Below are 219,509 nucleotides of genomic sequence, written 5' to 3'. Positions count from 1 at the left end.
GTCGGGAATCCGGGGGAAGTGCAGCCGCATGACCGCATTGCCGACGCGATGCCGGTCCTGGGCCGCTTCCGTCAATTGCAGCCGCCGGCGCAGATAGGTGCCGTCCTCCGCCACCTCATAGCCCGGCCGCACCCGTTCGGGCGGCACATGCAGCCGCAGGCGGCCGGATGTACCGGCGATGTGCGACATGTAGTAGCGCCCGACCAGGCCCTGGCGGTTGCCGATGCCATCCTCATGCCCCGCGCCGCGGGAGGCGAGCAGCAGGCGCGGCGTCTCAAGCCCCCCCAAAGCGAGCACCACATGCGCCGCCCGCACCGTCGCCCGGCGCCCGTCCAGGGTGCGCAGCTGGAGGGTACGCACGGCCTCCGCCCCCTCCCCCAGCTCGAGCCCGGTACAGTTGGTGCCCAGCAGGACGCGCAGCGTGGTGCTGGCAGCCAGGCGATGGCGGTAGCGCGCGGCGAAATTGGTGGGCAGGGAGAATCGCTCGATGGCGTCCGTGGTGAAGTCCCTCGGTGCGAAGCCGGCCACCAACGGACGCATGCCGCCCGGCACCGCGCTGGAGGCGCTGTAGTCGAAGGCGCCGGCCTCGCAGATCGCATTGGCCCGCGGATACCAGGCCGCGAGGGCTTCAGGCCCAAAGGGCCAGCCGGAATGCGGAATCCAGGGCCGCGGCCGGAAATCCAGCGGATCGAGCGGCATGCAGCGGCCGCCCCAGAGGGTGGTGGAGCCGCCGAACTGCCGCTGCCGATAGGTCTCCGTGGGCGGGTGCAGCGCGGCGTCGGCAACCTCCCCGGCATAGAGGGCCTGCGTCGCGGCTTCCGCCTGGTCGCGCCCGGATTCGACGAGCACCACGCGCATCGGCCCACGCAGGAACTGCAGGGCGAGAGTAATTCCGGCGGCACCGGCACCAACAATGCAGAGCTCGGCGTCCAGCGCCGTGTCCGGTTCCAGCATCGCGGCATCAATGATCATGGCAAGGGGGCGCCCCGAGGTGATTTGGTAAGAAATATTTACGTCTCCTTCTCAGGAGAAACGCACTGCGATATGGATAAAATATGGAAGCACGTCGTGCCATTGCGCAATTTGTGCGCGACCATCCCATCCTATGGGATCTGATACACCCCACCTATGACCGCTGCCGGCAGATTATGCGGGATGCGCGGATCCGGGGGCTCGGCGATCGACGGCCGCCGTCCGACGCGGCCGGGCAGACGCTGCTGGCCGAGGCGATCCTGCGCGGCGGGCCGCTCGGGGTCGGCAAGATCGGCGGGCTGGAGGCGGAGGCGGCCGGCTTCTTCCTCACCGGCCGGCCGCGCGGCAAGCCCTATCCGGAACGGCTGCGGCAGCAGATGTTCCTGAATGTCGGGCTGTTCCCCGTGGATGACGGGTCGCTGGACCGCTTCTGCATGGCGCTGATCGAGGCGGCCGGGCAGCTCGATATCCTCGGCCTCATGGGCTATCCGGGGGAGAGCGAGGTGATCACGCGGCATGCGACGTCGGCGCGGCTGATTTCGCTGCGGGCGCTCGACCCCTGGTACTTTCCGGATCCCTGGTCGCGCCATCTGCGTGGCAGGCGTGTGACGGTCCTGTCCCCCTTCGCGGCGACGATCGAACGCCAGTTCCAGCGCCGTGCGGAGATCTGGCCGGGCCGGGACGTGCTGCCGGAGTTCCAGCTCCGCACCGTGGCCATGCCGCTGTCGCCCGGGTTGAAGCCGCCCGGGGAGCCGAGCTGGGAGGCGCGGCTGGAGAACATCAAGGCCGCGATCGATGCCGAGCCCTATGACGTGGTGCTAGCCGGTGCGGGGGGCATCTCCATTCTCGTCGCGGCGCATGCGAAGCGCGCGGGGGCCATCGGCTTCCACATGGGCGGACCGACCCAGGTACTATTCGGTGTCCGTGGGCGCAGATGGGAGAAAGATTCGTTCTTCGAATCAGCCATGAACGCAGCATGGACGCGCCCCAGCGGAGAGGAAGCGCCCCCAGCCGCGGGCAAGATCGAGCGCGGCGCCTATTGGTAGGCGCTGCAACAGTTTCAGGAGCTTAAAAAAAGAGATAATTTTCTACTAACAAAACACCTCTATTCTGTGCATACTGCATATCGCGATCTTGAAGTGCCTGTTTCTGTATTATTTCGTATCGATCCGGTTGACGGTGACGGGTAGCGGCATAGCGATGGCGACGAGCACGATGGCAGTGGCAGGCATGATCGACGACCAGAGGCGGGTATCGTTGGTCCGCTGGACGTTTGGACTGATCAACCGCCTGGTCGGCGCCTCCGATTTCCTGCTGATCTGTGTCGCGGCAGTGCTCTCCGCACATATTCCCGCGACGGGCTATGCCAACCCCCTGTCAGCTCTTCAGATACTGCTTCTCGCCACGGCGCAGGGCATGATCTACCTGACCGTGCTGGCCCGGCTGCAGGCTTACCGGGTCGAGCGCTACACCGACCGTCTGGCGGCCGGCATCTACATGGTGTTGGGACTTGTGCCCGCCTGGATGGCCAGCTTCCTGGTGCTCATCGCCTTCCGGCCCGAGACCTTGTCCTCCCCGCAATGGGTCTTGGCGTGGAATGCCCTGACCTTCGGCCTGTTGCTGGCCAGTCGGCAGGTGCAGGCCACGCTGCTGCGGGACGAAGCCAGACGCCACCTGCTGCGCCGACGCGTCGTGATCATCGGCGCGAATGCGGTGGCGGAGCATGTCATCCGGGACCTTTCGAGCCACGCCAAGGGCGAGACCTACGAGATCGTCGCCCTGTTCCGCGCCGAATCGGAATCGCCGACCATGGCAACCGTTGGCGGCGTGCCGGTCTCCGGCAGCCTGGCTGATCTGCGGAACTACGCGCAGAGCAACACCATCGACACCGTGGTCATCGCCCTCCCCTGGTCAGCGCGCGAGTTGCATGGTCTCGCGGAGCAGGTCAGCTGGATCGCGGCCGATATCATCATTCCCTTCGAACAGAATGGTCTGAACACCAGCTTCGCCCGCGTCATGCGTCTGGGCGACATGCCGGCCCTGCTGCTGATGAGCCGCCCCTTCAAGGGCTCCCAGGGCGTCCTCAAGGTGGTCGAGGATTATCTGGTGGCCAGTCTGGCGCTGATCCTGCTGGCCCCCATCATGCTTCTGGTGGCGTTGGCGATCCGCCTGGAAAGCCCGGGGCCGATCCTGTTCCGCCAGCAGCGCCCGGGCTTCGGGACGAAGCCCTTCACCATCCTCAAGTTCCGCACGATGCATGTGGACCCAGAGGATGACGCGACCATCGGGACGACAGGGCCGAATGACAAGCGCGTCACGCGCGTGGGTGCGATCCTGCGGCGGTTGAGCCTGGATGAACTGCCACAGATCTTCAACGTGCTGCGTGGCGAGATGTCGATCGTCGGGCCGCGGCCCTATGTCGCGGACATGCTGGTGGGCAATGAACGCTATTCGGACCTGGTCCGCGACTATGCGGAGCGGCACAGGGTCAAGCCGGGAATCACCGGCTACGCCCAGGCGCATGGCCTGCGAAGCTACGCGCTGCGTGTGGAAGCCAATGCGCGCAAAAGCATCGAGATGGACCTGCTTTACATGCGGAACTGGTCCCTGTGGCTGGACATCGTCATCATGATCAGGACCCTGGTCGTGGGCATGGCGGGGCGGAACGTCTTTTAATTTGTGGTCGACTGCGTCGTGGACTTCAGCGCGCGGCGTGATGCTATCGGCGAGACTGGCTGAATAATCCGCGGGCGCCCTGACTCGGCCGGGCGTGCCGCTGGCATTTCGCGTACAGAACGATTAGCCTTCTAGAATGGGAGGCAGCCGGCGCGGTTGTTGACCGGAAGGCATTTTTGGATCCGGCACCATGCCCGCGCATCTCAACGCCATTCAGTATCTGCGAGCGATCGCCGCGATGATGGTCGTTATGTTCCATCTGGGCGTGCCGATGCATCGCCTGGGCTTTGTCGGGGCCTGGCCCGAATGGCCGGCGCGCGGCGTCGATATCTTCTTCGTCGTCAGCGGCCTCATCATGTGGATGGTGACGGCGGACCGGCATGTCAGGTTGCGGGACTTCTATTATCGCAGGCTCGTTCGCATCGTCCCGCTCTATTGGCTGGTGACCAGCTTCATCGTCGGTCTGCTGCTGCTGGCGCCGGGGCTGGTGCAGAGCGGACGCTTCGACGCCTGGCATGTCGTGGCCTCCTACCTTTTCCTGCCCGCGCCGCACCCGGCCATCGACATGGTCGCGCCCGTGCTGATTCCCGGCTGGACGCTGAACTACGAGATGTTCTTCTACGCCCTCTTCGGGCTCACCCTTCTGCTGCCGTCGCGGCGGCGGCTCTGGGCGATCTGCGGCGTGTTGGGGCTGCTTGTCGTGCTGGGCGCATTGGTGCCGGGGGGTGGGTTGGCATTCGCCTTCTACACCTCACCCATCATGCTGGAATTCGGCTTCGGCGTGGCGCTCGGCGCCGCCTTGTCGCGCGGATGGGCCTTGCCGCCGGGCCTGGCATGGACCGCCATCGCGCTCGGCTTCCTGGTGCTGGTGGCGAGCGATCGGATGCACGCGCCGCAGATCCTGGTGGCAGGGCTGCCGGCACTGGCCATCGTGGCGGGGGCGGTCTCCCTGGAAATGGCGGGACGGGTGCCGAGCCTCCGTCTGCCGCATCTGCTGGGCGATGCGTCCTATGCGCTGTACCTGACACATACGGTCGTGCTGTCAGCCGTGGGCCAGATCGCGCTTCGTCTCGGCGTCACCACGCTGCCCGGAGGCCTGCTGATCTTCGCTCTGCTGGCCTGCGCGGCTGCGCAAGTGGCCGCCCTGCTGCTTCACCTGGGCTTCGAAAGGCCGCTCAATCGGCAGTTGCTGCATCGTGGTCGGAGCAAGGGTCCGGTCACGGCTCAAGGTGTCGCCGTCTGAGCACGACATGACCTTGAGAACCTGGGCGATTGCGCTGGGCGCGCCGCAGCGCCAGCGGGCAGCGCCCCTCCGCACAGCCGCGGAAACGGCAACAACCCAAAAATTCAATGGTGAGCCCGGTGGGACTCGAACCCACGACCCCATGATTAAAAGTCACGTGCTCTACCGGCTGAGCTACGGGCTCGGGGGATGCGCGCCACCCGGAAGGTGGCGCGCGGCAGGCGTGTTAGGCGTCGGCGGCGGGGGTGCTGTCAACCCCTTCGGCCGGGCTCTCGGCCGGGGCCGCGGTGCCGAGGCGCATGGACTTCACGCGATCCGGATCGCGCGCCAGGCCGTTCGGGCCCTGGCCACGCTTGATCTTGTCCACGGCATCCATGCCATCCACCACGCGGCCCCAGATGGTGTACTGGCCATCCAGGCTCGGCGCCGGCGCGAACATGATGAAGAACTGGCTGTTGGCGCTGTTCGGATTGTTGGTGCGCGCCATGCCGCAGGTGCCGCGCAGGAACTTCGCCTTGGCGGGCGGGCTGAATTCGGCCGGAAGGTCCGGGTGTTCGGAACCGCCCGTGCCGGTGCCGGTCGGGTCGCCGCCCTGGGCCATGAAGCCCTCGATCACGCGATGGAAGGGCGTGTTGTCATAGAAGCCCGCGGCGGCCAGGGCCTTGATGCGCTCGACATGTTGCGGCGCGAGGTCCGGCAGCAATTCGATCGTCACCAATCCGCTGGGCAGGTCCAGCAGCAGGGTGTTCTCAGGCGGGATGGTGGCGCTCATCTCTCTCGGTCCTTCCGATGTCTTTGTTCAAGCTGATCAGCGCACATCGGCCGCGACGCGCATGGCGCGGATGCGGTCGGGCGGCTGGGGCACCATGCCGGAAGGCCCCTGCCCGCGCTTGATCTTGTCCACGGCCTCCATCCCCGCCACGACGCGGCCCCAGATGGTGTATTGCCCATCCAGGTTCGGCGCCGGTGCGAACATGATGAAGAACTGGCTGTTGGCGCTGTTCGGGTTGCTGGTGCGCGCCATGCCGCAGGTGCCGCGCAGGAAGCGCATGCGGCTCGCCGGGGTGAATTCCGCCGGCAGGTCCGGCAGGTCGGAACCGCCCGTGCCGGTGCCCGTCGGGTCGCCGCCCTGGGCCATGAAGCCCTCGATCACGCGATGGAAGGGCGTGTTGTCGTAGAAGTTGCGGCGCGCCAGCAGCTTGATGCGCTCGACATGGCGCGGCGCGGCGTCGGGCAGAAGCTGGATGGTCACGCGGCCATCCTTCAGCTCCACGAACAGGGTGTTCTCCGGGTCGGTCTGCGACTGGGCCTGTGCGGTCCGCAGGCCCAGGAAGGGCATGGCGAGACCCGCGCCCAACAGGCCGCGGCGGAGGATCGGCATTGCGGTCATTCAGCGGCTTCCTTGCGATTGCGCACGCGGGCCAGCGTGCGGTCCAGGGTGAGCTTCGGCACGAAGGAGGTCACATCCCCCCCGAGCGTCGCCACCTCCTTCACAAAGCGCGAAGAGATGAACTGGTTCGTCTCGCTGGCCATCAGGAACACGGTTTCAATATCCGGGGCCAGGCGGTGGTTCATGCCGGCCATCTGGAATTCATAGTCGAAGTCGGACACCGCCCGCAGGCCACGGATGATCATCCGCGCCTCGGACTGACGGGCGAAATCCACCAGAAGCCCCGTGAAGGGCACCACGACGATCTCCGACCCGACCTGGGCGGAAATAGTGTCGGTTTCCGCCTTCACCAGCTCCACCCGCTCATCCAGCGAGAACAGCGGCCCCTTGCCGGAATTGATGGCGACGCCGACCACCAGCCGGTCCACCAACCGCGCGGCGCGGGCGATGACATCGAGATGCCCATTGGTGACCGGGTCGAAAGTGCCCGGATAGATGCCGATGCGCAGCTCAGCCATCCGTATTCGTCTCCCCCGCCGTTCCACCTGTTGTCTCACCGGCTGCCTCGCCGGTCGCTTCGCTGGCCGCCTCCAGCTCCTCCACCACCGGGAAGCAGGAGGTCACACGCTCCGACTCGCCCAGCCGCAGCAGGGTGACGCCCATGGCGCCACGGCCGGTGACGCGGATCTGATCAGCCGGCAGGCGGATCAGCCGGCCGCCATCGGTCACCAGCATGACGCCATCGCCCTGCCGCACAGCGAAGGTCGCCACCACCTCGCGCCCCGTGCGGGGGCTGAGGTTGATATTGGTGATGCCCTGCCCGCCCCGGCCGGTGACGCGGTACTCATAGGCGCTGCTGCGCTTGCCGAAGCCGCGATCGGTGACCACCAGCAGGATCTGCTCCAGCTGCTCCAGCTCCGTCAGGCGTTCTGCGGCGACAGGCCCGGCATCAGCGCTGACGGGCTCCTCGCCCTCCTCGGCCGCGGGGGCCTCGGCCTCCGGCGCCACATCCTCGCCGGCAGCGCGGCGCTTCTGGGCGCTGTAGCGCAGATAGGTGGCGCGCTCATCCGGCGTCGCCTCCACATGCGTCAGCACCGCCAGCGAGATCACCTCATCCTTGTTGAGAAGCCGGATGCCGCGCACGCCGCTGGAATCGCGCCCGGCGAAGACGCGAAGCTGGTCGGATTCGGCCTGGAAGCGGATGCAGCGGCCGTTGCGGGTCGCCAGCATCACGTCATCACCCTCCCGGCAGGTGGCGACGCCGACCAGGCTGTCGCCCTCATCCAGCTTCATGGCGATCAGGCCGGTGGCGCGGACGTTCTTGAAGTCGGACAGCTTGTTGCGCCGGACATTGCCCTGCACCGTCGCGAAGACGAGGTGCAGGTTCTCCCACATCGCCTCGTCCTGCGGCAGCGGCAGCACCGCCGTCACCTTCTCGTCCTGCTGCAATTGCAGCACCTGACGCAGGCTTCGGCCACGGCCCGTCGCGCCGCCTTCAGGCAACTGCCAGATCTTCTCGCGGAAGGCGATGCCGCGCGAGGTGAAGAACAACACCCATTGATGGGTATGCGCGACAAAACTGCGGACGACGATGTCATCCTCCCGCGTCGCCGCGCCGGACCGGCCACGGCCACCCCGGTTCTGGCTGCGGAAGACATCGAGGCCGGTGCGCTTCACATAGCCGTCGCGCGTCAGCGTCACGACCATGATGCCGGGCTCGATCAGGCTTTCATCGTCCTGGTCGGCGAGGCCATCGACGATGTCGGTCATGCGCGGCACCGCGATCTGGGCGCGCACCGCGATCAACTCCTGCGCCATCAGCTCCATCCGCCGGGGGCGGGAGGAGAGGATGTCCAGCAGTTCGGTGATGGTGCCCGCCACATCCGCCAGCTCGGCGTTGATCTTCTCGCGCTCCAGCCCGGTCAGGCGGCTGAGCGTCAGCGCCAGGATGCCGCGCGCCTGTTCCTCGGTCAGGCGGACCGTATGGTCCTCGGTGATCGTGTTGCGCACGTCATCGACCAGCGCCAGCAGCGGCGCCACATCGGCCGCCGGCCAGTCGCGGGCCATCAGCTGCGCGCGAGCCGTCGCCGGATCGGGCGCGGCGCGGATCAGCTTGATGACCTCGTCGATATTGGCCACCGCGATGGCCAGGCCGATCAGCTGGTGGCCACGGTCGCGCGCCTTGTTCAGGCGGAAGCGCGACCGCCGCAGGATGACCTCCTCGCGGAAGCGCAGGAAGGCCATCAGCGCGTCGCGCAGACCCATCAGCCGCGGCCGGCCCTCATCCAGCGCCACGAAATTCACGCCGAAGGAAGTCTGCAGCTGGGTGAAGCGGTAGAGCTGGTTCAGCACCACCTCCGGCGTCGCATCCTTCTTCAGCTCGACGACGATGCGCAGCCCGTCGCGGTCCGATTCGTCGCGCAGGTCGGAGATGCCCTCCACCGCCTTGGCGCGCACCAGCTCCGCGATCTTCTCGATCAGCGTCGACTTGTTGACCTGGTACGGGATCTCCGTGACCACGATCATCGACCGCCCGCCACGCATCTCCTCGATTGTCGCACGGGCGCGCAGCGGGATGGAGCCGCGGCCGGTCTCGAAGGCGCTGCGGATGCCGGCGCGGCCGAGGATCAACCCGCCGGTCGGAAAGTCCGGTCCCGGGATGATCTTCATCAATTCATCGAGGCTGGTCGCGGGGTCCTCGATCAGCTTCAGCGCGGCGTCGATCACCTCGCCCGGATTATGGGTCGGGATATTGGTCGCCATGCCGACGGCGATGCCCTGCGCGCCGTTGACCAGCAGGTTCGGGAAGGCGGCCGGCAGGACCTTCGGCTCGCTTTCCGATTCGTCGTAGTTCGGCTGGAAATCGACCGTGTCCTCGTCGATCCCCTCCAGCAGGGCGGAGGCGGCGCGGGCCAGGCGGACTTCCGTGTAGCGCATCTGCGCCGGCGGATCGCCGTCCATCGAGCCGAAATTGCCCTGGCCGTCGATCAGCGGCACGCGCATGGAGAAGTACTGCGCCATTCGCACGGTCGCGTCATAGATCGAGGCGTCGCCATGCGGATGGTACTTACCCATCACGTCGCCGACCACGCGGGCCGACTTGCGATGCGGCTTGTCCGCCACATAGCCGGATTCGTGCATCGCATAGAGGATTCGCCGATGCACCGGCTTCAGCCCATCCCGCGCATCCGGCAGGGCGCGCGCGACGATGACCGACATGGCGTAGTCGAGGTAGGAGCGGCGCATCTCCTCCTCGAGGCCGATCGGTGCGATCTCGCTGGAGGGGGGCGTGGCGCCCGGCGGGGGTGGCGTGTCGCTCAACGCGGAATCCTCATGGGTGGCCGGGCGAAGCCGAGGCCGGCAGGGTGTGGATTAGGCAATTTGGCGCCCCGGCGGAAGGGTGCCCGGGGCGCGGAGGGGCTGAATCCGGCCGAATGCTTCGCGCCCGCCCGCCAATCGCCTACATTCCCGCCCTGGCGCGGCCGCGAGGGTTGGGCGGCGGATGCGGGATGGAGACGGCAGGCGATGACCCTACCCTATATCGACCTGCTGCTGAAGCAGATCGCCCGCGGTCATCCCGAGCTGGAGCGCAGTTTTGGCCGACATATCCATTGGGGCTACTGGCCCGACCCCGCCGCCGCCGACCCCAGCTCCGCCGCCGATTACGGCCAGGCGGCGGAACGGCTGAGCCTGGAGCTGATCACGCTGGCGGACATCGCCCCCGGCATGCGGGTGCTGGATGCCGGCTGCGGCTTTGGCGGCACCATGGCCTGCCTGGATGAACGGATCGGCGGGCTGGATCTTGTCGGGCTGAACATCGACCCGCGCCAATTGGCCCGCGCCGCCAGCCTGGCGCAGCCTGGCCCGGGCGGGCGGATGACTTTCGTGGCGGCGGATGCCTGCACCCTGCCCTTCTCCGATGCCAGCTTCGATCGGGTGATGGCGGTGGAGTGCATCTTCCACTTTCCCTCCCGCGCCGCCTTCCTGGCGGAGGTGCGGCGCGTGCTACGGCCCGGGGGCGTGCTGGTGCTGTCGGATTTCGTGCCGGCGCCGGCCTGGATGCCGGTGACGCGGCTGGCCCGCTCGCGCTGGTTCGACCGGGTGAACCTGTTTGGCACCTGCGACGTGACCTGTTCCGCGGCCGGCTACCGGCGGCTGGCGGCGGCGGCCGGCCTGCCGGTGACAACGCTGCGCGACATCACCCGCCACACCCTGCCGACCTATGCCTTTCTCGGCCACATGCTGAAGGCCAGCGGTCGCCGCGGCGTGGCGGAGCGCTGGGGCAAGGCGGGGCTGGCCATGCTGGATTTCGTCGGCCGGACAGGCCTGCTGCGCTACAGCCTGCTGCGCTTCGACCGGGTTTAGGAGGCTGGGAAGGCCCTGAGAAAGCCCTCTCCACCCGCAGGGTGGAGAGGGTTTGGGTAAGGGGGGTGCCGAACGGGAACGAGCCCGCGTCTTTTTTTGCGGCCCCAGCAGGTCTGTCAGGTCACGCCATCAGCCGTGAGCGTGCGCGTGGTCCTCGCCCAGGCCGAAGCCCGGATGTTCCCGCTTCCAGGCTTCCAGCAGGGGCCGGTCATCCTGGTCCCAGGGATGGAAATCCCGCCGGAAATAATCGTAATAGGCCCTGGCCGCGACGCCGCCGAAGATCACGCGCAGCGAGGTTCCGCCTCCCCCGCCCGCCCCTGCCGGGCCGGAGCCACGCCCTCGCATTGCCTTGATCCGCATCACCATCAGCCCAGCCAGAAGCCCACCTCCGCCGAAGAAAGTGACGATGCCCATCGCCGCACAGCGGTGCAGCCAGGCCCAGAAGCCCGATCCGAAGACGTGCTCATAGACGTCGAAGCAGACGGCCTTGTGCTCGATTTCCTCCGCAGCGTGCCAGAGCCACAGATTCGCGAAGTCTGGATCAACGCCGTCGCGGTACAGGGTGCGCTTGGTCAGCAGCCGTTCCGCCAGCATGGCGGTGAAATGTTCCATGGCACAGGTCATGGCGAGCTGCGTGGATCGCGGCAGCACCGCCTTGGTGACGCCGAGCAGGAAGCGCGCCAGCCGCTCAAGCTCCGCGCCGGGCACTTTCGCCTCCCGCAAGGCCTTGTTGGAACGGGCGTGTTCGCGGGAATGCATCGCTTCCTGATGGATGAAGCGATCCGCCGCATCGCGTAGCACCGGATCGGTGATGCGGTCGCGATAATGCGCCACGGAGCGGCAGAAGAAGGCCTCGCCCACGGGAAAAAGGAAGGAGATGGCGTTCAGGCCGGTCTCGTTCACCCGTGGAAGCTTGGTCCAGCCCCACGCGCGCTTCGAATCATAGGTCAGGCGCACACGGCGCTTGACGATCTCAATGACGGTTTCGCGCGGATTTTTTGGAGATTCGTTCACAGCCTGCCAACTGGCCCGAAAAACGTCCGCGACAAGATATAGACAAGGTCCGGGACGGGCGAACCTGTCGCCCGCCTCGATTCACGGCGGCGATCAGAACGGGATATCATCGTCCAGGTCGCTGGCGCCGCCCTTCGGCGGCGCGCTGCGACCGCCGCCGCCGGCACGCCCACCGCCGCTATTGTCCCAGCCACCGCCACCCGAGCGCGCCGGGGCCGAGGAACGGCCGCCGCCGCCGCCCGAATAGCCACCGCCGCCGCCACCACCGGAATAGCCGCCCGATTCGCCGCCCTCACCCGGGTCCGAACCGCCGCCGGCCCGGCCGCCGAGCAGCGCGATCTCGCCGCGGAACTGGCGCAGCACGATCTCGGTGGAATAGCGGTCCGCGCCCGCCTGGTCCTGCCACTTGCGGGTCTCAAGCTGACCCTCAACATATACTTCGGAGCCCTTCTTCAGGTACTTCTCCGCGATCTCGCCCAGCTTTTCATTGAAGATGGCCACCGAATGCCATTCGGTGCGTTCCTGCTGATTGCCTTCCCGGTCCTTGAAGCGCTCGGAGGTGGCCAGGCGCAGGTTCACCACGCGGCCGCCGTTCTGGAAGTTGCGCACTTCCGGGTCCCGGCCAAGCCGGCCGACCAGGATAACTTTGTTGACACCGGCCATCGCCGCAAAACCCCTCGATCTCAACTGTTGAGGGTAGCCTGAAGGCGCCAGTCCTGCCAGTCGCGGCAGCACTGCACCTGCCGCGCCTCGCAAAACCTCTTCCCGGACCACCTATATGGTGGCAGATTAACCAGAACACATTGTGAACGCCAGCCTACGTTCCGGGCGCGGCGCCCCTCGAAATCGGTGGACATTCATGACCGGTCATATCCGCGTCCGCGGCGCGCGGGAGCACAACCTCAAGAACATCGACATCGACATCCCGCGCGATACGCTGACCGTGGTCACCGGCCTGTCGGGGTCGGGCAAGTCCTCGCTCGCCTTCGACACGATCTATGCCGAGGGCCAGCGCCGCTATGTCGAATCGCTCTCGGCCTATGCGCGGCAGTTCCTGCAACTGATGCAGAAGCCGGATGTGGACAGCATCGAGGGGCTGTCGCCGGCGATTTCCATCGAGCAGAAGACCACCAGCCACAATCCCCGCTCCACCGTCGGCACGGTGACGGAAATCCACGACTATATGCGCCTGCTCTGGGCCCGCGTCGGCGTGCCCTATTCGCCGGCCACCGGCCTGCCAATCGAGGCCCAGACGGTCAGCCAGATGGTGGACCGCATCATGGCCATGCCGGAAGGCACCCGCCTGCTGCTGCTGGCGCCTGTCGCCAAGGGCAAGAAGGGCGAGTTCAAAAAGGACTTTCTGGAATTCCAGCGGCGTGGCTTCGAGCGGGTGAAGGTCAACGGCACGCTGTACCAGATCGCCGAGGCGCCGAACCTCAACAAGAAGCTGAAGCACGATATCGAAGTGGTGGTGGACCGCATCGTGGTCCGCGAAGGCATCGAAAGCCGCCTCGCCGACAGCCTGGAGACAGCGCTGGGCCTCGCCGATGGCGTGGCCTATGCCGAGCCCGCAGATGGCGGCGAGCGGACCGTGTTTTCCCAGAAGTTCGCCTGCCCGGTCAGCGGCTTCACCATCGAGGAGATCGAGCCGCGGCTGTTCTCCTTCAACTCGCCTCAGGGCGCCTGCCCGACCTGCGATGGCCTCGGCACCCAGAACTTCTTCGACCCGCAGCTTGTGGTCCCGGATGACCGCAAGGCGCTGAAGGATGGCGCGGTGCAGCCCTGGGCCGGGGCGCAGTCGCCCTATTACGACCAGACGCTGGAAAGCTTGGCGCGGCACTACAAGGTGCCGATGACCACGCAATGGGGCGACCTGACCAAGGCCTTCCAGCACGTGCTGATGCATGGCACGGGCAGCGAGGTCGTCACGCTGAAATACAAGGACGGGCTGCGCGCCTATGAGGTGAAAAAGCCCTTCGAGGGCGTCATCCCCAACCTCGAACGCCGCTACCGCGAGACCGACAATGCCTGGGTGCGGGAGGATCTTTCCCGCTACCAGGCCTCTCGCCCCTGCCCCGTCTGCAGCGGCCATCGCCTGAAGCCGGAGGCGCTGTCGGTGCGTATCGCCGGCGAGCATATCGGCATGGTCAACGACCTTTCGATCATCAAGGCGCGGCGCTGGTTCGCCGGGGTGATGGAGACGCTGACGCCGCAGCGGCAGGAAATCGCGCGGCGCATCCTGCGGGAGATCGAGGAGCGCTTGCAGTTCCTGGTCGATGTGGGCCTCGACTACCTCAGCCTCGGTCGCTCCTCCGCCACGCTCTCGGGCGGCGAATCGCAGCGCATCCGGCTGGCGTCGCAGATCGGCAGCGGGCTGACGGGCGTGCTCTATGTGCTGGACGAGCCCAGCATCGGCCTGCATCAGCGCGACAACGAGCGTCTGTTGAAAACGCTGCGCCGGCTGCGCGACATCGGCAACACCGTGCTGGTCGTCGAGCATGACGAGGATGCGATCCGCAGCGCCGACCATCTGATCGATATCGGCCCCGCCGCCGGTAAGGGCGGCGGCCGCATCATCGCCCAGGGCACGCCGGCGGAGGTGGAGGCCGATCCGAACAGCGTCACCGGCCAGTACCTCTCCGGCAAGCGTCGCATACCGATGCCGGAGACGCGGCGCCCAACCGATCCGAAGCGCATGGTTCGCGTGGTGGGCGCGCGCGGCAACAACCTGAAGGACGTCACGGCGGAAATCCCGCTCGGCACCTTCTGCTGCATCGCCGGCGTCTCGGGCGGCGGCAAGTCCACGCTGATCATCGAAACGCTGTTCAAGGCGGCCTCGCGCCGGCTGATGGGCAGCGGCGAGGTGCCTGCGCCGCATGAGCGGATCGAAGGCCTCGAACATCTCGACAAGATCATCGACATCGACCAGTCGCCGATCGGCCGCACGCCGCGCTCCAACCCCGCCACCTATACAGGCCTGTTCGCGCCGATCCGTGACTGGTTCTCGGAGCTTCCCGAATCCCGCGCGCGCGGCTACGCGCCCGGCCGCTTCAGCTTCAACGTCAAGGGCGGCCGCTGCGAGGCCTGCCAGGGCGATGGCGTGCTGAAGATCGAGATGCACTTCCTGCCCGACGTCTACGTCACCTGCGATACCTGCAAAGGGAAGCGGTACAATCGCGAGACGCTGGAGGTGAAGTTCCGCGGCAAGTCGATCGCCGACGTGCTGGATATGACGGTGGATGAGGGCGCGGAGTTCTTCTCCGCCGTGCCCGCCATTCGCGACAAGCTCGTGGTTTTACGAGACGTCGGGCTTGGCTACATCCATCTCGGGCAGCAGGCGACCACCCTGTCGGGTGGCGAGGCACAACGCATCAAACTGTCCAAGGAGCTGTCGCGCCGTGCCACCGGCCGCACGCTCTACATCCTCGACGAGCCGACCACAGGCCTGCATTTCGAGGACGTCCGCAAACTGCTGGAAGTGCTGCATGCGCTGGTCGCCCAGGGCAATACGGTCGTCGTGATCGAGCACAATCTGGAGGTCATCAAGACCGCCGACTGGGTGTTGGACCTCGGCCCGGAGGGTGGCGAGGGCGGCGGGCGGATCGTCGCCAAGGGCACGCCGGAACAGGTGGCCGCGGAGAAGGAAAGCCACACCGGCCGCTTCCTCGCCCCCATCCTGGCGCGAGAGGAAGCGCCGGCCGCGCCCGTGGTGGTGAAGAAGCGCAAGCGGGCGTGAGCCCCCTCACCATCGCTTGAAACCCCGGTCCCCCGCCACGCCTCGGCCGCATTCCGGTTCTTGTCTGGTCCCTGTCGCAAGACCCGGAGGTTCCGTCATGACCATCACCCGCCGCCCCCTGTTCCTCGCTTTGCCCGCGTTGCTGCTCGCCACCACCGGCAAGGCGCAGACCCGTGTGGACGAGCTGCGCGGCCGCCTGACCGAGGACACCGCCGAGAGCTTTGGGCGCTTCGTCTCCGACCATCTGGACCAGGTCATTTCTCTCCGCCTCGCCGTCGCCCCACCGTCGCGCCAGGACGGGCTGACGGTGGAGGAGGAGGACGGCAAGCTGCGCCTGAACATCAGCGCGCCAGAGCGGATGCAGGTGACCTTCTTCGGCGGCCAGGCTCGGCAGCCGCAAGGTTTCGCGGTGGATTCCGTCTATCGAGTCCGCAATGACGGCATGCAGATGGGCATCCTGATCTACGGGCTGGACCCGCTGCCGGAGGCGGAGGCGCGGCAGGCCCGGCAGGCGGTGCGGCCCATCGTCCTCGGCTGATCTTGTCGATCGGGGCGGCCGGCGTCAGACTCGCGGGCAATCCAGCCTTGAAGCGGAATGCCAGACACCATGCGCCTGCCCCTTATCGCCATCGCCCTCGCGATCGGCGCTTCCCCCGTCGTTGCGCAGGAATTGCGCGTCGGCCTCGCGGCCAACATCACCTCGCTCGACCCGCATTTCCATGTCATCGGCTCCAACAGCGCGCTGGCCCGCAACATTTTTGATGGTCTGGTGAACCAGGATGACCGCCAGCAACTGACCCCCGGACTGGCCGAGTCCTGGCGCGCCGTGGATGGCACGACCTGGGAATTCACCCTGCGCGAAGGCGCCCGCTTCCACGATGGCGCACCCGTGACGGCGGAGGATGTCGCGGCCAGCCTTCGCCGCATCCCGAAGGTGCGCAACAGCCCCTCCTCCTTCCTGCCCTTCGTGCGGCCGATCACCGGCATCAGCGTGGTCGATGCCCGCACGCTCCGCCTGACGACCGCGGAACCCTTCCCGCTGCTGCCCAGCGCGCTCAGCCGCATCGCCATCCTGCCGGCCGCGGCGGAGGAGGCCGAAACCTCGGACCTCAATGCCGGGCGCGGACTTGTGGGCACCGGCCCCTACCGCTTCCAACGCAGCCTGCCGGGCGACCGGGTGGAGTTGGCAGCGGTGGACCCCGCCAATCCCTGGCAGCGCGTCAGCTTCCGCTTCGTCCCCAACAATCCGGCCCGCGTCGCCGGGCTGCTGGCCGGCGATCTCGACCTGATCGAGCAGGTGCCGACCGCCGACGCCGCCCGGCTGCGCCGCGACAGCCGCATCACCATGGCCTCCGCCGCCTCCAACCGCGTGATGTACCTGCATCCGGACAACGACCGGGACAGCACGCCCTTCGCCACGGCGAAGGATGGCAGCCCCATCCCGAACCCGCTGCGCGATGTCCGCGTCCGCCGCGCGCTCTCGCTCGCCATCAACCGCGCGGCGCTGGTCGAGCGCGTGATGGATGGGGAAGGCGCGCCGGCCGGCCAATTGGTGCCGGAGGGCTATTTCGGCCAAGCCCCCGCCATCCCCACCCCCAGCTTCGACCTGGCCGGCGCGCGCCGCCTACTGGCGGAGGCCGGGCTGCCGAACGGCTTCGCCTTGACCCTTCACGCCTCCAACGACCGCTATCCGAATGACGACAAGGTGGCGCAGGCGCTCGGCCAGATGTGGAGCCGCGCCGGCATCCAGACCCAGGTGGTGGTGCAGCCCGGCAGCGTCTTCTTCACCCGCGCCAGCGCCCGTGACTACAGCCTCATCATGGGCGGCGCGGCAGCGGAAACCGGGGAGGCCAGCTCCGTCCTGCGTCCGTTGCTCGCCACCTTCGACACGGCGCGGGGCGATGGCTCGGGCAATCGCGGCCGCTATTCCAACCCGGACTTCGACCGCCTGCTGCGCCAGGCCCTGACCACGGTGGAGGACCCGGCGCGGGAGGCGCTGCTGCGCCAGGCGACGGAGCTGGCGATGCAGGAGATGGGCGTGATCCCGGTCTTCTTCCTGTCCAGCACCTGGGCCTCGCGCGGCGGCGTCACCTACCGCCCGCGCTCGGATGGCTACACCCTGGCGGGCAATGCCGGCCGATGACCGAGGCTCCGATGAAGATCATCATCGACTGCGATCCCGGCGTCGACGATGCGATCGCCCTGCTGCTGGCCCTGGCCTCGCCGGAGATCGAGGTGCTGGCGGTGACCACCGTCGCCGGCAATGTCCCGGCCGAGCGGACCTTCGACAATGGCCGCCGCGTGGTGGCGCTGGCCGGGCGGCCCGATGTGCCGGTCTATCGCGGCTGCGAGGGGCCGCTGCTTGGCCCGCTGGTGCGGGGCAAGTACAGCGGTGCCGGCGGGCTCGGCGGGTCGCTGCTGCCCGAGAGCACGGCGCCGGTGGAAGCCGCGCATTCGGTGGATGTGCTGATCGCCAATATCCTCTCGGCCGCCGAGCAGGGGGAGCAGATCACCGTCTGCACCCTCGGCCCCTTCACCAACCTCGCGGTGGCGCTGGCGCGCGAACCCTTCATCGCCCGCGGCATCGACCGCATCGTCTCCATGGCCGGCGCCTTCGCGGCGGGCGGCAACCGCACGCCGAGCGCGGAATTCAACGTGCTGGCGGACGCCCATGCGGCGGAGATGGTGCTGCGCAGCGGCGTGCCCGTGGTGCTGATGCCGCTGGACCTGACCTTCCAGGCGCTGGCGACGCCGGCGCGCGTCGCCGATCTTCGTGGCCGCGGCGGACGCATCACGGACCTCGCGGCGGACCTCATCACCTTCTACGACCGCAACGACCCCGCCCGCTATGGCGAGCCGGGCGGCCCGCTGCACGACCCGACGGTCATCGCCTATCTGCTGCGGCCGGAGCTGTTCGGCGGGCGCCCGGCGCATGTCGCGGTGGAACTCGCCGGCCAGCACAGTTTTGGCCAGACAGTGGGCGACTTCTTCAACACCACCGGCAAGCCGCCCAACGCCACAGTGCTGAACCGGCTGGACGCGCCCGGCTTCTTCGATCTGCTGTGGGAGAGGCTGGCGCGAAGCTAGGCCGGCCAGGGCCAGGGCTGGAAGGCGAAGCCGCCGCGCCTCATCGTGGCATAGGCGCTGAGCTTCACCTTGGGCAGCACGGCGAAGCCATCCAGCGCGCAGCGCGTCGGCCCGCCTTTCGCGAAGTCCCGCAGGCCGGGGATGAAGTTCTGCACCACCTCCCAGCCGCCCATCCAGGCCAGGGGCCTGCCCTGCGCCTCTCGCACCACCGGGTCGGGGTCTTCCATCACCGGGCGGGCACGACCCGCCCAGGCGCGCAGCGGCTGCCGCGTCACCACCCAGAACAGCGTGTCGCAGACGCCGAAATCCGGCGTCAGGGCCAGCTTCATGCGGAACATCTGGTCCATCGCCGTACCTGCATCCTCGCCGCGCCCCAGAATGTCGAGGAAGGTTGCGTCCGTCATCCACCAGGGGGAGGTCAGGTTCACCCAGTCCGGGATCGGCTTGCCCGTCTGGTCGCGCGAATGGCCGATCCGTACCAGCACGCGGCCGGCCGGCAGCTTATTCTCCTCGGGATAGGTGATGCCGCCGATGAAGCGTCCGTCGCGGGCGGACCAGCCGCGCGCATAGTCCCGGTTGGCGTCACGCGCGGCGCCGGCAAAGGCCGCGGCATTGGCAGTCATGCGCCAGACCCTGGTCGGAGACTGAGGCGGCGTGGCGGCATGCGAAGGCGTCTCCTGCAGTGAGATCCTCCCCTGCCACGTGCCGCGCCGGCCGGGGAGTACCATCGAAGGCGGCTCTCGGAGTTGTTCACGCCATCGCCCGGGCCAGCCTCACAGCCGGCCGCGAAGGCCCGCCAGCATCACCGCGAGCCGGTCGCCGAAACCCCGCGGCGCCGGAATGGGCCGCCCCGCGGCCAGCCGCCGCAGGTCCCGCGCCGCCAGCACCGCCGGCAGCACCGCTGGCAGCGCGACACGCGGCAGAGCCTCCGCCCGCAGCCGGGCCAGGGTCACGATGCCCTCCTCGGCCAAGGCGCGGCGCAGAGGCTCGGCACGGTCGGGTTCCGCGATCACCGCCTCCGCGCTCAGCCCGGCCTCCGCCAGCGCATCCAGTGGCAGCAGGCAGCGGCCCTGGCTGGCATGGGCCGTGACACTGCGCAGCACCCCGGACAGTCCCTGCATGGCGCCCAACTTCTGCAAAGCCGGCAGCGCCGCATCCGGCGCGCCCAGCACCCGCCCGGCGGCTACCATCAGCCCGCCGGCGCCGGCGCGCAGAAAAGCGCCGAAGGCGGCCTGGCTCGGGATGCCCTCTGGCTCCGCCTCCGTCTCCCGCGCATCGACCAGGGCGGTGAGGCTGGCGGGGTCGAGCTGCCCGGCGGTGATCGCCTCGTGCAGCGGCCCGGCCACCTCATGCCGCCGCGCCGGCCGGCCCGCCGCCGCTTCCTCCACCGCATCGCGCCACCATTGCAGACGGATCAGGGTGGCGATCTGGTTGCTCGCCGCCTCCCGCGCCCGGGCCAGTTCGTGGTTGAAGGCATAGAGGGTGAACAGCGCCTCCCGCGCCGCTTCCGGCGCGAAGAGCGTGGCCAGGAAACGGTCCGGGTCATGGCGCCGCACGAAGGCGCCGAGGGGGGAGAGCGGGGGGCTGGCCATGGCGGCCAGATGACGGTCCGCGGCGCGGGCCGCAAGTGCGGTTGACGCTCCAACGGGCCAAGCCTAGGTCAGATTGCGGTCGCGGGAGGCTTCCTTCCGCAAGCCGGCCAAAGCCCCCCAACGGGAGAGACCCATGCCCTTTACCCTGCCGCCCCTGCCCTATTCCACCTCCGCCCTTGCCGCCCAGGGCATGTGCCAGGAGACGCTGGAACTGCACCACGGCAAGCACCACAACGCCTATGTGACGGCGCTTAACGGCCTGATCGAGTCCAAGGGTCTGGCCGGCAAGTCGCTGGAGACCATCGTGGCGGAGGCCGGCAAGGCCGGCGCCGATGGCCTGCCGGTGCTGAACCAGGCCGGCCAGCACTACAACCACCTGCTGTTCTGGCAGGTGATGTCGCCGAAGGGCGGCGGTGACAGCCTGCCGGCCGCGCTGGCCGCGAAGATCGACAGCGACCTCGGCGGCCTCGCCGCGTTCAAGGAGGCCTTCAAGCAGGCCGGCGTGACGCAGTTCGGCAGCGGCTGGGCCTGGCTGATCATCGGCAGCGACGGCAAGCTGAAGGTCACCAAGACCCCGAACGGCTCCAACCCCATCGCCACGGGCGAGGGCACGCCGATCCTCGGCGTCGACGTCTGGGAACACGCCTATTACCTGGACTTCCGCAACGTCCGCCCGAACTACCTCGACAACTTCCTGAACAAGCTGGTGGATTGGGAAGTCGTCGCCGGCCTGCTCGACAAGGGCGGCCTGCCGAGCGGCCAGACGGCCTGATTCTCCGCCTCTTCGGGCGAAAAAAGGGGGCGTCCGCGCAGGCGGGCGCCCCTTTTGCTGTCACCGCAGCGCGGATGCCGGCACCACCACGGCAAAGCGGTCGGCCAGTTCGGCCAGCGCATGGCGGTGGATATCCACGCCGCTGATCGCCACCCCGCCGGTCGGATCAGGCAGCGCCCTTGTGGCGCAGGCGTCGTGCGGAATGGTGACCCGATAGCCGAGGTCGAGCGCGGCCCGCGCGGTGGAGCTGACGCACATATGCGTCTGGTACCCGGCGACAATCAGCTCGGTCCGCCCGATGGCGGCCAGCATCGCGGCCAAGTCGGTCTTGGCGAAGGCATTGGGCAAGGGTTTCTCGACCACCGCCTCGCCCGGCGAAGGGGCCGCCTGCGGCAGGATGGCCCCGCCTTCCGCATCGCGATCGAACAGCCCGCCGGCGCGGCCCTTATGGGCGACATGCACCAGGATGGCCCCGCCAGCCCGGGCGCGGGCGATCAACGCCGACAGCACGGCCAGGGAGGGTTCCATACCCTCCAGCGGCAGCTTTCCGGTCAGGTATTCCCCCTGCGCGTCGATCACCAGCAGCACGGCATCGGCCAGCTTCGGCGGGTCCAGGCTTGCGCCGGACATCTGCAACAGGGTTCTGGGGGTGGTCATTGTGGCTGTCCCGCGGTTCAGCCGGCATAGGAGCACCGCGGCGACCGCCCGTCCCGCGCGCAGACCGCATGACGGGCCATGCGTGCGGGGCATGTGGGGAGGAAGCGCCTCCCCACCCCGAGGCTCAGACCTTCGCGTCGTTCGCGGGCGCCGGCGGCTTCACCACGCTGCCGATCGTGCCGCGCACCACCGTCACGCGCACATTCGGCGCCAGCTCCACCTCCACCTCGTCGCTGTCGTCGCGCACCTTGGTCACGGTGCCGACCAGGCCGCCGCCGGTGATGACCTTGTCGTTGCGCTTCAGCGCCGACAGCATGGTGCGATGCTCCTTCATCTTCTTCTGCTGCGGGCGGATCAGCAGGAAGTAGAAGACGGCGAAGATCAGGATCAGGGGGAGAAGCTGCATCACGACGGAGGCGGCGCCGCCGGTGGCATCCTGGGCATAGGCAGGGGAGATGAACATGGTACGGGATCCGGCTTTCCTGGAGGGGTAGCCCCGGGGTTGCGGGGCATCGGCCCGCAACCTAGCCTCCGGCCCCTTTCCGTCAATACATCTTCCGGATCACCCCCTTGTCCGAGCCCCATGCCCTGCTGCCCACATTGACCCGGATCGCGGAGGCGCTGGAGCGTCTGGCCCCGCCGGCCCTGGTGAAGCCGGACCTGGCCGCGGCCGATGCCTTCGTCTGGCACCCCGGCCCGCCAGCCCGGCTGGACCCGGTGCCGAAGGTGGCCGCCGTCGGCATCACCCTGCTGCAGGGGGTGGAGCGGCAGAAGGCGCTGATTCTGGAAAACACCCTGCGCTTCGCCCGCGGCCTGCCGGCCAACAACGCCATGCTCTGGGGCGCGCGCGGCATGGGGAAGTCCAGCCTGGTGAAGGCGGCCCATGCCGCCGCCAATGCCGAATCGCCCGGTGCGCTCGCCCTGGTGGAAATCCAGCGGGAGGATGTGCGCACCCTGCCCGAGCTGCTGAACGTTCTCCGCGCCGGCGACCGCCGCTGCCTGGTCTTCTGCGACGACCTGTCCTTCGAGCGGGAGGATGCCGACTACAAGGCGCTGAAATCCGTCCTCGATGGCGGCATCGAGGGGCGGCCCGCCAATGTGCTGTTCTACGCCACCAGCAACCGCCGCCACCTGATGCCGCGCGACATGATCGAGAATGAGCGCAGCACCGCCATCAATCCCTCCGAGGCGACGGAGGAGAAGGTCTCGCTGTCCGACCGCTTCGGCCTCTGGATCGGCTTTCACAATTGCGACCAGGACACCTTCTTCGCGATGGTCGAGGGCTATGCCGGCAGCTTCGGGCTACCCGTGCCGGCGGAGGAGCTGCGCCGCGCGGCGGTGGAATGGAGCGTCACCCGCGGCGCACGATCCGGTCGCGTCGCCTGGCAGTTCGTGCAGGACATGGCCGGGCGGCTGGGGGTGAAGACCGGCGCCTGAGCGGTCGCACGGGCCAAAGATTGCAGAACGGCGCCGCGCGGTGACGCGGATGTGAATTCGCGGACGCTTTCTGTAGTTTGGCTTGCCCCGCCCTGGCGGCTGCGGGAACCCTTCGCGCGCCAGCTGCCGGGCCGCCATTCCGACGGACACCGCATCGGCTCCCCCGAGGATTCCGCCCTTGTCCGCTCTCTTCGACCTGATGCTCTGGCCGCTGACGGCCTCCTGCAACCTCGTTAGCCGTGCGCCGATGCTCTCGGTCGCCCTGGGCTGCGCGCTCGGCCTGCTGGCCTTCTTCACGCATCACGGCGCCTGGGGCGCCACCTTCGCCATGTTCGTCGGCTTCGTGCTGATCTGGATGAGCGAATCCGCCCAGCGCATGCTGCCCGAGCAGGGCGTCGTGGCCGGCGACTGAAGGCGCGGCGCGCCCGGCCTCAGGCCGGGCGCAGCACCTCCAGCCCACCCAGGAAGGGCCGCAGCACTTCGGGGATGGTGACGCTGCCATCCTCGTTCTGATGCGTCTCCATCACCGCGATCAGCGCCCGGCCCACGGCCACGCCGCTGCCGTTCAGCGTGTGCAGAAACTCCGTGCCCTTGCCGCCGGCGGGCCGGAAGCGCGCATCCATGCGCCGCGCCTGGAAATCCCGGCAATTGGAGCAGGAGGAAATCTCCCGCCAGGCCTGCTGCCCGGGCAGCCAGACTTCCAGGTCATAGGTCTTGGCGGCGCCGAAGCCGGTGTCGCCGGAGGCCAGCACGATGCGGCGCCAGACCAGGCCGAGTTCGGTCAGCACCCGCTCGGCGCAGGCGGTCATCCGCTCATGCTCCGCCTCCGAGTCGGAAGGCAGCGTGATGGAAACCAGCTCCACCTTCGGGAACTGGTGCTGGCGCAGCATGCCGCGCGTGTCGCGCCCGGCGGAGCCGGCCTCCGACCGGAAGCAGGGCGAAAGCGCGGTCAGGCGCATCGGCAGCGCCGTCTCGGCCAGGATCTCGCCGCGCACGAAATTGGTCAGCGGCACCTCCGCCGTCGGGATCAGCCAGCGGCCATCCGTGGTGGCGAACAGGTCTTCCTTGAACTTCGGCAGCTGGCCGGTGCCGTACATGGTGGCGTCGTTCACCAGCAGCGGCACGCTGCATTCGGTATAGCCGTGCTGGTCCACATGCAGGTTCAGCATCCACTGCCCCAGCGCGCGTTCCAGCCGCGCCAGCGGGCCGCGCAGCACGGTGAAGCGGGCACCGGCCAGCTTGGCGGCCGTGCTGAAATCCATGCCGAAGGCCTCGCCCAGTTCGAAGTGCTGGCGCGGGGTGAAGGCATAGTTGCGCGGGCTGCCATGGGTGTGCAGCACGACATTGGCCGATTCATCCGCGCCTTCCGGCACATCCGGAGCCAGGATATTGGGCAGGGCGGCCAGCAGCTCGTCCCGCGCCGCTTCGTGCAGTTCCGGCGTCGCGGCGGCCGCGGCATCCATCGCCGCCTTCACCTCCGCCTTCAGCCGCTCCGCCGTCGCCGTGTCGCCGGCCTTCATGGCGGCGCCGATCTGGCGGGACAGCTCGTTGCGGGTGGTCTGCGCGGCCTGGGTGACGCGCACTGCCTCCACGCGCAGATCATCCAGGCGCAGGGCCTCGGCCGCGACGGGGGAAAGGCCACGCCGCGCGAGAGCCGCATCGAACGCCGCCGGATCGGCGCGCACCACCTTGATGTCATGCATGGGACTGGACCTGAGCGCGAGTGATGACCAGCGGCTAGGACGGCGCGGCGATGCCGTCAACCGGAAGCGGCGTCCCGGCCGCCCCCGGCTCAGTCGGTCACACCTCGGTCGTGGTCTTCTTCTTCCGGCCCATCCACACCGCCGCGAGAATGGAAATCTCGTAGAGCAGGATCATCGGCACGGCGAGGCCGATCTGGCTGATGATGTCGGGCGGGGTGATGATAGCGGCCACGACGAACATGCCGACCACCGCGTAGCGCCGCCCCTTCCGCAGCCCGTCCACGGACACGATGCCGACGCGGGCCATCAGCGTCAGCAGCACCGGAAGCTGGAAGGCGATGCCGAAGGCCAGGATCATGTGCATGACCAGCGAGAGGTATTCGCTGACCTTCGCCTCCAGCTGGATCGGCACCGTTCCCGCATCGCCCGGCGTCTCGAAGCTGATGAAGAAGCTCCAGGCCATCGGGAAGATGAAGTAATAGGCCAGCGCGGCGCCCATCACGAACAGGAATGGCGAGGCGACCAGGAAGGGCGTGATCGCGTTCTTCTCGCTTTTGTACAGGCCCGGGGCGATGAACAGCCAAAGCTGCGTCGCCCACATCGGGAAGCTGAAGAACGTGGCACCGAAGAAGGCGACCTTCAGATAGGTGAAGAAGGCCTCGTACAGCGCCGTGAAGATCATGCGGCGTTCGCCCATGCCCTGCTGCTGCAGGATGTCGGCGAGCGGCGCGGCCAGGAAGCCGTAGATCTGGCGGGAGAAGTAGTAGCAGATCGCGAAAGCGATGATGAAGGCGCCAACCGACCACATGAGCCGCGTGCGCAGCTCCATGAGGTGCTCGATCAACGGCATCGGCTTGTCGTTGATTTCGTCGTTCGGATCACGCGGCACGGTGGGGGGATCCGTATGTCAGGAGGCTGAACCGGGCGGCGGCACAAAGGCCGGCGCGGCGGGGGCCGACGGCGCGGTCACCGCGGCCGAGGGTTCCGGCGTCGAAGGCGCCGCAGCCATGGCTGCCGGGCTTGACGAAACGGGGGGCGGTGTCACGCCAGGCGGGATAAAGGCCGGCGCGGCCACGCTCGGCGAGGCGCCCGGATCGGACGATACGGGCGGCGGCGTTACCTCCGCGCCATGCACCGGCGGCGGCGTGTCCTGGAAGGCGTCGCGCAGCGGATTGCCGATCGGATCTTCCGTGAATGTTTTGCGGAGCGACCCGTCCTTGTCGATTTCCTTCTCGACGATGTCCCGCACGTTGAAGCTGCGGATTTCGTTGATCTGGTTGCGCACGTCCTCAAGCTTGGCTTCGCGCACCACCTCATCCACCTGGCCCTGGAACTCCCCGGCCATGCGACGCAGCTTCTGTATGCCCTTGGCGATACCGCGCACGGCATCAGGAAGGTCCTTGGGGCCGATGACGACCACAGCGACCACGGCGATCAGCGCCAGTTCGGTCCAATCGAGACCCAGCATGAATCCTCATCCCCGACGCCATGCGGCATGCCGGCCCGCGGGCCATCCCGTTAGCAGGATCGTCGCCCCCCGCCAATCCGGCGGCAACCCGACCCGCCCTATCTAGGGAGCCTCGGGTGGGAATACGAAGGCCCTTTCGGGGTCCATCGCGATGGAGACCCGATCCCCCCGGCTCAACCAGATGCCCGGCGGCAGCCGGGCATGAAGATGCAGCAATCCGCCCTGCCCGTCCGCCACCGCCAGATGCACCAGCGTGGTGGCGCCGAGCAGCCGGCAGGCCTCCACCTCCGCCGCCACCCCTTCCGAGTCGGGGTCCGACAGGCGCAGCCCCTCCGGCCGCAGCAGAACCTCCACCGCCGCGCCGTCCGGCGCCGGGGCGGGCGGCGGCACCCGCACGGCGCCGATCGCGGTTTCCGCCACGCCGTCCCGCAGCACTGCCGGCAGCCGGTTCACCTCACCCAGGAAGGTCGCGACGAAGCGGGTGCTCGGGGCGAGATACAGGGCGGAAGGCGCGCCGAGCTGTTCGATTCGCCCGGCATTCATCAGCGCGATGCGGTCGGCCATGAACATCGCCTCCTCCGCATCATGGGTGACGATCAGCGTGGCGATGCCGGCTTCCTGCAACACATGCAGCGTGTCGTCCCGCACCTGCTCGCGCAGCCGCGCATCCAGGCTGGCGAAGGCCTCGTCCAGCAGCAGCAAAGCCGGGCGCGGCGCCAAAGCGCGGGCCAATGCCACCCGCTGCTGCTGGCCGCCGGAGAGCATATGCGGCCAGGCCTTGGCATAGGCTTCCAGCCCCACCCGGGCCAGCGCATCCATGATCCGCCATTGCCGCTGCCCGCGCGGGACGAAGCGCAGGCCGAAGGCGACGTTTTCCTCCACCGTCAGATGCGGGAACAGCGCGTAGTCCTGGAAGACGAAGCCGACGCCGCGGGCCTCCGGCGGCGTTTCCCGCCCCGGCTCGGCGATCAACTGCCCGTCCAGGGTGATGCGCCCCTGCTGCAAAGGCTCCAGCCCCGAGGCGAGGCGCAGCAAGGTGGTCTTGCCGCAGCCGGAGGGGCCGAGCAGGCAGAGGATTTCTCCGGGCCCCACCTCCAGATCCAGGTCCCGCAGCACCACGCCCCGCTCGGGATAGCTGTGGGACACCCCTTCGAAGCGGATGCTCACGGTGCCTCTGGTGCCGGCGGCTTGAGCGGGTCCAGCAGCGGCGTGGACTCGCCGCTGACCAACTCCTCCCGCTTCGGCAGGTCGCGGAGCGAGGTCAGGCCGAATTGTTCCAGGAAGCGCGGCGTGGTGCCCCAGAGCGTCGGCCGTCCCGGTACTTCCTTCTGCCCGCGCGGCGCCACCAGCCCGTGTTCCAGCAGCGCCTCCAGCGTCGTCTGGGCCAGACCGGCGCCGCGGATTTCCTCGATCTCGGCGCGGGTGACGGGCTGGTGCCAGGCGATCACCGCCAGCGCCTCCATCGCCGCACGCGGCAGGCGCTTCGGCACCTCCACCACCCGGGTCAAGGCGGCGGCGAGGTCGGGGGCGGTACGCAGCGCGAAGCCGCCGGCCGTCTCCGCCAGCACCACGCCCCGGCCTTCCAGCAGCCGCCCCAGCTCCCGCAGCACCGCCGTCGCGTCCTCGCCCTCCGCCAGCACGGTCTGCAGGCGGGCGGGCGTCACCGGGCGGTCGGAGGCGAACAGCAGCGCTTCCGCCAGCCGCAGCGCGGCGGAGGAGATGACAGGCTCGCCCCCCTCCTCGGCAGGCAAGGCCTCCTCTGCGGGCGCGTCGTCCTCAGGCGGCCCGGACATCGGCCGCCTTTTCCGCGGGCTGGGACCGGCGCAGCAGGATCGGCCCGAAGGCGCGGTCCTGGCGCAGGTCGAGATGACCGCCTTTGGCCATTTCCAGGCCGGCGATCAGCGTGCTGGCCAGGGCGACCCGGCGCTCCACCGTGTCCAGCTCCGCCGCCTCCGGCAGGAAGCGTTGCAGCACGCCCCAGCTCGGCAGGTCGCCCAGCACCTGGGTCAGCCGCGCCAGCGCGTCCTGCACACTCCAAAGCCGGCGCGGTTTGGGGCGGTAGGGGCGCAGCGCCATCGCCCGACGGCGGCCGGCGACATAGGCCTGGCACAGGGCGGACAGATCGGCGCGCAGGCCGGAGCGATCCTCGATCGTCAGATTCTCGGGCGCACCACGGGCAAAAAGGTCGCGGCCGAGCTGCGGACGCTGGCCAAGCCAGGCGGCGCCGGCGCGCATCACCTCCAGCTCCGCCAGCCTTTCGGTCAGGCGGCTGGCCAGGGCTTCCGGGTCTTCCTCCTCCCCCGCTTCCTCCTTGGGCAGCAGCAAGCGGGATTTCAGCCAGGCGAGCCAGGCCGCCATCACCAGCCATTCGGCCTGCAATTCCAGGCGCATGCCGCGCGCCTTGTCGATCACCGCCAGATACTGATCGACCAGCGCGACGATGGAGATGCCGGCAAGGTCCAGCTTCTGCGCCCGGGCGAGGTCCAGCAGCAGGTCGAGCGGCCCCTCATAGCCATCGAGGCGAAGATGCAGCACCGGATCGGTCATGACTCTCCCCCATGGCCGGACAGCGTGAAGATCACCCGCATCACTGGCACCGCCACCTCCTGCACCAGGCTGCGCAACGGGTCGAAGCCCGGCACCAGATAGGGCAGCACGAAGATCAGGCCGATGACGATCAGCAGCCCGAACCGCTCCAGGCTCGCCACCGCCCGCGCCGCGGGGGCCGGCAGGATGCCGACCAGGATGCGCCCGCCATCCAGCGGGGGAATCGGCAGCAAATTGAAGCAGGCGAGGATGACGTTATACAGCACGCTGTACTGGACAAGGCTGATCAGCCACAGGATGACCTCGTCCGGCAGGGTGCCGTCCGCCGCCACCACCAGATGGGCGAACAGGCCGAAGCCGAAGGCGAGCGCGAAATTGATGGCCGGCCCGGCGGCCGCCACCAGCACCATGCCCCAGCGCGGATTGCGCAGCCGCCAGAAATCCACCGGCACCGGCTTGGCCCAGCCGAACATCGCCTCCACCCGGCCGATGGTCAGCAATTGCGTCACCAGCAGAAGGCCCGGCAGCAGGATGGTGCCCACCGGGTCCACATGGCGCAGCGGGTTCAGGCTGACCCGGCCGAGCAAATAGGCCGTGTCGTCGCCCAGCGCCCGGGCGGCAAAGCCATGCGCCGCCTCATGCAAGGTGATGGCCAGCACCGCCGCCACCACGATCGCCGCGATCTCGGCAATCATGCGAAGGCGGGTCGCGTGGCGAGCAGCCGGTCGCGGATCTCCGCCAGCAATTCCGGCGCGATGGTCCGCCGCGCGCCCAGCATCGCCGCCCGCGCCGCCGCCATCCGCGCCGCGCTGGCCTCGGTCAGCGCCGGGCAGGATGCGAGCAGCGCCGCCGTTTCCGCCAGCACGCCCGTGCAATGCAAGGCAAGGTCGCAGCCCGCCGCCATGGTGGCGCCGGCGAGGTCGTTGGAAAGCCCCACCACGGCGCCCATCGCCAGGTCGTCGGAGACCAGCACGCCCTGGAAGCCGATCTCACCCCGGATGACATCGCGGATCAGGCCGGGGGACAGGGTCGCGGGCAGCGCCGGGTCCAACGCCTCATACACAATATGCGCCGTCATCGCCCAAAGCCCGATGCCGCCATCCGGCGCCGACAGGGCCTTGAAGGGCGCGATATCGTCGGCGAGCGTGGCGCGGTCCGCCGCGACGCGGGGCAGCGCCTCATGGCTGTCCACCTCCGCCCGCCCATGGCCGGGGATATGCTTCACCACCGGGATGCAGCCGGCCTGTTGCAGCCCCCGCACCCAGGCGGCGCCAAGGCGGGCCACCTCCGCCGGATCGGCGGAGAAGGCACGGTCGCCGATCACCCCATGGGCGCCGGGCAGGCGCAGGTCGAGCACCGGGGCGCAGACCACATCCAGGCCGAGCACGGCGCATTCCAGGCCGAGCAGCGTGGCATTCGCCTCCGCCGCCATGGCGGGCGCATCCTCGAACAGCGCGGCGGCGGGGAATTCGGGCCAGTGCGGCGGGCGCAGCCGGGCGACGCGGCCGCCTTCCTGATCCACCAGGATCGGCGCCGCCTCCCCCAACTCCTCCCGCAGCGCGGCACAAAGGGCCGCAACCTGCGCCGGGCTTTCGACATTGCGGCGGAACAGGATGGCGCCGGCCGGGCGGTGCCGCCGGAACAGCGCAGCCTCCTCTGCCGTCAGCGTTGTGCCGGCGATGCCGACGATGACGGCCCTGGGCATCGTCAATGCAAAATCCTCAGCGGACCGGGATGCAGGCGAAGCCGCGGGCGCGAAGCTGCTCGCAGAACTGCCGCGCGCTGTCCTGGTCCGCGAAGCCCGCCGTGCGCAGGCGGAACAGGGGCGACTGGCCATCCCGTTCCAGCCGCTGCACCACGGGGCCGCGCCCCTCGAACAGCTCCGGCGCACGGCGGGACACGCGGTCGAATTCGGCCCGCGCCCCTTCCTCGCTGGTCACCGCGGCAAGCTGCACCATGACCCGCCCGCCCGGCACCGCGCGCGGCACGGCGGGTGCCGCGGCCTGGGTGGCGGCCGGCGCTGCCGCCGTGGCTGGCGGCGCGGCGCGGGCGGTGACCGGCTCGGCGGGCGGCGGCCCGGCATGGGCGGGCACATGCTGCGCGGCGCGCGATTCCGCGGGGCGCGGCGGCACCACCGGCGGCGGCGCCACGGTGGCGCGCAACAGGTCGATATTCGGGGATTCGGCTTCCGGGACCATCTGCGCAGGTCGGCCGGCCTGGGCCTGGGACTGCCGGTTGCCCGGCCGTTCCAGCACCAGCGCGTTCTGGTTCGGCACGCGCAGCCCGCCGGGATCATCCGGCCGCACCTTGAAGGGGCGCGGATCGGCCTCCACCACCGGCACGCTGCCGCCACCGCCGCTCAGGCGCTGCACCGCCCACCATCCGCCGGCGCCCAGCGCAGCCACCGCCACCATGCCGCCCGCCGCCGCCAGCATGCGCCACGGAATCCCGTTGGGTTCCCGTGCCACACGATAGCTCGGCACCATCATGTCGCTCATCGCATCTCCTCGACGGGTTCGACCCCCATCACCGCGAGGCCTGAGCGAAGGACCACCGAGGTCGCGGCCACCAGCGCGAGACGCGCACGGGTCGCTTCCGGCTCCTCCGCCCGGATGAAGCGCAACGTCGCATCGTCACGCCCCCTGTTCCACAATACATGAAAGTCGCTGGCCAAGTCTTGGAGAAAGAACGCGATTCGGTGAGGCTCCCGCGCCGCAGCAGCGGCCTCCACCGTGCGCGGCCAGACGGCCATGCGACGGATCAGGGCGAGTTCGGAGGGGTCGGTCAGGCTGTCGAGCGGGGCCTCGGCCAGATCGGCCTGGGCCGGATCGCCGGCCGAACGCAGCACCGAGCGGCAGCGGGCATGGGCGTATTGCACGTAGAAGACCGGGTTCTCCCGCGTCTGCTCGATGACCTTGTTCAGGTCGAATTCCATCTGCGCATCGGCCTTGCGCGTCAGCATGGTGAAGCGCACGGCGTCCTTGCCGACCTCGTCGATCAGGTCGCGCAGGGTCACATAGGTACCCGCGCGCTTGGACATGCGGACCGGCTCGCCATCCTTCATCACATGGACGATCTGGGTCAGCACCACATCCAGGCTGACCTTGCGGTCCGACAGCGCGGCCACGGCCGCCTGCATGCGCTTCACATAGCCGCCATGGTCGGCGCCCCAGACCTGCACCAACTGCGGAAAGCCGCGATCGATCTTTGCCAGATGGTTCGCGACGTCGTTCGCGAAATAGGTGCCGCTGCCGTCCGACTTGCGCAGCGGGCGGTCCACATCGTCGCCGAATTGCGTGGCGCGGAACAGCACCTGCGGGCGCGGCTCCCAGTCCTCCGGCGTCTTGCCCTTCGGCGGCTCCAGCACGCCGGTATAGATCAGGTCCTTGGCCGAGAGCCTGGCCTCCGCCTTCTCCAGCCAGCCCTCGGCGACGATGGCGCGCTCGCTGATGAAGACGTCGTGCTGCACGCCGAGCGCCGCCAGATCCTCGCGGATCGCGGACATCATGGCTTCCACCGTGAAGTCCCGCACCGTGTCGAGCCAAAGCGTGGCCGGCGCCGGCATGCCGCCCGGCTCGGCCAGCGTGTCCTTGAAAATTTGCCGCAGGGCAATGCCGACCGGCACCAGGTACTCGCCCTTGTATTGCAGGCCGCCGGGGACGGATTGCGCAAAATCCTCCTCGGTCATCGGCGTGCCGAGGGCCTGGAGGTAGCGCCAATAGGTGGCATAGGCGAGCGCCAGAACCTGGGCGCCCGCGTCGTTCACATAGTATTCGCGGGTGACGTCATAGCCCGCCTTGCGCAGCAGCAGCGCCAGCGCATCGCCCACCACGGCGCCGCGGCAATGGCCGACATGCATCGGCCCGGTCGGGTTGGCGGAGACATATTCCACATTCACCGGCCCGCCATCCCGCGCCGGACCATCGCCATAGGCGGGACCCGCCAGCAGCACGCTGGGCACCACGCCGCGCACGAACCCCTCATCCAGCCGGAGGTTGACGAAGCCCGGCCCGGCGGGGGTCGCCTCCACCACCACGGGCAGTTCGCGCAGCTTCTCGCAGAGCGCGGCGGCCAGCTTCGGCGGTGGCATCTTGGCCAATTTGGCGACCACCATCGCGCCATTGGTCGCCATGTCGCCATGCGCGGCGTCCTTGGGCGGCTCCACCAGCACGCGGCCAAAAGCCTCAGGCGGCAGTTCCGGCAGAAGCTGCGTCAGCGCCTCCACCACATGGGCGCGCATGGTGGCAAACAGGTCGGCGGTCGGGGTCATGAAAGGCTGATCCGGAATCGATAAGGGGGCTTCTAGCCCGGAATGGAGGGATCGGTCAGGCGCCGATGCTCCTCCAGCGCGAAACGGTCGGTCATGCCGGCCAGGTAGTCGCAGACCGCCTGGGCGGCCGCGGGGCTGCCGGCCTCCCCGGCCCGCGCCTGCCACCAGGGCGGCAACTGCCGCGGCTCCCCGTGCAGCAGGGAGAACAGCAATTGCAGCGCCCGCTTGCATTTCTGGGTGGTGCGGTTGACGCGCCAGTGGCGGTACATGCGCTGGAACAGGAAGGCGCGCAGCTCGTTATTCGCCTCCATCATGCCGTCGGAGAAGGCAACCACCGGGCGGCCATGGGCGCGGATATCGGCGGCGCTGGCCGGCGCCAGGGCGGCGATGCGCCGGCGGGTCTCGGCCACCACGTCATTCACCATGGCATTGATCACCCGCCGCACCACCTCCCCGGTCGCGCGGTCGCGCGGCAGGTCGGGGTTGGCGCGGATGGCCTCGGCATGGGCTTCCCGCACCAGGGGCAGGTCCACCGCCTCCTCCAGCGTGAACAGGCCGGCACGGATGCCGTCATCCAGGTCATGGTTGTTATAGGCGATGTCATCGGCCAGGGCCGCCACCTGCGCCTCGGCGCTGGCATGGGTGGTCAGGTCCAGCGGATGCAGGCGGTCATATTCGACGATATAGGGGCTGGGGCGGCGCAGCGGGCCATTGTGCTTGGCCAGGCCTTCCAGCGTCTCCCAGGTCAGGTTCAGCCCGTCGAAGCCGGCATAGCGGGCCTCCAGCCGGGTCACTGCCTTCAGCGACTGGGCGTTGTGGTCGAAGCCGCCATAGGGCTTCATCATCGCATCCAGCGCATCCTCCCCGCCATGGCCGAAGGGCGGGTGGCCTAGGTCATGCGCCAGGGCCAGGGCTTCCGCCAGGTCTTCCTCCAGCGCCAGTTCGCGGGCGATGGAGCGCGCGATCTGCGACACTTCCAGGCTGTGGGTCAGCCGCGTCCGGAAATGGTCACCCTCGTGGTAGACGAAGACCTGGGTCTTGTATTGCAGGCGCCGGAAGGCGGTGGCGTGGATGATCCGATCGCGGTCGCGCTGGAAGGGCGAGCGCGCGCCGCCACCCGGCTCGGCATGCAGCCGGCCGCGAGAGTCTTCGGCCCGGACCGCCCAGGGGGCCAGCCCGTCCGGATGCCGCTTGATATCCATCCCCACCCGCCTAGCACCGCCCCGCCCCCGCCGGAAAGGCCCGGCGGCGCCGGCGCCGCTGGAACCCTGGGCGTTTCCACCCTATCTTCATGGCAAGGAGCATCCGCCCGCCATGGACACCGCCATCATTCCCTTCCGCGTCACCCCCCGCGCCGCCGCCCAGGTGGCGGAGATCGCCGCGCGCCAGGGCAAGCCCGGGGCCGGACTGCGCCTCGCGGTCGATGCCGGCGGCTGTTCCGGCTTCCAGTACCGATTCGACCTGGAGGATGCCCCGGCCGAGGATGATCTGGTGGTGGCGGAGGGTCCGGGCCGGGTCTTTGTCGATCCGATCAGCATGGAATTGCTGGCCGGCGCCGAGCTGGACTGGACCGAGGCGCTGATCGGCGCGCATTTCGCGGTGAAGAACCCCCAGGCGGTCAGCGCCTGCGGCTGCGGCACCAGCTTTTCGGTCGGGTAGCCAAAGCGGCGCCGGGCAGGCAGTCTCCGCCCCATGATCCGGCTCGCCAGCTTCAATGTGAACTCCGTCCGCAAGCGGGCACCGCATATCCTGCGCTTCCTCGCCCGCCAGCAGCCCGACCTGTTGTTCCTGCAGGAGCTGAAATGCCGGACGGAGGAGTTTCCGGGCGTCGAGCTCGCCGCTTCCGGCTACCAGTTTCATGCCGTGGGCCAGCCGGGCGGCCGCAATGGCGTGGCCGTGCTGTCGCGCATTCCCTTCGAGGTGGTAGGCGAACACCTGCCCGGCGATGATGCCGACAGCCAGGCCCGTTTCATCGAGGTGAAGGCCGCCGGTATTCACGCCGCCGGCATCTACCTGCCCAATGGCAATTCCGGCGGCGATGAGGGGTTTCTCTACAAGCTGACCTGGATGGAGCGGCTGCGGCGTCTGGCGCAGGCGCGGCTCGATGCCTTCACGCCGCTGGCCATCCTGGGCGATTTCAACGTCTGCCCGACGGCACAGGATCTCGCACCCGGCACGCTGGCCCCCACCGATGCGCTGGTGCGGCCGGAGACCCGGGCGGCCTGGCGGGCGCTGGAACATCTCGGCCTGACCGATGCCCTGCGCGCCCTGCATCCGCTGCCGGAGCGGATCTACACCTATTGGGACTACGGCTCCGCCTTCGAGCGCAATGCCGGGCTGCGCATCGACCATGCGCTGCTGAGCGCGGAGCTGGCGGAGCGGCTGGAAGCCTGCACGGTGGATGTGGACCCCAGGGCCGAGGAACAGCCCTCGGACCACACCCCCGTGCTCATCGACCTGGCGAGCTAGTCCTTAGCGCCAGTGGCGGCCCCGATCGTGGCCGGCATGGCGCGGCGGGCCACCGTGAGGGCCATTCCAGCCGCCGTGATGCCGCGGCGGCGGCCCGTAATGGCGCGGCGGCGGCCCGTAGTAGCGGGGCGCGGGCGCGTAATAGGGGCGATAGACCGGGCGCGGCGCGTAGTAGCGCGGGGCCGGCGCGTAATAGGGCTGGGCGTAGCCGTAGCCATAGCCGTATCCGCCAACCGGCGTGACGTCGGCGGCGACCACGCAGCCTGGCGCGAACAGCAGCACCGGCAGGAGAAAGAAAAAGGCGCGGAGGCGACGCATTGCGGGGACTCCCCTGCGGCGGGCCGGGTTTCTTCCGGTGGCCCTGCCGCGTGATGGAGAGTTAACTCCGCGGTCATGTCCCGGTTCGGGCGCGATCGCGGCAGCGCCAAGGCCATTGCGGCGGAGCCGCCTTAATGCAAACGGCGGAGCCGCCTCAATGGCGACGGCGGGACCGCCGTACTGGCGGATCAGCCCGCCAAAGCGCGCTTCGCGACCTCCGCCAGAAAGCCGCTGGCCGTGGGCAGCACCGCATCGTCGAAATCGTAATGCGGGTTGTGCAGTTCGCGCCCGCCCTCGGCCGGCCCATTGCCGATCCAGACGAAGGCGCCCGGCACCTCCTTGAGAAACCAGGAGAAATCCTCCCCGGTCATGGCCGGCGGCACGTCGCGCCGCAGCGGCGCCACGGCGGATGCGGCGACCGCGGCCAATTCGCGTTCGGCGGGGCTGTTGGCGGTCACCTCCACCCCCTGGCGCCAGCCCACCTCCGCGGTCACGGCGCAGGTGGCGGCGATGCCCTGGGCGACGCGGTGCAGCCCCTCATGAATCGCCGCCCCGGCCGAATCGGCCAGCCAGCGAGCCGTGCCCTTCAACACGACGCGGGCCGGAATCTGGTTCTGCGCCTCGCCCCCCTGCACCATGGTGACGGAGACGACGCCGCCGGCCAGCGGGTCCAGGTTGCGGCCGACGATACTTTGCAAGGCCACGATGCAATGCCCGGCGGCGACCATCGGGTCGCGGGACAGATGCGGCAGAGCGGCATGGGCGGCGTGGCCGTCGAAGGTGATGTCGAAGCGGGCACCGGCCGCCATCACGGCCTTGTCATGGACCGCGATGGTGCCAACCGGCAGCCCGGGCCAATTATGCCAGCCGAAGATCCGATCCATCGGAAAGCGCTGGAACAGGCCCTGCGCGATCATGCTGCGGGCGCCGCCGCCGCCTTCCTCCGCCGGCTGGAACACCAGATGCACCGTGCCGGTCCAGCCCTGATCCGCCAGCAGCAGCTTCGCCGCCCCCAGCAGCGCGGTGGTGTGGCCGTCATGCCCGCAGGCATGCATCACGCCGGGGACGGTGCTGCGATAGGGCAGGTCCTCGTTCACTTCCTGGATGGGCAGCGCGTCCATGTCGCCCCGCAGGCCGACACTGCGATTGCCGCCGCCGCGCCGCAGCGTCGCCACCACGCCATGGCCGCCGAAATCCTGGGTGATCTCGGTCACCCCGATCTCCCGCAACTTCTCCACCACGAAGGCGGCTGTCGCGCTTTCCTGCAAGGTGAGGCCCGGATGGGCGTGGAGGTGGCGGCGCCAGCCTGTCAGCGTCTCGGCGAATGCGGTGTCCATCCTGTAGAGATAGCCGCTTCGGGCCTTCGCCTCCATCCCCGGGATGCAACCGACGCCCATCCCGCACGCTTCCTTCCCTGATCCAGAAGTGAAAAGACCCCTGCGACTCCTCATCCTCATCCCCACGGTGCTGCTGGCCGCGACCCCCGTTCTGGCCCAGCCGGCACCCGAACCCGCACCGCCACCCGCCGAGGCGGCACCGTCCAGCCTGCCCTATGCCACCACGCTGGTGCCCAGTGGCGTCGAGGATCTGGATGAGCCGCTGCGCCAGGCCTCCCGCTTGATCCGCCTGGCCACGGAGGCGCCGGTCGATTCCTACGGCCTGGTGGCCCGCGCGCTGGGGGAGCCGCCGCTATTGGATGCGGTGCTGCGGGCGGAGGGCTACTGGGCTGCTGTCATCACCGTGCGGATCGCCGGCGAGCCAGCCGATGCCGCGGGACTGGCGCAGCGCCTGGCCAATGCGCCGCCGGGCGCGCCGGTGCCCGTCGAAGTCCGCATCGCCCCCGGCCCGCGCTACAGCATCCGCCGCGTCACCCTGCGCCCGGATGCGCAGGCGGCCGCCCCGGCCGTCACCGCGCTCGGCGTCCCCGAGGGTATCGCCCCGGGCGATCCGGCCCGTAGCGGGCCGGTGCTGGATGCCGAATCCGGGCTGATCGACCGGTTGCGCAGCGCCGGCTACCCGCTGGCCTCCGTGGTGGACCGGGAAGTCCTGGTGAATCACGAGGACCAGGCGATGGATGTCACCTGGGTCCTCGCCCCCGGCCCGCAGGCCCGCTTCGCGCCGCCCGAGATCGCCGGCGACACCGCCGTCAGCCGCCGCCTTCTGGCCCGCATCGCCAACCGCCTGTCCGGCGAGCCCTATGCCCCCGCGGCGCAGGAGGCGACGCGGCGCGAATTGCTGGCGCTGGGCGCCTTCGATTCCGTGCGGGCGCGGGCCGCGGAGCGGCTGGATGCGCAGGGCCGCCTGCCGGTGACCTTCACCTTCGCCGACCGGCCGCGCAACGCGGCGGGCGCGACGCTGGCCTATGAGACCAATTTCGGCCCCTCCGCCTCGGTCTATTACGAACGCCGCAACGTCTTCGGCAACGCCGAGCGGCTGCGGCTGGAGGCCTCCGCCTCCCGCCTCGGCGGGGAGACGGAGGACAATAATTACCGCGTCGGCGCCAATCTGCGCCGCCCCGGCCTGTTCGACGGCCGCACCAGCCTGGTGCTGGACGCGGCGGTGCTGCGGGAAAGGCTGGACGCCTATGACCGCGACGCCATCACCACCTCCGCCCTGCTGGAACGCCCCTTTGGCGCCCGCTGGGTGCTGCAGGCCGGGCCGACCTTTGAGACGGGGCGGATCGGCCGCGACGGCGACATGCAGGCCTTCACCCTGGCCGGCTTCGTCATGGGCGCCCGCTACGACAACACCGACGACCCGCTGGACCCCCGCCGCGGCTATCGGCTGAGCGCCACCGTCACCCCCTATATGGACGTGGCAGAGGGCGGCGGATTCGCCCGGGCCATCGGCACGGCGCGCGGCTATTTCAGCCTGGCGGAGGGCGGCGGCACGGTGCTGGCGCTGCGCGGCACCGTGGGCAGCCTGGTCGGCGCCGACCGCGCCGTGCCGCTGGACAAGCGCTTCTATGCCGGCGGCGGCGGATCGGTGCGTGGCTATGCCTATCAGGCCATCGGGCCGCAGGATTCCCAGAACCGGCCGAATGGCGGGGCCAGCCTGGTGGAGGGCTCGGTGGAGATCCGCCAGCGGGTCTCGGGCGCGCTCGGCATGGTGGCCTTCCTCGATGGCGGCTCCGTCGGGCAGGCGGAAACGCCGAGCTTCGAGGAAGTGCGCTTCGGCGCCGGGCTTGGCGTGCGTTACGCAACGGCGATCGGGCCGTTGCGCCTGGATGTGGCCGTGCCGCTGAACAAGCAGCAGGGCGATGATGGATACGGACTTTATGTCGGACTCGGCCAGGCCTTCTGAGACGGCGCCCGCCCGGCCGCGCCGCCGCCGATGGGTGGTCGTGCTGCTGGGCGTGGTGCTGACCTTGCTGCTGCTGCCACCGCTGCTGGTGGGCGGCGCTCTGCTCTATGCCAATACGGAGGGCGGGCGGGCGAGGCTGGCTGGGCTGGCGGAATCCTTCGTGCCTGGCCTGACGCTGGAAGGCCTCTCCGGCCCCCTGCCTGGCCGCCTCGGCATCGCCCGCCTGACCATGGCGGATGACCAGGGCATCTGGCTGGAGGTGGAGAATGCCCGGCTGGATTGGGACCCCCGGGCGCTGTTCCGGCGGGAGGCGCATGTGAATCTGCTGGCGGCCGACCGGCTGGCACTGCACCGCCTGCCGCCCGCTGCGCCACAGGCGGAACCGGCGGCGCCCGGCCCGCTGATCCCGGAACTGCCCAGCCTTCCCCTGGCAATCCGGCTGGACCGGCTGGAACTGGCCCGCATCGACCTCGGCGAGGCTGTGGCCGGCATGGCGGCGCGGCTGCAAGCGGAGGGCATGGCGGTGCTGGATGCCTCCGGCCTGACCGCCAATCTGGAGGTGAACGCGCCGGAAGGCGCCACCAGCCTCGTGCTGCACGCCGCGCTGCGGCCGGAGACCGGGCGGCTTTCCGCCGATATCCGCCTGCGCGACGTGGCCGATGGCCTTCTGCCGCGGCTGATCGGCCAGCCGACGCGGCCGATTGAAGTGGACCTGAACTTGGACGGCCCGGCGGAAAATGCAGCGCTAACCTTGCGCGCAGCACTGGGTCCGGGGCTCGCCCTGGATGTCGCTGGCACCATCCGCGCGCCGGATATGGACCGGCTGGGGGCGGAGCTGCGCGGCACCGCCGACGCCTCCGGCTTGCTGGAGGGACCGCTATCGGCGCTGGCCGGGCCGCTGGAGCTCGATCTGGACGCCGCGCGGGTGGCGGATGGCGCGATCGACCTGCGCGGCCTGACCGTGTCCGGCGCGGCCGGGCGCATCGCCGCCCAGGGCCGCATCGCCGGCGACTTCGCCAGTGCCACGCTGCGGGTGCAGGCGGCGCTGGCCGGCTCCGCGACCTTCGCGGCCCTGCTGCCGCAGGGCGTGGCGGGTTGGGAGGGGCTGGACCTGGACGCCACCATCGACGGGCCGCTGGCGACGCCGACCGTCGATGCGCGGCTGGCCGCGCGCGGCTTCACCTCCACCCAGCACCCGCTGGCGGCGCTGCTCGGCGCCACACCCCGTGTGACGCTGCGCGCCACGGCGCCGGACCAGATCGCCCTGCTCACGGTCGAAGGCGCCGCAATCCGCGCCCGGGCTGATGGCCGGGTCGGCGAGCTGCTGGACCTGCGCTTCGCCGCCGACCTCGCCTCGGTGGAGGGTGCGGCGCCGGGGCTGATCGGTGCGCTGCGCCTGACCGGCACGGCGACCGGCCCGATGGCCGATCCCAGCCTGACGGTGCAGGCGGCCTCCGACCGGCTGGAAATGGCCGGCCAGGTGCTGGAGGCGTTGTCGCTGGAGGCCCGCATCGCCAATCCGGCGACGGCACTCGCCGTGAACGCCCAGGCCAGCGGCCGCTTCCAGGGCCAGAACTTGGCGCTGGATCTGCGCGGCGCGCCGCAGCCGGACGGCAGCCTGCGCCTCGATGCCGCCACGGCGCGCTTCGGCCCGGCGGAGCTGGTGGCCGATGGCGTGCTGGACACCGCGACCACGATCTTCACCGGCAATGCCCGGCTGAACGTGCCGGACCTCGCCCCGCTTTCCGCCGTGGCCGGCACGCCGCTGGCCGGCAGCCTGCGGGCGGAGGCGGTGCTGGCCGGGGAGAATGGCCAGCAGCGCGCCACGCTGCGGCTGAACGCGCCGCGCCTCACCGCCTCCGGCACCGCGCTGCGCGACATCGCAGCCCAGGTGGAAGGCACGCTGGCCGAACTCGCCTTCCAGCTCTCGGGCCAGGTGGCCGAGGCACGGATCGAGGCGCGCGGGCGGCTGACCGAACAGCCGGAGGGCGTGCGCCGCCTGGACCTCGCCACGCTGAACGCGGCGGCGCAGGGCGAGAGCCTCCGCCTGACCGCGCCGGCCCGAATCCTGCTGCGCCCGGATGGCGGCATCGAGGTGGCGGCGCTGGCGCTGACCACGGGGCGCGGCGGCAATCTGAGCGTGGCGGGCAACTGGTCCACGGCGCGGGCCGATCTGCGCGCCAACCTCGTCATCCCCGACCTCGCGGTGCTGGCCGCGCTGCTGCCGGATGTGGCGCCGAGCGGCCGTGTGCAGGCGGAAGCCCGCATCACCGGCCCCGGCACCGCCCCCGACATCGCCGCCACGCTGCGCGCCAGCGGCCTGCGGGCCAATGCCGCCTGGGCGCGCGGCCTGCCGGCCGTGGAGATCCAGGCGGAAGGCCGGCGTGGCGGCGACGGCGCCATCACGGGGCGCGCCACCGCCAATGCCGGCAATGCCACCCGCCTAACCGCCACCGCCAACCTACCGCGCGGGCCGGAAGGGCCGTTGGAGGGTTCGCTGGATGGCAATGCCGATCTCGGCGCCCTGACCGCGCCGCTGCTGGCGGCCGGCGCGGATCGCGTGGCTGGGCGGCTGACGCTGGCGCTGCGCGTCGGCGGCACCACCGCCGCGCCGGTCTTCGGCGGGCAGGCGCAGCTCGCCGGCGGCTCCTATCGCAACGCCGTGCAGGGCATCGCCCTGACCCAGCTCGCCGGCACCATTGCGGCGGAGGGGCCGCAGCTGCGCATCAACCTGAACGGCCGCGCCGGCGAGGGCCGGATCGCCCTGACCGGCACCGTGGCACCCTTGGCGGAGGGCATGCCGGTGGACCTGGCCCTACGTGCGACGGGGGCACAGCCGGTTTCCTCCGACCTGATCCGCGCGACACTGGATGCGGAGCTGGCGCTGACCGGCATGCTGTCCAGCGGCGCGCGGCTGTCCGGCCCGCTGCGGCTGCGCCGCGCTGATATCCGCGTGCCGGAGAGCCTCCCGGCCAGCGTCCGCAGCCTCGGCCCGGTGACGGAGGTGGGCAGCGTGCCCGGCCGCGCCACCCCGCCGCCGCGCCCGCGCGCCGATGCGGCGGCGCCCGCCAGTGGCGGCGGCGGGCTGCCCATCACGCTCGACCTGCAATTCATCGCGCCGCGCGGCGTCTTCGTGCGTGGGCGCGGGCTGGATGCGGAGCTGGGCGGCACGCTGGCAATCCGCGGCACGCTGGATGCGCCCGACATCTCCGGAAACCTGTCCCTGGTGCGCGGCGAGTTCCAGATCCTGGCGCGGCGCCTGACCTTCAGCCGGGGGCGGCTGGATTTCTCGGGCGGGCTGATCCCCGACCTGGATTTCGAGGCGACCAGCCAGACCGGCGGCACCACCGTGCGCGCCAATGTCAGCGGCCCGCCCAGCAGCCCGACCATCACCTTCTCCTCCACGCCAGAACTGCCGCAGGACGAAGTGCTGGCGCGGCTGCTGTTCGACCGGCCGGTCAGCGAGCTGTCGCCCTTCGAGATCGCCCAGATTGCCCAGGCCATCGCCGGTGCCACCGGCTTCGGCGGCGGCGGCGCCTCCGGCGTGCTGGACCGGGTGCGCCAGACGCTGGGCCTCGACCGCTTGGCGGTGGGTGGCGGCGGGGAGACGGCGGCGCGTCGGACGGCGGCGGAGGAACGCGCCGGGCCGACGCTGGAAGCCGGGCGCTATGTCGCCGATGGCGTCTTCGTCGGCGTCCGGCAGGGCACGGAAAGCGGATCCTCCCGCGTCGGCGTGCGGGTGGACCTGACGCCACGCCTGAAGCTGGAGGCCGAGACGGGCGACCGGGAGGCGGGGGAGCGCGTGGGCGTGACGGCGGAGTGGCAATGGGGGCGGTAGGTCACCCCATCCCCGGCACCCTGGCGAGCAGCGCCGCATCCAGCGCCGCCCGCCGCTCCCAAAGCCCGCGGTACCAGTGCAGCCGCGGCGTCACCTGCCGCGCCAGCATCCGTTCCGCCGCCACCCAGGCGCGGGCGGCATTCGCCATCGTCAAGGCGCGGGACGGATCGGCCAGCAGAGCGCGCAATTCACGCCCGAGGCTTTCGACGTCGGGCACGATCAGCCCGGTTTCGCCATGGCGCAGGCTCTCGGCATAGACCACGGGGCTCGCCAGGCAGCAGAGGCGATGGCCGCCGGCCTCCACCGCCTTCAGGTCGGATTTCATGCGGTTGAAGCGCGTGTCGGCCAGCGGCAGGAAGGCCAGTTCGCAGCGGCCCATCACCTCGCGGTAGCCGGCGTAATCGGTGGTGGGGGTGAAGCGCTTGTGGGGCGTGGCCAACGCCTCGAAAGTCGCGCGGTCATGCAGCACTTCCACCGCCAAACGGCCTCCGGCCTCCGCCAGGATCTGGTTCAGCACCGGCAGGAAGGGGGCGATGTCGGCCTGGCGGTTCAGCGCGCCGAAGAACAGGGTCAGGCGCGACGGGTCGCGGAAATTCGCGGGCTGCGGCAGTTCGGCCAAGGCATTCGGAAACACCGCGATCTCGTCGTTGAGGGGCGCCAGCAGGTCGCGCAGCGGCGCGGTGGAAGTCTGCACCGCATGCACGCCGCGAAAGGCCAGATGGTTGTTCGCGGCAATCGAAGGCCAATGCGCCGGATCGTCGTCGAATTCCTGCACCAGCACCGCGCCGGTGGCGCGCAGCCCGCGCAGATAGTCCACGCTGTCCGGCCGGTCGAGCAGGCGGCGTTGCAGGACCAGGATGCGCGGCACCTCCGCCTTCGGCATCTCGGCCTGTGGCCCAGCAAGCGTCGCGACACCAGGGTGCGTCGCCAACGCCGCAAAGGGTTGCAGCACCCGCACGTCGTTCACGCCGCCCACCGGCCGCAACGTCCGCGCCACCAGCAGCATCGGTGCGGGGGGTTTGCGGGTGGCGCGCCAGACATATTGCAGCGGCGCGGAGCGGCGCAGCCAATCGGCCTCCGTCACGCCCAACGCTTGCAAGGCCGGCGCGAGGCGGCGGGCGAATTCCGTCGCGCGGTCGCGGTCGAAGATGCGCGGCGCGACCTCCAGCGGCATCAGCCCCGCCTGTTCCAGCGCCTGCTGCATCCCCTGCTTCGTGAACCAGCGCAGATGGGTGCGGTCGAACAGGCCCTGATCCTCATAGCGCCAACCGCCGGTCAGCAGGCGTGCGGCGAAAGACCAGTGTTCGAGATTGGGGATGCAGGCCAGCAGCACGCCATCTTCCGCCAGCAGCGCCGCATCCCGCCGCAGCACCGCCCAGGGGTCGCGCAGATGTTCCAGCACATCGCCAAGGATCAACGCATCCAGGCTGCCGGGCTCGATGGGCGGCGTCTCCGCCTCGATGTCGATGCGGTACACCGCGTCGTAATGCGCCGCCGCCCGGTCGGCGAGCGCCGGGTCGGACTCCACCGCCAGCAACTCCGTCGCTGGGTTGCGACGCCGGAAGGCCGCGCCGAGGCCGCCGGCGCCGCAGCCGACATCCAGTATGCGCCGCGCATCCAGCGGAATGCGCGACAGCAGGTCCGGATTGGCGGCGGCGCCGTAGTCCCGATGGGTCACGGTGCTGGCACGGCCTCCGCCGCTTCCTCCAGCGCCGCCAGAACATGGTTCATGCCACGTCGGAGCTGGGTGGTGGCGAAGCCGAGCGCCTGGGGCGGGTAGCGGTCGAGGTCGGCCGCCACCGCCAGATGGGTGAAGGGCGGCGCCGGCAGGCCGAAATCACGGCGCCAGCGCGTGCCGCGGGTGTAGTCCAGCGGCACCAGCCGGCGCAGCACGGCCAGCCGCGTCTCGGTGGCGACTTCGGGCGTCGGGTTGCTGGCCTCAAACGCCGCAAGTCGCGCGGCCAGAGCGTCCAATGCGCCGGCCACCGGCGACAGGTCGAAGCGATCGCCCGCCGCCTTGGCATAGCGAGAAAGATGGCCCTGGAGATCGGCCACCAGCGCCCCGGGGTCGAGCGGCAGGGCCGGCCGCGTCGCCATCCGAAACAGCGCCAGGGCGTAGAGGCGAATATCCGTCAGCAGCACATCGGGGTCCGCGACCTCCATCTGGTCGCGGTCGGTGTGCCAGGCGGTGTTGCCGCCATTGCCCATGACGAAATACCAGCCGCGCCGCTCCACCTCCGCCTTCGGAATGCGGGAAGAGGCGGAGAAGCAGCCGGAGATGCCGAGGTTGTTGAAGGAGAAGTCGGAAGACTGCGTCGGCCGCTTGCCGCCAGCCACCTTGCCCGTGGCGTCGCGCACGGCGTCTGTGACGAAGCCACGGTTCTCCGCCATCCAGGGAATGGTCGGGTAATCGGTGGCGTCGCGGCAGCCGGGGCTGTCGCAATTCATATGCGCCACGCAGTGCTTCGCGAGATCCAGCGCGTACTGGTCGGCATACCAGGTGCTGCCGGCGAACTTGCCGGTGGAATGGCCGGGCCACCAGCAGATGCGCACGCCGCGCTTCAGCTTGGACCGGTGCTCATGCAGCGTGCGGGCCACTTCCAGCATGCAGGCATCGCCGGTCGCATTGTCGCCGACGCCGACATCCCAACTGTCGTAATGGCCGTGCAGCAAGGCGAAGCCGGGCTCCGTGCCGGCGATGCGCACCTCGGGCAGCACCTGGTCGAACCAGCCCTCCTCCACCACCGTGGTCAAGGTGGCGGAGGCGCCACGCGCGGCGGCCTCGATCAGCTTGGCGCCATCGGGGGCGGAGACGGAGCAGCCCGGGATCGGCGTGCGGCCCGGCAGGTCGTCCAGGTCCGGCGTGCCCCAGATGGCGCTGCCGCTGCCCCAATGCATGTCGGGTCCGGGATTGACCGCGATGACACCGGCCGCGCCCAGGGCGGCGAATTGCAGGATGCGCTCCGCCAGGATCATGCCCCGGAAGACCGCGATCTTGCCCTTCACATCCGGCACGCCCGGGGCGGGGTCATAGCCCTCCCCGAACAGCGGCGCGGAGTTCGGCGTCCAGCCGACCGGCGGGCCGATCGGGTTTTCGACGAAAACGAGCGGCGCCGTCAGGCCCTCCGGCGCGGTCTGGGCGAGCTGCGCCGGGCGGGCGGCGAACCGTGTGCCGTCCAGCGTGACATGCGCCGTCTTCGGCACGGCGAGATATAGCCGCGGGCGATGCACGGTGATGGGCAGGCCGAGCGCGGTCAGCCGCGCGACAATCTCCTCCCCGGCCGCCAGTGCTTCCTGCGGGTCCTGCCGGCGCATGGTGGAAAAGCGCTGCACCAGGGACCAGGCGTCCCCGATGCGCGCGGTGGCCATCAGCGCGGTTTCATCCTGCGTGGTCATGGCCATCAATCCAGTGTCACGCCGGTGGCGCGGACGACGGCACCCCAGCGCTCGATTTCCGCTGTCACATAGGCCTGGGTCTCGGCCGGTGGGGTGCCGCCGGGATCGACGCCGATGGAGGCATAGCGGCTGCGCACCGCCTCGCTGGACAAGGCGCGCTGAAGCTGGGCGAAGAAGGCGGCGACAACGTCGTCCGGCACCGCCGCCGGCCCGGCCAGGCCGAACCAGTTGGTGGTGACGACCGTGGGGAAGCCCTGTTCGGCCAAGGTGGGAATCTCCGGAAAGGCGGCGCTGCGGGTGGCGGTGGACACGGCGAGTGCCCGCACCACGCCGCTGCGGATATGCACCGCCGCCGAGGGCAGGCTGTCCCACATCCCCTCGATCCGCCCGCCGATCACATCCGCCGTCGCCGCCTGGGCACCACGATAGGGCACATGGGCGATGTCGACGCCAGCCGCCGCCTTCAGCAATTCCCCGGTCAGGTGATGCAGCGTGCCATTGCCGCCGGAGCCGAAGTTCATCGCCCCGGGCCGTGCCTTCGCCGCGGCGATATAGCCGGCCAGGTCACGGAAGGGCTGGTCCTTGCCGACGATCAACACCAGCGGCAGCGTGCCGATGATGGTGATGTTCCGGAAATCCCGCTGGGTGTCATACGGCAGGTCCCGTCGCAGCGAGGGGAAGATGGCCTGCGGGCCGACATTGGTCGTCATCCAGGTATAGCCATCCGGCGGCGACTTCGCGACGAGGTCGGAGGCGACGACACCGCCGGCGCCCGAGCGATTCTCCACCGGGAAGGGCTGCCCGGTCTGTTCCTGCAAGGCCTGCGCCAGGGTGCGCGTCAGGATATCGGAAGCGCCGCCCGGCGGGGCGGAGGAGATCATGCGCACCGGCCGGCTGGGCCAGCCCGTCTGCGCGAGGGCCGGCATGGCATGCGCCATGGCGAGGGCGGCGAGAAGGCTGCGGCGATGCATGGGAAGGTCCTTGGAACCGGGCAATGTTGCGCGGATGGGACACGCGAAGCGACGCCGAGGCAAGGCGATGCCAGCCCGGCAGCGCAGCAAGCGCCGAAGCGCAACCGGCCGGCCCGGGGACTTGCGTCACCGCCCCACCCGGCGCATGCCTTCGCCGGGATGAAACGGGACGAGACGCAACGACCATGATCGGGGTCGATTGGGGCACCACAAGCCTGCGCGCCTATCGCATCGGCGCATCTGGCCCAGCATCGGACAGGCTCGACCGGCCGGGCGGCATCCTCACCGTATCGGAAGGTGGCTTTCCCGCCGCGCTGCGCGACGCCATCGGCCCCTGGCTCGCGGCCGGGGAAACCAAGGTGCTGCTTTGCGGCATGGTCGGCAGCCGCCAGGGCTGGGTGGAGGCACCCTATCTGCGCTGCCCCGCCGGCCCGGCCGAGATCGCCGCCGCCACCACGCCCATTCCCTTCGACGGCGCCGAGCTGCGCCTGATCCCCGGCCTGACGACGGAGGATGAGGGCGGCGTCCCCGACGTCATGCGCGGTGAGGAAACCAAGCTGGTGGCGCTGGCGGAAAGCCTCGGCACCGCTTTGGCCTGCCTGCCCGGCACCCATAGCAAATGGGCGCGGCTGGAAGGCGGGCGCGTCACCGGCTTCAGCACCCATATGACCGGCGAGGCTTTCGCCGCCCTCTCCCAGCACACCATCCTGGCTCGCACCAGCACCGAGGGTCCGGAGGTGCCGGAGGCCTTCGCGCGGGGCGTCGATCGCGCGCGCCAGCCTGGCGGGCTGCTGCACCATCTGTTCGGCGCCCGCACCCTTAATCTGATGGACCGGCTGGAACAGGCGGAGACGCGCAGCTTCCTCTCCGGCCTGCTGATCGGCCATGAGATCGCGGCGGCGGCCACGGGCGTGACGGCGGTGCATCTCGCCGGCGCCGCGCATCTCTCGGCGCTCTACGCCGCGGCGCTGGCGCGCAACGGCATCGCGGTGACACAGCATGATCCGGATCTCGTCGCATCCGGCCTACGCCAGATCGGCAGGAGTCTCGGATGGGTCTGATTGACTGGCTCGCGGCCTGCCCCCTGGTCGCCATCCTGCGTGGGCTGAAGCCCGAGGAAGCGGTCGGGATCGGGGAGGCGCTGGTCACCTCCGGCATCGCCGTGCTGGAGGTGCCGCTGAACTCGCCGGAACCGCTGGAGAGCATCCGCATCCTGGCGAACCGCTTCGGCGAGGATGCGCTGATCGGCGCCGGCACGGTGACGGACCCTGCCGATTGCGCGCGCATCGCCGCCGTCGGCGGCCGGCTGATCGTGACGCCGCATGCCGACCCGGCCGTGGTGCGCGCGGCGAAGGCGGAGGGGATGATCTGCGTCCCCGGCTTCTTCACCCCGGGCGAGGCCTTTGCCCTGCTGAAGGCCGGCGCGGATGGCCTGAAGCTGTTCCCGGCGGAGGCGGGGTCGCCCGCGATGCTGAAGGCGATGCTCGCGGTGCTGCCCAAGGGCACGCGGGTGCTGCCGGTGGGCGGCATCGATGCGACCAATATTCCCGCCTGGCGGGAGGCCGGGGCCGCCGGCTTCGGCATCGGCAGCGCCATCTTCCGCCCCGGTGACGACGCCACGGCGGTGCGTGCCAAGGCGGCAAAGCTTCGCCTTGCCTGAATGGGAGCGGAGGGGCATCAATACCGCCAATCGTCCGGCGCGGATGTCGCGCGAACGGATGGCAAAGGGGGGTTGGTGTCCATGACTCTGCATCGTCGCGATGTCTTGCTGCTGGGTGCCGCGGCGCTGGCCGCGCCGGCTTTGGTGCGCAGTGCCAAGGCGCAGGAACTGACCCTGCGGCTGCATCACTTCCTGCCGCCCGTCGCCAATGTGCACCGCTTCTTCCTGATGCCCTGGGCGCAGAAGATCCAGGCGGAGTCGGAGGGCAAGCTGCGGGTGCAGATCTTCCCCTCGATGCAGCTGGGCGGCGCGCCGCCGCAATTGTTCGACCAGGCGCGGGACGGCGTGGTGGACATCGTCTGGACCCTGCCCGGCAATACCCCCGGCCGCTTCCCCAAGGTCGAGGTGTTCGAACTCCCCTTCGTGGCGGATCCGCGCGCCCGGCCGAATGCGCTGGCCTGCCAGGAATTCGCGCAGACCCATCTGCGGGAGGAATTCGGCGATGTGCATCCCATCGTCATCTGGGGGCATGACGGCGGCGTCATCCATTCCAACCGCTCCGTCACCAAGCTGGAGGATATGCGCGGCCTGAAGCTGCGCTTCCCCACCCGCCAGGCCGGCGAAGCGCTGCGCGCCCTCGGCGCCGCGCCGATCGGCCTGCCGGTGCCGCAGGTACCGGAGGCGGTGTCCCAGCGCGTGATCGACGGCGCGGTGGTGCCGTGGGAGGTGGTGCCCTCCATCCGGTTGCAGGAGCTGGTGAACCACCACACCGAGATCCTGGGCACCCCCACCTTTTATTCCGCCACCTTCATCCTGGCGATGAACAAGGCGCGCTACGCGGCGATGCCCGCCGAGTTGCGGACGGTGCTGGACGCCAATTCCGGCATGGTCGCCGCCGAGATGGCGGCCAAGCCCTGGGACGACCAGGGACCCCTGGTCCGCGCCCAGGTGGAACGCCGACGCCAGAACACCATCGTGCAGCTCTCGGCGGAGGAGAAGCAGCGCTGGATCGAGGCGACGCACCCCGTCGTCGATAACTGGATCGCCGGATCGCGCGAGCGCGGCTTCGACGGCGCGGCGCTGCTGGCCGAGGCGCGCGGTCTGATCGCCAAGCACGGCGCCTGACACCTTCCGGGCCGGCGCGCCCGACCCAGAACAGGAGCGCCGGCTGATGCAGGACGACCTGGCCCCCAATTGGGGGCAGCCACCCGGTGGCGCCATCGGCTTTGCCGCGCGGGCGCTGGCCTTCCTGGGTGGCGTTTCGCTGCTGGTGGCGGCGCTGGTCACCACGATCAGCGTGGTGCTGCGCTGGTTCACCAGCCAGCCGATCCGCGGTGATTTCGAGATTGTCTCCATCGCCAGCGGCGTCGCCGTGTTCGGCTTCCTCGCCTATGGCACGCTGATGCGCGCCAATATCCTGGTCGACACCTTCTCGACCTGGCTGCCGCGCCGTGTGGCGGGGGTGGTGGATGCCTTCTGGATGCTGGTCTGGGCGGCAGTCGCGCTCTGGCTCGCGGAACGCATGGGCCTCGGCGCGGTCGAGACCTGGCGCAACGGCATGCGGACCATCGGGCTGCTCGCCTTACCCTATTGGTGGGCGGTGGCGATCGGCGCGCTGGCCTTCGGCATGACCGGCGTGGCGGCGCTGGTCTGGGCGCTGCGCTTCCTGCGGGGGCGCTTCTGATGGCGCCGGAATTCCTGCTGGCCCTGACCGGCTTCGGCGCGCTGCTGGCGCTGATCGCGCTGCGCGCGCCGGTGGGGCTGGCCATGCTGCTGGTCGGCATGGGCGGCTATGTCCACATCCTGGACTGGACCGCGCTCGGCAACTACCTGAAGACGACGCCCTACCACCTGTTCGCCAACTATACCCTCTCGGTCATTCCGCTGTTCATCCTGATGGGATCGCTGGCGGAGCGTGGCGGGCTGGCGCGGGATCTGTTCGCGGCGGCGAATGCGCTGATCGGGCGCAAGCCGGGCGGCATGGCGATGGGCGTGATCGGCGCCTGCGGCTGCTTCGGCGCGGTCTGCGGCAGTTCCGTCGCCACCACCGCCACCTTCGCCCGCGCGGCCCTGCCGGAGCTGCGGCGCTATGGCTACGATCCGGGCTTCTCCACCGGCACCATCGCGGTCGGCGGCACGCTGGGCATCCTGATCCCGCCCAGCGTCATCCTGGTGATCTATGCGATCAGCACGGAACAGAACATCGCCAAGCTGTTCATGGCGGCGCTGATCCCCGGCCTGCTGGCCATGGCGCTCTATATCCTCGCCATCATGCTGCTGGTGCGGCGCAACCCCGCGCTCGGCCCGCCGGGCGAGGCGCCGAGCCCCGCCGAACGCCGCCGCGCCTTCCTCAATGTCATCCCCGTGCTGCTGATCGCGGTGGTGGTGGTGGGGGGCATCTATGGCGGCGTCTTCACGCCCACCGAAAGCGCCGCCATCGGCTGCATCGGCACGCTGGCGACCGGCGTGCTGCGCGGCACGTTGCGGGGGCGGGAGGTGCGCGAAAGCCTGTTCGCCACTGCCGAGACGACGGCGATGATCTTTGCGATCCTGCTCGGCGCGGAGATCTTCAACGCCTTCCTCGCCCTGACCCAGGCGCCGGATCTGCTCGGGATGTGGATCTCCGAACAGAACTATCCGCCCTATGCGGTGCTGGGCATCCTGCTGCTGTCCTACATCATCCTTGGCGCCGTGATGGACGAGCTGGCCATGATGCTGCTGACCCTGCCGGTGTTCTTTCCCGTCATCACCGCCCTGGATTTCGGCCTGACGACGGAGGAGACGGCGATCTGGTTCGGCATTCTGGTGCTGGTGGTGGTCGGCATCGGGCTGACGGCACCACCCATCGGACTGAATGTCTTCGTCGTCTCGGGCCTCGCCAAGGACGTGCCTATGGCGCGCATCTATCGCGGGGTCATGCCCTTCCTGGCGATGGACCTGGTCCGCCTCGGCCTGCTGGTGGCCTTCCCGGCGCTCAGCCTCTGGCTGGTCAACGCGCTGAGCTGAGCGGGGCGGATAGTTGACGTCCGCATCCATCGGCGGCACGAAACGCCCAACGCCTCGAGGAGCCTGACCATGGCCGATGCCTTCATCTGCGACGCCGCCCGCACCCCCATCGGCCGCTATGCCGGCGCGCTGAAGGATGTCCGCCCCGACGATCTCGGTGCCATTCCGATCAAGGCGCTGATGGCGCGCAACCCTGGCCTCGACTGGTCGGCGGTGGAGGATGTGGTCTTCGGCTGCGCCAACCAGGCCGGTGAGGACAATCGCAACGTTGCCCGCATGTCCGCCCTTCTGGCCGGCCTGCCCGAATCGATCCCCGGCTCCACCGTGAACCGCCTGTGCGGATCGGGCATGGATGCCGTCGGCATCGCGGCCCGCGCCATCAAGGCCGGCGAGTGCGAACTGATGCTGGCCGGCGGCGTGGAAAGCATGACCCGCGCGCCCTTCGTCATGGGCAAGTCGGCCGAAGCCTTCGGCCGCACCGCGGAAATCTATGACACCACCATCGGCTGGCGCTTCGTGAACCCGAAGATGAAGTCCGATCACGGCGTCGATTCCATGCCGGAGACGGCCGAGAACGTGGCCCAGGATTTCCAGGTCTCCCGCGCCGACCAGGACGCCTTCGCCTACCGTTCCCAGCAGCGCGCCGGCCGCGCCCAGGCCGCCGGCCGCTTCGCGCAGGAAATCGTTCCGGTCACCATCCCGCGCCGCAAGGGCGATCCGATCGTGGTGGACCAGGACGAGCATCTGCGCCCGGACACGACGATGGAGGCCCTGGCCAAGCTGGGCACGCCCTTCCGCAAGGAAGGCGGCAGCGTCACCGCCGGCAACGCCTCCGGCGTCAATGACGGCGCCTGCGCCATCCTGGTCGCCAGCGCCGCCGCCGCGGCGAAGCACGGGCTGACGCCGCGCGCCCGCGTGGTGGCCGCGGCGACCGCCGGCGTCGCGCCGCGCATCATGGGCTTCGGCCCGGCGCCGGCTGTGAAGCGTGTGCTCGCCAAGGCCGGGCTGACGCTGGCCGACATGGCGGTGATCGAGCTGAACGAGGCCTTCGCCGCCCAGGCGCTGGCCGTCACCCGCGACCTCGGCCTGCCCGACGACGCGGCGCATGTGAACCCGAATGGCGGCGCCATCGCGCTGGGCCATCCCCTCGGCATGTCCGGCGCGCGGCTGGTGCAGACGGCGGTGCAGGAGCTGCACAACCGCGGCGAACGCTACGCCCTGGTCACCATGTGCATCGGCGTCGGCCAGGGCATCGCCATGGTGCTCGAGCGCGTCTGAGGCCCCCAGCGGTGGGCGATGATCTCGCCCACCCAACCGGCTTCCAAGGCCACACGACTTAGTGATAGGACAAGAACAGGTCAGGTGGGGAGCCGGGATGTTTTTGCACCTGGGCGATATTGTCGTGCATGCAGCCGTCGATGGCCCCGCCGAGGCGCCACCCCTGCTGATGCTGCATTCCATCGGCACCTGCCTGCATGTCTTCGATCCACAGGTGGCCATCCTGTCCCGCAGCCATCGCGTGATCCGCATGGATATGCGCGGCCATGGCCTGTCCGGCGTGACCGACGGCGACTATTCGATGCAGCTGCACGCGGCCGATGGGCTGGCGCTGCTCGATGCGCTCGGCATTCGCGAAGCGCATGTCCTTGGCATGTCGATCGGCGGGCGGATCGCGATGCAGCTCGCGGTCATGGCGCCGGATCGCGTGAAATCCCTCATCCTGATGGACACCGCGCTGGAATTCCCGCCGCCCCAGGCCTGGCAGGACCGCATCGAGGCGGTGATGGAGATCGGCACCAAGGCGCTGGTCGAGGTCGTGATGCCGCGCTGGGTGGTGGATACCACCCTGCCCTCCTCCCAGGCCCTGCGGCAGATGCTGCTGCGCACGGATCGGCGCGGCTATTCCGGCTCCGCCGCCGCGCTGCGCGATGCGCGGGCGGAGCAGGTGGCCGGGCGCATCACCTGTCCCACCACGGTCGTCGTCGGGGACTGCGACGTCGCCACGCCGCCGGAGATGGCGCGGCAGGTGCAGGCGGCCGTCCCTGGCAGCCGCTACGTGGAGATCGCCGGCGCCGGCCACCTGCCCTCGCTGGAAAAGGCCGAGGCCACGACCGCCGTCATCCTTGACCACTTCGCAAGCCTCGCCCCGAAGCCCGGGCACGAGGCTGGCCTCGCCGTGCGCAAGGCGGTGCTGGGGGAAGCGCATGTGGCCCGCGCCTCGGCCCAGGTCACGGCGCTCGATGCCGCCTTCCAGGAATGGATCACCGCCCATGTCTGGGGCGGCATCTGGACCCGCCCCGGCCTGCCGCGCCACACGCGCAGCCTGCTGTGCATCGGCGTGATGGCGGCGCTGGCGCGGCATGAGGAGCTGGAGCTGCATATTCGCGCCACCCGCGCCACCGGCGTGACGCCGGAGGAAATCGGTGAGGTGCTGCTGCAGGTCGGCGCCTATGCTGGCGTCCCCACGGCCAATGCGGCACTGAAGATCGCCAAGGCCGTACTCCAGGAGGAGCAAGAGCGATGAGCGACCCGATTCCCTATCGCCGGCCACAGCCGGGAACCCAGCCGCCCTATGACGCGCCGGCCTATGGCAGCACCCATAAGCGCCACCCGAAGCAGCCGCTGGTCCTGGTGCCGAACACGCTGACCGAAACCAGCGCGCCGCGCTTCGACCCGGCATTCTTCGCGCCGCAGGTCGATATGTCCCAGGTTGCGGGCCGCTCGGCCATGGGGGAGCGGATCATCGTCGCCGGCCGCGTCACCGATGAGGATGGCCGCCCCCTGCGCGGCGCCATGGTGGAGGTCTGGCAGGCCAATGCCTCCGGCCGCTACCACCATCCGCGCGACCAGCACGACGCGCCGCTGGACCCGAACTTCCAGGGCCGCGCCCGGATCTTCACCGATGCGGAGGGGAACTACAGCTTCACCAGCATCAAGCCCGGCGCCTATCCCTGGCGCAACCACGCCAATGCCTGGCGGCCGATCCATATCCATTTCGGCCTGCACGGCACGGGCTTCGGGCAGCGCATGATCACCCAGATGTACTTCCCCGGCGACCCGCTGCTGCCGCTGGACCCGGTGTTCAACAGCACGGCGGATGAGGCCGCGCGCAACCGGCTGGTTTCGGTCTTCGACCTGGATATCACCCGGCCCGAGTTCGCGCTCGGCTACCGCTTCGACATCGTGCTGCGCGGCCCCGCCGCCACCCCCTTCGAGAACGCGCCATGACCGTGACCCCCGCGACCGCGAGCCAGACCGCAGGCCCTTACTGGCACATGATCGACTTCCCGGAATGGGCCGACCTGCTGCGCCCGAACGGGCCGAATGCGGATGCGGCCGGGGAACGCATCATGCTGGTCGGGCGGGTGAGCGATGGCGATGGCGTGCCCTGCGTCGATGCCATGGTGGAAATCTGGCAGGCCGGCCCGGACGGCGCCTATGACGCCGGCTTCCACGGTTTTGGCCGCTGCGCCACCGACACGGATGGCGAGTTCCGCTTCACCACGCTGAAGCCCGGCCCGGTGCCCGGCCTCGGCAATGCCACCCAGGCGCCGCACATCCTGGTCACCATCTTCGCCCGCGGCCTGATGAAGCACCTCGTCACCCGCGCCTATTTCGCCGGGGAGGCGCTGAACGAGCAGGACCCGGTGCTGAACCTGGTGGATCCCGCCCGGCGCGGCACGCTGATCGCGCTGCCCGCCGGCGTCGGCGCCTGGCGGCTCGACATCCGGCTGCAGGGCGAAGGCGAGACGGTCTTCCTCGACATCTGAGGCGCCGACCACCCGCCTCGGCGGGTGGTGGGACCTACCGCGCCAGATCGGGCTGCGGCGGTTTGGCTCCCAGCAGCGCGCCGATCGTCTCCGCCGCGCGGGCCACGCTGAAAGGCTTGGCCAGGAAGGGCGCGCCCGGCAGGCCGCGCCCCGGCTCCGCCGCCCGAAAACGGCCGGAGGTATAGACCACGGGCAGGCGTGGCCGCAGCTGCCGCGCCGCATGCGACAGGTCGAACCCATCCGCGCCCGGCAGGTTGATGTCGGTCAGCAGCACGTCGATGTCGGGTCGCCGCGCCAGCAGGCGCAGCGCCTCTTCCGCATCTTCGGCTTCCACCACCGTGAAGCCAGCATCGGTCAGACCTTCGGCAACGGTCATCCGCACCAGCGGGTCGTCCTCCACGAGCAGCAACGTCAAGGCGCCCGCCTCCATTCCAAAAACCCCTCCCGCACAAGAGCCTAAGCACGGCGCGCCCTAAAAAGGTGGCCCGCCCCTTGTGACGAGTGCGTGATGGGCAATGATGAACGAAAGCTGTGCTTCCCACGCCGCGCGTGCGGCGCGCCATACTGCGCCGCACAAGACCCTTGCCTCTCCGTGCCGGCACGCCATACAGGGCAACATGCCTCCCAAAGATATCGCCATCATCGGCGCCGGCCTCGCCGGGCTCGCCTGTGCCAAGACCCTCGCCGCCTATGACGTCCGGCTGCGCCTGTTCGACAAGGGCCGCGGCCCGGGCGGACGGATGTCCAGCCGGCGCGTGGAGGCGGGCGGCCATGTGCTGAACTTCGACCACGGCGCGCAGTATCTGACCGCGCATGGCGCGGCCTTCGGCGCGGTGCTGGAAGCGGCGCGGGCGCAGGAATGGCCGGATGCCGGGCGGCGCGTCGGCGTGCCGCGCATGTCCTCCGTGCCCCGCGCCTTGTCGGAGGGGATGGACATCGACCTGATGCGCCATGTCGTCGCCATCACCGGCGGACCCGGCGCCTGGTATTTGCAGCACCATGACGCCCGACTGATGCGCCCCGGCCAGCCCCTGCCCGCGCGCGCGCCGGAATCGGATGGTCCCTTCGAGGCGGTGGTGCTGGCGATGCCGGCGCCGCAGGCCCAGGCGTTGCTGGCCGGCCCGGCGCCGCATCTGGCGGGCGTGCTGGATCATGTGCGCTTCGAGCCCTGCTGGTCACTGATGCTGGCCTTCCCCGAGCGCCTGCCCCTGCCCGACACCCTCCGCCAGACCGGCCCGATCGGCTGGGCGGCGCGGGACAGTTCCAAGCCCGGCCGCGATGCCAGCCTGGAGCTGTGGGTGGTGCAGGGCGGCCCCGCCTGGTCGCGCGAGAACCAGGATCTGACACCGGAGGCGGCGGCCACGGAACTGCTGCGGGAATTCACGGAACTGGCCGGCCAGGCCCTGCCCAGCCCCTATTTCAGCGCCGCCCATTTCTGGCGCTACGCGCTGGTGGAAACGCCGCTGGGCGCGCCCTGCCTCTGGGATGCCAAGCTCGGCCTGGGCGCGGCCGGAGACTGGTGCATCGGTGCGCGGGCGGAGGCGGCGGTGGACAGCGCCGCCGCCCTGGTCGCCGCGATCCGGAGTGCCTGAGCGCCACCCCGCCCGCCGCTGACCGACCGCCTGAGCCCTGACACCTCCCCCGAGGACCCATGACCTCCCCCGACGCGATCACCGCCGAAATCCTCCGACAGACCGCGGCGCGCGGCCCGGCGAAAAGCATCTGCCCGAGCGAGGTGGCCAAGGCCCTGGCGCCGGAGGAGGAGGCCTGGCGGCGCCTGATGGGTCCGATCCGCGCCGCCGCCATTCGACTGGCCCGAGCCGGGCAGGTGGAGGTGCTGCGCAAGGGCAAGCCGGTATCGCCGGAGGCCGAGATCCGCGGCGTGATCCGCCTGCGCGCGCCGCAGACGGATGAGGGGGAGCCATCGGCATGAGCCGCCGCCTTTCCGTCTCCAGCCTCGGCTTGCTGCGCGGCCCCGGCACCGCCGGCCTGCCGCCGGCCGAGCCGGTGGATTTCAGCCGACTGGTGCTGCCCGCCTCCCCCAATGCCGCGCTGATGAGCCCGCCGGGCGCCACCACCCAGCCGCATCAGGGCCTGCCGCTGCTGCCGGTCTCGCCTGAGGCCGCCTGGGCGGCGCTGCGGATGCTGGGCGAGGGCCTGCCGCGCTGCTGGAAGATGGCGGAATGGCCGGAGCGGCGGCAGGCGCAATGGGTGGTGCGGTCGCGCTTCGCCGGCTTCCCGGACCTGGTGAATGGCCAGGTGGTGCCGCTGGTCGGCGGCTCCGGCGTTTTCCTGTATTCGCGCAGCCTGCTCGGCTATTCCGACTTCGGCGTGAACCGTCGCCGACTCGCCGCCTGGCGCGCCAGGCTGGAGGAGGCGCTGCGCGCCGCGTGAAACCCCCTCCCCGGACATGACCGCATGCGCCGCCTCGGCTCCTTCCTGCATGACGCCTGGGCGCTGACGCGCCCTTACTGGACCAGCGAGGAGAAGGGGCGCGCCCTGCTGCTGCTGGGTGCGGTCATCGTGCTGAACCTGTCGCTGGTCGGCATGACGGTGGTGCTGACCTATTGGCAGCGCGCCTTCTACAACACCTTGGAATCGAAGGACGCCGCCACCTTCTGGTCGCTGATCTTTCTGGGTGGGGAGGCGGACGGCACCTGGTTTCCGGGCTTCGTCGTGGTCGCGGTCGCCTATATCCTGATCGCCGTCTACCAGCTGTATCTGCGCCAGGCCTTGCAGATCCGCTGGCGCCGCTGGCTGACGCGGGACTATCTGGACGACTGGCTGGCCGACCGCGCCTATTACCGCATCGCCCTGACCGACCCCGGCACCGACAATCCGGACCAGCGCGTGGCCGATGACCTGCGGCTGTTCGTGGATGACACACTGACTTTGGGCCTCGGGCTGATGAACAGCGTCGTGACGCTGTTCTCCTTCATCGTCGTGCTCTGGTCGCTGTCCGGCCCGCTGGAGGTCTTCGGCGTCTCGATCCCCGGCTACATGGTCTGGGTGGCGATCGCCTATTCGGCGCTGGGCACCTGGCTGGCGCATCTGATCGGCCGCCGGCTGATCGGGCTGAACTTCCTGCAACAGCGGGTGGAGGCGGATTTCCGCTACGCCCTGGTGCGCTTCCGCGACAATGTGGAGGGCGTGGCCCTGCATGGCGGAGAGGCGGATGAGAAGCGCGGCTTGTTGGCCCGCTTCCAGGCCCTGGCCGAGAACTGGTGGGCGATCATGACCGCCACCAAGCGGCTGACCTTCTTCACCGCCGGCTATTCCCAGGTGGCCAGCATCTTCCCGATCGTGGTGGCGGCGCCGGCCTATTTCGCCGGAAGCATTCAGCTGGGCGGGCTGATCCAAACCAGCAGCGCCTTCGGCCAGGTACAGGGCGCACTCTCCTGGTTCGTGGACTCCTACGCGCAGCTCACCGAATGGCGCGCGACGGTGGAGCGCCTGACCGGCTTCCGGCGCGCCATCGCGACGGCGCGCGCCACCGCCACCGGACCGCAACGCGCCGGCGGCGCCGATGCGGCGGTGACGCTGGAGGGGGTGACTCTGTCCCTGCCCGATGGCCGCGTGCTGCTCAGCGACGCCGCGCTGCGGCTGGAGAAGGGCGAGGCGGTGCTGATCTCGGGCGCATCGGGCAGTGGCAAGTCCACGCTGTTCCGCGCCTTGGCCGGCATCTGGCCCTATGGCAGCGGCGCCGTTCATATGCCGGAGGGCACCCGCGCCTTGTTCCTGCCGCAGCGTCCCTATCTGCCGCTCGGCAGCTTGCGCCGTGCCGTCTGCTACCCGCGGGATGCCGCGACGGTGCCGGAGGCGGAGGTGCTGGAGGCCCTGTCCGCCGTGGGCCTCGGCCATCTCGCCGACCGGCTGGATGTGGAGGATGCCTGGGACCGGCGCCTGTCAGGCGGGGAGCAACAGCGCCTCGCCTTCGCCCGCGCGCTGATCGCGAAGCCGGACTTCCTGTTCCTGGACGAGGCCACCGCCAGCCTGGACCCGGCGGCGGAGGCGGCCGTCTACAAGCTGGTGACGGAACGCCTGCCGGGGGTCGGCATGCTCTCCATCGCCCATCGCCCGGCCGTCGCCGCCTTCCATGGCCGCGCCCTGCGCGTGGCGGAGGGGCGGCTGGAACAGGCGGAGGCCTGAGCTACAGCGCCCGGGCGTTGGAGGTGTCGCAGGCCTGGAGGGTGCCGCCCGACAGGCCCTGGCGGAACCAGCGGACCCGCTGGGCGGAGCTGCCATGGGTGAAGCTCTCGGGCACCACCTGGCCACCGCTGCGGCGCTGCAGTCGGTCGTCGCCCACGGCGGCGGCGGCGGCGAGGCCTTCCTCGATGTCGCCTTCCTCCAGGATCTGCCGCGCATCCTGCGCCCGGCGCGCCCAGACGCCGGCCAGGCAATCGGCCTGAAGCTCGATGCGCACCTGCTGCGCATTGGACTGCTGCCCATTGCCGAGCACGCCGAGCAGGTTCTGCACGTGGTGGCCGACCTCATGCGCGATGACATAGGCCGCGGCGAAATCGCCGGGCGCGCCGAGCTGGCGCTGCATCGAGGCCAGGAAGTCGAGGTCGATGTAGACCTGCCGGTCGCGCGGGCAATAGAAGGGGCCGACGGTCGACTGGGCATTGCCGCAATCGGTGCTGACCGCGCCGCTGAACAGAACCAGGATCGGCGCCTGGTAGGTCCGGCCGGCCTGCTGGAACATCGGGGTCCAGACATCCTCGGTCTCGGCCAGCACGCGACGGACGAAGCGCGCGCCCTCATCCTGCGCCGGGGCGCCACTCCGCTGCTGCGCCTGCTGCTGGGGCGCGCCGCCATCCAGCCCCGACAGGATCACAGAGGGATCGACGCCGAACAGCAGCGCCAGCACCACCAGCACCACGCCGCCGAAGCCGCCGCCGATGGCGATGCCACCGCCGCGCCCCATGCCGCGCCGGTCCTGCACATTCCCGCTTTCGCGCCCACCGCCCAACCGCATCACGCGCCCTCCGTCACGATGGGGAAACGTGATGGCGCGGGCGAAGTTGCCTCGGTCTCAGCCGCGCAGCAGACGCTCCAGCGCCGGGGACAGGCCGATGCCGGTGCGGCCGCTGGGGGCGGCGTAGCTGCCGGTGCGGGGCTTTGGCAGGCGCTGGGCGACGAGCGCCTCGGCCAGCTTCACGGCGCAGGTGATGCCATCCAGCAGCGGCACCGGGGCGCGGTCCTGCAACTGCGCCGCCATGCCGGCCAAAGCGGCGCCGGCCAGCACCACGGAATCGCAGCGCGCCGCCATCGCCTCCGCCGCCGCCAGCACCTGGCCGGCGGCGCCATCGGGATTGGCGATGGCCTGCTGCGGCGTCAGCGGCAGGCCCGCCACCTCCGCGCAGCGCGCGGTCAGGCCGTGCCGCGCCACCAGCTCCTCATAGGGCCGTGCCTGACCCAGCGTCAGCACGCCAAAGCTGCCGCCCAGCAGACAAGCGGTCAGGCAGGCCGCCTCGGTCATGCCGATCACCGGACAGGGCATCAGCTGCCGCGCCGCATCCAGCGCCGTGTCGTGGCTGACGGCGAGGATGGCGGCTTCGATGGCGCCGGCATGCTCGGCGAGCGTGGCCAGCAGCGCATGGGCGGCGATCGCATTCTCCGCCCGCGTCGAGATCACGGAGGGTCCGAAGGCCGGCGTGGCACCCACAATCTCCGTGCCCGGGGCGGCGGCGGCTCGCGCCGCGACCACGCAGGCCTCCGTGATCGCGAGCGTCGTATTGGCATTCACCACCAGGATGCGCATGGCCTCAGCCCCCGACCATGGTGCCGCCCGTGGGCGGCGCGCCGCCCCCCAGCGCCGCCAGCCCTTCGGGCAGAGCGCGGGAATTCTCGGTCAGAAGCAGCAGGCGCAAGGCCTCCCGCGTCCCGGGCGCCGGGGCGGTCGGTGCCTCTGTCCCCGCTGCCTCCGCCGCCACCTCGGCGATGCCCTCGGCCCGCCGCTTCCAGACCTGCAAGGGGTTGAATAGCAGCACGTCACCCGGCCGCACATCCATCCGCAGGGCGAGGCCCGGCTCGGCGCAGATGCTGTCCAGCAGATCCAGCGCCTGCACCTGCGCGGCGGTCAGGCGCGGCGTCTGCGGCAGGCGCTGCGCCGCCTCGATGGCATCGCGCGCATAGCGGCCGATGAAGGCGCCGGAGGCGCTGCTGAACACCGGCAGGTCGAGCACCAGCCCGCCCGGCGCGGCATGCGGCAGCGGGCGGTACAGCACCTCCAGCGCCGCGCGGTCGCGTTTCATCATTTCATTGTGCACGGTGGCGGCGGCGACCAGCATGGCCGGGTCCACCTCCGGCGGCTGGCGCAGCACCAGCAGGGCCACGGCATCCGCCGCATCGGCATGGAAGCGCCAGCGCAGCGCGCCCCCGGCGGCGCTGTGCAGCCGCTGCACCGGCCCGGCCTCGCCGACCAGGGGGCGGCCGAGATGGATGCCGAGCGCCATCAGCAGCGGCTCGGCCAGGGCCTCCCCCAGCCGTTCCAGCGTCAGGCCGCGCAGCAGCACGAAGCCGCGCCCGGTGTCGAGCCGCGTCGCCGCGCCGCGCAGCACGGCGCCGAGGCGCGGCAGCGGCGCTTCCGCGGCGGAGGCGGGGGCACGGCCGCCGAGCGCGGTCAGCGCCTGTTCCAGCTCCGCCAGATCCTCCGCGCCGAGCGGAATCATCCAGTCGGAATGGCGGAGATCCGCGGCACGCCAGGCGGCGGGACCGGCCTGGGGCACCAGGCGCAGGCGCGGTGGCGCAAGGGGGGAATCAGCCTGGGGCGGCAGGGGCATGTCACTCATCGGGGCCGACAATACAGCAAAGCCGTCCGGCGCCACATCTTGCCTTATGGCATCCCCTGCCCCCAGGCTGGCGCCCCTTGCCGGAGACCCTGCGCCATGGATGCCCCGACGTCGTCCCTGCCCGCCCTCGACCTGCCCTTCGACACGGAGGCGATGCTGTCGGGGCTGCGGCCCTGGGTGGAATGCGAAAGCCCGACCTTCGACGCGGCGGCGGTGAACCGCATGATGGACCTGGCCGGCCGCGACCTGGCCCTGCTGGGCGCGCGCGTGGAGCGGATTCCCGGCCGCATGGGTTTTGGCGATTGTGTCCGCGCGCGCTTCCCGCATCCGGCCGGGGACACCACGCCAGGCATCCTCGTCCTCGCCCATCTCGATACCGTCCATCCTGTCGGCACGCTGCAAAAGCTGCCCTGGAAGCGGGATGGCGGCACCTGCCGCGGCCCCGGCATCTTCGACATGAAGGGCGGCACCTTCCTGGCGGTGGAGGCGCTGCGCCAGATCCTGCGCGCCGGCCTGCCGACCCCCCTGCCGGTCACCTTCCTGCTGACCTCCGATGAGGAGGTGGGCAGCCCCTCCACCCGCGACCTGATCGAGGCGGAGGCGCGCCGCGCCCGCTATGTGCTGGTGCCGGAACCGGCGCGGCCGGATGGCGGCGTGGTGACCGGCCGCTATGCCATCGCGCGTTTCAACCTGCGCAGCACCGGCCGGCCGAGCCATGCGGGCATCACACTGGGGGAGGGTCGCTCCGCCATCCGCGAAATGTGCCGCCAAGTGCTGGCGATCGAGGCGATGACCACGGAGGACTGCACCTTCTCCGCCGGCGTCATCCATGGCGGGCAATGGGTGAATTGCGTGGCGACGCATTGCGATGCGGAGGTGCTGTCCATGGCCAAGCGGCAGGCGGACCTGGATGCCGGGGTGGAACGCATGCTGGCGCTGAAGCCCGCCGCGCCGGATGTGGCGCTGGAGGTGACGCGCGGCGTGACCCGCCCGGTCTGGGAGCCGGATGCGGGCACCATGGCGCTGTATGAGGTGGCGCGCGGTATCGCCCAGCGGCTCGGCTTCGCCATCCCCCCGCAATCCTCGGGCGGCGGCTCGGACGGCAATTTCACGGGCGCCATGGGCATTCCGACGCTGGATGGGCTCGGGGTGGCGGGCGCGGGCGCGCATACGCTGGACGAACACATCGCCGTGGGCAGCCTGGTGCCGCGGGCCAAGCTCTTCGCCGGGCTGCTGACGCGCCTTTCTTGAGAGTCGTGATCCGTCGCAATTTTTGCTTTACCCTTGCTCAGAACGAGCAAGGGAGACAGCCATGCGGCGCGTGACGATTTTCGGGATGTTGCTGGCGCTCAGCCTGCCATCCGTGGCGCTGGCGCAGAGCGCGCCGATTACCGGCCCCAATGCGGGGGCGGTGCATGGGCAGAACTGGAACATGCGCCAGGACCTGCACAGCCCCACCCAGCCCGGCGGCCCGCCGCAGACCCGCACCCAGCGCCTGCGGCAACAGGCCCAGCAGACCCAGGCCCAGCGCCGGGCGCAGCGGCAACAGGCGCAGCAACGCCAGCGGCAGCAGGCCCAGCAACGGCAGCAGGCGCAGCAGCGTCAGCGGCAACAGGCGCCGCAGCCGCAGCCGCAGCCGCAGCCGCAGCCGCAATAACGCGGACGCCGCCGCCTACGATCGAAGGTCAGCTGCCGCCGTCGACCTGCAGGACCTGGCCGGTGATCCAGCTTGCGAAGGGTGAGGCGAAGAACATCACCGCATGCGCCATGTCCTCCGGCTCCCCCAGCCGGCGCATGGCGATGCGGGCCAGCATCTGCTTCTGGCCTTCCTCGCCATAGCTTTCGAACTGCTTGATCGAGGCGGGGTTGGACAGGGCGAAGCCCGGCGCCACGGAATTCACGGTGATGCCGTAGGGGCCGAATTCCCGGGACAATTGCCGCGTCAGGCCCACCAGCGCGTGCTTTGAGCTGCAATAGGCCTGGATGCCGGTCAGGCTGGCCTTCAGCCCGGCGCCGCTGCTGATGGTGACGATGCGGCCCGTGCCGGCCTTTTTCATGCCGGGCGCAACCGCCTTGGCCAGGTTGAAGGCGGCATGGGTGTTGATGTCGAAGATCGCGTGCCAGTCCTCCTCCGGCACTTCCTCGATCGGGCGCATCACCTGGCCGCGCACGCCGCCGGCATTGCAGACCAGCACGCCGATGGGCTGGCCGGTCGCCTGCTCGATGTCGCGAATCCAGCCGGCCGCGGCGCCCTTCGCGGTCAGGTCGAAGGCGGCGGTGGTGATGCTGCCCTCGGTCGCGGCGGTCTCGGCGAGTTCCTCCGCCGACAGATCGCAGGCGAAGACCTTGGCGCCCAATTGCGCAAAGCCACGGGCGATGGCGCGGCCATAGCCATGGCCGGCGCCTGTCACCGCCACCACCACGCCGTCATATCGGATGTTCATCGCATCAGCTCCGTGAGGTTGGCATCGGACATCGGGCGCTCGCCACGCTCGCATTCATGGATCATGGCGATCAGCCGTTCGAGCGTCGGGCAAGGCAGGCCGTGGGCGCGGCCGATCGGCGGCACGGCGCCGATCTGCGCATCGGCAGGCGTTGCGCGATGGCGGACCCACAGGTCGCGCCAGATACCGGAATGGGTCTTGGCGTTCGGGCGGTTGAAGGCCTCCATGGCGATCATGGAGGCGCGCGCGGCCTCTTCCGTCCCGCCCGGGCCGAAGGCGTTCGGATCGAATCCGTTGAAGCCGAGCGGCGTCACACCCTCCGCTTGCGCCACGGCGATCACCTCCCCGCACAAGGCGCGCACCAGCGGCAGCAATTCGGACCGCGCCAGTGTGTCGGCGATGCCCTTCTCGGCCAGACCCTGGGCGTAGAGCAGGCTGGAATAGGCCAGTTTGCCCCAGAGATAGCCCCAGATATTGGGGGTCAGCACGGCGTCGGGCTCGAAGGTCTCGGCCAGCAGCCTGTGCAGCGCCTGCACGCGCGGCGTCGTGCTGCCATCCAGCTCGCCCACCACCACGGCGCCCCGATTGCCGTACAGAATGCGGCCGGGCTCGATCCAGTCGGCACCGAAATTGACGAAGGCGCCCATGGTGCGATGGGCGCCGCAGACCTCCGCGATGACCCGCTCGCACAAGCCGTTCTGCAAGGACAGCACATAGCCGTCCTCGGCGAGGTGCGGCAGCAACTGGCGGCAGGCGGCTTCCGTGTCGTGGGTCTTCACGGCGAGGAAGATGCGCCGGAACACGCCCTTCACCTGCGCGGGCGCATAGGCCGGGGCCACGACCTTCATCTGCGCCACAGGCCCCTCGATCACCAGGCCGCGGGCCGGGTCGGCGATGGCGGCGACGTGGTCAGGCACCACGTCGCAGAACACCACCGCATGGCGGGCCCGGACCAGATGCGCCCCCACCGTGCCGCCGATGGCGCCCGCGCCCCAGATCAGGATGGGACCGTGGTCCACCGCCTCCCGCGCCCCATCCCTGCCTGCCAAGCCGAATCCCTCCTGCGCCATGACCGCCATGCACGCGGCGCCCTTGCGCGGCGCGGTGCCGCCGGACCACCCTGCGCCCAGGCTAGACAGGACCAGCGCCGCGTCAATGCGCCGGGGACATGCAGGACGGCGATGAGCGGCAATCTCAAGGGTGCGGTGCTGATGTCCGCCGCCGCGGTGCTTTTCGCGGCGGAGGTGCTGATGATCCGCTGGATGACCGCGCGCGGCATTCCGGTGGAGGTGCAGCTTTTTGCCCGCGCCCTCGGGCAGTTGCTGTGGGTCTCGCCCCGCATCGCGACCAGCGGCCTCGCCGTGTTCCGCACGAAGCGGCTGCCGATGCATATGGTGCGCGGCGCATCGTCCCTGGTCTGCTGGGGTCTCTACTACTACTCCTTCACCCGGCTCGACATGGCGACGGGCACGGTGCTGTCCTTCACCAACGTCATGTTCACCACGCTGCTCGCCGCGCCCATTTTGGGGGAGCGGGTGGATCGCTGGCGCTGGTTCGGCACCATCGCCGGGCTGCTCGGCGTCGCGGTGATGCTGCGGCCCGGCGCGTCGGTGGACCCGATCGGCGCGGCCGCCGCCCTTGTCGCGGCCGTCGCCTGGTGCGGCATCACGCTCTCCTCCCGCAGCCTGACGCGCACGGACAGCACGCTGACGGTGCTCGCCTGGGTCGGGGTCTTCACCAGCCTTGGCGTGCTGCCGCTCGCGGTCGCGGCCTGGGTGCCGCTCGGGCTGTTCGAAATGGGCCTGCTGCTGGTGGTCGCCACCGTCATGCCCGGCATCATCTTCCTGGTGACGGAGGCGCTGCGCCATGGCGAGGCCAGCGCCATCGCCCCCTTCCAATATCTGCGCCTGGTCGTGGTCACCGCCGCCGGCTGGATCCTGTACAACGAGGTGCCGGACCTGTTCGGCTGGATCGGTGCCGCCATCATCCTGACCGGCGCGCTGGTCATCACCGTGGCGGAAGCACGCCGCCGATGAGTCCCTTCACCAGGGCGGCACTGCTGGCAGTGGCCGCGGGCTTTGTCTTCAACCTGGAAACCACGCTGGTGAAGGCGATCGAGGGCGTGCCGCTGGCGACCCTGGTGCTGGCCCGCGCCCTCGGCCAGCTTGCCTGGACTCTGCCGGTGCTGGCGCGGGACCCGACTCTGCCGCGCACCGGCGCGCTGCCGATGCAGATCTTTCGCGGCCTGCTCTCCGTGGTGTCCTGGTACACCTACTACCTCGCCTTCACCGGCCTGCCGCTGGCCACCGCGACGGTGCTGTCCTTCACCTCCGTCCTCTTCGTCACCGCCCTCGCCGGGCCGGTGCTGGGGGAGCGCGTCCGCTGGCGACGGTGGAGCGCGACGCTGGTGGGGTTTTGCGGCGTCGTCGCCATCGTCCGGCCCGGCGATGCGGGGGCGGTGGCGCTGGACTGGCCGCTCGCGGCCTCCCTGTTCTCAGCGCTGCTTGGCGCGGTGATCGTGCTGACCACCAAGACCCTGGCGCGGACGGAGCGCACGGGCACCATCATGTTCTGGATCGGCGTGGTGGCGGTTGCGGTCGCGCTGCCGGTCGCGCTGCCCACCCTTGCCTGGCCGGGCTGGGACAATTTCGGCCTGCTGCTGCTCTGCGGGTTGTGCGGGCCCTTCGCCATGCATCTCTGGATCAATGCGCTGCGCATGGTCGATGCCAGCGTCATCGCGCCGATCTCCTATATCCGCCTGATCTTCGCCGCGGGCACGGGCGTGCTGCTGTTTCGGGAGGTGCCGGATATCTGGCTCGGCATCGGCGCCGCGCTGATCGTCGGCTCCGCCATCTACATCACGCGGCGGGAGGCGCGGCTGGGGCGCCGCCGCGCGGCGCCGCTGGCGGCGAATGCCGAAGCCGCGCTGCCGCTTCAGACGACGAAGCCCGCCTCCGCCAGCGCCGTATCCAGCGGCGATTCCTCCAGCCCGAATTCACGGTAGCCCCGGCGCAGATGACCGACATACCAGGCCGCCGGCGGTCCCGGCTTCAGCCGCCGACCGACATAGATCCAGGCCTCGCCACCCTGATTGGGCAGCGGCAGTTTCAGCCGTTCATAAATGCCGAGGGCGGTGCCCTCGAAGCGGTCCAGCGCCGCCAGATGCGCCGGCGTGATGCGCCACAGCCCGACCGGCAGCAGCGCGCCCGTCTCCGGCACGATATCGGCGAAGCGGCGCAGCACCAGGCGCCAGCCGGGCAGCAGCGCGACGCCCGCCGGCTCCGCGCCTTCGCAGCGTTCCGTCATCCGGGCGTGATCGAGATTGCTGCCATAGGCGGCATAGAGGGGGGGCTGCATGGCGGCGCAGCCTGCCCCGCCCGCACCGCCCGGGCAAGGAGGGCCGCGTGATGCTGCTGTTGCAGGCCGCGCCGCTGCTGCTGCTGGTGGCGCTGCTGCTTTCGGGCCGCGCCGGGCCGGTGCCGGCGGTGCTGGCCGCGCTGGCGGCCGCGCTGCCCGCCGTGGTCGCGACGCTGGAGGGGCCGGCCCTGCCCTTTCTGTCCGACGAAACCCTGCGCGGCCTGTTCCTGGCGCTGAAGCCGGTCACGGTGCTGATGGGCGGGCTGCTGTTCCATGCCGCCGTCTCCGGCCGCGAGGGTGCCGCCACGGTGCCGGGCGGCGCACCCGATCCGCGCCGCATCTTCGTGGCGACGCTGCTGATGGGCGGCTTCATGGAAAGCATCACCGGCTTCGCGGTGGGCGCTGTCTTCGCGCTGTCGGCGATTCGCGGCATGGGGCTGCGCGGCGCGCCGGCCGGTGCCATGGCGCTGCTGTCGCTGACCCTGGTGCCCTGGGGCGGGCTCGGCCCGGGCACATCGCTGGGCGCGGCGCTGACGGGGCTGTCGGCGCAGGAGGTGGCGGCGCTGACCGCCTGGCCCAATGCGGCCTGGCTGCTGCTGATGGGGCCGGTGCTGTGGCGGCTTTGCGCCGCCGCCGGTGTCGCCGTGCCGGGGGGGGAGAAGGCGGCGCAGATGGGGCTGCTGGCCTGCATGGCGGCGATCCTGCTTGCCTCCCACGCTCTGTTCCCCTTCGAGGTCGCGGGCATCCTGGCCACCGGCCTGCCGCTGCTCTTCGCCCTGTGGCGGCTGGACCCGCCGCGCGGCGCGCAGGGCTGGCGGCGCGCGGGGCAAGCGATGGCGCCCTATCTGCTACTGACTTTTTGCCTATTGGTGGCGCGGAGTTGGGCCGGCGCGCCGGAATGGGCGCCCTATGCCGATCTGCCCGGCTTTCCCATCACCCATGTGGCGGTGGTGCTTTGGGTGGTCTCCGGCGCACTGCTGCTCCGCCACGCCGGGGCGGTGCCGCGCGCCTTGGCCGCGCTGGAACGGGCGCGGCGGCCGGCGCTGGCCATGCTGCTCTATGTCGTGCTGGCGCGCTGGATGGCGGGGTCGGGCATGGCCGGCGCGCTGGCCGGCGCGGCGGCGGAGGGGTTCGGGCCCTTTGCCCCCTATGCGGTGCCGGTGCTGGGGCTCGCCTCCGGCATCGTCACCGGCAGCAATGTCGGGTCGAACGCCGCGCTGATGCCGGTGCAGGCGGCGCTTGGCCAGGCGGCGGGGCTGCCGCCGCTGCTGGCGCCTGCCTTGCACAATTTCTCGGGCGCCGCGGGCGCGGGCATGTCCTTCGCCGGCACCGCGATGATCTGCGGTTTGCTGGCCGATGGCGCGCGGCCGGCGCAGATCTGGCGGCTGCTGCTGCCCTCCATGCTGGGCGTGGTGGTGCTGGGCTGGATCATGGTGGCGTGGCTGGGTTAGTTGTTGGATCGCGTGATCCAGACCTTTGGTGCCTCGCACCTGCGGCCATCACGCTTTGATCGCCACCCGCCCCGCCGGCGTCGCCACCACCCAGAGCGCACCGTCCTTCGTCTCGCAGGCCACCAGCCCGCGATCCGCCGCATCCTCCCACACCGTCAGCCGGGGGCAGGAGGTGCGCCAGACCTCCATCACCTCCGCATAGGGCCGCGGCGCATCGGCGATCCAGGCGACCAGGTCACGGATCAGGGGTTCCTTGGGGTCGGTCACGGGCGCCTCCATCAGGGAAAGACCAGCAGCCAGGTGCCCTGCGCCAGGTAGAAGGCGGCGATCCCCGCCACCAGCCGACCGGCCCAGGCGCGGTACTGCACCTCCGTCAGCGCTGCCAGCAGTGGCCGTGCGAGCAGGGTGCCGAGCAGGGAGGCGGCGACGGCACCGCCCGCCAGAACCGGATCCAGCTCTGCCGCGCCGGGCACCAGCCCGCCGAAATAAAGCAGCTTCATCGCATGGCCCTGCACCTGGCAGACCGCCTTGGTGGCGACGATGCCATGCCGGTCGAGCTTGCCGCCGAGGAAGAAGCTGTCGAGCAACGGCCCGGCAACGCCGGTCAGCAGCATCAGCGACATGCTGGCCACGCCGCAGCATGCCCCATGCAACGGCCTCTCCGGATCGGCCTTGGCCCCGCGCGGCAGCAGCTTCAGCAGGAAGGGGCTGAGGCCGAGCGCGATGAGGGCCAGCGGCTTGTCCGGCACGAACAGCACCAGCGACCACAACCCCACCGCGACGACGCAGCCCAGCGCATAGGCGAACACGATCCGCCAGCGCACATGCGCCAGCAGGAAGGCGGCGCGCCAGGCGTTGGAGGCAATCTGCGTCACCGCGTGCAAGGCCATCGCCACCGGCAGCGGCAACAGCATCAGCAGCACCCCCACCAGCACCAGCCCGCCCGCCATGCCGAAGATGCCGGAGAGCAGCGAGGTGGCGACCATCAGGGTCCAGAGCAGCATCATGGTGAGGGCGGTCATCGGTGGGTTCCTCCGCCGGATTCATTGCGCCACCAGCCGCTCCGGCACAAACTGCATTCACTGAGCCTGGCATGAGTTTTCCTGATGCTGCCCGCCCCTCGCCCGCCCTTCCTGAACGGTATCCGCGCTTTCGAATCCACGGCGCGCCTGGGCAGCTTCATGCAGGCCGCGGCGGAGCTGCATGTGACGCCCGCCGCCGTCAGCCGATTGGTCAAACTGCTGGAGGAACGCATGGGCGTGGCGCTGTTCACGCGCCGCGCCAACCGGCTGGAATTGACCGAGGCGGGGCGCCGCTACCGCGATGGGCTGATACCGTTGCTGGATGCACTAGGCCGGCTGACCGAACAGGTGCGGGAGGAGGCGGGCGGTGGTGCGCTGACGGTCGGCGTCGGCCCCACCTTCGCCATCCGCTGGCTAATCCCCCGCCTGGCCGACCTGCAACGCCGACAGCCGGGGCTGGAGGTGCGGATCACCACCGGTGGCATCGCCGCGCCCTTCTCCGATCGCTGGAGCTGCGGAATCCTGATGGGCCAGGGCGACTGGCCCGACCTCGTCGCCACCCGGCTGTTCGGCGCCGATCTGCTGCCGGTCTGCGCCCCCGCTTTGGCCGCGAAGCTGCGCCGCCCCGCCGGCCTGGCACGGGTGCCGTTGCTGCGCGTGGCGCATGCCCCCGGCGACTGGCCGCGCTGGCTGGTGGCGGCCGGCGCGCCGGGCATCGCCGCCGGCGGACCGGTCTTCGAATTTCATGGCCAGGCGCAGCAGGCCGCCGCCGATGGGCTGGGCGTGGCGATGGGCCTGCGACCCTATATCGACGACGATCTCGCCGCCGGTCGACTGGTGGCGCCCTTTCCCTTGCCGGTGGCGCTCGGCGCGGCCTGGTATCTGGTGCACCGGCCCTGGCGGGCGGCGGATCGGGGCGTGCGACTGTTCCGTGACTGGCTGCTGTCCCAGGCAGCGGAATGACCGCCAGGACATCAATCAAATAAATCTGCGTTCATATTCAGGACAGGCAAGTCATGGCCCCTGTATTGCGAAGTTGAAACTTCGCGACAGCCGTTGCGGCACCTAATCTGTCACCGGGTTGAAACGGCCAGGATCTGTGCCGCGCCCGGAGGAACGGTATGGATTCGCTCTTGTCCCAGGGACCACAGTTCCTGGAAATTCTCTGGCTCAACATCATCCTGTCTGGCGACAATGCCGTGGTGATCGGCATGGCGGCCGCCGGCCTGCCGCCCGCATTGCGCAGCCGCGCCGTATTGTTCGGCATCCTGGCCGCCGCCGCGCTGCGCATCGTCTTCTCGCTGGGCGCCACCTGGCTGCTCGGCCTGTGGTGGGTCGAGCTCATCGGCGGCGCCGCGCTGCTCTACATCGCCTGGGGCTTCTGGAAGGAGCTGCGGCATGAGGCGGAGGAGGCCGAGGCCGGCCATGCCGCGCCCGACAAGACCCTGATGCAGGCGCTGCGCCAGATCATCATCGCCGATGTCTCGATGAGCCTGGACAACGTCCTCGCGGTGGCCGCCGTGGCGCGCAACAACATGGTGATGCTGGTGATCGGCCTGACCGTCTCCATCCTGCTGATGGGCCTGCTTGGCGGCGCGCTGGCGCGGCTGCTCGACCGCTACAAGTTCATCGCCTATGTCGGCCTGGCGCTGATCGCCTATATCGGCGTGGAACTGCTGTGGGAGGGTGCGGCCGCGGCCAATGAGGCGCTGGCGCTCGGCCTGCCGCTGCCCGCGGTGCACCAGGCGGCGCATTGAAGCGCCAACACGGCCTGGCTTGAAGCGGCGCGCCCGCTTCACCTATACCCTGTGACAGCAAGGGGCGCCGCGAAGGCGCCCCGGTCCTGGGGAGAGACGCCTTGATGACATTGTCCCGCCGGCTGGCCTTGGCCGCCGCCTTCGCGCTGCCGCTGGCCACGCCCGCCTTCGCGCAGACCCAGATCACCATCCAGCACCCGCTGCCGCTGAACAGCCATTATGGCGCTGGCGCCACCGCGCTGAAGGAAGCCTTCGAGCGCACCGCCGGCGCCCGTTACAACGTCGTCATCCAGCGCAATGACAATGAGCGTGAGGCGATCGAGAGCGTGCAGATCGGCACCATCGAATGCGTCGTCACCTCCACCGGCCCGGTCGGCAATTTCGTGCCGGAGACGCGCAACCTCGACGTGCCCTTCCTGTTCCGCGACACCGCCCATGCCCGCGGCGTGCTGGACAGCGAGATCGGCCAGCAGATGCTCGGGCGCTTTTCCGCGCGCGGCCTGACCGGCGTGGTCTGGATGGAGAATGGCTTTCGCCACCTGACGAATTCGCGGCGGGAGGTGAATACGCCGGCCGATATCCGCGGGCTGAAGGTGCGCACCATGGAGAACCAGGTGCATATGCGCGCCTTCTCCACCCTCGGCGCGCTGCCGACGCCGATGGCCTTCTCCGAACTCGTCCCCGCCCTGCAGCAGGGCACGGTGGACGGGCAGGAGAATCCGATTCCCGTCATCGTGGCGAACAACCTGAACCAGGTGCAGCGCTATCTGACGCTGACCGGCCACGTCTATTCGCCGGCCATCCTGATCTGCAACCCGGCGATGCTGGCGCGCATGACGGCCGCCGACCGCGCCGCCTTCATGGAAGCCGCCAAGGCCGGCGCCGCCGCCAACCGCGCGCGCGTCACCTCCGACGAGCAGTCCGGCGTCGATGAACTGCGCCGCCGCGGCATGACGGTGGTGACGCAGGTGGATGCGGCTGCCTTCCAGACCGCGCTTGCCGCCGCCTTCACCGAGTATGAGCGCACGCTGGACGGTGCGCTGCTGCGCCGCATCCGCGACTGGCGCGGCAACTGATCCTGGCCTGACGGGGGGCGGGCCAGCCCCGCCCCCGCACCTGGGATTGATGCGTCCACGACAATGCATCTATACGCTTTCCGCATGTAGCGCCGAACCAACGGGGCTCATCCCAGGGAGACTTCCGTCCATGACTGCAACACGCCGCGTGGCCCTTGCCGCCGCGCTTCTGCTGCCGTTCGCCTTCTCGGCGCAGGCGCAGACCCAGCTGACGGTGCAGCACGCGCTGCCGCTCGACAGCCATACCGGAGTCGGCGCCAGCACCTTCAAGAACGCGCTGGAGCGACTGACCGGCGGGCGCTACCGCGTCGCCACGCAGCGCAACGACAATGAGCGCGAGATGGTCGAGAGTGTGCAGATCGGCACCATCGACTGCACCTTCACCTCCACCGGTCCGGTCGGCAATTTCGTGCCCGAGGTCCGCATCTTCGACGTGCCCTTCCTGTTCCGCGACGCCACCCATGCGCGCGGCGTGCTGGACAGCGAGATCGGCCAGCAGGTGCTGGGCCGCTTCAATGCGCGCGGCCTGGTCGGCGTGGTCTGGATCGAGAACGGCTTCCGCAACCTGACCAATTCGCGACGCGAGGTGAACACGCCCGCCGATCTGCGCGGCCTGAAGATCCGCACCATGGAAAACCAGGTGCATATGCGGGCCTTCACCACGCTCGGCGCGTTGCCGACGCCGATGGCCTTCTCCGAGCTCATCCCCGCCTTGCAGCAGGGCACGGTGGACGGGCAGGAAAACCCGATCTCGGTCATCGTGGCGAACAACATCAACCAGGTGCAGCGCTACATGACCATGACGCGCCACGTCTATTCACCACAGGTGATGATCTGCAACCCGGCGATGGTCGCGCGCTTCAATGCGTCCGACCGCGCCCTGTTCCAGCAGGCCGCGCGGGAGGCACAGGCCGCCAACCGCGCCCGCGTCACGGCGGATGAGGAGGCCGGCGTGGCCGAGCTGCGTCGCCGCGGCATGACGGTGGTGACGGAGGTCGATACCGCCGCCTTCCAGACAGCCCTGGCCCCGGCCTTCGCGGAATGGGAGCGGACGCTCGATGCGGCCATGCTGTCCCGCATCCGTGAATGGCGCGCCAACTGAGCTGAAGCGCCCCGCCCTGCCCGCCCCGCATTCGGAAGCAACGCGATGAACATGATGAACGTGGTGCCATTGCAGGTCACGGGGGCAGCCACGCTCGCCGTTGTCCTGCTGGCCCTCTGGGCGGGCTCCGGCGGCGGCGTCAGGGGCGCGATACGGGCGGCGGTGCTACGGCTCGACCGCGTCGCGACGGGTATTGCCGCCATCCTCGCCTGCCTCGCACTGACCATCGCGGTGGCGGCGGGGCTTTGGCAGGTCTTCGCGCGCTTCGCCACGGAAACACCCTCCATCTGGTCGGAGGCGCTGGTGCGCACCGCGCTGATCTGGATGGCCTATCTCGGCGTGGCGCTGGCGCTGCGTGGCGGCGCGCTGGTCTCGATCGACGTGGCGCATCGGCTGTCCTCCGGCGCCCTGCGGCGTGCGGTGGAAGCCGCGGCGCTGGCCTGTTCGCTGTCCCTCATGGGCATCATGTTCTGGTTCGGCTGGACCATGGCGCAGCGGGTGCAGTTCCAGGAGATGGCGGGGCTCGAGGTCTCGATGTCCTGGGGCTATGCGGCGATCCCCGCCGGCGCGGTCTTCGCCATGATCGGCGCCGTGGCGCATTTCCTCGACCGGCGTGATGCCGAGCTGGAGTATGCCGCATGAGCGGGATGATGCTCACCGTCATGCTGGTGCTGTTCGCCATCAGCGTGCCGGTCGCCGTCGCCATCGGGCTCGCCGCCGTCATCGGCATCCATGGCTTCACCAACTTCCCGCTGATCGTTGCCGCGCAGCAGCTTTTCGTGGCGCTGGACAAATTCCCACTCGCAGCGATTCCCTTCTTCATTCTCGCCGGCAATCTGATGGATGTGGGCGGCATCTCCCGCCGCCTCGTCGCCTTCGCGCAATCCATCGTCGGCGGCATCCAGGGCGGGCTGCCCGCCACCTGCGTCGTCACCTGCATGATCTTCGCCGCGATCAGCGGCAGCTCCGTCGCCACCACCTTCGCGGTCGGCGCCATCATGATCCCGGCCCTGGTCCGCGCCGGCTATCCGGTGGCCTTCGCCGCCGCCTTGCAGGCCACGGCGGCGGAACTCGGCGTCATCATCCCGCCGTCGATCCCGATGATCCTCTACGGCGTCACCACCCAGGTCAGTATCCCGGAGCTGTTCATCGCCGGCATCGTGCCGGGCATCCTGATCTCGGGCGCGCTGGTCACGACGGTGCTGATCTGGTGCCGCATCAAGGGCTGGGGCAAGCAGGATGGCGAGGGCCGGCTGAGCTTCCTGACCGCGACGCGGCAGGCGGGCTTTGCGCTGTTCATGCCGGTGGTGGTGCTGGGCGGCATCTATGGCGGCATCACCACGCCGACCGAGGCCAGCGTCGTTGCCGTCGCCTATGCCATCCTGGTGGGCATGTTCCTGCACCGGGAGATCGGCTGGCGCGACCTGTATCCGATCTTCCGCAAATCGGTGATCAGCAGCGCGGTGATCCTGTTCATCATCGCCTGCGCGGCGGTGTTCTCCTGGCTGCTGAACCGGCAGGGCGTGCCGGATGCGGCCGCGGCCTGGCTGGTGACCACCTTCGACGGCGCGGGGATGTATCTGCTGGGCGTGAACCTGTTCCTGTTTGTGGTGGGCATGTTCGTGGAAACCAGCGCCTCCATCATCGTGCTCGCCCCCATCCTGCAGGAAGCGGCAACCCGCTTCGGCATCGATGGCGTGCATTTCGGCACGGTCATGGTGGTGAATCTGGCGATGGGCATGATCACGCCGCCCTTCGGCGTGAATCTGTTCGCCGCCGCGCAGGTGGCCGGCACCAGCGTGGACAAGATGATGCGCTACCTGCCAATCTTCATCGGCGTCATCTTCGCCTGCCTCATGGTCATCACCTACGTGCCCTGGATCACCCTGACCTTGCCGCATCTGGTCTTCCGATGATCGCCACCGCCGCAGCGCTGCGCCACCTGCGGCGGGATCCGGTGATGAAGCGCGTCATCCGCCGGATCGGCCCCTGCACGCTGGAGGCCGCGGCGCGCGAACCCTACGAAGCCCTGGTGCGCGCCATCACGCACCAGCAGGTGCATGGCCGCGCGGCGGAGGCGATTCTCGGCCGCTTCATCGCGCTCTATCCGGGCCATGACTTTCCGCCCGCCGCCCTGGTGCTGGACACGCCGGTGGAAGCGATGCGCGGCTGTGGCCTCTCCGGCAACAAGGTCGCCGCCATCCGCGATATCGCGGAGAAGGCGGCAGGCGGGCTGGTCCCCAGCGGGGAGATGGCTGCGCGGCTGCCGGACGAGGCGCTGATCGAGCGCCTCGTCGCGATTCGCGGCGTCGGCCGCTGGACGGTGGAGATGATGCTGATCTTCACCCTCGGCCGGCGCGACGTGTTGCCCATCGACGACTTCGGGGTGCGGGAGGGCTGGAAGGTCGCCGCGGGGCTGGAAGCGCAGCCGAAGCCCAAGGAACTCGCCGCGATCGGGGAGGCCTGGGCGCCCTGGCGCAGCGTCGCCGCCTGGTATCTGTGGCGGGTCGCCGATGCCGACCGGATCGCGCGGTTGAAGCCGAAGCCGGGCGCCAAGGCCACGCCGGCCGTGCCGGGCGCGGCGCTGTGAAGCTGCCCGGCGGCCATGCGCCCAGAAGGGTGGCCCCGCCGCCCGCCGCGCCGCCGCCGCTGGCGCCGCCATCAAAGACCACGCGCCGGTCGCTGCTGACCACACTGGGTGGGATGACGGCCCTCGGCGCCGTGGGCGGGCTCTACAGCTTCTGGATCGAGCCGGCCTATCGCCTCGGCATCGCCGAATACAGGCTGCACCCGCCGAACTGGCCCGCCGGCCGGCCGCTGACCATCGCCGCCCTGTCCGACATCCATGCCTGCGAGCCGCAGATGCCGCTGGAGCGTGTGGCGGAGATCGTCGCCGCCACCAATGCGCTGCGGCCCGATCTGGTTGTGCTGCTGGGTGACTTCATGGGTGGCGGTGCGCTGGTGAAGCACGGCATTCCGGTGAAGGAGACGGCGGAGGTGCTGAAGGGCCTCCGCGCGCCGCATGGCGTCCACGCCATCCTCGGCAACCATGACTGGTGGGAGGATGCGCAGGTGCAGCGCATGCGCCGTGGCCTGCCGCGCACCGCCCGGGTGCTGGCCGATGCCGGGCTCTCCGTGCTGCACAATGCGGCGGTGAAGACCGGCTTTCGCGGCCAGGGCTTTTGGCTGGCTGGCAGCGGCAGCCTCTGGGCGTTTCGGGAGACCGATGATGGCCGCTACCTCGGCGCCAACCACCTCGGCCGCACCCTGGCCGGGGTGCAGGACCGGGACCCGGTGATCCTGCTGTGCCACGAGCCGGATATCTTTCCCGACGTGCCGGCGGACCGGGTGGCGCTGACGCTCTGCGGTCATACCCATGGCGGGCAGGTGCGGGTGGCGGGCTTCTCGCCCTACGTCCCCTCCGCCTTCGGCAACCGCTACGCCTATGGGCATGTGGAGGAGGCGGGGAAGCATCTGATCGTCTCGGGCGGGCTTGGCACCTCGATCCTGCCGGTGCGCTTCGGCGTACCGCCGGAGATCACCCTGATCCGGCTCGGGTGACGGCCGCCGTCTCGGCGGTCGCTGGTAAATCTTATTTATTGAGCCTTTCCGGGACGGTATGAGATGTGCTGATTTCGATCGGCATCAAGCAAGGGAGGACAGGCATGACGGACCCCAAGGCGCCCGTTCCGCTGGAGGATGAGGCCCTGGCCGAAGTGGTCGGCGGCGCGGTCGCCTTCTCCTTCACCTATGACAATGACTGGATGAGCGGCGGCACCGAAGAGCCGGACGGCCCCCCTCCCGGCGATGAGGTGGAGCCCGAGGCCCGCCCCGGAATCCGCGGCGGCTCCTGACTCAGGCCGAGAGAAAGCCCCGCACGGCCGCCAGGAAGGCCTGCGGGTTTTCGGCATGCAGCCAGTGGCCGGCGGCGATCTTTGACAACTCGGCGGCCGGGAACAGCCGCTGGACGGCCGGCCAATGGGCCGGCTGGACGTAGTCGGAGGACTCGCCGGCCAGCACCAGGACCGGCCCCTCGTAGCGGCCCGGCAGGTTGGGCCAGCCGCCGATCTCCGGCATCGCGGCGGCGATCTCCTCCAGCCCGATCCGCCAGGCCGGCGGGTCATTGGCAAAGATCATGTTCTGCAGCAGGAAGGCGCGCAGCGGCGCCGCGGGCACGGCGGCGACCAGCGCCGCATCGGCCTCCCGCCGCGTCAGGCCGGAGCGCAGCGGGATCGCCTGCATGGCGGCGATATAGGTGTTGAACAGCGGCGACGGGTAGGTGACCGGGGCGATGTCGGCCACCAGCAGCCGCGACACCCCATGACCCTCGGTCAGCGCCAGGGCCATCGCCACCTTGCCGCCCATGGAATGGCCGATGATGGCGGCGGGCCAGGCGCCCTCTGCCTGCAGCGTCTCCGCCACATCCGCCGCCATATCGGCATAGGCCATGCCGTCCGCATGCGGGGATGCGCCGTGATTGCGCAGGTCCAGCGCCAGCACCCGGAAGCCATCCGCCGCCAGCGCCTTCTGCACCGCGCCGAAATTCTGCCCCGCGCCCAGCAGCCCGTGCAGCAGCACAACCGGGGCGCCCTCGCCCATCGTCGTGACGTTCAATTTCATCCGCGTGCCGCCATGATGACCGAGGCCACGATCAGCCCGCCGCCGACCAGAACGTCCCAGCCCAGCGGTTCGCCGAGCCAGAGGGTGGAGACCAGCACGCCGAAGGCCGGGACCATCAGGAAGCCCACCGAGGCTACCGCCCCCGGCAGCTTCCGCCCGGCCTCGATGACGCACCAGGTGCCGATCGGCGCCGCGAACAGCCCGATATAGAGAAGATGCGGCCAGGAGCTGAGGCCGACGCCACCCTCCGGCTCCAGCAACAGGGTGATCGGCACCAGGATCAGCGCGCCGATGCCGAAGCACCAGGGCAGCAGATCGAACATCGGCGTGCGCGGCGGCCATTTGCGGGAGGCGATGATGGCGATGGTCCAGAGCAGCCCGGCCATGACCAGCATGAAATGCCCGAGCAGCACCTGGTGGTCCGACCAGTCCACCGCCCAGGGTCCGATCAGCACCCCGGCCCCCGCCAGACCCAGCCCCGCCGCGAACCAGCGTGTGGCGGAGACCTTTTCCCCCAGCAGCAGGACCGAGAGCGGGATGAGCCAATAGGTGACGACATTGGACAGCACCGCGGTGCGCCCCGCCGGCACCAGCGCCACCGCCAGATGTGTCAGCGCGAAGAACCCGCCAAGCTGGAACACCCCCAGGAACAGCACCGCCGTGCGGTCCTGCGCCGCCGGGAAGCGCAGCCGCCCCAGCGCCCCGAGCAGGATGGCCGCCCCCAGCGCGGCCAGTGCGGACCGCCCCAGGCCGAACCAGAGCGGTGATGCATCCGCAAGCGCGGCCTTGGTGATGGGCCAGGCACCGCCGAAAAGGATGACGGCCGCGAAAAGCAGCCGGAAGGCGGAAGCCATGGGCATGTTCGTTAACCTAACCGCGCATGCCGTGCCGGGCAAAGCCCGTAAACATGAGAATGACGCTGGAAAAAAGACACGTCGCTACGAAGCCCGGGCGATCATCTCCGCACGGATGGCGCGCGCCGCGGCACCCGCCCCCTGCGCCACCACGGGTCGCAGATCGGCCTCCGTCACCAGCGCGCCCTGCGGCACCGCACGGGCCAGGCGCACGCCATGCGCCAGGCCGATCGGCACGGCGCGCAGCGCGCGGGAGCGTGCGGCAGGGATGCACTTGCCCCAGACCGTCGCCCCACCTTCCCCATCCAGCATCTCGCCCTCGGACAGGTCGCGCTTGGCGATGGCGACGCAATCGGCCGACCAGCTTTCGGAACTGCCGGTCGGCTCCTGCCGCAGCGCGGCAGAGGCGACCGAGACGCCGAGCTCCAACCCGATGAAGTGATAGGGGCGCCACAAGGCGGCGTAGCGACCGGTGCTGTCGGTGGCGACGCCATATTCAGCGAAGCAGCGGCGGGCGTATTCGGTATCGCCCTCGAACACCACATAGACGCCCCAGCGCAGATTGTCCGGAATCTCGGCACCATCCCGGGTGAGCGAGGACACCACCTCCACCATCCCCTTGCGGGGCAGGATTCCCCCCTCATTATGCGGTCGCAGCAGGTCGGGAAGCTGGCTGGTGCCGGCGGGTGGGAAGGCGAGGCCATCCTCGGGCGGGGCGAGGCCGGTGGCATTGGCGATGGCGGCCATCTCGATGCCGGACTTCGTGCCATCGAGGAAGGAGTTGAACATGCGCGGATTCATGCCGCCCTCCCGCGCCTGTTCCGCCGTCAGCCCGTAGAAATCCCACACCGTCTCCGGCGTGCTGGCGTGATAGGCGGGCAGGTATTTGGTGCCCTTGCCGGCAGCGACGATTGCAAAGCCGCCGGCGCGGATGGTGTCCACCAGCTCCGCGACGAGGGCCGGCTGGTCGCCATAGGCCATGGAATAGACCACGCCGGCCGCCGCGGCCTCCCGCGCCAGCAGCGGGCCGGCCAGCACATCGGCCTCCACATTCACCATCACCACATGCTTGCCGTGGCGGATGGCGTGGCGGGCGTGGATCAGGCCGGCGGCGGGGTCGCCCGTGGCCTCCACCACCACCTCCACAAGCGGGTCGGCGATCAGCGCCAGCGCGTCCTCGGTCAGCCAGGTGGCGCCGGTGCGCGCGGCCGTCTCGGCATCCGGCGCGGCGCCAGCCTCCGCCGCCCAATGGATGCGGGCCAGGGCGGCGCGGGCGCGGGGGATCGACAGGTCGGCGATGCCCAGCACATGCAGCCCCGGCGTGCGCGGCGCCTGGTGCAGGAACATGGAGCCGAACTTGCCCGCACCGATCACGGCGACCCGCACCGGCCGCCCCTGTTCCTGGCGCTTGAGCAAAAGGCGATGGAGGTTCATCGGCGGATCCTCACGGCGAATACCAGGGGCGCGGGCGCGAGCCCGGCAGGGTGGCGCCGGAGCGGCGCACCAGGATCAACGTGGCCGCCAAGGCCAGCAGCACCGAGGCCCCCTGCCCGCCCCGCCGCCACAGCCGGCTGCGCATCCGCCCGGACAGGGCCAGCACCAGCAGCGCCAGGGCGAAGAACAGCCAGGGGATCACGCCTCAGACCGTCAGCATGATCTTGCCGATATGCGTGCTGCTTTCCATCAGCGCATGCGCCGCCGCGGCCTCGGCCAGCGGGAAGGTGCGGAAGATGCGCGGCTGCGCCTGGCCCTGTTCCAGCAGCGGCCAGACCTTGGCCTCCAGCGCCTGCGCGATCTCCGCTTTTTGGGCCGTGGTGCGGGGACGCATGGTGCTGCCCGTGACGGTCAGGCGCTTCACCATGATGGGCCGCAGGTCCACCTGCTCCGCCACATGGCCGTTCAGGAAGGCGATCATCACCAGCCGCCCGTCCAGCTTCAGGCTGCGGATATTCTTGGTGAAATAGGGCGCGCCGACCATGTCGAGCACCACATCCACACCCTTGCCGCCGGTCAGCGCCTTGATGCGCTCCTGGAAATCCTCGGCCTTGTAGTCGATCGCCGCATCGGCGCCGAGTTCCAGGCAGGCCGCCACCTTCTCCGCACTGCCGGCCGTCGCATAAACCGTGGCGCCAAAGGCTTTTGCGAGCTGGATGGCGGTGACGCCGATGCCAGAGGTGCCGCCATGGATCAGGATGGATTCGCCAGCCGCAAGTCGGCCGTGGCCGAAGACATTGGCCCATACCGTGAAATAGGTTTCGGGCAGGGCCGCGGCGCTCAGCGCGTCAAACCCCTTCGGCCAGGGCAGGGTCTGGGCCTCCGGCGCCACGCAATATTCGGCATAGGCGCCGCCATTGGTCAGCGCCGCGACCTTGTCGCCGAGCTTCCACCGCGTCACCGCCGCGCCGACGGCCACCACTTCCCCGGCGCATTCCAGGCCGATCACCGGGCTGGCGCCAGGGGGCGGCGGATAGCTGCCATTGCGCTGGGCGACATCGGGGCGGTTCACGCCGATGACCTCGGTGCGGATCAGCACCTCATCCGCCGCCGGGCTCGGCACCGGGCCGCGCGCCGGCACCAGCACCTCCGGCCCGCCACCCTTGGTCGTGCCGCCGGCGGTGTGGTCGATCAGGGTCATCTCGGCGGGCAGATCGGTCATGGCGGACTCCTTGGGGCAGGCCTGAGGCCCGGCCGTCATGGCCCGAGGGACCATGCGACGGCGCCGGGCGTCAAGACCGCTGCCTCCAGGAGGTACGACCAGCACGGGACGGGGTTGTGCCCCCGGCGCGCCGCATGGGAAACTGTGCGTCTTGCCATGGGGATGAAAGCAGGATGCAGGCTTTCGGTCGCCGGAGGCTGGGCGGGCTTACCGGTGCCGCCTTCGGCACCTTCGCGCTGCCTGCCATCGCCCAGGGGCAACCCCAGGCGCCGGCCCCGGCCGCGCCGCAGGCAAGCCCGCCGGAGCTGCGGCTTGGCGCGATCTTCCCGCTCAGCGGTCCCTCCGCCCCCTTCGGCGATGAGTGCTATCGCGGGCTGGAACTGGCGGTGGAAGCGCAGAATGCCAGTGGCGGTGTCTTCGGCCGCACCATCCGCCTGGTCCGCGCCGATGCGCCCGACGATGCCGCCGCGACGGCGGAGGCACGGCGCCTGACCCAGGGCAATGACCGCGTCGCCGCCATCTTCGGCAGTTTCAACACCACCGTCGCCCTGCCCGCCTCCCAGGTCGCGGAACTCGCCGGCGTGCCGTTTTTCGAACTGAGCGCGATCGGCGATGCGGTGATGGAGCGGAATTTCCGCTGGGTGTTCCGTGCCGCCCCCCGCGCCGCCGATTTCGCCGCGACGGCCCTGGATGGGGTGGCGCTGCTGGGCGCCGCGATCGGCCGCCACCCCAGCTCCCTGCGCCTGACCATCGCGCAGGAGGATGCGCTGGGCGCCAATTCCATCGCCGCCGCCCAGGCCACCGAGATCGAGGCGCGCGGCATGGCCCTGGTGCAGCGCGCCGGCTACGCGCCCCGGCCGGGCGACCTGAACGGGTTGGTTCAGCGCCTGCGCGGGGTGGAGGCGGAGGTGGTGCTGCATAGCGGCGCCCCGGGCGACGAGGCGCTGCTGTTCCGCGCGCTGCGGGAGGCCAATTGGAGGCCGCTGATGGTGATCGGCACCGCCGGCGGTTACGGCATGGCCGAGACGGCACGCAGCATCGGCGACGACCTGTGTGGCGCGATGAGCGCCGATTACACCCCCTTCGCGGTGAATGAGGCCGTGGCCCCTGGCGCCCGCACCTTCGCCGAGACCTATCTGCGCCGCTATGGCGCGGAGCCACGCTCCGGCCAGGGGCTGGCCTGTTTCAGCGGCGCCCGGGTCTTCCTCGATGCCCTGCAGCGTGCCGGCAGCACGGATCGCGACCGCATCAGGGCCGCCGTGCTGGCCACCGACATCGCGGAGGGCAGCACCGCCTGCGGCTGGGGCGCGCGTTTCGATGAGCGGGGGCAGAACCTCCGCGCCCGCCCGATCCTGTGCCAGTGGCAGCCGTCCACCAGCGCCAGCCCCGGCAGCCTGCCGGGGCTGCGCCAGGTGGCCATTTCCCCGGCCGAGGCCGCCATCGCCGGGCTTCGGCCCCGGCTGGGCGCATAGCCCGGCACGCTGCGGCGACGGCCGAAGCACCCGGATGCGTCGCCGGCCAGGATGCGCCGGCCCGGCAGGAGCCAAACATGATCACCGTGATCTTCGAAGTCTGGCCCGCCGAGGGCGAGCGCCAGCACTACCTCGACCTTGCCGCCGCACTGCGCGCCGAGTTGCGGGAGGTGGAGGGCTTCCTCTCCATCGAGCGCTTCGAATCCCTCACCGAGCCCGGCAAGCTGCTGTCGCTGTCCTTCTGGCGGGACGAAGCAGCCGTCGCGGAGTGGCGCAGCCGTTCCGCGCATCGCGCGACCCAGGCGGAAGGCCGGGCCGGGGTCTTTGCCAATTACCGGCTGCGGGTGGCGGGCGTGCTGCGGGACTATGGGATGCGGGATCGGGACCAGGCGCCGGCGGATAGCCGGGCGGCGCATGGGGGCTAGCGACTGGCCCATCGCCGCGGGCGGCGTTTAGCCCATCGCCGGAATTGCGCGCCCCGCCACCAGCCGCAGGATGCGCGTCGGGCGTTCGACGCCGATCAGCCGGTGGACAATCAGGATCACCGTGCGCCCCGCCGTCGCCTCCCCCAGCGTTTCCAGGAAGGCGCGCTCCGTTTCCGGGTCCAGCCCGGCCGCCGGTTCGTCCAGGATCAGCACCGGGGCCTCGGAGAGCAGCGCGCGGGCCAGCACCAGGCGGCGGGCCTGGCCGCCGGAGAAGCGGGCGCCGGCCTCGCCGCAGCGGGTGGCGAGGCCGTCGGGCAGGCCGCGCACCACTTCCCCGATCCCGGCACGATCCAGCGCCTGCCACAGTGCCACCTCCTCCGCCTCCGGCCGAGCGAGGCGCAGATTGGCCTCGATGGTGTCGTCGAACAGGCGGGCATCCTGGGTCAGACAGGCAATGCGGCCGCGCACCGCATCGGCGGCGAGCGTCGCGATCTCCACTCCGCCGAGCGTCATGCTGCCCGATTGCGGCGCGGCCAGCTTCAGCAGCAGCGAGGTCAAGGTGGATTTGCCGATGCCGGAAGGCCCTAGCAGTGCGATCCGCGCGCCTTCCGGCACATCCAGGTCCAGCCCGTCGAACACCGGCGGGCGGTCCGGCGCCCAGCCAAAATGCAGGTTGCGGATGCGGATGGCGTGGCCCTTGGGCAAGGCGGCCGGCGCCTCTGGCTCCGCCACCGGGGGCGCCTGGTCGGCGGCCTCGAACAGCCGGCGCGCGGCGGCGGCGGCGGCGGCCAGCGCGGCGCCGGCGCGCGGCATCATCCCCAGCGCCTCCGCGGCCGCCAGGGCCAGGAACAGGCCGAGCACGGCGGCGGCAACCCCCGCCTGCCCCATCGCCAGCCCATAGGCCAGGGCGCCGAGCATCGCCGCCTGGGTCAGAAGCGCACCCGCCGCACCACCCCAGGCGCCGCGCCGCGCCAGGCCACGCTGGGCGGCGGAGAGCGCCGCACCCTCCCGCGCCACGCGATCGGCGGCGCGGGCTTCGGCGCCGGCGGCCAGGGTATCCTCGATGCCGGTCAGCGGATCGACCACGGCGGCGCGCAGCGCGCCCTGCTGCTCCGCCACGCGCTGCCCGGCGGCGGCGGCCCCCGGCGCCAGCAGCGGCGGCAACAGCAAGGCCAGCGCCAGCGGCACCGCCACCAGCGCGGCCAGGACGGGATCGATGGCGCCGAGCAGCAGGGCAATCGCCAGCACCGCCGCCGCCCCCGCCGCCCCGGGCACCACGGCGCCGAGATAGACCCGGTCCAGCGCATCGATGTCGGAGACCAGCCGTCCCAGCAGATCGCCCGCCCGCCGCATGCCGAGCCCGGCCGGCAGCCGAGCGGCCAGCCGGCGGAAGAACCAGATGCGGGTATCGGCCAGCGCCCGGAAGGTGGCCGCATGGGTTACCAGACGTTCCAGGTAGCGAAGGATGGGTCGCAGCACGATCACCGGCCGCAGCCAGATCAGCGCCACCGCGCCGCCGGCGAAGATGGCCGATTGCGTCACCCCCTCCGCCACCCCGCGCCCGGCCAGGCCCAGCAGCGCCAGCCCTGCCAGAACGGCGGCGCAGGAGGTGACGATGCCGGCGATCAGCCAGCCAGCCCGGCCGCGCCAAAGTCCCAGGATGCGCAGAAGGTCCGCGGTCATTCGCCCGCCATCCGCGGCCCCGCAACGCGCCCGGCGGCAATTTCCAACACCCGACCCAGGCGCTGCGCGGCGCGGGAATGGCTGGCGACGATGGCGGTGCGCCCGGAGCAGAGGCGGCGCAGGCTGTCCAGCACCTCCGCCTCCGTGCCCGGGTCGAGATGCGCCGTCGGCTCGTCGAGCAGAACCAGCGGCGTGTCGCGCAGGAAGGCCCGGGCGATGGCCACCCGCTGCGCCTGGCCGCCGGACAGGCCAAAGCCGCCCTCGCCCACCAGCGTCTCCAGCCCCTGCGGCAGCGCCTTGGCGAAATCCGTCACGCGGGCGGCGGTGGCGGCGGCCTCCACCTCGGCGGCCGTCGCATCGGGCCGGGCCAGGGCGATGTTGTCCCGAATCGTCGCGCGGAACAGATGGGCGCGCTGGCCGACATAGGAGGAAAGGCGGCGCAGCTCGGCCGGCGTCAGTTGCGTGGCATCCTGGCCATTCAGGGAGATGCGCCCCGCATCCGGCCTGCGAAAACCCATCAGCAGCCGCAGGATGGAGGATTTGCCGGCGCCCGAGGCTCCCGCCAGCACCACCGTCTCCCCCGGCACGGCCCGGAAGCTCACCCCATCCAGCGCTGGCGGGCGGGTCGGGTCGTAGGTCAGGCGGACATCCTGGAAGCTGACCACCAACTTGCGCGGCATCTCCTCCAGCACCAGCCCGCCCGGCGGCTCGGTGGCCAGCAGCGGGGCGAGTTCGGCGGCGGCGCCATTGGCGGCGCTGCGCTCGTGATAGGCCTGGGAGAAGGCGCGCAGCGGGGTGAACAGCGCCGGCACCAGCAGCAGGCAGAAGATGGCGCCGGCCGGGTCGGGGTGGTTCTGGCCGAGCACAGCGCCGTGACGGATGGCGAGGCAGGCAATGGCGCCGGCGGCCAGCGCCTCCATGGAGGCCGAGGACAGGAAGGCGACACGCAGCACCCGCATGGTGCGCTGGCGCAGATCCTCGGCGGCCACACCCAGCGCCTGGGCCTCCGCCTCCTGCCGCCGGAACAGCACCAAGGTGGGCAGGCCGCGCATGCGGTCGAGGAAGCGGCCGGAGAGCATGTCGAGCGCCGCGAACTGCCGCTTGCTGGCCTGGGCGGCGCCGATGCCGGTGACGGCCATGGCCACGGGCACCAGCAGGGCGGCGACCAGCAGGATGGCGCCGCTGGTCGCATCCACCAGGAAGGCAGCCCCCGCCACCATCAGCGGCGCGGCGATGGCCAGGGCCGCGGCCGGCAGCCAGCGGGTCAGGAAGCCTTCGAGCGCCTCGATCCTGTCGACCACCAGGGCGGCGCGTTCGCCGACGCCGCGATTGTCCTCGGCGCCCTGGGCCAGCAGGCGTTCGAAGGCGGCGGCACGTAGCCGGGCCTTCGCCGCCTCCCCGGTCGCCATCAACGCGCGTTCCTGCGCCACGCCGAGCCCGGCCGAGAGCAGCGCCAGCGCCGCGACCGCGCCCAAAGCCGGCCAGCCGGCCGCGCCATATCCCAGAAGTTTCGCGATGAGGCCGGCGATCAACCAGGCCTGGGCAATGCCGAGCGTGACCTGCGCCAGGCCCAGGCCCAGCGGCAGCCCCAGCCTGCCGCGTGCCGCGCGCGCCTCACGCCGCAGCAGCGCGGACGCCGCATCCCCCCTTTGTCGGACCTCTGCCATATCGGCACCGACCATAGGCCAGCCGCGCGCGCCGGTCATCCCACCCCTGGCGCCAAAGCCTTGCCGAAAGGTCTGAAATCCCCAAGCTGCGGGGCGATGAAGGACGGAGGTGCCGATGCTGCCCACCCATGGACGTTACGACTACGCCCCCTGGCAAGGCCGCACCCCCTATGCCTGGCCGGGCGGCGCCGCGCTGGCCGTCTATCTCGGGGTCAATCTGGAGCATTTCGCCTTTGGCGAGGGACTCGGGGCGGAGCTGGCGCCGGGGGGGCCGCAGCCGGATGTGCTGAACTTCGCCTGGCGCGACTACGGCAACCGCGTCGGCGCCTGGCGCCTGCTGGAACTGCTGGATGAGCTGCGCCTGCCCGCCACGGTGCTGGTGAACAGCGCCATGTACAACTACGCGCCGCAGCTTCTGGCCGCGCATCGCGCCCGGGGCGATGAGATCGCCGGCCATGGCCGCACCAACTCCGAACGCCAGTCGATCCTGCCGGAGGCGGAGGAGGCGGCGCTGATCGCCGAGTCGAGCGCCGCTATCCTGAAGCATGAGGGCGTTGCCCCCGCCGGCTGGCTGAGCCCCTGGATCGCCGAAAGCCGGGTGACGCCGGACCTGCTGGCGGAGGCGGGCTACCGCTACAGCATGAACTGGTGCGCCGATGACGCGCCGGTCTGGATGACCACGCGGGCCGGCAAGCTGCTCGCCATGCCCTATCCGCAGGAGGTCAACGACATCCCCGCGGTGGTCGGCCGGAAGGATGGCGCGGCGGATTTCGCCGACATGATCCTGGACGACTTTCAGGAAAGGCTGGTGCAGGTGGCGGATGGGCTGCCGCAGGTGATGGGGATCGCGCTGCACCCCTATATCATCGGCCAGCCGCACCGCATGCGGCACCTGCGCCGGGCGCTCGCCGAGATCGCCGCGCATCGCGACCAGGTCTGGATCACCACCGCGGGAAGCATCTTCGAGCATGTCGCCGCGTTGCCCCCAGGTATTGTTCCTGGATCGGAGTGGGCGACGTGAAAAAAGCCATTGTCGGGCTGATGCTTCTGCTGGGCGCCTGCGCCACCACCCCGGCCCGGCCGCCGGTCGCCACCGTGCCGCAGGTGGATCTGGCCCGCTATGCCGGCACCTGGTTCGAGATCGCCCGCTTGCCGAACAGCTTCCAGGATAGCGGCGACCGGGGCTGCACCGCGACCACGGCCACCTATACGCCGCAGCCGGATGGCAAGGTCGGGGTGGTCAATCGCTGCCTCGCCCATGACGGCACGCCGCGGATCGCGGAGGGCACCGCCTATGCGGTGGAGGGCAGTGGCAATGCCCGGCTGCGGGTCAGCTTCTTCTGGCCCTTCTACGGCGACTACTGGGTGATCGGGCTGGACCCGGCCTATCGCTGGGCCGTGGTGGGCGCGCCGGGGCGTGATTATCTGTGGATCCTCGCGCGCAGGCCCAACCTGTCGCCGGGTGACTATTCGGAAGCCGTGGGCATCGCGGCGCAGCAGGGGTTCGAGGTGACAAGGCTGCAGACGACGCCGCAGCCCTAAGGGCAGACATTAAACCTTTTGGTTGACTCTTTGGCACCCACTCCTCATTCTCAACCACATGGTTGAATATGAGGAGAGCGTGCGATGCGCCAGTTGATCGCCGGGATGAAGATTTCGCTCGATGCGAAGATGGAGGGGCCGGACCGCCTCGCCGACTGGGTCGAGGCCTGGTCCGAGGATTACGGGCTGACGCCGAGGATCGATGCCTGCATCCTCGGCGGCGGCATGTATCCTGGCTATGTCGCCTACTGGACCGGCATCCAGGCCGATCCCTCGCAGCCCACCTTGGCGACTGGCCGGCCGCCCTCACCTGGCGAGCAGGCCTGGGCCAAGGCCATCGGTGGCCTGCCGCACTACCTGCTGGCACGCGAATTGCCGGAGGAACGCCTGCCCGGCACGCAGCGCCTGGACGGCCTGGCAGCGGTGGCGGCGCTGAAGCGGCAGACGGGGCGGGATATCTATCTGGTCGGCGGCGGCCGGACGACGGCGAGCCTGATCCAGGCAGGGCTGGTCGATGAACTGCGGCTGCTGGTCTATCCGCTGATCGCCGGCCCCGGCACCCCGCTGTTCGACGACACCACCCAGCGCCACGGCCTGACCCTGCGACTGGCCGAGCCGAAGCCGGATGGGCGGGTGCTGCTGGTCTATGGCGCGGGTTGATCAGCCCAGTTCGAAGCTCATCACTCCAAACAGCCGCTCCGCCCGCATCGCCGGCGCGGGGCCGGTGTACATCCGCGCCGTCGCAAAACCGGGCGTCAGGCCGAGCGATTCGGCCAGCGCCACGGCGGCGCGGTGCGGCTCCGGGACGTCGAGGAAGACAGGGCCTTCCGGAACCGCGGCCAGCAACGCGGCGGCCAGCGCCTGGGCCACCTGCGGCGTCTCCGCGACCAGAGGTCCGAATTTATGGCCTTCCCGCGCGGGGCGGATCACGCCGAAGCCGGTGACGCTGCCATCCGTGACATGCGCCAGCGCGACATGGCCGGGCTGCGCGATCCAGGCGCGGAGATAGGCTTCCCGGTCGGCCGGAAAGACGCTGCGGTCCAGCGCCGCCAGCGCGGCGAAGGGCACGTCGCGCGCCGGGACGATGCCGGAGGTCGGCGCGGGCGTACGCTTCGGCACGCCGCCGAAGCGGATGTTGTTCCAGGCAAGCGAAAAGCCGGATTTGCGATAGTTCGCCTGCTGCGCCACCACGCCATCGAGGCCCACCAGCCGCCCCTCAAGCCGCGCCATGGCCGCGCGCCACACGGCCATGCCATGACCCTGCCCGCGCAACTCCGGCCGCGCGATGTAGAAGCCGATGAAGCCGAAATCCGCGCCGTAGCGCGTGGCGGAAATCAGGCTGAGCAAGGCGCCGTCTTCCTCCATGGCGAGGAACAGGCCGGGGTCCTGTGTCAGGAAACAGGGCAGGTCCGACAGGCCGGGATTCCAGCCTTCGGCGGCGGCCCATTCCACGGCGGTCGCGGCCTGCGCCGCATCCAGGGTGATGAGGCGCGCCATGTCAGTGCATGATGTCGCCGCCATTCGGCGACAGTGTGGCGCCAACGAAGAAATCGCCGCCAGGCGAGGAGGCCAGCAGCAGCGCCGCCGCCGCGATCTCCTCCGGCTGGCCAACGCGGCCGATCGGGAGTTTTGCGCCGATGCTCGCCGCCCATTCGGGACCAAGCTGCGCGGTGAGGTCCGTGGCCACAGGCCCGGGCGCGATGGCATTGACCAGAATGCCCTTGGGCGCACCCTCATGGCCGAGCGCGCGTGTAAAGCCGATCAGCGCGGCCTTGGCGGTGCAATAGGGCACGATATTCGGCCCGCCCTTCAGGCCGAGCTGGCTGGCGGTGGTGATGATGCGGCCGCGGCCGCGCGCCGCCATGCCGTCCCACACCGCCTGGGCGGCGAAGAAGCTGGCCTTGACGTGCACATCCATCACCCGGTCGAACATCTCCTCCGTGATCGTGCTGATCGGGCCGCGGATGTTCATGCCGGCATTGTTCACCAGGATGTCGCAGGGGCCGAGTTTTTCCTGCGCCTCCGCGATGAAGCCACGCAAGGCGGGCAGGTTCGAGACGTCGAGCGAGAGCGCGAAGGCACGGCGGCCGAGCGCAGTGATGCCGGCGGTGACGTCCGCAGCGCCCTCGGCGTCGTTCAGGTGGCAGAAGGCGATGTCGGCGCCTTCCCGCGCAAAGAGCAGCGCGATGGCGCGGCCGATGCCGCGGCTGCCACCGGTGATGATCGCCACCTGGCCGGCCAATTGTCCACTCATGCCATCAGTCTCCGCCCAAAAGCCTACGCATCGCGGCGCCAAATTGGTCGCGAATTGCCATGGCGTCGATATGCCGACCGGCTTCGACAACGACACGGCCGCCCACCAGCACCGTCTTCACCGGGTTGGACTGGCCGCTGAACATCCAGGCGTCGAGCAGCGCGTCATCCTCCCGACCGATCAGCGTCGGGTGGTCCGTATCCAGCTCCACGAGGTCGGCGCGCATCCCCGGCGCGATGGCGCCGAGCCTGCGGCCGCTCGCCTGAGCGCCGCCGGCCAGCGCGGCATCCAGCAGCGTGCGGCCGGGATGCGGATTCTGGTCCGCCGTGGCGACGGAGCGGGAATTGTCGCGCAGGCGCTGGCTGGTTTCCAACTGGCGCAGTTCCTCGCGCGGCGCGGTGCCGACATGGCTGTCGGTGCCGATGCCGAAGCGCCCCTGCGCCGCCAGATAGGCGGGCAGCGCGAAGATGCCGTCGCCGAGCGAGGCCTCGGTGGTCGGACACAGCCCGGCCACGGCACCGCTGCGGGCCAGACCTTCGATCTCGCTGGCGTCCATATGGGTCGCATGGATCAGCACCCAGCGCGCATCCAGCGGCGCGTTGTCCAGCAGCCAGCGCACCGGCCGCGCGCCGGTGGCAGCCAGGCATTCGGCCACCTCCTTCGGCTGTTCGGCGGCGTGGATGTGGATGGGGCCGTCGAAATCCTGAACGCCGCGCAGAATTTCGGGCGTCACGGCGCGCAGCGAATGGGGCGCGAGGCCGAGTGCCATTTGCGGATCGCCGCGCATGGCCGCGCGCGTCGCGTCGACGATCGCAAAAAAGCCGTCGAGGTCGTTCAGGAAGCGCCGTTGCCCGTCATGCGGCGCCACGCCGAAGATGCCGCCGTGGCGGTACAGCGAAGGCAGCATGGTCAGGCCGATGCCGGTCCGCCGCGCCGCCGCGATGTTGCGCAGCGCCATCTCGATACGGTTGGCATAGGGCGTGCCGTCCGGCTGGTGATGCAGGTAGTGGAACTCGCAAAGCCCCGTAAAACCGTGCTCCAGAAGTTCAACATGCAACTGCGCGGCAACGGCCTCCGCATCCTCGGGCGAAAAGCGGCCGACGAAGCGGTACATCGTCTCGCGCCACGTCCAGAAACTGTCCTGGCCCATCGGGCTGCGGCGTTCGGCGCCGCCGGCCATGGCGCGCTGGAAAGCGTGGGAATGCAGGTTCGGCACGCCGGGTATCACAGCGCCCGCAAGGCGCCGCACGCCCGGTGCCGTGGCACCCGGCGTCACCGACCGGATGTCACCCAGAACGTCGGTTTCGATCAGGACATCGCGCGCCCAGCCTTGCGGCAGCAGCGCGGAGGCGGCGAGGATCTGGCGCATCATGGTATCCGCATGCCCGGTTGCGGGGCTTCGCGCAACCGGGGCGTGGAACGTCCGGTGAAGGCGTGGCGGTCGCCCGGATAGGTCAAGCGCACGGCGGTGACGGGCTGGCCCTCGCGGCGGCTCAGCCGGTCCAGCACCAGGCAGGGCGCGCCCTCCGCCATGGCCAGCAGGGCGGCGGTGGCGGCATCGGCGGCGATGGCGCCGATGCGGTGCTCCGCCTCGGTCCAGGGCACACGTTCCAACAGCCAGGAGCCGGGGGGCGCGGCCGCAAAATCCTCCGCCGCCGCTTCGGGCACCGCGGCCAGGTTGATCAGCCGGTCCTCGATGGCCTGCGGCACGGCGCCGGCCATGTGGCGCACCTGAAGCGCCAGCACGCGGGCGCCGCGCGGCAGCGGGCCGAGCCGCGCCTTGTCGGCGGCCGTCGCCGCCCGCGTCGCACGGTGCAGCACCGCATGGGCATGGCCGGGGCCGAGGGTGGCGCGCATGTCGGGGATTCCGAACAGCGATTCCTCGGCGCGCGGGGCTGCGACGAAGCTGCCCGCCTTGCGGCGGCGCACCACCAGGCCGGCCGCCACCAGATCCGCCAGGGCCCGGCTCGCCGTCATCCGGGCCACACCATGCTCCGCGACCAGCTCCGCCTCCGAGGGCAGCTTGTCACCCGGACGCAGGGCGCCGGAGAGGATGCGGGCCTCGATCTGAGCGCGGATGGCGGCGTGGCGGGTCATGCGATTATGTCTAGACATATTCTCGTCCATTCGCAATGCTGTCGGCGAGCAACGGAGCCCCCCCGATGACCGATCCGCGCCGCCGCAACGCCCCCGCCATCCGCAGCCCCCGCGGGTTGGAGCTGAGCTGCCGTCACTGGACCACCGAGGCGGCGATGCGGATGCTGATGAACAACCTCGACGATGAGGTGGCGGAGAAGCCCGGGGAGCTGGTGGTCTATGGCGGCATCGGCCGCGCAGCCCGTGACTGGGATAGCTATGAGCGCATCGTCGCCACGCTGAAGCGGCTGGAGGAGGACCAGACCTTGCTGGTGCAGTCCGGCAAGCCGGTGGGCGTCTTCCGCACGCATAGCGACGCGCCGCGCGTGCTGATCGCCAATTCCAACCTGGTGCCGCGCTGGGCCACCTGGGAGCATTTCTCGGAGCTCGATCGCAAGGGACTGATGATGTACGGCCAGATGACGGCCGGGTCCTGGATCTATATCGGCAGCCAGGGGATCGTGCAGGGCACCTACGAAACCTTCGCGGAAGCGGGGCGCCAGCATTTTGGCGGCGACCTGGCGGGGCGCTGGATTCTGACGGGCGGGCTGGGCGGCATGGGCGGGGCGCAGCCGCTGGCGGGTGTGTTTGCCGGGGCCTGCGTGCTGGCGGTGGAGTGCCAGCCCTCCTCGATCGAGAAGCGGTTGGAGACCAAGTACCTCGACCACAAGGCCGATGATCTGGACACCGCGCTGGCGATGATCCGTGGGGCCTGTGCTGAGCGCCGCGCCATCAGCGTGGGCCTGCTCGGCAATGCGGCCGAGGTGTTTCCCGAGTTGGTGCGGCGCGGCGTGGTGCCGGATATCGTCACCGACCAGACCAGCGCGCATGACCCCGCCAATGGCTACCTGCCCGCCGGCTGGTCGCTGGAAAAGTGGCAGGCGATGCGGGAGAGCGATCCGGCCGCGGTCGCCGCCGCGGCAAAGCATTCCATGGTCGCGCATGTGCAGGCCATGCTGGATTTCCAGACGCGCGGCGCGATCGTCATGGATTACGGCAACAACATCCGGCAGATGGCGAAGGAGGAAGGCCTCGCGAACGCCTTCGACTTTCCCGGCTTCGTCCCCGCCTATATCCGCCCGCTCTTCTGCCGCGGCGTCGGACCATTTCGCTGGGCCGCGCTCTCGGGCGACCCCGACGACATTCGCAAGACCGATGCGAAGGTGAAGGAGCTGATCCCGGACGACCGCCACCTGCACAATTGGCTCGACATGGCGCAGAAGCGAATCGCTTTCCAGGGCCTGCCGGCGCGCATCTGCTGGGTCGGCCTCGGCCAGCGGGATCGCCTGGGGCTGGCGTTCAACGAGATGGTGGCGCGGGGCGAGATCGGCCCCATCGTCATCGGCCGCGACCATCTCGATTCCGGCAGCGTCGCCTCGCCGAACCGGGAGACGGAGGCGATGCGCGATGGATCGGATGCCGTCTCCGACTGGCCTCTGCTCAATGCGCTGCTGAACACGGCCTCCGGCGCCACCTGGGTGTCTCTGCATCATGGCGGCGGCGTCGGCATGGGATTTTCGCAGCATGCGGGGATGGTGATCGTGGCCGATGGCACGGAAGCGGCGGCGCGGCGGCTGGCCCGCGTGCTGTGGAACGACCCGGCGACGGGCGTGATGCGCCATGCCGATGCGGGCTATGAGGACGCGCTGGATTGCGCCCGCGAAAAGGGCCTCGACCTGCCGGGGATTTTGCGATGATCGACCTCGCCACGCTGCGCGCCGTGATGGCGGGCGCAAGCTTCGACCTGCCGGAGGGCTGGCGCGAGGCGACCGCGAAGGGTGCGGCCGTGCTCGCCGCGCGACTTGCCGAGGATGGGCCGATCTATGGCGTCAATACGGGTTTCGGCAAACTCGCCTCCACCCGCATCGCGCCCGAAAAGCTGGCGCAATTGCAGCTCAACCTGCTGCGTAGCCACGCGGCCGGCACCGGCGCGCCACTGCCCGCGCCCGTGGTGCGGCTGGTGCTGGCGCTGAAGGCGCTGTCCCTGTCGCGCGGCGCCTCCGGCGTGCGGGTCGAGGTGGTGGAGGCACTGCTGAAGCTGCTCGCCACCGATGCGCTGCCGGTGATCCCCGCCAAGGGCTCGGTCGGAGCTTCAGGCGACCTGGCGCCACTGGCGCATCTTTCGCTTGTGCTGGTCGGCGAAGGCGAGGTTTTTGTGGATGGCTCGCGCCGACCGGGCGCGGAGTCCGGCATCGCGCCTCTCACCCTCGGGCCGAAGGAAGGGCTCGCGCTGCTGAACGGCACGCAGGTTTCCACGGCCATTGCGCTCAAGAATCTGTTCGCGGCCCAAGACCTGCTGCGCACCTCGCTGGTGGCGGGTGCGCTCAGCGTCGATGCGGCACGCGGATCGGACACGCCCTTCGATGCGCGCATTCATGCACTGCGCGGCCAGCCCGGCCAGATTCGCTGCGCCGCCGCGCTGCGTGGGCTGATGGCCGGCAGCGCCATCCGCGACAGTCACCGGGAGGGTGATACCCGCGTGCAGGACCCCTACTCCCTGCGCTGCCAGCCCCAGGTCGCCGGAGCCTGCCTCGATCTGCTGGATCACGCGGCGGCGGTGCTGGCCCGGGAGGCCAATGCCGTCACTGACAATCCGCTGGTGATGGCGGATGGCGACATTCTTTCGGGCGGCAATTTCCATGCGGAGCCGGTGGCCTTCGCGGCCGACAGCATCGCTCTGGCGCTGGCGGAACTCGGCGCCATCAGCGAACGTCGCATCGCCTTGCTGGTGGACCCGGTGCTGTCGGGCCTGCCCGCCTTCCTGGTGGCGGAGGGTGGGCTGCATTCCGGCTTCATGATCGCCCAGGTCACCGCCGCCGCGCTGGTGGCGGAAAACCGCGCGCTCGCCACGCCGCGCAGCGTGGACAGTCTGCCGACCAGCGCCAATCAGGAAGACCATGTCAGCATGGCCACCGGCGCGGCGCTGCGGCTGGGGGAAATGGCGGAGAACCTGTCCTCCATTCTCTCCATCGAATTGCTGTGCGCCGCGCAGGGGCTGGAGTTCCATCGGCCGCTCACAACCTCGGCGCCTCTGCAAGCCGCACAGGCCTTAGTGCGCGGCGTGGCAGCTCCCTGGGATGCCGATCGTTTCATGGCCCCCGATATGGAAGCGGTGCGCCTGCTGGTCCAAGGTGGCGCCTTCGCCAGGCTGGTGGAGTTGCCCGCATGATGTTCGACCGCGTCTGGCTCGATGCCCATCTCTGCACCATGGTGGCCCGGGATGGTGATCCGCTCGGCGTGATCGAGGACGGCGCGATCGCCGCCAAGGATGGGCGCATCGCCTGGGTCGGCAAGCGCGCCGATCTGCCGGGGGAAGCCGCGGAGACGCGGCACTGCGACGGCGCCTGGATCCTGCCCGGGCTGATCGATTGCCACACGCATCTGATCTTCGCCGGCGACCGCGCCCGCGAATTCGAGATGCGGCTGGAAGGCGCGAGCTATGAGGCCATCGCCAAGGCCGGCGGCGGCATTTTGTCCACGGTCCGCGCCACGCGCGACGCGACCGAGGATGCGCTGGTGAACGCCGCTTTGCCTCGCCTCGATCAGCTTCTGGCCGAAGGCGTCACCACCATCGAGGTGAAATCCGGCTACGGGCTGGACCTGGCCACGGAGGCCCGCATGCTGCGCGCCGCACGCCGGCTGCCGGGCCTGCGGAATGTCGCGTTGCAGACCAGCCTTCTGGCCGCACATGCCACGCCGCCGGAATTCGCCGGCCGCACCGCCGCATTTGCCCGGCATGTCGCGGAGGACATCGTGCCGGCCATCGCGGCCGAAAACCTGGCCGATGCGGTGGACGCTTTTACGGACAGCGTCATCGGCTTCTCCGCCGAGCAGACCGAATGGGTGTTCGAGGCCGCCCGCCGCGTCGGCCTTCGGACAAAACTGCATGCGGACCAGCTGCGCGATGATGGCGGTGCGGCGCTGGCGGCACGTTACGGCGCGCTGTCGGCCGACCACATCGAATATGCCAGCCCCGAAGGCATTGCCGTCATGGCGCAGGCCGGCACCGTCGGCGTGCTGCTGCCGGGCGCCTTCTACTTCATCCGCGAGACGCATTTCCCGGACATCGCCGCCATGCGCGCCGCCGGGCTGCGCATCGCGCTGGCGACGGACCTCAACCCCGGCTCCTGCCCCGCGCCCTCCCTGCTGCTGATGCTGAACATGGGCTGCACCCTGTTCCGGCTGACGGTGGCGGAGGCGCTGGCCGGGGTCACCCGCCACGCGGCGGCGGCGCTGGGCCTGGACGATCGGGGCCTGCTGGCGCCCGGGCTGCGCTGCGACCTGGCGCTGTTCGGCATCTCCCGCCCCGCGGAGCTTTGCTACTGGATCGGTCGCAATCCCTGCCTCGGCCGCGTGGTGGCCGGAAGATGACCCCCGCCGCGATGCAGGCGCGGGTGCGCGCCGATGTGCCGCTCGCCGCCGCCTGGGGGATCGAGGTACTGTCCTATGGTGACGGCCAGTCCATCTTGCGCCTGCCCGCCAAGGACGACCTGCTGCGCCCCGGCGGCACTGTCTCCGGCCCCGCTTTGATGGGGCTGGCGGATGTCGCGATGTGGGTAGCGCTGCTCTCGCTGACCGAGGGCCGCGACGAAAGCCTCACAGCCAGCCTTGCGATTTCCTTCCTGCGGCGGCCGCCGGCCACCGCCGTGCTGGCCGAGGCCCGCGTCATCAAGCGCGGGCGAACCCTGTCCTATGGGGAGGTGATGCTGCGCGCGGAAGGGGCAACCGAGCCCTGCGCGCATGTGACCACCAGCTGGGCTACCACAGGGGAAAGGTGACAAACTCTTCACATTCCGGCTCGGCTACGCCACCTCTGCAGTGGTCCGCAGAGGCCGAATGAGGAGAGAACGATGCGGGCACGTGACCTGATGACCCCCAATCCGGTGACCTTCCAGCCCGGTACGCCGATCACGGTCGCGGCCCGCGCCATGGCGGAACGCGGCTTCTCCGGCGCGCCGGTGGTGGATGCGGATGGCAGGCTGCTCGGCATGCTGACGGAAGGCGACCTGCTGCCCGCCTGGCCGCGCCGGCCGATGCGCCAAGGTCCTGGATTGCCGGCCTGTTCGAATCCGCCAGCGCCCAGGCGGACCGCTTCGCCCGCGCCCATGGCCAGATCGCCGGCGATGCGATGACCCGCGGCGCGGTGACGGCGGAGGAGTATACGCCGGTGGAGGCCCTGGCCAAGGCGATGGAGGAACGCGCCATCCGCCGCATCCCCGTGCTGCGCGACGGCAGGCTGGTGGGCATCGTCTCCCGTGCCGATCTGATCCGCGCGCTGCTGCAACCCGCGGAGGAACTGGTGGCCGATGCGCCGGATGAGCGCATTCGCCGCGCTTTGGCGAAGGCGATGAAGGACCAGCCCTGGATCGACGCCTTCGCCATCTTCTTCGATGTGAAGGATGGCGTGGTGTCCTTCCATGGCTATTGCCGCAACGACGCCGTGCTGCGCGGGCTGAGGGTGCTGGCGGAGACGGTGCCCAGCGTGCGGGGCGTGAAGATGATGGTGGAACGCACCACGCTGGGCGCCATGGCGAGCTGAGGCTGCGAAAAGCCTCCCGAAGCCCACCGGGTTTCGTCTTGAAATTGTCAAGAAGCGGGGCCAGCATCCTATTCGAGGCCCGGGCCCCTCTGGCGATGTTCCCCCCGGCACACCGCGATGTCGGGCCTCCCAAACCGCCGCGCCCCCGCGCAGCGACGGAACGCGGAGGCTGAGGGCGTCATGGATAGTGGAGTCAGCGCGTCAGGTGGTGTGCTGAGAGTACGTCTGGTGGAACGGCTGACCGACCTGGAGCGGCTGATCGCCGCCGAGCGGGCACGCTCCGCCCCGGATGAGGCACTGATCCGCCGGCTGAGCCGCGAAAAGCTTCTGGCGAAGGATCGAATGGCCGCGCTTGGCGGTTGCGGCATGCCGCGCTGGGCGCGGGAGGATGGCGCGGCCGGCTAACCTCTATACCCGGCGGCCGGTGAACAGCACCGCCACCAGCATCGCCGACACCGCCAGCACCACACCCGCCAGCTTCGCGAAGCCCAAGGGCTCGTTCAGGATCAGCACGGACATCAGCACCGCTGCCACCGGCACCATGGCGGTCAGGCAGGCGGTGCGCGTCGCGCCCATCAACTCCCCCGCCCGGGCATAGAGCGTGGTGGCGATGGCCGAGGACAGAACGCCCTGGGCGAAGCCCTGCAACAGGCTGGATTGCCAGGGCATATGCGGCACCGCCCCGCCGCCGAGCAGCAGCCAGGGCGGCAGCAGCACCAAGGCGGAGAGGATGCACATCGCGGCATTCCCCGCGAGCGCCGGAATCCGCCAGCGCCGCAGCAGCACGGTGAAGGCGCCCCAGACCGTGCCGGCGCCGATCAGGATGATGTCGCCGCGCCAGGCGCCCGGATGGCTGCCGCCGATGCCGTCATAGCCGATCAGCAAGACGCCGCAGGCGATGAAGCCCAGGGCGATGGCGCGACCGCGTGTCGGCCGTTCGCCCAGCAATGGCACGGCCAGAACGGCGCCCATGACGGCGGCGGTGATGGGGGCGACGGTGCCGCCATGGCTGGCGGGCGCATGCACCAGACCCCAGCCGAACAGCAGCGCATTGGCCGCCCCGCCAGTGGCCACCAGCCCCATCAGCTTCGGCAGCCCGATCTCCGCCAGCACCCGCCGCGCCCGCCAGGCAAAGGGCAGCAGCACCAGGGCGGCGAAGCTGTAGCGCAGCACGGCGAGGTCGAGTGGTGAATAGCCCGCCACGGCGCCGCTGCGCGCCACCACCGCCTGACCACCCCAGGTCAGGGCCGCGGCGACGCCGAAGATCAGTCCGATAAGGACATTGCGGCCGGGCCCGGTCACGCCGGCGAGTTTTTGTCAGTCACGCGGCGGACCCTACGCCGCTGCGCCATCCCTTCCCAGGGGGGCAGCCTCAGGCCGCGTGGATCTCGTTCACATCCTGGCCGAAGCGATCGAAGGCGACACCATAGCAATGGATGGAAATGGCGGTGCGGCAGGACAGGTTCGCCAGGCGATGGATCAGCGTGGGATCGGCCGGGCCATGGCTGCCCTGCCCCGGCATCAGCAGCTTCGTCGCCGCGGGCTGCGGCAAATCCCCTTCGAGCGGGCTGTAATAGGTTTCGGTCAGGGCGCCCTGATGCACGGCGAAGGCGCACCAGGTGCGATGGGCATGCACCGGGGACATTTGGCCGGGCCGCCAGACCAGCGCCACCACGGCATAGCCGCCTTCCGGGTCGCTGTGCAGCAGGTGGCGCACATAGCGGTCAGGGCAACAGGGGCAGTCCAACCCCTCCAACAGCGCAGGATCGGCGGCGAAGGCCTGGATCGCGGCGGCGACGGCGCCCGGCCGGTCCACCGCGGGCAACCTCGCGGCTGCGGCAATGCCGGCCAGCATGGTCTCGCGGGGAGGACGGGTGCGGATGAAGGTCATCGGCGTGAAGCTTCCTGTTCTGACCACAGGATAGACCAGTATTTTTTCGCGCGGCAACTGGAAAGGAGATCATACTTCCCTTTTGTGGCGCCGGGACGCCCACTTCGTGCTCCTAGCCCCGGACCTCTGGCCGATACGGCGGCACGGGCTATGCTGTGGGATACAAGTCTGGAGTCCTGGTCCGATGCGTCGCCGCACCCTGCTCACCGCCGCCCTGCCCCTTCTCGCCGCCCCCGCCTTGGCGCAGACCGCCCGCCGGCCGCTGCGGCTCGTGGTGCCGTTCCCTGCCGGCGGCACGGCCGATCTGCTGGGCCGGCTGGCGGCGCGGGAGATCGAGGTCGCGCTCGGCAGCCCCGTGGTGGTGGAAAACCGGGCCGGCGCCGGCGGCGCCATCGGGTCCGACGCGGTCGCGCGCGGCCCGGCGGATGGCAGCACCATCCTGCTGTCCAATATCGCGTCCCAGGCCATCGGCCCGGCGGTGAACCGCACGGTGCCCTACAATCCCGTGGCGGATTTCCGCCATATCGCGCTGGTCGCGGCGGTGCCATCCGCCATCGCGGTCGCCGCCGATGGGCCGATCCGGACCATGGCGGACCTCGTCGCGCGGGCCAAGGCGCAGCCGGGCGGGGTGCGCTTCGGCTCCACCGGCATCGGCACCTCCAGCCATGTGAAGCTGGAACTGCTGAACCGCGCCGCCGGGGTAGACATCACCCATGTGCCCTATCGTGGCAGCGCCCCGGCCACCACCGACGTCATCGGTGGCCAGATCGAGGGGCTGATCGCCGCCGTGCCGGATATCGGCAACAACGACCGCCTGCGCCTGCTGGCAATCACCCTGCCCGATCGCGCCGCCCGCTGGCCGAATGTGCCGACCGTGGTGGAGGCCGGCTTCCCGACCCTGGTCGCCACCAACTGGTTTGGCCTGTCCGGCCCGGCCGGCATGCCGGCGGAAGCCGCCGCCGAGATCAACCGTGCCGTCGTCGCCGGGCTAAACACCCCGGCCCTGATCGACCGCCTGGCCCAGCTCGGCGCCCCGCCGAACCGGATGAGCCCGGCCGAGTATTCCGAGATGGTCCGGAGCGAGGTCGCCCGCTGGGCCGATGTGGCCCGCAGCGCGAATATCAGCGTCGAATGAGCGGCGCTGAGACGACGGCGGAGCTGGAAGCCCGCCTGGCGGAGGTGAAGGCCAAGCGCGGCTATCTGCTGCCGCATCACGGCCTGATGGCGCTGGCTTTTCCCAAACTGCTGGCCGGCTACGACGCGGCCTATACCGCGCTGGCGCTGGATGACCGGGTGTTGAGCCATCACGACCGGGAATTCGTCTGGATGGCGGTGCTGGCGGCGACCGATGAGGCGCTGGCGACGCATCACATCACCAAGTTCCGCGCCGCCGGCGGCACCGATGCCACCATCGGCGCCGCCTTCGCGGCCGCGGCCTTCGCCATCGGCGCGGAGGCTTTCGATTTCGCCGCGCGCGACTGGGGCCGGCAGCTTATCCCCTTCGATCCGCAGGCGAGTTACGTCGCGACTCTGCGGATCGTGGCGCCGGCCGCGCCGATCCGGCTGGTGCATCTGGCGGGCCTCGCCGTGCAGGTCTGTCGCGCCCGCTGGCGCCCCTTCGGCTGGCACCTCCAGGCCGCCTATGCCGATGGCGTGGAGGAGGAGGCGATGGCGGAGGCGATCAGCCTGGCGATGTTCCCTGGCAGCGTGCCGCGCTTCGTCGAGGCCTGCGGCCATTGGCGCGGGCTGATCGCCGACGGCACCCTGCCCGCCAGCCCCCGCTTCCGGGCCTGGGCCGCGTTGACCGGCCAGGGTGGGCATGACGAGGCGACGGGCCTCGCCACACCGGGCTGACGCCTAGGCGGGTGGGCGCGGCAGGGTGGTGATGCCGGGCAGCGCCGCCACCCGGTCCACCCAGGCCTGCACCGCGGGCCAGCGGGCCAGGTCGAAGCCGCCCTCATCGGCGCGGTGGGTATAGGCAAACAGCGCAAGGTCGGCGACGCTCGGCGTATCGCCGGCCAGGTAGGGCGAGGCGGCCAGCGCCCGCTCCATCACATCCAGCGCCGCCGCGCCGCTCTGGGCGCAGTCCTTCAGCCGTTCGGCATGCAGATGCGCCTCCCGCTTCCAGGCGATCAGGTTGCGGGCGACGGCGATATAGGGCTCGTGGCTGTACTGCTCGAAGAACAGCCATTGATAGATGCGGGTCCGCGCCAGACCGGGCGGCGGCAGCCAGGGCGAGCCCTCGGCCAGATGCAGCAGCATGGCGTTGCTCTCCGTCAGCACCGTGCCGTCATCCAGTTCCAGCACTGGCACCTTGCCGGCGGGATTCAGCGCCAGAAAAGGCGGGCGGCGGGTCTCGCCGCCATTGGTGTCGACCTCCACCCAGTCGAAATCGCGGCCGAGCAGCCGCAGCATCTGGGCTGGCTTCCAGCAATTGCCCGACCCGCTCATTCCATACAGGCGCATCGTTCAGAGCCTTTCCATCACCGCATCGCCCATGCCGGCCGTGCCCAGCACCGCCTCGCCTGGCAATGCAATATCGGCGCAGCGCGCGCCGGCATCGAGCGCCGCGGTCACCGCCGCCTCCACCTCGGCCGCCGCGGCCGCCGCCCCCGCCGACCAGCGCAGCAGCAAGGCGGCGGAGAGGATGGCGGCCAAGGGGTTGGCCACGCCCTTGCCCGCAATATCCGGCGCCGAGCCGTGCACCGGCTCATACAGCGCCCGCCGCCTTCCATCCGGCCGGGGCGCGGACAGGCTGGCGCTGGGCAGCAGGCCGAGGCTGCCGGCCAAGCCGGCGGCGGCGTCCGACAGCAGGTCGCCGAACAGGTTGTCGGTCAGGATCACGTCGAAGCGCTTCGGGTCGCGGTTGAGCATCAGCGCGCAGGTATCGGCCAGCATGTGGTCCAGCCGCACGTCGCGGAATTCATCCTGGTGCAGCGCGGTGACCACCTGGCGCCACAGCGCGCCGGCCTCCATCACATTGGCTTTGTCCACGCTGGTCAGCACGCCGCGCCGGCCGCGGGCGAGCGCGAAGGCGAAGCGGGCGGCGCGGATGATCTGCTCCTCGTCATAGGAATGGGTGTTGATGCCGCGCCGCTGGCCCTCCGCATCACGCTCGATGCCGCGCGGCACACCGTAATAGACCCCGCCCGACAGTTCCCGCACGAAACAGAGGTCCACACCCGCCAAGGTCCGCGCCTTGAAGGGCGAGGCCTCGTCCAGCGCGGGTTCGGTCCGCACGGGGCGCAGATTGGCGAACAGGCCGAGCCGCTTGCGCAGCGCCAGAAGGCTGCCCCGCGCGCGCTCCTCGGGCGGCATGCCGGTGCGGCCCAGGCTGTCGGCGGCGCCGAACAGCACGGCATCCGCCTGGTCCACAGCCGCATCGGTCTCGGCCGGCATCAGGCGACCGGTGGCGTGCCAGGTGGCGTTGCCATAGGGCTGTTCCACGATCTCCATCGCCAGACCGTGCTTCGCCCGCATATGGCGCAGCACGCGCAGCGCCTGGGCGGTGACCTCCGGCCCGATGCCGTCCCCGCCGAGGACCACGACATTCAGCGGGCGGATGGATGCGGTCATGCAGGCAGGGCTCCCAGGGGGTATTGTCGGATGGGCGATGTTGGATTTCGCATGACGCCGCCTGGGCCGGCACGTCAAGCCTGGGTGGGCACAGCTCCGGCTTTGCGGCACTGCATCAAAGCGTGGCAGGATGGTCGCCGATGCAAGACGCCCCGCCCCCGCCCCGCCCCGCCGTGCTCGTGCTCGGCATGCACCGTTCCGGCACCTCCGCCCTCACCCGCGTGCTGTCGTTGCACGGGCTGACCCTGCCAGCCCGGCTGGTGGGGGCACGATCCGACAATCCGCGCGGTTTCTGGGAAGCGGCCGAGGTCGCGGCGCTGAATGACCGCATCCTGGCCGCGATGGGCCGCAGCTATGACTACCCCCGGCCGCTGCCGGAGGGGCTGCTGCCGGCCGAGGCGCTGGAGCCCTTCATCGCCGAGGCGGCCGCGTTGCTCGCCACGGAATTCCCCGGCGAGGCCCCCTTCGTGCTGAAGGACCCGCGCATCTGCCGCCTGCTGGATGTCTGGCTGCCGGCCCTGGCGCGCTTCGGCGCCGCGCCCCTGGCCCTGATCGCGGTGCGCAACCCCCTGGAGGTGGCACGGTCGCTGGAGGCGCGGGAGGGGATGGGGAAGCGGCGCGCCTTGCTGCTGTGGCTGTCGCATGTGCTGGCATCGGAACGCGACAGCCGCCACCTCCCGCGCTGCGTGGCGCATTACGACGACCTGATGCGCGACTGGCGCAACCACCTGGCGCGACTCGGCCTGCCGGTGCGGCGGGAGACGGCGCTGGAGACCATCGCCTTCCTCACCCCCGCCCTGCGCCACCATGAGGCCGATACCGACTCCCTGCTGCGCGATGCGGAGGTGCCGGCGGCGGTGAAGCGCGTCTATGCCGAGCTGCGCCGCGCCCCGGCCGAGCCCGGGCTGGACCCGGCGCCCTTCGACGCCGCCGCAGCATGGCTGGCGGCGGAGCAGGATTTCGGCGGATAGCCAGGGCCGCAGGCCCCTTGCGGAAAACCGGCCATGGCCCCCATTCTTCCGCCCCGAAAATAAGCCGGCCGGCCAAGGCACGGCGGAGTGGGAGGGGTTGTCCATGACCAGTCTGATCACCCGGCGCATCGCGCTGGCCGCCGCCGCTGGCGCGCTCGCGGCGCCGCATGTCGCCCGGGCGCAGGGGCGCTACAAGTCCGAATACAAGCTCTCGGTCGTCGGCAACCGCACCATCCCGTTGGCCGACGGCGCCTTCCGATGGGCGGAGCTGGTCACCGAACGCTCCGGCGGGCGGATCAATGTGAAGGTCTATCCGGGCAGCCAGCTGGTCGGCGGCGACCAGACCCGCGAATTGGTGGCGATGCGCCAGGGGGTGATCGACTTCGCGGTCTTCTCCACCATCAACATCTCCCCCCAGATTCGCGAGATGAACCTGTTCTCCCTGCCCTTCCTGTTGCAGGACAGCCGCGGCTTCGACGCCATCATCAAGGGGCCGATCGGCGAGGAGCTGTTCCGCACCCTGGAATCGCGCGACGTGCAGCCGGTGGCCTGGGGCGAGAACGGCTTCCGGGAAATCTCCAACAGCCGGCGCGCCATCCGCACGCCGGAAGACCTGCGCGGCATGAAGATCCGCTTCGCCGCCGGCGCCATCTTCTCCGAGATCTTCACCGCTCTCGGTGCCAATCCGGTGCAGATGTCCTTCGCCGACCTGCAACCGGCGCTGTCCACCGGCGCGGTGGATGGGCAGGAGAACCCGGTGAACCTGTTCCTCGGCTTCCGGATGGACACGCTGGCGCAGCGCCACCTGACCATCTGGAACTACGTCGCCGATGCCGGGATCTTCCTGCTGACCAAGCAGGTACTCGCCAGCTTCTCGGCGGAGGACCAAGCGCTGGTCCGCGCCTGCGCGCAGGAAGCGGCGCAGGAACAGATCAATGCCAGCCGCAAGGGGCTCGGCGCCGGTGGCGACCGAACCTCGCTGGATGAGCTGGCGCGGCGCAATGTCACGGTCACCATCCTGTCGGATGCGGAAAAGCAGGCTTTTGCTCGGGCCACCCGCAGCGTCTACGACAAATACGCCCAGACCGTGGGCGCCGACCTGGTGCGCCGCACCGAAGCCGCGGTGACCGCCGCGCGCGCGTGAATTTTCGCGGCGCGCCGGGCGAGCCCCGGCGCGCCGCCTGCAGGACATCCCATGACCGACCACGCCGACATCCAGGCCCCCGGCCTGCAGCTGGGGGAAGCCCCGCCGCGCATCCCGGTGACGATCGAGGGTGCGATCGGGGCCGCCATCATGGGCGTCCTCGCGCTGATCACCTTCGCCAATGTCGTGGTGCGCTACTTCACCAATGTCTCCTTCGCCTTCACCGAGGAATATTCGGTGGCGCTGATGGTGGTGATGGCCTTCGTCGGCGCCGCCGCGGCCTTCGGCAATGACCGCCATATCCGCATGACCTTCTTCACCGAACGGCTGCCGCTGCGCACGGCTCGGCTGGTGGAACAGCTCGTGTTGCTGTCCTGCCTGTTCATCTTCGCCTGCATCGCCTGGTACGGCGCCTGGTACACCTGGGACGAATACCGCTTCGAGGTGCTGTCCCCCGGGCTTGGCGTGCCGTCCTGGTACTACACGGTCTGGATGCCGCTGTTGTCGGCCGTGATCTGCCTGCGCATCGCCGGGCGGATGTGGCGCGTGCTGCGCGCCGGGCGCGCCTCGCCAACAAGCCGGGCCTGACGGCGATGGTCCTCGAAGGCTCCCTGATCCTGCTCGGCACGTTCTTCCTGATGCTGTTCCTCGGCGTGCCGATAGGCGTCTCGCTCGGGCTGGCCGGCTTCCTGGTCATTGGCATCGAGGGGCTGGGCGTCATGGCCCTGCCCACCAACATCTGGACCGGCATCGCCAAGTATCCGCTGCTGGCCCTTCCGATGTTCGTGCTCGCCGGCATGGTCTTCGAACGCGCCGGCGTCGCCGCCCGCCTGGTCGTCTTCGCGCAGGCGCTGGTCGGGCCACGACGCGGGGCCTTGGCCATCGTGGCCGTGCTGGTCTGCATGGTTCTGGGCGGCATCAGCGGGTCGGGGGCTGCGGATGCCGCGGCCGTCGCCGCGGTGATGCTGCCGGCCATGCTGAAGGAGGGCTATCCGCGCGCCTTTTCCGCCAGCCTGATCGCCGCGGCCGGGTCCACCGCCGTGCTGATCCCACCCTCCATCCCCTTCATCGTCTATGCGGTAATCGTGCCGGGCGTTTCCGTCCCCGCGCTGTTCCTGGGTGGCGTTATCCCGGGGCTGCTCGCCGGCCTGTCACTGCTGGTGCCGGCCATCCTGCTCGCGCGCGTCCATGGCTTCGGCCTGCCTGATGTCACGCAGGCCCGGCCGCCCCTCTGGGCCTCCTTCAGGGATGCCATCTGGGGGCTTCTGGCGCCGATCATCATCCTGGGCGGGCTGCGCTCCGGCGCCTTCACGCCGACCGAGGCCGCCGTCGTGGCCGTCTTCTACGGGCTGTTCGTCGGCCTGTTCATCTACCGCGTGCTGCGCTGGGCCGATATCTACGCCGTACTGCGCGACAGCGCTGAAATCAGCGCCGTGGTGCTGATGATCATCGCACTGGCCAGCATCTTCGCCCATGCGGGCAGCACCGTCGGCGCCTTCGACGCACTGGCCCGGACCCTGGTCGGCATCACCGGCAATGAGACGGTCATGCTGCTGATGATCACCGCCCTGGTGCTGCTGGCCGGCATGCTGATCGACGCCATTTCCATCTTTCTGGTCTTCCTGCCCATCCTTCTGCCCATCGCCCGCAGCTTCGACTGGGACCTGACCTGGTTCGGCATCCTGCTGACCATGAATGTGGCCATCGGCGCCTTCACCCCGCCCATGGCGGTGAACCTGATGGTCACCTGCAAGGTGGCCGGCACCTCGATGGAATCGACCATCCCCTGGGTGCTGTGGTTCGTGCTGGCGATGCTGAGCGCGCTGCTGCTGGTGGCCTTCGTGCCGGAACTGGCGCTGTTCCTGCCGCGCCTGATGGGGGACCTGTAGGCCCCCTTTCCTGCGCCGCCAGCCCCGGCGGCAGGGCATTTCCGCGGTGGATGATACGACTCGTTGACATTTTGTGGGCGGCAGGCTCGGCTGCCATCCATGGCGATGAGGATGTCGAGCATGGATCAGGTTCGTGACACGGGGCCGGTGCGGCGTGGGCTGCTGGGCTTCGGGGCCGCTCTCGGCGGTGCTGCCGCGCTGTTTGCACCGCGCCGCGCGGAAGCGCAGACCGCCGCGCGCAGCAAGTTGCAGACCATCCGCGAACGCGGCCGGCTGATCGTCGGCACCGGCAGCACCAACCCGCCCTGGCATTTCGAGGATTCGCGCGGCCAGCTGGTCGGCATGGACATCGACCTGGCGCGGCTGCTGGCCAAGTCGCTGTTCGACGACCCCACCAAGGTGGAATTCGTGCTGCAGGGGTCCGATGCGCGCATCCCCTCCCTGATCACGGACAAGGTCGATATCGTCGTCCAGTGGATGACGGTGACGCCGGGCCGCGCCCAGCAGGTGGAATTCACCATCCCCTATTACCGGGAGGGCGTCGGCCTGATGCTGCTGGCCCGCGGCGGCCGGTTCAGCAATTTCGATCAGGTGAAGGCGGCCGGCGCCGATGCGCGGGTCGGCGGCATGCAGAACGTGTTCCTGGAGGAATGGATCCGCAAGGCGCTGCCGCAGGCGCGGATCGACGCCTTCGAAAGCCCGGATGCCACCTTGCAGGCGCTGAATGCGCGGCGCGTCGATGCCTATCTCGCCGACCAGTCGGCGATGCGCTGGCTGATGGCGCAGGCCCCCGGCCGCTTCGTCGATGCGGGCTATGGCTGGATGCCGAACTCCTACGCCTCCGCCGTGAAGCCGGGCGACCCGATCTGGCTCAACTGGGTCAACACCGTCTACAAGGAAGCGATGATGGGCGTCGATTTCGACACCTTCGCCGCCTCCTACAAGCGCTGGTTCGGGATCGAGTTGGCGACGCCGAAGGTCGGTTTCCCGAGCGAATTCGCCTGACCTCGGCCAGGTTGACGTCGAACGGATGGGCGGGGCGCAGGCCCTTCCCATCGCCTCCCCTCGACGCTGAGGCCGCATGATCGACTACCATTTCGACTGGACCGTCATCACCCGCAACGCGGACAAGTTCGTCGCGGCGCTGGGGCTTGGGCTGGGGCTGGCCGTTGTGTCGCTGCTGATCGGCTGCGTCATCGGGCTGGCCGCGGCCTATGCGCGGGTTTCCGGCAAACGCTGGCTCTCCGGCCCGGTCTGGGCCTATGTCGAGGTCATCCGCTGCACGCCGCTGCTGCTGCTGATCTTCTTCGTCTATTTCGGCCTGCCGGAATTCGGCATCTATTTCCTCGACAAGACCGAGAGCTTCATCCTGACGCTGTCGCTCTATGCTGGCGCCTATATGAGCGAGGTGTTCCGCGCCGGCCTCGCCTCCATCCCCAAGCAATATGTGGAAGCGGCGAAGGCGATCGGCATGCGGCCCTGGCAGCGGCAGCGCTGGGTGGTGCTGCCGGTGATGTTCCGCATCACCCTGCCTTCCGTCGGCAACAACCTGATCTCCTTGTTCAAGGACACCTCCCTGGCCGCCGCCATCGCGATCCCGGAGCTGACCTTCACGGCGCGGCAGATCAACGCGAATACCTTCCGCGTGATGGAGGTCTGGCTGGCGGCGAGCGCCATGTACCTGGCCACGGCCTATTTGCTGGCGATCGGATTGCGGCTGCTCGAACGTCGCTACGCGACGATCCGCTGACCATGGAATTCGAACCCGGCACATTCCTGTTCGAGGCCTGGCAGGCGCGGTTTTCCCTGCTGCGCGGCATCTGGGCGACGATCTCCGCCTCCGGCCTCACCATCGCCGCCTCCACCGTCCTGGGCGTGCTGCTCGGCACCGTGCTGGCCTATGGCTGGGCGCCGTTGCGGCTGCTGGCGCGGCTCTATGTGGACGTGCTGCGCGGCATCCCGGTGCTGGTGCTGATCCTGTTCACCTATTACGGGCTGTCGCTGTTCGGCATCAACGTGCCGGCCTATTGGGCCGGGATCATCGCGCTGTCCGCCTTCGCCACCGCCCATGTGGCGGAGACGCTGCGCGGCGCGGTGCAATCGGTGCCGGCCGGGCAGATGGAGGCGGCCAAGGCCATCGGCCTACGCTTCGACCAACGGCTGCGCTACGTGATCCTGCCCCAGGCGATCCGCCGCATGCTGCCGCCCTGGGTGAATACGGGGCTGGAGGTGGTGAAGGGCACCACCCTGCTCTCCGTCATCGGGGTGGTGGAGCTGTTGCTCTCGACGCAGCAGATCGTCGCCCGCAACTACATGATCATCGATTTCTACCTGTTCGCCGGGCTGCTGTATCTCATCATCAATTTCGCCATCGCCCAGTTCGGCGCGCTGCTGGAGCGCCGCTTCTCCTATCTTCGCTATTGAGGGACCCGGGCATGTCCGACCAGGTACTGCTGCGGGCCCAGGGGGTCCGCAAGAGCTTCGGCGAAACCGAGGTGCTGAAGGGCATCGACCTGGAGGTCCGTCAGGGCCAGGTGGTGTCGCTGATCGGCGCCTCCGGCTCCGGCAAGACCACCTTCCTGCGCTGCGTGAACATGCTGGAGGAGCATGACGCCGGCGAGATCCTGCTGGATGGCGAGCCCATCGGCTATCGCGACGAAGGCGGCCGCCGGCGGCGCCTGTCGGAGGCCAAGGTTTCGGCCCAGCGCGCGCGCATCGGCATGGTGTTCCAGAGCTTCAACCTCTTCCCTCACCTGACGGCGGAGGAGAATGTGATGCTCGGCCTGACCAAGGTGCTGGGCCGCCCGAAGGCCCAGGCGAAGGAGGTCGCGGCGCATTGGCTCGGCAAGGTAGGGCTGGAGGCGCGGCGCGGGCACTACCCCTACCAGCTCTCGGGCGGCCAGCAGCAGCGCGTCGCCATCGCCCGCGCGGTGGCCATGGAGCCGCGCCTGCTGCTGTTCGACGAGGTGACCAGCGCGCTCGACCCCGAACTGGTGGCGGAGGTGCTGGGCGTGATGCAGGCCCTGGCGGAATCCGGCATGACCATGCTGGTGGTCAGCCATGAGATGCTGTTCGTACGCGAGGTGTCGCACCACGTCGTCTTCATGGATGGCGGCAGGGTGGCCCAGGCCGGCCCGCCCGCCGAGATCTTCGACCAGCCGCCGGGGGAGCGCCTGCAACGCTTCCTCGGCCGCTTCCATGGGCTGTTCGGCGGGACGTAGCGGCTGCGTCAGGCCGCGACGCCGCGCGGCACCATGCGCTGGGCGCCCAGGCTTTTGGCGCCGATGGCAATGAAGGCCGCCAGCACCAGAAGCTGCGCGATGGCAAAGGGCAGTTCCGACTGGGTCGGCGCCAGTTGCTGGAAAGCGGGCACCTTGGTGAAAAGCTGCGCGACGCCGACGAAGACCAGGAAGTACTGGGTGGCGACCAGCCCCACCACCTCCGTCCGCCGCCAGGCGGGGCCAGCGCGGCGCGCCAGCAGAACCGCCAGCAGGGTCAGCAGCGCCAGCACGCCCACGACATGCGAAGGCAGCACGGCGGTGATCGGAAACAGGAAGCCGCTGGCGCTGGTGAGGAAAGCGGTCACCAGGAACAGCGTCATCCAGCTGGCGGATGTTCTGGCGCGCATCAGATCCGCCACGACGACGAAGCCGGCGGCCGGTGCGATCAGGCTGATCGCCGTATGCGCCACGATAAGGGATGTGAGGTCGAGCATCGTCCGTACTCCAGCGCCGATGAGGGAGACACCAGCTTAGACATGGCGTGACGCGCGGGTGTTGCCTGATCTTGCTGCGATTTCACAACGTGGCAGGCAGCCGCGCGTGCCTGCTTTATCATCGCAATTGCCTGCGCGCTGGCGCGCCCTGCGCCAGAACCGATGGCGCTGCCCCGCGATCGAGCACCGGCGGCGGTTGACCCGCATCGTCCTTACAATATCATCCCCCAAGCCTTGTTGGCAGCGATCATCCCCGAGGCTTCGGCTGGAGGGCACCGAAGGAGTCGCGCCGTATGGATCTCGCCTCGGACGTGCCGGCATCGGCTGCAACCGGCGTCGGCACCGGCATCATCGATTGCGACGTGCACCCCATCGTCGATGGCGGCATGACCACGCTGATGCGCTACATGCCGCAGGCCTGGAACGAGCGCTTTCGCCGCAAGGGGTCGGTGCTGCAGGGCACGGGCGGCGTGCCGCTGAAATTCGCCCATCCCAACGGCAGCGTGCCGCGCCAGGATGCGCGCGGCCCGAAGGGTGGCATCGCCGGATCCGATCCGCATTACCTCATTGCCGACCTGCTGGATGGCCATGGCGTCGAGCTCGCCTTGCTGAACTGCATCCAGGCCGGCGCCGTCGCCGCGGCGCTGTCGGGGGCGGAGGAAAGCATCGTTCTGGCGCGCGCCTATAACGATGTGTTCCTGGAGGAATGGCTGCCGCTCGACAAGCGCCTGCGCTTCGCGCCCACCGTGCCGGTGCAGGACCCGCAGGCTGCGGCGGAGGAAATCCGTCGCGTCGGCCGGCACAGCCAGGTCGCCGCCATCTCCCTGCCGCTGCTGAACATCCAGCTGGGCAACCGCTGGTACTGGCCGATCTTCGCGGCGGCGGAGGAGATGGACCTGCCCATCTACCTGCATGTCACCGGCATTGAGAGCCTGATCGCCGGCACGCCCGCCATCACCTCCGGCACCTTCGATTCCTACATCGACCGCTACCTGGCGATGCCGCAGCTGGCGGAATCCAGCGTGCGCAACCTCGTCTTCAGCGGCACCTTCGCGCGCTTCCCGCGCCTGCGCTTCGTCTTCGCGGAATTCGGCTTCCTCTGGCTGCTGCCGCTGCTGTGGCGGATGGACCGGCTGTGGCGGGGCCTGCGCCACGACGTGCCCTGGGTGCAGCAACCACCCAGCGAGATCGTGCGCAGCCGCTGCTTCTTCACGACGCAGCCGGTGGACGAGCCGGATGACGTGCAGGACCTGGACCGCCTGATGGCGATGATCGGCGACGACGTGCTGTGCTTCAGCTCGGACTATCCGCATTGGGACAACGACATGCCGGGCGCGACGCTGCGCTTCCTGTCGCCGGAGCGGCGGCGGAAGATCTTCAGCGAGAATCCCCGCAGGGCGTTGAGGCTGTGACGCCATGAGCGAGACGACGGCACGGGCCGCGCGGCGGACGCTGCGACTGGATGCGGGACCGGCGGAGGCGATCCAGCCCGGCCGCTTCACCATGGTCACGGCCGGCACGCGGCGCATCGGCGTGACCCGCCTGCAGGACGGCAGCTTCCGCGCCATCCGCGACCGCTGCCCGCACAAGGCGGCCGAGATCTGCAAGGGCATCGTCGGCGGCACCTGGCCGCCTTCCGCACCGGGCGAGCTGACCTACGCACGGGAAGGCGAAATCGTCGTCTGCCCGTGGCACGGCTTCGAATACGACCTGGCGACGGGTGCCGAGCTGTTCTGGCCGAAGGGCCCAGGGCTGCGCATCTACCCCACGGAAGTCGCCGAGGGCCGCGTTTTCGTCATCGTACCCGAAGGGCGGCCCGGCCGCCCCGAGGCAACCGCCTGAGGAGGGCTTCCTAATGCCGATTACCCGCCGTCGCATGGGCCAGGGCGTTGCCGGTGGCCTTCTGGGCGCCACGCTGGCAACCCCCGCGCTGACACAGGAACGCACCATCACCCTCGCCGCCTATAGCGGCGTCTTCGAGGAACACTACAAGGCCGCGGTGGTGGAGCCCTTCCTGCGGGCGCATCCGGGCATCCGCGTCACCTATTTCGGCATGCCCAATTCGGCGCAGATGCTGGGCACGCTGCGCGCCCAGCGCGCCGCGCCGCAGCTGGACGTGATGCTGTTCGACCTGACCTTCGCCAAGGCCGCGACGGATGAGGGCCTGTTCGAGCCGATCCCCCGCGATTCCATGCCGGTACTGGCGGAACTCGACCAGGAGCGCGCCTTCCCGCCCGGCATGGCCAGCCCGGCCGTCACCTTCGATCACCTGGCGCTGGTCTATTCGCCGGAACGCGTCACGCCGGCGCCGGATTCCTGGCGCGTGCTGTGGGACCCGCGCTATCGCGGCAAGATCGCCTTCGCCGGCGTGCCGGACCTGGGCGGCATCTCCATCGTGCTGCTGGCCAATATGATGGAAGGCGAGCGCGACTACATGCGCAGCTTCGACAAGGGCATCGCCTCCGTCGCGCAGATGGCGCCGAATGTGCTGAACTTCGAACCGCGGCCGGATTCCTACAGCTTCATCGTCAACGGCACCTCCTCCCTCGGCTATGGCTGGAATGCGCGGGCGCAGCTCTATGCCAAGGCCAATCCGGGCGTCATCGAGGGCATCGTGCCGAAGGAAGGCTCGGTCGCCATCATGAACATGATCAACCTGGTGAAGGGCGGACCGCAGCAGGACGCAGCCAAGGCCTTCATCGCCTATGCGCTGGGGGTGGAGGCGCAGAGCGCCTTCGCCGAACGCATGTTCTACGGCCCGGTCAACAGCAAGGTGCAGCTCAGCGCCGCCGCTGCCTCCCGCATCGCGACGCAGGAACAGCGGGCGAGCTGGCTGCCGGTGAACTGGCTGGAAGTCGCCCGCATCCGCGACCGGGTGAACGAGCAGTGGCGCCGCCGGGTGCTGACGGCCGCGCGTTGATGGCAGAAAGCGCGAATATCCACCTGCTGCTGGACGGGCTGGAAAAGCGCTTCGGCGGCGGACCCGCGGCGGTGGAGGCCCTGACGCTGGAGGTGCGGGAGGGTGAACTGCTGGGACTGCTCGGCCCTTCCGGCTGCGGCAAGACCACCACCTTGCGGATGATCGGCGGCCTGCTGCCGGCCTCCGCAGGTCGTATCGTCGTGGCGGGGCGCGACATCACCGAGCTGCCACCGCATCGGCGGGACATGGGCATCGTCTTCCAGAACTACGCGCTGTTCCCGCATATGACAGTGGCGCAGAATCTCGCCTTCGGGCTGGAGATGCGCGGCGTGGCCCGCGCCGACATCGCCCAGCGCGTCCGCCGGGCGCTGGAGATGGTGCGCCTGCCCGGCTTCGACGACCGGCGGCCGCGGCAGCTTTCGGGCGGCCAGCAGCAGCGCGTCGCTTTGGCCCGCGCGCTGATCGTGGAGCCCAGCATCCTGCTGCTGGACGAGCCGCTGTCGAACCTCGACGCCAATCTGCGCGAGGAGATGCGTGTGGAGATCCGCGACATCCAGAAGCGGCTCGGCATCACCGCCGTCTTCGTCACTCATGACCAGGCGGAAGCGCTGGCGATCTGCGACCGCATCGCGCTGATGCGCTCCGGCCGGCTGGAACAGTTCGGCGCGCCGACCGATATCTACGAACGCCCGGCCAATGCCTTCGTCGCCGGCTTCGTTGGCCGCATCAACCGCGTCGAGGCGCAGCGCCAGGCCGATGGCGCGGTCATGCTCGGCACCACGCGGCTCGGCCAGGCGCCCGGCCCGGCGGGGCCGGTGCTGGCCATGCTGCGCCCCCACCGCATCCGCGTCGCGGCGGAACGTGACGACCGGACGCCCTGGATCACCGTGCCGGGCATCGCCCGACGCACCATCTTCGTGGGCGATGTGCTGATCGCCGAGATCGCGGTGGGCGACACGCTGATCAGCATTGAGCGCCATACCCAGGGCGACATGCCGATGCTGGAGGCCGGCGCCCCGGTGGAACTCGCCTGGCGGGAACAGGACCTCTATGTCTTCCCGGCGACGCCATGACGGGGGGTACCGCCTCCAGGGGATTCGGCCTGCTGCCATTGCTGCTGCTGCCGGCGGTGGCGATCAACCTGCTCACCTTCCTCTGGCCGGTCATCAACCTCGCCACCCTGTCGCTGTATGAGGGGCAGGCGGGCGGCGCGATGGGCACCACCCTGACCATGGCGACCTGGCAGGGGTTGTTCGAGGACAGCTTCTATCCGGAGCTGCTGCTGAATTCGGTGGTGCTCGCCCTGACCGTCACGCTGATCGCGCTGGTCTGCGGCTATCCGATCGCGCTGTACATCCACCGCGCCTCCGACCGCTGGCGCAACCTGCTGGTCATCATCTGCATCTCCCCGCTCCTGCTCTCGGCGGTGGTGCGCACCTATGGCTGGATGCTGATTTTGGGCGATGCGGGGGTGCTGCCCAGCCTGCTGCGCGGCCTGGGCATGGCGGAGGTGCCGCGGCTGGTGTTCAACGATGTCGGCGTCATCATCGGCCTGGGCGAGATCTTCATGCCCTATATGATCCTGTCGCTGCTGGCAGGCTTCGCCCGGCTGGACCAGGGGCTGGAGGATGCGGCCGCCAGCCTGGGCGCCCGGCCCTTCACCGTCTTCCGCCGCATCGTGCTGCCGCTGACCATGCCGGGCATCCTGCTGGGATGCCTGCTGGCCTTCGTGCTGGCGGTCAGCAGCTTCGTCACGCCCAAGCTGCTGGGCGGCGGCAGAGTCATGGTGCTGGCGACGGAGATCTACGACCAGGCCATCGTCACCCTGAACTGGCCGCTGGCCGCGGCGCTGTCCGTCGTGGTGCTGGTGCTGTTCGGCAGCACCTTGCTGGTCTATGGCCGCATGGCGGCGATCATCGAACGGCGGATCGGATGAAGCGCTTCTCCCCCGGGCGCATCGGCTTCGGCCTGCTGGTGCTGGTGATGTTCATCTACCTGCTGGCGCCGGTGGTGATGGTGGTGCCGATGTCCTTCTCCGGCGCCACCAGCCTGGTCTGGCCACCACCTTCCTGGAGCACGCGCTGGTATGTCGCGCTGCTGCAGGATGCCGAGATGGCCGTGGCGCTGCGCAACAGCCTGGTGCTGGCCTCCATCGTCACCCTGCTGTCGCTGGCGATTGGCGGAGCCGCCGCCTACGCCCTGGTGCGCGGCCGCTTTCCGGGGCGGGAGGCGCTGAGCGCCCTGCTGACCGCGCCGCTGCTGCTGCCCAGCATCGTGCTCGGCCTGGCGCTGCTGATCATCTTCGTGTCGCTGCGGCTGATCGGCCAATGGCCGGGGCTGATCCTGGCGCATCTGCTGATCACCCTGCCCTATACCGTGCGCGTGCTGAGCACGGCGCTGTCCACCCTGCCGCCGGCGGTGGAGGACGCGGCGGCCAGCCTGGGCGCGCCGCCGGGCACCGTGTTCCGCCGCATCACCCTGCCGCTGATGGCGCGCGGCGTGGTGGCGGCGGGGGCGATCTCCTTCCTCGTCTCCTTCGACGAGGTGGTGATCAGCCTGTTCATCGTCGGTCCGCAGCTCAACACTCTGCCGGTGGCGCTGTATCATTATGTCGAGCGCCGGACCGATCCGCAGGTGGCGGCCATCTCGGTGCTGCTGATTATCTTCACCCTGCTTCTGGTGGTCGTCATGGAACGAGCGCTGGGGCTGCGACGCACGATCGGCGGCAAAGGCTGATCAGAGAAGGAGTAGACGGTCCATGGCGAAATACGTGATCGAGCCGATGCCCGGCCAGTTGAGCAGTGAGGTCGTGGCGCTGCTGGAGAAGGCGGAGACCGCCACCATCGGCCATTGGCGCCATTGGGGTTTCGTGGACCGTCGCGTGCAGGGCCTGCTGCGCAAGCGCGTGGCCGGCACCGCCGTGACGGTGCAGTTCACCGGCCCGGATTCCACCATCCTGCACCATGCGCTCGGCCTGCTGCGGCCGGGGGATATCCTGGTGGTGGACCGGCTGGGCGATGACCGCCATGCCTGCTGGGGCGGCGGCGTGACGGTGGCGGCCAAGGCCGCGGGTGCCAAGGCCGGCGTGGTCGATGGCGCCTGCACCGATATCGAGGAGGTCGAGGCCTCCGACTTCCCGCTCTGGTGCCGCGGCCTCGCGCCGATCACCACGCGCATCTACGACCTCGGCGGACGGATGAACGTGCCGGTCTCCATCGGCGGCGTGGTGGTGATGCCGGGCGATGCCGTGCTCTGCGACGAAAGCGGCGTGCTGGTACTGCCGCCTTCCGAGGCGGAGGCCGAGGCGCGGGAGGCGATCGCCCGGCAGGAGCGCGGGATGAAGATCCAGGCGCGGGTGGCGGCCGGCGAGAAGCTGGGCGACATCAGCGGCGCGACGGCGAAGGTGCTGGCAGGTCTCTGACCAGCCCACAGGGTGGCGCGATCATTGCATTGGCGATCGGGAAACCTTCCCCGGATGCCACCTCATGCTGTCGCGCCGCCCTCTGCTCGCCGCCCTCGCCGGAACCCTGGCCGCACCCTCCCTGGCCCGCGCCCAGGGCTGGTCGCCGGACCGGCCGATCCGCCTGCTGATCGGCTTCCCGCCCGGCGGCGCCTCCGATGCCGCCCTGCGCATCATTCAGCCCAGGCTCGCGGCACGGCTTGGCCAGAACGTGGTCATCGACAACCGCACCGGCGCCGGCGGTAATCTGGCGGTGGAGGCCACGGCCCGGTCGCAGCCGGATGGCACCACCATGGTCTCCGCCAATATCGGCACGCTAGCGGTGAACCCCGCGCTGCTGAAGACCATGCCCTTCGACCCGATCGCCGACCTCGCGCCGCTGTCGATGATCTTCAATGCCACCAATGTGCTGGTGGTGCCGGCCGCGAAACCCTTCCGCAGCGTGGCGGATATCCTGGCTGCGGCGAAGGCGCGGCCGGAGACGCTGACCTATGGCACCGGCGGCGTCGGCTCGCCCGGCCACCTCTGCGGCATCCTGCTGGACAGCATCGCCGGGGTGAAGACGGTGGCCGTGCCCTATCGCGGCGGCGGGCCGCAGATGCTGGGCCTTGTGGCGGCGGAGCATGACTTCTCCTTCTCGCCCATCGGCACAGTGATGACCCATGTCGCCGCCGGCACCATCCGGGCCCTGGCCGTCGCCACCCGCAGCCGCGCGCCCGAGCTGCCTGATGTTCCCACCATGATCGAGGCGGGGCTCGCGGATTATGAGGTGCTGAACTGGGACGGCGTGCTGGTGCCGAAGGCCACGCCGGCCGCCATCCGCACCCGTCTTGGCGACACGCTGCGCGACGTGCTGGCGGACCCCGAGGTGGTGGCGGAATTCGGCCGCCGCGGCCTGACCCCGCGCCCGACCAGCGAGGCGGATTTCGCCGCCCAGCTCGCCGCCGACAGCGCCAACTGGCAGCGGCTGATCCGCGCCGCGGGCATCGAGCCGAGCTGAGATGCCGCCTGGGACCGCCGGCATCTGAGAACCCTTTGCAGCTTCGGCATGGGGTGGTGTATCGCCGCCCCATGCTCCGCAAATTCCTCCGCTTCTACCGCCCGCATCTGCGCCTGGCGCTGATCGCCTTTGGCTGCGCTGCCCTGTCGGGTTTGCTGGAGCTCGGCTTTCCCATGGCCGTGCGCGCCTTCATCGACCATCTGCTGCCGCAGCAGGACATGGGCATCATCGGCCTCGCGGTCGCCGCCCTGCTCGCCATCTACCTGCTGAATGCGGGGCTGATGGCGGTGGTCACCTATTGGGGCCATGTGCTGGGCATCGCCATCGAGACGGAGCTGCGCCGCAACGCCTTCGACCATCTGATGCGGCTGTCCTTCCGCTTCTACGACAACCAGAAGACCGGCCACCTGGTCGGCCGCGTGACCAAGAACCTGGAGGATATCGGGGAGGTCGCGCATCACGGGCCGGAGGACCTGCTGGTCGCGGTGCTGACCTTCCTCGGCGCCTTCGCGCTGATGCTGCTGGTCAGCCCGACCCTCGCCATGCTGACCGCGGTGATCGTGCCGCTGATCGCCTGGGTCGTCGCGCATTACGGCGGGCGGATGACGCTGAACTGGCAGGCGCAGTTCGGCCGCGTCGGCGCCTTCAATGCCCGCATCGAGGAAGCCGTCGGCGGCATCCGCGTGGTCAAGGCTTTTGCGAATGAGGCCCACGAACGGAAGCTGTTCGCGGCCGACAATGCGAACTACCAGCGCACCAAGCTGGAGGCCTATCGCATCATGGCCATCGGCATGACGCTGAACTACCTCGGCATGCGGCTGGTGCAGTTGGTGGTGATGCTGGCGGGTGCGGGGCTGATCGTCGCCGGCAGCCTCTCCATCGGCGATTTCGTCGCCTTCCTGCTGCTGGTGAACGTCTTTTACCGGCCGCTCGAGAAGATCAACGCAGTGATCGAGACCTATCCGCGCGGCCTGGCCGGCTTCCGCAGCTATCTCGACCTGATGGCGACGGAGCCCGATATCGCCGATGCGCCGGATGCCACCCCCGCCCCGCCGTTGAAGGGCGCCGTGCGGTTCGAGGATGTGACCTTCGGCTATACGCCCGGCCGCCCGGTGCTGCGCGACCTGTCGCTGGAGGTGGCGCCGGGCCAGACCATCGCCCTGGTCGGTCCCTCAGGCGCCGGCAAGACCACCATCTGCTCCCTGCTGCCACGCTTCTACGATGTGGAGGCCGGGCGCATCACCATCGACGGCATCGACATCCGCCGGATGACCCTGGCCTCCCTGCGCGGGCAGATCGGCCTGGTGCAGCAGGATGTGTTCCTCTTCGCCGGCAGCATCCGCCAGAACATCGCCTATGGCCGCCTCGGCGCCAGCGACGATGACATCCTTCAGGCCGCCCGCCGCGCCCGGCTGGACGCGCTGATCGCCGACCTGCCGGAGGGGCTGGACACGCTGATCGGCGAGCGCGGCGTGAAGCTCTCCGGCGGCCAGAAGCAGCGCCTCGCCATCGCGCGCATCTTCCTGATGAACCCGCCCATCCTGATCCTGGACGAGGCGACCAGCGCGCTGGATACGGAGACCGAGCGGGCCATCCAGCAGGCGCTGGCGGAGCTTGCCCAGGGCCGGACCACCCTGGTCATCGCCCATCGCCTGGCCACCATCCGCGATGCCGACCGCATCCTGGTGGTGACCGAGCAGGGCATCGCGGAGCAGGGCTCGCATCAGGACCTGCTGGCCGCGAACGGCCCCTATCGCCGGCTGCACGAGGCGCAGTTCGCCGAGGCGTCCTAGAAATCTTTGAGCCCAGAAAAGGACACCCGTTCTGGCTGTTTCAGTCAGGCCGGATACTGCTCTGGACCCAGCCGGAGCGGCGCTCGCAGACCGCCTGGTGGCGAGGGTCGGGGCGTCCCGGATCCCTGCTCCTCTCTTCGGCCATGCAGACGCAATAGCTTTGGACGACGCTCTGCGGCACGGGCGCCCGGCGATTGTCGTTCAGGCAATCGTTGAACAGGTACTGGGAAGTGGGGAACAGGTACTGGGAAACGGGGCCACGCACCACAGAACAGCCCGCGCACAGTGCGACGACCAGCAGCAAAAAGGATTTCATCGGGCGGCTCCGATATGGAGACGTAACCGTTACATGCGTCTTTCCGGCAGTCCAACTGGTGAGCGCAGGCGGCGGCGCTCCTCCTCGATCCGCCGCTGCTGTTCCTCCAACCGGCGCTGCTGCTCGGCCAGTTGGCGGTCCCGCTCGCCACGCTGCCGATCGTGGTCGCCGCGGTTGCGGTCGCGATCCGCACGGCCGCGCTCATAGGCCTCGCGTTCCCGCTCCCGCGCTTCACGCTCCCGCTCACGGCCCTCACGCTCCCGCTCGCGTTGCTGGCGCTGGTCTTCGTCTTGCCGCCGTTGGGAGTCGCGCGGGTCGCCGCCCTGGAGTTGGCGCAGCACGTCGCCGATCACGTCCTGTTGGGCCAGGGCCGGCGTGGCGGCGAAGGCGACCGCGGCGCCCAGCACGCTGAACAAGGCACGGCGTGACATGGGCGGTCGCATGGCGTGGTCTCCCGTCTCGTTTGAACGCGCGATTCAGACCTTCGGTGCCTTCGCACCTTCGGTCATCGCGCTTTCGGGAGAAACGCGCCATCCGCCCGGGCGTTGCCCTCCTTAGCAGCCGACAGCGCGAAAGACGCGGGAGGGGGTTACGAACTCCTCCTGCGCCGCGACCGTCAGGATTTCGCGCGACCCCGCCTCCGCCGTGCGCCGCAGCAGCCCGTGGATGGAGGAGGCGGCGGCCGAGAGCGCGACGGAGGGTTCACCCCAGCGCAGCCGGTGGAACAGGAACAGCGCCGCGATGGCATCCCCCGCGCCGTTAACGGAAATCGGCAGCAGGGGGGTGCGGATGCGGAAGAAGCGCCCACCCTCCCCCACCAGCATGTCCATCGAATCCGCCGGCGTGTCCTCGACATGCAGGGAGGTCACCAGCACGCAGCGCGGCCCCTGGGCCTGCAAGGCGGCGATGGCGGCCTTGGCGCTGTCGAGGCTCGTGATCGTCAGGCCGGTCAGCCATTCCAACTCGAACTGGTTCGGCGTGAGAATATCGGCCGCCGGTACGGCGCGGTCGCGCATGAATTCCGGGATACCCGGGCGGACGAAGACGCCGCGGCCGACATCGCCGATCACCGGGTCGCAGCAATACATCGCCCCCGGATTGGCCGCCTTCACCCGCGCCACCGCCGAGAGAATGGCCGCGCCGGTCCCCGGATCGCCCATATAGCCCGACAGCACCGCATCGCAGCGCTCCAGCGCGCCGCGCTCGGCAATGCCCAGCACCAGCTCCTCGATCAGCTCACTCGCAAAGACCTGGCCGCGCCAGGCGCCGTAGCCGGTGTGGTTGGAGAACTGCACCGTGTTCAGCGCCCAGACCTCCGCCCCCAGCCTTTGCAGCGGGAAGACGGCGGAGGTGTTGCCCACATGGCCATAGGCGACCCAGGACTGGATCGACATGATATTGAGCGGCCGGCCCGCATCGGCCGGCGACACGGCTTGGTTCATGCGCAGCGCCCCCCATCCACCGGCAGCAGCACGCCGGTGATGAAGCTGGAGGCATCCTCGGCCAGCCAGAGGCAGGCATTGGCGATGTCGGCCGGGGTGGACATGCGGCCGAGCGGCACGCTGGCCACGAACTTGGCCCGCATCTCCGGCGTATCCGGCCCGCCCATGAAGGCCTCCAGCAGCCCCGTCGCGCCGATCACCGGGCAGACGGCATTGACCCGGATATTGTCCTTGGCGAATTCCTGCGCCATCGCCTGGGTCGCGGTGTTCACCGCCCCCTTGGTGGAATTGTACCAGGTCAGCCCCGGCCGCGGCCGGATGCCGGCGGTGGAGGCGATGTTGATGATCGACCCGCCGCGCCCCTGGCGCTGCATCACCGGCACCGCTTCCCGCACCATCCAGAAGATGGATTTGACGTTGACGGCATAGATCCGGTCGAACTCGTCTTCCGTCACCTCCAGGATCGGCTTGTTCCGATGGGTGGTGCCGGCATTGTTCACCACGATGTCGAGCCCGCCGAACTCCTCCACCGCGCGGGCGACGATGGCGCGTACCGCCGCCTCCTCCGCCACATCGCCGCCGACCGGGGTGCCGCCGATCTCCTTGGCCAGGCGGGTCGCGCCTTCCAGGTTCTGGTCGGCGCAGATCACCCAGGCGCCCTCGGCTGCGAAGCGGCGGGCGATACCCTCCCCGAACCCGGAGGCCGCGCCGGTGACGATGGCGGATTTTCCCTGCAGACGCATGCGGCATTCCCCAATGACATGCCGCCAAGGCAGGACGGCGCGGCAGGATCGGCCAAGCGGGCCAGTGGCTCAATGGGGGGATACGTGCTTCTGCCCCTTGGGTCGCAAGGTTGCGCGGCCCCCGCCCGTCCTCTATAGGCCGTTTTCCCGCGCCTGCCGGTCGCTGTCGGTGGGCCCATCAGCGTGAGCGCCCCTGCGATGAAGCCCGATATCCATCCCGAGTATCACACCATCAACGTCATCATGACGGATGGTTATGCCTATACGACCCGGTCCTGCTACGGGAAGGAAGGCGACACCATTCGCCTGGACATCGACCCCAAGTCGCACCCGGCCTGGACCGGCCAGCAGCGCGTGATGGACACGGGCGGCCAGATCGCCAAGTTCAACAAGAAGTTCGCCGGCCTGGGCATCCGCAAGACCGCCTGATCAGGCGCGGGGTTCCCGGTTTGCGAGGGGCGTGCCCGATGGGCGCGCCCTTTTTGCGTGTTTGGCACCCTCTTGAAGCCGTTCTAACGGCTGACTAACTCCTGCGTGCTGGCGGTGCCCGATCGGGGCCGACAGCGCGGAGGCCGGACCATGTCGCCCGCTGAGCGGGGGCGTAAATCCTGGCGATCCGCCTTGCAACGACCTTGCTACCGCAGGAGGTCTTCCGTGAACGCTTTCGATTTCTCGCCCCTGTTCCGTTCCGCCATCGGCTTCGACCGTATGGCCCGCCTGGTGGAAAACGCCCGCGCGGCGGCGGATGGGCCCAGCTACCCGCCCTACAATATCGAGAAGGCCGGTGAGGACAGCTATGTGCTGACCATGGCCGTCGCCGGCTTCGGCCCCGATGACATCGAGGTCACGGCACATGACAACACCCTGACCGTTGCCGGCAAGGCGGCGCCCGCCCCGGCCAATGGCCAGGACAATGGGCGCGTGCTGTACCGTGGCATCGCCGGCCGGGCCTTCGAGCGTCGCTTCGTCCTCGCCGACCATATCGTCATCGAGGGCGCGCAGCTCGAACACGGCCTGCTGCATGTGGCGCTGAAGCGTCAGGTGCCGGAGGCGCTGAAGCCGCGCCGGATCGAGATCCAGGCGCCGACCCCGCAGCGGGTGTTGGAAAACCAGACGCCGCAGGCCCAGGCCGCCTGAGGCTGAACCGGGCCGGCGGAGCAATCCGCCGGCCTTTTTGGTGATCTTAGTCCGGCCGCTTGAAAAACAGGTCCGCCGCCGCCCTGCTGGCCTGGCGCTTGCCGATCTCGGCCTCCGCCCGGGCGATCTCGGCGCGAAGCTGCTCGATATAGGCGCGCAGCTCATCCTCATCCCAGCGGTCGATCACCGGGGGCTTGAAGCGTCCGGTCGGGCGTGGCCCCTCCTCCTCGATCATCATGCTGCCAGCCTCATTCCTTATCCTTTGCGGTCCCGCGAGCCTTTGACCCGGCCCCGGCTGCTCTCTATATCCGAAATTGACGAGGCGCGGGCGCCCCGGCGGCAGCGTGGTCGCATGCCCGGGCCGCGGCCCGAACCACAAAGGGTCCCATGATGAAGACGCCCCTGATGCCGAAGGCCACCGCCGTGTGGCTGATCGAGAAGACGTCGCTCTCCTTCGAGCAGATTGCCGATTTCGTCGGGATGCACCCGCTGGAAGTCCAGGCCATCGCCGATGGCGAGGTGGCGCAAGGCATTGTCGGCTACGACCCGATCGCAAACGACCAGCTGAAGCGCGAGGAAATCATCCGTTGCGAGGCCAATCCGGCAGCCCGGCTGGTGCTGACGGAATCCTCCACCCCGCTGCCCAAGCAGCGCAGCAAGGGGGCGCGCTATATCCCCGTGGCGAAGCGGACGGAGCGGCCGGATGCGATCGCCTGGCTGCTGCGCAACTATCCGCAGTTGTCGGACCCGCAGATCGTGAAGCTGCTGGCCACCACGAAGGAGACCATCGCCAAGGTCCGGGACAAGACCCACCCGAACACGGCGAATATCAAGCCGCGCGACCCGGTGACGCTGGGCCTCTGCACGCAGACGGCCTTGAATGAGGCGGTGGGGACGGCGAATGATCGCCATGGCGGGCCGGTGGCCCCGCCGCAGCCGCTGGACGACGCGGCCGCCTGAGACAGGCGGGGGGATCTTCCCCCCGCCCGCGCGCCCGTTGGAGCGCGTGATTCAGACCTTCGGTGCCTTCGCACCTTCGGCCATCACGCCCTAATGGCGCGTCCGAAGCTTCTCCATTTCCTCCTTGAGGCGCAGTTTTTCGCGCTTCAAGCGCATCAGCGCTATGTCATCGGGGCGGGGTCGGCCGCCTTCCTCAGCGATTCGCGTCTCGAGCGTCGCGTGCCGCGCCTCCAGGGAGCGGATACGTGCAGCCTCGGCCATGCGCAATCATCCTTGTCCGTTGCCATTACGGGCAGCGTCGGCACGATCCACGCCAGAGGCGGGCGCCGCGGGAATTTCAGGCGGCATAACCAGCCCCGGGCGCGCAACCGTCCCTTCTGCGCCCGCCCGTGTCATGTTATGCGGATGCTTGGCACTTTCCAGCGCCAAGTTTGAGACACCCAACTGAAATATTGGGGGCCCATGCAGGCCGACCGCGACAGCCTCCTCCGCCGGTTGCACGAGTTGCGCAGCGAGCACCGGGACCTCGACACCGTCATCGCCCGGCTGGATGAGGCCGGGACCGACGCCTTGCAGCTGCAGCGGCTGAAGAAGCGCAAGCTGAAGCTGAAGGACGAGATCGCCTGGCTGGAAAGCCAACTCGTCCCCGACATTATCGCCTGACCAGTCCGAGGCTCTGAATGACCGAAGTCACCGCCCCCTCGCCTCGCGTGGGCGTCATCATGGGCAGCACCTCGGATTGGGAGACGATGCGCCATGCGGCGGAGGTGCTTTCGCGCCTCGAGGTGCCGCATGAGACCCGCGTGGTCTCCGCCCATCGAACGCCCACCCGCATGTATGACTATGCCCAGGCCGCGGCCGGGCGTGGGTTGAAGGTGCTGATCGCCGGCGCCGGCGGGGCCGCCGCCCTGCCCGGCATGGTCGCCTCCCTCACCGCCCTGCCGGTGCTGGGCGTGCCGGTGGAAAGCCATGCGCTGAAGGGCATGGATAGCCTGATGTCCATCGTCCAGATGCCGGGCGGCATTCCGGTGGGCACGCTCGCCATCGGCAAGGCCGGCGCCATCAATGCGGGCCTGCTGGCCGCGGCGATCCTGGCGCTGGAGGATCCGGCCCTGGCCGCACGGCTGGCCGCCTTCCGCCAGGCGCAGACGGATGCGGTGGCGGATTCGCCGGTATGAGCGGGATGCTCCCCCCCGGCTCGACCATCGGCATTCTGGGTGGCGGCCAGCTCGGCCGCATGTCGGCGCTGGCCGCGGCGGCGCTGGGCTATCGCTGCCACATCTTCGCGCCGGAGGCGGATTCGCCTGGCATGCAGGTGGCCGCGGCGCGGACCGTCGCCGACTACACCGATGCGACAGCCCTGGCCGCCTTCGCCGCCGCCGTCGATGTGGTGACCTTCGAATTCGAGAATGTGCCGGCCGCCACGCTGGACGCGCTGGCCCCGCTGGTGCCCTGCCGGCCCGGCGTCGCCGCGCTGCGCATCGGCCAGGACCGCATCGCCGAAAAGACCTTTTTGGAAAAGGCCGGCATTCCGGTCGGACCCTGGCGCGCCGTCCACAGCCTGTCCGAGCTGGAAGCTGCGATCGCTGAGCTGGGCCTGCCGGCGGTGCTGAAGACCACGCGCCTCGGCTATGACGGCCGCGGCCAGGCCGTGCTGCGCCAGCCGGAAGATGCGGCGGAAGCGTTCGCTCGCCTGTCGCCCCACCCGCTGATTCTGGAGGCCTTCATCCCCTTCGCGAAGGAGGTTTCGGCCATCGCCGCGCGCGGGGTGGACGGCACCGTGGTGACCTTCGACGCAGTGGAGAATCGCCACGCCCATCACATCCTGGACCTGACCTTCGCCCCGGCCCTGGTGCCCGAGGCGGTCGCCGCCCAGGCCCGCGCCCATGTCGCCGCCTTGGCCACGGCGCTGGATCTGGTGGGTGTGCTGGCGCTGGAGATGTTCCTGCTGCCGGACGGCACGCTGCTGGCCAATGAAATGGCGCCCCGGCCGCATAACTCGGGCCATTGGACCATGGATGCCTGCCGGCACGGGCAGTTCGAGCTGCATATCCGCGCGGTCGCCGGCCTGCCGCTGCCGGAGCCGGGCCGCCACGCCGACTCGGTCATGAAAAACCTGGTCGGACCGGAGAGCTACGGCGCCTGGCCCGATCTGGCGGCGATGCCGGATGTCGCGCTGCACCTTTATGGCAAGGCGGAAGCGCGGAAGGGCCGCAAACTGGGCCATGCGACCCGCCTTCTGCCGCCCGGCACGCTGCAAAAAACGGCCGATCCGGACCTGCTCTCGCCGCTGTGACCAATTTACCATGGGGTGCTGTGGCGCGATTGTCACAGCGCGGGGATTGTGCTGCTGCACACGCTGTTGGTGGCTGAAATCCGCTATAGATACTGGGTATGCACTTGGCGCGGCGGGGATGCAGCTTCTCTGCGGCATACCCTGATGCGGACCAGTGCCGCGATTTGTGTTTGAGGAGAATTTCGATGAGCCTGAAGAAAATCCTTCTGGCCGCGACGGTGCTGGCGCTGCCGGTTGCCGCCAACGCCCAGCCGATCAGCGGTCTCTATGTGGGCGCCGGCGCGGGTGTGAACCTGCGGCAGGAGTCCGATGTGACCCTCTCGCGCAGCATGACCAGCACCGTCGGCGCGCCGCTGACCGGCACGGCCGAGTTCAACTACGGCTACGTCGGCGTGATCAGCCTGGGCTACGGCTTCGGCAACGGCGTCCGCGCCGAGATCGAGGGTTCCTACCGCACCAATGACGTGGACGACGTGTCCGGCATGGGCGTGCCGCGCAACGGCCGTTCCAGCGGCCGCGCCACGACCTATGGCGTGATGGCGAACGCCCTGTATGACTTCGACCTCGGCCCGGGCAGCTTCCTGACGCCGTATGTCGGCGTTGGCGCCGGCTACCAGTGGGTGGACAACGACATCCGCGGTGGCGTGAACAGCGGCGCCACCGTGCGCGCCGATGGCACCGACGGCCAGTTCGCCTATCAGGCGATCGTCGGCGCGGCCTTCCCGATCGCGCAGGTCCCGGGCCTGGCGGTCACCGCCGAATACCGTTTCATGGGCACGCTCGATAACGATATCGACGCGCGCCGTGACAATTCGGGCCGCGGCACCGCGGAGATGGACAACTACAACCACAGCCTGCTGATCGGTCTGCGCTACGCCTTCGGCGTGACGCCGCCGCCGCCGGTCGTGGCCCCGGCCGCCCCGCCGGCCGCTGCTCCGGCCGTCGCCCGCACCTACCTGGTGTTCTTCGACTTCGACCGCGCCGACCTGACGGACCGTGCCCGCCAGATCATCGCGGAAGCCGCGACCAACAGCCAGCGCGTCGGCACGACCCGCATCGAGGTTTCCGGCCACGCCGACCGTTCGGGCACGCCGCAGTACAACCAGCGCCTGTCCGAGCGCCGCGCCGCGGCCGTCGCGGCCGAGCTGGAGCGCCGTGGCATTCCTCGCGCCGCGATGGCCATCCAGGCCTTCGGCGAGAGCCGCCCGCTGGTCCCGACCGCCGACGGTGTGCGCGAGCCGCAGAACCGCCGCGTCGAGATCGTCCTGCGCTGATCGCAGGCTTCTCTCGAAGCCAATTGGGGGGGGCGCCGCAGGGCGCCCCCCTTTCTTTTTGGCCACAGGGCTGGGACGTTGCGCCCATGATCCTCATCGGCCGCAACCTCTCCCCCTTCGTCCGCCGCTGCGCGGCCTCCCTCAACCTTCTCGGCCTGCCCTATACGCAGCGGCCCCTCAGCACCGTCGCGGATGCGGAAGCGATCCGCGCGCTCAATCCGCTCGGCCGGGTGCCGGCCCTGGTGCTGGAGGATGGGGAAGTGCTGGTGGACAGCGCCGCCATCCTGGACGCGCTGGATGAGATGGCACCGGACCGCGCCCTCATTCCCCGTGAGGGCGCGGCGCGCCGTGAGGTGCTGCGGGCGCTGGCCCTCGCCGCAGGCGCGACGGAGAAGCTGGTCGCGACCTATTACGAATCGCGCCGCCCGGCCGAATGGCACTGGCCGGACAACCAGGCACGCCTCGCCAGCCAGGCGCAGGCCGGCTTCGCGGCGCTGGACCGGCTGGCGGAATCCGGCGCCTGGCTCTGCGGGGAAGCTATGACTCAGGCGGATGTCACTGCCGTGGCAGGCTTCGACTTCGCCGCGACGGTCCTGCCGGACATGATCGCGGGCCGCTTCCCGGCCCTGGCTGCCTTACGTGACCGCGCCAATGCCATTCCGGCGATCGGCGCGACACGCTGGGTGAGCTGACGCCGCATTTACAGGCATTTGCAGGCATTTGCCCAAGCCGTTTGCCTCCCATAGGTCCACACTGGAAGCAGACGCCCGGATTAAAGGCAGAAATCGTGTTGCAGTGCAGCATTTTCAGGGTTAGGAAACGCCCAGGGAGTTAGCGTCCTAAACGGCCATCGCGGCTGCGAAGGAGCGCTTGCATTATGCGGATCGGATCGACCACTCGGCGCGGCTTCATCGGCGGCGCCCTCGCCGCGCCCCTGATCCTGCGCCCCTCCCCCGTCCGGGCCATGGAGCCTGTGGATATCGAGTTGGTGCTTGCCGTCGATGTCAGCCGTTCGGTGGATGAGCAGGAGCAGGAGCTTCAGTTCAAGGGCTATGCCGCGGCCTTCCGCGACCAGCGCCTGATCGAGGGCATCGCCGGCGGTCCGCTCGGCCAGATCGCCGTGACGCTGTTCACCTGGTCCGACTGGCATATCCAGGAGTTGCTGGTGCCCTGGACCCGGATCGATGGCGCCACCGCCGCCGAGGGCTTCGCCCAGGCGCTGGACGCCGCGCCGCGCCGCACCTGGCTCTATACCTCCATCTCCGGTGCCATGGATTACGCCGCCGGCCTGTTCGGCCAGGGCTATGAGGGCACCCGCAAGGTGGTGGACATCTCCGGCGATGGCATCAGCAATTCCGGCCGTCCGGTGGCCGATGCCCGGGCCGAGGCGCTGGACAAGGGCATCGTGCTGAACGGCCTCGCCGTGCTGGACCGCTCGCCGCAGCCTTGGGCCGCGGGCATGCCGTCCCTCGACAATTACTATCGTGACGAGGTGATCGGCGGGCCGGGCGCCTTCCTGATGGTGGCGGAGGGCTTTGACGCCTTCGAAACCGCGGTGAAGCGCAAGATCATCCGCGAAATCGCCTCGGCCCCGCTGCCCGGCCCCTTGGTGGAACGCGCCTACGCCTGAGCCTTGCCGCGACCGGTCTTGGCCTGAAGCTCGTCGATTCGCATCGAGGCCGCGGCCTTGGACAGGGAGGGATCGAATTCCTCCTTCGCCTCCTCGCTCAGCGTCTTGAGGTAGGAGGCCTGGGCGCCGGTCATCGGCTCCTCACCCGTGGTCCAATCCGCGGGGTCCTTGATGGTGTTGGAGCCCGGATCGGGGCTGGTCTTGGGGTTTTCGTCCTCGACAGGGGCAGTCTTGCGGTCGGCCATGACGGTGTTCTCCGGCTTGTGTTGCCAGAACGTTCATGGTGGCCGGATGGTTTCCGCCGGCGTTTCGCAGGCTGGATTCAGCCGGCCGCCTTCACCAGAAGAAAGCTCGGCCGGTCGCGCTCCTCCGCCCAGGCCGGCTCAGATGCCAGCTGCGCCGGGCTGGGCGACCATTCCTCCAGATGGGCCAGGGTGAAGCCCGCGCCGATCAGGGCATTCACCAGCGTGCCGAGCCCGCGATGCTGCTTCACCACGCCGGGGGCGAGCCAGTCGGTCACCCGCGGCCCTTCCTCCAGATAGTCATCCAGCGCCCAGACCCGCTGGCCCTGCGCGGGCGTGATCCAGCCCGGATGGCTGGGTGCCGTCAGCAGCGGATGTTCCTGGGAGAAAACCAGCACGCCGCCCGGCGCCAGCGCCGCATGCACACGGCGCAGCATATCCGGCAGCCCCACCACATAATGGAAGGCGAGCGAGGAGAAGGCGATGTCGAAGGCGGCGATGGGGATATCCAGCGCCTCCAGATCCCCCTGCCGGTAGTCGATGCCCTCACCTTCGGTCAGCGCCGCAGCGCGTTCCAGCATGCGTGCCGAAACATCAAGGGCGAGGACACTCTCTGCCCCCTGCGCCCGCGCCCAACGCGCGAACCAGCCATAGCCGCAGCCAAGGTCGAGCACCCGCTTCCCCACCATCGCCGGCAGCAGGGCCTGGAGCGAAGCCCATTCCGGCGCGCCCTCCAGCCCCTGTTCGGAACGTGGCAGCCGCGCATAGGCGGCGAAAAAATCCGGGCGGTCGTAGAGGCTTTCGGTCACCTCACCGCCCGTGCCGCTTCCGCCACTCGGCAAAGCGTTCCAGGTTGCTCTCATCCGTCGGCGGATAGAGGCCGAGGATGGACTGGCCACCGGCCACCTGTTCCTGCACGAAGTCCTCGAAAGCGGTCATCTCCACCGCCTCCGCCGTGACTTCCTCGGCGATATGGGCGGGAATGACGATCACGCCGTCATTGTCGCCGACCAGCACATCGCCCGGAAACACCGGCGCATCGCCGCAGCCGATCGGCACGTTCATCTCGATCGGCTGGTGCAGCGTCAGATTGGTGGGCGCGGAAGGGCGGGCATGGAAGGCCGGGATCGCCAGCTTGGCGATATCCGCCGCATCCCGGAAGCCGCCATCGGTCACCACCCCGGCCACGCCGCGCACCATCAGCCGCGTCACCAGGATTCCGCCGGCGGAGGCCGCGCGCGGGTCCTTGCGGCTGTCGACGACGAAGATATGGCCGGGCGGGCAATCCTCCACGCCCTTGCGCTGCGGATGGGACCGGTCGCGGAAGGCGGAAAGCGGGTTCAGATCCTCCCGCGCCGGAATGGTGCGCAGCGTGAAGGCCTCCCCCACCATGCTCTCGCCCAGCGGGGCCAGGGGCAGCACGCCCTGGATCATCTGGCTGCGAAAGCCGCGCTTGTACAAAGCGGTGGCGAGGGTCGCGGTGGAAACGCGCTTCAGGGCGGCGCGGGTCTGCTCATGCAAGGCCATGCTCAGCAGCGCCAATCCGTGCGGTCGCCCTCGATCAGGCGCAGGCTCGCCTGCCAGGCCAGCATCATGGTCGGGCTGTTGGGGTCCTTGCCGTATTGGCTGGCGGTGCGAAGCCGCACCTCCTCCGGCGGCAGGATCAGCTTGGCACCGCCCGAAAGGGCCGCGACCTGCGCCTGGCAGGCGCGCTCCAGATAGTAGATCTGGTTCCAGGCTTCCGGGATGGTGCGGCCGGTGACCAGCAGCCCGTGGTTCACCAGGATCATCGCGGAATGCTCGCCGAGATCGGCCACCAGCCGGTCCCGCTCCTCCAGATCCAGCGCGATGCCCTCATAGCCGTGATAGGCGAGGCGGCCGTAGAACTTCAGCGCGTGCTGGCTGATCGGCAGCAACCCGTGTTCCTGGGCGGAAACGGCGATGCCGGCGGCGGTGTGGGTGTGGACCACGCAGATCGCATCCTCCCGCGCCGCATGGATGGCGGAGTGGATGACGAAGCCGGCCTTGTTCACCGTGGTCGGCTCGGCGGGATGGTGGGGATCCACTACATTGCCGTCCAGGTCGATCTTCACCAGGTCGCTGGCGCGCATCTCATGGAACATCACGCCGTAGCGGTTGATGAGGAAGTGGTGTTCCGGGCCGGGGATGCGGGCGCTGATATGGGTGTAGATCAGGTCCGTCATCTTGTGATGCGCGACCAGCCGGTACAGCGCGGCCAGGTCGCAACGGATGGCCCATTCGGCCTCGTCGATGCCGGCGGGGATGCGGGTGGGGGTGTTGATGTCCATGGCGGCAGCGGGCCCTTTGCGGATCAGGCGACAGTATTGGTCAGGATGCCGAGGCCCGAAACCTCGAATTCCAGAGAATCGCCCGAGACCAGGAAGCGCGGCGGCTTCTGGGTGGCGCCGGTGCCTTCCGGGGAGCCTGTGGCGATGACATCGCCCGGCAACAGCGGCGTGATGGTGGAGAGATAGGCGATGATCTTTTCCAGCCCGAAGAACATCGCGCCGGCCTTGCTGTCCTGCACCGTCCTGCCATTCAGCCGGGTTTGCAGGCGCAGCTCCCGCCAGTCCGCGACCTCATCCGCCGTGGTGACGGTGGGACCCCAGCTTCCGGACTCGAAAAAATTCTTGCCGGCGGTGACGCTATGCGCCTGCCAGTCGCGCACCGAGCCATCGTTCAGGATCGTGTAGCCGCCGATATGCGCCAGCGCCTCGGCCTCCGCGATGCGGTGGCCCGCCTTGCCGATGACGACGGCCAGCTCGCATTCATAGTCGAACTGTTCCGAGACGCCCGGCGGCCGCAGCGCCGCGCCAGGGCCGACCAGCGCCGCCTGGTGCTTGAGGAAGTAGGAGATGTTCGCCGGCCCCTTCACCTCCCCGCCCAGCGGATGCGGTTTTGGGTAGTTCAGGCCGATGCAGAACAGTCGGGCTTCGGGCAGCGGCGCGGTGATGGCGACGCTGGCCAATGGCCATTCGCCATCCTCCGCCGGGGCGCCCTCGGTCAGCACCCGCGACAAGGGCGGGTTGCCGGCGAAGCCGAAGACCTTGTCGCCTTGCAGGCGCCCGGTGCGCGGCGTGCCGTCGACGGTAAAAGCCAGGACCTTCATGCGACGGCTCCCATGCGGCGGCGGTCCCAGACCTCCGGCTGCACCAGATGCGGCGGGCGGCGGCCGGCCAGCACATCCAGCACCTGCTCGGCGCATTGCAGCGCCGTCTCCCGCATCGCTTCCTCCGTCACGCCGCCGATATGGGGCGCGAGCACGGTGTTGGGCGCGGTCAGGATCGGGTCCTCGGCCGGGGCGGGTTCCACCTTGAAGACATCGATGGCGGCGCCGGCGATGGTGCCGGCCTGCAAGGCGGCGGCCAGCGCCTCGGCATCGATCAACTGGCCGCGGGCAGTGTTCACCAGCAGCGCATGGGGCTGCATCCGGGCCAGGGCCGCCGCGTCGATCATGTTGCGCGTGTCGGGGCGCAGCGGGCGGTGCAGGGAGACGACATCGGCGCGTTCCAGCAGCGCCTCGAGCGTCGGGGCGCGCTCGGCGCCGGCCTCCATCAGGATGGAATCGGACACGCCCGGGGAGAAGACCAGCAGCTTCATGCCAAAACCGTTGCGCGCCATGGCGCCGGTCATGCGGCCGATGGTGCCGAAGCCGACCAGGCCCATGGTCTTGCCATGCAGCTCCATCATCCGCGCCTCATAGCGCAGGCGCCAGTCGAGGCCCCGCACCGCGGCATCGGCCGGGATCACCTTGCGGGCCAGCGCCAGGGTCAGCGCCATGGCGTGTTCGGCGACCGAACGGGCATTGGCCGTCGGCGTGAAGACCGTGGGGATGCCAAGCTCGGCGGCTTGCACCAGGTCGATCTCATTGGTGCCGACGCCGTGATTGGCGATGACCAGCAGGCTGTCCGCGGCTCGCATCGGGGCCGCCTTCAGCCCGGCATTCCGGGTGATCACGCCCACGCAGCCGGGCAATTCCCGCGCCACGGTTTCCATATCCGGCGCGGTGGCGATGCGGGGGGTCACGCCGCCTTCCCGAAGCCGGTCCAGCCCGGCCGGGTGGATGGGCTGGACGATGAAGCACTCAGGCATCAGGCTGCGGTCCCATGCAATTGAATGATCTGAAGACACGGCTCGCGGCCGGCGATACGGCACTGGTCGCGACCCTGCAACTGGCCCGCAGTGGCGACAGCGCCCGAATCTTCGCCCGCAGCGGCTTCGACGCGCTGGTGCTGGATTGCGAGCACAATCTGATCGGCCCCGACGCGGCCTCCGAAATCCTGCTGGCGGGGCTGGAGGCAGGAATCGCGCCGCTGGTGCGCCTGCCGGATGACGCGCCCGGCCCGATCGGCCAGGCCTTGTCCGCCGGCGCGCTCGGCGTGGTGATTCCGCGCGTCGAGACCGCCGCCCAGGCCCAGGCCGTGGCCCGCGCCGCCCGCTTCGCGCCGGAGGGGCGCCGCCCCCTGCCCCCGATCTTCCCGCATTTCCGCCGCCACAAGGTCAGCCAAGGTGAGGCCGTGGCCACGCTTTCCGCCGAGACCATCGTGGTGGTCATCATCGAGACGCAGCAGGCGGTGCGCAACGCGGCGGCGATCGCGGCCGTGCCCGGAATCGACGTGCTGTTCCTCGGCGCCTCCGACCTCAGCGCCGATCTTGGCCAGGCAGGGATGAAGGAGAACCCGGCGCTGTGGGAGGCGGCGGAGGCCGTGGCCAGCGCCTGCCGTGCGGCGGGCAAGGTGCCGGGGATGGGCGGAATCGTGGAGGAGGCGCATTTTGTCCGCGCCAAGGCGCTGGGGATGCGCTGGGTCTCGACGGCGCATGACGCGACCCTGCTTCAGGCGGCGGCGACAGCGCGGGCCGCCTGGATGCGGGGGCTGTAGGAGCCCTACTGCTCCGCCAGCCCGGCGCGGATGGCGTCGTGCAGCAGGGCGGCGCTGTGGCGCAGCGCCTCCGTCTCCGCTTCGTCCATCTCCGGCAGCAAGGGATGCGAAGCGCCGCGGGCGCCCAGCAGATGCGGCAGGGACACGCAGGTCTCCGCCACGCCGAGCAATTCCTCCATGAAGGTGGAGACGCTGAACACGGCCTGTTCGTCATTGACGATGCTGCGCGCGAGCCGCGCGACGGAGCCGGCGATCCCGTAATTGGAAACGCCCTTGCCCTCCTTGATCCGATAGGCGGAGCCGCGCACCTCGCTTGCGATGCTGTCGCGCAGCTCAGCCGGCAGCGGGCGGCCGATCTGTTCGGCGAAGCGGATCAGCGGCATGCCCGCGGCCTGCGCCCCGCTCCAGTGCAGCACTTCGGAATCGCCATGCTCACCCAGCACATAGGCATGGACCGAGCCGGTGGAGACGCCCAGATACCGCGCCAGGCGATCCCGGAAACGCGCGGAATCCAACGCGCATCCGGTGCCGATCGCTCGCCCCGGCGGCACGCCGAAGCGCCGAACCGCCAGCGCGGGCATGACATCGACGGGGTTGGTCGCGAAGAGCAGGACCGCGTCGGGCACCACGCGCAGCACTTGGTCCAGCACGGCGCCGACAATCTTCACATTGGCCGCCAGAAGGTCGAGCCGGGTCTGACCCGGCTTCAGGTTACCGCCGGCGGCGATGACCACCAGCTGCGCGCCCGCCAGATCGGCATAGTCCCCCGACGCCACCTGCGCCGCCGGGCCGAAGGCCGCGGCATGGCCGATGTCCGCGGCCTCGGAGGCCGCCCTTGCCGCGTCCTGGTCCACCAGGATCAGCTCATCGACGCCCGGCGTCTGCGCCAGCAGAAAGCCGCAGGCGGCGCCCACCTGGCCCGCCCCCACGATCCCGACTTTGCCGCGCATGTCAGAGCACTCCCATCATCGGCCAGATCGTCACGGACAGCAGCAGGATCAGCCCGAGCCCGGCGAGGGTCATGACCACGCCGACCTTGGCGAATTGCATCGTGCTGAAGGCGCCCGTCCCGTAGCAGAGCATGTTCTGCGGCGCGTTGGTCGGCAGGATGAAGCCGAAGGACACGACATAGGCCTGGATCATCACGATGCCGAAGATGGTCTGCGGCCCGAAGGGCAGCGTCTGGGCAAAGGCGATCATGATCGGGATCAGCGTGCTGGCCAGGCCCGTCGCCGAGGCGAAGCCCAGATGCAGGATGATGCTGAACAGCGACAGCGCGCCGACCACCGCCACCACGGATCGCGTCTCCAGCCCCAACTGCCCCAGCGTGACGCTCGCCAGCCAGGCGGCCGCGCCGGTGCGGGCCAGCAGGATGCCGAGCGCGATGCCTGCGGCGAACAGGACGATCGTGCCCCAGGGCACCTGCTTCTCCGCCCCCGCCCAGGTCATGACGCCGAAGCGCGGCATCAGCAGCAGCGCGATGCCGATCAGGGTGACGGTGGTGGTGTCCAGCGGATGCAGCCAGCCCTCGGTGGACCAGGCCACCAGCAGCAGACCCGCCACCAGCATCAGCCGCCATTCGGCCGGCGTGACGGGGCCAAGACCCGCGACCTCCTTCGCCAGTCGCGCCCGCGCCTCCTCCGCCGGTGGCACCTGCGGGCGCAGCAGGACCAGGGAGACGAAGAACAGCACCACGCTCATCGACAGCGTCAGCGGCAGCGCGGTGATGAACCACTCGCCCCAGGTCACGGTCCGCTCGAAGCTGGACTGCATGAAGTTCAGGCTGATCAGGTTCTGCGCGGCGCCGGTCTTCACCGCGATGTTGAAGATGGAGCAGGCCTGCGCCGTCACGATCATCAGCGTGGCGCCCAGGCTGCTGGCCACGGGCAAGCCGAGTGCCGTGACCACGCCGACCATGATCGGGATGATGGCGCCGACGCGGGCGGTGGCGGAGGGGATGAACAGGGCGAGCACGAAGCCCACGATCATGGCGCCCACCGTCAGCCGGGCCGGCGAGATGCCTACGCGACTCATCACGAGCAAGGCAACGCGGCGATCGAGGCCCGTCAGGCGCAGCGCGACGGCCAGGAACAGCGCACCCGCCACCAGGATGACGGCGGAGGAGGAAAAGCCAGCCAGCATCACCGTCAGCGCCTCGACGGACCGCATCGGCGTGCCGCCCGCCACCAGCGGCTTGCCCATGAGGCCGAGCACCGCGCCGCCGATCAGCAGGACGGCGCTGGCGGCGGGCGAGACGCATTCGGTGATCCACAGGATGACCACCAGCGCCAGCAGCCCCAGCGCCACCTGGCCCGAGGCCGAAAGCCCTTCCGGCGTCGGCAGCATGAGAACGGCGAGATAGGCGCCGATGGCAAAGGCAAGCCAGGCCAGCTTACGGTTGGACTCGGGCTCCGCCGGCGACATGAGCAACATCGGGCGCATTCCTGGAAGTCGGTTGGATCATGCGCCGTGGTGCGTTGGTGCAACCGAACGAACGCGCCAGCGGGCGCGTTCGGCGGCTGTCAGCAAAGTATATTGTTGGGAGCGTGCCAGGCCGGGGTGTCACACCACCGCGGTCATGCCGCCATCGACATACAGCAGGTGCCCATTGACGAAGTCGGAGGCGCGCGACGCCAGAAACACGGTCGCGCCCACCAACTCCTCCACCTTGCCCCAGCGCCCGGCCGGCACGCGCTGGCACAGCCAGTCGGTGAAGGCGGGATCGTCCACCAACGGCTTGGTCAGGTCGGTGGCGAAGTAGCCCGGCGCCACGGCGTTCACCTGGATGCCGCCCTTGGCCCATTCGGCGCAGAGCGTGCGCGTCATCATCCGCACGGCGCCCTTGCTGGTGGCGTAGGGGGCGATGGTGGCGCGGCCGAGCTCGGACTGCACGCTGGCGATGTTGATGATCTTGCCATGGCCGCGTTCCAGCATCCGCCGCGCAACGGCCTGGGCCATAAAGAACACGGCCTCCACATTGGTGGACATCACCTCCCGGAAGGTCTCGGGCGTCACGGCCGTTGCCGGGAAGCGGCGGTTGATGCCGGCATTGTTCACCAGCACCTCGATCGGGCCGAGGCGGGTCTCGATCTCCGCGATCGCCGCATCCAGCGCATGCGGGTCGGTCACCTCGAAGCCGGCCTCGGTCACGTCCAGGCCTTCGGCGGCCAGGCTGCGGGTGGCCTCCGCCAGCACCTTGGGGTCGCGGCCGTTCAGCACCACGCTCGCCCCGGCCTGGCCCAGCCCGCGCGCCAGGGCGAAGCCAATGCCGCGGCTGGACCCCGTGATCAGCACGCGGCGCCCCTTCAGGTCGAACAGCCCTTGCGTCATTCCCGCCTCCCTGTCCTTCATTCCAGCCAAGGGTGGGGGGAAACAGGATGTCGGACAAGCCGGGACTGCTGGTGGTGGGCGAGTTGCCCGATTGGGATTTTGTGGCACTCGCCGAGCGCTTCACCCTGCATCATTACTGGCAGGCCGCGGATAAGGCGGCGCTGCTGGCGGCGGGGCGGGACAGTATCGTCGCCATCTGCACCAAGGGCGAAATCGGCGCCGATGCCGTGCTGATGGATGCGCTGCCGCTGACCAGGATTATCGCCTGCTATGGCGTCGGCGTGGATGCCATCGACCTGGAGGCCGCCCGCGCGCGCAACATCCGCGTGACCAACACGCCGGATGTCCTGACCGAGGAAGTGGCCGACATGGCCATGATGCTGATGCTGGCCGCCGCGCGAAACCTGCGCCTGGGCGAGGCCTGGATCCGCGACGGGTCCTGGGCCACCAGGGGGCCAATGCCGCTGACCACGCGGGTCTGGGGCAAGCGGCTGGGCATTGTCGGGCTGGGGCGCATCGGCAAGGCCATCGCGCAGCGGGCGGCCGCCTTCGGCATGCAGGTGTCTTATTCCGGCCGCGCCCCGCAGCCGGGCCTGCCCTACACCCACTATCCGACCCCGGCGGCGATGGCGCCGGAGGTGGATGTGTTCTGCGTCTCGGCCGCCGGCGGCGCGGCGACGCGCGGGCTGGTGGACCGCGCGGCGATCGAGGCGCTGCGGCCCGGCGCGATTTTCGTGAATGTCTCGCGCGGTACCGTGGTGGATGAGGGCGCGCTGCTGGAGGCGCTGCGAAGCGGGCGGATCGGCGCGGCGGGGCTCGATGTGTTTCTCAACGAACCGGCGATCGACCCGGAATTCCTGACATTCCCGAACGTCGTGCTGCAGCCCCACGCCGCCAGCGGCACCGTGGAGACGCGCAAGGATATGGGACAGCTGATGCGCGAAAACCTGGAAGCCCAGCTCGACGGCCGCCCCCTGTTGACACCCCTCGTCTGAAGCCCTCCCCCCTTCTCAGGGGGGAGGGTTGGGTGGGGGCTTCGACCGCTCAGCTCTCCAGCACCGCCTCCAGCGTGATCTCCGCGTTCAGCACCTTGCTGACCGGGCAATTCGCCTTGGCGGTGGCCGCCAGCTTCTGGAAGGTGGCGTCGTCGCACCCCGGCACCTTCGCCTTCAGGGTCAGCGCCACCCGGGCGATCTTCCAGCCGCCCTCGATCTGGTCCATCCCGACCTTGGCCGAGGTGTCCATCCGCTCCGCCGTAAAATTCGCCCCGGCGAGCTGGAAGGCCAGCGCCATGGTGAAGCAGCCGGCATGGGCGGCGGCGATCAGCTCCTCCGGATTGGTGCCGCGGCCGTCGCCGAAGCGGGCGTTGAAGCCGTAGGGCGCTTCCTTGAGCACGCCGGACTGGGTGGAGACATGGCCGGTGCCATCCTTGCCGCCCCCTTCCCAATGGGCCGAACCGCTACGGGAAATGCTGGCCATGGGCGCTCTCCTTCTGTTGCCGAGGCGGCAGATGGGGCGCGGGGCGGCGTTTTGCGATGACAATGCCGCGCGCAGGCACCTTGCCGCCGCCGCGCCTCACCTGTAGGCGAAGAAAAAGTCCTGCCTGGAGAGACGCCCATGCCTGTCGGTTTCCGTATCCTGCCCCGCAGCCGCGCCGTCGCGCCCGCGCTGATCGAGCGCTTCCGCAAATTGCCGGTGGCCAATGTCTCCGACAGCATGTCCCGCATCTTCGCCGCCGGCCCGACCCTGCGGCCGATGCACAAGGGCGGCGTCATGGCCGGCCCGGCCTTCACCGTGCGCACCCGCCCGGGCGACAATCTGATGGTCCATAAGGCGATCGACATCGCCGAGCCGGGTGACATCGTCGTGGTCGATGCCGGTGGCGACCTGACCAATGCCATCATCGGGGAGCTGATGCTGGCCCAGATGGTGCGCCGCAAGCTGGGCGGCATCGTCATCAACGGCGCCATCCGCGACCTCGGCGAGCTGTCGCAGCAGCCCTTCCCCGTCTATGCCGCCGGCGTGACCCATCGCGGCCCCTACAAGGATGGTCCCGGCGAGATCAACGTGCCGATCTCCATGGGCGGGCTGGTGATCGAGCCGGGCGACCTGATCCTGGGTGACGAGGACGGCTTCGTCTCCGTGGCCTACGCCGATGCCGAGAAGGTCTGCGCCGCCACCGAGGCGAAGCACGCCGCCGAGACGAAGCAGATGGCGGAAATCGAGGCCGGCACCATCGATCGCGCCTGGGTGGATGCCACGCTGCGGAAGCTGGGCTGCGAAGGCGTCTGAGCGCGCCCATGGCCCCCGCGGCGGTGCAGGTGCCGGTTCTCGGCCCTGCGGCGCCGCGCGGGCTGTGTACCGATTGCGGCGTCTCCCGCATGGCGGACGCCAAGGCCTGCGGCCGCGCCTGCCAGTTCATCCAGCCGGATTATGCGCGGCTGGAGGCGCAGGTGCATGGAAGGGCGCGCGATCCGGCCCGGCCGGATGAGCTGCATTTCGGCCCCTTCCGCCAGATGCTGCGGGCACGGCTGGCCGCGCCCCGCCCCGGCGCGCAATGGACCGGCATCACCACCCGCCTCGCCGAAAAGCTGCTGGAGGCCGGCGCGGTGGATGCCGTGCTGACCATGGCGCCGGACCCCGAGGACAAATGGCGCCCCGTTCCCGTGCTGGTGACGAAGCCGGAAGGCATGGCGCAGTGCCGTGGCATGCGCATGGGCTACGCGCCCCTGCTGGCCTTGCTGGAGCCCGCCCGCGCCGCCGGCCATAAGCGCCTGGCCATCATCGGCATCCCCTGCCAGGTCTATGCGCTGCGGGCGCTGGAGGCGGAGCTGGGGCTTGAACGGCTCTACGTCATCGGCACGCCCTGTTCCGACAACACCACCACCGAGAATTTTCACCAGTTCCTGGCGCTGCTCGACGCCGATCCGGACAGCATCACCTATCTGGAATTCCGCGCCGATTTCCATGTGGAGTTGCGCTTCGCCGATGGCCGCCTGCGGGAAATTCCTTTCCTGCAATTGCCGATCAGCCAGTTGCCGGGCGATTTCTTCCCCCTCACCTGCCGCAGCTGCGTCGACTACACCAACGTGCTCGCCGATATCACCGTGGGCTACATGGCCGGCGAGGGCGATCAATGGCTGCTGGTGCGCAATGCCCGGGGCGAGGAGCTTCTGGGCCTGCTGGGGGATGAAGTGGTCACCAGGGCCCCCGGCAGCGCCGGCAAGCGCGCCGGCCCCGTGAAGGGCTTCCTCGCCAATACCGAACGCGCCGCCGGCGGCCTGCCTCTGCGGCGCATGCCGAATTTTCTGCGTGGCATCGTCGGCTGGCTGATGCCGCGGATCGGCCCGCGCGGGCTGGAATTCGCCCGGGCACGGGTGGAGATGAAGGCGGTGGAGACGGTGCTGCATCTGCGCCGCCAACTGCCGGCGCGGATGAAGAACATGGTGCCGCCGCATGTCTGGGCGCTGGTCGCGCCCTATGGCATCACGCCGCGTGAGGGCGAAAACGACAAGGGAGAGCAAGGCCATGCGCAAGCACAGGATCGCGGCGATCGGCGGTGACGGCATCGGGCCGGAGGTGGTCCAGGCCGGGCTGCGCGTGCTGGAAGCGGTGGCCCAGGCCGATGCCGGCTTCGCCTTCGAGACCACCAGCTTCGACTGGGGCAGCGATTACTACCGCCGCACCGGCCGCATGATGCCGGCAGACGGCCTCGCCCAGCTCGCCCCCTTCGACGCCATCTTCTTCGGCGCCGTCGGCGACAAGGAAATTCCGGACCACATCACCCTGTGGGATCTGCGGCTGGCGATCTGCCAGGGCTTTGACCAATACGCCAATGTCCGCCCCACCACCCTGCTGCCCGGCATCGTCGGCCCGCTGAAGGATGAGCTGGGCGCGGCCATCGACTGGGTGATCGTGCGCGAGAATTCGGAAGGCGAATATGCCGGCGTCGGTGGCCGCGCCCATCGCGGCCTGCCGCTGGAAGTCGGCATGGATGTCGCCGTGTTCACCCGCGGCGGCGTCGAACGCATCGCCCGCTTCGCCTGCGACCTGGCGATGACCCGGCCGCGTCGGAAGCTGACCGTGGTGACCAAGTCCAACGCCCAGCGCCACGGCCTGGTCCTGTGGGATGAGGTGGTGGCGGGCGTGGTCGCCGACTATCCGGAGCTGACGGTCGACAAGATGCTGGTGGACGCCATGGCGGCCCGCATGGTGGTGAAGCCCGGCAGCGTGGACACGGTGCTGGCGACCAACCTGCATGCCGACATCCTGTCCGACCTCGCCTCCGCCTGCGCCGGCTCGCTCGGCATCGGCGCCACCGCGAACCTCGATCCGTCGCGTAAAAACCCCTCGATGTTCGAGCCGATCCACGGCTCGGCCTTCGACATCGTCGGCAAGGGCATCGCCAATCCGCTGGGGTCGTTCTGGACCGGGGCGATGATGCTGGACCATCTGGGGGAGGCCCCCGCCGCCAAGCGGCTGATGGCGGCCATCGCCGCGGTTACCGCCAAAGGCACGGTCCTGACACCGGACCTCGGCGGCACCGCCACGACGGATCAGGTGACGGAGGCCGTCATCGCGGCGCTGCGCGGCGCCAACGCCTGACGTCAGGCGACGGCCGGCGGCATCTGCGGGCCGGGCGGGGAGATGCTTGGCACCTCCGGAAATTGGCCCGGATAGGGCAGGTCCGGCCCCGGGGTGGGGGTCTGCGGTGCCTCCGGCGGCAGGCCCGGCATGGTGTCGGGCTGCGGGGGCGGAAGCTCGCGCTCCGGGGTTGGCGGATTGACCGGCGGCAGGCCCGGCAGTTCGGGCGGTGGCGCCTTGGGGTCGTCGGACATCTGGTGCTGGGTCATGGCATCTGAACGCGCCACTGAACCGCCCGTTCAATGCGCCTTCGCGGCCGCGTTCCGCTTGCGGGTCGCCGCCGCCTTCCGCGCACTGGCGGAGCGTTCCTCCGGCGTGCGTGCGGCAGCGGCCTTGCCGCCGGCCGCGCCGCCCTTGCGTGCAGACACCTTGGTTTCCGCCTGTCCGCGACCGCTGCCGCTGCGATTGCCGCCGCCGCTTTCCTTGTTGACGGTCGCCCAGGCCCGCGCCTCGGCCTCCGGCTCCTTCACGCCGCGGTCTTCATAGCCCTCGGCGATATGCGCGGCCTTGCGCTTCTGCTTCTCGGTGTAGCTGGATTTGTCGCCACGGGGCATCGGCGGGTCCTCCCGTGCCTCGAACGCGGGATGGGTCGCCACGTTTTTCACTATTTACAATTGTATAAATTGACAAAATACCTCAACAACACGTATTCACCCGCCGTGACCACAAGGGCGTGTGATCCAGACCATGGCTGACCTGCGTCCCCTGAGGCTTTTGCAGCGCAGCAACCCAGGCCATACCCCTGTCCCCATGAGCACCCAGCCCGCCATCGCCCTTTCCGGCCTCCGCAAACGTTTCGCCCAGGGCGGAACGGTGGCACTCGATGATGTCGCGCTGGATGTCGCGCCGGGCGGAATCTTCGGCATCGTCGGCCGCTCGGGCGCTGGCAAATCCACGCTGATCCGCTGCGTGAACCTGCTGGAGCGGCCCGATGCCGGGCGCATCACCGTGCTCGGCCAGGACATGCTGGCGCTGGACGAGGCCGCCCTGCGTGCCGCGCGCCGGCGCATCGGCATGGTCTTCCAGCACTTCAACCTGCACAGCCGCCGGACCGTCGCCGAGAACATCGCCTTCCCGCTGGAGGTCGCCGGCATTTCGCGCGCCGAACGCCAGGCGCGCGTGACCGAGATCCTGCCGCTGGTGGGGCTGGAGGCGAAGCGGGACGCCTATCCGGCCCAGCTCTCCGGCGGCCAGAAGCAGCGGGTCGGCATCGCCCGCGCGCTGGCCTCCCGCCCCGAAATCCTGCTGTGCGACGAAGCGACCAGCGCGCTGGACCCGGAGACGACGCAGGAAATCCTCGCCCTGATCCGCGACCTGCGAGCGCGTCTGGACCTGACGGTGCTGCTCATCACCCATGAGATGGGCGTGGTGAAGGCCATCTGCGACCGCGTGGCGGTGATGGAGGCCGGGCGGATCATCGAGCAGGGCCGCGTCTTCGACGTCTTCACCCGTCCGGAACAGCCCACCACCCGCCGCTTCGTCGCGGAGGTCATCGGCCATTCCGTCCCCGCCGCCACCTTGGCCCGCCTGCCGGCGCCGGGACCCGGGGAGGTGCGGCACCTGGCCCAGGTGGTCTTCGCCGGCCCGGCCAGCACCCGCGCCGTGGTCAGCGAGGCCAGCCGCGACTTCGGCCTCGACATCAACATCGTCTCCGGCCGCGTCGATGAGATCGCCGGCGAGCCCTTCGGCGTCATGGCGCTGGCCGCCTATGGGCCAGAGGACAAGGTCGATGCGGCCTTCGCCTGGATGCGCGGCCTGGGCCTGACCGTTTCAGAGCTGTCGGAGAGCGTGGCATGAGCTGGCTGACCCCCGCCTTGCAGGATCTGCTGATCGAGGCGCTCTGGCAGACGCTGGCGATGGTCAGTGCCTCCGCCGCCATCGCCGTGGTCTTCGGCCTGCCCATCGCCCTGCTGCTGCATGTGACGTCGCCGGAGGGGCTGACGCCGAAACCCTGGCTCAACCGGCCGCTCGGGCTGCTGGTGAATGCGGCGCGTTCCACGCCCTTCATCATCCTGATGGTCGCCATCGTGCCCTTCACCCGGCTGGTCGCCGGCACCTCCATCGGCACCGGCGCCGCCATCGTGCCGCTGGCGCTGGCCGCCACCGCCTTCCTGGCGCGGCTGTTCGAGAATGCGCTGCGGGAGGTGGATAAGGGCGTGATCGAAGCCGCGCGCGCCGTCGGCGCCAGCCGCCTGCAAATCCTCTGGAAGGTGCTGGTGCCGGAAGCCCTGCCGGGGCTGATCGCCGCCACCACCGTCGCCCTGGTCTCGCTGGTCGGCTTTTCCGCCATGGCCGGCGCGGTCGGCGGCGGCGGCCTCGGCGACCTCGGCATCCGCTTCGGCTACCAGCGCTTCATGCCGGAGGTGATGGCCACCGTCGTTCTCATTCTCATCCTGCTGGTGCAGGGGCTGCAATCGCTGGGCGATTGGCTGGTCCGCCGCACCTCGCATCGCTGATGGAGTCCTTCCCGATCATGCTGTCCCGTCGTCTGCTGACCCTTGGCGCCCTCGCCGCCCCGGCCCTGCTGCCCGCTCTGGCCCATGCGCAGGAGCAGATCGGCACCGCCGCCCGGCCGCTGCGCATCGCCGGTACCGCCGGCCCGCATTCCCAGGTGCTCGAAAAGGTGCGTGAGATTGCCGCGCGCGACGGGCTGGTCCTGCGGGTCATCGAATTCCGCGACTATATCCAGCCCAATGCGGCGCTGGCCGCCGGCGACCTGGATGCCAACAGCTACCAGCACCAGCCCTTCCTGGATCAGCAGGTGCATGACCGCGGCCTGCGCATCGTCAGCGTCGGCAAGACGCTGATCTTCCCCATGGGCATCTATTCGAAGCGGCACCGCAGCCTGGCCGATGTGCCGTCGGGCGGGCGCATCGCCATCCCCAACGACCCGACCAATGGCGGCCGCGCCCTGGTGCTGCTGGCGCGCAACGGCGCCTTCAGCCTGCGCGAGGGCGCCGATTTCCGCGCCTCCGTGGCGGATATCGCGGCGAATCCGAAGCGCATCCGCGTCGTCGAGCTGGAAGCCGCGCAGATCCCCCGCGCGCTGGAGGAGTTGGAAGCCGCGGCGATCAACACCAACTTCGCGGTGCCGGCCGGGCTGAACCCGGTGCGGGATTCGATTGCCCGGGAATCGGGCGACAGCCCCTATGCCAATGTCATCGCGGTGCATGAACGCAACCGCGACGCCCCCTGGGTGCGCCGCCTGCTGGCGGCCTACCACAATCAGGAGGTCAAGGATTTCGTCGAGGCGACCTTCCAGGGCGCCGCGGTTCCCGCATTCTGAGGAGGTTTCCCATGCTGCTCCGTCGCTCCCTCCTCGCCCTGCCCGCCTTGCTGCCCTTCGCGGCGCGGGCGCAGGGCGCCGAATTCGGCACCGCCGCGCGGCCGCTGCGCGTCGGCGTCACCCAGGGCGTCCATGCCCAGACCTTCGAGAAGGTGCAGGAATTGCTGGCGCGGGACGGCTTCGTCACCCGCGCCGTGGAATTCGGCGACTTCATCCAGCCGAATGCGGCGCTCGCCGCCGGCGACCTGGACGCCAATGCCTATCAGCACCTGCCCTTCCTGGAGGCCCAGCGGGCCCAGCGCGGCTACGACTTCGTGCCGGTGGGCAAGACGGTGCTGACGCTGATGGGCGTCTTCTCCCGCCGCCATCGCAGCCTGGACGCGCTGCCCAACGGCGCGCGCGTGGCCATCCCGAACGACCCGACCAATGGCGGCCGCGCCCTGCTGCTGCTGGCGCAGAATGGCGCCTTCACGCTGCGCGCGGGCGCGGACCACAGGGCGACGGTGGCGGACATCACCGCCAATCCGAAGCGCATCCGCATCGTGGAGCTGGAGGCCGCCTCCATTGCCCGTTCGCTGGAGGATGTGGATGCCGGCGCCATCACCGGCAATTACGCGGTGCCCGCCGGCCTCAACCCGCTGCGCGACGCCCTGGCGCGGGAGACGGAGCAGAGCGTCTACACCGTTCTGGTGGTGGTGCGCCGTGCCGATGCGGAGAAGCCCTGGGCCAAGCGCCTGGCGGAGGGCTACCGCCATCCGGAACTGCGCGCCTTCGTCGAGGCGACCTTTGGTGGCGCGGTGATCGCCGGTGGCTGAGCGCCGGCGGCTGCATCTGGGCGCTTTCATGCGCCCGGTCAGCATCCACACCGGCGCCTGGCGCTACCCGGGCGCCTGGGCCGATGCGAATTTCAATTTCGAGCGGCTGAAGTACCTGATTCAGAAGCTGGAGGCGGGAAAGTTCGACGCCTTCTTCATGGCCGACCACCTGGCCCTGCTGAACATGCCGATCGAGGCGCTGCGCCGCAGCCATACCGTCACCAGCTTCGACCCGCTGACGCTGCTGCCGGCCCTGGCCGCGGTGACGGAGCGCATCGGGCTGATCGCCACCGCCAGCACCACCTATAACGACGCCTATCACGTCGCCCGTAAATTCGCCTCGCTCGACCATATCTCGAACGGCCGCGCGGGCTGGAACCTGGTGACCACCGCCAACCCCGACGCCGCGCTGAATTTCGGCCAGGACGCCCATATGGCGCATGGAGAGCGCTACAAGCGCGCGCGTGAGTTCTACGATGTCGTGACCGGCCTCTGGGACAGTTTCGCCGACGACGCCTTCATCCGCGACCAGCAGACGGGAATCTTCTGGGACCCGGCGCGGATGCATGTGCTGGACCATAAGGGCCCGGAACTTTCGGTGCGCGGCCCGCTGAACGTGGCCCGCCCGGTGCAGGGCTGGCCGGTGATCGTGCAGGCTGGGGCCTCCGATGCCGGGCGGCAGATCGCGGCGGAGACGGCGGAAATGGTCTTTGCCGCCGGCGGCACGCTTCCGGATGCGCAGGCCTTCTACGCCGATGTGAAGGGCCGCGCCGCCCGCTACGGCCGCGATCCCGAGGGCATCAAGATCCTGCCGGGCGCGCTGGTGGTGGTGGGCGATACGGTGGCGGAGGCGCGCGCCGCGCGCGACCACCTCGACAGCCTGGTGCATTACGACAGCGCCATCGGCTCGCTTTCCATCGCGCTCGGCGTCGATGCCCGCGCCTTCGACCCCGACGGCCCCCTGCCCGAGATCCCTGAGACCGAGGCCAGCAAATCCGGCCGCGAACGCGCCATCAACCTGGCGCGGCGCGAAGGGCTCACGGTGCGGCAATTGGCGCAGCGCCTAGGGGGCTATGCCGGCCTCGCGCTGGTTGGCACGCCCGCCTCCATCGCCGATGAGATGGAGCAGTGGCTGGAGGGTCGCGGCTGCGACGGCTTCAACATCATGTTCCCGCATGTGCCGGCGGGGCTGGATGATTTCGTCGACAAGGTGGTGCCGGAATTGCAGCGCCGCGGCTTGTTCCGCCGCGACTATGAAGGCACCACGCTGCGCGACCACCTGGGCCTCAAGCGGCCCGGGAACCGCTTCTTCCCGTGAGGGACCTCAGCGCGCCGAGCGAATGACCGGCGCGGCACCGGAGGCGCAGTTTTGGCGCATGCTCAGAAGGCGCTGCGCCTCCGCATTGTTGTTGATGCGGCGCTGGATGCCGGCACCCTCCTCCAGCTCCAGATTATAGCCCTCACAGGTATCCGCCGCGGCCCGGCGGCGCTCCATGGGCACCGCATAGGGGGCGATGGTGCCCGAGCCGGCGGACATGGCGCGGAAGGCGGCGGCGGTGCCAGGCTCCGGCGGCCGGCGCACGACCACGACGACAGCGACCACGATAGCCAACAGGCAAAGCGTGCCTGCAACGTAGAACCAATTCTGGCGTCGCATGGTGTGTCCTTTTCGACCCGGCACGACCCTCAAAAGCCGAAGCAATGGCCGCAAGTCAATGGATTCTTAACGAATAACAGCGCCACGAGACGTATCAAATTCCGAGACGTCTCTGGGGGCCGTGGACGGATTCGCCGCAGGCCGGTTCGCGAATGATGTTCCCGCGCCCGAATCCCTATTCCGTCAGCATCGTGGTGGAACTCGCCAGTTGCTGCTCGAGGTCCGGCGCCGAGGCGCGGGACAGCGGCATGACCATGCGACACAGCAGGCCCTCCGCGCGCCATTCGTGACGCAGCCTGCCGCCAAGCTGGCCGGCAATGGTGGCGGCCATCACGCGCAGCCCGAAACAGGACCGGGTCGGCGGGCCGGCAATGGGTGGACCGCCGGATTCCGCCCAGCTCAGCGAGAGCTGGCGCGCCCCCTCATCCAGGGTCCAGGCCAGCCGGACCCGCCCTTCCGGCACCGACAGCGCCCCATGCCGGATCGCATTGGTGGTCAATTCGTGCAGCGCCATGGACAGGGCCTGGGCGGCGGTCGGGGCGATGGTCACCGGGGGCCCTTCCACGGTCACCCTCGGGCCTCCATCAGTGGTTTGGAAAGGCGCCAGCTCCGCCGCCGCCAATTGGCGCAGCTCCACCCCGTCCCATTTGCCCTCGGCCAGAAGCGTATGGGCACGGGCCAGGGCGGCAATGCGGCCCAGCACGGCCGCGGCGAAGGCCTCCGGATCCTCGCGCGGTGTCATCCGTACCGCGGCCTGCACCACCGCTAGGGCGTTCTTGGCGCGGTGATCCAACTCCCGCATCAGAAGGGTCTGGCGATCCTCCGACTCGCGGCGTTCCGTCACGTCCAGCGCCACGCCGAGCATCCGCAGGGCGCGGCCGGTGATCTGGTCGCGCACCACCTCCCCACGCTCGGCGATCCAGCGCAGCGCGCCATCCCCGGCGCGGCGGATGCGGAATTCCGCGGACCAGTGCATCTGGTCGCCGGCGAGCATATGGCGCAGCTGCGTCTCCACCGCCGGGCGGTCGGCCGCCTCGATGGATTGGCGCCAGCCCAGCACGTCGACCGGGCCGAGAGGGTCGGAGCCATAGAGGCGATGGCAGCTTTCTGACCAGTGCACGGCGCCGGTGGCGATCTCCCATTCCCAGGTGCCGACCTGCCCGGCCTCCTGTGCCAGGCGCAGCCTCTCGGCGCTGGCGCGCAGCGCGGCATCCGCCGCACGGCGCTGAATTTCGGCCTGGCGTCGTGCCTCCACATCGCGGGCCGCGACGGTCACGCCACCGCCCTGCGCCGGGTGGATATTGAGCTCGAACCAATGGCCAATCAGGGGCGAACGCGCGCAGAGGTGCATCTCCCGGCCCGAGGCGATGGCCTGGGTGATCGACTCCCAGCTTTGGCTGCCGCTCACCGCGGGGAACAGCTCCAGGAAGCGCTGGCCCAGCACCTGCTCCCGTCGCAGACCCCACATCTCCAGGGCCCGGCGGCTGGCGAAGCGGATCGCGCCCTCCGAATCCAGCGCGTAGAGCATGTCGCCCAGGCTCTCCAGCACCTCCTGCGCGCGCTGCACCGATTCGGCCAGCGCCGCCTCGGCCTGCTTCAGCTCCGTCACATCGACATGGGCGCCCAGCATCCGCAGCGCCCGTCCGGCCTCATCCCGCTCGATCTCCGCCCGCGCCGCGATCCAGCGAATGGCGCCGGTCGGCGTGACGATGCGGTATTCCTGCGCGTAGTCCGTGGCGCTCGATTCTGCCGAGATGGCATCAAGGAAGCGGCGTTCCGCGCGCACCCGATCCTCCGGATGCAGCCGCGCCACCCAGTCCGCATGCTGCTCCTCCGCCGATCGCGCGCCGCGGCCTTGGAGGTCCATGTATTCCGGGGAGCGCAGATTCTGCCCGGTGCGCAGGTCGATCTCGAAGCCGCCGACGCGGCCCACCTGTTGCACGCGGCGCAGCCGTGCCTCGCTGGTGCGCAGCGCGGCCTCCGCCCGGCGGCGGCGCAGCGCCGACCACAGGCGTTCCGCCACCTCCAGCACCAGCGCCACCTCCTGTGGCGTCCAGTCGCGCGGAGTGGGGTGATGCAGGCGGAACAGGGCGGCCAGCTCGCCCTGCTTCAGCAGCGGCACCGTCAGCACCTCCGCCCCCTGCCCCAGCCCCAGGGCGCGGCCCTGCCGCAGCGTGACGAGATCCTCGCCGAAATCCGACAGCGGCCAGGCGCCGAGGAGATTGGGCAGGCGGCCATCGGTCCAGTCGCCCTCGATGCGCCAGGCCGTCTGCTCCGCATCCACCTCGGCGAAGGCGCAGCGCCCCGCCGCCAGATGCCGGCCCAGCGCCTCGGTCGCGCTGCGCAGGAGGGTTTCGGGCGCGTCCAGATCCCGCAGCGCGGCGTCGAGGTCGAGCAGGAAGGCGTCGCGCCGTTCCGCGAGGATGGAGAAGGTGATGTCCGTCGCGGTCAGCAGGACGCCGGCGATGCTGCCATCGGCATCCCGCACCGGCATGGCCAGCAGGTCGAAGAAGCAGGGCCCGGGACATTCCAGCGCGGTCCGCCGCCCGGGCCGCCCGGCCAATGCCGCCTGCACCAGCGGCGCGATCCCGTCCTCACCGGGCCAGAGCAGGCCGCAGGCCGTGCCCTGCGCCGCGCCATGTGGCAGCAGCGGGCCGAAGGCGGCGTTGTGCAAACAGGTGAGTTCGGCGCCCCAGATCAAAGCGGCGGGGCCGGCATGCTCGCGCACGAGATCCAGGAAGCCGCGCAGAATGTCGGACCAGTCGGCCATCGGGCCGAGCGGCGTCGAGGACCAGTCCGGTGCGGCGTGCCGGGTCTCGACTGCCCCGCCGGGTCCGTCCGATCCGGCTGGCAATGGCGCGATGCGGCGCATGGTCGAGTGACAGGCTCCCGCGCGCCAGCCAGGCGCAATGCTACGGCGCGACTCCGACCCGCGCGCCCATATCGGGAAATGTAGCGCCGGACAAACGGGGCGTGGCGTCACAAAGACGGGCACGACCACCCTTTGCCGGTGAGTGAGAGAAGCTTCCCCGGCCAGGGACGCTTCCGATCGACAACGCGGCGGCAGGCATCCGCGTTGCAGCAAACGTCAGATCAGGGCGCGAAGACTCTCCCCGGGGACCGTCAGCGCCTGGCCGCGGCGGCAGAGCCCGGCCGCCGGCGCCATGCTGGACTGGGCGAGCGCGAGGCAGGCGGCGCCGTCCGCGAAGGCCGCATCCGCCGCCGCCGCCACCAGTTCCGCATAAAGGGCGCCATCCCCGGCCCGGAAGGCCGGCCAGGCCCCCGGCACGAGCTTTACTGTCACAACCGCGCCACAACCCGCGAACAGGGCCTTGGTGGGCACCAGCGTGGTTTCCACCGCGCAGAGCACGACCGCCGGGCCAGGCTGGCGCGCCACCGCCCGCGCGAGGGCGGCATCGGCACGATGCACCGGCAGGCCGGACCGGGTGAGGTCGATGGCGGGGCCGAGGGTGGAGCAGGTCAGCAGGATGGCGTGGATGCCGGGCAGGGCCAGGGCGTCGAGCGCCGCAGCCGTGCGGGCGGCGATCTCGGGAGTCAGGCCACCGGCGGATTCGGCTTCCGCCAGAAGGTCCGGGCGGATGCTGTGGTGCAGGCTCAGGCTCGGCGGGCAGGCGGCATCGAACAGGGGCGCGTTGGAGGCGGCGGTGTGGAGGCAGGCGATGTGGCGCATGGCGAGCGATGGAACCCCCACCCGACCAGCCGCTGGCGTTGCGGCAGTGCCGCAACCCCCCGCAACCGCGGGGGGAGCGACGAGCTTGGCTTAGTTCTTGGCCTTGTCGACCAGCTGGTTGGTCTTGATCCAGGGCATCATGCCGCGCAGCTTCTCGCCGACTTCCTCGATCGGGTGTTCGGCCAGGCGGCGGCGGGTGGCCTTGAAGCTGGCCTGGTTCACCTTGTTCTCCAGCATCCAGTCACGGGCGAACTTGCCGGACTGAATGTCCTCCAGGACCTTCTTCATCTCCTTCTTGGTCTCGGAGGTGATGATGCGCGGGCCGGTGACGTATTCGCCGTATTCGGCCGTGTTGCTGATCGAGTAGTTCATGTTGGCGATGCCGCCCTCATAGATGAGGTCGACGATCAGCTTCACCTCGTGCAGGCACTCGAAATAGGCCATCTCGGGGGCATAGCCGGCCTCGACCAGCGTCTCGAAGCCAGCCTTGATGAGCTCGACCAGACCGCCGCAGAGCACAACCTGCTCGCCGAACAGGTCGGTCTCGCATTCCTCCTTGAAGGTTGTCTCGATGACGCCCGAGCGGCCGCCGCCGATGGCGGAGGCGTAGGACAGCGCGATTTCCAGCGCATTGCCCGAGGGGTTCTGGTGCACGGCCACCAGGCAGGGCACGCCGCCGCCCTTCTGGTATTCGCCGCGCACGGTGTGGCCGGGGCCCTTCGGCGCGATCATGAACACGTCGATATCGGCGCGCGGGTCGAGCAGGTTGAAATGCACGTTCAGGCCGTGAGCGAAGGCCAGCGCCGCGCCGGGCTTCAGATTCGCGTGCAGATGGTCGCGGTACAGGTCGCCCTGCAGTTCGTCCGGCGTCAGCACCATGACCACATCGGCCCACTTCGCCGCATCGGCCGGCGTCATCACCTTGAAGCCGGCGGCTTCCGCCTTCTTCCAGGACCCGCCCTGGCGCGCGCCGATGACCACATCGGCCACGCCGCTGTCGCGCATGTTCTGGGCATGGGCATGGCCCTGGCTGCCGAAGCCAATGACCGCGACCTTCTTGGCCTTGATCAGATTCACATCCGCATCGCGGTCATAATACACACGCATCGTCACAGCTTCCTTCGGTTGCCCCGGTTGGGGGCGCTAATGCCCCGTAACGGGGCGGTGATGCACCACTTCGTGGATGAAACCAAGCTTGCGCGCCACCGGCGCGCTGAGCACGAAGGGGTAGAGGTCCGGCGTGCCCATGCAGCGGTTCATCGCATTCATGGCAATGGTCAGCGGTGTCCAGGCATTGAGGATCTCCTCCATGCCGGCCCGGTAGGGGCTGAAATCCAGCTCCGTCTCCAGCACGCCCTGCTTGTCGAGCACCGGGCTGATCTTCATGCCGAAGCTGGTCGCCATCTCCAGGCTGTCCACCATGTGCAGGTAATGGGCGAAGCATTCCGCCCAGTCCTCATGCGGATGCGCCGCGGCATAGGCGGAGATGTAGTCGCCGCGCCAGTCGTCATTCGGCGGCTTGGCGTAATGCGCCTGGAGCGCGGCGGCGTAATCCACGCTCTCATCGCCGAAGATCGCCCGGAACTCCTCGACCCTGCCGGCCTGTTCCACCAGCACGACGTGGTACCAGTGGCCCACCTCATGCCGCATATGGCCGAGCAGGGTGCGGAAGGGCTCGTTCAGCCGGGTGCGCCGCGCCTCCCGCTCCACATCATCGGCCTCCGCGAGCGCGATGGTGATATGGCCGTCCTCATGCCCCGTCATGGTCGGCGGCTGGCCGTCGAGGTCGGCGAGGAAGGAAAAGCGCAGGGCGGAGTCCTGATGCGGCAGGCGCAGCCGGTCCAGCGTGTAGATCAGGCGGCGCTTGGCCATCTCCATCCGCCGCCAGAGCGGCAGGTTCTCCGGCACCGACAGGTCCGGCACCATGGTGTTCAGCCGGCAGGCCGGGCAGTAGTCCTCCGCGTCGTCCTCCGGCAGGAACCAGTTGCAGGCGTCCTGCGCCACATTGGCGCAGGGCTTCCGCGGCGCGCCATCCAGCATCGCCAGCCCATCCGGATCGAAGGCGGACAGCCGCCCGGCCTCCGGCAGGAAGCCCAGCCGGGCGCCGCATTGCTCGCAGGCGGTGTTTTCGAAGTGCAGCAGGTTGCCGCAATTCTGGCAGGCGAAAAGGCGCATGGCGTGGGCTCCGGAAACGGTTCGCCCTGCGAACGGCGTGAAGGCCGGCAAAGTTTCAGACCGTCAGCGCGGAGCTGCCCCGCACGATGGCCACGGCGCCGGTCCGGCTGACCTCCTTCAGCCCGATCGGCCGCATCAGATTGCAGAAGGCATCGATCTTCTCGGCATTGCCGGTCATTTCGAAGACGAAGCTCTCCGTGGTCGCATCCACGACGCGGGCGCGAAAGGCATCCGCCAGGCGCAGCGCCTCCACCCGCTGCTCGCCGGTGCCCACCACCTTGATGAGCGCCAATTCGCGCACGAGGTGCGGCCCGGCCAGGGAAAGGTCGGAGACCTTGTGCACCGGCACGAGCCGGTCGAGCTGCGCCTTGATCTGCTCGATCACCATCTCGGTGCCGGAGGTGACGATGGTGATTCGCGACAGGCGCCGGTCCTCATCCACCGGGGCGACGGTCAGGCTTTCGATATTGTAGCCGCGGCCGGAGAACAGGCCGATGACGCGCGCCAGCACGCCGGCCTCGTTCTCCACCAGCACCGCGATGGTCGCGGAGCGGAAATTTTCCGAATTGTCGGACATGGGTTCAGCAGTTCAGCAGGAGGAAAGGGACGGCGGGGTCGGCGGGCAAAGGTTCAAACGAGAACCTTGCCCTCATCCGTGACGCCGGCGACGCCACCTTCCTGGCCCGGGCCCAAGATCATCTCATTATGCGCGGCACCCGAGGGGATCATCGGGAAGACGTTCTCGTCCTTGGCCACCGCGATATCCGCGATCACCGGCCGGTCGGTCGCCAGCATTTCGCGGATGACGTCATCCAGCTGGCTTTCCTCCGTCGCCCGCAGGCCGACGCCATGGAAGGATTCGGCCAGCTTCACGAAGTCCGGCAGCGCCTCCGAATAGCTTTCGGAATAGCGGCCGCCATGCAGCAGTTCCTGCCACTGGCGCACCATGCCCATGTATTCGTTGTTCAGGATGAACACCTTCACGGGCAGGCGGTACTGGCAGAGGGTCGCCATTTCCTGAATGTTCATCAGAATGCTGGCCTCGCCGGCAATGTCGATAACCAGCGCATCCGGATGCGCGATCTGCACGCCCATCGCCGCCGGCAGGCCGTAGCCCATGGTGCCGAGGCCGCCCGAGGTCATCCAGCGGTTCGGCTTCTCGAACCCGAAATACTGGGCGGCCCACATCTGGTGCTGGCCGACTTCGGTGGTGATGAAGGTCTCGCGGCGGGATTCGCGGGTGATTTCATACAGCCGCTTCACCGCATGCTGCGGCTTGATGATCTTGCCCTGCTGGACGTACTGGAGGCAGTCCTTGCCGCGCCAGATATCGATCTGGCGCCACCAGGCGGCCAGATCCTCGCGCATCGGCGGCTGGCTGTCTTCCTTCCAGACCTGGATCATCGCGGCCAGGATCTGCCCGGCATCGCCGACGATCGGCACCTCCACCTTGACGTTCTTGTTGATGGAGGACGGGTCGATATCGGCGTGGATCTTCTTCGAACCCTGCGAAAAGAACGCCAGGTTGCCGGTCACCCGGTCGTCGAAGCGGGCACCCATGTTCAGCATGACGTCGCAGCCATGCATGACCAGATTGGCCTCATAGGTCCCGTGCATGCCCAGCATGCCGATGAATTGCGGGTCCTGGGACGGGAAAGCGCCCAGGCCCATCAGCGTATTGGTCACCGGGAAGCCGGTCAGATGCGCGAAGTCGGCCAGCAACCGCGACGCCTCCGGCCCCGAATTGATGACGCCGCCGCCGGCATAGATCACCGGGCGCTTCGCCTGCTTCATCATCGCCACGGCCTTGCGCACCTGCACCATGTCCGGGCTGGTGACGGGGCGGTAGGAACGGTGCGGCTGGGCGGCGGGCGGCGCTTCCGTATAGGGCGCCTTGTTGATCAGGATGTCCTTCGGCAGGTCGATCACCACCGGGCCGGGGCGGCCGCTGCGGGCGACGTGGAAGGCCTCATGCACCACCCGCGCCAGATCGGCGCTGCGCTTCACCAGGTAGTTGTGCTTGGTGGCGGGGCGGGTGATGCCGGTGGTGTCGGCTTCCTGGAAGGCGTCATTGCCGATCAGATGCGTCGGCACCTGGCCGGTCAGGCAGACCAGCGGAATGCTGTCCATCAGCGCGTCCAGCAGCCCGGTCACCGCATTGGTGGCGCCAGGGCCGGAGGTGACCAGCACGCAGCCCACCTTGCCGGTGGAGCGCGCATAGCCTTCGGCCGCATGCACCGCGGCCTGTTCATGGCGCACCAGGATGTGGCGGATGGCGTTCTGCTGGAAGATCGCGTCGTAGATCGGCAGGACCGCGCCGCCCGGATAGCCGAAAATGACCTCTACCCCCTGATCCTTCAGCGCCCGAAGGACGACCTCGGCGCCCGACATCGTCAGGGGCTGCGTCGCGGCGTGCTGAGGGGTGGCGGACATGGGGTGGGTGGCTTTCCTGTGATCTGGCGGGTTTGGTCCGCGGCGTTGCCACGGACCCGGTTTCCTTACCCGTGGTGCTGCGGCGCGTCAACGGCCGGATAAACAAACATCCTCAAATCAGCCATAACTCTTTCCGAAAGTTGCGAGAGACCATCGGCGCGCGCATGGATGCTATGCGCGAGCCCCGGGGGCGCCAAAGCATGGTGGCGAAACCAGGTGGCCTGCCGCTTGGTGTATTGCCCGGTATTGAGGATCGCCCGTTCCGAGGCCGCCGCCAGCGTCATCCGCCCCTCCAGATGCGCGATCAGCTCCGGCACGCCATGCGCCCGCATGGCCGGCAAGGCCGGGTCCAGGCGCTGCACCGCCAGCGCCCGCACCTCCTCCAGCGCGCCCTGTTCCAGCATGCCTTGCCAGCGCGCGATGATGGCGGCGCGCAGCGCGTCCCGCGGCGGGTCGAGCAGGATGGCGGCGAAGCGCCAGGGCGCCGGGCCAGTGCCCCCTTCCCTCTGCCAGTCCCGCAGACCACGGCCGGTGCCGGTCACCACCTCATAGGCCCGCGCCAGGCGCTGGCTGTCGGAGGGGCGCAGTGTCGCCGCCGTTTCCGGGTCCAGCCCGGCGAGGCGGGCATGCAGCGCGGCCGGCCCCTCCTCCGCCAGCAACCGCCGCGCCTCCGCCCGCGCCGCTTCCGGCACTGGGGGAATCGCGGACAGGCCCTCGGTGAGCGAGAGGAAATACAGGCCCGTGCCGCCGCATAGGATCGGCACCCGCCCCGCCGCGCGGGCCTCCGCCATCGCGGCCAGCGCGGCGCATCGCCACCAGGCGACGGTGCCGGCCTCCCCTGGCGGGCGTACGCCATAGAGAAGATGTGGCACGCGCGCCTCCTCGGCCGGCGTCGGCCGCGCGGTCAGCACCCGCAGCCCGGCATAGACCTGCATGGAATCGGCATTGATGACCGCCCCGCCCAGGCTTTCGGCCAGCGCCAGGGCCAGGGCGCTCTTGCCGCTGGCGGTCGGACCCGCGACCAGGATCGCGGGCGGTTGTGCTGGCGTCATCGCAATGGCACAGGGCGCGGGCCATGCCCCATATCCTGACCCTGGTCGCCGCCCCCGGCGCCCTCGACCCAGCCCTGGTTTCCCGTTGCCGCGCCGCGCTGACGGCGCTCGGCGCCAACCCCGGCGCGCCGGACTGGCTGGCGGAGGCGGAGGCAGTGGACCTGCCCTTCGAGAACGCCCCGGCCGAGCTCGCCGCCGCCGCCGCCCGCACGGCGCTGGAGGGTGCGCCAGTGGATGCCATCGCCAGCCCGGCGGAGGGCCGCCGCAAGAAGCTGCTGGTCGCCGACATGGACAGCACCATCGTCACCTCCGAGACGCTGGACGAGATCGCCGCCTATGCCGGGCTGAAGGAGCAGATCGCCGCCATCACCGCGCGGTCGATGAATGGCGAGTTGGACTTCGCCCAGGCCCTGCACGCCCGCGTTGCCATGCTGGCCGGCCTGTCCGTCGATGCGTTGGAGGCGACCTGGGCCACCACGGAGATCATGCCCGGTGCCGCGACCCTGGTGGCCACCATGCGGGCCGATGGCGCGGTGTGCTGCCTCGCCTCCGGCGGCTTCACCTTCTTCACCGGGCGGGTCGCCCAAAAACTCGGCTTCGATCACCACGTCTCCAACACCCTGCTGATCGAGGGCGGCAAGCTGACCGGCAAGGTGGCCGAGCCGGTCTTCGACCGCAACGCCAAGCTCGCCACATTGACCCGGCTGGCCACTGAGAACGGCCTGCCGATGGCCGCGACCCTGGCGGTGGGCGACGGCGCCAACGACCTCGACATGATCGGCGCGGCGGGGCTCGGCGTGGCCTATCGCGCCAAGCCGATCGTCGCGGCGGCGGCGCGGGCGCGGGTGGACCATACGGACCTGCTGGCGCTGCTTTATGCGCAGGGCTTTCGGCGGGCAGAGTTCAGGGTGGGCTGATCCGCCCAGAAAAAAGCCCCCTTCCCGATCCGGGAAGAGGGCCTTTTCCAAGCCTCGTCAGTCCAGCCCAATCACCCCGGGCTGCCGCGCGGGGCGGCGAGGCGCAGCGGGACCCAACGCTGGCCCTGGGCGCTTTCGATCAGCAGCAGGGCGGTGGCGCGGCCCTGGCGGCGCAGCGTCTCCAGCCGCGCCTGCACCTCGGCCGGCGTGTTCACCCTCTCCTGCTGCACTTCCACGATCACATCGCCCGGGCGCAGTTCGCGCTCGGCGGCGGGGCTGCCGGGGGCGACCTCGGTGATGACGACGCCGCGGCTCTCGGGGCGCAGGCTGAAACGCTCCCGCGCCTCCGGCGTGATCGGGCCGATCTTCAGGCCAAGGCCCGCCAGTTCCAGCGTCTGCGGCGGGGCTTCGGGCGTCGGGGTCGGCGCCCCGGGCTGGCCCGCTTCGGCGGGAAGCTCGGCGATGGTGATGTTCAGCGTCACCTCCCGACCATCGCGCCAGACCACAACGGGCACCTGGCTGCCGACGGCGGTATCCGCCACGATCCGCGGCAGGTTGCGCATCTCCCGCACCTCCTGCCCGTTGAAGCGCAGGATCACGTCGCCGGCCTGGACGCCGCCGGTGGCCGCCGGCCCATCCTCCTGCGCGCGGGCCACCAGGGCGCCACGGGTGCCACCCTGCAGGCCCAGGCTCTCCGCGATCTCATCCGTCACCTGCTGGATGTTCACGCCGAGCCAGCCGCGCCGCACCCGGCCGCCATCACGAAGCTGGCCGGCGATGTTGCGGGCGAGGTTGGAGGGGATGGAGAAGCCGATGCCGATCGAGCCGCCGGAGGGCGAGTAGATCGCGGTGTTGATGCCGATGACCTCACCCGCCAGGTTGAACAGCGGGCCACCCGAATTGCCGCGATTGATGGCGGCATCCGTCTGGATGAAGTCGTCATACTGGCCCTGGCGGATGTCGCGACCGCGGGCAGAGACGATGCCGGCGGTGACCGATCCGCCCAGGCCGAAGGGGTTGCCGATGGCCAGCACCCAGTCGCCGACCAGCGCGGTGTCGCTGTCGCCGAAGCTGACGAAGGGCAAGGGCCGCTCCGGCCGCACCCGCAGCACGGCCACGTCGGTGCGCGGATCGGCGCCCACCAGCTCGGCACGCAGCGTGGTGTTGTCGGACATCACCACATTGATCTCATCCGCGCCCTCGATGACGTGGTTGTTCGTCACGATGATGCCGGAGGCGTCGATGATGAAGCCGGAGCCGAGCGACTGGCCACGCCGCGTCGGCGGCTGCGGCCGGTTGGGCTGCTGACCGCCGGGGGGGCGGTTGCGCTCCAGGAAGTCGCGGAAGAATTCCTCGAAGGGGCTGCCGGGCGGGGCCTGGGGCACATCCGGCGCGCCGGGGCGGCGCTGCGCCTGGGCCTGGGCCGCGGCCTGGCTGGTCTGGATATTGACCACCGCCGGCAGCAGGCGCTGGGCCAGCGGGGCGAAGGTCATCGGTGCGCCCGGCGGCGGGATCTGCGCGAGGGCAGGCGCCGGCGCGGCGAGCGGCGCGGCCAGCGCCGCGACGAGAAGCAGGGGTGCGAAGCGCAAGGGTGGCGACCTTCTTCCGAATGGACTCGATATCAGGGCCGGAGCCCAGGCAGCGTGTGACATGACATTGGCACGGAAGAGATGAATCGGAAGCCCGGCATGGCATGAGGACGCCGTTACCCGCCCGAGACTGGCCATGTCAGACCGGCCATTTCAGATCAGCACGATGATCCAGGCGGCCAGAACGCCTGCCGTCGCCGCCGCCAGCCCGATCTGCGGGACCCGCTGGTCCGGCAAGGTCAGAAGGCTGGCGATCATCCGCTTCATGGCGGCGGGGAAAAGGCCGTAGCAGAGCCCCTCCACCGCCAGCATCACGGCCACCCCCGCCAGGACGTGGCGGAAGTCCAGCATCGCCCTATTGCGGTGCCGGCGTCGGCGCCACCACGGCCGGCGGGGCGCTGGGCGCAGCCGGGGCCGGCGTCGCAGGGGCAGGGGCAGGAGTCGCAGGCGTCGCGGGTGCCTGGGCGGCGCCGGAAGCAGCGGCCGGGCGGCCGCCGGTGCCTTGCGGCGTCAGGCTGGCTGGCATGCTCTCCCGGAAGAAGCGGAAGAATTCGCTATCCGGCGACATCAGCAGGCGGGTATCGCCGCCCGAGAAGGCTTCGCGATAGGCCTGCATGCTGCGGTAGAACTGGAAGAACTGCGGGTCCTGCTGGAAGGCCTCGGCGAAGATGCGGATCGCATCCTGCTCACCCTGACCGCGCAGGATATCGGCCTGGGCCTGGGCCTCGGCCAGCAGCACGGTGCGCTCACGATCCGCGCCGGCGCGGATGCGGGTCGCTTCCTCCTGGCCGCGGGCGCGTTCCTCGGCGGCGACGCGCTGCCGCTCGGACTGCATGCGGGACAGGATGGCATCTGTGTTCTGTTCCGGCAGGTCGGCGCGGCGGATGCGGACATCCAGCACCTCGATGCCGAAGGCGCGCATCTCCTCATTCACCAGGCGGCGGATCTCACCCATGATCCGGGCGCGGTCATTCGACAGAACCGAGAGCAGCGGCTCATTGCCCAGCACCCGGCGGACGGCGGAGGTGACGACGGAGTTGATGCGGGCGCGGATGCCGGATTCCGCGACGCCGACCGTCTGATAGAAGCGCAGCGGGTCGGTGATGGAATAGCGGGTGAAGCTGTCCACGCTCAGCCGGCGCTGGTCGCCGAGGATGATCTCCTCCGCCGGCGCGTCGAAGTCGAGCAGGCGGCGGTCGAAGGCGATGACCGACTGCACGAAGGGAATCTTGGCATGCAGGCCCGGATCGCGGATCACGCGGATCGGCTCACCGAACTGGGTGATGAGCACCTGCTGGGTCTGGTGCACGGTGAACAGGGTGGAGGCGGCAACCACCAGGACGATGGCGACGGTAACGCCGAGGGCGATCAGCTTGTTCATCGGATCGCTCCCGCCGGGCGCTGGGCGCTGGGCTGCGGCGTGGGCGGCGTGCCCTGGCGCTGCGGCTGTGGTTGCAGCGGGGTGGGGCGGGTGCTGTCCAGATTCAGGAAGGGCACCATGCCTTGCAGGTTGTTGTCGATCAGGATGGTCGGGTTGCGGCGCAGCACCTCCTCCATCGTCTCGATGTACATGCGGCGCACGGTCACGTCCTGCGCCACCTGATAGGCGGAGAGCACGGAGAGGAAGCGCTGCGATTCACCGCGGGCGCGGGAGATCTGGCTTTCGCGGAAGCCCTCGGCCTCCTGCACCAGGCGCTGGGATTCACCGCGGGCGGCGGGGATGATGCCGTTGCGGTAGGATTCGGCCTCGTTCCGCGCGCGCTCACGGTCGGCGCCGGCGCGCTGCACGTCGATGAAGGCGTCCACCACCCGGGCCGGCGGCTGGGCGTTCTGCAGCTGCACCTGGGTGATTTCCACGCCGGCGCGATACTGGTCCATGATCCCCTGCGTGCCGGTCCGCACGGCCTGTTCGATCTGCGCGCGCGCCTCGGTCAGGGCCGGCTGGATCGGCGTGCGGCCGATCACTTCCCGCATCACGCTTTCGGCGGCGGACTTCACGGTCGCCTCGGCGTTGCGGGTGTTGAACAGGTACTCGCCGGCATCGCGGATGCGCCAGAAGACGGCGAAATCGATGTCGATGATGTTCTCGTCGCCCGTCAGCATCAGGCTTTCTTCCAGCACGTCGCGCGCCGGAATCGGGCGCACGGCCTGGCCGGAATCGGCGGCGGCGCGGAAGCCGACATCGACGCGGTTGATGCGGGTGACGCGCGGCGTGGTCACGGTCTCGATCGGCCAGGGCAGGTGATAGTTCAGGCCCGGCTGGGTGGTCTGGGTATAGGCGCCGAAGCGCAGCACGATACCCTGCTCATCCGCCTGCACCCGATAGATGCCGGAGGCGAGCCAGCCGCCGACCAGCACCAGGGCCAGCAGCCCGAGGCCCGCACCGCCCAGGCCGCGCGGCAGCATGCGGCGCGCGGCATCCTGGGCCTGTCGGATCATGTCATCGAGGTCGGGTCCGCGGCCACCACCGCCGCCGCCACCCTGGCCTCCGCCCGAAGGCGGCTGCGGCTGGCCCCAAGGTCCGCCGGGCCGGGGATTGCCCCAGGGGCTGGGTCCGCCGCTGCTGTTCCACGCCATCGGGCTTTAGGCCTCCTCCAAACGCAATCGAAATCCTGCCACGCCCCTCCATCGATGGGGAGGGGTGCAGCAGCCGCGACGACGGTCCATATGAGGCTCGTCGTCCGCGGATGAACCGAACCGGAATGCCGGGCCGGGGTGGCGCAGGCCGACCCTCCGAACGGACCGGAGGTCAGCGTCCAGAGGCCAGGGCGGCCAGGCCAGAATGGCGGGCATGCGCGCGCATGCGGCGTCATCGGCCGATAGGCGCGATATCGTATGGAACAGGGGGTTTTTCAAGCGATGGGCGATGGGTTGGAGCAGGCGGTGCGCGATGCGCTGCGTGGGGTGCGCGACCCGGTCAGCGGCCAGGACGTGATCAGCGCCGGCATGGTGGATGGCCTGGCAGTGAAGGCCGGCATGGTGCAATTCGCCATCCAGGTGCCGCGCGAGCGGGCGCGGGAGAGTGAGCCGCTGCGCGCCGCCGCCGAGCGCGCCGCCGCCGGCGTGCCCGGCGTGCTCTCCGCCACCGTGGTGTTGACCGCGCATCGGGCTGAGCCGGCCAAGCCGGCGGCGCCGGAGCCGGGGCGCAAGGCGCCGCCGGGGGGCACACCCGGCCAGGGCCAGATGCTGCTGCCGGATGTTGGCGCCATCGTCGCCGTGGCCTCCGGCAAGGGCGGCGTCGGCAAGTCCACCACCGCCGTGAACCTGGCCGTGGCGCTGGCCATGCAGGGGCTGAAGGTCGGGCTGCTGGATGCGGATATCTACGGCCCTTCCCTGCCGCAGATGCTCGGCACCCGCGAAAGGCCGCGGACGGAGGGCCAGCAGATCATCCCGCTGTCCCGCTGGGGATTGAAGGCGATGTCCATCGGCTTCCTGGTGGAGGAGGAAACGCCGATGATCTGGCGCGGCCCCATGGTGATGGGCGCGCTGGAGCAGCTGATGGGCCAGGTCGCCTGGGGCAGGCTCGACATCATGATCGTCGACATGCCGCCGGGCACCGGCGATGCGCAGCTGACGATGAGCCAGCGCGTGCCGCTGGCCGGCGCCGTCATCGTCTCCACCCCGCAGGATGTGGCGCTGCTGGATGCGCGGCGCGGGGTGCGGATGTTCGAGCGGGTGGGCGTGAAGGTGCTCGGCCTGATCGAGAACATGGCCTTCTTCTGCTGCCCGAATTGCGGCCACCAGACCGATATCTTCGGCCATGGCGGCGCGCGGGTAGAGGCGGAGCGGCTGGGGGTAGAGTTCCTGGGCGAATTGCCGCTGAAGCTGGCGATCCGCGAACTGGCCGATGCCGGCACCCCCATCGTCGCCGCGCGACCGGAGACGGAGGAGGCGGCCACCTATCAGCGCATCGCCACCCGCCTGCGGGAAAAGCTGGCGGAGGGCGCGGCGGCCGGGCCGAAGATCGTCATCGCGTAGACAGCAGCGCCTCGGTCTCCGCCGCCACCGGCATCGAGGGCGCGGCGCCGGGGCGGGTGCAGGCCAGCGCCGCAGCGGCGGCGGCGCGGCGCATCGCGGCTTCCAGCGTCAGGCCGCGATCGAGGCCGGCGGCGAGCACGCCGCACCAGGTGTCCCCGGCCCCGGTCGTGTCCACCGGCATCACCGGGAAGCAGGGGATGGCGATGGCCCCTTCCGAACTCGCGGCCTCTGCCCCCGCCGCGCCGCGCGTCACGGCGACGGCGATGCCAAGAGCCAGGTGCAGGGCGCCGGCGGTGGCCTCCGTGCCAAGGCGGGTGGCGAGCACCGCGGCCTCATGCTCGTTCAGCACCAGCAGATGCAGGGCGCGCAGCGCCTCCTCCGGCATCTCGCCGGGCGGGGCGAGGTTCAGGATGCAGCGGGCGCCGGCCTCGGCGCCGCGGCGGATCAGGGTCGCCACCTCCTCCGCCGGGACCTCCATCTGCATCAGCAGGGTCATGCCCGGATGCAGCGCGGCATCCTCCACCTGCGCCGCGCGGGTCATGCGGTTGGCGCCGGGGGCGACGGCGATCTGGTTGCGGCCCTCGGCGTCGACGCAGATGCTGGCCACGCCGGTCGGCTCATCCACCGCGATCAGCCGCGACAGATCCACCCCGGCATCGCGCATCGCGCCGAGGGCGACCTTGGCCAGGCCGTCCTCACCGACGCAGCCGACGAAGGCGACCTCCGCCCCATCGCGCGCGGCGGCGACCGCCTGGTTGCCGCCCTTGCCGCCGGCCATCTGGGCAAAGCCCTCGCCCAGAACGGTTTCGCCGGGCGCCGGCAGATTGGGAACGGTGAAGACGAGGTCCGTATTGACGGAGCCGAAGACAAGAATGCTCATTCGGCGAACATGCGCCCGGCCCGGGCGCGCTCATAGAGATTCGCGATCAGGGCCTCGAAGGCCGGCCCCACGGCGCGGGCCGGTGCCATGCGGCCATGGGTCGCGGCTTCGGCGATGCCCGCATGGCGCCAATGCCCGGTGCCGATGACGCCCTGCAAGAAGCCTTGGGCGCGGTCGCAGGCCATGGCGAAGCGGGCTTCGGGGGTCTCGCCCTGTTCGAACTCCTCCCACAGCCCGCGCAGCTTTGTGCCCAGATCGGGGGGCAGGACGCCGAAGACGATATCGGCCGCCGCCGTCTCCCGCGCCGCCTGGGTCAGCAGATGCGCCTCGTCATAGGCAAAGGTGTCGCCAGCCTCGATCTCCACCAGGTCATGGGCGGCGATCATCGCCAGGGCATGGCCGAGATCGGGGCGCGGCTCCGGCATCTCGCCATGCAGCAGCAGGGCGACCAAGGCGACGTTCCAGCAATGCTCGGCGGAGTTCTCGCGGCGGGAGGTGCCGTCGGGATTGGCGGTCTCCCCCCGGCGCTCGATGTGCTTGAGGCGGTCGGCCAGGGCCAGAAAGCCGATCAGGGCGGCGGTGCGGTCGGCATCCATGGTCCGTGTCTCTTTCAAACCCCGGCGGTCCAGCGGCCGAGCAGGAAGCCGAACAGCACGGCGCCGCCCAGCAGCGCCACGACCTCCCCGAACATCGCATGGGCCAGCGGCAGGCCGATGGTGATGAGGGTGACCAGCAGCGCCACCTTCCACCAGCGCGTCAGCCAATCCAGCCGCGCCGGCACCGCACCCTTCCCGCGCGGCCGGGACGCGCCTTTGGCGCGGCTGGCGGCGGGGCGCGGGCTGGCCGGGCGGGCGCGGGGCGCGCGGCCGGCCGGGGCCTCAGGCGGCACGGCCGAGCGTCTCCATCAATTCGCGCCATTCGCGCTTGGACAGGCCGGAGGACGCCTGGTCCACCGCCTCCCCCGCCAGAATCCGGCGCACAATGCCGAGCATCTGGGCGGAGAGGGTGACAGCGCCCAGGCGATAGTCGCGGAAGGCGGCGGTGGCGATCGGCACCCAGGCCTCGGCGCTTTGCATCATCGCCTCCGCATAGACGCGGATTTCGTACTGGGCATGGGCGTCGGCACGCAGCGACAGGAAGTGGAGCAGGTTGTGGAGGTCCGTCTTCCAGTACCACTGGGTATAGGCGTTGAGCGTCAGGTTCATCCGAGCCAGTTCGCGGGCGAGTCCCGCGCGGCCGGGATCGACGGGCTGGCCCTGCTCGTCCTCGTTCAGCATGTCGAGGTAGTGGTCGTAGTTGCGGGTCGCATCCTCCCGCAGCAGGTCCAGCACGCGGGCGGCCTGGTCACCTTCCAGCACTTCGCCCCGGCCCTGGCGGTTCACGGCGGACTGCGCGGCCAGGTGTTCCGGCGCGGGAATGTAGAATTCGCGGTCGAGGATCGAATAGCGCGCCGAGTATTCGTTCACATTGGCGGTGCGATGGCGGATCCATTGCCGGGCGACGAAGATCGGCAGCTTCACGTGATACTTGATCTCGCACATCTCGAAGGGGGTCGAGTGGCGGTGGCGCATCAGATAGCGGATCAGGCCCCGATCCTCCGTCACCGCGCGGGTGCCGCGGCCGTAGGAGACGCGGGCGGCCTGCACGATCGCGGCATCGTCGCCCATATAGTCGACGACGCGGACGAAGCCATGGTCCAGCACCGGGGTGGCGGTGAACAGCATGTCTTCCAGGGCCGGCACGGTCGGCCGCCGGGTAGCGTGGCTGGCGCTTCGCGCGGCGTCGATCTCAAGCTGCTGTTGCGGCGTCAGGGCCATGCCCGAGTCCTGTCGGTAAAGGGTGGCTGTACTAGCCCAGCGCGGCTCTCACGGCATCCCCCTGGATTCTGCCCGCCGATGCGCCTACATAGGGTCCGCTACCTCGGTAGCTATGGTGATAAACGCGACCTGGAATAATCGTTGCGGACCCGGGGGCAGTGCCCGGCGCCTCCACCAACCTTCCCTTCGGGGAAATCCTGGGGGCGAAACAGCTTCGACGCGCGTGGTAAAGAGGTCGTTTTTGCCCGGCATTGTACCGCCGTTATCGGGCTAATCTCTAAGTGCGAACGACAATAGCCGCGAGGCTTACGCACTCGCTGCCTGAATAAGGTAAGCGCGGTTCGGGGGGCACCGGGCAACAGAAGCCCCCCACTCTCGCGCCTCTTTCGCGCCCGTCGCCTCGGGACTATGGTCCGCGCAAAGGGAATTCCGCATGAGTGATGACGCACGTCCAGCCGATAGCCTGATCCCCTATGAGCGCTGGACCGATGACGCGCTGCGCGAGGTCGTGATGCGCGCGCTGGAGCTTGCGGCGCGGGAAGGCCTGCCCGGCGAGCACCACTTCTACATCACCTTCCGCACCGACCATCCGGGCACCAAGGTGCCGGGCCATCTGAAGGCCCGCTACCCGCAGGAAATGACGGTCGTGCTGCAACACCAGTTCGAGGCGCTGATCGTCGACCGGGCCGCGCAGCTCTTCTCCGTTCGGCTGCATTTCGGCGGCGTGCCCTCGACCCTCGTCGTGCCCTTTGCCGCCCTGACCGGCTTCGCCGACCCCGCCGTGCGCTACGGCCTGCGCTTCCAGCCCAGCATGGAGGACGCACCGGTCGAGGAGCCCGCGCCGGCCGAACCCGAATCCGCCCCCGCCGCGCCGGAGGCCCCCGCCCAGGTGGTCAGCCTGGACGCCTTCCGGCGCCGCCCCGCGCGGGACTGATCCCCCCGGCCCCGGTCAGCCGGGGCTGCCTTTCTGCCGACCCCACGAGGCGCCGCCCACCCCGCGTGCCGGCGCCCACGGAGAACCGCCGTGTCCGCACCGCTCGACATCGACAGCCCTGTGATCGCGCCGACCCGGCCCGAGGGGTTTCGGTACAGCCCGATGTATCCGCTCGGCGCGGATACCACCCCCTATCGCAAGCTGCCGATCCAGGGTGTCAGCACCGCGACCTGCGACGGCCAGACCGTTCTGAAGATCAAGCCGCAGGCGCTGGAAGAACTGGCTTTTGCGGCATGCAAGGACGTCTCCCACCTGCTGCGGCCCGCGCATCTCGCCCAGCTCGCGAAGATTTTGCAGGACCCGGAGGCGAGCCCGAATGACCGCTTCGTGGCGCTCGACCTGCTGAAGAACGCGAATATCGCCGCCGGCGGCGTGCTGCCCATGTGCCAGGACACCGGCACCGCCATCGTCTTCGGCAAGAAGGGCCAGCGCGTCTGGGTCGAGGGCGATGAGGAGGAGGCGCTGAGCTACGGCGTCCACCGCACCTATACCGAGACCAATCTGCGCTATTCGCAGATGGCGCCCCTGACCATGTGGGACGAGGTGAACACCGGCAACAACCTGCCGGTGGAATTCTCCATCATGGCGGAGCCGGGCGAGCACCACGCCGACGAGATGAAGCTGATGTTCGTCCTCAAGGGCGGCGGATCGGCCAACAAGACCTTCCTGTTCCAGCAGACGCGGGCGGTGCTGAACAAGCCGAAGCTGCTGGCCTTCCTGGAAGACAAGATCAAGACGCTGGGGACCAGCGCCTGCCCGCCCTACCACCTGGCCATCGTCATCGGCGGCACCAGCGCGGAGGCGAATCTCAAGACGGTGAAGCTGGCCTCCACCAAATGGCTGGACGCCCTGCCGACCGAGGGCAGCAAGGCCGGCCACGCCTTCCGGGACGTGGCATTCGAGGCTGAAGTCCACAAGCTCACCCAGAACCTCGGCATCGGCGCACAGTTCGGCGGCAAGTATTTCTGCCATGACGTGCGCGTGGTGCGCCTGCCGCGCCATGGCGCGTCCCTGCCCATCGGCATCGGCGTGTCGTGCAGCGCGGACCGGCAGATCAAGGCCAAGATCACGCCGGAAGGGGTGTTCCTGGAGCAGCTGGAGCAGGACCCGGCGCATTACCTGCCGGCGGCGACCGACGAAATCCTGGGCGGCGACGTGGTGCGGATCGATCTGAACCAGCCGATGGAGGCGATCCGGGCGGAGCTGTCGAAGCACCCGGTGAAGACCCGCGTCTCGCTGACCGGCACGGTGGTGGTCGCGCGCGACATCGCGCACGCCAAGTTGCAGGAACGGCTGGATCGCGGCGAGGGCTTGCCCGACTACCTGAAGAACCACCCGGTCTATTACGCCGGCCCCGCCAAGACACCCGATGGCTACGCCACCGGCAGCTTCGGCCCGACCACCGCCGGGCGCATGGACAGCTATGTCGAGGCCTTCCAGAAGGCCGGCGGCAGCCTCGTGATGCTGGCCAAGGGCAATCGCAGCAAGGCGGTGCTGAAGGCCTGCCAGAGCTATGGCGGCTTCTACCTCGGCAGCGTCGGCGGCCCCGCGGCGCGGCTGGCGCAGGACTGCATCCGCAAGGTCGAGGTGCTGGAATATCCGGAGCTCGGCATGGAAGCCGTGTGGCGGATCGAGGTTGAGGATTTCCCGGCCTTCATCGTGGTGGATGACAAGGGGAACGACTTCTACGAGGGGCTTGAGTAGTGATGCTGGAGCTGCGCCCCAACTGCGAATGCTGCGGCAGGGACCTGCCGCCGCAGTCGACTGAGGCGCTGATCTGCTCCTTCGAATGCACCTGGTGCCGGGACTGCGCCGCGACGCGCCTGCCCGGCGGGCTCTGCCCGAATTGCGGCGGCAACCTGGTGCCTCGCCCGATCCGCCCTGCGGGCAAGCTGGAGCGGTTTCCCGCCTCCACGATCCACAAGCGCAGCACGCTGCCGGTCTGTACGGGCTGAGGCCCCCCGCCACCCCGCCGAATTTCCTTGCCGCGACCGCCGCCGCCATGCCCTCGTAGGGTGGCAACCGTAACGAGCCATCCTGCGCGTGCCCGGGTCACGCATCCCCTTCGGTCGTGCCGGCAGTGCGGGCCGTGGTCCCGTGCGCGCGCTGGAACACGCCCGGCTGGTCGCCAGCAGCGCCGGGTTGGGCTGGAACGGCCTTCACGTCGAAGCCGGCCAGAATGACGGCTGGTCGGTGGATGACCTCGTCGTGCGAGGTCACTACCTCGCCGTCAATCGCGCCGCGGAAGCCCTCGTCATCGAACGCCGCACCGCCCATGGCTTCCGGCGAGAGGTCATCCCCCCCGGCACGCTCTGGATCCAGCCGGCGGAAACGCCCTTCAGCTTCCGCGTCGCGCAGACCTCCCGCTGGGGCGCCGCGGTCATCGACCCCGAACGCATCCGCAGCCTGACCGGCGGGCTGCCGGCCATGGAGCCCGGCTTCGGCGTCGCCGATCCCGCCCTTGTCGCCCTGCTGCAGGCGCTGCTGGCGGAAACCCTCGCCGGCGGCACCGCGGGCCGCCTTTTCGCGGATGGCATGGCCGTCGCCCTGTCCGCCCAGCTGCTGCGCCTGCACGGCCGGATGGAGCCGGCGGCGAAGGGCGGCCTGCCCCGGCACAAGCTGCGGCTGCTCGTCGAATTCATAGATGCCCATCTGGACCATGCCATCGGCGTCGAGGAGTTGGCCGGCCTGGCCGGGCTCAGCCCCTTCCACTTCACCCGCGTCTTCCGCCAGAGCACCGGCAGCACCCCCCATCGCTTCGTGACGGAGCGGCGGTTGGAGCGCGCGAAAGCGCTGCTCGCACGGCCCGAGCCCAGCATCGCCGCCATCGCCGCGGCCTGCGGCTTCGCCGACCAGGCCCATCTGGCCCGCCAGTTCCGCCGGCGCTTCGGCATGGCGCCCAGCCAAGCTCGCGGCAATGCCGCACCGCAGAAATCATCTCACGGCGCAATCGGGTCCAAGTCGGAGGACCCCGCCACCGCCTAGATGCGCCGGGTGCGGCCAGACAGGCAGGCACCCCAAGCCGGAGCATCATGATGGAACGGGTTACATTCGAATCCGACGGCATCCCACTGGTCGGGCATCTCCACCTGCCGCCAGGCGCCACCGCGCCTGCGCCGGCCGTCGTCATCATCGGTCCCATGACCTATGTGAAGGAGCAGGCGCCCAGCGAATATGCGCGCCGCCTGGCTGCGGCGGGCTTCGCCGCCCTGGTCTTCGACTGCCGCTTCCATGGGGAAAGCGGCGGTACGCCGCGGCGGTGGGAGCATCCGCTGGCGAAGGTTGCCGATATCCGCGCCGCCGCGCGGTTCCTCGCCGGGCAGGCGGCGGTGGATGGCCAGCGCATCGCGGGGCTCGGCATCTGCCAGGGCTCATCCGAGATGATTCGCGCTTTGGCCGAGGACGCGACGCTGCGCGCCGGCGCCACCATCGCGGGCCATTACCGCGACCTCGATGCCGATGTGCAGTGGCTGGGGGAGGCCGCCCGGCAGCTTCGGCTGGAGCGCGGCTGGAAGGCGCGGCTGCGTTTCGCCGAGACGGGGGAGGTCGAATACGTCCCGGCCATCGATGCCGAACGGATGGATGTCGGCATGCCGGGCGGCTTTGTGTGGGACTGGTACCATCCTTGGGCCGAGCGGGGCATCTGGGACAACCGCTATGCGGTGATGAGCGATGCTGACCTGCTGGGCTACGAAAGCCTGAGTGCCGCCGCCCGGCTCACCAAGCCCTTCTTGATGATCCACAGCGACAATTGCTTCCTGCCCGACGCCGCCCGCCGGCACTTCGCCGCCATCCCCGGCACGGCCAAGGCCCTGTCATGGCAGGGGACGACGCCGCATCTCGCCTATTACGACGAGCCGGCCGTCATCGATCCCACCGTGGCGCAGCTCGGCCGCTTCCTGTCCAACGCGCTCGCCTGACGCTGGAAGGACCGTGGCCATGAGCAACCTCGCCGCCATTCACCGCGGCCGGATCGCCACCGCCTGCACTTCCTCATCCGCCCGCGCCTCAAAGGTCAGCCCGGCCTTGCCGGCATTGACCGAGCGCAGGATGCCAACCCCGATGATCAGCGCCTCATCCGCCGTCTGCCGCACCAGCGCGGCGAGCTGGCTGGCGCGGTCGGCATCGTCCAGCGTGGCCCGCGCCCGCTGGATCAGCGCATCCATCGCCTCCGTGCCCGCCCCCGTGAAGTTCAGCGCGCCGAGGCCCGTCACCACGCCCCGGCGGTGCAGCTGGGAGCCGATGAGGTAGGAGGTCTCGCCGGTCAGGGACCCGAAGACCGTCACGAAGACGCCGTAGTCACGCCGGTTGCGGCGCGGCAGGAAGTTGGCCTGGGGCACCACCTCCACCGTCGTGCGGATGCCGATGCGGGTCCAGGCGGCGGCAATCGCCTGGCAGATTCGCGGCGTACGATTGGGTGAGCAGAACAGGTTCAGCCCAAAGCCCTGCCCCCAGCCGGCCTCCGCCAGCAGCGTGCGGGCCGCGTTGAGGTCAGCCGCCGGCGAGGGCCGGTCGGCCACCGCACCGAAGATGAAGGGCGGCACAGCCTGGTCGGTCGGGTCGGCAAAGCCTTCCAGGATGGTGCGCGAAATGCCCTCCCGGTTCAGGGCCAGCGACATGGCGCGGCGCACGCGCACATCCTTCATCGGGTTGCGGCCGCCGGCCTCGATGCCCGGCGCATCGTCCCGCTCCACATCCGGATAGATGTTCACGGCATAGATGGAGGGCCCGGCGAAGAGCGCGACCCGCTGGTCGCCGCGGATACGCTCGGCATCCTGCAAGGGCACGTTGTTGATGAAGTCCACATCGCCGGCCAGCAGCGCGCCAACGCGGGCCGCGTCGTTCGGGATCGGCGTCATGCTCACCGTGTCCCAGGGCACGGCGCCGCCCCACCAGCTCTCGTTCCGGCGCAGCACCAGCGGGTCGTTCGCCCGCCAGGTGCCAAGGCGGAACGGGCCGGTGCCGATCACCGCGCGGCCGGAATTGAACTCGGCATTGCCGAAATCGGTGACACTGCGCGGCAGGATGAAGATCTGCGTCAGATTGGTCGGCAGGATCGGCGTCGGCCCGCTGGTGCGGATGCGGAAGGTCAGGTCGTCCACCACCTCCACGCCCGTCACCCCGGCCAGGTAGATGGTATAGGGATTGGGGTTCCCCGGCACATTGGGCACCCGGGCGAAGGAGGCCGCGACATCGGCCGAGGTCAGCGGCGTGCCGTCATGGAATCGCACGCCCGGACGCAGCTTGAACTCCCAGGTCGTGTCATCGACCACCCGCCAGGATTCGGCCAGCCCCGGCTTCAGCGCCATGGTCGCATCGCGCGCCACCAGCGTATCGAAGATGTTCCGCAGGGCGCCGGTGTTGGACAGGTTCAGCAGCCAGTGCGGGTCCAGCGTGCTGGGCGGGGACTGGATGCCGATACGCAGCGTCTGCGCCTCGGCGGAGGCCCAAAACCCCGTTGGGGCGGCCAACAGCGACAGCCCCAAAGCGAGGCGTGTGACGAGGCTCATGCGGTGCGATCCTTGCTGCCATTCGCCCCGTTGGGCGCGATTCCGGCAGAGTGCCACCCTCCCGCCACCGGCGCACCGGGGCTGCGGCGCCTTTTCGCCGCGGGCACCCTGCCCCTTCCTGCCGCGGCGCCACTGGGATATGCCTGCGCCCATCCAGCCACCGACCGGGAACCGACCTTTACATGGCCCGCACCCGTTTTTCCTCCGGCAGCCGCTTCGAAGAAGAAATTGGCTATTCCCGCGCCGTCATCGATGGCGACTGGATCTTCGTCTCCGGCACCACCGGCTATGACTACGCGACCATGACCATCGCCCCCGGCGTGGTCGAGCAGTGCGAGCAGACCTTCAGGAACATCGAGGCTGCGCTGCGCCAGGCCGGCGGGCGGATCGACGATATCGTGCGCGCCACCTTCATCCTGCCCGACCGCGCCGACTGGCCGCCCTGCTGGCCGGTGGTGAAGAAGTGGCTGGGCCGCACCAAGCCCGCCTCCACCATGATGATGGCCGGGCTGCAGGGTCCGGAGATGCGGATCGAGATCGAGGTGACAGCCCGGCTGCGCCGCCGCGAAGGGGATAAATAGGGCATGCGCTTCGCCGTCGATCGCCTGGACCACATCGTCATCACCTGCGCCGATGTCGGCACCAGCGCCAATTGGTATGAGCGCGTGCTGGGCATGGAGCGTGAGAGCTTCGGCGAGCAGCGCCGCACAGCGCTCAAATTCGGCGGCCAGAAGATCAATCTGCGCCCCCGCGACGCGAGCCAGACGGAATGGTTCTCCTCCGTGCTGGCGGAGCCGGGGACGCAGGATCTCTGCTTCATCGTCACCGTCTCGGCCGAGGATATCGCCGCACATCTGCGAAGCTGCGGCGTGACCGTGGAGCTGGGGCCGGTGGCCAAGGCCGGCGCGCTCGGCCCCATCACCTCGGTCTATTGCCGCGATCCGGATGGCAATCTGATCGAGATCGCGACCTATGGGGACCGATTCACCGAATAACCAGGCGTGATGGGAACAGCCGGCTCGCAAGCCCCATCTCCTTTGCCAAGGAGATCCGCATGACAGAAGCGACCCATACCGAGACCGACAGCCTCGGCACCATCGATATCCCCGCCGACCGGCTCTGGGGCCCGCAGACGGAACGCGCGCGCCGGCTGTTCCGCATTGGCTCGGAGCGTTTTCCGCCGGGGCTGATCCGCGCGGTCGGATTGCAGAAGCAGGCCGCGGCCCAGGCCAATGCCCAGCTGGGGGAGCTGCCCGCGGACATCGCGGAGCCGATCGCGACGGCGGCAGCGGAGGTCGCGGCCGGGCGGCACGACGCGGAATTCCCCCTGCCCGTCTGGCAGACCGGCAGCGGCACCCAGACCAATATGAACGCGAACGAGGTCATCTCGAACCTCGCCAACCGGGCCTTGGGCCAGCCGCTTGGCAGCCGCAAGCCGGTGCATCCGAACGACCACGTCAATCGCGGCCAGTCCTCCAACGACAGCTTCCCCACCGTCATGCATGTGGCGGCGGCGGAGGCGGTGGCGGGGCGGCTGATTCCGGCCCTCGGCGTGCTGCATGCCGGCCTCGACCGGCGCGCGAAGGAATGGGCGGATCTGACCAAGATCGGCCGCACCCATATGATGGATGCGGTCCCGGTCACCCTCGGCCAGGAAGCCGCCGCCTGGGCCTGCCAGGTGGAGCTTGGCATCGCACGGCTGCGCGACGCCCTGCCCCGGCTGATGCCCTTGGCCCAGGGCGGGACGGCGGCGGGCACCGGGCTCAACACCCATCCCGATTTCGCCCGGACCTTCGCCGGCATCATGGCCGACCTCACCGGCCTGCCCTTCACCGCGAACAGAAATCCCTTCGAGGGGATGGGCGCGCATGATGCGCTGGTGGAGCTTTCCGGCGCGCTGAACACCATCGCCGTATCGCTGAACAAGATCGGCAATGACGTGCGGCTGCTCGGCAGCGGCCCGCGCGCCGGGCTGTCGGAACTGGTGATCCCTGCCGATGGCCTGTCCAGCAGCATCATGCCGGGCAAGACCAATCCGACGCAGTCGGAGGCGATGACCATGGTCTGCGCCCAGGTGATGGGCAACCACGTCACCGTGACCATCGGCGGCGCCCAGGGGCATCTGGAGCTGAACGTCTTCAAGCCCGTCATCATCCAGGCGGTGCTGCAATCCGCCGGGCTGCTGGCCGATGTGGCCGAGAGCTTCGCCCATAACATGGTCGACAAGCTGGAGCCGAACCGGACGAAGCTGGCGGACAACCTGGGCAAGTCGCTGATGCTGGTCACCGCGCTGAACCCGCGCATCGGCTACGACAAGGCTGTCGCCATCGCCAAGAAGGCATTGGCCGAGGACATCACGCTGAAGGCCGCCGCCGCGGCGCTCGGCCATGTGTCGGAGGCGGATTTCGACCGCTGGGTGCGGCCAGAGGACATGCTGCGGCCCGGCGGCACGCTGGACGGCGGCGGGTGAAGGCGGGTGGGCAGCCGAAAGGCTGCCGCGCCCAACCGGCGGTGGATGCGATGATCGGTCGCCATCACGGGTATTCGCCATGAGGCATCTGCGGAAGCGGTCCTTCCGCCTCGCCGGGCACCGCACCTCCGTCGCTCTGGAAGCCGAATTCTGGGTGGTGCTGGAAGCTGCGGCGGCGCGGCAGGGGATCAGCCTGGCCGGGCTGGTCGCCGCGGTGGATGCGGCGCGGCCCGATCCCGACCTTCCCCTGGCCAGCGCCTTGCGGGTGCAGGCGCTGCGGATGGCGGTTCAGCCCGCCTCCTCGTAATCCGCCATCGCCCGGTCAGGGTTACGCAGCAACCACAGCCGTTCATGCGCCGCGCAGAGCGTCTCGACAGCCCGACGTTGTTCGCGCATCGGCTGCCGGGTGCTGCGCATCGCCATTTCGCAGCATTCCAGCAGCATGCGGGCGACCTCCAGATGGTCCTGGTCACAGGCCTGGTGGAAGGCGATTAAAATCTTGTCTGACAGTCGCCGTGTGTAGATCGGCCCGTACGCCTGTCCCTTTCCGAGGGAGGGTTCGGTCGTTTCGGTCATGCCTGGTCCCGCGTGATGGATGCCCATCCATCGGGAGCAGGAGGCCGGCTGGATGCATCACGAAAACGCGATGATTCAGCCACGCTCCGCCCGCCAGCGTGCCCAGGCGGAGGTTTCGGGCAGACGGCGCGGCGCATCGGCCGGGCCGGTCAGGCGCAGGCCGAGATCGGGCGCATCCGGCATCGCTGGCCGCGCCAGCACGCGCAGATCCAGCGTGGCGCGCGGCAGGTCGATGCTGCCATCCAGCCCGGCGGAAGCCCCGCCCTCGGCCGCCATGCGCATCGCCTCCAGCCGCAGCCGCCCGGCATTCAATGAGGCCTCGCCCTGAAGCTGATCGAAGGCGGTGGCGCCCGAGAGCAGGGCCTGGCGGACCGCCACCTCCGCCGCCAGCGCATCGGCGCCGGCGCTGGCCGTGGTGGCGCCGGCCAGGTCGAATCCGGTGAGCACGCCATCGCGCAGATCCATTTGCAGGCTGCCCGACAGCGAGGCGAGCAGCGCCGCCGGGCTGTGGCCGACCGCCTCCAGCGCGAAGCCGAGATTGCCGCGCGCGGTCGCCAGGTCCACCGGCAATCCGAACAGCGGCGCCCCCAGCGTCACATCCGCCAGGCGTCCAGCCAGCGCCAGGCGGGGCGGCAGGCCGGGCGCGGTCTCGGCGGTCAGCGTGGCCTCCATCTGGCCGCCGGCCAGACGGGCGCGCAGGTTTTCGAGGCGCAGCCGACCTTCCCCCAGCCGCAGGGTCGCGGCCGCCTCCTCCGCCACCGCATCGCCGATCAGCAGGCGCCCGACTTCCATGCCCAATTCGGCATCCAACGAGGCCAGCGTCTGCAGGCCGAGCGGGGCCGTGGCGCGCCAGCCCGGGAAGGGCAGCGGCAGCGTCTCGGCGGCGATGCGGCCGGTCAGGCGCGGGCGGGCGCCAAAGGCCAGGGCCAGCGATCCCCGTGCCCGCAAGGCGGCCGCCACCAGCTCGAAGCTCTCCGCGCGGATCTCCCGCGCCCCGGCGGCGAGATTGGCGATCAGGGAGAAGGACCCCTCCCCCATCCATTCCCCGGCACTAAGGCCGAAGGCCTCCGACAACAGGCGCGGCGCGCCGGGGTGGCGCAGGGTCAGGCCGAGATTGCCGCTGCGCTGCGGCGCGTTCAGCGTGCCATTCGCCTCCAGCCGCAACTCGCCGAGGTCCAGATTGCCGCGCAGCGCCAGCGCCTCCATCGCGCCGCCGCCGGACAGGCGCAGCGCCAGCGGCAGGTCGACCAGCGGCGTGCCATCCGGCCAGCCGCCCGGCAGCAGCGCTGCGATGCCGCGGGCATTGGGGCCGGTCAGCTCGATGTTCATATCCTGCAGGCGCATCTGCGGCGCGAGGGTCAGCACACCGGAAGCCGCCAGATCGACCTCCGCCAGCCGCCCGGACAGCCGGCGCAGCGTCAGCCGCCCGCCTTCCAGCGCCGCATCCAGCGCGGCGCGCTGCATCACCGCATCCCGCAGCACGACACGCTCGGCGGCCAGACGCAGGTTGAGGTCCACGCTGCCCAGGGCACGGCCGGCGCGTGCCGGATCAAAGCCCTGCGGCAGCCAGCGCGCCAGATCCAGCGTGTCGATCGACAGGCCAAGGCCAAGCGCCGGGCGGGCACCGTGGCGCAGCACGCCGGCGCCCGAGATCTGGATATCGCCGAAATTCGCCACCAGCTCCGGCATCGCCGCCTGCGCATCCTCCAGCACCAGGCGCATGCGGCCCTCGCCCTGGCGCAGCAGGGTCGGGTCCAGCTCCTCCACCGGCAGGCCGAGCGCGGCGAGGCTGGACCGGATGTCGGGGCCGGCGAAGCGGGCGCCGAGTTCCAACCGCTGCCCCGCCGTGGCGCCGGCGATATCGAGCTGCGTCTCCCCCGGCAGGAGCAGGGAAATATCGGACAGCGTCAGCCGGCCTTCCTCCAGGAAGGCGGCGCCGCGCAGGCGACGCAGCGTGATGCCGCGGAACATCCCGGCCTCGGCCGAGAGGTCGATGGAGATCGGCCAGGGCCGCGTGCCGGCGCCACGCAGCGCGCCCACCCAGCCATCCAGGTCGAGCCGCCCGGCGACCAGCGCGATATCCAGCCTGGGCACCGGCGCCAGCCGCAGTGCCACCGCACCGCGGGCCGGATTGCCGGCGATTTCGATTGCCAGCTCATCCGCCGCGATCAGCTCGGCGGAGGCGTTCAGCCGGCCGGCAGCGCGGAAGGCGCCGGCCGGGCTCGGCAGCAGGGCGGCGAGGTTGGGGCCGCTGGCTTCCACCGTGCCCTCGAAGCCAGTGCCGGGGATCAGCACGCCGCGCGCATTGCCCAGAATCTCAGGCAGCACCAGCGCCACTTCGAAGGTCGAGACGCCGTCCCAGCCGGGCCGGCCAAGGGAGGCGGTGAAGCGGGTAGGACGGCTGTTCCAGGTGAAGGCGCCGGCCATCTCCAGCGTCTGCGCGGCGCCGCCGGAGGTCAGGCGCGCGGTGACGCCTTCCAGCACCGCATCGCCGACCCGGACGCGGCCATCCTCCAGATTCGCATCGAGCTGGGTGATCCAGGCCGGTGGACGAAAGGCCAGCATCGGGCCGGGCGGCCAGGGCAGGGTCAGCTCGGCGCCGACCAGCGCGATTTCCCGCGGCGAGAGCCTGCCGCGCAGCAGCGCCGGCAGGTCGAGCCGCACGCGCAGCAGGCGCGCGGTGAAGCTGTATTCCTCCCCGGCCTCTCCCACCGCGACGCCACCGGCGCGGACCACGGGCTGCGGCAGCAGGGCCAGTTCCACGGCCCCCTCCAGCGTCACCGGCCGGCCAAGCTGGGCGGAGGCGAGTTCCGCCAGGCGCGCGCGCCAGGGCTCCCAATCGACGAAGCGCGGCCCGAACCAGAGGGCGCCGATGACGATCAGGACAAGCAGGGCCAGGGCGGCGAGAAGGCGTTTCATGACGAGGGCGTGGGCCGAGCGGTCGTCAGCAGTGCAGCGGGGCGCGACCCGTAGCTGAGGCTGCCGTGATACGGGGGAACCCCCCTCACCCAACTCTCTCCCCCCGACGGGGGGAGAGGGCGTTTGGGGGATGTCGGGAATGGGAAAGGTGCGGCGATGGTCATGCCACCGGGGCGCTGCCCCAGCCGCCGCCGCCGGGGGTTTCCAGCGCCAGGACGTCGCCGGGATTCAAGCTGGCGCGGTCGCAGCCCTGCATCGGCTGCACGCTGCCATCGGCGCGTTCCACCCATTGCTGGCCGGGGGCACCGGCCGCGCCGCCATGCAGCCCATGCGGGGCGACGCGGCGGCGAGACGCGACGATGACGGCTTCCATCGGCCGCAGGAAGCGGATGCGCCGGCGGCTGCCATCGCCGCCCGGCCATTGCCCGGCCCCGCCGGAGCCGCGGCGGATGGAAAACTCCTCAAGCCTCACGGGGTAGCGCAGTTCCAGCACTTCGGGGTCCGTCATGCGCGTGTTGGTCATATGCGTCTGCACGGCGGAGGTTCCGGCAAAGCCGGGGCCGGCACCGGTGCCGCCGCAGACGGTCTCGTAGTATTGGTAAACGGCATCGCCGAAAAGCAGGTTGTTCATCGTCGCCTGGGCCGAAGCGCAGGCATCCAGCGCCGCCAGCAGCGCATTGCAGGTCATCTGGCTGACTTCGGTATTGCCGGCGACCACCGCCGCACCGGGGCGGGGCGAGAGGAAGGTGCCCTCCGGCACGATGATCTCCAGGGGCACCAGGCAGCCATCATTTAGGGGAATCTCCTCCCCCACCAGGCAGCGGAAGCAGTACAGCACCACGGCGCGGCAGACGGCGGCCGGGGCGTTGAAATTGTCCGGCCGCTGCGGGCCGGTGCCGGTGAAGTCGATGACGGCGCTGCGGGTTTCGCGATTGACGCGCACGGCGACCTTCAGCGGCGTGCCGTCATCAATGGTCGTCTCGAAGCTGCCATCGGCCAGGCGATCCAGCACGCCGCGCACCGCCGCCTCGGCATTGTCCATCACATGCCGCATATAGGCGCGCACCGTGTCGAGGCCGAATTCGGCGACGGCGCGGAGCAGCTCCTGCACACCCTTCTCATTCGCCGCGACCTGGGCGGTGATGTCCGCGACATTCACATCCGGGCTGCGTGCGGGATATTTGGCGCCGGCCAGAAGGGCACGGAACTCGGCCTCCCGCATCCGGGCCTCGGAGACGAGCAGGAAGTCGTCGATGACCACGCCCTCCTCCTCCAGCGTGGCGGAACCGGGGGGCGTGGAGCCGGGGGTGAGGCCGCCGATATCGGCGTGATGGCCGCGCGAGCCGACGAAGAACAGGATCTCCTGCCCCGCCGTGTCAAAGACCGGCGTGATGACGGTGACATCCGGCAGATGCGTGCCGCCATTGAAGGGGTTGTTCAGCGCCACCACGTCGCCCGGCCGCAAGGTCGCGGCGCGGGACCGGATGACGGTGCGCACGCTTTCACCCATGGCACCCAGATGCACCGGCACATGCGGTGCATTGGCCACCAGCCGGCCCGTCGCATCGAAGATGGCGCAGGAGAAGTCGAGACGTTCCTTGATGTTCACCGAGAGCGAGGTGTTCTGCAGCACCGCACCGGTCTGCTCGGCAATCGACATGAACAGGTTGTTGAACAGTTCCAGCATCACCGGATCAACCCGCGTCGCATCCGCCACGCGCGCGGCCTCGCGCTGGGTCGTGCGGCGTAGGATCATGTGGTTGCGCGGCGTGACCTCGGCGGTCCAGCCGGGCTCCACCACCGTGGTGGCGATGGCTTCGCGGATCAGCGCTGGACCGGGGATGCGGTCGCCGGCGCACAGCGCGTCGCGGTCCAGCACCGGGGCGGTATGGGCAGCGCCAGCCATGAAGACGGGGACCTCGGCCAGCAGGGGCAGTGCTTCGCCATCCGGGCGCGGGGTCAGCCTCGCCTCGGCCACCTGTTCACCGGGGGCGGTGACCTCCACCACACAGGCCTCCACCACCACCGGGCGTTCCGGCGTGGCGAAGCCGAAGCGGCGGCGATGCGCTTCCGTAAAGGCCTCCAGCGCCGCCGCGTGATCGGCGAAGGGCACGGGCAGGAAGGAATCCGTGCCGGCATAACGCAGATGCAGGCGGCGTGCGGCGCGCAGCGCCTCCGGCGCGGCGCCCTGGCGGGCCAACTCCTCCCGCCCTGCCTGTTCCAGCGCATCCAGCCGGGTGGCGAGATCGGCCATGCCATCGGCCGAGAGTGGCGCTTCCACCGCCGCCTCCCGGATCACGGATTGATCCGCGAGGCCCATGCCATAGGCGGAGAGCACGCCGGCGAAGGGGTGCAGGAACACCGTCTCCATCCCCAGCTCATCCGCCACCAGGCAGGCATGCTGCCCGCCGGCGCCGCCGAAGCAGGTCAGGGCATAGCGGGTGACGTCGTGGCCCTTCTGGATCGAGACCTGTTTGATGGCATTGGCCATATTGGCGACGGCGACCCGCAGGAAGCCCTCCGCCACAGCCCGCGCATCCTGCGTCTGGCCGGTCGCTTCCTCGATCTCCGCCGCCAGCGCCGCGAATTTCTGGCGCACCACATCGGCATCCAGCGGCTGGTCGCCATTCGGGCCGAAGATGGCGGGGAACTGCGCCGGCTGGATCTTGCCGGTCATGACATTCGCATCCGTCACGGTCAGCGGTCCGCCGCGCCGATAGCAGGCCGGGCCGGGCACCGCGCCGGCGCTTTCCGGACCGACGCGGAAGCGCGCGCCGTCGAATTTCAGGATGGAGCCGCCACCGGCCGCCACCGTGTTGATCGCCATCATCGGCGCGCGCATGCGCACCCCGGCCACCTGCGTTTCGAAGGCGCGTTCGAACTCGCCGGCATAGAGCGCGACATCGGTGCTGGTGCCGCCCATGTCGAAGCCGATGATCCTTTCGAAGCCGGCCATGGCGGCGGTGCGCGCGGCGCCCACGATGCCGCCGGCCGGGCCGGACAGGATGGCATCCTTGCCCTGGAAGCTGCGCGCCTCCGCCAAGCCACCGGAGGACTGCATGAAGTACAGCTTCACGCCGGGCATCTCGCCGGCCACCTGCTCCACATAGCGGCGCAGGATCGGGGAGAGGTAGGCGTCGACCACGGCCGTGTCGGTGCGCGGCACGATGCGGGGCAGCGGGCTCGCCTCGTGGCTGAGGCTGACCTGGCTGAAGCCGGCCTCCCGCGCCAATTCGCCGAGGCGGATTTCATGGGCCGGATAGGCCCAGGCATGCATCAGGCTGATGGCGACGGCGCGGATGCCCCTGGCATGAGCGGCGGTGAGGGCCGCACGGGCGGCGTCCTCATCCAAGGGCTCGATCTCGGTGCCATCGACCGCCATGCGGCCGCCAATTTCAGAAACCTCTTCCTGCAAAAGCTCTGGCAGCTTCACCTGAAGGTCGAACAGCCGGGGCCGGGCCTGGTTGCCGATGCGGGTCATGTCGGCAAAGCCGCGATTGACCAGCAGCAGCACCCGTTCCCCCTTGCGCTCCAGCAGGGCATTGGTGGCCACTGTGGTGCCCATCTTCACCGCCTCCACCAGGCCGGGCGGCAGCGGCGCGTCCGGTGCGAGGTCCAGGCAGGCGCGGATGCCGGCGACGGCGGCGTCGCGGTAGCGGCCGGGATTCTCGGAGAGCAGCTTCCGGGTCGTCAGGCGTCCTTCCGGATCGCGTGCCACGATATCCGTAAAAGTGCCGCCGCGATCGATCCAGAACTGCCAGCCGCCCATTGCCGCAAACCCCCGAGGTCCGTCGCTGATCACACCCATGCCGGATCGGCGCAAGGCCGGCCGGCGGGCTCCTTCGTCATTGACGATTTACCGATAAATCGTCAACGTTAATTCGTTGTCGCGGGAGGCCCAGGATGACCAGCAAAGCCACGACCCCCGTGGTCTCCTCCGCCCATCTGGCCGCCGGCGCCTCCCCGGGCCTGTCGGAGGTGGAATACGGGCTGATCCTCGCCGGCCACGGCTTCCATCGCTGGATGACGCGCTGCATGGCCGCCGCCGGCCGCCCCGGCCTGTCACCCACCGAGATCCTGATCCTGCACACGGTCCGCCACCGCGACCGGCCGAAGCGGCTGGCCGATATCCTGCTGGTGCTGGATATCGAGGATGCGCACATCGTGAACTACGCCATCCGCAAGCTGGCCGCCGCCGGCCTGGTCGCCACCAGCCGCGCGGCGAAGGAAAAGCTGGTGGCGGCGACGGAGGCCGGGGCCGCGCTCTGCGCCGATTACGCGGCGGTGCGGGAACGCCTGCTCGCCCGCCCCCTGCGGGCCGGCGGCCCCAGCGAGGCCCAACTCTCCGAAGTGGCGGAGTTGCTGCGCGGTCTGTCGGGCTTTTACGACCAGGCCGCGCGCGCCGCGGCGACCCTGTAGCGCCAGCCTCACCCATGCTAGGACCGCCGGGACAAAAGTGAGGCCAGCTTGAGCATCTGGGGCAAATTGCTGGGCGGGGTCGCCGGCTTCGTCACCGGCGGGCCGCTCGGCGCGGTGATGGGCGCGGCGCTGGGCCATGCGGCGGATCAGGGCCAAGGGGGCGGTATTGGCGGGCGCATCGGCCCCGGCGCGGCGGATATGGCCGCGCTGCTGGGCAACAAGGAAACGCTGTTCGCGATCTCCGTCATCGTGCTCTCAGCCAAGCTGGCCAAGGCGGACGGCCCGGTGTCGCGCACGGAAATCGACGCCTTCAAGACGATGTTCCGCATCCCGCCCGAGAATCTGCGCCAGGTGGCGCAGATGTTCGACGAGGCGCGACGCGATGCCGGCGGGTGGGAGACCTTCGCCGAACGGCTGGGCGAGGCCTTCGCCGACAATCGCGGCATGCTGGAGGATGTGCTGACCGCGCTGTTCTACATCGCCCGCGCCGACGGCCCCATGACCAAGGGCGAGTTGCGCATGCTGCAGGGCGTGCATCTGCGCTTCGGCCTGGATGAGGCGGCCTGGAACCGCGCCAAGGGTGGGCAGGGCGGTGCCGCGCAGCGGCAGGTGGAGGAGATCGACGCCTATGCGATCCTCGGCCTGCCGGCCACGGCGACGAATGAGGAGGTGCGCCTCGCCTGGCGCAAGCTGATGCGGGAAAATCATCCGGACAGCCTCGCCTCCCGCGGCGTGCCGGCGGAATTCGTCGACCGCGCCACCCGCAAGGTGGCCGAGATCAACGCGGCCTGGGACCGCATCAAGCGGCAGCGCGGACTATGAGCGTCGCCCTACAGTCCCAGGCATTCGCGCCGGCCTTCGCGCTTCGCGCAAAGGCGGGGGACCGCATCCAGCGGCAGCGCGGGCTGTGAGCCTCGCCTGGCAGCCGCAGGGCGGGCCGCGGATTCACGAAGCGCCCAGCCCGAACCACGATGAACGTCCGCAGCCGGTGGACATGCTGGTGCTGCACTACACTGGCATGCGATCCGGCGCCGAGGCGATCGCCCGGCTGCGCGACCCGGCGGCCCGCGTCTCCAGCCATTACGTGGTGGAGGAGGATGGCGCGGTGTTCCGTCTGGTGCCGGAGGAACGGCGCGCCTGGCATGCCGGCATCTCCCATTGGCGTGGCGAGACTCTGTTGAACGGGCGCTCCATCGGGATCGAGATCGTCAATCCCGGCCATGAATTCGGCTACCGCCCCTTCCCCGCCTTGCAGATGGCCGCCGTCTGCGATCTGTGCCTGGCCATCCTGTCCCGCCACGCCATCGCGCCGCGCGATGTGGTGGCGCATTCCGACATCGCGCCGGACCGCAAGGACGATCCGGGCGAGCTGTTCGACTGGGAAGGGCTCGCGGCGAATGGCGTCGGCTTGTGGCCACAAGGCCTCGCGGAACCTCGGGCGGATGCGCTGACAATGCTCGGCCGCATCGGTTATCGCACCGACCTGCCCCTGCCCGTGCTGCTGCGCGCCTTCCAGCGGCACTGGGCGCCGGGGCGGGTGGATGGGCAGGCGGATGCGGCGACGCTGGCGCGGCTGGCGGCGGTGGCCGCGGCGGTGGGGTGAGTACGGCCCGGGTTGCCGCTCTGCTGGCGGCAAGCACTGGGCATATGGACGCTCTGGCGACCCTGGCGCTGGCCGGGCCGCGCGGCGCCTGGATCGGCGCCGGCTTCGTGCGCAATGCGGTGTGGGACGCGCTGAGCGGCCGGGCGCCGGATGTGACGGCGCTGGCGGATCTGGATGTGGTGCACCTGGACGGCACGGCACCCGACACGGCCTTCGAAGCGGCGCTGCGCGTGGCGCGCCCGGCACTGAACTGGTCGGTCGCGAACCAGCATCGCATGGCCCGGCGGCATGGCCATGCGCCCTATCCCGACCTTGCCTCCGCCCTGTCCCACTGGCCGGAAACCGCAACCGCCCTCGCCGCCCGGCTGCGCGCCGGGCGGGTGGAGGTTCTGGCCCCCTGCGGCACGGCGGATCTGTTCGGTTTTCTGCTGCGCGCACCGCCCCTCGGCGATGCCGGGGTGCTGCGCGCGCGTCTCGCCGCCAAGGGCTGGGCGCAACGCTGGCCGCGATTGCGGCTCGCCAGCGATTGACCGCGACGCGGGAAGCGGCGATGTGACGCGCGGTGCCGGGTGGCTGGGCGACCGCTGGTCCCGATGCTCTTCGGAGCATGGGGGCTGGAGGAAAGTCCGGGCTCCACGGGAATACGGTGCCGGTCAACGACCGGCGGGGGTCAAACCCCAGGGAAAGTGCCACAGAAAGCAAACCGCCTCGGCACGCGCCCCGCAAGGGACACGTCCCGCGGTAAGGGTGAAAGGGTGCGGTAAGAGCGCACCGCTCCCACGGCAACGTGGGAGGCACGGCAAACCCCACCGGGAGCAAGGCCGAATAGGGGCGGCCGGCGTGATCGCTTCTTCGGAGGGGATGGACGCGGGGGCATTCTCGCCCCGTCGCCCGGGTTGGCCGCGAGAAGCCTGCGGTGACGCAGGCTCCAGAGGAATGGTCGTCCATCATCTTCGGATGGGGACAGAACCCGGCTTACAGGCCACCCGGCACCACTCGTTCCTGTCCTGTCATGCGGTCGTGTCAAGGCCGCATGGCGGAAGGACATAAGAACAAATCGCGAATACATGGCCAATTGGCCGATCACGGGTTGTTTTCTGTAGCTCTCCAACAGAAAGCCTCGCTAATGGTCTGTTAACATATGTTTTTTCCGGCCAGCACTGCTGCCCTTAGCCGGGAATTTAGCTTGCTCACCCGCAAAATCCCGTCTATTCCCGTGTTATCCCAGCGGCGGCCCTGCTCGGGGGGGCATCTTGGGCTACGAGGGGATGGTCGGGCGAGCCGGCGAGGTCGGGGGGCCTCGCCGGCGCGCTGACAGGACAGGGGGCATGGCGGCCTGCGGGCCGCCCATCGGGGGCAACAGCAACGCGCGATGACCCAATTCGTGGGCACGCATTTTGGAAAGCTGGACCGCAAGGGCCGCATTTCCGTGCCCGCGCTGTTCCGCGCAGAGCTCGAGGCCGCCGCCACCAATCAACTCGTCTTTCGCCTGGCCCATACACATCCCTGCATCGAGGCACGTTCGCGTCCGGTTTTCCAGCAGATCGTCGACAGCATCCAGGCCCTGCCGCATTTCTCCGAGGAGCGCGAGTTGCTGGAAACCACCCTCATCTCAGGCAGCGAAATGCTGAAGCTGGACGGCGAAGGTCGTCTGGTGCTGCCGGCCGAGATGATCGAGGACTGCGCGCTGGGCGAACTGGTCGGCTTCCTTGGCAAGGGCGATCGTTTCGAGATCTGGAATGAGGATGCCGCCCGCGCCCATCTGGCGGATGCGAAGAAGCGGGCGCGCGAAATGCGTCTGACAGTGGCCGCATCTGCACTCAACACGACTCCACGGAGCATGTCATGACGGCGCATATCCCCGTCATGCTGGAGGAAGTTCTGGCGGTACTGCAGCCGCGCGCAGGCGCCAACTACCTCGATGCCACCTTCGGCGGCGGCGGTTACGCGGCGGCGATTCTCGCCGCGGCCGACTGCACGCTGTGGGCGCTGGACCGCGATCCGGATGCGATCGCGCGCGGCGCGGCCCTGGCCGCGAAGTATCCGGGGCGGTTGCATCTGGTGCATGCCTGCTTCGGCGACATGCTGGATGCGCTGGCCGAACGCGGCGTCAGCTCGCTCGATGGCGTGGTCATGGATCTCGGCGTTTCCTCCTTCCAGCTGGATGAGGCGGAGCGCGGCTTTTCCTTCCGCCAGGATGGGCCGCTCGACATGCGGATGGGCCGCGATGGCCCCAGCGCCGCCGATCTGGTGAACAGCCTGCCGGAGCGCGAGCTCGCCACCATCATCTCCGACTTCGGGGAGGAGCGGCATGCGCGCCGCGTCGCCCGCGCCATCCTGCGCGAACGCGCCAGCGCGCCGATCACCACCACGGCGCGGCTGGCGGAGATCGTGCGCGGCGCGGTGCCGCGCGACCCCTCCGGCATCGATGGCGCCACGCGGTCCTTCCAGGCCCTGCGCATCGCGGTGAATGACGAGCTGGGCGAGATCGAGCGCGGCCTGGCGGCGGCACAGTCGCTGCTGGCCCCCGGTGGGCGGCTGGTGGTCGTGTCGTTCCACTCGCTGGAAGACCGCATCGTCAAGCGCGCCATGGTGGGCGCGGCCGGCCGCGCCGGCACCGCTTCCCGCCACGACCCCGCCGCGCTGCTGCCGCCGCCGAAGCCGGATTTCAGCCTGCTGACCTTCCGTGCGCTGCGACCCGGGGATGCGGAAACGCATGCCAATCCCCGCGCCCGCTCCGCCCGCCTGCGCGCCGTCGAACGCCACCTGCCGCCGAACCAGGGACTGCAGCCATGATCCGGCCCTTCACCATCCTCTGCTTCGCCGCCTTCGCCGGGGCCGGCGCCTGGCTCTATCATGTGAAGCACGAGGTCGCGACGCTGGACCGCCAGCTTCGCGAAACCTGGCGGCAAACCGAACAGGCGCGCGACCGCACCTCCATCCTACGCGCCGAATGGGCGCTGCTGAACGAGCCGGACCGGCTGCGCCAGGTGGCGCAGCGGCATCTGACGCTGGAGCCGATGCAGCCGCAGCAATTCACCCGGCTGCCGGACATGGTGCGCCGCCTGCCGCAGGCGGTGGCCTTCGCCGGCGCGCCGAACCTGTTCGTGCCGGAGCGGTCGCGTGGCGAGGCGCAGGTGATGCTGGCCGCCGCGCAGCTGCCTGCCCCCGCGACGGCTGGCGCCGAGACGGCCGCGACGGGCGATGACCTGCCGCCGCCGCCGCCCGCGGCACCGCCGATGCTGCTGGCCGCCGCCCGCACCACGCCCGCCCCCAGCCCGGCCACCGAGATGCTGAGCCGTGACGAGGCGCCGGCGCCGCAGGCCCTGGCCGCCACGCTGGCGGCGCAGCAGGCCATGCCGCGGCGTGCCCCGCCGCCGGTGCCGGCGCGCGCCGCGCCGCTGCGCGATGCGAGCCGCCCTGCCCCCGCCGCGCAGCCGGCGATCCACGTCGCGCCGGCCCGTCCCGCCGCGCCGGTGATCCGCACGACCCAGGTGACGTCGCCGCCCCAGGTGGCGCAGCCTTCCCCGACCTTCGCCTCCGCCCTCGGCTCCTCCACCTCGCTGGGCCGGCCGATGCTGGCGCCGCCGGTGCCCTTCTCCTCGGCCAATGCCGCCACGCTGAACAGCGTGACCCGCTGAGCATGAGCACCTTGCCCCCCGCCCCGGACGCACCGCCCGCCGGCCGCACCATCGGCCATGGCGCCGCCCCGCGCAGCGACGTGGTGCGGGTCGGCCAGCCGGAGCTGGTGCGGCGCGCGGTGATGGACCGCACGCGCTCGCGCCTGCTGATCGCCGCCAGCGGTTTCGCGGTACTGTTCGGTGCCGTCGCCGCGCGGCTGGCCGATGCCACGCTGATCTCGCCGGCAGAGCCCCGGCGGCTGGCCGCGATGGTGCGGCAGAACACGCCGCCCGCCGAGCACCTGCCTGGCCGCGCCGCCATCACCGACCGCAATGGCGAATTGCTGGCGGTGACGCTGCCGATCACCGCGCTCTATGCCAATCCCAGCGAGATCCACGACGCGCCCTTCGTCGCCCGCCGCCTGGCACAGGTGCTGCCGCAGCTGGATATCGAGCGTGTCACGGCCCGGCTGAGCGGCGAGCGGCAATTCGCCTATCTGGCGCGGGCGCTGACGCCGCGTGAGCAGCAGGCGGTGAACTCGCTCGGCATTCCCGGCCTGTATTTCGAGGAGTCGGAACGCCGGATCTATCCGCAGGGTCGTTCCGCCGCGCATATCCTGGGCGGCGTCGATGTCGACGGCAACGGCACGGCCGGCGTCGAGCGCTATTTCGACGAGCGGCTGCGGGCGCGCCGCGGCGACGATCTGCGCCTGTCCGTCGATGTGCGCGTGCAGCTCGCGCTGCGCGATGCCTTGCAGCAGGCCATCACGGAATACAGCGGCGTCGGCGGCGCCAGCATCCTGATGGATGTGCAGAGCGGCGAGATCATCGGCATGGTCTCCCTGCCCGACTTCGACCTGGCCGAGCCGGCGCGGGTGGACGCCGTGGCGCCGGGCGCCGATCAGCAGGGCACCAATCCGCGCTTCAACCGCGCCACCGTCGGCGTCTATGAGCCGGGCTCCACCTTCAAGCTGCTGACCACCGCCATGGCGCTTGAGCTGGGCACGGTGAATGTCTGGGGCGGCTACGATGCCTCCCGCCCGATCCGCTACGGGCGCTTCACCATCAACGACTATCGCGGCAAGAACCGCTGGCTGTCGGTGCCGGAAATCCTGGCCTATTCCTCCAACCTCGCCTCCGCCCATATGGCCGCGGCGGTGGGGCCGCAGCGGCACCGCGAATTCATGGTGCGCATGGGCATGGGGTCGCGCATCGGGCTGGAGGTGCCGGAGACGGCGGTGCCGCTGATTCCGCGCGCCAATGCCTGGCGCGACATCAACACGCTGACCATCGGCTTCGGCCACGGCATCTCCGTGACGCCGCTGCATGTCATCACCGGCGTCAGCGCCGTCGCCAATGGCGGCATCCTGCGCCAGCCGACCCTGCTGGCACGGCCGCCGGGCACGGTGGCGGAGGGTACGCGCGTGATCAGCGAGCGTACCTCCGAGACCATGCGGCGGCTGATGCGTCTGGTGGTGACTGAGGGCTCCGGCCGCAGCGGCGACGTGCCGGGCTACTTCCTGGGCGGCAAGACCGGCACGGCGCAGAAGATCGGCGAGAATGGCCGCTACATCCAGAACAAGCGCATCGCCGCCTTCGTCGGCGCCTTCCCCATGCAGGCGCCGCGCTACGCCCTGTATGTGATGGTGGACGAGCCACAGCCGAATGCCCGCAGCCATGGTTTCGCGACTGCCGGCTGGGTGGCCGCGCCCGCCGCCGGGCAGATTGTGCGCCGGGTCGCGCCGATCCTCGGCATGGCGCCGGAGACTGAACGCATGGCGGAAATCCAGGCCGGGCTGCACATGCCCTTGCAGCCAGGCCGCCCGCAGCGCGCCCCCGCCACCGCGACCCCCACCCGCGCCGCGCCCAGCGGCACCCCGGCCGCCTCGCCCAGCCAGGCGGCCTCCGCCCCGGCCCGTCCCGCCCCGAATCCCGCCTTGTTGCGGGAGGTGAGCATTGCGCCCCGATGAGCCCGGGACGATGCGGCGCCTTGCGGATCTTCTGCGCGCGCTTTCAGGGCTGACCGTTCCGGATGACCAACTTCCGGCGGTGGGCGGGCTGACGGCCGACAGCCGCCGCGTTGCCCCCGGTGACCTGTTTGCCGCCCTTCCCGGCGCCCAGGCTGATGGTCGCCGCTTCATCGCCGAGGCCGTGTCGCGCGGCGCCGCCGCCGTGCTGGCGCCGGTGGGCACCGGCTGGCCGGCGGAGGCCGGCAGGGTGCCGATGATCCAGGCCGCCGATCCGCGCCGCGCTTTGGCGCTGATCGCCGCCGCCTTCCACGGCGCGCAGCCGGATTGCGTGGTCGCGGTGACCGGCACCAACGGCAAGACCAGCAGCGTCGATTTCCTGCGCCAGCTCTGGACCCTGGATGGGCAGCGCGCCGCCTCGCTGGGCACGCTGGGGCTGCGCGCGGAGGGATTTCCGGAAGGACCCTCCCTGACCACGCCGGACCCTGTGGCGCTGCATGCCACGCTGGCGGCGCTGGCCAGGGCCGGCTTCGGCGCGGCGGCGCTGGAAGCCTCCTCCCACGGGCTGGAACAGCGGCGGCTGGACGGGGTGCGGCTGGCGGCGGCCGGCTTCAGCAATCTGACGCGCGACCACCTGGACTATCACGGTGACATGGCCGCCTATCGCGCCGCCAAGCTCCGCCTGTTCGACACGCTGCTGCCGGACGGCGCGGCGGCGGTGGCGAATGCGGATATGGAGGCCGGGACCCTGGCCGCGCTGCGCGACATCGCCCAGGCGCGCGGGCTGCGCCTGATGACGGTGGGCGAGGCCGGAAAGACGCTGCGGCTGATCGCGCAGACGCCGCTGCCGGAGGGCCAGGAGCTGACCATCGAGGGCTTCGGCTCGCGGCAGACCCTGCGCCTGTCCCTGCCCGGCCGCTTCCAGGCGGATAATGCGCTGATGGCGGCCGCATTGGCGATCGGCACCGGCATGGCGCCGGAGCGCGCCTTGGCGCTGCTGCCGAAGCTCGTCGGCGTGCGCGGGCGGATGGAACTGGCGGCGCGGCTGCCGAATGGCGCGGCGGCCTATGTCGACTACGCCCATACGCCGGATGCGCTGGACCGGCTGCTGCGGGCGCTGCGCGCGCATGTCGCGCCCGGTGCGAAGCTGCATGTGCTGTTCGGCGCCGGCGGCGACCGCGACCCCGGCAAACGCCCGTTGATGGGCGCGGCCTGCGCGGCGCAGGCGGATGTGTGCTGGGTGACGGATGACAATCCGCGCAGCGAGGACCCGGCCGCGATCCGCGCCGCCGTGCTCGCCGCCTGCCCGGGCGGAATCGATGCCGGGGAGCGGGCCGGCGCCATCGCGCGGGCCGTGGCCGCGCTGGGTCCGGGGGATGTGCTGGCGGTGGCTGGCAAGGGGCATGAGAGCGGCCAGACTATCGGCCGGGTGACCCTGCCCTTCGACGATGCCTCCGTGGTGCGCGATGCGGCGGGGCTGGCATGAACATGTTGTGGACCAGCGCGGAACTGCGCGCCGCCACCGGCGGGACGCTGGCCGCTGATGTCGCGGTGACGGGCGTTTCGATCGACAGCCGCTCGGTGGGCACGGGCGACCTGTTCGTGGCGCTGCGCGATGCGCGGGACGGGCATGGCTTTGTCGCCGATGCGCTGGCGCGTGGCGCGGTGGCGGCGCTGGTCGACCACGTGCCGGCCGGCGTGGCGCCGGATGCGCCGCTGCTGATGGTGTCGGAGACGCTGGAAGGGCTGCGCGCGCTGGGCGCCGTCGCGCGGGCACGCAGCGCGGCCAAGGTGGTCGGCGTGACCGGCAGCGTTGGCAAGACCACGACGAAGGAGATGCTGCGGGCCCTGCTCGCTCCCTTCGGGCTGACCCATGCGGCGGTCGCCAGCTACAACAACCATTGGGGCGTGCCGCTGACCCTTTCGCGCATGCCGCGCGACGCGTCCTTCGCCATCATCGAGATGGGCATGAACCATCCGGGTGAGATCGCCCCGCTGGCCGCCCTCGCCCAGCCGCATGTTGCCGTCATCACCAGCATCGAGGCGGCGCATCTCGGCCATATGGGCAGCCTTGAGGCCATCGCGCGGGAAAAGGCGGCAATCCTGTCGGGCCTGCTGCCCGGCGGCACTGCCGTGCTGCCGGCCGAAAGCCCGTTCCTGCCCCTGCTGCGGCAGGCTGCCGGCGCGGCGCGGGTGCTGACCTTCGGGGCGGGCGGTGATGCCCAGGCGCTGTCGGTCGAAGCGGATGCCGAGGGCAGTGACATCGCGGCGGAGATCTCCGGCACCAGGCTGACCTTCCGGCTCGGCACGCCCGGCCTGCATATGGCGCGCAATGCGCTGGCCGCACTGGCCGCCGTGGCGGCGCTCGGCCTGGATATCGCCGCCGCCGCAGCCACCCTGGAAGCCTTCCGGGCCCTGCCGGGGCGCGGTGATCGTCGGGCGATCGCAACCCCGGATGGCGGCCGCGCGACGCTGCTGGACGAGGCCTATAACGGCCAGCCGCCTTCGATGCGCGCGGCGCTCGCCTTGCTGCGGCTGCTGCCGGCGCAGCGCCGGGTGGCGGTGCTGGGGCAGATGGGCGAGCTGGGCGATTTTTCGCGCGACGAGCATGCCGGGCTGGCGCCGCATATCGAGGCCGCCGCCGACCTGGTCTTCGCCTGCGGGCCGATGATGCGCCACGCGATCCAGTCGCTTCCCGCAGGCCGGGTCGGCGCCTGGGCCGAAACCTCCACCGAACTGGCCCCCCTCGTCGCCGCCGCGCTGCGCGATGGCGATGCCGTTCTTGTCAAAGGCAGTCTGGCGACGGGGATGAAGACCGTGGTGCAGGCGCTGACCGAAAGCCTCCCGCGATGATTTATCACTTCGTCACGCTCATCTCCGAAGGGTTCACGCCCTTCAACGTGGTGCGCTACACCACCTTCCGCGCCGGGGCCGCCTGCCTGACGGCGCTGATCATCGCGCTGTTCTTCGGCCCGATGCTGATTCGCTGGCTGCGTGCCAAGCAGAATGGCGGCCAGCCGATCCGCGAGGACGGGCCGGCGAGCCATCTGCTGACAAAGAAGGGCACGCCCACCATGGGCGGCGTGCTGATCCTTCTTGCGCTGACAGGCTCCACGCTGCTGTGGGCCGATCTGCGCAACGGCTTCGTCTGGTGCGTGCTGATGGTGACGCTGGGCTATGGCGCGCTGGGCTTCGCCGATGACTGGCTGAAGGTCACCAAGCGCAACACCAAGGGCGTCTCCGGCAGGCAGAAGCTGATCGCCCAGGCCGTGATCGGGCTGGTCGCGGCGGTGTGGCTGGTGATGCTGATGCCGGAGCCGCTGGCCGACAAGTTGGCCCTGCCGGTGTTCAAGGAAGTGCTGATCCCTCTCGGCATCGTCTTCCCGGTGCTGGCCATGCTGGTGATGATGGGCGCTTCCAACGCCGTGAACCTGACCGATGGGCTGGACGGGCTGGCCATCGTGCCGGTGATGATCGCCGCCGGCGTCTTCGCGCTGATCGCCTACCTCGTCGGCAACCGCATTTTTGCCGACTACCTGCAATTGCATGCCGTGGCGGGTTCCGGTGAGCTGGCGGTGTTCTGCTCGGCGCTGATCGGCGCCAGCCTGGGCTTCCTGTGGTTCAACGCGCCGCCGGCGGCGGTGTTCATGGGCGATACCGGCTCCCTCGCTTTGGGCGGCGCGCTGGGCGCGGTGGCTGTCGCCACCAAGCATGAGATCGTGCTGGCCATCGTCGGCGGGCTGTTCGTGGTGGAGACGCTGTCCGTCATCATCCAGGTCTTCTGGTACAAGCGCACCGGCCAGCGCGTGTTCCTGATGGCGCCACTGCACCACCACTTCGAGAAGAAGGGCTGGGCCGAGCCGACCATCGTGATTCGCTTCTGGATCATCGCCATGATCCTGGCCCTGATCGGCCTTTCGACGCTGAAGCTGCGATGAGCCCCTTCCAGCCCTTCGCCGGAGAGCGGATTGCCGTGGTCGGCCTCGGCCGTGCCGGGCTGCCCGCGGCCGCGCGGCTGGCGGAATGGGGGGCGGAGGTCACCTGCTGGGATGATGGCGCCCCGGCGCGGGCGGCAGCCGAGGCGGCCGGCTTCGCGTTGCGCGATCCTTCCCAGGGCCGGTTCGACTTCGATGCGCTGCTGCTGTCGCCCGGCATCCCGCATCTGCTGCCGAAGCCGCATCCCGCGGCCGCGGCGGCCCGGGCCGCCGGGGCGCCGATCCTTTGCGATGTGGAATATCTGTACCGGGCGGTGCGCGCTTCCGGCAGCCAGGCGGCCTTCCTGGGCATCACCGGGACCAATGGCAAATCCACCACCACCGCCCTGCTGCACCACATCCTGACCGGCGCCGGGCGGCTTTCCGAGGTGGGGGGGAATCTCGGCCCGGCGGCCCTCGGACTCAACATGTTGGGGTCGGAAGGGTTCTACACCCTCGAAATGTCGAGCTACAGCTTGGAGCGAATCGCGTCCGTCGGCTTCAAGGTAGGGGTCATGTTGAACCTGAGCCCCGATCACCTCGACCGCCATGGAAGCATGGTCGGCTATGCTGCTGCGAAGACAAATATCTTCGCGCGGCAGAGCCGTGAGGACTTTGCGGTGCTCGGTCAGGACGATGATTTGTCCACAGGACTCGCCCGCGGGCTGACGGCTCGGATGGTGCCGATTTCAGGTTACCATCCCGTCAAGGACGGGATCTGGGCCGAGGGGCGCAGCCTGCGCGATGCGGCGGGGGAAATCGCCGATCTGCGCGACGCCCCTGCCCTGCCCGGCGCCCATAATGCCCAGAACGCCGCCGCCGCCGCCGCCGTGGCGCTCTCGCTGGGCCTCAGCCGGGCCGATGTCGCCGCCGGGCTGCGCGGCTTCGCCGGCCTGCCGCATCGGCAGGAGTTGGTGGGGGAGGTCGCGGGCGTGCGCTTCATCAATGACAGCAAGGCCACCAATGCGGACAGCGCGGCGCGGGCCCTGGCCTCCTATGACCGCGTCGTCTGGATCGCGGGCGGCACCGGCAAGGATGGCGGCATTGAGAGCCTCGCGCCCTACTTCGGCCGCATCGCCCGCGCCATTCTGATCGGCCGCGACGGCCCGGCCTTCGCCGCGACCCTGGCCGCGCATGGCGTGGCGCATGAGGTGGTGGAGACTTTGGAACAGGCCCTGCCGGCCGCCGCGGCGGCGGCACAGGGCGGCGCGGCGCCGGTGGTGCTGCTGTCCCCCGCCGCGGCGTCCTGGGACCAGTTCACCGGTTTCGACGCGCGGGGCGATCGCTTCCGTGCGCTGGTCCAGGCCATGGCATCCGCGGATATGGGGAGGGCGGCATGATGCAGGTTTCACGCGCCGATACCTCGACGGTCGGCCGCTGGTGGTGGACCGTCGATCGCTGGACGCTGGCAGCGCTGCTGACGCTGATCGGCTTCGGCTATGTGATGATGCTGGCAGCCAGCCCCGCGGTGGCGGAGCGCATCGGCGCGGCGTCGCGCAACATGTTCTTCCTGCGGCAGATCGCCTATCTGGCGCTGGCGGCCAGCGTGATGGTGCTGGTCTCCATGCTGACGGTGAAGCAGGTGCGGCTGCTGGCCTGGCTCGGCCTTGGCGGCGCGCTGCTGATGGTGGCGGCGACGCTGGTGGTCGGCGCGGAGATCAAGGGCGCGCGGCGCTGGATTTCCCTGCCCGGCATCGGGTCCTTGCAGCCGTCCGAATTCCTCAAGCCCTGCTTCGCCGTTGTGGCCGCCTGGTTGATCGCGGAAGGCAAGCTGAACCGGCGCTACGGCGCGACGGCGCTGGCCGTGCTGCTGTTCGGCGTGATCGCGCTGCTGCTGCAGCGCCAGCCGGATATCGGCATGCTGCTGGTGGTCACCGCCGTGTTCTTCGCCCAGTTCTTCGTGGCCGGGCTGAACATGATCGTCGTCGCGGTGGCCGGCGCCTGCGGCTTGGCCGCGGCGGTTGGCGCCTATTTCCTGTTCCCGCATGTGCAGTCCCGCGTGCAGCGCTTCCTCGACCCCAATGCCGACAACTACCAGGCGGAGGTGGCGCTGGAGGCCTTCGGCAATGGCGGGCTGCTGGGCCGTGGCCCTGGCGAGGGCCGTATCAAGAACGTACTGCCGGACGCGCATGCGGACTTCGTCTTCGCCGTGGCCGGTGAGGAATTCGGCCTGGTGGTCTGCCTGGTGATCCTGGCGCTGTTCGCCTTCGTGGTGGTGCGCGGGCTGGTACGGCTGCTGGGCGAGGCCGATCTGTTCGTGGTGCTGGCCTGCGCCGGGCTGCTGACCCAGTTCGGGCTGCAGAGCTTCATCAACATGGCCTCCACCCTGCATCTGATCCCGACCAAGGGGATGACGCTGCCTTTCGTCTCCTATGGCGGGTCCTCCGTGGTCGCCATTGCCCTCGGGATGGGAATGCTGCTGGCGCTGACGCGCCGCCGCCTGTCCCGTGCCGAGGAAGAGCGATGAGAGGCCCCGCGGTGCGCCCCATCGTCATCGCCGCCGGCGGCACCGGCGGGCATCTGTTTCCGGCGGAAGCGCTGGCGGCCGAGCTGGTCGCGCGTGGGGAGCGGATTGCGCTGATGACGGATGCGCGCAGCGCGGCCTATGAAAGCCCCGCCTTCGGCAATGCCGAGCGCTTCGTGCTGAAGGGTTCGGGCCTTGCCGGCCACGGCCTGCGCGGCGCGGCGCGGGGCGCCTTCGCCCTGGCCGCCGGCACGATCGAGGCGCGGCGTATCCTGACACGGCTGGATGCGGCGGCGGTGGTGGGCTTCGGCGGTTATCCCTCCGTCCCCCCGTTGATCGCGGCGCGCACGCTGCCGCGCGCGACGCGGCCGGCGACGGCGCTGCATGAGCAGAATGGCGTGCTGGGCCGCGCCAACCGGCTGCTGGCGCCGGGCGCCGATCTGCTGGCCTTGTCGGCGGAGGAAACCGCCCGGGTGCCTGGCTCCGCGACGGTGGAAGTGGTGGGCAATCCGGTGCGGCCGGCCCTCGCCGCGCTGGCCGGCCAGGGCTTTTCCGCACCGGGCGAGGATGGCGCGATTCGCCTGTTGGTGCTGGGCGGCAGCCTCGGCGCGCGGATCTTCGCCGATGTGGTGCCGGGCGCCGTGGCGCTGCTGCCGGAAGGCCTGCGCCAGCGCCTGGTGGTGACCCAGCAGACGCGGGCGGAGGATCTGCCCCGCGTCGAGGCCGCCTATCGCCAGGCCGGCGTGCCAGCCGACCTGTCCCCCTTCTTCGGCGACATCGCCGTGCGACTGGCCATGGCGCATCTGGTGGTGGCGCGCGCCGGCGCCTCCACCGTCGCGGAGCTCGCCTGCGCCGGGCGGCCTTCCGTGCTGGTGCCGCTGCCGCACGCCATCGACGACCATCAGACCGCCAATGCGCGGCTGCTGGAAAGTGCTGGGGGCGGCTGGATCATGCAGCAGTCCGGCTTCACGCCGGAGGCCCTGGCGCGGCAGATGCAGGCGATGTTCACCACGCCCACCGTGCTGGCCCGCGCGGCGGCGGCAGCGGCCACCCTGGCGCGCCCGGATGCGGCGCGGCGGCTGGCCGACCTTGTTCAGAATTTGACCCATCGCGGTATGGCGATGGCGGAGTCCCGCTGATGCGCGCGTTGCCCCTTTCTATCGGCCCGATCCACTTCGTCGGCATTGGCGGCATCGGCATGTCCGGCATCGCGGAGGTGTTGCACAACCTCGGCTACACGGTGCAGGGCAGCGATATCGCGGAAGGCTACAACGTCACCCGCCTGCGCGAATCCGGCATCCCGGTGATGGTGGGGCATGACGCCGCCAACCTCGGCGCGGCGCAGGTCGTCGTCACCTCGACCGCGGTGAAGAAGGACAACCCGGAAGTCCAGGCTGCGCGCACGCGGCTCATTCCCGTGGTGCGCCGCGCCGAAATGCTGGCGGAGCTGATGCGGCTGAAATGGGCCGTCGCCATCGGCGGCACCCATGGCAAGACCACCACCACCAGCCTGGTCGCCTGCGTGCTGGAAGCGGCGAAGCTCGACCCCACCGTCATCAATGGCGGCATCATCAATGCCTATGGCACCAATGCCCGCCTCGGTTCCGGTGACTGGATGGTGGTGGAGGCGGATGAGAGCGACGGCTCCTTCCTGAAGCTGCCGGCCGTCTGCGCCGTGGTGACCAATATGGACCCGGAACACCTGGACCATTGGGGCACGGCGGAAGCGATGAAGGAGGGCTACGCCCAGTTCGTCGGCAATATCCCCTTCTATGGCTTCGCGGTGCTCTGCGCCGACCATCACGAGGTCCAGGCGATGATCCCGCGCCTGTCGGATCGCCGCATCATCACCTATGGCTTCTCGCCCCAGGCCGATGTGCGCGCGGAGAAGCTCATCACCGATCGCATGGGCGCGACCTTCGAGGTCGCGGTGCGCGACCGCGCCACCGGGCGCAGCCGCACGCTGAAGCCGATGCGCCTGCCGATGCTGGGCAGCCACAATGTGCAGAACGCGCTGGCCGCCATCGCCATCGGGCTGGAGATGGATATCGACGAGGGCACCATCCGCACCGCGCTGATGGGTTTCAAGGGCGTGAAGCGCCGCTTCACCCGCACCGGCGATGCCGGCGGGATCACGGTGATCGACGATTACGGCCACCATCCGGTGGAGATCGCGGCGGTGCTGAAGGCGGCGCGGCAGGCCGGCGCGCGGGACGTGGTGGCCGTGGTGCAGCCGCACCGCTATTCCCGCCTCGCCTCGCTGTTCGAGGATTTCTGCACCTGCATGAACGATGCGGGCACGGTGATCGTGGCCGATGTCTATGCGGCGGGTGAAGCGCCGATGCCGGGCTATGACCGGGATGCGCTGGTCGAGGGTCTGCGCGCGCGCGGGCATCGCAGCGTGGTGCCGCTGCCCGGGCCGGACAGCCTGGCGGAAATGGTCAATGCCATCGCCAAGTCCGGCGACTACGTGATCTGCCTCGGCGCCGGCACCATCACCAACTGGGCGCATGCCCTGCCGGAACAGCTTCAGGCCTTGCAGTCGCGCACGCGGCCGCGCCTGGCCGGCGGGCTGAAGTGACGGCGCCGCGCGACATGGCCCCGCACGCCACCCTGCCGCCGCTGCGCGGGCGCGTGCAGCAAGGTGCGCCCCTGGCGCCCTTCACCTGGTTCCGCGTCGGCGGGCCGGCGGAATGGCTCGTGCGGCCGGCGGATGTCGACGACCTGCTGCTTCTGCTGCGCGACCTGCCGGATGCGGTGCCGCTGACCGTGCTTGGCGCGGCGTCGAACCTCATCATCCGCGATGGTGGGCTGCGCGGCGTGGTGCTGCGGCTCGGCGGGCGCGGCTTTGGCGACGTCACCGTGGAGGCCGATGGCATCGTGGCCGGCGCCGCGGCGCTGGATGCGGTGGTGGCGGAACATGCCGCGGCCGCCGGGCTTTCCGGCCTGGAATTCCTCTGCGGCATCCCGGGCAGCCTCGGCGGCGCTGTGGCGATGAACGCCGGCGCCTATGGGCGGGAGATCGTCGATGTCCTGGACTGGGCGGAGGTCGCGACGCCCAGCGGCCTGCAACGCCTGACCGCTGCCGAGCTGCACTTCGCCTATCGCCACGCGACCCTGCCGCCGCGCGGCGTCGTGGTGCGCGCCCGCCTGCGCGCCACGCCCGGCGATGCCGCCACCATCGCGGCGGAGATGACGCGAATCCGCACGGCACGGGAGGCGACGCAGCCCGTCCGCGCCCGCACCGGCGGCTCCACCTTCAAGAATCCACCGGCCCAGAAGGCCTGGGCGCTGATCGACGCCGCCGGCTGCCGGGGTCTCACGCTCGGCGCTGCGCAGGTGTCGGAGCTGCACACGAATTTCCTGCTCAACACCGGCGGCGCCACGGCGGCGGAGCTGGAAGCGCTGGGGGAGATGGTGCGGGCGCGGGTGCTGGCGCAATCCGGCATCGCGCTGGAATGGGAAATCCGACGGATCGGGGAGAGCGCGGCATGACTCGAGTGGCGGTCCTGTTCGGCGGCGTCTCGGCGGAACGCGAGGTCAGCCTCGCCACCGGACAACAGGTGATGGTGGCGCTGCGCGCGGCGGGGTTTGAGGTCACGCCGATCGAGGTCGGCGGCGATCTCGGCAGCGTCATCGGCGCGCTGCAGGCCGCGAAGCCCGATGCGGTTTTCAACGCGCTGCACGGCCGCTACGGCGAGGATGGCTGCATCCAGGGCGTGCTGGACTGGATGGGCCTGCCCTATACGCATTCCGGCGTCCGCGCCTCCTCCGTCGCCATGGATAAGGCGGCGGCCAAGGCTGTGTTCCTGGCGGCGGGCCTGCCGGTGGCGCAAAGCCGCCTGGTGACGCCGGCGGAGCTGGAGGCGGCGGACCCGCTGCCCCTGCCCTATGTGGTCAAGCCGGTGAACGAAGGCTCCTCCGTCGGCGTCGAGATTTTTCGCGAAGGCAGCAACCGGCGCGCCGAGGTGGCGCGCGGCTGGAAGTTCGACAAGCGGATCATGGCGGAGGCCTTCATCCCGGGCCGCGAGCTGACCGTCGCCGTGATGGGCGACCGCGCGCTGGAAGTGACGGAAATCGACACCGGCCACGCCTTCTACGATTACGAGGCGAAGTATGCCGATGGCGGCAGCCATCACACCCTGCCCGCGCCGGTGCATCCCGAGACCCGCGCGCGCGCCATGGAAATCGCGCTGCGCGCGCATCAGGCGCTGGGCTGCCGCGGCGTGTCCCGCGCCGATCTTCGCTATGACGACACGGCCGGCGAACCGGGGCAGCTCTATCTGCTGGAGGTCAATACCCAGCCGGGCATGACACGGACCTCGCTGGTGCCGGAACAGGCCGCGCATGTCGGCATCGGCTTCCCGGAGCTGTGTGCCTGGATGGTCAGGGAGGCCCGCAATGGCCCGTGAACCCCTCGCCGCCCGCCGCGCCCCGGTGCGCACGGCGCCGCGCAAGGATCCCGACCGGCCGAGCCGGCTGCGGCTGTGGCTGAAGCGCCGCCGCGGCCTGCTGCGGCCTGCCGCACTGTGGCTGATCGGCTGCGGCATGCTGGGTGCCACCGGCTATGCGATCTATGCCGCCGATCCCGCCGGCCGGGTGCGCGCGGTGGTCGATAATGCGGCCGGGCTTGGCCTCGCCGCGGGGCTCCAGGTGACGGAAGTCGTGGTTGAAGGCCGCCACAACACGCCGGCCGATCTGATCCGCGCGGCGATCGGTGCCGAGCTGGGTGACCCGATGCTCGGCTTCTCCCCGACCGAGGCGCGGGAGCGGCTGGAGACCATCGCCTGGGTCGAATCCGCCCATGTCGAACGCCGCCTGCCAGGCACCATCCTGGTGCGGCTGGTGGAACGCGCGCCCTTCGCCATCTGGCAGCATCAGGGCCGCTTCGCGGTGATCGACCGCGACGGGCTGGTGGTGGAGACCGAAACTCTCGACGCCTTCGGGCCGCTGCCGCTGGTGGTGGGTGCCGGCGCGGAAAAGCATGCGGCGGCGCTATATGACCTGCTGGTGGCGCATCGCAACATCCTGGAACGCACCCAGGCGCTGGTCCGCGTCGGCGAGCGCCGCTGGAATCTGCGCCTGCACAGCGGCACCGATGTGATGCTGCCGGAAGGCCATGAGGCGCCGGCGCTGAACCGGCTGGCGGAGTTGCAGGCGCGCAACGCCCTGCTCGACCGACCGCTGGTCGCCGTTGACATGCGCCTGCCGGACCGGCTGGTGGTGCGCCAGCAGCCGGCCGCGGAACAGCCGGCCCCACGGCGCAATGCGGTGCGGAGCACGCGCGGATGAATGCGCTCTCCCGCCTGCCCATCGGCGTCGAGCCGCCCAGCGAACGCCGCCGTCGTGGCGCGCGCAGCGGCGTCTTCGGCGTGCTCGACATCGGCACCACCAAGGTGGTCTGTCTGATCGCGCGCATCGAGGGCGATGGCGAACCCCGCGTGCTGGGCTTCGGCTGGCAGCGCGGGCGCGGCGTGAAGGGCGGTTCCATCATCGACCTGGAGGAGGCGGAGCGCGCCATCCGCGCCGCCGTTGGCCAGGCCGAGGAAATGGCGGACACGCAGTTGTCCGGCGCCATCGTCAACCTGTCCTGCGGCCAGCCGGATTCGCGGCTGCTGCATGTGCAATGGCCGATCGGTGGCCGCGCGGTGACCGAGGCCGATCTGCGCGCCATCCTCAGCGAAGGCCGGCGTCGCGGCACGGAAGATGGGCGGGAGACGGTGCATGGCGCGCCGGTCTCCTTCACCGTCGATGCCACGCCCGGCGTCGAGGACCCGCGCGCCATGGTCTGCGATATGCTGGGCGCCCGGGTGCATCTGGTCGATGCCTCCCAGGCCGCCTTGCGCAATCTGGGCGCCTGCCTGGCGCGCTGCGATCTGGAGGTGCAGGAGCTGGTCTCCTCTCCGCTCGCGGCCGGCCTCGCCACGCTGGTCGAGGATGAGAAGCGCATCGGCGCCACCGTCATCGACATGGGCGGCGGAACTACCTCGCTGGCCGTGTTCAGCGAGGGCCAACTGCTGCACACCGCGCAGATCCCGGTGGGTGGCTGGCAGGTGACGAATGACCTCGCCCGCGTGCTGTCCACGCCGATCAATCACGCGGAGCGTCTGAAGACGCTGCATGGCGGCGCCATGGCCGCGGCGGATGATGACCGGGAGATGCTGCCCGTGCCGCTGGTCGGCGAGGATGAGGACCACATCGCGCGCGTGCCGCGCGCCATGATCGTCAACATCATCCGCCCCCGGCTGGAGGAGACCTTCGAATTCGTGCGCGAGCGGCTGGAAGCGGCCGGCCTGGCCAAGGAGGCCGGCACCCGCGTGGTGCTGACCGGCGGGGCCAGCCAGCTGATCGGCGCGCGCGAACTGGCCGCCCGCATCCTGGACCGTCAGGTGCGGATCGGCCGCCCGCGCAGCGTGCGGGGCCTGCCGGACACCGCCGGAGGCCCGCCCTTCGCCGCCGCCATCGGGCTGCTCGCCTGGGGTGCCGGCGAGGGCCGCCCGCTGATCGACATCGTCCCGGGCGCGGATCGGCAAGGCCGGCTCCGTCGCTTCATCGAATGGCTGCGGGTGCGCGTCTGATGCGCCCTGCAAGCTTCCACCCTTCCCCCTCTTCACGGCCTGACTCAAGGCTGACCATCCAGGAAAGGCCCCTCCTATGACCCTGAACCTGACCATTCCGAGCCAGCAGCACACGGATTTCAGCCCGCGCATCACCGTGATCGGCGTCGGCGGCGGCGGTACCAACGCCGTGAACAACATGGTCTCGATGGGGCTGGAAGGCGTCGAGTTCCTGGTCGCCAATACCGACGCGCAGTCGCTGCAGAACAGCAAGGCCGACCGCCGCGTGCAACTCGGCTCCTATCTGACGCAGGGCCTCGGCGCCGGCGCAAAGCCGGAGATCGGCCGCGGTGCGGCGGAGGAAGCGGAGACCGAGCTGGCGCGCCACCTGGAAGGCAGCCACATGGTCTTCGTCACCGCCGGCATGGGCGGCGGCACCGGCACGGGCGCCGCGCCCGTCATCGCTCGCATGGCGCGGGAACGCGGCATCCTGACCGTCGGCGTGGTGACCAAGCCTTTCGACTTCGAGGGGCCGAAGCGCCGCAAGGCGGCGGATGCCGGCATCGAGGAATTGCAGCAGTTCGTCGACACGCTGATCGTCATCCCGAACCAGAATCTTTTCCGACTGGCGAATGAGCGCACGACCTTCGCCGAGGCGTTCCGCATGGCCGACAACGTCCTGTACATGGGCGTGCGCGGCGTGACCGACCTGATGGTGAATCCGGGCCTGGTGAATCTCGACTTCGCCGATATCCGCACCGTGATGGCGGAAATGGGCAAGGCGATGATGGGCACCGGCGAGGCCGAGGGCGAAGGCCGCGCGGTGAAGGCCTCCGAGGAAGCGATCAGCAACCCGCTACTGGAGGATACCTCCATGCACGGCGCGCGCGGCGTGCTGATCAACATCACCGGCGGCCTCGACATGACGCTGTTCGAGGTGGACGAGGCGGCCAACCGCATCCGCAAGGAAGTGGACGAGGACGCGAATGTGATCTTCGGCTCCTCGGTCGATGAGAACATGAACGGCCGCATCCGCGTCTCCGTCGTGGCCACCGGCATCGACGCGCGCGAGGCGCGGGAGGCTGAGCGGCCGAAGCTGGTCGCGGTGGGTGGTGGCGGCATGCTGCAGGCGGTGGCGAGCACCGCGGTGCCGCAGGCGGCCCCGGCCCAGCCGGCGAACCGCGCGCCGGGCGGCTTCACCCCGCGCGTCGCTGCGCAGCCCCAGGCCCAGCCGCATGCACAGCCGCAGCCCGGGGCGATGCGTCCGGCGCAGACCTATGCGGCGCCGAATCCCGCCCCGGTCGCTGAAGCGGTCGCCGCCCCCGTGGCCGAAGCGCCGGTGACGCTGGCCCAGCCGGCGGAGCCCGCCCTGCGCGCCCCGGCCGGCACCCGCCAGCCGACGCCGCCGATGCCGCCGGCCCAGCCGGGCGGGCTGAACAACCTGTTCCGCCGCGCCACCGGCCTGATGCGCCGCGACCTGCCGGAGGCGCCACAGCACCACGCCGCGCCGATGCCCCGCATGGAGCCGGCAGCCGCGCCACGCCCCGTGACCGCCCCGACGCAGCAGGATGAGATGGGCCTCGACATCCCGACCTTCCTGCGCCGCCAGAGCAACTGAGGCGGCAGACCGCGGACGGCGCAACGCGCCGTCCGGCGGGTGTCACGGGGGTGGAACGAAGCCTGGGATCGGCGGTTGAAATCCGATCCGGGCAATATAAGGCGAAACGGGGCAGAATACGGCGAAATTGAGGCTGAAACGCAGCGCACCATTCGTTGTTTTTCAGTGGCTTAGGACGTAATATAGAGAAACAACGCTTGAATGGCATCCGCAAGATGGGGATGGCATTACAGCACTGGGGAATCGGGTTTCGGCGCCCCGCGGAGGCAGGCCTTTCGAGGCCAGCGCCGCTTCTACAGGACAAGTTCGGACAAGCGGCCCCAGGCCGCGCGGCCGAATGAGGTCAGGGGCGCAGACGAGCATGGACGGTTTCCTTCCGATCGAGCGGCGGCGGCGCAGGACGCTGAAGACGGCGATCGGCTGCGTGGGCGTCGGCCTGCACAGCGGGCGCCGTGTCTCCCTCACCCTGCGTCCGGCCACCTCCGGCACCGGCATCGTCTTCCGCCGCACCGATCTCGGCATTGATATTCCCGCCCGCTTCGACCGGGTGGTGGACACCCGCCTCTGCACCGCCCTGGTGGCCGAAGGTGCGCCGCAGGCGCGCATCGGCACCGTGGAACATGTGATGGCGGCGCTGGCGGGCACCGGCGTGACCGATGCCATCCTCGAACTGGATGGGCCGGAAGTGCCGATCCTGGACGGCTCCGCCGCGCCCTTCGTCTTCCTTATCGACTGCGCCGGGCTGGTCAGCCTGGACGCCCCGGCCCCGGTGATCGAGGTGCTGCGCCGCGTGCGGGTTGAGGAAAAGGGCGCTTTCGTCGAGCTGCTTCCGGCCAGCCTGCCGGGCTTCGAGGCGGCGATGGGAATCGAGTTCCCGGCCACCGCCATCGGCAGCCAGCAGGTGAATCTGCGGCTGACGCCCGCGGCCTTCCGCGCCGGCCTGGCCGATGCCCGCACCTTCACCCTGGCCGAGGAAATCGCACGGCTGCGCGCCGCCGGCCTGGCCCAGGGCGGCAGCCTGGACAATGCCATCGTGGTCGATGGCCCCCTGGTGCTGAATCCCGGCGGGCTGCGCCGGCCGGATGAATTCGTCCGTCACAAGCTGCTGGACGTGGTGGGCGACCTGGCCCTGGCGGGCGCGGCGCTTTCGGCCCGTTTCGTCGGCCATCGCTCCGGCCATGCGCTCAACAACAAGCTGCTGCGGGCGCTGTTCGCGGACCGCGGCGCCTGGCGGATGGTGGATGGCGAAATGCCGATGGACGGAGTCGGCACCCGCCTGCCCGCCGCCGCCGCCCCGGCGATGGCGTAAGACCGGCGCCTTTCGCCGGGAATCCGGCGCCGGGTGACAGGGCGGCGGCGATGACCTACAGCAGGATCGAAGCGGCGGCGCCACGCCTTGCCGTCACCATGCCCCGGCATGGTATAGGGAAGCCCCATGCCTGACCGGTGCGCGATGCTTCGACGCCTTATGCCCCTCCTGCTCATCCTGCCCATGGCCGCCTGCACGGCCTGGGACGGGCGCATGAATTCGCTCGGTGCCAGCAGCGCCCGGGTCGCCGATCGGGACCAGTCGGCCGAATCGCTCTATGCCCAGGGCATGGAGGCGCTGGCCGCCGAGCGCTACCAGCGCGCGGTCGAGCTGTTCGACCTGGTGGAGCGCGAGCACCCCTATTCGGCCTTCGCCACCAACGCCAAGCTGATGTCGGCCTATGGCGAATACATGCGCAACCGCTACACGGAAGCCCTCGGCGCGCTGGACCGCTTCATCCAGCTACACCCGGCGCATCGTGACATCGCCTATGCCTACTACCTGCGGGCGCTGAGCTATTACGAGCAGATCAACGACATCCAGCGCGACCAGCGCACCACCGAACAGGCCATGGCGGCGCTGCAGGATGTCTCCAACCGCTTCCCCAACACCCCCTATGCCCGCGATGCGCGGCTGAAGATGGACCTAGCTCGGGACCATCTGGCGGGGCGGGAGATGACGATTGGCCGCTTCTACCAGACGCGCCAGCTGCACACCGCCGCGATCGGCCGCTTCCGCCGCGTGGTCGATGAGTACCAGACCACCAACCATGTGCCCGAGGCCCTGCACCGGCTGACCGAGCTGTACCTGACGCTCGGCCTGGTCGAGGAAGCCCGCCGCACAGCCGCCGTGCTGGGCCACAACTACCCGGGCAGCCCCTGGTACCAGGACAGCTATGCGCTGCTGGTGGAGGGCGCCGAGGGCAGCGAACCGAACCGCCCCGGCTTCGTGCGCCGCGTGGTCGGGTCCATCTTCTGACGCCCCGCGCGCGGTTGGCGAGATGCTGACCTCGCTCGCCATTCGCGACGTGGTGCTGATCGAGCGCCTCGACCTCGGCTTCGGGCCGGGGTTGACTGTGCTGACCGGCGAGACGGGCGCGGGCAAATCCATTCTGCTGGACAGTCTTGGCCTGGCGCTCGGCGCGCGGGCCGAAAGCGGGCTGGTGCGGTCCGGCCAGCCCCAGGCCAGCGTCGCCGCCGCCTTCGCACCCTCCGAACAGCATCCGGCCCGCGCTTTGCTCACCGAGCAGGGCATCGAGGCGGAGGATGAGATCGTGCTGCGGCGCGTGTTGACCGCCGATGGCCGGTCCCGCGCCTTCGTGAACGACCAGCCGGTTGGACTCGCCTTGCTGCGCCGGCTTGGCGCGCTGCTGGTGGAGGTGCAGGGCCAGCACGACCAGGTCGGCCTGACCGATCCGGCGCAGCATGCGGGATTACTGGATGCCGCCGGCGGGCTGGATGCGCTGCGCGGCGCCACCGCCACCGCGCATCGGGCTTGGCGCGCGGCGGAGACGGTACTGACGGCGGCACGGGAGCGCATCGCCGCCGCCCAGCGCGACGAGGAATTTCTGCGCCACGCGGTGGCAGAGCTTGAGGAGCTGGCCCCCGAGGAGGGCGAGGAGGATGATCTCGCCGCCGAACGCCAGCGCCTGCAACAGGGTGAGCGGCGCGGCGAGGCCATTGCCGAGGCCCTGGCCAGCCTGCAGCCGCGCGACCGCCGCAGCGCCAACCCCGCCAATGCCCTGCGCGGCGCCTCCCGCGCCTTGGAACGCCTTCCCGCCCCGAACACCGATGCCGAGCCGGCGCTGGAAGCCATTGGCCGCGCGCTGGACGCGCTGGCGGAGGCGGAGACGGCGCTGGAACGGCTGGTCCAGGACGCCGCTTCCGACCCCCGCCGGCTGGAACAGGTGGAGGAGCGGCTGTTCGCCCTGCGCGCCGCGGCCCGCAAGCACCTGGTGCCGGTCGTCGAATTGCCGGCGCTGCTCACCAGCCTGAAGGAGCGGCTCGCGGCGCTGGATGCCGGGACCGGGGAGGTGACGGCGGCGGAGGCGGCACTGGCCCGGACCCGCGGTGCCTATCTGGAGGCCTCCGGCAAGCTGACCGCGGCGCGGCGGGATGCGGCGGCGAAGCTGGAAAAATCGCTCGGCCGTGAATTGCCGCCGCTGAAGCTCGACCGCGCCCGGCTGGTCGTGGATGTGGGCGCGAAGCCGGAGGCGGCCTGGGGGCCGGAGGGCGTGGACCGGGTGACCTTCCTGGTCTCCACCAATCCCGGCCAGGCACCCGGCGCGCTGGACAAGGTGGCCTCGGGTGGCGAGCTGTCGCGGCTGATGCTGGCGCTGAAGGTGGTGCTGGCGCGCGGATCGCCGGTGCCGACCCTGGTCTTCGACGAGGTGGATAGTGGCGTCGGCGGCGCGACGGCGGCGGCGGTGGGCGAACGCCTGTTGCGGGTGGCGGAACGCTTGCAGGTGCTGGTGGTGACCCATTCGCCCCAGGTGGCGGCGCGCGGCAGCCGGCATCTCTCGGTCGCCAAGTCGGTGAAGGCCGGCCGGGCGGAAACCCGCGTGACGCCGCTGGACGCGGCGCAGCGGCGCGAGGAAATTGCCCGGATGCTGGCCGGGGAACATGTGACGGAGGCGGCGCGGATGGCGGCCGATAGCCTTTTGGCCGGCGGGCTGCTGTGACCAACGCCGACCTGCGCGCCCGTGCCGTGGATGCCCTGACCGAGGAGGAGGCCGCCGCCGAACTCGCCGCGCTGGCCGCCGAGATCGCGCATCACGACGCGCTGTATCATCGGCAGGACGCGCCGGAGATCAGCGACGCGGATTACGACGCCCTGGTGCGCCGCAATCGCGCCATCGAGGCGCGTTTCCCGGAGCTGATCCGGGAGGACAGCCCGAGCCGCAAGGTCGGCGCGGAGACGGCGGAGGGATTCGCGAAGATCCGGCACGGCGTGCCGATGCTCTCGCTCGACAACGCTTTTGGCGATCCGGATTTTCTCGAATTCACCGCTTCCGTCCGCCGCTTCCTGCGGTTGGAGGCGGAGGAAAAGCTGGCCTTTGTGGGCGAGCCGAAGATCGATGGGCTGTCGATCAACCTGCTCTATGAGAATGGCACCTTCATCCGTGGCGCCACACGCGGCGACGGGATGGAAGGGGAGGACGTCACCCGCAACCTGCTGACCCTGCCGGAGGCGGAACTGCCGCGCCGGCTGAAGGGCGCCGCCCCCGACCGCATCGAAATCCGCGGCGAGGTCTTCATGGAGAAGGCCGACTTCCTCGCCTATCGCGAACAGCAGGCGCAGGCGGCGGCGGAGCGGGAGGAACGGCGGGAACGCGGCGAGAAGCTTGGCCCGGCGGTGGTCGTGCCGGTCAATCCGCGCAATGCGGCGGCGGGATCGCTGCGACAGCTCGACCCGGAGATCACCGCCAGGCGGCCGCTGAAGCTCTTTGTCTATGCCATGGGCGAGGCCAGCGAGGCGCCGGCGGAAACCCATTCCGGCTGGCTGGAACGGCTGCGGGGCTGGGGCTTTCGGGTGAACCCAGCCTCGGAATTGCTGCCGGACGAGACCACCGCCATCGGCTTCCAGAAGCGCATGGCCGAAGGCCGGGCCGGGCTGAGCTACGATATCGACGGCGTGGTCTACAAGCTGGACCGGTTGGACTGGCAGCGCCGTCTTGGCTTCGTCGGCCGCGCGCCGCGCTGGGCGATCGCCTGGAAATTCCCCGCCGAGCAGGCCACCACGGTGCTGCTGGACATTGAGATCCAGGTGGGTCGCACCGGTGCGCTGACGCCGCGGGCGGTGATGCAGCCGGTCGGCGTCGGCGGCGTCATGGTCACCCATGCCAGCCTGCACAATGAGGACGAGATCGCCCGCAAGGATGTGCGGATCGGCGACACCGTGGTGCTGCAACGCGCCGGTGATGTGATTCCGCAGATCGTCTCCGTGGTGCTGGAAAAGCGGCCGGCGGAGTCGAAACCTTTCGTCTTCCCCGACCGCTGCCCGGCCTGCGGCAGCCACGCCATCCGCCCGAATGGGGAGGTGGTGAAGCGCTGCACCGGCGGGTTGATCTGCCCGGCGCAGACGGTGGAGCGCCTGTTTCACTTCGCCCGCCGCAACGCCATGGATATCGAGGGTCTCGGCGCGGAGAACATCCAGAAGCTGTTTGACGAGGGCCTGGTGAAGACCCCCGCCGACTTGTTCCGCCTGTCCCGCCACGCCGAGACGATGCGGGGCTGGGAAGGCTGGGGCGCGCGATCCAAGGCCGATGCTAAGAAGGTTACCAATCTTCTGGCCGCCATCGAGGCGCGGCGGCGCGTGCCGCTGGAGCGGTTCATCTTCGCGCTGGGCATCCGCCGGATCGGGGAGGCCAATGCCAAGCTGCTGGCGCGCCACTACCACTCCTTCCCCGAATGGCGCGCCAGGATGATCGCGGCGACCACCATAGGGTCGGAGGCGCGGGAGGAGCTGGGCTCCATCCAGGGCATCGGCCCGGCCATCGCGACCGAACTGGCCGAGTTCTTCGCCGAGGAGCGCAATCGCGCCGCCCTGGACGATCTGGCGCGGGAAGTGACGCCGGAGGATGCGGTGGTGGCCGCCACCGCCGACAGCCCCTTCGCCGGCAAGGTCCTGGTCTTCACCGGATCGCTGGAGACGATGTCCCGCGACGAGGCGGAGGCGCAGGCGGAACGGCTGGGCGCCAAGGTGACCAAGAGCGTGTCGAAGAAGACCGATTTCGTCGTGGTCGGCGCGGATGCCGGCAGCAAGGCCAAGAAGGCGGCGGAACTCGGCCTGCGGGTGCTGACGGAAGCCGAGTGGCGGGAGATGGCCGGGCTCGGCTGAGCATCAGCGAGCTTGATGCGGCGGATCAGTCCTATTCGTTTCCGGCATGGCCGAGCCTCGCGCAGGATCGGGCCATGCCGATCGACCCCAGTCTGTTCCTGGCCTTCCTCGCCGCCGCCTGGGTGCTGATCCTCACCCCGGGGCCGGATATGCTATTCGTCATCGGGCAGAGCCTGGCGGGCGGGGCGCGGCGCGGCTGGGCGGCGATGGCGGGCATCGTCACCGGGGCTATGGTGCATGTGGCGCTGGCGGCCTCCGGCGTCGCCGCGCTGATCGCGGCCTCGCCTTTGCTGTTCGAGGCGCTGCGGATCGCGGGCGCGTTCTACCTGATTTGGCTCGGCCTCGGCGCGCTGCGGGCGGCCTGGCGCGGCGGCGGCGCGGTGCGGCCAGGGGCGCCGGCGCGGCATGCCTTCCGCGAGGGGTTTTTGACCAACCTGACCAACCCCAAGGTCATCCTGTTCTTCCTGGCCTTCCTGCCGCAATTCGTCGATCCCATGCGCGGGCCAGCCTGGCTGCAGATGGCGCTGCTCGGGCCGCTGGTGCCGCTGATGGCCGTGCCCGTCTATGGGCTGCTGATCGCCGGCGCCGGCCGGGCGGCGGAGCGTCTGTCGCGCCATGCGCGGTGGCTGGAGGGGCTGGCGGGGGCGGTGTTCCTTGGGCTCGGGCTGCGGCTGCTGGTGCCGTCGCGCGGCTGAGCCTCCGGGCCTGTGGACAGTTGGGACCGGGATGCGGCCGGCGAGGGATTTTTCGTGCTGGGCAGGAAGACAGCGGAGCCGATGGCTATCCATCGGCGAGCATGGCTGACGCACCCAGCGCGGAAAAGCACCGCCGGACGCGCCCGCAGCCCAACTGTCCACAGGCCCTACACCTCCTCCCACTGCTTGGTGACCGTCACGCCGGCCTCCCGGCCCGGGAACAGGTGGACGTCGTAGCGATCCGCCCCGTCCAGCCCATCCGGGCTGAGCGAGCCGAGGCCGGCGAAGGTCACCAGGGCCCGCAGCGGCACCGCCGGGACCTCCGCCTGCGCCGCGCCGTCGCGCGCATCGGTCAGGCCAAGGATCGCGATGCGTCCGGCTGGGGCGTGCAGCGACGCCTCCGCCACATGGTCGAAGCCGGAGAGGTCCAACTGCGGTCGCGCCGCATGCAGCAGGACCCGCACCGGCACCGGCATGTTGCGCGCGGTGGAGACAACCAGGATGCCCGGCGCGGCATTCAGCCGCGCGCGCAGCACGGAGTCCGGCCAGTAGATCGGCGCATCCGGCCAGGACAGGGCGTCGCAGAGCAGGAACTGGTGATAGTCGGCCATCACCCTGCCGTCGAACAGCGAAGTCATGGACGGATAACCTCCCGCGCCATCTTGTGTTCCCGCGCCGGGCGCGCTGAATCGCCGCCATGTCCGCATTCATCATCGCCACGCTGATGCTCTCCGTGGCCGCCTATATCCACACCGTCTCAGGCAAGCTGGGCCTGCGGTTGGAGAATCCGCTGGCGGAGGTGCTCTGGCGCATCCTGTCCTTCACGGCGCTGCTGGGCTGGGTGCTGCTGATCCTGCACGGCTTCAGCACCCGGGCTTGGTCCGAACCCACGGCCGCGCTGTTCGGGTCCTTCGCGCTGAACTGGTGGTTTGGACATCGCGGCCCGAAGCCGGGCTGGCCAGTGGTGTCGATGCTGTTCGCCGTGGTCGGGCTGGGGTTGGCGGTCTACTCCTACCTTCACGAGTGATACCAATACACTCATCGGAACCTGCGCCCGCCGAAGGCGGGCGAGCGGCCGTCGCGCCAAGTGGCGCGCAGCCAAGCGCGCGGAGGCGCGCGCCGGCGATTGAGGGCGGATCGGTCACGATCCGGGGGATTTGGTATGAGGTGGCAGGTCGAGGCGCCAGGCCTCGGCATCCAGTTCCGACACGGGGAAGAGCTGGCGCACCAGCGGGTCGTGGCCTGGGATGATCAATGTCTCATCCCCGCCGGCCAGGGCGCGGGCCTTGCGCCAGCCCTGGATCAGCGCGCCGACGTCGAAGACGATCGGGAAGGGAATCTGCCGCCGCATATTGGCGTAGTAGTGGCTGGCATCGCCCGCGATCACCAACGGTCCGCGCGCCGTCGCCACCTTCACCATCTGCAACCCGTCCGAATGGCCACCCACGCCGTGCAGCGTGACGCCGGGCGCCACCTCCCCTTCCCCATCATGGAACTGCACCCGGTCGGCGTAGAGCGCGCGGACCAGGCGGACCACATCCTCCACCTCAAAGGTTTGGCGCAGGCAGATGCTGCACATGTGCCGGCCCGTGGCGAAAGCCACCTCCCGGTCCTGGATATGGAAGGTGGCGTTGGGGAACAGGTCGAGATTACCGGCGTGGTCGTAGTGCAGATGGGTGATGATCACGTCGCGGATGGTAGCGGGGTCGCTGCCCACCGCGCGCAGCGCCGCCTCCACCGGGCGCAGGATACTGCGGTTGCGGCGGGCGGCGGTTTCTTCCGTGTAGCCTGTATCGACCAGGATCTCCCGCCCCTCCGGGCCGCGCAGCAGCCAGACGAAGTAGTCCATCGGCATCGCCTCATGCGCATCGGGCACGGGCGACATGAAATTGGCCTGGGCGGTGCGCTCATGATGCGCATAGCGCAGGGCGAAGACCTGCCACATGGCGTCAGCCCTTCCGGTCATGGAGTTCACCAGCCGCCAGCGCCTCACTGAAGCGCGCCGCATCCGTGTGGTCCTGGCCCGGGCCGAGCAGGGCGGCGGCGGCGGCCCAAAGCTCCCGGGTCTGGGCGGCGAGCGGCGTGGGGGTCGCGGTCTCGCGCCCCACCTGAAGGGCGATGGACAGGTCCTTCACCATCAGGTCCAGCCCGAAGCCGGAGTTGAACTTTCTCGAAAGCACGAACTGCTTCAGCTTGCGCTGGGTGCTGTTGTTCATGCCGGTCGAGGCATTCAGCACATCGACCATCACGCTGGGGTCGAGGCCGAAGCGGCTGCCGATCAGCAGCGCCTCCACGCTCACCAGAAAGCCGGCGGCACTGACCAGGTTGTTCAGCGCCTTCATCGCCTGGCCGGCGCCGATATCACCGCAGCGGGTGATGGTGGTGCCCATGGCGCGCAGCAGCGGGTCCACGCGCTCCAGCGCCGCCGACTCGCCGCCGGTCATGATGGCCAGCTCGCCGGTTTCGGCCCGGGCCACGCCGCCGGAGACCGGGGCATCGACCATGGCGATGCCGAGCGGCGCGAGCTCCGCCGCCAGGGCGCGGGTGGCGGAGGGCTCGCCGGAGGACATCTCCACCACCACGGCGCCGCGCCTCAGGGACGGGCGGATGGCGGCCAGCACCGCCGCGACGTCGCGGCTGGTGGGCAGCATGGTGATGACGGCATCGGCGCCCTCCGCGGCATTGTCCGGGGCCGTGCCGCCGTGGCGCTGCACGAATTCCGCGGCACGGCCGGGCACGGCATCCTGGACCGCGACGGAGAAGCCGGCCTCGATCAAGCGGCGCGCCATCGGCCAGCCCATGCGCCCTATGCCGATGAAGCCGATACGGCTGATCCTGGCTTCCATGCGATTTCCCCCTCTTGTTGGGGCAAGGCTGGGGGCGTCAGCTTGGCGGGTCAAGCGGGAGGGTCTTTGCGTGATGTTCGAGGGATTTGTGGAGGAACGCCGCGCTGGCGATGGGGTGACACTGCGGCTGCGGCGCGGCGGGGAGGGTCCGCCTCTGCTGATGCTGCACGGCAATCCGCAGACCCATGCGATGTGGAACCGGGTGGCACCGGAACTGGCGAAGCGGTTCACCGTGATCTGCCCGGACCTGCGCGGCTACGGCTTTTCGGACAAGCCCCCCGCCAGCACGGACCATGCGGCCTATGCCAAGCGGGCGATGGCGGCAGATATGCTGGCGCTGATGCGGGGCCTCGGCTTTCCGGAATTCCAGCTGGTGGCGCATGACCGCGGCGCCCGCGTTGCGCATCGGCTGGCGCTGGATGCGCCGCAGGCGGTGCAGCGGCTGTGCGTGATGGACATCGTGCCGACGCTGCATCACTTCGAGACGGCGAATATGGACTTCGCCATGGGCTACCATCACTGGTTCTTCCTGGCCCAGCCGCATCCGAAGCCCGAACGCATGATCCTGCGGGATGTCGATGACTGGTTCGCCAGCCACACCACGCGGGGCCAGGGCGATGTCTTCATGCCCGAAGCCCGCGCGGATTACGTCGCCGCGCTGCATCAGCCGGGGACGGTGATGGGCATCTGCGAGGATTACCGCGCCGCCACCAGCATCGATCTGGTGCATGACCGCGCCAGCCGTACGGCGGGGGAGAAAGTGGCCTGCCCCTTGCTGGCGCTATGGGGCGCGAAGGGCAAGATCGGCGTCTGGTACGAGCCGCTGGCGGTGTGGCGGGATTATGCCAGCGGCCCGGTCAGCGGGCACAGCGTGAATTCGGGGCACTATCTGGCGGAGGAAGCGCCGGGGGAGGTGCTGGCGGCGTTGGAGGGGTTTTTGGAGAGGTAGGGGAAGGGCCGGGGTGGGGGCAGCAGCCGCGCTTCAGCCGAAGCTGGAGTCCGGCAGGATGAAGGGCAGGTCGGTATCCCCCGTCTTCACCCCGAAGCCCGTGAGCAGCGCATGGGCCTGCCCCCGGTGGTGCGTCTGGTGGTTGAAGAAATGCGTCATCAGCACCCAGCGGGGGCGGCTGATCTCCCGGCCCATGGCGCCGCTGAACCAGCCGAGCGAACCCTCCAGCCAGGCGGGCTCCAGCGCAGCAGCCCAGGCCTCGATCCGCGCATCCAGCTCGCGCCGCGCCACCTGCATCGCGGACCAGTCGGGGTGCAGCGCCGTGCTGGTCTTGATGCCACCGCCGGGCGCGGGCCAACCGGCGAAGCGGGACATCCAGATGGCGTCGCCCCACATCAGATGGCACAGCGTGCCGTGGACGGAGCCGAAGAAGGCGCCGCGATCCTCGCGCCTCTGCGCCTCGGTCAGGGTGGATGCCGCATCATAGAGGCGGCGATTCATCTCGGCATTGTAGGCGGCCATGAGCCGCACCCACTCCACCGTCATCATCACACGTTCTTCCAGAAGAACACCGTGTCGCAGGGGCTGCCATCGGGCCAGAGCGCATAGCCGGGGATCACGCCGGCCTCGACCCAGCCGAGTTCGCGGTACAGCACCTCCGCCCCCTCCCCCTGCGCCGTGTCCAGCACCAGAAGGCGGCGGCCGAGCCCGCGCGCGGCCTGTTCGGCGCGGCGCATCAGGGCGCGGGCGACGCCGCGGCGGCGTGCAGCAGGATCGACCAGCAGCTTCGCCACATCGGCGCGGTGCGGCTGATTCTGCGGCGTGTCGAGCACCAGTTGCACCGTGCCCACCAGCACCCCATCCACCCAGGCGGCCAGCAGCACACGCTTGCCGAGCGCCACGTCGGAGGACACGCGCTTGAAGAAATCCCGCGCCACGGCGGGGGCGAGCGGCGGGAAGAAGGACACACTGGCGCCGGCGGCCACGCAATTCACCAGGATGCGGGCGAGCTGCGCCTCCGCGCTGGCGGCGGCGGCGGCATCCAGCGCTTCCACCACCAGGCCGCGCAGCGGCTTGGTGTAGCGGAATTCCAGGCTGTTCGAGA

At 69.9% G+C, this 219,509-nt stretch carries 225 protein-coding genes, 1 tRNA gene and 2 other RNA genes (2 of these 228 only partly in view); 132 read left to right on the top strand and 96 right to left on the bottom strand.

Annotated features, from left to right (window positions below):
* A protein-coding gene (locus ACVFYP_RS05360) for an FAD-dependent oxidoreductase (protein ID WP_499199087.1) crosses the window boundary here: on the bottom strand, window positions 1-972 show its 5' portion. 723 nt of this gene lie to the left of the window's left edge; 972 of the gene's 1,695 nt are visible here — the first part of the coding sequence; its start codon is at window positions 970-972; its stop codon lies beyond the left edge, outside the window.
* 83 nt (window positions 973-1,055) lie between these two features.
* Between ACVFYP_RS05360 and ACVFYP_RS05355 the strand changes: the two genes are divergently transcribed.
* From ACVFYP_RS05355 to ACVFYP_RS05345, 3 genes are all read left to right on the top strand, one after another.
* Complete coding sequence (locus tag ACVFYP_RS05355) at window positions 1,056-2,018, top strand: hypothetical protein (RefSeq protein WP_499199086.1); 963 nt, start codon at window positions 1,056-1,058, stop codon at window positions 2,016-2,018.
* 184 nt (window positions 2,019-2,202) lie between these two features.
* Complete coding sequence (locus tag ACVFYP_RS05350) at window positions 2,203-3,648, top strand: exopolysaccharide biosynthesis polyprenyl glycosylphosphotransferase (RefSeq protein ID WP_499199085.1); 1,446 nt, start codon at window positions 2,203-2,205, stop codon at window positions 3,646-3,648.
* Window positions 3,649-3,838: 190 nt separating this feature from the next.
* Window positions 3,839-4,891 carry an acyltransferase family protein gene (locus ACVFYP_RS05345; protein ID WP_499199084.1) on the top strand — a complete coding sequence of 351 codons (1,053 nt, stop codon included), beginning with the start codon at window positions 3,839-3,841 and terminating at the stop codon, window positions 4,889-4,891.
* A gap of 108 nt (window positions 4,892-4,999) precedes the next feature.
* Here ACVFYP_RS05345 and ACVFYP_RS05340 read toward each other — a convergent pair.
* From ACVFYP_RS05340 to gyrA, 5 genes are all read right to left on the bottom strand, one after another.
* Window positions 5,000-5,075 (bottom strand) — tRNA-Lys (locus ACVFYP_RS05340).
* A 42-nt stretch (window positions 5,076-5,117) separates the two neighbouring features.
* Window positions 5,118-5,663 (bottom strand): peptidylprolyl isomerase, encoded by a 546-nt coding sequence (locus ACVFYP_RS05335; RefSeq protein WP_499199083.1) that lies wholly within the window; start codon window positions 5,661-5,663, stop codon window positions 5,118-5,120.
* Between the two features lie 36 nt (window positions 5,664-5,699).
* Entirely contained in the window at window positions 5,700-6,272 is a 573-nt protein-coding gene (locus tag ACVFYP_RS05330) for a peptidylprolyl isomerase (protein ID WP_499199544.1), read from the bottom strand.
* 5 nt (window positions 6,273-6,277) lie between these two features.
* Window positions 6,278-6,799: a pantetheine-phosphate adenylyltransferase gene (gene coaD, locus ACVFYP_RS05325; protein WP_499199082.1), complete on the bottom strand. Its 522-nt coding sequence runs from the start codon at window positions 6,797-6,799 to the stop codon at window positions 6,278-6,280.
* Complete coding sequence (gyrA, locus tag ACVFYP_RS05320; protein ID WP_499199543.1) at window positions 6,792-9,527, bottom strand: DNA gyrase subunit A; 2,736 nt, start codon at window positions 9,525-9,527, stop codon at window positions 6,792-6,794. The genes coaD and gyrA overlap by 8 nt, the downstream gene beginning before the upstream one ends.
* Before the next feature lie 279 nt (window positions 9,528-9,806).
* Here gyrA and ACVFYP_RS05315 point away from each other — a divergent pair, with 279 nt between their 5' ends.
* Window positions 9,807-10,646, top strand: coding sequence for a class I SAM-dependent methyltransferase (locus ACVFYP_RS05315; protein ID WP_499199081.1), 840 nt, complete (start codon window positions 9,807-9,809; stop codon window positions 10,644-10,646).
* A gap of 129 nt (window positions 10,647-10,775) precedes the next feature.
* On the opposite strand, the gene ACVFYP_RS05310 is transcribed toward ACVFYP_RS05315, so the two are convergent.
* Together ACVFYP_RS05310 and ssb are read right to left on the bottom strand one after the other, a co-directional pair.
* Window positions 10,776-11,660 carry a metal-dependent hydrolase gene (locus ACVFYP_RS05310; protein ID WP_499199080.1) on the bottom strand — a complete coding sequence of 295 codons (885 nt, stop codon included), beginning with the start codon at window positions 11,658-11,660 and terminating at the stop codon, window positions 10,776-10,778.
* 93 nt (window positions 11,661-11,753) lie between these two features.
* A complete protein-coding gene (ssb, locus tag ACVFYP_RS05305; protein ID WP_499199079.1) occupies window positions 11,754-12,323 on the bottom strand; it encodes a single-stranded DNA-binding protein in 570 nt (189 codons plus the stop codon).
* A gap of 196 nt (window positions 12,324-12,519) precedes the next feature.
* Between ssb and uvrA the strand changes: the two genes are divergently transcribed.
* The 4 genes from uvrA (at window position 12,520) to ACVFYP_RS05285 (ending at window position 18,483) form a co-directional block, all read left to right on the top strand.
* Window positions 12,520-15,396 (top strand): excinuclease ABC subunit UvrA, encoded by a 2,877-nt coding sequence (gene uvrA, locus ACVFYP_RS05300; RefSeq protein ID WP_499199078.1) that lies wholly within the window; start codon window positions 12,520-12,522, stop codon window positions 15,394-15,396.
* 97 nt (window positions 15,397-15,493) lie between these two features.
* On the top strand, window positions 15,494-15,934 hold the full coding sequence (locus ACVFYP_RS05295; protein ID WP_499199077.1) for a hypothetical protein: 441 nt from the start codon (window positions 15,494-15,496) through the stop codon (window positions 15,932-15,934).
* A gap of 69 nt (window positions 15,935-16,003) precedes the next feature.
* The gene (locus ACVFYP_RS05290) at window positions 16,004-17,539 is read left to right on the top strand and encodes an ABC transporter substrate-binding protein (protein ID WP_499199076.1); all 1,536 of its coding nucleotides are present in this window, start codon (window positions 16,004-16,006) and stop codon (window positions 17,537-17,539) included.
* Window positions 17,536-18,483 carry a nucleoside hydrolase gene (locus tag ACVFYP_RS05285; protein ID WP_499199075.1) on the top strand — a complete coding sequence of 316 codons (948 nt, stop codon included), beginning with the start codon at window positions 17,536-17,538 and terminating at the stop codon, window positions 18,481-18,483. Before ACVFYP_RS05290 ends, ACVFYP_RS05285 begins: the two co-directional genes overlap by 4 nt.
* Here the strand turns inward: ACVFYP_RS05285 and ACVFYP_RS05280 are convergent.
* Together ACVFYP_RS05280 and ACVFYP_RS05275 are read right to left on the bottom strand one after the other, a co-directional pair.
* The gene (locus ACVFYP_RS05280; RefSeq protein ID WP_499199074.1) at window positions 18,480-19,106 is read right to left on the bottom strand and encodes a hypothetical protein; all 627 of its coding nucleotides are present in this window, start codon (window positions 19,104-19,106) and stop codon (window positions 18,480-18,482) included. The genes ACVFYP_RS05285 and ACVFYP_RS05280 overlap by 4 nt on opposite strands.
* A gap of 150 nt (window positions 19,107-19,256) precedes the next feature.
* On the bottom strand, window positions 19,257-20,075 hold the full coding sequence (locus ACVFYP_RS05275) for a phytoene/squalene synthase family protein (protein ID WP_499199073.1): 819 nt from the start codon (window positions 20,073-20,075) through the stop codon (window positions 19,257-19,259).
* Between the two features lie 133 nt (window positions 20,076-20,208).
* Here ACVFYP_RS05275 and ACVFYP_RS05270 point away from each other — a divergent pair, with 133 nt between their 5' ends.
* The gene (locus ACVFYP_RS05270; protein WP_499199072.1) at window positions 20,209-20,847 is read left to right on the top strand and encodes a superoxide dismutase; all 639 of its coding nucleotides are present in this window, start codon (window positions 20,209-20,211) and stop codon (window positions 20,845-20,847) included.
* Window positions 20,848-20,907: 60 nt separating this feature from the next.
* Here ACVFYP_RS05270 and ACVFYP_RS05265 read toward each other — a convergent pair whose 3' ends face one another.
* Together ACVFYP_RS05265 and yajC are read right to left on the bottom strand one after the other, a co-directional pair.
* Window positions 20,908-21,504 carry a cysteine hydrolase family protein gene (locus ACVFYP_RS05265; RefSeq protein ID WP_499199071.1) on the bottom strand — a complete coding sequence of 199 codons (597 nt, stop codon included), beginning with the start codon at window positions 21,502-21,504 and terminating at the stop codon, window positions 20,908-20,910.
* A 124-nt stretch (window positions 21,505-21,628) separates the two neighbouring features.
* On the bottom strand, window positions 21,629-21,967 hold the full coding sequence (gene yajC, locus ACVFYP_RS05260; protein ID WP_499199070.1) for a preprotein translocase subunit YajC: 339 nt from the start codon (window positions 21,965-21,967) through the stop codon (window positions 21,629-21,631).
* 107 nt (window positions 21,968-22,074) lie between these two features.
* Here yajC and ACVFYP_RS05255 point away from each other — a divergent pair, with 107 nt between their 5' ends.
* Both ACVFYP_RS05255 and ACVFYP_RS05250 read left to right on the top strand, forming a co-directional pair.
* A complete protein-coding gene (locus tag ACVFYP_RS05255) occupies window positions 22,075-22,941 on the top strand; it encodes an ATP-binding protein (RefSeq protein WP_499199069.1) in 867 nt (288 codons plus the stop codon).
* A 178-nt stretch (window positions 22,942-23,119) separates the two neighbouring features.
* A complete protein-coding gene (locus ACVFYP_RS05250) occupies window positions 23,120-23,353 on the top strand; it encodes a hypothetical protein (protein WP_499199068.1) in 234 nt (77 codons plus the stop codon).
* Between the two features lie 19 nt (window positions 23,354-23,372).
* Here ACVFYP_RS05250 and serS read toward each other — a convergent pair whose 3' ends face one another.
* The 11 genes from serS to ACVFYP_RS05195 all read right to left on the bottom strand — a co-directional run bounded on the left by serS (window position 23,373) and on the right by ACVFYP_RS05195 (window position 34,131).
* Complete coding sequence (serS, locus tag ACVFYP_RS05245) at window positions 23,373-24,644, bottom strand: serine--tRNA ligase (protein ID WP_499199067.1); 1,272 nt, start codon at window positions 24,642-24,644, stop codon at window positions 23,373-23,375.
* Window positions 24,645-24,741: 97 nt separating this feature from the next.
* Window positions 24,742-25,533, bottom strand: a complete 792-nt coding sequence (gene tatC / locus ACVFYP_RS05240; RefSeq protein ID WP_499199066.1) for a twin-arginine translocase subunit TatC — start codon at window positions 25,531-25,533, stop codon at window positions 24,742-24,744.
* Between the two features lie 18 nt (window positions 25,534-25,551).
* Complete coding sequence (tatB, locus tag ACVFYP_RS05235; protein ID WP_499199065.1) at window positions 25,552-26,112, bottom strand: Sec-independent protein translocase protein TatB; 561 nt, start codon at window positions 26,110-26,112, stop codon at window positions 25,552-25,554.
* Window positions 26,113-26,214: 102 nt separating this feature from the next.
* Window positions 26,215-27,279: an ABC transporter ATP-binding protein gene (locus ACVFYP_RS05230; RefSeq protein ID WP_499199064.1), complete on the bottom strand. Its 1,065-nt coding sequence runs from the start codon at window positions 27,277-27,279 to the stop codon at window positions 26,215-26,217.
* A complete protein-coding gene (scpB, locus tag ACVFYP_RS05225) occupies window positions 27,276-27,905 on the bottom strand; it encodes an SMC-Scp complex subunit ScpB (protein ID WP_499199063.1) in 630 nt (209 codons plus the stop codon). Before scpB ends, ACVFYP_RS05230 begins: the two co-directional genes overlap by 4 nt.
* Entirely contained in the window at window positions 27,889-28,659 is a 771-nt protein-coding gene (locus ACVFYP_RS05220) for a segregation and condensation protein A (protein ID WP_499199062.1), read from the bottom strand. Before ACVFYP_RS05220 ends, scpB begins: the two co-directional genes overlap by 17 nt.
* Complete coding sequence (locus ACVFYP_RS05215) at window positions 28,656-29,354, bottom strand: site-2 protease family protein (RefSeq protein ID WP_499199061.1); 699 nt, start codon at window positions 29,352-29,354, stop codon at window positions 28,656-28,658. Before ACVFYP_RS05215 ends, ACVFYP_RS05220 begins: the two co-directional genes overlap by 4 nt.
* On the bottom strand, window positions 29,351-30,364 hold the full coding sequence (gene nagZ / locus ACVFYP_RS05210; protein WP_499199542.1) for a beta-N-acetylhexosaminidase: 1,014 nt from the start codon (window positions 30,362-30,364) through the stop codon (window positions 29,351-29,353). The genes ACVFYP_RS05215 and nagZ overlap by 4 nt, the downstream gene beginning before the upstream one ends.
* Window positions 30,365-30,380: 16 nt before the next feature.
* Window positions 30,381-31,157, bottom strand: a complete 777-nt coding sequence (locus ACVFYP_RS05205) for an SPOR domain-containing protein (RefSeq protein WP_499199060.1) — start codon at window positions 31,155-31,157, stop codon at window positions 30,381-30,383.
* Window positions 31,154-32,929, bottom strand: a complete 1,776-nt coding sequence (argS, locus tag ACVFYP_RS05200) for an arginine--tRNA ligase (RefSeq protein WP_499199059.1) — start codon at window positions 32,927-32,929, stop codon at window positions 31,154-31,156. The genes ACVFYP_RS05205 and argS overlap by 4 nt, the downstream gene beginning before the upstream one ends.
* Before the next feature lie 32 nt (window positions 32,930-32,961).
* On the bottom strand, window positions 32,962-34,131 hold the full coding sequence (locus tag ACVFYP_RS05195; protein WP_499199058.1) for a deoxyguanosinetriphosphate triphosphohydrolase: 1,170 nt from the start codon (window positions 34,129-34,131) through the stop codon (window positions 32,962-32,964).
* A 112-nt stretch (window positions 34,132-34,243) separates the two neighbouring features.
* Between ACVFYP_RS05195 and ACVFYP_RS05190 the strand changes: the two genes are divergently transcribed.
* Window positions 34,244-34,588 carry a HesB/IscA family protein gene (locus ACVFYP_RS05190; RefSeq protein ID WP_499199057.1) on the top strand — a complete coding sequence of 115 codons (345 nt, stop codon included), beginning with the start codon at window positions 34,244-34,246 and terminating at the stop codon, window positions 34,586-34,588.
* Between the two features lie 36 nt (window positions 34,589-34,624).
* Window positions 34,625-35,398, top strand: a complete 774-nt coding sequence (gene xth, locus ACVFYP_RS05185; protein ID WP_499199541.1) for an exodeoxyribonuclease III — start codon at window positions 34,625-34,627, stop codon at window positions 35,396-35,398.
* Between the two features lie 3 nt (window positions 35,399-35,401).
* Here the strand turns inward: xth and ACVFYP_RS05180 are convergent, their stop codons facing one another.
* Window positions 35,402-35,716: a hypothetical protein gene (locus tag ACVFYP_RS05180; protein ID WP_499199056.1), complete on the bottom strand. Its 315-nt coding sequence runs from the start codon at window positions 35,714-35,716 to the stop codon at window positions 35,402-35,404.
* A gap of 188 nt (window positions 35,717-35,904) precedes the next feature.
* Entirely contained in the window at window positions 35,905-37,053 is a 1,149-nt protein-coding gene (locus tag ACVFYP_RS05175; RefSeq protein WP_499199055.1) for an amidohydrolase, read from the bottom strand.
* 88 nt (window positions 37,054-37,141) lie between these two features.
* On the opposite strand from ACVFYP_RS05175, the gene ACVFYP_RS05170 reads away from it, so the two are divergent.
* Together ACVFYP_RS05170 and ACVFYP_RS05165 are read left to right on the top strand one after the other, a co-directional pair.
* Entirely contained in the window at window positions 37,142-39,019 is a 1,878-nt protein-coding gene (locus ACVFYP_RS05170) for an autotransporter assembly complex protein TamA (protein WP_499199054.1), read from the top strand.
* Complete coding sequence (locus ACVFYP_RS05165; RefSeq protein WP_499199053.1) at window positions 38,994-42,857, top strand: translocation/assembly module TamB domain-containing protein; 3,864 nt, start codon at window positions 38,994-38,996, stop codon at window positions 42,855-42,857. Before ACVFYP_RS05170 ends, ACVFYP_RS05165 begins: the two co-directional genes overlap by 26 nt.
* A 1-nt stretch (window position 42,858) precedes the next feature.
* On the opposite strand, the gene ACVFYP_RS05160 is transcribed toward ACVFYP_RS05165, so the two are convergent.
* The 3 genes from ACVFYP_RS05160 to ACVFYP_RS05150 are packed head-to-tail and all read right to left on the bottom strand — an operon-like array spanning window position 42,859 to window position 47,224.
* The gene (locus ACVFYP_RS05160) at window positions 42,859-44,535 is read right to left on the bottom strand and encodes a methyltransferase domain-containing protein (RefSeq protein ID WP_499199052.1); all 1,677 of its coding nucleotides are present in this window, start codon (window positions 44,533-44,535) and stop codon (window positions 42,859-42,861) included.
* Window positions 44,532-46,253 carry a M28 family peptidase gene (locus ACVFYP_RS05155; RefSeq protein ID WP_499199051.1) on the bottom strand — a complete coding sequence of 574 codons (1,722 nt, stop codon included), beginning with the start codon at window positions 46,251-46,253 and terminating at the stop codon, window positions 44,532-44,534. The genes ACVFYP_RS05160 and ACVFYP_RS05155 overlap by 4 nt, the downstream gene beginning before the upstream one ends.
* A gap of 5 nt (window positions 46,254-46,258) precedes the next feature.
* A complete protein-coding gene (locus tag ACVFYP_RS05150; RefSeq protein WP_499199050.1) occupies window positions 46,259-47,224 on the bottom strand; it encodes a Bug family tripartite tricarboxylate transporter substrate binding protein in 966 nt (321 codons plus the stop codon).
* A 185-nt stretch (window positions 47,225-47,409) separates the two neighbouring features.
* Here ACVFYP_RS05150 and ACVFYP_RS05145 point away from each other — a divergent pair, with 185 nt between their 5' ends.
* The 9 genes from ACVFYP_RS05145 (at window position 47,410) to pcaG (ending at window position 55,660) form a co-directional block, all read left to right on the top strand.
* Entirely contained in the window at window positions 47,410-48,285 is an 876-nt protein-coding gene (locus tag ACVFYP_RS05145) for a 2-dehydro-3-deoxygalactonokinase (protein WP_499199049.1), read from the top strand.
* A complete protein-coding gene (locus ACVFYP_RS05140; protein WP_499199048.1) occupies window positions 48,276-48,884 on the top strand; it encodes a 2-dehydro-3-deoxy-6-phosphogalactonate aldolase in 609 nt (202 codons plus the stop codon). The genes ACVFYP_RS05145 and ACVFYP_RS05140 overlap by 10 nt, the downstream gene beginning before the upstream one ends.
* A gap of 81 nt (window positions 48,885-48,965) precedes the next feature.
* Window positions 48,966-50,009 carry a TRAP transporter substrate-binding protein gene (locus ACVFYP_RS05135; RefSeq protein WP_499199047.1) on the top strand — a complete coding sequence of 348 codons (1,044 nt, stop codon included), beginning with the start codon at window positions 48,966-48,968 and terminating at the stop codon, window positions 50,007-50,009.
* A 46-nt stretch (window positions 50,010-50,055) separates the two neighbouring features.
* Complete coding sequence (locus ACVFYP_RS05130) at window positions 50,056-50,568, top strand: TRAP transporter small permease (protein WP_499199046.1); 513 nt, start codon at window positions 50,056-50,058, stop codon at window positions 50,566-50,568.
* Window positions 50,568-51,890 (top strand): TRAP transporter large permease, encoded by a 1,323-nt coding sequence (locus ACVFYP_RS05125; RefSeq protein WP_499199045.1) that lies wholly within the window; start codon window positions 50,568-50,570, stop codon window positions 51,888-51,890. Before ACVFYP_RS05130 ends, ACVFYP_RS05125 begins: the two co-directional genes overlap by 1 nt.
* A gap of 69 nt (window positions 51,891-51,959) precedes the next feature.
* Complete coding sequence (gene pcaF / locus ACVFYP_RS05120; protein ID WP_499199044.1) at window positions 51,960-53,168, top strand: 3-oxoadipyl-CoA thiolase; 1,209 nt, start codon at window positions 51,960-51,962, stop codon at window positions 53,166-53,168.
* A 97-nt stretch (window positions 53,169-53,265) separates the two neighbouring features.
* Complete coding sequence (gene pcaDC / locus ACVFYP_RS05115) at window positions 53,266-54,414, top strand: bifunctional 3-oxoadipate enol-lactonase/4-carboxymuconolactone decarboxylase PcaDC (RefSeq protein ID WP_499199043.1); 1,149 nt, start codon at window positions 53,266-53,268, stop codon at window positions 54,412-54,414.
* Window positions 54,411-55,118: a protocatechuate 3,4-dioxygenase subunit beta gene (gene pcaH / locus ACVFYP_RS05110; protein WP_499199042.1), complete on the top strand. Its 708-nt coding sequence runs from the start codon at window positions 54,411-54,413 to the stop codon at window positions 55,116-55,118. Before pcaDC ends, pcaH begins: the two co-directional genes overlap by 4 nt.
* A complete protein-coding gene (gene pcaG / locus ACVFYP_RS05105) occupies window positions 55,115-55,660 on the top strand; it encodes a protocatechuate 3,4-dioxygenase subunit alpha (RefSeq protein WP_499199041.1) in 546 nt (181 codons plus the stop codon). Before pcaH ends, pcaG begins: the two co-directional genes overlap by 4 nt.
* 34 nt (window positions 55,661-55,694) lie before the next feature.
* On the opposite strand, the gene ACVFYP_RS05100 is transcribed toward pcaG, so the two are convergent.
* Complete coding sequence (locus tag ACVFYP_RS05100; protein ID WP_499199040.1) at window positions 55,695-56,075, bottom strand: response regulator; 381 nt, start codon at window positions 56,073-56,075, stop codon at window positions 55,695-55,697.
* A gap of 202 nt (window positions 56,076-56,277) precedes the next feature.
* Here ACVFYP_RS05100 and ACVFYP_RS05095 point away from each other — a divergent pair, with 202 nt between their 5' ends.
* The 4 genes from ACVFYP_RS05095 to ACVFYP_RS05080 are packed head-to-tail and all read left to right on the top strand — an operon-like array spanning window position 56,278 to window position 59,809.
* Window positions 56,278-57,252 (top strand): NAD(P)/FAD-dependent oxidoreductase, encoded by a 975-nt coding sequence (locus ACVFYP_RS05095; RefSeq protein WP_499199039.1) that lies wholly within the window; start codon window positions 56,278-56,280, stop codon window positions 57,250-57,252.
* A gap of 59 nt (window positions 57,253-57,311) precedes the next feature.
* Window positions 57,312-57,593, top strand: a complete 282-nt coding sequence (locus tag ACVFYP_RS05090) for a DUF3253 domain-containing protein (RefSeq protein WP_499199038.1) — start codon at window positions 57,312-57,314, stop codon at window positions 57,591-57,593.
* Window positions 57,590-58,054, top strand: a complete 465-nt coding sequence (locus tag ACVFYP_RS05085; protein ID WP_499199037.1) for a DUF1499 domain-containing protein — start codon at window positions 57,590-57,592, stop codon at window positions 58,052-58,054. The genes ACVFYP_RS05090 and ACVFYP_RS05085 overlap by 4 nt, the downstream gene beginning before the upstream one ends.
* 24 nt (window positions 58,055-58,078) lie before the next feature.
* Window positions 58,079-59,809 (top strand): ABC transporter ATP-binding protein/permease, encoded by a 1,731-nt coding sequence (locus tag ACVFYP_RS05080; protein WP_499199036.1) that lies wholly within the window; start codon window positions 58,079-58,081, stop codon window positions 59,807-59,809.
* A gap of 1 nt (window position 59,810) precedes the next feature.
* Here ACVFYP_RS05080 and ypfJ read toward each other — a convergent pair whose 3' ends face one another.
* Genes ypfJ through ACVFYP_RS05065 form a run of 3 tightly spaced genes read right to left on the bottom strand, consistent with a single transcriptional unit; the run spans window position 59,811 to window position 62,454 of the window.
* The gene (ypfJ, locus tag ACVFYP_RS05075) at window positions 59,811-60,638 is read right to left on the bottom strand and encodes a KPN_02809 family neutral zinc metallopeptidase (protein ID WP_499199035.1); all 828 of its coding nucleotides are present in this window, start codon (window positions 60,636-60,638) and stop codon (window positions 59,811-59,813) included.
* A gap of 57 nt (window positions 60,639-60,695) precedes the next feature.
* Window positions 60,696-61,424: an aspartate/glutamate racemase family protein gene (locus ACVFYP_RS05070; protein WP_499199034.1), complete on the bottom strand. Its 729-nt coding sequence runs from the start codon at window positions 61,422-61,424 to the stop codon at window positions 60,696-60,698.
* 4 nt (window positions 61,425-61,428) lie between these two features.
* The gene (locus ACVFYP_RS05065; protein ID WP_499199033.1) at window positions 61,429-62,454 is read right to left on the bottom strand and encodes a TauD/TfdA family dioxygenase; all 1,026 of its coding nucleotides are present in this window, start codon (window positions 62,452-62,454) and stop codon (window positions 61,429-61,431) included.
* A 96-nt stretch (window positions 62,455-62,550) separates the two neighbouring features.
* Between ACVFYP_RS05065 and ACVFYP_RS05060 the strand changes: the two genes are divergently transcribed.
* Window positions 62,551-63,705, top strand: a complete 1,155-nt coding sequence (locus ACVFYP_RS05060) for a M20/M25/M40 family metallo-hydrolase (RefSeq protein ID WP_499199032.1) — start codon at window positions 62,551-62,553, stop codon at window positions 63,703-63,705.
* A gap of 61 nt (window positions 63,706-63,766) precedes the next feature.
* Entirely contained in the window at window positions 63,767-64,111 is a 345-nt protein-coding gene (locus tag ACVFYP_RS05055; protein WP_499199031.1) for a hypothetical protein, read from the top strand.
* A gap of 28 nt (window positions 64,112-64,139) precedes the next feature.
* Here the strand turns inward: ACVFYP_RS05055 and ACVFYP_RS05050 are convergent, their stop codons facing one another.
* A complete protein-coding gene (locus ACVFYP_RS05050; RefSeq protein ID WP_499199030.1) occupies window positions 64,140-64,898 on the bottom strand; it encodes an SDR family NAD(P)-dependent oxidoreductase in 759 nt (252 codons plus the stop codon).
* Window positions 64,895-65,947, bottom strand: coding sequence for a ketopantoate reductase family protein (locus ACVFYP_RS05045; protein WP_499199029.1), 1,053 nt, complete (start codon window positions 65,945-65,947; stop codon window positions 64,895-64,897). Before ACVFYP_RS05045 ends, ACVFYP_RS05050 begins: the two co-directional genes overlap by 4 nt.
* 132 nt (window positions 65,948-66,079) lie before the next feature.
* Between ACVFYP_RS05045 and ACVFYP_RS05040 the strand changes: the two genes are divergently transcribed.
* Both ACVFYP_RS05040 and ACVFYP_RS05035 read left to right on the top strand, forming a co-directional pair.
* Window positions 66,080-66,934 carry a DMT family transporter gene (locus ACVFYP_RS05040; protein WP_499199028.1) on the top strand — a complete coding sequence of 285 codons (855 nt, stop codon included), beginning with the start codon at window positions 66,080-66,082 and terminating at the stop codon, window positions 66,932-66,934.
* Window positions 66,931-67,902: a DMT family transporter gene (locus ACVFYP_RS05035; RefSeq protein ID WP_499199027.1), complete on the top strand. Its 972-nt coding sequence runs from the start codon at window positions 66,931-66,933 to the stop codon at window positions 67,900-67,902. Before ACVFYP_RS05040 ends, ACVFYP_RS05035 begins: the two co-directional genes overlap by 4 nt.
* Here the strand turns inward: ACVFYP_RS05035 and ACVFYP_RS05030 are convergent.
* Window positions 67,833-68,255, bottom strand: a complete 423-nt coding sequence (locus ACVFYP_RS05030) for a gamma-glutamylcyclotransferase family protein (protein ID WP_499199026.1) — start codon at window positions 68,253-68,255, stop codon at window positions 67,833-67,835. The genes ACVFYP_RS05035 and ACVFYP_RS05030 overlap by 70 nt on opposite strands.
* A 50-nt stretch (window positions 68,256-68,305) precedes the next feature.
* Between ACVFYP_RS05030 and ACVFYP_RS05025 the strand changes: the two genes are divergently transcribed.
* A complete protein-coding gene (locus ACVFYP_RS05025; protein WP_499199025.1) occupies window positions 68,306-69,706 on the top strand; it encodes an L-lactate permease in 1,401 nt (466 codons plus the stop codon).
* A gap of 48 nt (window positions 69,707-69,754) precedes the next feature.
* Here the strand turns inward: ACVFYP_RS05025 and ACVFYP_RS05020 are convergent, their stop codons facing one another.
* Window positions 69,755-69,973: a hypothetical protein gene (locus tag ACVFYP_RS05020; protein WP_499199024.1), complete on the bottom strand. Its 219-nt coding sequence runs from the start codon at window positions 69,971-69,973 to the stop codon at window positions 69,755-69,757.
* 11 nt (window positions 69,974-69,984) lie between these two features.
* A complete protein-coding gene (locus ACVFYP_RS05015; RefSeq protein ID WP_499199023.1) occupies window positions 69,985-70,728 on the bottom strand; it encodes a TSUP family transporter in 744 nt (247 codons plus the stop codon).
* Window positions 70,729-70,812: 84 nt separating this feature from the next.
* Between ACVFYP_RS05015 and ACVFYP_RS05010 the strand changes: the two genes are divergently transcribed.
* From ACVFYP_RS05010 to ACVFYP_RS04970, 9 genes are all read left to right on the top strand, one after another.
* Window positions 70,813-71,691: a LysR substrate-binding domain-containing protein gene (locus ACVFYP_RS05010; protein WP_499199022.1), complete on the top strand. Its 879-nt coding sequence runs from the start codon at window positions 70,813-70,815 to the stop codon at window positions 71,689-71,691.
* A 158-nt stretch (window positions 71,692-71,849) separates the two neighbouring features.
* Window positions 71,850-72,485, top strand: coding sequence for a YjbE family putative metal transport protein (locus tag ACVFYP_RS05005; protein ID WP_499199021.1), 636 nt, complete (start codon window positions 71,850-71,852; stop codon window positions 72,483-72,485).
* Window positions 72,486-72,589: 104 nt separating this feature from the next.
* On the top strand, window positions 72,590-73,561 hold the full coding sequence (locus tag ACVFYP_RS05000; protein WP_499199020.1) for a DctP family TRAP transporter solute-binding subunit: 972 nt from the start codon (window positions 72,590-72,592) through the stop codon (window positions 73,559-73,561).
* A 130-nt stretch (window positions 73,562-73,691) separates the two neighbouring features.
* Window positions 73,692-74,663, top strand: coding sequence for a DctP family TRAP transporter solute-binding subunit (locus tag ACVFYP_RS04995; RefSeq protein WP_499199019.1), 972 nt, complete (start codon window positions 73,692-73,694; stop codon window positions 74,661-74,663).
* 45 nt (window positions 74,664-74,708) lie between these two features.
* Complete coding sequence (locus ACVFYP_RS04990; protein ID WP_499199018.1) at window positions 74,709-75,305, top strand: TRAP transporter small permease; 597 nt, start codon at window positions 74,709-74,711, stop codon at window positions 75,303-75,305.
* Window positions 75,302-76,579 (top strand): TRAP transporter large permease, encoded by a 1,278-nt coding sequence (locus ACVFYP_RS04985; protein ID WP_499199017.1) that lies wholly within the window; start codon window positions 75,302-75,304, stop codon window positions 76,577-76,579. Before ACVFYP_RS04990 ends, ACVFYP_RS04985 begins: the two co-directional genes overlap by 4 nt.
* A complete protein-coding gene (locus ACVFYP_RS04980; RefSeq protein ID WP_499199016.1) occupies window positions 76,576-77,253 on the top strand; it encodes a DNA-3-methyladenine glycosylase family protein in 678 nt (225 codons plus the stop codon). The genes ACVFYP_RS04985 and ACVFYP_RS04980 overlap by 4 nt, the downstream gene beginning before the upstream one ends.
* A 29-nt stretch (window positions 77,254-77,282) precedes the next feature.
* Window positions 77,283-78,224, top strand: coding sequence for a metallophosphoesterase (locus ACVFYP_RS04975; protein WP_499199015.1), 942 nt, complete (start codon window positions 77,283-77,285; stop codon window positions 78,222-78,224).
* A gap of 104 nt (window positions 78,225-78,328) precedes the next feature.
* Complete coding sequence (locus ACVFYP_RS04970; protein ID WP_499199014.1) at window positions 78,329-78,517, top strand: hypothetical protein; 189 nt, start codon at window positions 78,329-78,331, stop codon at window positions 78,515-78,517.
* A 1-nt stretch (window position 78,518) separates the two neighbouring features.
* On the opposite strand, the gene ACVFYP_RS04965 is transcribed toward ACVFYP_RS04970, so the two are convergent.
* The 5 genes from ACVFYP_RS04965 to ACVFYP_RS04945 form a co-directional block, all read right to left on the bottom strand.
* A complete protein-coding gene (locus tag ACVFYP_RS04965) occupies window positions 78,519-79,283 on the bottom strand; it encodes an alpha/beta fold hydrolase (RefSeq protein WP_499199013.1) in 765 nt (254 codons plus the stop codon).
* Window positions 79,280-80,143, bottom strand: coding sequence for a DMT family transporter (locus tag ACVFYP_RS04960; RefSeq protein WP_499199012.1), 864 nt, complete (start codon window positions 80,141-80,143; stop codon window positions 79,280-79,282). The genes ACVFYP_RS04965 and ACVFYP_RS04960 overlap by 4 nt, the downstream gene beginning before the upstream one ends.
* Window positions 80,144-80,221: 78 nt before the next feature.
* Window positions 80,222-81,571 carry an NAD(P)H-dependent oxidoreductase gene (locus tag ACVFYP_RS04955; RefSeq protein WP_499199011.1) on the bottom strand — a complete coding sequence of 450 codons (1,350 nt, stop codon included), beginning with the start codon at window positions 81,569-81,571 and terminating at the stop codon, window positions 80,222-80,224.
* Window positions 81,572-81,581: 10 nt separating this feature from the next.
* Entirely contained in the window at window positions 81,582-81,773 is a 192-nt protein-coding gene (locus ACVFYP_RS04950) for a hypothetical protein (RefSeq protein WP_499199010.1), read from the bottom strand.
* 3 nt (window positions 81,774-81,776) lie between these two features.
* Window positions 81,777-82,793 (bottom strand): NAD(P)H-quinone oxidoreductase, encoded by a 1,017-nt coding sequence (locus tag ACVFYP_RS04945; RefSeq protein WP_499199009.1) that lies wholly within the window; start codon window positions 82,791-82,793, stop codon window positions 81,777-81,779.
* A gap of 173 nt (window positions 82,794-82,966) precedes the next feature.
* Here ACVFYP_RS04945 and ACVFYP_RS04940 point away from each other — a divergent pair, with 173 nt between their 5' ends.
* Window positions 82,967-84,265 carry an ABC transporter substrate-binding protein gene (locus ACVFYP_RS04940; RefSeq protein ID WP_499199008.1) on the top strand — a complete coding sequence of 433 codons (1,299 nt, stop codon included), beginning with the start codon at window positions 82,967-82,969 and terminating at the stop codon, window positions 84,263-84,265.
* Between the two features lie 77 nt (window positions 84,266-84,342).
* A complete protein-coding gene (locus ACVFYP_RS04935; RefSeq protein WP_499199007.1) occupies window positions 84,343-84,690 on the top strand; it encodes an antibiotic biosynthesis monooxygenase family protein in 348 nt (115 codons plus the stop codon).
* A 27-nt stretch (window positions 84,691-84,717) separates the two neighbouring features.
* On the opposite strand, the gene cydC is transcribed toward ACVFYP_RS04935, so the two are convergent.
* Window positions 84,718-86,373, bottom strand: coding sequence for a thiol reductant ABC exporter subunit CydC (gene cydC / locus ACVFYP_RS04930; protein WP_499199006.1), 1,656 nt, complete (start codon window positions 86,371-86,373; stop codon window positions 84,718-84,720).
* Window positions 86,370-88,079 carry a thiol reductant ABC exporter subunit CydD gene (cydD, locus tag ACVFYP_RS04925; protein ID WP_499199005.1) on the bottom strand — a complete coding sequence of 570 codons (1,710 nt, stop codon included), beginning with the start codon at window positions 88,077-88,079 and terminating at the stop codon, window positions 86,370-86,372. Before cydD ends, cydC begins: the two co-directional genes overlap by 4 nt.
* 76 nt (window positions 88,080-88,155) lie before the next feature.
* Here cydD and ACVFYP_RS04920 point away from each other — a divergent pair, with 76 nt between their 5' ends.
* The 3 genes from ACVFYP_RS04920 (at window position 88,156) to ACVFYP_RS04910 (ending at window position 90,242) form a co-directional block, all read left to right on the top strand.
* Window positions 88,156-89,061: a polysaccharide deacetylase family protein gene (locus tag ACVFYP_RS04920; RefSeq protein ID WP_499199004.1), complete on the top strand. Its 906-nt coding sequence runs from the start codon at window positions 88,156-88,158 to the stop codon at window positions 89,059-89,061.
* The gene (locus ACVFYP_RS04915; protein WP_499199003.1) at window positions 89,058-89,582 is read left to right on the top strand and encodes a lipocalin family protein; all 525 of its coding nucleotides are present in this window, start codon (window positions 89,058-89,060) and stop codon (window positions 89,580-89,582) included. The genes ACVFYP_RS04920 and ACVFYP_RS04915 overlap by 4 nt, the downstream gene beginning before the upstream one ends.
* Window positions 89,583-89,666: 84 nt before the next feature.
* Window positions 89,667-90,242, top strand: a complete 576-nt coding sequence (locus ACVFYP_RS04910) for a dihydrofolate reductase family protein (RefSeq protein WP_499199002.1) — start codon at window positions 89,667-89,669, stop codon at window positions 90,240-90,242.
* Here the strand turns inward: ACVFYP_RS04910 and ACVFYP_RS04905 are convergent, their stop codons facing one another.
* From ACVFYP_RS04905 to hutC, 4 genes are read right to left on the bottom strand one after another with little or no spacing between them, the layout of a single operon-like run.
* Entirely contained in the window at window positions 90,243-91,079 is an 837-nt protein-coding gene (locus tag ACVFYP_RS04905) for a GNAT family N-acetyltransferase (protein WP_499199001.1), read from the bottom strand.
* A 1-nt stretch (window position 91,080) separates the two neighbouring features.
* Window positions 91,081-91,836 carry an SDR family NAD(P)-dependent oxidoreductase gene (locus tag ACVFYP_RS04900; RefSeq protein WP_499199000.1) on the bottom strand — a complete coding sequence of 252 codons (756 nt, stop codon included), beginning with the start codon at window positions 91,834-91,836 and terminating at the stop codon, window positions 91,081-91,083.
* A 4-nt stretch (window positions 91,837-91,840) separates the two neighbouring features.
* Window positions 91,841-93,208, bottom strand: a complete 1,368-nt coding sequence (locus ACVFYP_RS04895) for a formimidoylglutamate deiminase (protein WP_499198999.1) — start codon at window positions 93,206-93,208, stop codon at window positions 91,841-91,843.
* Window positions 93,205-93,933: a histidine utilization transcriptional repressor HutC gene (hutC, locus tag ACVFYP_RS04890; protein WP_499198998.1), complete on the bottom strand. Its 729-nt coding sequence runs from the start codon at window positions 93,931-93,933 to the stop codon at window positions 93,205-93,207. The genes ACVFYP_RS04895 and hutC overlap by 4 nt, the downstream gene beginning before the upstream one ends.
* A gap of 65 nt (window positions 93,934-93,998) precedes the next feature.
* Here hutC and hutU point away from each other — a divergent pair, with 65 nt between their 5' ends.
* From hutU to ACVFYP_RS04855, 7 genes are all read left to right on the top strand, one after another.
* Entirely contained in the window at window positions 93,999-95,669 is a 1,671-nt protein-coding gene (hutU, locus tag ACVFYP_RS04885) for a urocanate hydratase (protein WP_499198997.1), read from the top strand.
* A complete protein-coding gene (gene hutH / locus ACVFYP_RS04880) occupies window positions 95,666-97,141 on the top strand; it encodes a histidine ammonia-lyase (RefSeq protein WP_499198996.1) in 1,476 nt (491 codons plus the stop codon). Before hutU ends, hutH begins: the two co-directional genes overlap by 4 nt.
* Entirely contained in the window at window positions 97,138-98,343 is a 1,206-nt protein-coding gene (gene hutI / locus ACVFYP_RS04875) for an imidazolonepropionase (RefSeq protein WP_499198995.1), read from the top strand. The genes hutH and hutI overlap by 4 nt, the downstream gene beginning before the upstream one ends.
* A complete protein-coding gene (locus tag ACVFYP_RS04870; protein WP_499198994.1) occupies window positions 98,340-98,750 on the top strand; it encodes a PaaI family thioesterase in 411 nt (136 codons plus the stop codon). The genes hutI and ACVFYP_RS04870 overlap by 4 nt, the downstream gene beginning before the upstream one ends.
* A gap of 72 nt (window positions 98,751-98,822) precedes the next feature.
* Entirely contained in the window at window positions 98,823-99,104 is a 282-nt protein-coding gene (locus ACVFYP_RS04865; protein WP_499198993.1) for a CBS domain-containing protein, read from the top strand.
* The gene (locus ACVFYP_RS04860; protein ID WP_499198992.1) at window positions 99,101-99,511 is read left to right on the top strand and encodes a CBS domain-containing protein; all 411 of its coding nucleotides are present in this window, start codon (window positions 99,101-99,103) and stop codon (window positions 99,509-99,511) included. The genes ACVFYP_RS04865 and ACVFYP_RS04860 overlap by 4 nt, the downstream gene beginning before the upstream one ends.
* Before the next feature lie 180 nt (window positions 99,512-99,691).
* Window positions 99,692-99,916 carry an HP1242/YdcH family protein gene (locus ACVFYP_RS04855; RefSeq protein WP_499198991.1) on the top strand — a complete coding sequence of 75 codons (225 nt, stop codon included), beginning with the start codon at window positions 99,692-99,694 and terminating at the stop codon, window positions 99,914-99,916.
* 3 nt (window positions 99,917-99,919) lie between these two features.
* On the opposite strand, the gene ACVFYP_RS04850 is transcribed toward ACVFYP_RS04855, so the two are convergent.
* A complete protein-coding gene (locus ACVFYP_RS04850; RefSeq protein WP_499198990.1) occupies window positions 99,920-100,813 on the bottom strand; it encodes a DMT family transporter in 894 nt (297 codons plus the stop codon).
* A gap of 70 nt (window positions 100,814-100,883) precedes the next feature.
* Window positions 100,884-101,402 carry a cysteine dioxygenase family protein gene (locus ACVFYP_RS04845; RefSeq protein WP_499198989.1) on the bottom strand — a complete coding sequence of 173 codons (519 nt, stop codon included), beginning with the start codon at window positions 101,400-101,402 and terminating at the stop codon, window positions 100,884-100,886.
* Window positions 101,403-101,586: 184 nt separating this feature from the next.
* Here ACVFYP_RS04845 and ACVFYP_RS04840 point away from each other — a divergent pair, with 184 nt between their 5' ends.
* Both ACVFYP_RS04840 and ACVFYP_RS04835 read left to right on the top strand, forming a co-directional pair.
* Complete coding sequence (locus ACVFYP_RS04840) at window positions 101,587-102,537, top strand: Bug family tripartite tricarboxylate transporter substrate binding protein (RefSeq protein ID WP_499198988.1); 951 nt, start codon at window positions 101,587-101,589, stop codon at window positions 102,535-102,537.
* On the top strand, window positions 102,534-103,256 hold the full coding sequence (locus tag ACVFYP_RS04835; RefSeq protein WP_499198987.1) for a carboxymuconolactone decarboxylase family protein: 723 nt from the start codon (window positions 102,534-102,536) through the stop codon (window positions 103,254-103,256). Before ACVFYP_RS04840 ends, ACVFYP_RS04835 begins: the two co-directional genes overlap by 4 nt.
* Before the next feature lie 3 nt (window positions 103,257-103,259).
* On the opposite strand, the gene ACVFYP_RS04830 is transcribed toward ACVFYP_RS04835, so the two are convergent.
* Together ACVFYP_RS04830 and leuB are read right to left on the bottom strand one after the other, a co-directional pair.
* Window positions 103,260-103,868 (bottom strand): glutathione S-transferase family protein, encoded by a 609-nt coding sequence (locus ACVFYP_RS04830; RefSeq protein ID WP_499198986.1) that lies wholly within the window; start codon window positions 103,866-103,868, stop codon window positions 103,260-103,262.
* A gap of 3 nt (window positions 103,869-103,871) precedes the next feature.
* The gene (leuB, locus tag ACVFYP_RS04825) at window positions 103,872-104,978 is read right to left on the bottom strand and encodes a 3-isopropylmalate dehydrogenase (protein ID WP_499198985.1); all 1,107 of its coding nucleotides are present in this window, start codon (window positions 104,976-104,978) and stop codon (window positions 103,872-103,874) included.
* A gap of 140 nt (window positions 104,979-105,118) precedes the next feature.
* Between leuB and ACVFYP_RS04820 the strand changes: the two genes are divergently transcribed.
* The 8 genes from ACVFYP_RS04820 to ACVFYP_RS04785 all read left to right on the top strand — a co-directional run bounded on the left by ACVFYP_RS04820 (window position 105,119) and on the right by ACVFYP_RS04785 (window position 112,203).
* The gene (locus tag ACVFYP_RS04820; protein ID WP_499198984.1) at window positions 105,119-105,949 is read left to right on the top strand and encodes a sulfotransferase family protein; all 831 of its coding nucleotides are present in this window, start codon (window positions 105,119-105,121) and stop codon (window positions 105,947-105,949) included.
* A 103-nt stretch (window positions 105,950-106,052) separates the two neighbouring features.
* Complete coding sequence (gene dctP / locus ACVFYP_RS04815; RefSeq protein ID WP_499198983.1) at window positions 106,053-107,093, top strand: TRAP transporter substrate-binding protein DctP; 1,041 nt, start codon at window positions 106,053-106,055, stop codon at window positions 107,091-107,093.
* Between the two features lie 51 nt (window positions 107,094-107,144).
* The gene (locus ACVFYP_RS04810) at window positions 107,145-107,681 is read left to right on the top strand and encodes a TRAP transporter small permease (protein ID WP_499198982.1); all 537 of its coding nucleotides are present in this window, start codon (window positions 107,145-107,147) and stop codon (window positions 107,679-107,681) included.
* Window positions 107,682-107,686: 5 nt separating this feature from the next.
* The gene (locus tag ACVFYP_RS04805; RefSeq protein WP_499198981.1) at window positions 107,687-108,982 is read left to right on the top strand and encodes a TRAP transporter large permease; all 1,296 of its coding nucleotides are present in this window, start codon (window positions 107,687-107,689) and stop codon (window positions 108,980-108,982) included.
* A gap of 120 nt (window positions 108,983-109,102) precedes the next feature.
* Window positions 109,103-109,987 carry a transporter substrate-binding domain-containing protein gene (locus ACVFYP_RS04800; RefSeq protein WP_499198980.1) on the top strand — a complete coding sequence of 295 codons (885 nt, stop codon included), beginning with the start codon at window positions 109,103-109,105 and terminating at the stop codon, window positions 109,985-109,987.
* 76 nt (window positions 109,988-110,063) lie between these two features.
* Window positions 110,064-110,732 carry an amino acid ABC transporter permease gene (locus ACVFYP_RS04795; RefSeq protein ID WP_499198979.1) on the top strand — a complete coding sequence of 223 codons (669 nt, stop codon included), beginning with the start codon at window positions 110,064-110,066 and terminating at the stop codon, window positions 110,730-110,732.
* A gap of 2 nt (window positions 110,733-110,734) precedes the next feature.
* A complete protein-coding gene (locus tag ACVFYP_RS04790) occupies window positions 110,735-111,406 on the top strand; it encodes an amino acid ABC transporter permease (protein ID WP_499198978.1) in 672 nt (223 codons plus the stop codon).
* A gap of 11 nt (window positions 111,407-111,417) precedes the next feature.
* Window positions 111,418-112,203, top strand: a complete 786-nt coding sequence (locus tag ACVFYP_RS04785; protein ID WP_499198977.1) for an amino acid ABC transporter ATP-binding protein — start codon at window positions 111,418-111,420, stop codon at window positions 112,201-112,203.
* 8 nt (window positions 112,204-112,211) lie between these two features.
* Here ACVFYP_RS04785 and ACVFYP_RS04780 read toward each other — a convergent pair whose 3' ends face one another.
* Window positions 112,212-112,697 carry a hypothetical protein gene (locus tag ACVFYP_RS04780; RefSeq protein ID WP_499198976.1) on the bottom strand — a complete coding sequence of 162 codons (486 nt, stop codon included), beginning with the start codon at window positions 112,695-112,697 and terminating at the stop codon, window positions 112,212-112,214.
* A gap of 293 nt (window positions 112,698-112,990) precedes the next feature.
* Between ACVFYP_RS04780 and ACVFYP_RS04775 the strand changes: the two genes are divergently transcribed.
* The 9 genes from ACVFYP_RS04775 to ACVFYP_RS04735 all read left to right on the top strand — a co-directional run bounded on the left by ACVFYP_RS04775 (window position 112,991) and on the right by ACVFYP_RS04735 (window position 121,870).
* The gene (locus ACVFYP_RS04775) at window positions 112,991-114,109 is read left to right on the top strand and encodes an amidohydrolase family protein (RefSeq protein ID WP_499198975.1); all 1,119 of its coding nucleotides are present in this window, start codon (window positions 112,991-112,993) and stop codon (window positions 114,107-114,109) included.
* A gap of 4 nt (window positions 114,110-114,113) precedes the next feature.
* The gene (locus ACVFYP_RS04770) at window positions 114,114-114,539 is read left to right on the top strand and encodes a Rieske (2Fe-2S) protein (protein ID WP_499198974.1); all 426 of its coding nucleotides are present in this window, start codon (window positions 114,114-114,116) and stop codon (window positions 114,537-114,539) included.
* A 13-nt stretch (window positions 114,540-114,552) separates the two neighbouring features.
* Window positions 114,553-115,617 (top strand): extracellular solute-binding protein, encoded by a 1,065-nt coding sequence (locus tag ACVFYP_RS04765; RefSeq protein ID WP_499198973.1) that lies wholly within the window; start codon window positions 114,553-114,555, stop codon window positions 115,615-115,617.
* The gene (locus tag ACVFYP_RS04760) at window positions 115,617-116,690 is read left to right on the top strand and encodes an ABC transporter ATP-binding protein (protein WP_499198972.1); all 1,074 of its coding nucleotides are present in this window, start codon (window positions 115,617-115,619) and stop codon (window positions 116,688-116,690) included. Before ACVFYP_RS04765 ends, ACVFYP_RS04760 begins: the two co-directional genes overlap by 1 nt.
* Complete coding sequence (locus ACVFYP_RS04755; RefSeq protein WP_499198971.1) at window positions 116,687-117,553, top strand: ABC transporter permease; 867 nt, start codon at window positions 116,687-116,689, stop codon at window positions 117,551-117,553. Before ACVFYP_RS04760 ends, ACVFYP_RS04755 begins: the two co-directional genes overlap by 4 nt.
* Window positions 117,550-118,353 carry an ABC transporter permease gene (locus ACVFYP_RS04750; RefSeq protein WP_499198970.1) on the top strand — a complete coding sequence of 268 codons (804 nt, stop codon included), beginning with the start codon at window positions 117,550-117,552 and terminating at the stop codon, window positions 118,351-118,353. The genes ACVFYP_RS04755 and ACVFYP_RS04750 overlap by 4 nt, the downstream gene beginning before the upstream one ends.
* A 22-nt stretch (window positions 118,354-118,375) precedes the next feature.
* Window positions 118,376-119,038: an RraA family protein gene (locus ACVFYP_RS04745; protein WP_499198969.1), complete on the top strand. Its 663-nt coding sequence runs from the start codon at window positions 118,376-118,378 to the stop codon at window positions 119,036-119,038.
* A gap of 64 nt (window positions 119,039-119,102) precedes the next feature.
* Window positions 119,103-120,077 (top strand): Bug family tripartite tricarboxylate transporter substrate binding protein, encoded by a 975-nt coding sequence (locus ACVFYP_RS04740; protein WP_499198968.1) that lies wholly within the window; start codon window positions 119,103-119,105, stop codon window positions 120,075-120,077.
* A 71-nt stretch (window positions 120,078-120,148) separates the two neighbouring features.
* Window positions 120,149-121,870, top strand: a complete 1,722-nt coding sequence (locus tag ACVFYP_RS04735) for an ABC transporter ATP-binding protein (protein ID WP_499198967.1) — start codon at window positions 120,149-120,151, stop codon at window positions 121,868-121,870.
* Between the two features lie 40 nt (window positions 121,871-121,910).
* Here ACVFYP_RS04735 and ACVFYP_RS04730 read toward each other — a convergent pair whose 3' ends face one another.
* From ACVFYP_RS04730 to ACVFYP_RS04715, 4 genes are all read right to left on the bottom strand, one after another.
* Entirely contained in the window at window positions 121,911-122,186 is a 276-nt protein-coding gene (locus tag ACVFYP_RS04730) for a hypothetical protein (RefSeq protein ID WP_499198966.1), read from the bottom strand.
* Window positions 122,187-122,215: 29 nt separating this feature from the next.
* Entirely contained in the window at window positions 122,216-122,617 is a 402-nt protein-coding gene (locus ACVFYP_RS04725; protein ID WP_499198965.1) for a hypothetical protein, read from the bottom strand.
* Window positions 122,618-122,740: 123 nt separating this feature from the next.
* Window positions 122,741-123,628: a pyridoxal kinase PdxY gene (gene pdxY, locus ACVFYP_RS04720; RefSeq protein ID WP_499198964.1), complete on the bottom strand. Its 888-nt coding sequence runs from the start codon at window positions 123,626-123,628 to the stop codon at window positions 122,741-122,743.
* Window positions 123,625-124,371, bottom strand: a complete 747-nt coding sequence (locus ACVFYP_RS04715; protein ID WP_499198963.1) for an SDR family oxidoreductase — start codon at window positions 124,369-124,371, stop codon at window positions 123,625-123,627. Before ACVFYP_RS04715 ends, pdxY begins: the two co-directional genes overlap by 4 nt.
* A 198-nt stretch (window positions 124,372-124,569) precedes the next feature.
* Between ACVFYP_RS04715 and rpmE the strand changes: the two genes are divergently transcribed.
* Window positions 124,570-124,800, top strand: coding sequence for a 50S ribosomal protein L31 (gene rpmE / locus ACVFYP_RS04710; protein WP_216878517.1), 231 nt, complete (start codon window positions 124,570-124,572; stop codon window positions 124,798-124,800).
* A gap of 225 nt (window positions 124,801-125,025) precedes the next feature.
* Window positions 125,026-125,508: an Hsp20 family protein gene (locus tag ACVFYP_RS04705; protein WP_499198962.1), complete on the top strand. Its 483-nt coding sequence runs from the start codon at window positions 125,026-125,028 to the stop codon at window positions 125,506-125,508.
* Window positions 125,509-125,554: 46 nt separating this feature from the next.
* Here the strand turns inward: ACVFYP_RS04705 and ACVFYP_RS04700 are convergent, their stop codons facing one another.
* Window positions 125,555-125,746, bottom strand: a complete 192-nt coding sequence (locus tag ACVFYP_RS04700; protein ID WP_499198961.1) for a DUF1192 family protein — start codon at window positions 125,744-125,746, stop codon at window positions 125,555-125,557.
* 149 nt (window positions 125,747-125,895) lie between these two features.
* Between ACVFYP_RS04700 and ACVFYP_RS04695 the strand changes: the two genes are divergently transcribed.
* On the top strand, window positions 125,896-126,468 hold the full coding sequence (locus tag ACVFYP_RS04695; RefSeq protein ID WP_499198960.1) for a cell cycle transcriptional regulator TrcR: 573 nt from the start codon (window positions 125,896-125,898) through the stop codon (window positions 126,466-126,468).
* 90 nt (window positions 126,469-126,558) lie between these two features.
* On the opposite strand, the gene ACVFYP_RS04690 is transcribed toward ACVFYP_RS04695, so the two are convergent.
* Entirely contained in the window at window positions 126,559-126,729 is a 171-nt protein-coding gene (locus ACVFYP_RS04690) for a YdcH family protein (RefSeq protein ID WP_499198959.1), read from the bottom strand.
* Between the two features lie 201 nt (window positions 126,730-126,930).
* Here ACVFYP_RS04690 and ACVFYP_RS04685 point away from each other — a divergent pair, with 201 nt between their 5' ends.
* The 6 genes from ACVFYP_RS04685 (at window position 126,931) to ACVFYP_RS04660 (ending at window position 131,668) form a co-directional block, all read left to right on the top strand.
* Entirely contained in the window at window positions 126,931-127,131 is a 201-nt protein-coding gene (locus ACVFYP_RS04685; protein ID WP_216840108.1) for a YdcH family protein, read from the top strand.
* Between the two features lie 17 nt (window positions 127,132-127,148).
* Complete coding sequence (purE, locus tag ACVFYP_RS04680; protein ID WP_499198958.1) at window positions 127,149-127,646, top strand: 5-(carboxyamino)imidazole ribonucleotide mutase; 498 nt, start codon at window positions 127,149-127,151, stop codon at window positions 127,644-127,646.
* Entirely contained in the window at window positions 127,643-128,764 is a 1,122-nt protein-coding gene (locus ACVFYP_RS04675) for a 5-(carboxyamino)imidazole ribonucleotide synthase (RefSeq protein ID WP_499198957.1), read from the top strand. The genes purE and ACVFYP_RS04675 overlap by 4 nt, the downstream gene beginning before the upstream one ends.
* A gap of 185 nt (window positions 128,765-128,949) precedes the next feature.
* Entirely contained in the window at window positions 128,950-130,038 is a 1,089-nt protein-coding gene (locus tag ACVFYP_RS04670; protein ID WP_499198956.1) for an OmpA family protein, read from the top strand.
* An 86-nt stretch (window positions 130,039-130,124) separates the two neighbouring features.
* Window positions 130,125-130,730 carry a glutathione S-transferase family protein gene (locus tag ACVFYP_RS04665; protein WP_499198955.1) on the top strand — a complete coding sequence of 202 codons (606 nt, stop codon included), beginning with the start codon at window positions 130,125-130,127 and terminating at the stop codon, window positions 130,728-130,730.
* A 185-nt stretch (window positions 130,731-130,915) separates the two neighbouring features.
* Complete coding sequence (locus ACVFYP_RS04660) at window positions 130,916-131,668, top strand: DUF1194 domain-containing protein (RefSeq protein WP_499198954.1); 753 nt, start codon at window positions 130,916-130,918, stop codon at window positions 131,666-131,668.
* Here the strand turns inward: ACVFYP_RS04660 and ACVFYP_RS04655 are convergent.
* The 6 genes from ACVFYP_RS04655 to ACVFYP_RS04630 all read right to left on the bottom strand — a co-directional run bounded on the left by ACVFYP_RS04655 (window position 131,659) and on the right by ACVFYP_RS04630 (window position 136,023).
* Window positions 131,659-131,913, bottom strand: a complete 255-nt coding sequence (locus tag ACVFYP_RS04655; RefSeq protein ID WP_499198953.1) for a DUF3072 domain-containing protein — start codon at window positions 131,911-131,913, stop codon at window positions 131,659-131,661. The genes ACVFYP_RS04660 and ACVFYP_RS04655 overlap by 10 nt on opposite strands.
* Window positions 131,914-131,990: 77 nt before the next feature.
* A complete protein-coding gene (locus ACVFYP_RS04650) occupies window positions 131,991-132,719 on the bottom strand; it encodes a class I SAM-dependent methyltransferase (protein WP_499198952.1) in 729 nt (242 codons plus the stop codon).
* A gap of 1 nt (window position 132,720) precedes the next feature.
* Window positions 132,721-133,437 carry a ribonuclease activity regulator RraA gene (locus ACVFYP_RS04645; RefSeq protein ID WP_499198951.1) on the bottom strand — a complete coding sequence of 239 codons (717 nt, stop codon included), beginning with the start codon at window positions 133,435-133,437 and terminating at the stop codon, window positions 132,721-132,723.
* A gap of 2 nt (window positions 133,438-133,439) precedes the next feature.
* Complete coding sequence (locus ACVFYP_RS04640) at window positions 133,440-134,219, bottom strand: class II aldolase/adducin family protein (protein WP_499198950.1); 780 nt, start codon at window positions 134,217-134,219, stop codon at window positions 133,440-133,442.
* A 23-nt stretch (window positions 134,220-134,242) separates the two neighbouring features.
* Window positions 134,243-135,040, bottom strand: a complete 798-nt coding sequence (locus ACVFYP_RS04635; protein ID WP_499198949.1) for a fumarylacetoacetate hydrolase family protein — start codon at window positions 135,038-135,040, stop codon at window positions 134,243-134,245.
* Entirely contained in the window at window positions 135,037-136,023 is a 987-nt protein-coding gene (locus ACVFYP_RS04630; protein ID WP_499198948.1) for a hydroxyacid dehydrogenase, read from the bottom strand. Before ACVFYP_RS04630 ends, ACVFYP_RS04635 begins: the two co-directional genes overlap by 4 nt.
* Window positions 136,024-136,037: 14 nt before the next feature.
* Between ACVFYP_RS04630 and ACVFYP_RS04625 the strand changes: the two genes are divergently transcribed.
* On the top strand, window positions 136,038-136,811 hold the full coding sequence (locus ACVFYP_RS04625) for an HpcH/HpaI aldolase family protein (RefSeq protein WP_499198947.1): 774 nt from the start codon (window positions 136,038-136,040) through the stop codon (window positions 136,809-136,811).
* A gap of 5 nt (window positions 136,812-136,816) precedes the next feature.
* Here ACVFYP_RS04625 and ACVFYP_RS04620 read toward each other — a convergent pair whose 3' ends face one another.
* From ACVFYP_RS04620 to ACVFYP_RS04610, 3 genes are all read right to left on the bottom strand, one after another.
* Window positions 136,817-137,761, bottom strand: a complete 945-nt coding sequence (locus ACVFYP_RS04620; protein ID WP_499198946.1) for a lactate/malate family dehydrogenase — start codon at window positions 137,759-137,761, stop codon at window positions 136,817-136,819.
* Window position 137,762: 1 nt separating this feature from the next.
* The gene (locus tag ACVFYP_RS04615) at window positions 137,763-139,244 is read right to left on the bottom strand and encodes a DASS family sodium-coupled anion symporter (protein ID WP_499198945.1); all 1,482 of its coding nucleotides are present in this window, start codon (window positions 139,242-139,244) and stop codon (window positions 137,763-137,765) included.
* 129 nt (window positions 139,245-139,373) lie between these two features.
* Window positions 139,374-140,141, bottom strand: a complete 768-nt coding sequence (locus tag ACVFYP_RS04610; RefSeq protein ID WP_499198944.1) for an SDR family oxidoreductase — start codon at window positions 140,139-140,141, stop codon at window positions 139,374-139,376.
* A 47-nt stretch (window positions 140,142-140,188) separates the two neighbouring features.
* On the opposite strand from ACVFYP_RS04610, the gene ACVFYP_RS04605 reads away from it, so the two are divergent.
* Window positions 140,189-141,136, top strand: coding sequence for a 2-hydroxyacid dehydrogenase (locus ACVFYP_RS04605; RefSeq protein WP_499198943.1), 948 nt, complete (start codon window positions 140,189-140,191; stop codon window positions 141,134-141,136).
* A 49-nt stretch (window positions 141,137-141,185) separates the two neighbouring features.
* Here the strand turns inward: ACVFYP_RS04605 and ACVFYP_RS04600 are convergent, their stop codons facing one another.
* Entirely contained in the window at window positions 141,186-141,620 is a 435-nt protein-coding gene (locus ACVFYP_RS04600; RefSeq protein WP_499198942.1) for an OsmC family protein, read from the bottom strand.
* A gap of 138 nt (window positions 141,621-141,758) precedes the next feature.
* Between ACVFYP_RS04600 and ACVFYP_RS04595 the strand changes: the two genes are divergently transcribed.
* From ACVFYP_RS04595 to ACVFYP_RS04585, 3 genes are read left to right on the top strand one after another with little or no spacing between them, the layout of a single operon-like run.
* Window positions 141,759-142,433 carry an RraA family protein gene (locus tag ACVFYP_RS04595; RefSeq protein ID WP_499198941.1) on the top strand — a complete coding sequence of 225 codons (675 nt, stop codon included), beginning with the start codon at window positions 141,759-141,761 and terminating at the stop codon, window positions 142,431-142,433.
* An 8-nt stretch (window positions 142,434-142,441) separates the two neighbouring features.
* The gene (locus tag ACVFYP_RS04590) at window positions 142,442-143,704 is read left to right on the top strand and encodes a Coenzyme F420 hydrogenase/dehydrogenase, beta subunit C-terminal domain (RefSeq protein WP_499198940.1); all 1,263 of its coding nucleotides are present in this window, start codon (window positions 142,442-142,444) and stop codon (window positions 143,702-143,704) included.
* A complete protein-coding gene (locus ACVFYP_RS04585; protein WP_499198939.1) occupies window positions 143,670-144,746 on the top strand; it encodes a tartrate dehydrogenase in 1,077 nt (358 codons plus the stop codon). Before ACVFYP_RS04590 ends, ACVFYP_RS04585 begins: the two co-directional genes overlap by 35 nt.
* A gap of 2 nt (window positions 144,747-144,748) precedes the next feature.
* Here the strand turns inward: ACVFYP_RS04585 and ACVFYP_RS04580 are convergent, their stop codons facing one another.
* Together ACVFYP_RS04580 and ACVFYP_RS04575 are read right to left on the bottom strand one after the other, a co-directional pair.
* A complete protein-coding gene (locus ACVFYP_RS04580) occupies window positions 144,749-144,979 on the bottom strand; it encodes a hypothetical protein (protein WP_499198938.1) in 231 nt (76 codons plus the stop codon).
* Between the two features lie 45 nt (window positions 144,980-145,024).
* Complete coding sequence (locus ACVFYP_RS04575; RefSeq protein WP_499198937.1) at window positions 145,025-145,339, bottom strand: plasmid stabilization protein; 315 nt, start codon at window positions 145,337-145,339, stop codon at window positions 145,025-145,027.
* Window positions 145,340-145,535: 196 nt separating this feature from the next.
* Between ACVFYP_RS04575 and ACVFYP_RS04570 the strand changes: the two genes are divergently transcribed.
* From ACVFYP_RS04570 to ACVFYP_RS04550, 5 genes are read left to right on the top strand one after another with little or no spacing between them, the layout of a single operon-like run.
* Window positions 145,536-146,582, top strand: coding sequence for a methionine ABC transporter ATP-binding protein (locus ACVFYP_RS04570; protein ID WP_499198936.1), 1,047 nt, complete (start codon window positions 145,536-145,538; stop codon window positions 146,580-146,582).
* A gap of 5 nt (window positions 146,583-146,587) precedes the next feature.
* On the top strand, window positions 146,588-147,241 hold the full coding sequence (locus ACVFYP_RS04565) for a methionine ABC transporter permease (RefSeq protein WP_499199540.1): 654 nt from the start codon (window positions 146,588-146,590) through the stop codon (window positions 147,239-147,241).
* Between the two features lie 17 nt (window positions 147,242-147,258).
* On the top strand, window positions 147,259-148,071 hold the full coding sequence (locus tag ACVFYP_RS04560; RefSeq protein ID WP_499198935.1) for a MetQ/NlpA family ABC transporter substrate-binding protein: 813 nt from the start codon (window positions 147,259-147,261) through the stop codon (window positions 148,069-148,071).
* 11 nt (window positions 148,072-148,082) lie between these two features.
* A complete protein-coding gene (locus ACVFYP_RS04555) occupies window positions 148,083-148,886 on the top strand; it encodes a MetQ/NlpA family ABC transporter substrate-binding protein (RefSeq protein WP_499198934.1) in 804 nt (267 codons plus the stop codon).
* On the top strand, window positions 148,879-150,204 hold the full coding sequence (locus ACVFYP_RS04550) for an LLM class flavin-dependent oxidoreductase (RefSeq protein ID WP_499198933.1): 1,326 nt from the start codon (window positions 148,879-148,881) through the stop codon (window positions 150,202-150,204). Before ACVFYP_RS04555 ends, ACVFYP_RS04550 begins: the two co-directional genes overlap by 8 nt.
* A 6-nt stretch (window positions 150,205-150,210) precedes the next feature.
* On the opposite strand, the gene ACVFYP_RS04545 is transcribed toward ACVFYP_RS04550, so the two are convergent.
* From ACVFYP_RS04545 to miaA, 8 genes are all read right to left on the bottom strand, one after another.
* Window positions 150,211-150,543, bottom strand: a complete 333-nt coding sequence (locus ACVFYP_RS04545) for a hypothetical protein (RefSeq protein ID WP_499198932.1) — start codon at window positions 150,541-150,543, stop codon at window positions 150,211-150,213.
* A 175-nt stretch (window positions 150,544-150,718) separates the two neighbouring features.
* Window positions 150,719-153,415, bottom strand: a complete 2,697-nt coding sequence (locus ACVFYP_RS04540) for a PAS domain-containing protein (protein WP_499198931.1) — start codon at window positions 153,413-153,415, stop codon at window positions 150,719-150,721.
* A gap of 216 nt (window positions 153,416-153,631) precedes the next feature.
* On the bottom strand, window positions 153,632-154,234 hold the full coding sequence (locus ACVFYP_RS04535) for a hypothetical protein (RefSeq protein WP_499198930.1): 603 nt from the start codon (window positions 154,232-154,234) through the stop codon (window positions 153,632-153,634).
* A 90-nt stretch (window positions 154,235-154,324) separates the two neighbouring features.
* On the bottom strand, window positions 154,325-155,341 hold the full coding sequence (gene ilvC, locus ACVFYP_RS04530) for a ketol-acid reductoisomerase (protein WP_499198929.1): 1,017 nt from the start codon (window positions 155,339-155,341) through the stop codon (window positions 154,325-154,327).
* A gap of 36 nt (window positions 155,342-155,377) precedes the next feature.
* Entirely contained in the window at window positions 155,378-156,409 is a 1,032-nt protein-coding gene (locus ACVFYP_RS04525; protein ID WP_499198928.1) for a zinc-binding metallopeptidase family protein, read from the bottom strand.
* Between the two features lie 55 nt (window positions 156,410-156,464).
* Window positions 156,465-156,986: an acetolactate synthase small subunit gene (gene ilvN, locus ACVFYP_RS04520; RefSeq protein ID WP_499198927.1), complete on the bottom strand. Its 522-nt coding sequence runs from the start codon at window positions 156,984-156,986 to the stop codon at window positions 156,465-156,467.
* Between the two features lie 53 nt (window positions 156,987-157,039).
* Window positions 157,040-158,842: an acetolactate synthase 3 large subunit gene (locus ACVFYP_RS04515; RefSeq protein ID WP_499198926.1), complete on the bottom strand. Its 1,803-nt coding sequence runs from the start codon at window positions 158,840-158,842 to the stop codon at window positions 157,040-157,042.
* A 65-nt stretch (window positions 158,843-158,907) separates the two neighbouring features.
* Complete coding sequence (gene miaA / locus ACVFYP_RS04510) at window positions 158,908-159,894, bottom strand: tRNA (adenosine(37)-N6)-dimethylallyltransferase MiaA (RefSeq protein WP_499198925.1); 987 nt, start codon at window positions 159,892-159,894, stop codon at window positions 158,908-158,910.
* Window positions 159,895-159,917: 23 nt separating this feature from the next.
* Here miaA and serB point away from each other — a divergent pair, with 23 nt between their 5' ends.
* Complete coding sequence (gene serB, locus ACVFYP_RS04505; RefSeq protein WP_499198924.1) at window positions 159,918-160,811, top strand: phosphoserine phosphatase SerB; 894 nt, start codon at window positions 159,918-159,920, stop codon at window positions 160,809-160,811.
* A 71-nt stretch (window positions 160,812-160,882) separates the two neighbouring features.
* Here serB and ACVFYP_RS04500 read toward each other — a convergent pair whose 3' ends face one another.
* The 4 genes from ACVFYP_RS04500 to hflK all read right to left on the bottom strand — a co-directional run bounded on the left by ACVFYP_RS04500 (window position 160,883) and on the right by hflK (window position 164,839).
* Complete coding sequence (locus ACVFYP_RS04500; protein ID WP_499198923.1) at window positions 160,883-162,400, bottom strand: DegQ family serine endoprotease; 1,518 nt, start codon at window positions 162,398-162,400, stop codon at window positions 160,883-160,885.
* A 153-nt stretch (window positions 162,401-162,553) separates the two neighbouring features.
* Window positions 162,554-162,751, bottom strand: coding sequence for a DUF2065 family protein (locus tag ACVFYP_RS04495; protein ID WP_499198922.1), 198 nt, complete (start codon window positions 162,749-162,751; stop codon window positions 162,554-162,556).
* Window positions 162,752-162,755: 4 nt separating this feature from the next.
* Window positions 162,756-163,781, bottom strand: coding sequence for a protease modulator HflC (gene hflC / locus ACVFYP_RS04490; protein WP_499198921.1), 1,026 nt, complete (start codon window positions 163,779-163,781; stop codon window positions 162,756-162,758).
* Window positions 163,778-164,839: an FtsH protease activity modulator HflK gene (hflK, locus tag ACVFYP_RS04485; RefSeq protein WP_499198920.1), complete on the bottom strand. Its 1,062-nt coding sequence runs from the start codon at window positions 164,837-164,839 to the stop codon at window positions 163,778-163,780. The genes hflC and hflK overlap by 4 nt, the downstream gene beginning before the upstream one ends.
* Before the next feature lie 420 nt (window positions 164,840-165,259).
* On the opposite strand from hflK, the gene ACVFYP_RS04480 reads away from it, so the two are divergent.
* Window positions 165,260-166,378: an Mrp/NBP35 family ATP-binding protein gene (locus tag ACVFYP_RS04480; protein WP_499198919.1), complete on the top strand. Its 1,119-nt coding sequence runs from the start codon at window positions 165,260-165,262 to the stop codon at window positions 166,376-166,378.
* Here ACVFYP_RS04480 and ACVFYP_RS04475 read toward each other — a convergent pair.
* From ACVFYP_RS04475 to thyX, 4 genes are read right to left on the bottom strand one after another with little or no spacing between them, the layout of a single operon-like run.
* On the bottom strand, window positions 166,368-167,258 hold the full coding sequence (locus ACVFYP_RS04475; protein WP_499198918.1) for a ribokinase: 891 nt from the start codon (window positions 167,256-167,258) through the stop codon (window positions 166,368-166,370). The genes ACVFYP_RS04480 and ACVFYP_RS04475 overlap by 11 nt on opposite strands.
* Complete coding sequence (locus tag ACVFYP_RS04470) at window positions 167,255-167,854, bottom strand: HD domain-containing protein (protein ID WP_499198917.1); 600 nt, start codon at window positions 167,852-167,854, stop codon at window positions 167,255-167,257. Before ACVFYP_RS04470 ends, ACVFYP_RS04475 begins: the two co-directional genes overlap by 4 nt.
* 14 nt (window positions 167,855-167,868) lie before the next feature.
* Window positions 167,869-168,147 carry a hypothetical protein gene (locus ACVFYP_RS04465; RefSeq protein WP_499198916.1) on the bottom strand — a complete coding sequence of 93 codons (279 nt, stop codon included), beginning with the start codon at window positions 168,145-168,147 and terminating at the stop codon, window positions 167,869-167,871.
* Entirely contained in the window at window positions 168,137-169,075 is a 939-nt protein-coding gene (gene thyX, locus ACVFYP_RS04460; RefSeq protein ID WP_499198915.1) for an FAD-dependent thymidylate synthase, read from the bottom strand. The genes ACVFYP_RS04465 and thyX overlap by 11 nt, the downstream gene beginning before the upstream one ends.
* Window positions 169,076-169,133: 58 nt before the next feature.
* On the opposite strand from thyX, the gene ssrA reads away from it, so the two are divergent.
* The 6 genes from ssrA to ACVFYP_RS04430 all read left to right on the top strand — a co-directional run bounded on the left by ssrA (window position 169,134) and on the right by ACVFYP_RS04430 (window position 173,989).
* Window positions 169,134-169,449: a transfer-messenger RNA gene (gene ssrA, locus ACVFYP_RS04455) on the top strand.
* Window positions 169,450-169,508: 59 nt separating this feature from the next.
* Complete coding sequence (locus ACVFYP_RS04450) at window positions 169,509-170,009, top strand: SspB family protein (protein WP_499198914.1); 501 nt, start codon at window positions 169,509-169,511, stop codon at window positions 170,007-170,009.
* Window positions 170,010-170,171: 162 nt separating this feature from the next.
* Window positions 170,172-171,773 carry a fumarate hydratase gene (locus ACVFYP_RS04445; protein WP_499199539.1) on the top strand — a complete coding sequence of 534 codons (1,602 nt, stop codon included), beginning with the start codon at window positions 170,172-170,174 and terminating at the stop codon, window positions 171,771-171,773.
* Between the two features lie 2 nt (window positions 171,774-171,775).
* A complete protein-coding gene (locus ACVFYP_RS04440) occupies window positions 171,776-172,024 on the top strand; it encodes a DUF1272 domain-containing protein (RefSeq protein WP_499198913.1) in 249 nt (82 codons plus the stop codon).
* An 88-nt stretch (window positions 172,025-172,112) separates the two neighbouring features.
* Complete coding sequence (locus tag ACVFYP_RS04435) at window positions 172,113-173,054, top strand: helix-turn-helix domain-containing protein (RefSeq protein WP_499198912.1); 942 nt, start codon at window positions 172,113-172,115, stop codon at window positions 173,052-173,054.
* A gap of 50 nt (window positions 173,055-173,104) precedes the next feature.
* Entirely contained in the window at window positions 173,105-173,989 is an 885-nt protein-coding gene (locus tag ACVFYP_RS04430; protein ID WP_499198911.1) for an alpha/beta hydrolase, read from the top strand.
* Between the two features lie 39 nt (window positions 173,990-174,028).
* Here ACVFYP_RS04430 and ACVFYP_RS04425 read toward each other — a convergent pair whose 3' ends face one another.
* Window positions 174,029-175,579 (bottom strand): ABC transporter substrate-binding protein, encoded by a 1,551-nt coding sequence (locus ACVFYP_RS04425; RefSeq protein ID WP_499198910.1) that lies wholly within the window; start codon window positions 175,577-175,579, stop codon window positions 174,029-174,031.
* A gap of 182 nt (window positions 175,580-175,761) precedes the next feature.
* Here ACVFYP_RS04425 and ACVFYP_RS04420 point away from each other — a divergent pair, with 182 nt between their 5' ends.
* From ACVFYP_RS04420 to ACVFYP_RS04405, 4 genes are all read left to right on the top strand, one after another.
* The gene (locus ACVFYP_RS04420) at window positions 175,762-176,160 is read left to right on the top strand and encodes a RidA family protein (protein WP_499198909.1); all 399 of its coding nucleotides are present in this window, start codon (window positions 175,762-175,764) and stop codon (window positions 176,158-176,160) included.
* 3 nt (window positions 176,161-176,163) lie between these two features.
* Window positions 176,164-176,574, top strand: a complete 411-nt coding sequence (locus ACVFYP_RS04415) for a VOC family protein (protein ID WP_499198908.1) — start codon at window positions 176,164-176,166, stop codon at window positions 176,572-176,574.
* A 59-nt stretch (window positions 176,575-176,633) separates the two neighbouring features.
* Entirely contained in the window at window positions 176,634-178,049 is a 1,416-nt protein-coding gene (locus ACVFYP_RS04410; RefSeq protein ID WP_499198907.1) for a class II fumarate hydratase, read from the top strand.
* 79 nt (window positions 178,050-178,128) lie between these two features.
* The gene (locus ACVFYP_RS04405; protein ID WP_499198906.1) at window positions 178,129-178,356 is read left to right on the top strand and encodes a ribbon-helix-helix domain-containing protein; all 228 of its coding nucleotides are present in this window, start codon (window positions 178,129-178,131) and stop codon (window positions 178,354-178,356) included.
* Here the strand turns inward: ACVFYP_RS04405 and ACVFYP_RS04400 are convergent.
* The 3 genes from ACVFYP_RS04400 to ACVFYP_RS04390 form a co-directional block, all read right to left on the bottom strand.
* Window positions 178,338-178,625 (bottom strand): hypothetical protein, encoded by a 288-nt coding sequence (locus tag ACVFYP_RS04400; RefSeq protein WP_499198905.1) that lies wholly within the window; start codon window positions 178,623-178,625, stop codon window positions 178,338-178,340. The genes ACVFYP_RS04405 and ACVFYP_RS04400 overlap by 19 nt on opposite strands.
* Before the next feature lie 75 nt (window positions 178,626-178,700).
* Window positions 178,701-181,544, bottom strand: coding sequence for an AsmA family protein (locus tag ACVFYP_RS04395; RefSeq protein ID WP_499198904.1), 2,844 nt, complete (start codon window positions 181,542-181,544; stop codon window positions 178,701-178,703).
* 160 nt (window positions 181,545-181,704) lie between these two features.
* Window positions 181,705-185,313, bottom strand: a complete 3,609-nt coding sequence (locus ACVFYP_RS04390; protein ID WP_499198903.1) for a hydantoinase B/oxoprolinase family protein — start codon at window positions 185,311-185,313, stop codon at window positions 181,705-181,707.
* Between the two features lie 134 nt (window positions 185,314-185,447).
* Here ACVFYP_RS04390 and ACVFYP_RS04385 point away from each other — a divergent pair, with 134 nt between their 5' ends.
* From ACVFYP_RS04385 to ACVFYP_RS04260, 26 genes are all read left to right on the top strand, one after another.
* Window positions 185,448-185,963 (top strand): winged helix DNA-binding protein, encoded by a 516-nt coding sequence (locus ACVFYP_RS04385; RefSeq protein ID WP_499198902.1) that lies wholly within the window; start codon window positions 185,448-185,450, stop codon window positions 185,961-185,963.
* Between the two features lie 48 nt (window positions 185,964-186,011).
* Window positions 186,012-186,785 carry a TerB family tellurite resistance protein gene (locus tag ACVFYP_RS04380; RefSeq protein WP_499198901.1) on the top strand — a complete coding sequence of 258 codons (774 nt, stop codon included), beginning with the start codon at window positions 186,012-186,014 and terminating at the stop codon, window positions 186,783-186,785.
* A gap of 85 nt (window positions 186,786-186,870) precedes the next feature.
* Window positions 186,871-187,566 (top strand): N-acetylmuramoyl-L-alanine amidase, encoded by a 696-nt coding sequence (locus ACVFYP_RS04375; protein WP_499198900.1) that lies wholly within the window; start codon window positions 186,871-186,873, stop codon window positions 187,564-187,566.
* Window positions 187,567-187,610: 44 nt separating this feature from the next.
* Window positions 187,611-188,096, top strand: a complete 486-nt coding sequence (locus ACVFYP_RS04370; protein WP_499198899.1) for a nucleotidyltransferase family protein — start codon at window positions 187,611-187,613, stop codon at window positions 188,094-188,096.
* A 35-nt stretch (window positions 188,097-188,131) separates the two neighbouring features.
* Window positions 188,132-188,560, top strand: an RNA gene (rnpB, locus tag ACVFYP_RS04365) — RNase P RNA component class A.
* A 390-nt stretch (window positions 188,561-188,950) separates the two neighbouring features.
* Window positions 188,951-189,415 carry a division/cell wall cluster transcriptional repressor MraZ gene (locus ACVFYP_RS04360; RefSeq protein WP_499198898.1) on the top strand — a complete coding sequence of 155 codons (465 nt, stop codon included), beginning with the start codon at window positions 188,951-188,953 and terminating at the stop codon, window positions 189,413-189,415.
* The gene (gene rsmH, locus ACVFYP_RS04355; protein ID WP_499198897.1) at window positions 189,412-190,362 is read left to right on the top strand and encodes a 16S rRNA (cytosine(1402)-N(4))-methyltransferase RsmH; all 951 of its coding nucleotides are present in this window, start codon (window positions 189,412-189,414) and stop codon (window positions 190,360-190,362) included. Before ACVFYP_RS04360 ends, rsmH begins: the two co-directional genes overlap by 4 nt.
* Entirely contained in the window at window positions 190,359-191,207 is an 849-nt protein-coding gene (ftsL, locus tag ACVFYP_RS04350; RefSeq protein WP_499198896.1) for a cell division protein FtsL, read from the top strand. Before rsmH ends, ftsL begins: the two co-directional genes overlap by 4 nt.
* Before the next feature lie 2 nt (window positions 191,208-191,209).
* Window positions 191,210-193,156 carry a peptidoglycan D,D-transpeptidase FtsI family protein gene (locus ACVFYP_RS04345; RefSeq protein ID WP_499198895.1) on the top strand — a complete coding sequence of 649 codons (1,947 nt, stop codon included), beginning with the start codon at window positions 191,210-191,212 and terminating at the stop codon, window positions 193,154-193,156.
* Between the two features lie 10 nt (window positions 193,157-193,166).
* Window positions 193,167-194,639, top strand: coding sequence for a UDP-N-acetylmuramoyl-L-alanyl-D-glutamate--2,6-diaminopimelate ligase (locus ACVFYP_RS04340; protein ID WP_499198894.1), 1,473 nt, complete (start codon window positions 193,167-193,169; stop codon window positions 194,637-194,639).
* Window positions 194,636-196,006 (top strand): UDP-N-acetylmuramoyl-tripeptide--D-alanyl-D-alanine ligase, encoded by a 1,371-nt coding sequence (locus ACVFYP_RS04335; RefSeq protein ID WP_499198893.1) that lies wholly within the window; start codon window positions 194,636-194,638, stop codon window positions 196,004-196,006. Before ACVFYP_RS04340 ends, ACVFYP_RS04335 begins: the two co-directional genes overlap by 4 nt.
* Window positions 196,003-197,091, top strand: a complete 1,089-nt coding sequence (mraY, locus tag ACVFYP_RS04330) for a phospho-N-acetylmuramoyl-pentapeptide-transferase (protein ID WP_499198892.1) — start codon at window positions 196,003-196,005, stop codon at window positions 197,089-197,091. The genes ACVFYP_RS04335 and mraY overlap by 4 nt, the downstream gene beginning before the upstream one ends.
* Window positions 197,088-198,467 carry a UDP-N-acetylmuramoyl-L-alanine--D-glutamate ligase gene (gene murD, locus ACVFYP_RS04325; protein WP_499198891.1) on the top strand — a complete coding sequence of 460 codons (1,380 nt, stop codon included), beginning with the start codon at window positions 197,088-197,090 and terminating at the stop codon, window positions 198,465-198,467. The genes mraY and murD overlap by 4 nt, the downstream gene beginning before the upstream one ends.
* Window positions 198,464-199,594, top strand: a complete 1,131-nt coding sequence (locus ACVFYP_RS04320; protein WP_499198890.1) for an FtsW/RodA/SpoVE family cell cycle protein — start codon at window positions 198,464-198,466, stop codon at window positions 199,592-199,594. Before murD ends, ACVFYP_RS04320 begins: the two co-directional genes overlap by 4 nt.
* Complete coding sequence (gene murG, locus ACVFYP_RS04315) at window positions 199,591-200,730, top strand: undecaprenyldiphospho-muramoylpentapeptide beta-N-acetylglucosaminyltransferase (RefSeq protein ID WP_499198889.1); 1,140 nt, start codon at window positions 199,591-199,593, stop codon at window positions 200,728-200,730. Before ACVFYP_RS04320 ends, murG begins: the two co-directional genes overlap by 4 nt.
* On the top strand, window positions 200,730-202,172 hold the full coding sequence (murC, locus tag ACVFYP_RS04310) for a UDP-N-acetylmuramate--L-alanine ligase (RefSeq protein ID WP_499198888.1): 1,443 nt from the start codon (window positions 200,730-200,732) through the stop codon (window positions 202,170-202,172). Before murG ends, murC begins: the two co-directional genes overlap by 1 nt.
* A 14-nt stretch (window positions 202,173-202,186) precedes the next feature.
* Window positions 202,187-203,086, top strand: a complete 900-nt coding sequence (gene murB / locus ACVFYP_RS04305; protein WP_499198887.1) for a UDP-N-acetylmuramate dehydrogenase — start codon at window positions 202,187-202,189, stop codon at window positions 203,084-203,086.
* Window positions 203,083-204,003 carry a D-alanine--D-alanine ligase gene (locus tag ACVFYP_RS04300; RefSeq protein ID WP_499198886.1) on the top strand — a complete coding sequence of 307 codons (921 nt, stop codon included), beginning with the start codon at window positions 203,083-203,085 and terminating at the stop codon, window positions 204,001-204,003. Before murB ends, ACVFYP_RS04300 begins: the two co-directional genes overlap by 4 nt.
* The gene (locus ACVFYP_RS04295) at window positions 203,993-204,883 is read left to right on the top strand and encodes a cell division protein FtsQ/DivIB (RefSeq protein ID WP_499198885.1); all 891 of its coding nucleotides are present in this window, start codon (window positions 203,993-203,995) and stop codon (window positions 204,881-204,883) included. Before ACVFYP_RS04300 ends, ACVFYP_RS04295 begins: the two co-directional genes overlap by 11 nt.
* Entirely contained in the window at window positions 204,880-206,169 is a 1,290-nt protein-coding gene (gene ftsA, locus ACVFYP_RS04290; RefSeq protein WP_499198884.1) for a cell division protein FtsA, read from the top strand. The genes ACVFYP_RS04295 and ftsA overlap by 4 nt, the downstream gene beginning before the upstream one ends.
* A gap of 76 nt (window positions 206,170-206,245) precedes the next feature.
* The gene (gene ftsZ / locus ACVFYP_RS04285; RefSeq protein WP_499198883.1) at window positions 206,246-207,766 is read left to right on the top strand and encodes a cell division protein FtsZ; all 1,521 of its coding nucleotides are present in this window, start codon (window positions 206,246-206,248) and stop codon (window positions 207,764-207,766) included.
* A 361-nt stretch (window positions 207,767-208,127) separates the two neighbouring features.
* The gene (lpxC, locus tag ACVFYP_RS04280) at window positions 208,128-209,075 is read left to right on the top strand and encodes a UDP-3-O-acyl-N-acetylglucosamine deacetylase (protein ID WP_499198882.1); all 948 of its coding nucleotides are present in this window, start codon (window positions 208,128-208,130) and stop codon (window positions 209,073-209,075) included.
* A 159-nt stretch (window positions 209,076-209,234) separates the two neighbouring features.
* Window positions 209,235-210,053 carry an outer membrane protein assembly factor BamD gene (locus ACVFYP_RS04275; protein ID WP_499198881.1) on the top strand — a complete coding sequence of 273 codons (819 nt, stop codon included), beginning with the start codon at window positions 209,235-209,237 and terminating at the stop codon, window positions 210,051-210,053.
* A gap of 22 nt (window positions 210,054-210,075) precedes the next feature.
* Window positions 210,076-211,755 carry a DNA repair protein RecN gene (gene recN / locus ACVFYP_RS04270; protein WP_499198880.1) on the top strand — a complete coding sequence of 560 codons (1,680 nt, stop codon included), beginning with the start codon at window positions 210,076-210,078 and terminating at the stop codon, window positions 211,753-211,755.
* Window positions 211,756-211,766: 11 nt separating this feature from the next.
* Window positions 211,767-213,914 carry an NAD-dependent DNA ligase LigA gene (ligA, locus tag ACVFYP_RS04265; RefSeq protein ID WP_499199538.1) on the top strand — a complete coding sequence of 716 codons (2,148 nt, stop codon included), beginning with the start codon at window positions 211,767-211,769 and terminating at the stop codon, window positions 213,912-213,914.
* Window positions 213,915-213,988: 74 nt separating this feature from the next.
* Window positions 213,989-214,609: a LysE family translocator gene (locus ACVFYP_RS04260; protein WP_499198879.1), complete on the top strand. Its 621-nt coding sequence runs from the start codon at window positions 213,989-213,991 to the stop codon at window positions 214,607-214,609.
* A 167-nt stretch (window positions 214,610-214,776) separates the two neighbouring features.
* Here ACVFYP_RS04260 and ACVFYP_RS04255 read toward each other — a convergent pair whose 3' ends face one another.
* Complete coding sequence (locus tag ACVFYP_RS04255; protein WP_499198878.1) at window positions 214,777-215,247, bottom strand: hypothetical protein; 471 nt, start codon at window positions 215,245-215,247, stop codon at window positions 214,777-214,779.
* Window positions 215,248-215,306: 59 nt separating this feature from the next.
* Here ACVFYP_RS04255 and ACVFYP_RS04250 point away from each other — a divergent pair, with 59 nt between their 5' ends.
* On the top strand, window positions 215,307-215,636 hold the full coding sequence (locus tag ACVFYP_RS04250) for a hypothetical protein (RefSeq protein ID WP_499198877.1): 330 nt from the start codon (window positions 215,307-215,309) through the stop codon (window positions 215,634-215,636).
* A 114-nt stretch (window positions 215,637-215,750) separates the two neighbouring features.
* Here the strand turns inward: ACVFYP_RS04250 and ACVFYP_RS04245 are convergent, their stop codons facing one another.
* Both ACVFYP_RS04245 and ACVFYP_RS04240 read right to left on the bottom strand, forming a co-directional pair.
* The gene (locus ACVFYP_RS04245; protein WP_499198876.1) at window positions 215,751-216,575 is read right to left on the bottom strand and encodes an N-acyl homoserine lactonase family protein; all 825 of its coding nucleotides are present in this window, start codon (window positions 216,573-216,575) and stop codon (window positions 215,751-215,753) included.
* Window positions 216,559-217,455 carry an NAD(P)-dependent oxidoreductase gene (locus ACVFYP_RS04240; protein WP_499198875.1) on the bottom strand — a complete coding sequence of 299 codons (897 nt, stop codon included), beginning with the start codon at window positions 217,453-217,455 and terminating at the stop codon, window positions 216,559-216,561. The genes ACVFYP_RS04245 and ACVFYP_RS04240 overlap by 17 nt, the downstream gene beginning before the upstream one ends.
* A gap of 73 nt (window positions 217,456-217,528) precedes the next feature.
* On the opposite strand from ACVFYP_RS04240, the gene ACVFYP_RS04235 reads away from it, so the two are divergent.
* Window positions 217,529-218,404 carry an alpha/beta fold hydrolase gene (locus tag ACVFYP_RS04235; protein ID WP_499198874.1) on the top strand — a complete coding sequence of 292 codons (876 nt, stop codon included), beginning with the start codon at window positions 217,529-217,531 and terminating at the stop codon, window positions 218,402-218,404.
* A gap of 33 nt (window positions 218,405-218,437) precedes the next feature.
* Here ACVFYP_RS04235 and ACVFYP_RS04230 read toward each other — a convergent pair whose 3' ends face one another.
* Both ACVFYP_RS04230 and ACVFYP_RS04225 read right to left on the bottom strand, forming a co-directional pair.
* A complete protein-coding gene (locus tag ACVFYP_RS04230; protein ID WP_499198873.1) occupies window positions 218,438-218,953 on the bottom strand; it encodes a DinB family protein in 516 nt (171 codons plus the stop codon).
* Window positions 218,953-219,509, bottom strand: the 3' portion of a protein-coding gene (locus ACVFYP_RS04225) for a GNAT family N-acetyltransferase (protein WP_499198872.1). The gene runs 433 nt beyond the window's last position; the window shows 557 of its 990 coding nt (coding positions 434-990); the start codon falls outside the window, past its right edge — the gene reads right to left on this strand; the stop codon is at window positions 218,953-218,955. Before ACVFYP_RS04225 ends, ACVFYP_RS04230 begins: the two co-directional genes overlap by 1 nt.

The sequence above is a fragment of the Roseomonas sp. F4 genome, assembly GCF_053891155.1.
This window is presented reverse-complemented; position numbering and strand designations above follow the sequence as displayed.

Bases quoted from the DNA above. Each gene is read 5' to 3' on its own strand.
- ACVFYP_RS05355 (WP_499199086.1), top strand. From the start codon at position 1,056: ATGGAAGCACGTCGTGCCATTGCGCAATTTGTGCGCGACCATCCCATC.
- ACVFYP_RS05350 (WP_499199085.1), top strand. From the start codon at position 2,203: ATGATCGACGACCAGAGGCGGGTATCGTTGGTCCGCTGGACGTTTGGA.
- ACVFYP_RS05345 (WP_499199084.1), top strand. From the start codon at position 3,839: ATGCCCGCGCATCTCAACGCCATTCAGTATCTGCGAGCGATCGCCGCG.
- ACVFYP_RS05335 (WP_499199083.1), bottom strand. From the start codon at position 5,663: ATGAGCGCCACCATCCCGCCTGAGAACACCCTGCTGCTGGACCTGCCC.
- ACVFYP_RS05330 (WP_499199544.1), bottom strand. From the start codon at position 6,272: ATGCCGATCCTCCGCCGCGGCCTGTTGGGCGCGGGTCTCGCCATGCCC.
- coaD (WP_499199082.1), bottom strand. From the start codon at position 6,799: ATGGCTGAGCTGCGCATCGGCATCTATCCGGGCACTTTCGACCCGGTC.
- gyrA (WP_499199543.1), bottom strand. From the start codon at position 9,527: ATGCGCCGCTCCTACCTCGACTACGCCATGTCGGTCATCGTCGCGCGC.
- ACVFYP_RS05315 (WP_499199081.1), top strand. From the start codon at position 9,807: ATGACCCTACCCTATATCGACCTGCTGCTGAAGCAGATCGCCCGCGGT.
- ssb (WP_499199079.1), bottom strand. From the start codon at position 12,323: ATGGCCGGTGTCAACAAAGTTATCCTGGTCGGCCGGCTTGGCCGGGAC.
- uvrA (WP_499199078.1), top strand. From the start codon at position 12,520: ATGACCGGTCATATCCGCGTCCGCGGCGCGCGGGAGCACAACCTCAAG.
- ACVFYP_RS05295 (WP_499199077.1), top strand. From the start codon at position 15,494: ATGACCATCACCCGCCGCCCCCTGTTCCTCGCTTTGCCCGCGTTGCTG.
- ACVFYP_RS05290 (WP_499199076.1), top strand. From the start codon at position 16,004: ATGCGCCTGCCCCTTATCGCCATCGCCCTCGCGATCGGCGCTTCCCCC.
- ACVFYP_RS05285 (WP_499199075.1), top strand. From the start codon at position 17,536: ATGACCGAGGCTCCGATGAAGATCATCATCGACTGCGATCCCGGCGTC.
- ACVFYP_RS05280 (WP_499199074.1), bottom strand. From the start codon at position 19,106: ATGACTGCCAATGCCGCGGCCTTTGCCGGCGCCGCGCGTGACGCCAAC.
- ACVFYP_RS05275 (WP_499199073.1), bottom strand. From the start codon at position 20,075: ATGGCCAGCCCCCCGCTCTCCCCCCTCGGCGCCTTCGTGCGGCGCCAT.
- ACVFYP_RS05270 (WP_499199072.1), top strand. From the start codon at position 20,209: ATGCCCTTTACCCTGCCGCCCCTGCCCTATTCCACCTCCGCCCTTGCC.
- ACVFYP_RS05265 (WP_499199071.1), bottom strand. From the start codon at position 21,504: ATGACCACCCCCAGAACCCTGTTGCAGATGTCCGGCGCAAGCCTGGAC.
- yajC (WP_499199070.1), bottom strand. From the start codon at position 21,967: ATGTTCATCTCCCCTGCCTATGCCCAGGATGCCACCGGCGGCGCCGCC.
- serS (WP_499199067.1), bottom strand. From the start codon at position 24,644: ATGCATGACATCAAGGTGGTGCGCGCCGATCCGGCGGCGTTCGATGCG.
- tatB (WP_499199065.1), bottom strand. From the start codon at position 26,112: ATGCTGGGTCTCGATTGGACCGAACTGGCGCTGATCGCCGTGGTCGCT.
- scpB (WP_499199063.1), bottom strand. From the start codon at position 27,905: ATGTCCGGGCCGCCTGAGGACGACGCGCCCGCAGAGGAGGCCTTGCCT.
- ACVFYP_RS05220 (WP_499199062.1), bottom strand. From the start codon at position 28,659: ATGACCGATCCGGTGCTGCATCTTCGCCTCGATGGCTATGAGGGGCCG.
- ACVFYP_RS05215 (WP_499199061.1), bottom strand. From the start codon at position 29,354: ATGATTGCCGAGATCGCGGCGATCGTGGTGGCGGCGGTGCTGGCCATC.
- nagZ (WP_499199542.1), bottom strand. From the start codon at position 30,364: ATGCCCAGGGCCGTCATCGTCGGCATCGCCGGCACAACGCTGACGGCA.
- ACVFYP_RS05205 (WP_499199060.1), bottom strand. From the start codon at position 31,157: ATGAGCGACATGATGGTGCCGAGCTATCGTGTGGCACGGGAACCCAAC.
- argS (WP_499199059.1), bottom strand. From the start codon at position 32,929: ATGACCCCGACCGCCGACCTGTTTGCCACCATGCGCGCCCATGTGGTG.
- ACVFYP_RS05195 (WP_499199058.1), bottom strand. From the start codon at position 34,131: ATGGATATCAAGCGGCATCCGGACGGGCTGGCCCCCTGGGCGGTCCGG.
- ACVFYP_RS05190 (WP_499199057.1), top strand. From the start codon at position 34,244: ATGGACACCGCCATCATTCCCTTCCGCGTCACCCCCCGCGCCGCCGCC.
- ACVFYP_RS05180 (WP_499199056.1), bottom strand. From the start codon at position 35,716: ATGCGTCGCCTCCGCGCCTTTTTCTTTCTCCTGCCGGTGCTGCTGTTC.
- ACVFYP_RS05175 (WP_499199055.1), bottom strand. From the start codon at position 37,053: ATGGACACCGCATTCGCCGAGACGCTGACAGGCTGGCGCCGCCACCTC.
- ACVFYP_RS05165 (WP_499199053.1), top strand. From the start codon at position 38,994: ATGTCGGACTCGGCCAGGCCTTCTGAGACGGCGCCCGCCCGGCCGCGC.
- ACVFYP_RS05155 (WP_499199051.1), bottom strand. From the start codon at position 46,253: ATGACCACGCAGGATGAAACCGCGCTGATGGCCACCGCGCGCATCGGG.
- ACVFYP_RS05150 (WP_499199050.1), bottom strand. From the start codon at position 47,224: ATGCATCGCCGCAGCCTTCTCGCCGCCCTCGCCATGGCGCATGCCATG.
- ACVFYP_RS05145 (WP_499199049.1), top strand. From the start codon at position 47,410: ATGATCGGGGTCGATTGGGGCACCACAAGCCTGCGCGCCTATCGCATC.
- ACVFYP_RS05140 (WP_499199048.1), top strand. From the start codon at position 48,276: ATGGGTCTGATTGACTGGCTCGCGGCCTGCCCCCTGGTCGCCATCCTG.
- ACVFYP_RS05135 (WP_499199047.1), top strand. From the start codon at position 48,966: ATGACTCTGCATCGTCGCGATGTCTTGCTGCTGGGTGCCGCGGCGCTG.
- ACVFYP_RS05130 (WP_499199046.1), top strand. From the start codon at position 50,056: ATGCAGGACGACCTGGCCCCCAATTGGGGGCAGCCACCCGGTGGCGCC.
- ACVFYP_RS05125 (WP_499199045.1), top strand. From the start codon at position 50,568: ATGGCGCCGGAATTCCTGCTGGCCCTGACCGGCTTCGGCGCGCTGCTG.
- pcaF (WP_499199044.1), top strand. From the start codon at position 51,960: ATGGCCGATGCCTTCATCTGCGACGCCGCCCGCACCCCCATCGGCCGC.
- pcaDC (WP_499199043.1), top strand. From the start codon at position 53,266: ATGTTTTTGCACCTGGGCGATATTGTCGTGCATGCAGCCGTCGATGGC.
- pcaH (WP_499199042.1), top strand. From the start codon at position 54,411: ATGAGCGACCCGATTCCCTATCGCCGGCCACAGCCGGGAACCCAGCCG.
- pcaG (WP_499199041.1), top strand. From the start codon at position 55,115: ATGACCGTGACCCCCGCGACCGCGAGCCAGACCGCAGGCCCTTACTGG.
- ACVFYP_RS05095 (WP_499199039.1), top strand. From the start codon at position 56,278: ATGCCTCCCAAAGATATCGCCATCATCGGCGCCGGCCTCGCCGGGCTC.
- ACVFYP_RS05090 (WP_499199038.1), top strand. From the start codon at position 57,312: ATGACCTCCCCCGACGCGATCACCGCCGAAATCCTCCGACAGACCGCG.
- ACVFYP_RS05085 (WP_499199037.1), top strand. From the start codon at position 57,590: ATGAGCCGCCGCCTTTCCGTCTCCAGCCTCGGCTTGCTGCGCGGCCCC.
- ACVFYP_RS05080 (WP_499199036.1), top strand. From the start codon at position 58,079: ATGCGCCGCCTCGGCTCCTTCCTGCATGACGCCTGGGCGCTGACGCGC.
- ypfJ (WP_499199035.1), bottom strand. From the start codon at position 60,638: ATGCGGTTGGGCGGTGGGCGCGAAAGCGGGAATGTGCAGGACCGGCGC.
- ACVFYP_RS05070 (WP_499199034.1), bottom strand. From the start codon at position 61,424: ATGCGCATCCTGGTGGTGAATGCCAATACGACGCTCGCGATCACGGAG.
- ACVFYP_RS05065 (WP_499199033.1), bottom strand. From the start codon at position 62,454: ATGAGTGACATGCCCCTGCCGCCCCAGGCTGATTCCCCCCTTGCGCCA.
- ACVFYP_RS05060 (WP_499199032.1), top strand. From the start codon at position 62,551: ATGGATGCCCCGACGTCGTCCCTGCCCGCCCTCGACCTGCCCTTCGAC.
- ACVFYP_RS05055 (WP_499199031.1), top strand. From the start codon at position 63,767: ATGCGGCGCGTGACGATTTTCGGGATGTTGCTGGCGCTCAGCCTGCCA.
- ACVFYP_RS05050 (WP_499199030.1), bottom strand. From the start codon at position 64,898: ATGAACATCCGATATGACGGCGTGGTGGTGGCGGTGACAGGCGCCGGC.
- ACVFYP_RS05040 (WP_499199028.1), top strand. From the start codon at position 66,080: ATGAGCGGCAATCTCAAGGGTGCGGTGCTGATGTCCGCCGCCGCGGTG.
- ACVFYP_RS05035 (WP_499199027.1), top strand. From the start codon at position 66,931: ATGAGTCCCTTCACCAGGGCGGCACTGCTGGCAGTGGCCGCGGGCTTT.
- ACVFYP_RS05030 (WP_499199026.1), bottom strand. From the start codon at position 68,255: ATGCAGCCCCCCCTCTATGCCGCCTATGGCAGCAATCTCGATCACGCC.
- ACVFYP_RS05025 (WP_499199025.1), top strand. From the start codon at position 68,306: ATGCTGCTGTTGCAGGCCGCGCCGCTGCTGCTGCTGGTGGCGCTGCTG.
- ACVFYP_RS05015 (WP_499199023.1), bottom strand. From the start codon at position 70,728: ATGACCGCCCTCACCATGATGCTGCTCTGGACCCTGATGGTCGCCACC.
- ACVFYP_RS05010 (WP_499199022.1), top strand. From the start codon at position 70,813: ATGCTGCCCGCCCCTCGCCCGCCCTTCCTGAACGGTATCCGCGCTTTC.
- ACVFYP_RS05005 (WP_499199021.1), top strand. From the start codon at position 71,850: ATGGATTCGCTCTTGTCCCAGGGACCACAGTTCCTGGAAATTCTCTGG.
- ACVFYP_RS05000 (WP_499199020.1), top strand. From the start codon at position 72,590: ATGACATTGTCCCGCCGGCTGGCCTTGGCCGCCGCCTTCGCGCTGCCG.
- ACVFYP_RS04995 (WP_499199019.1), top strand. From the start codon at position 73,692: ATGACTGCAACACGCCGCGTGGCCCTTGCCGCCGCGCTTCTGCTGCCG.
- ACVFYP_RS04990 (WP_499199018.1), top strand. From the start codon at position 74,709: ATGAACATGATGAACGTGGTGCCATTGCAGGTCACGGGGGCAGCCACG.
- ACVFYP_RS04985 (WP_499199017.1), top strand. From the start codon at position 75,302: ATGAGCGGGATGATGCTCACCGTCATGCTGGTGCTGTTCGCCATCAGC.
- ACVFYP_RS04980 (WP_499199016.1), top strand. From the start codon at position 76,576: ATGATCGCCACCGCCGCAGCGCTGCGCCACCTGCGGCGGGATCCGGTG.
- ACVFYP_RS04970 (WP_499199014.1), top strand. From the start codon at position 78,329: ATGACGGACCCCAAGGCGCCCGTTCCGCTGGAGGATGAGGCCCTGGCC.
- ACVFYP_RS04965 (WP_499199013.1), bottom strand. From the start codon at position 79,283: ATGAAATTGAACGTCACGACGATGGGCGAGGGCGCCCCGGTTGTGCTG.
- ACVFYP_RS04960 (WP_499199012.1), bottom strand. From the start codon at position 80,143: ATGCCCATGGCTTCCGCCTTCCGGCTGCTTTTCGCGGCCGTCATCCTT.
- ACVFYP_RS04955 (WP_499199011.1), bottom strand. From the start codon at position 81,571: ATGAACCTCCATCGCCTTTTGCTCAAGCGCCAGGAACAGGGGCGGCCG.
- ACVFYP_RS04945 (WP_499199009.1), bottom strand. From the start codon at position 82,793: ATGACCGATCTGCCCGCCGAGATGACCCTGATCGACCACACCGCCGGC.
- ACVFYP_RS04940 (WP_499199008.1), top strand. From the start codon at position 82,967: ATGCAGGCTTTCGGTCGCCGGAGGCTGGGCGGGCTTACCGGTGCCGCC.
- ACVFYP_RS04935 (WP_499199007.1), top strand. From the start codon at position 84,343: ATGATCACCGTGATCTTCGAAGTCTGGCCCGCCGAGGGCGAGCGCCAG.
- cydC (WP_499199006.1), bottom strand. From the start codon at position 86,373: ATGACCGCGGACCTTCTGCGCATCCTGGGACTTTGGCGCGGCCGGGCT.
- cydD (WP_499199005.1), bottom strand. From the start codon at position 88,079: ATGACCGGCGCGCGCGGCTGGCCTATGGTCGGTGCCGATATGGCAGAG.
- ACVFYP_RS04920 (WP_499199004.1), top strand. From the start codon at position 88,156: ATGCTGCCCACCCATGGACGTTACGACTACGCCCCCTGGCAAGGCCGC.
- ACVFYP_RS04910 (WP_499199002.1), top strand. From the start codon at position 89,667: ATGCGCCAGTTGATCGCCGGGATGAAGATTTCGCTCGATGCGAAGATG.
- ACVFYP_RS04905 (WP_499199001.1), bottom strand. From the start codon at position 91,079: ATGGCGCGCCTCATCACCCTGGATGCGGCGCAGGCCGCGACCGCCGTG.
- ACVFYP_RS04900 (WP_499199000.1), bottom strand. From the start codon at position 91,836: ATGAGTGGACAATTGGCCGGCCAGGTGGCGATCATCACCGGTGGCAGC.
- ACVFYP_RS04895 (WP_499198999.1), bottom strand. From the start codon at position 93,208: ATGATGCGCCAGATCCTCGCCGCCTCCGCGCTGCTGCCGCAAGGCTGG.
- hutC (WP_499198998.1), bottom strand. From the start codon at position 93,933: ATGACCCGCCACGCCGCCATCCGCGCTCAGATCGAGGCCCGCATCCTC.
- hutU (WP_499198997.1), top strand. From the start codon at position 93,999: ATGACCGATCCGCGCCGCCGCAACGCCCCCGCCATCCGCAGCCCCCGC.
- hutH (WP_499198996.1), top strand. From the start codon at position 95,666: ATGATCGACCTCGCCACGCTGCGCGCCGTGATGGCGGGCGCAAGCTTC.
- hutI (WP_499198995.1), top strand. From the start codon at position 97,138: ATGATGTTCGACCGCGTCTGGCTCGATGCCCATCTCTGCACCATGGTG.
- ACVFYP_RS04870 (WP_499198994.1), top strand. From the start codon at position 98,340: ATGACCCCCGCCGCGATGCAGGCGCGGGTGCGCGCCGATGTGCCGCTC.
- ACVFYP_RS04865 (WP_499198993.1), top strand. From the start codon at position 98,823: ATGCGGGCACGTGACCTGATGACCCCCAATCCGGTGACCTTCCAGCCC.
- ACVFYP_RS04860 (WP_499198992.1), top strand. From the start codon at position 99,101: ATGACCCGCGGCGCGGTGACGGCGGAGGAGTATACGCCGGTGGAGGCC.
- ACVFYP_RS04855 (WP_499198991.1), top strand. From the start codon at position 99,692: ATGGATAGTGGAGTCAGCGCGTCAGGTGGTGTGCTGAGAGTACGTCTG.
- ACVFYP_RS04845 (WP_499198989.1), bottom strand. From the start codon at position 101,402: ATGACCTTCATCCGCACCCGTCCTCCCCGCGAGACCATGCTGGCCGGC.
- ACVFYP_RS04840 (WP_499198988.1), top strand. From the start codon at position 101,587: ATGCGTCGCCGCACCCTGCTCACCGCCGCCCTGCCCCTTCTCGCCGCC.
- ACVFYP_RS04835 (WP_499198987.1), top strand. From the start codon at position 102,534: ATGAGCGGCGCTGAGACGACGGCGGAGCTGGAAGCCCGCCTGGCGGAG.
- ACVFYP_RS04830 (WP_499198986.1), bottom strand. From the start codon at position 103,868: ATGCGCCTGTATGGAATGAGCGGGTCGGGCAATTGCTGGAAGCCAGCC.
- leuB (WP_499198985.1), bottom strand. From the start codon at position 104,978: ATGACCGCATCCATCCGCCCGCTGAATGTCGTGGTCCTCGGCGGGGAC.
- ACVFYP_RS04820 (WP_499198984.1), top strand. From the start codon at position 105,119: ATGCAAGACGCCCCGCCCCCGCCCCGCCCCGCCGTGCTCGTGCTCGGC.
- dctP (WP_499198983.1), top strand. From the start codon at position 106,053: ATGACCAGTCTGATCACCCGGCGCATCGCGCTGGCCGCCGCCGCTGGC.
- ACVFYP_RS04810 (WP_499198982.1), top strand. From the start codon at position 107,145: ATGACCGACCACGCCGACATCCAGGCCCCCGGCCTGCAGCTGGGGGAA.
- ACVFYP_RS04805 (WP_499198981.1), top strand. From the start codon at position 107,687: ATGGTCCTCGAAGGCTCCCTGATCCTGCTCGGCACGTTCTTCCTGATG.
- ACVFYP_RS04800 (WP_499198980.1), top strand. From the start codon at position 109,103: ATGGATCAGGTTCGTGACACGGGGCCGGTGCGGCGTGGGCTGCTGGGC.
- ACVFYP_RS04795 (WP_499198979.1), top strand. From the start codon at position 110,064: ATGATCGACTACCATTTCGACTGGACCGTCATCACCCGCAACGCGGAC.
- ACVFYP_RS04790 (WP_499198978.1), top strand. From the start codon at position 110,735: ATGGAATTCGAACCCGGCACATTCCTGTTCGAGGCCTGGCAGGCGCGG.
- ACVFYP_RS04785 (WP_499198977.1), top strand. From the start codon at position 111,418: ATGTCCGACCAGGTACTGCTGCGGGCCCAGGGGGTCCGCAAGAGCTTC.
- ACVFYP_RS04780 (WP_499198976.1), bottom strand. From the start codon at position 112,697: ATGCTCGACCTCACATCCCTTATCGTGGCGCATACGGCGATCAGCCTG.
- ACVFYP_RS04775 (WP_499198975.1), top strand. From the start codon at position 112,991: ATGGATCTCGCCTCGGACGTGCCGGCATCGGCTGCAACCGGCGTCGGC.
- ACVFYP_RS04770 (WP_499198974.1), top strand. From the start codon at position 114,114: ATGAGCGAGACGACGGCACGGGCCGCGCGGCGGACGCTGCGACTGGAT.
- ACVFYP_RS04765 (WP_499198973.1), top strand. From the start codon at position 114,553: ATGCCGATTACCCGCCGTCGCATGGGCCAGGGCGTTGCCGGTGGCCTT.
- ACVFYP_RS04760 (WP_499198972.1), top strand. From the start codon at position 115,617: ATGGCAGAAAGCGCGAATATCCACCTGCTGCTGGACGGGCTGGAAAAG.
- ACVFYP_RS04755 (WP_499198971.1), top strand. From the start codon at position 116,687: ATGACGGGGGGTACCGCCTCCAGGGGATTCGGCCTGCTGCCATTGCTG.
- ACVFYP_RS04750 (WP_499198970.1), top strand. From the start codon at position 117,550: ATGAAGCGCTTCTCCCCCGGGCGCATCGGCTTCGGCCTGCTGGTGCTG.
- ACVFYP_RS04745 (WP_499198969.1), top strand. From the start codon at position 118,376: ATGGCGAAATACGTGATCGAGCCGATGCCCGGCCAGTTGAGCAGTGAG.
- ACVFYP_RS04740 (WP_499198968.1), top strand. From the start codon at position 119,103: ATGCTGTCGCGCCGCCCTCTGCTCGCCGCCCTCGCCGGAACCCTGGCC.
- ACVFYP_RS04735 (WP_499198967.1), top strand. From the start codon at position 120,149: ATGCTCCGCAAATTCCTCCGCTTCTACCGCCCGCATCTGCGCCTGGCG.
- ACVFYP_RS04730 (WP_499198966.1), bottom strand. From the start codon at position 122,186: ATGAAATCCTTTTTGCTGCTGGTCGTCGCACTGTGCGCGGGCTGTTCT.
- ACVFYP_RS04725 (WP_499198965.1), bottom strand. From the start codon at position 122,617: ATGTCACGCCGTGCCTTGTTCAGCGTGCTGGGCGCCGCGGTCGCCTTC.
- pdxY (WP_499198964.1), bottom strand. From the start codon at position 123,628: ATGAACCAAGCCGTGTCGCCGGCCGATGCGGGCCGGCCGCTCAATATC.
- ACVFYP_RS04715 (WP_499198963.1), bottom strand. From the start codon at position 124,371: ATGCGTCTGCAGGGAAAATCCGCCATCGTCACCGGCGCGGCCTCCGGG.
- rpmE (WP_216878517.1), top strand. From the start codon at position 124,570: ATGAAGCCCGATATCCATCCCGAGTATCACACCATCAACGTCATCATG.
- ACVFYP_RS04700 (WP_499198961.1), bottom strand. From the start codon at position 125,746: ATGATGATCGAGGAGGAGGGGCCACGCCCGACCGGACGCTTCAAGCCC.
- ACVFYP_RS04695 (WP_499198960.1), top strand. From the start codon at position 125,896: ATGATGAAGACGCCCCTGATGCCGAAGGCCACCGCCGTGTGGCTGATC.
- ACVFYP_RS04690 (WP_499198959.1), bottom strand. From the start codon at position 126,729: ATGGCCGAGGCTGCACGTATCCGCTCCCTGGAGGCGCGGCACGCGACG.
- ACVFYP_RS04685 (WP_216840108.1), top strand. From the start codon at position 126,931: ATGCAGGCCGACCGCGACAGCCTCCTCCGCCGGTTGCACGAGTTGCGC.
- purE (WP_499198958.1), top strand. From the start codon at position 127,149: ATGACCGAAGTCACCGCCCCCTCGCCTCGCGTGGGCGTCATCATGGGC.
- ACVFYP_RS04675 (WP_499198957.1), top strand. From the start codon at position 127,643: ATGAGCGGGATGCTCCCCCCCGGCTCGACCATCGGCATTCTGGGTGGC.
- ACVFYP_RS04670 (WP_499198956.1), top strand. From the start codon at position 128,950: ATGAGCCTGAAGAAAATCCTTCTGGCCGCGACGGTGCTGGCGCTGCCG.
- ACVFYP_RS04665 (WP_499198955.1), top strand. From the start codon at position 130,125: ATGATCCTCATCGGCCGCAACCTCTCCCCCTTCGTCCGCCGCTGCGCG.
- ACVFYP_RS04660 (WP_499198954.1), top strand. From the start codon at position 130,916: ATGCGGATCGGATCGACCACTCGGCGCGGCTTCATCGGCGGCGCCCTC.
- ACVFYP_RS04655 (WP_499198953.1), bottom strand. From the start codon at position 131,913: ATGGCCGACCGCAAGACTGCCCCTGTCGAGGACGAAAACCCCAAGACC.
- ACVFYP_RS04645 (WP_499198951.1), bottom strand. From the start codon at position 133,437: ATGGCCTTGCATGAGCAGACCCGCGCCGCCCTGAAGCGCGTTTCCACC.
- ACVFYP_RS04640 (WP_499198950.1), bottom strand. From the start codon at position 134,219: ATGGACATCAACACCCCCACCCGCATCCCCGCCGGCATCGACGAGGCC.
- ACVFYP_RS04635 (WP_499198949.1), bottom strand. From the start codon at position 135,040: ATGAAGGTCCTGGCTTTTACCGTCGACGGCACGCCGCGCACCGGGCGC.
- ACVFYP_RS04630 (WP_499198948.1), bottom strand. From the start codon at position 136,023: ATGCCTGAGTGCTTCATCGTCCAGCCCATCCACCCGGCCGGGCTGGAC.
- ACVFYP_RS04625 (WP_499198947.1), top strand. From the start codon at position 136,038: ATGCAATTGAATGATCTGAAGACACGGCTCGCGGCCGGCGATACGGCA.
- ACVFYP_RS04620 (WP_499198946.1), bottom strand. From the start codon at position 137,761: ATGCGCGGCAAAGTCGGGATCGTGGGGGCGGGCCAGGTGGGCGCCGCC.
- ACVFYP_RS04615 (WP_499198945.1), bottom strand. From the start codon at position 139,244: ATGTTGCTCATGTCGCCGGCGGAGCCCGAGTCCAACCGTAAGCTGGCC.
- ACVFYP_RS04610 (WP_499198944.1), bottom strand. From the start codon at position 140,141: ATGACGCAAGGGCTGTTCGACCTGAAGGGGCGCCGCGTGCTGATCACG.
- ACVFYP_RS04605 (WP_499198943.1), top strand. From the start codon at position 140,189: ATGTCGGACAAGCCGGGACTGCTGGTGGTGGGCGAGTTGCCCGATTGG.
- ACVFYP_RS04600 (WP_499198942.1), bottom strand. From the start codon at position 141,620: ATGGCCAGCATTTCCCGTAGCGGTTCGGCCCATTGGGAAGGGGGCGGC.
- ACVFYP_RS04595 (WP_499198941.1), top strand. From the start codon at position 141,759: ATGCCTGTCGGTTTCCGTATCCTGCCCCGCAGCCGCGCCGTCGCGCCC.
- ACVFYP_RS04590 (WP_499198940.1), top strand. From the start codon at position 142,442: ATGGCCCCCGCGGCGGTGCAGGTGCCGGTTCTCGGCCCTGCGGCGCCG.
- ACVFYP_RS04585 (WP_499198939.1), top strand. From the start codon at position 143,670: ATGCGCAAGCACAGGATCGCGGCGATCGGCGGTGACGGCATCGGGCCG.
- ACVFYP_RS04580 (WP_499198938.1), bottom strand. From the start codon at position 144,979: ATGTCCGACGACCCCAAGGCGCCACCGCCCGAACTGCCGGGCCTGCCG.
- ACVFYP_RS04575 (WP_499198937.1), bottom strand. From the start codon at position 145,339: ATGCCCCGTGGCGACAAATCCAGCTACACCGAGAAGCAGAAGCGCAAG.
- ACVFYP_RS04570 (WP_499198936.1), top strand. From the start codon at position 145,536: ATGAGCACCCAGCCCGCCATCGCCCTTTCCGGCCTCCGCAAACGTTTC.
- ACVFYP_RS04560 (WP_499198935.1), top strand. From the start codon at position 147,259: ATGCTGTCCCGTCGTCTGCTGACCCTTGGCGCCCTCGCCGCCCCGGCC.
- ACVFYP_RS04555 (WP_499198934.1), top strand. From the start codon at position 148,083: ATGCTGCTCCGTCGCTCCCTCCTCGCCCTGCCCGCCTTGCTGCCCTTC.
- ACVFYP_RS04545 (WP_499198932.1), bottom strand. From the start codon at position 150,543: ATGCGACGCCAGAATTGGTTCTACGTTGCAGGCACGCTTTGCCTGTTG.
- ACVFYP_RS04540 (WP_499198931.1), bottom strand. From the start codon at position 153,415: ATGCGCCGCATCGCGCCATTGCCAGCCGGATCGGACGGACCCGGCGGG.
- ACVFYP_RS04535 (WP_499198930.1), bottom strand. From the start codon at position 154,234: ATGCGCCACATCGCCTGCCTCCACACCGCCGCCTCCAACGCGCCCCTG.
- ilvC (WP_499198929.1), bottom strand. From the start codon at position 155,341: ATGCGTGTGTATTATGACCGCGATGCGGATGTGAATCTGATCAAGGCC.
- ACVFYP_RS04525 (WP_499198928.1), bottom strand. From the start codon at position 156,409: ATGCGCCTTTTCGCCTGCCAGAATTGCGGCAACCTGCTGCACTTCGAA.
- ilvN (WP_499198927.1), bottom strand. From the start codon at position 156,986: ATGTCCGACAATTCGGAAAATTTCCGCTCCGCGACCATCGCGGTGCTG.
- ACVFYP_RS04515 (WP_499198926.1), bottom strand. From the start codon at position 158,842: ATGTCCGCCACCCCTCAGCACGCCGCGACGCAGCCCCTGACGATGTCG.
- miaA (WP_499198925.1), bottom strand. From the start codon at position 159,894: ATGACGCCAGCACAACCGCCCGCGATCCTGGTCGCGGGTCCGACCGCC.
- serB (WP_499198924.1), top strand. From the start codon at position 159,918: ATGCCCCATATCCTGACCCTGGTCGCCGCCCCCGGCGCCCTCGACCCA.
- ACVFYP_RS04495 (WP_499198922.1), bottom strand. From the start codon at position 162,751: ATGCTGGACTTCCGCCACGTCCTGGCGGGGGTGGCCGTGATGCTGGCG.
- hflC (WP_499198921.1), bottom strand. From the start codon at position 163,781: ATGAACAAGCTGATCGCCCTCGGCGTTACCGTCGCCATCGTCCTGGTG.
- hflK (WP_499198920.1), bottom strand. From the start codon at position 164,839: ATGATCCGACAGGCCCAGGATGCCGCGCGCCGCATGCTGCCGCGCGGC.
- ACVFYP_RS04480 (WP_499198919.1), top strand. From the start codon at position 165,260: ATGGGCGATGGGTTGGAGCAGGCGGTGCGCGATGCGCTGCGTGGGGTG.
- ACVFYP_RS04475 (WP_499198918.1), bottom strand. From the start codon at position 167,258: ATGAGCATTCTTGTCTTCGGCTCCGTCAATACGGACCTCGTCTTCACC.
- ACVFYP_RS04470 (WP_499198917.1), bottom strand. From the start codon at position 167,854: ATGGATGCCGACCGCACCGCCGCCCTGATCGGCTTTCTGGCCCTGGCC.
- thyX (WP_499198915.1), bottom strand. From the start codon at position 169,075: ATGGCCCTGACGCCGCAACAGCAGCTTGAGATCGACGCCGCGCGAAGC.
- ACVFYP_RS04450 (WP_499198914.1), top strand. From the start codon at position 169,509: ATGAGTGATGACGCACGTCCAGCCGATAGCCTGATCCCCTATGAGCGC.
- ACVFYP_RS04445 (WP_499199539.1), top strand. From the start codon at position 170,172: ATGTATCCGCTCGGCGCGGATACCACCCCCTATCGCAAGCTGCCGATC.
- ACVFYP_RS04440 (WP_499198913.1), top strand. From the start codon at position 171,776: ATGCTGGAGCTGCGCCCCAACTGCGAATGCTGCGGCAGGGACCTGCCG.
- ACVFYP_RS04430 (WP_499198911.1), top strand. From the start codon at position 173,105: ATGGAACGGGTTACATTCGAATCCGACGGCATCCCACTGGTCGGGCAT.
- ACVFYP_RS04425 (WP_499198910.1), bottom strand. From the start codon at position 175,579: ATGAGCCTCGTCACACGCCTCGCTTTGGGGCTGTCGCTGTTGGCCGCC.
- ACVFYP_RS04420 (WP_499198909.1), top strand. From the start codon at position 175,762: ATGGCCCGCACCCGTTTTTCCTCCGGCAGCCGCTTCGAAGAAGAAATT.
- ACVFYP_RS04415 (WP_499198908.1), top strand. From the start codon at position 176,164: ATGCGCTTCGCCGTCGATCGCCTGGACCACATCGTCATCACCTGCGCC.
- ACVFYP_RS04410 (WP_499198907.1), top strand. From the start codon at position 176,634: ATGACAGAAGCGACCCATACCGAGACCGACAGCCTCGGCACCATCGAT.
- ACVFYP_RS04405 (WP_499198906.1), top strand. From the start codon at position 178,129: ATGAGGCATCTGCGGAAGCGGTCCTTCCGCCTCGCCGGGCACCGCACC.
- ACVFYP_RS04400 (WP_499198905.1), bottom strand. From the start codon at position 178,625: ATGACCGAAACGACCGAACCCTCCCTCGGAAAGGGACAGGCGTACGGG.
- ACVFYP_RS04395 (WP_499198904.1), bottom strand. From the start codon at position 181,544: ATGAAACGCCTTCTCGCCGCCCTGGCCCTGCTTGTCCTGATCGTCATC.
- ACVFYP_RS04390 (WP_499198903.1), bottom strand. From the start codon at position 185,313: ATGGGCGGCTGGCAGTTCTGGATCGATCGCGGCGGCACTTTTACGGAT.
- ACVFYP_RS04385 (WP_499198902.1), top strand. From the start codon at position 185,448: ATGACCAGCAAAGCCACGACCCCCGTGGTCTCCTCCGCCCATCTGGCC.
- ACVFYP_RS04370 (WP_499198899.1), top strand. From the start codon at position 187,611: ATGGACGCTCTGGCGACCCTGGCGCTGGCCGGGCCGCGCGGCGCCTGG.
- rsmH (WP_499198897.1), top strand. From the start codon at position 189,412: ATGACGGCGCATATCCCCGTCATGCTGGAGGAAGTTCTGGCGGTACTG.
- ftsL (WP_499198896.1), top strand. From the start codon at position 190,359: ATGATCCGGCCCTTCACCATCCTCTGCTTCGCCGCCTTCGCCGGGGCC.
- ACVFYP_RS04345 (WP_499198895.1), top strand. From the start codon at position 191,210: ATGAGCACCTTGCCCCCCGCCCCGGACGCACCGCCCGCCGGCCGCACC.
- ACVFYP_RS04340 (WP_499198894.1), top strand. From the start codon at position 193,167: ATGCGGCGCCTTGCGGATCTTCTGCGCGCGCTTTCAGGGCTGACCGTT.
- ACVFYP_RS04335 (WP_499198893.1), top strand. From the start codon at position 194,636: ATGAACATGTTGTGGACCAGCGCGGAACTGCGCGCCGCCACCGGCGGG.
- mraY (WP_499198892.1), top strand. From the start codon at position 196,003: ATGATTTATCACTTCGTCACGCTCATCTCCGAAGGGTTCACGCCCTTC.
- murD (WP_499198891.1), top strand. From the start codon at position 197,088: ATGAGCCCCTTCCAGCCCTTCGCCGGAGAGCGGATTGCCGTGGTCGGC.
- ACVFYP_RS04320 (WP_499198890.1), top strand. From the start codon at position 198,464: ATGATGCAGGTTTCACGCGCCGATACCTCGACGGTCGGCCGCTGGTGG.
- murG (WP_499198889.1), top strand. From the start codon at position 199,591: ATGAGAGGCCCCGCGGTGCGCCCCATCGTCATCGCCGCCGGCGGCACC.
- murC (WP_499198888.1), top strand. From the start codon at position 200,730: ATGCGCGCGTTGCCCCTTTCTATCGGCCCGATCCACTTCGTCGGCATT.
- murB (WP_499198887.1), top strand. From the start codon at position 202,187: ATGGCCCCGCACGCCACCCTGCCGCCGCTGCGCGGGCGCGTGCAGCAA.
- ACVFYP_RS04300 (WP_499198886.1), top strand. From the start codon at position 203,083: ATGACTCGAGTGGCGGTCCTGTTCGGCGGCGTCTCGGCGGAACGCGAG.
- ACVFYP_RS04295 (WP_499198885.1), top strand. From the start codon at position 203,993: ATGGCCCGTGAACCCCTCGCCGCCCGCCGCGCCCCGGTGCGCACGGCG.
- ftsA (WP_499198884.1), top strand. From the start codon at position 204,880: ATGAATGCGCTCTCCCGCCTGCCCATCGGCGTCGAGCCGCCCAGCGAA.
- ftsZ (WP_499198883.1), top strand. From the start codon at position 206,246: ATGACCCTGAACCTGACCATTCCGAGCCAGCAGCACACGGATTTCAGC.
- lpxC (WP_499198882.1), top strand. From the start codon at position 208,128: ATGGACGGTTTCCTTCCGATCGAGCGGCGGCGGCGCAGGACGCTGAAG.
- ACVFYP_RS04275 (WP_499198881.1), top strand. From the start codon at position 209,235: ATGCCCCTCCTGCTCATCCTGCCCATGGCCGCCTGCACGGCCTGGGAC.
- recN (WP_499198880.1), top strand. From the start codon at position 210,076: ATGCTGACCTCGCTCGCCATTCGCGACGTGGTGCTGATCGAGCGCCTC.
- ACVFYP_RS04260 (WP_499198879.1), top strand. From the start codon at position 213,989: ATGCCGATCGACCCCAGTCTGTTCCTGGCCTTCCTCGCCGCCGCCTGG.
- ACVFYP_RS04255 (WP_499198878.1), bottom strand. From the start codon at position 215,247: ATGACTTCGCTGTTCGACGGCAGGGTGATGGCCGACTATCACCAGTTC.
- ACVFYP_RS04250 (WP_499198877.1), top strand. From the start codon at position 215,307: ATGTCCGCATTCATCATCGCCACGCTGATGCTCTCCGTGGCCGCCTAT.
- ACVFYP_RS04245 (WP_499198876.1), bottom strand. From the start codon at position 216,575: ATGACCGGAAGGGCTGACGCCATGTGGCAGGTCTTCGCCCTGCGCTAT.
- ACVFYP_RS04240 (WP_499198875.1), bottom strand. From the start codon at position 217,455: ATGGAAGCCAGGATCAGCCGTATCGGCTTCATCGGCATAGGGCGCATG.
- ACVFYP_RS04235 (WP_499198874.1), top strand. From the start codon at position 217,529: ATGTTCGAGGGATTTGTGGAGGAACGCCGCGCTGGCGATGGGGTGACA.
- ACVFYP_RS04230 (WP_499198873.1), bottom strand. From the start codon at position 218,953: ATGATGACGGTGGAGTGGGTGCGGCTCATGGCCGCCTACAATGCCGAG.